General features: G+C 60.1%; 209 protein-coding genes, 1 tRNA gene and 14 pseudogenes (1 of these 224 cut by a window edge). 134 read left to right on the plus strand and 90 right to left on the minus strand.

Annotation, left to right across the window (positions count from 1 at the left end; all coding sequences use genetic code 11):
* The 5 genes from GGD66_RS32970 to GGD66_RS32990 all read left to right on the plus strand — a co-directional run.
* On the plus strand, positions 1 to 294 hold a 294-nt coding region (locus GGD66_RS32970), incomplete at its 5' end, for a zincin-like metallopeptidase domain-containing protein (RefSeq protein WP_246789096.1).
* Positions 295 to 397: 103 nt separating this feature from the next.
* A complete protein-coding gene (locus tag GGD66_RS32975) occupies positions 398 to 2,515 on the plus strand; it encodes a ParB/RepB/Spo0J family partition protein (protein WP_183260697.1) in 2,118 nt (705 codons plus the stop codon).
* A gap of 187 nt (positions 2,516 to 2,702) precedes the next feature.
* Positions 2,703 to 7,025: a strawberry notch-like NTP hydrolase domain-containing protein gene (locus GGD66_RS32980; RefSeq protein WP_183260699.1), complete on the plus strand. Its 4,323-nt coding sequence runs from the start codon at positions 2,703 to 2,705 to the stop codon at positions 7,023 to 7,025.
* Positions 7,025 to 8,083: a toprim domain-containing protein gene (locus tag GGD66_RS32985; RefSeq protein WP_183260702.1), complete on the plus strand. Its 1,059-nt coding sequence runs from the start codon at positions 7,025 to 7,027 to the stop codon at positions 8,081 to 8,083. The genes GGD66_RS32980 and GGD66_RS32985 overlap by 1 nt, the downstream gene beginning before the upstream one ends.
* 328 nt (positions 8,084 to 8,411) lie before the next feature.
* Entirely contained in the window at positions 8,412 to 9,341 is a 930-nt protein-coding gene (locus GGD66_RS32990; RefSeq protein ID WP_183260704.1) for a DUF2493 domain-containing protein, read from the plus strand.
* A 73-nt stretch (positions 9,342 to 9,414) separates the two neighbouring features.
* Here the strand turns inward: GGD66_RS32990 and GGD66_RS32995 are convergent, their stop codons facing one another.
* Positions 9,415 to 9,879 (minus strand): hypothetical protein, encoded by a 465-nt coding sequence (locus GGD66_RS32995; RefSeq protein ID WP_246789098.1) that lies wholly within the window; start codon positions 9,877 to 9,879, stop codon positions 9,415 to 9,417.
* Between the two features lie 496 nt (positions 9,880 to 10,375).
* Here GGD66_RS32995 and GGD66_RS33000 point away from each other — a divergent pair, with 496 nt between their 5' ends.
* Complete coding sequence (locus tag GGD66_RS33000; RefSeq protein WP_183260706.1) at positions 10,376 to 10,816, plus strand: hypothetical protein; 441 nt, start codon at positions 10,376 to 10,378, stop codon at positions 10,814 to 10,816.
* A gap of 35 nt (positions 10,817 to 10,851) precedes the next feature.
* Here the strand turns inward: GGD66_RS33000 and GGD66_RS33005 are convergent.
* Positions 10,852 to 11,609, minus strand: a pseudogene (locus GGD66_RS33005) (class I SAM-dependent methyltransferase).
* A gap of 814 nt (positions 11,610 to 12,423) precedes the next feature.
* The gene (locus GGD66_RS33010) at positions 12,424 to 14,106 is read right to left on the minus strand and encodes an outer membrane beta-barrel protein (RefSeq protein WP_246789100.1); all 1,683 of its coding nucleotides are present in this window, start codon (positions 14,104 to 14,106) and stop codon (positions 12,424 to 12,426) included.
* A gap of 672 nt (positions 14,107 to 14,778) precedes the next feature.
* Here GGD66_RS33010 and GGD66_RS33015 point away from each other — a divergent pair.
* Together GGD66_RS33015 and GGD66_RS33020 are read left to right on the plus strand one after the other, a co-directional pair.
* On the plus strand, positions 14,779 to 15,207 hold the full coding sequence (locus tag GGD66_RS33015) for a hypothetical protein (protein ID WP_183260710.1): 429 nt from the start codon (positions 14,779 to 14,781) through the stop codon (positions 15,205 to 15,207).
* Between the two features lie 601 nt (positions 15,208 to 15,808).
* Positions 15,809 to 16,135: a DUF736 domain-containing protein gene (locus tag GGD66_RS33020; protein ID WP_183260712.1), complete on the plus strand. Its 327-nt coding sequence runs from the start codon at positions 15,809 to 15,811 to the stop codon at positions 16,133 to 16,135.
* A gap of 133 nt (positions 16,136 to 16,268) precedes the next feature.
* On the opposite strand, the gene GGD66_RS33025 is transcribed toward GGD66_RS33020, so the two are convergent.
* Positions 16,269 to 17,594 carry a DUF3422 family protein gene (locus GGD66_RS33025; RefSeq protein ID WP_183260714.1) on the minus strand — a complete coding sequence of 442 codons (1,326 nt, stop codon included), beginning with the start codon at positions 17,592 to 17,594 and terminating at the stop codon, positions 16,269 to 16,271.
* A gap of 1,034 nt (positions 17,595 to 18,628) precedes the next feature.
* On the opposite strand from GGD66_RS33025, the gene GGD66_RS33030 reads away from it, so the two are divergent.
* Entirely contained in the window at positions 18,629 to 18,955 is a 327-nt protein-coding gene (locus GGD66_RS33030) for a DUF736 domain-containing protein (protein ID WP_183260716.1), read from the plus strand.
* A 115-nt stretch (positions 18,956 to 19,070) separates the two neighbouring features.
* Here the strand turns inward: GGD66_RS33030 and GGD66_RS33035 are convergent, their stop codons facing one another.
* Both GGD66_RS33035 and GGD66_RS33040 read right to left on the minus strand, forming a co-directional pair.
* Positions 19,071 to 19,481 (minus strand): hypothetical protein, encoded by a 411-nt coding sequence (locus GGD66_RS33035; RefSeq protein ID WP_183260718.1) that lies wholly within the window; start codon positions 19,479 to 19,481, stop codon positions 19,071 to 19,073.
* Positions 19,482 to 19,645: 164 nt separating this feature from the next.
* Positions 19,646 to 19,879, minus strand: a complete 234-nt coding sequence (locus tag GGD66_RS33040; protein WP_183260720.1) for a helix-turn-helix domain-containing protein — start codon at positions 19,877 to 19,879, stop codon at positions 19,646 to 19,648.
* A 228-nt stretch (positions 19,880 to 20,107) separates the two neighbouring features.
* On the opposite strand from GGD66_RS33040, the gene GGD66_RS33045 reads away from it, so the two are divergent.
* The 23 genes and pseudogenes from GGD66_RS33045 to GGD66_RS41725 all read left to right on the plus strand — a co-directional run.
* Complete coding sequence (locus GGD66_RS33045) at positions 20,108 to 20,371, plus strand: DNA -binding domain-containing protein (RefSeq protein ID WP_183260723.1); 264 nt, start codon at positions 20,108 to 20,110, stop codon at positions 20,369 to 20,371.
* 112 nt (positions 20,372 to 20,483) lie between these two features.
* A complete protein-coding gene (locus GGD66_RS41715) occupies positions 20,484 to 20,693 on the plus strand; it encodes a transcriptional regulator domain-containing protein (protein WP_091878676.1) in 210 nt (69 codons plus the stop codon).
* Positions 20,694 to 20,754: 61 nt separating this feature from the next.
* Entirely contained in the window at positions 20,755 to 21,270 is a 516-nt protein-coding gene (locus GGD66_RS33055) for a DUF2285 domain-containing protein (protein WP_183260724.1), read from the plus strand.
* Positions 21,271 to 21,472: 202 nt separating this feature from the next.
* Positions 21,473 to 21,724 (plus strand): AlpA family transcriptional regulator, encoded by a 252-nt coding sequence (locus GGD66_RS33060; RefSeq protein ID WP_091878671.1) that lies wholly within the window; start codon positions 21,473 to 21,475, stop codon positions 21,722 to 21,724.
* Between the two features lie 15 nt (positions 21,725 to 21,739).
* Complete coding sequence (locus GGD66_RS33065; RefSeq protein WP_183260726.1) at positions 21,740 to 22,855, plus strand: replication initiator protein A; 1,116 nt, start codon at positions 21,740 to 21,742, stop codon at positions 22,853 to 22,855.
* Entirely contained in the window at positions 22,852 to 23,490 is a 639-nt protein-coding gene (gene parA, locus GGD66_RS33070; protein ID WP_183260728.1) for a ParA family partition ATPase, read from the plus strand. Before GGD66_RS33065 ends, parA begins: the two co-directional genes overlap by 4 nt.
* A complete protein-coding gene (locus GGD66_RS33075) occupies positions 23,487 to 23,750 on the plus strand; it encodes a hypothetical protein (protein ID WP_183260730.1) in 264 nt (87 codons plus the stop codon). Before parA ends, GGD66_RS33075 begins: the two co-directional genes overlap by 4 nt.
* Positions 23,737 to 24,255: a DUF2840 domain-containing protein gene (locus tag GGD66_RS33080; protein ID WP_183260732.1), complete on the plus strand. Its 519-nt coding sequence runs from the start codon at positions 23,737 to 23,739 to the stop codon at positions 24,253 to 24,255. The genes GGD66_RS33075 and GGD66_RS33080 overlap by 14 nt, the downstream gene beginning before the upstream one ends.
* Positions 24,252 to 24,797 (plus strand): S26 family signal peptidase, encoded by a 546-nt coding sequence (locus GGD66_RS33085; protein ID WP_183260733.1) that lies wholly within the window; start codon positions 24,252 to 24,254, stop codon positions 24,795 to 24,797. Before GGD66_RS33080 ends, GGD66_RS33085 begins: the two co-directional genes overlap by 4 nt.
* Positions 24,798 to 24,831: 34 nt before the next feature.
* A complete protein-coding gene (locus GGD66_RS33090; RefSeq protein ID WP_183260734.1) occupies positions 24,832 to 25,167 on the plus strand; it encodes a DUF736 domain-containing protein in 336 nt (111 codons plus the stop codon).
* Positions 25,168 to 25,171: 4 nt separating this feature from the next.
* A complete protein-coding gene (locus GGD66_RS33095) occupies positions 25,172 to 26,080 on the plus strand; it encodes a lytic transglycosylase domain-containing protein (RefSeq protein ID WP_246789102.1) in 909 nt (302 codons plus the stop codon).
* A gap of 669 nt (positions 26,081 to 26,749) precedes the next feature.
* Entirely contained in the window at positions 26,750 to 28,489 is a 1,740-nt protein-coding gene (locus GGD66_RS33100) for a VirD2 family relaxase/mobilization nuclease (RefSeq protein ID WP_183260736.1), read from the plus strand.
* A gap of 41 nt (positions 28,490 to 28,530) precedes the next feature.
* Positions 28,531 to 30,513, plus strand: coding sequence for a conjugal transfer protein TraG (locus tag GGD66_RS33105; RefSeq protein ID WP_183260738.1), 1,983 nt, complete (start codon positions 28,531 to 28,533; stop codon positions 30,511 to 30,513).
* 7 nt (positions 30,514 to 30,520) lie between these two features.
* Entirely contained in the window at positions 30,521 to 30,952 is a 432-nt protein-coding gene (locus GGD66_RS33110) for a CopG family transcriptional regulator (RefSeq protein ID WP_183260740.1), read from the plus strand.
* 1,687 nt (positions 30,953 to 32,639) lie between these two features.
* Positions 32,640 to 33,923: a cystathionine gamma-synthase family protein gene (locus GGD66_RS33115; protein ID WP_183260742.1), complete on the plus strand. Its 1,284-nt coding sequence runs from the start codon at positions 32,640 to 32,642 to the stop codon at positions 33,921 to 33,923.
* Between the two features lie 568 nt (positions 33,924 to 34,491).
* Positions 34,492 to 35,838 (plus strand): annotated as a pseudogene (locus tag GGD66_RS33120) (IS5 family transposase).
* 113 nt (positions 35,839 to 35,951) lie between these two features.
* The gene (locus GGD66_RS33125; protein ID WP_312014210.1) at positions 35,952 to 37,082 is read left to right on the plus strand and encodes an IS110 family transposase; all 1,131 of its coding nucleotides are present in this window, start codon (positions 35,952 to 35,954) and stop codon (positions 37,080 to 37,082) included.
* Positions 37,083 to 37,705: 623 nt separating this feature from the next.
* Entirely contained in the window at positions 37,706 to 39,190 is a 1,485-nt protein-coding gene (locus GGD66_RS33130) for a coproporphyrinogen-III oxidase family protein (protein WP_183260744.1), read from the plus strand.
* A 9-nt stretch (positions 39,191 to 39,199) separates the two neighbouring features.
* Positions 39,200 to 40,387, plus strand: a complete 1,188-nt coding sequence (locus GGD66_RS33135) for a hypothetical protein (RefSeq protein WP_246789104.1) — start codon at positions 39,200 to 39,202, stop codon at positions 40,385 to 40,387.
* Positions 40,388 to 40,421: 34 nt separating this feature from the next.
* Positions 40,422 to 40,973, plus strand: coding sequence for a GNAT family N-acetyltransferase (locus tag GGD66_RS33140; protein WP_246789105.1), 552 nt, complete (start codon positions 40,422 to 40,424; stop codon positions 40,971 to 40,973).
* Between the two features lie 528 nt (positions 40,974 to 41,501).
* Positions 41,502 to 42,829: pseudogene (locus GGD66_RS33145) on the plus strand (IS5 family transposase).
* 154 nt (positions 42,830 to 42,983) lie between these two features.
* Positions 42,984 to 43,188 (plus strand): annotated as a pseudogene (locus GGD66_RS41720) (alanine racemase C-terminal domain-containing protein); the annotation flags it as partial.
* A 57-nt stretch (positions 43,189 to 43,245) separates the two neighbouring features.
* Positions 43,246 to 43,525: pseudogene (locus tag GGD66_RS41725) on the plus strand (FAD-dependent oxidoreductase); the annotation flags it as partial.
* Here the strand turns inward: GGD66_RS41725 and GGD66_RS41730 are convergent.
* Positions 43,451 to 43,741: a DUF4339 domain-containing protein gene (locus tag GGD66_RS41730; protein WP_312014211.1), complete on the minus strand. Its 291-nt coding sequence runs from the start codon at positions 43,739 to 43,741 to the stop codon at positions 43,451 to 43,453. The pseudogene GGD66_RS41725 and the gene GGD66_RS41730 overlap by 75 nt on opposite strands.
* Before the next feature lie 75 nt (positions 43,742 to 43,816).
* Between GGD66_RS41730 and GGD66_RS33155 the strand changes: the two genes are divergently transcribed.
* The 15 genes and pseudogenes from GGD66_RS33155 to GGD66_RS33220 all read left to right on the plus strand — a co-directional run bounded on the left by GGD66_RS33155 (position 43,817) and on the right by GGD66_RS33220 (position 55,596).
* Positions 43,817 to 44,077, plus strand: coding sequence for a helix-turn-helix domain-containing protein (locus GGD66_RS33155; RefSeq protein ID WP_183260747.1), 261 nt, complete (start codon positions 43,817 to 43,819; stop codon positions 44,075 to 44,077).
* A gap of 60 nt (positions 44,078 to 44,137) precedes the next feature.
* Positions 44,138 to 44,568, plus strand: a pseudogene (locus tag GGD66_RS41735) (CopG family transcriptional regulator).
* Positions 44,569 to 44,638: 70 nt separating this feature from the next.
* Positions 44,639 to 45,070 carry a hypothetical protein gene (locus GGD66_RS33160; protein WP_183260749.1) on the plus strand — a complete coding sequence of 144 codons (432 nt, stop codon included), beginning with the start codon at positions 44,639 to 44,641 and terminating at the stop codon, positions 45,068 to 45,070.
* Between the two features lie 129 nt (positions 45,071 to 45,199).
* Entirely contained in the window at positions 45,200 to 45,409 is a 210-nt protein-coding gene (locus GGD66_RS33165) for a hypothetical protein (RefSeq protein WP_183260751.1), read from the plus strand.
* Between the two features lie 463 nt (positions 45,410 to 45,872).
* A complete protein-coding gene (gene trbB, locus GGD66_RS33170) occupies positions 45,873 to 46,871 on the plus strand; it encodes a P-type conjugative transfer ATPase TrbB (protein WP_183260753.1) in 999 nt (332 codons plus the stop codon).
* Positions 46,868 to 47,209 (plus strand): TrbC/VirB2 family protein, encoded by a 342-nt coding sequence (locus GGD66_RS33175; protein ID WP_183260755.1) that lies wholly within the window; start codon positions 46,868 to 46,870, stop codon positions 47,207 to 47,209. The genes trbB and GGD66_RS33175 overlap by 4 nt, the downstream gene beginning before the upstream one ends.
* On the plus strand, positions 47,209 to 47,484 hold the full coding sequence (locus tag GGD66_RS33180; protein ID WP_183260757.1) for a VirB3 family type IV secretion system protein: 276 nt from the start codon (positions 47,209 to 47,211) through the stop codon (positions 47,482 to 47,484). The genes GGD66_RS33175 and GGD66_RS33180 overlap by 1 nt, the downstream gene beginning before the upstream one ends.
* A gap of 7 nt (positions 47,485 to 47,491) precedes the next feature.
* Positions 47,492 to 49,930, plus strand: coding sequence for a conjugal transfer protein TrbE (gene trbE / locus GGD66_RS33185; protein WP_183260759.1), 2,439 nt, complete (start codon positions 47,492 to 47,494; stop codon positions 49,928 to 49,930).
* Positions 49,927 to 50,682 carry a P-type conjugative transfer protein TrbJ gene (gene trbJ / locus GGD66_RS33190; protein ID WP_183260761.1) on the plus strand — a complete coding sequence of 252 codons (756 nt, stop codon included), beginning with the start codon at positions 49,927 to 49,929 and terminating at the stop codon, positions 50,680 to 50,682. The genes trbE and trbJ overlap by 4 nt, the downstream gene beginning before the upstream one ends.
* 10 nt (positions 50,683 to 50,692) lie before the next feature.
* Entirely contained in the window at positions 50,693 to 51,001 is a 309-nt protein-coding gene (gene trbK-alt, locus GGD66_RS33195) for a putative entry exclusion protein TrbK-alt (RefSeq protein ID WP_183260762.1), read from the plus strand.
* 11 nt (positions 51,002 to 51,012) lie between these two features.
* A complete protein-coding gene (gene trbL / locus GGD66_RS33200) occupies positions 51,013 to 52,374 on the plus strand; it encodes a P-type conjugative transfer protein TrbL (protein ID WP_183260764.1) in 1,362 nt (453 codons plus the stop codon).
* 3 nt (positions 52,375 to 52,377) lie between these two features.
* Positions 52,378 to 53,067, plus strand: coding sequence for a conjugal transfer protein TrbF (gene trbF, locus GGD66_RS33205; protein WP_183260766.1), 690 nt, complete (start codon positions 52,378 to 52,380; stop codon positions 53,065 to 53,067).
* Positions 53,064 to 54,143 carry a P-type conjugative transfer protein TrbG gene (trbG, locus tag GGD66_RS33210; RefSeq protein ID WP_183260768.1) on the plus strand — a complete coding sequence of 360 codons (1,080 nt, stop codon included), beginning with the start codon at positions 53,064 to 53,066 and terminating at the stop codon, positions 54,141 to 54,143. The genes trbF and trbG overlap by 4 nt, the downstream gene beginning before the upstream one ends.
* Positions 54,134 to 55,342 carry a TrbI/VirB10 family protein gene (locus tag GGD66_RS33215; protein ID WP_183260770.1) on the plus strand — a complete coding sequence of 403 codons (1,209 nt, stop codon included), beginning with the start codon at positions 54,134 to 54,136 and terminating at the stop codon, positions 55,340 to 55,342. Before trbG ends, GGD66_RS33215 begins: the two co-directional genes overlap by 10 nt.
* The gene (locus tag GGD66_RS33220) at positions 55,339 to 55,596 is read left to right on the plus strand and encodes a DUF2274 domain-containing protein (RefSeq protein ID WP_183260773.1); all 258 of its coding nucleotides are present in this window, start codon (positions 55,339 to 55,341) and stop codon (positions 55,594 to 55,596) included. Before GGD66_RS33215 ends, GGD66_RS33220 begins: the two co-directional genes overlap by 4 nt.
* Here GGD66_RS33220 and GGD66_RS41740 read toward each other — a convergent pair.
* The 4 genes and pseudogenes from GGD66_RS41740 to GGD66_RS42480 form a co-directional block, all read right to left on the minus strand.
* A complete protein-coding gene (locus tag GGD66_RS41740) occupies positions 55,560 to 55,805 on the minus strand; it encodes a hypothetical protein (protein WP_246789106.1) in 246 nt (81 codons plus the stop codon). The two genes, GGD66_RS33220 and GGD66_RS41740, sit on opposite strands and share 37 nt — an antisense overlap.
* A 1-nt stretch (position 55,806) precedes the next feature.
* A complete protein-coding gene (locus tag GGD66_RS41745) occupies positions 55,807 to 56,100 on the minus strand; it encodes a LysR family transcriptional regulator substrate-binding protein (RefSeq protein WP_246789107.1) in 294 nt (97 codons plus the stop codon).
* Positions 56,101 to 56,341: 241 nt separating this feature from the next.
* Positions 56,342 to 56,467 (minus strand): annotated as a pseudogene (locus GGD66_RS41750) (LysR family transcriptional regulator); the annotation flags it as partial.
* Between the two features lie 469 nt (positions 56,468 to 56,936).
* Positions 56,937 to 57,155, minus strand: a complete 219-nt coding sequence (locus GGD66_RS42480) for a glycerophosphodiester phosphodiesterase (protein WP_409362393.1) — start codon at positions 57,153 to 57,155, stop codon at positions 56,937 to 56,939.
* A 719-nt stretch (positions 57,156 to 57,874) separates the two neighbouring features.
* On the opposite strand from GGD66_RS42480, the gene GGD66_RS33235 reads away from it, so the two are divergent.
* Entirely contained in the window at positions 57,875 to 58,876 is a 1,002-nt protein-coding gene (locus GGD66_RS33235) for a RimK family alpha-L-glutamate ligase (protein ID WP_183260776.1), read from the plus strand.
* 544 nt (positions 58,877 to 59,420) lie between these two features.
* On the opposite strand, the gene GGD66_RS33240 is transcribed toward GGD66_RS33235, so the two are convergent.
* Entirely contained in the window at positions 59,421 to 60,083 is a 663-nt protein-coding gene (locus GGD66_RS33240; RefSeq protein WP_183260778.1) for an isochorismatase family cysteine hydrolase, read from the minus strand.
* An 897-nt stretch (positions 60,084 to 60,980) separates the two neighbouring features.
* Here GGD66_RS33240 and GGD66_RS33245 point away from each other — a divergent pair.
* The 12 genes from GGD66_RS33245 (at position 60,981) to GGD66_RS33300 (ending at position 72,085) form a co-directional block, all read left to right on the plus strand.
* A complete protein-coding gene (locus GGD66_RS33245) occupies positions 60,981 to 62,255 on the plus strand; it encodes an extracellular solute-binding protein (protein WP_183260780.1) in 1,275 nt (424 codons plus the stop codon).
* A 90-nt stretch (positions 62,256 to 62,345) separates the two neighbouring features.
* The gene (gene phnG, locus GGD66_RS33250; protein ID WP_183260783.1) at positions 62,346 to 62,786 is read left to right on the plus strand and encodes a phosphonate C-P lyase system protein PhnG; all 441 of its coding nucleotides are present in this window, start codon (positions 62,346 to 62,348) and stop codon (positions 62,784 to 62,786) included.
* Entirely contained in the window at positions 62,783 to 63,370 is a 588-nt protein-coding gene (phnH, locus tag GGD66_RS42485; RefSeq protein WP_183260785.1) for a phosphonate C-P lyase system protein PhnH, read from the plus strand. Before phnG ends, phnH begins: the two co-directional genes overlap by 4 nt.
* A gap of 3 nt (positions 63,371 to 63,373) precedes the next feature.
* Positions 63,374 to 64,474, plus strand: coding sequence for a carbon-phosphorus lyase complex subunit PhnI (locus tag GGD66_RS33260; RefSeq protein WP_183260787.1), 1,101 nt, complete (start codon positions 63,374 to 63,376; stop codon positions 64,472 to 64,474).
* Position 64,475: 1 nt separating this feature from the next.
* A complete protein-coding gene (locus GGD66_RS33265; RefSeq protein WP_183260789.1) occupies positions 64,476 to 65,348 on the plus strand; it encodes an alpha-D-ribose 1-methylphosphonate 5-phosphate C-P-lyase PhnJ in 873 nt (290 codons plus the stop codon).
* Entirely contained in the window at positions 65,348 to 66,133 is a 786-nt protein-coding gene (locus GGD66_RS33270) for an ATP-binding cassette domain-containing protein (protein WP_312014215.1), read from the plus strand. Before GGD66_RS33265 ends, GGD66_RS33270 begins: the two co-directional genes overlap by 1 nt.
* 4 nt (positions 66,134 to 66,137) lie before the next feature.
* On the plus strand, positions 66,138 to 66,905 hold the full coding sequence (phnL, locus tag GGD66_RS33275) for a phosphonate C-P lyase system protein PhnL (protein ID WP_183260793.1): 768 nt from the start codon (positions 66,138 to 66,140) through the stop codon (positions 66,903 to 66,905).
* Positions 66,906 to 67,135: 230 nt separating this feature from the next.
* Positions 67,136 to 68,308 carry an alpha-D-ribose 1-methylphosphonate 5-triphosphate diphosphatase gene (locus GGD66_RS33280; protein ID WP_183260795.1) on the plus strand — a complete coding sequence of 391 codons (1,173 nt, stop codon included), beginning with the start codon at positions 67,136 to 67,138 and terminating at the stop codon, positions 68,306 to 68,308.
* A gap of 54 nt (positions 68,309 to 68,362) precedes the next feature.
* On the plus strand, positions 68,363 to 69,535 hold the full coding sequence (locus GGD66_RS33285; protein ID WP_183261067.1) for an ABC transporter ATP-binding protein: 1,173 nt from the start codon (positions 68,363 to 68,365) through the stop codon (positions 69,533 to 69,535).
* Positions 69,536 to 69,621: 86 nt separating this feature from the next.
* Positions 69,622 to 70,491 (plus strand): carbohydrate ABC transporter permease, encoded by an 870-nt coding sequence (locus tag GGD66_RS33290; RefSeq protein WP_183261069.1) that lies wholly within the window; start codon positions 69,622 to 69,624, stop codon positions 70,489 to 70,491.
* The gene (locus tag GGD66_RS33295) at positions 70,488 to 71,324 is read left to right on the plus strand and encodes a carbohydrate ABC transporter permease (RefSeq protein ID WP_183260797.1); all 837 of its coding nucleotides are present in this window, start codon (positions 70,488 to 70,490) and stop codon (positions 71,322 to 71,324) included. Before GGD66_RS33290 ends, GGD66_RS33295 begins: the two co-directional genes overlap by 4 nt.
* Positions 71,321 to 72,085 (plus strand): DUF1045 domain-containing protein, encoded by a 765-nt coding sequence (locus GGD66_RS33300; RefSeq protein WP_183260798.1) that lies wholly within the window; start codon positions 71,321 to 71,323, stop codon positions 72,083 to 72,085. The genes GGD66_RS33295 and GGD66_RS33300 overlap by 4 nt, the downstream gene beginning before the upstream one ends.
* Before the next feature lie 563 nt (positions 72,086 to 72,648).
* Here the strand turns inward: GGD66_RS33300 and phnF are convergent.
* Positions 72,649 to 73,383, minus strand: coding sequence for a phosphonate metabolism transcriptional regulator PhnF (gene phnF / locus GGD66_RS33305; protein ID WP_183260800.1), 735 nt, complete (start codon positions 73,381 to 73,383; stop codon positions 72,649 to 72,651).
* Positions 73,384 to 74,251: 868 nt separating this feature from the next.
* Between phnF and GGD66_RS33310 the strand changes: the two genes are divergently transcribed.
* From GGD66_RS33310 to GGD66_RS33330, 5 genes are all read left to right on the plus strand, one after another.
* Entirely contained in the window at positions 74,252 to 75,034 is a 783-nt protein-coding gene (locus GGD66_RS33310) for a Crp/Fnr family transcriptional regulator (RefSeq protein ID WP_183260802.1), read from the plus strand.
* A 629-nt stretch (positions 75,035 to 75,663) separates the two neighbouring features.
* Positions 75,664 to 77,181, plus strand: a complete 1,518-nt coding sequence (locus tag GGD66_RS33315) for a porin (protein ID WP_183260804.1) — start codon at positions 75,664 to 75,666, stop codon at positions 77,179 to 77,181.
* Positions 77,182 to 77,573: 392 nt separating this feature from the next.
* A complete protein-coding gene (locus GGD66_RS33320; protein ID WP_183260806.1) occupies positions 77,574 to 78,317 on the plus strand; it encodes a glycerophosphodiester phosphodiesterase in 744 nt (247 codons plus the stop codon).
* A gap of 334 nt (positions 78,318 to 78,651) precedes the next feature.
* Positions 78,652 to 79,785 carry an extracellular solute-binding protein gene (locus GGD66_RS33325; protein WP_183260808.1) on the plus strand — a complete coding sequence of 378 codons (1,134 nt, stop codon included), beginning with the start codon at positions 78,652 to 78,654 and terminating at the stop codon, positions 79,783 to 79,785.
* Between the two features lie 128 nt (positions 79,786 to 79,913).
* On the plus strand, positions 79,914 to 81,362 hold the full coding sequence (locus tag GGD66_RS33330; protein WP_183260810.1) for an amidase: 1,449 nt from the start codon (positions 79,914 to 79,916) through the stop codon (positions 81,360 to 81,362).
* Here GGD66_RS33330 and GGD66_RS33335 read toward each other — a convergent pair.
* Complete coding sequence (locus GGD66_RS33335; RefSeq protein WP_183260812.1) at positions 81,357 to 82,118, minus strand: CmcI family methyltransferase; 762 nt, start codon at positions 82,116 to 82,118, stop codon at positions 81,357 to 81,359. The two genes, GGD66_RS33330 and GGD66_RS33335, sit on opposite strands and share 6 nt — an antisense overlap.
* A 183-nt stretch (positions 82,119 to 82,301) precedes the next feature.
* On the opposite strand from GGD66_RS33335, the pseudogene GGD66_RS42490 reads away from it, so the two are divergent.
* Positions 82,302 to 82,577, plus strand: a pseudogene (locus GGD66_RS42490) (DUF1045 domain-containing protein); the annotation flags it as partial.
* On the plus strand, positions 82,568 to 83,536 hold the full coding sequence (locus GGD66_RS33345; RefSeq protein WP_183260815.1) for an alpha/beta fold hydrolase: 969 nt from the start codon (positions 82,568 to 82,570) through the stop codon (positions 83,534 to 83,536). The pseudogene GGD66_RS42490 and the gene GGD66_RS33345, both read left to right, overlap by 10 nt.
* Before the next feature lie 447 nt (positions 83,537 to 83,983).
* Here the strand turns inward: GGD66_RS33345 and GGD66_RS33350 are convergent.
* Positions 83,984 to 84,103, minus strand: a pseudogene (locus GGD66_RS33350) (ATP-binding protein); the annotation flags it as partial.
* A gap of 511 nt (positions 84,104 to 84,614) precedes the next feature.
* On the opposite strand from GGD66_RS33350, the gene GGD66_RS33355 reads away from it, so the two are divergent.
* Positions 84,615 to 86,717: a recombinase family protein gene (locus GGD66_RS33355; protein WP_183260817.1), complete on the plus strand. Its 2,103-nt coding sequence runs from the start codon at positions 84,615 to 84,617 to the stop codon at positions 86,715 to 86,717.
* Here GGD66_RS33355 and istB read toward each other — a convergent pair.
* The gene (gene istB, locus GGD66_RS33360) at positions 86,712 to 87,362 is read right to left on the minus strand and encodes an IS21-like element helper ATPase IstB (RefSeq protein ID WP_183260819.1); all 651 of its coding nucleotides are present in this window, start codon (positions 87,360 to 87,362) and stop codon (positions 86,712 to 86,714) included. The two genes, GGD66_RS33355 and istB, sit on opposite strands and share 6 nt — an antisense overlap.
* A gap of 13 nt (positions 87,363 to 87,375) precedes the next feature.
* A pseudogene (istA, locus tag GGD66_RS33365) lies at positions 87,376 to 88,913 on the minus strand (IS21 family transposase).
* Between the two features lie 452 nt (positions 88,914 to 89,365).
* On the opposite strand from istA, the gene GGD66_RS33370 reads away from it, so the two are divergent.
* The 3 genes from GGD66_RS33370 to GGD66_RS33380 all read left to right on the plus strand — a co-directional run bounded on the left by GGD66_RS33370 (position 89,366) and on the right by GGD66_RS33380 (position 93,623).
* Complete coding sequence (locus tag GGD66_RS33370) at positions 89,366 to 90,298, plus strand: TauD/TfdA family dioxygenase (RefSeq protein ID WP_183260821.1); 933 nt, start codon at positions 89,366 to 89,368, stop codon at positions 90,296 to 90,298.
* A gap of 308 nt (positions 90,299 to 90,606) precedes the next feature.
* Positions 90,607 to 91,878, plus strand: coding sequence for an extracellular solute-binding protein (locus tag GGD66_RS33375; RefSeq protein WP_183260823.1), 1,272 nt, complete (start codon positions 90,607 to 90,609; stop codon positions 91,876 to 91,878).
* A 914-nt stretch (positions 91,879 to 92,792) separates the two neighbouring features.
* A complete protein-coding gene (locus tag GGD66_RS33380; RefSeq protein WP_283814505.1) occupies positions 92,793 to 93,623 on the plus strand; it encodes a class I SAM-dependent methyltransferase in 831 nt (276 codons plus the stop codon).
* A gap of 356 nt (positions 93,624 to 93,979) precedes the next feature.
* Here GGD66_RS33380 and GGD66_RS33385 read toward each other — a convergent pair whose 3' ends face one another.
* The 8 genes from GGD66_RS33385 to GGD66_RS33420 all read right to left on the minus strand — a co-directional run bounded on the left by GGD66_RS33385 (position 93,980) and on the right by GGD66_RS33420 (position 101,823).
* Entirely contained in the window at positions 93,980 to 94,438 is a 459-nt protein-coding gene (locus GGD66_RS33385; protein WP_183260829.1) for a hypothetical protein, read from the minus strand.
* The gene (locus tag GGD66_RS33390) at positions 94,439 to 96,043 is read right to left on the minus strand and encodes a hypothetical protein (protein ID WP_210321758.1); all 1,605 of its coding nucleotides are present in this window, start codon (positions 96,041 to 96,043) and stop codon (positions 94,439 to 94,441) included.
* Between the two features lie 19 nt (positions 96,044 to 96,062).
* The gene (locus GGD66_RS33395) at positions 96,063 to 97,076 is read right to left on the minus strand and encodes a succinylglutamate desuccinylase/aspartoacylase family protein (protein WP_183260833.1); all 1,014 of its coding nucleotides are present in this window, start codon (positions 97,074 to 97,076) and stop codon (positions 96,063 to 96,065) included.
* Positions 97,077 to 97,099: 23 nt separating this feature from the next.
* Complete coding sequence (locus GGD66_RS33400; RefSeq protein ID WP_183260834.1) at positions 97,100 to 97,933, minus strand: class I SAM-dependent methyltransferase; 834 nt, start codon at positions 97,931 to 97,933, stop codon at positions 97,100 to 97,102.
* Positions 97,934 to 98,038: 105 nt separating this feature from the next.
* A complete protein-coding gene (locus tag GGD66_RS42495; RefSeq protein ID WP_183260836.1) occupies positions 98,039 to 98,557 on the minus strand; it encodes a GNAT family N-acetyltransferase in 519 nt (172 codons plus the stop codon).
* Positions 98,554 to 99,717: a PLP-dependent aminotransferase family protein gene (locus tag GGD66_RS33410; protein ID WP_183260838.1), complete on the minus strand. Its 1,164-nt coding sequence runs from the start codon at positions 99,715 to 99,717 to the stop codon at positions 98,554 to 98,556. The genes GGD66_RS42495 and GGD66_RS33410 overlap by 4 nt, the downstream gene beginning before the upstream one ends.
* 39 nt (positions 99,718 to 99,756) lie before the next feature.
* Positions 99,757 to 100,383: a CDP-alcohol phosphatidyltransferase family protein gene (locus GGD66_RS33415; RefSeq protein WP_183260840.1), complete on the minus strand. Its 627-nt coding sequence runs from the start codon at positions 100,381 to 100,383 to the stop codon at positions 99,757 to 99,759.
* 231 nt (positions 100,384 to 100,614) lie between these two features.
* On the minus strand, positions 100,615 to 101,823 hold the full coding sequence (locus GGD66_RS33420) for a pyridoxal phosphate-dependent aminotransferase (protein WP_183260842.1): 1,209 nt from the start codon (positions 101,821 to 101,823) through the stop codon (positions 100,615 to 100,617).
* A 340-nt stretch (positions 101,824 to 102,163) separates the two neighbouring features.
* Here GGD66_RS33420 and GGD66_RS33425 point away from each other — a divergent pair, with 340 nt between their 5' ends.
* Positions 102,164 to 103,375 carry an aminotransferase class V-fold PLP-dependent enzyme gene (locus GGD66_RS33425; protein ID WP_183260844.1) on the plus strand — a complete coding sequence of 404 codons (1,212 nt, stop codon included), beginning with the start codon at positions 102,164 to 102,166 and terminating at the stop codon, positions 103,373 to 103,375.
* Between the two features lie 270 nt (positions 103,376 to 103,645).
* Here the strand turns inward: GGD66_RS33425 and GGD66_RS33430 are convergent, their stop codons facing one another.
* The 4 genes and pseudogenes from GGD66_RS33430 to GGD66_RS33445 all read right to left on the minus strand — a co-directional run bounded on the left by GGD66_RS33430 (position 103,646) and on the right by GGD66_RS33445 (position 108,134).
* Entirely contained in the window at positions 103,646 to 103,846 is a 201-nt protein-coding gene (locus tag GGD66_RS33430) for a hypothetical protein (protein ID WP_183260846.1), read from the minus strand.
* A 1,135-nt stretch (positions 103,847 to 104,981) separates the two neighbouring features.
* A complete protein-coding gene (locus GGD66_RS42285; protein ID WP_312014212.1) occupies positions 104,982 to 105,365 on the minus strand; it encodes a hypothetical protein in 384 nt (127 codons plus the stop codon).
* 491 nt (positions 105,366 to 105,856) lie between these two features.
* Complete coding sequence (locus tag GGD66_RS33440; RefSeq protein ID WP_183260848.1) at positions 105,857 to 106,654, minus strand: phosphocholine cytidylyltransferase family protein; 798 nt, start codon at positions 106,652 to 106,654, stop codon at positions 105,857 to 105,859.
* A gap of 624 nt (positions 106,655 to 107,278) precedes the next feature.
* Positions 107,279 to 108,134, minus strand: a pseudogene (locus GGD66_RS33445) (isocitrate lyase/phosphoenolpyruvate mutase family protein).
* 540 nt (positions 108,135 to 108,674) lie between these two features.
* Between GGD66_RS33445 and GGD66_RS41755 the strand changes: the two are divergent.
* Positions 108,675 to 108,912: pseudogene (locus GGD66_RS41755) on the plus strand (TrbI/VirB10 family protein); the annotation flags it as partial.
* A gap of 68 nt (positions 108,913 to 108,980) precedes the next feature.
* Here GGD66_RS41755 and GGD66_RS33455 read toward each other — a convergent pair.
* Both GGD66_RS33455 and GGD66_RS33460 read right to left on the minus strand, forming a co-directional pair.
* Positions 108,981 to 109,898: a LysR family transcriptional regulator gene (locus GGD66_RS33455; RefSeq protein WP_183260850.1), complete on the minus strand. Its 918-nt coding sequence runs from the start codon at positions 109,896 to 109,898 to the stop codon at positions 108,981 to 108,983.
* A gap of 590 nt (positions 109,899 to 110,488) precedes the next feature.
* Entirely contained in the window at positions 110,489 to 111,193 is a 705-nt protein-coding gene (locus tag GGD66_RS33460; protein WP_183260853.1) for a GntR family transcriptional regulator, read from the minus strand.
* Positions 111,194 to 111,508: 315 nt separating this feature from the next.
* On the opposite strand from GGD66_RS33460, the gene GGD66_RS33465 reads away from it, so the two are divergent.
* The 8 genes from GGD66_RS33465 to GGD66_RS33500 all read left to right on the plus strand — a co-directional run bounded on the left by GGD66_RS33465 (position 111,509) and on the right by GGD66_RS33500 (position 121,698).
* Entirely contained in the window at positions 111,509 to 112,495 is a 987-nt protein-coding gene (locus tag GGD66_RS33465) for a mandelate racemase/muconate lactonizing enzyme family protein (RefSeq protein ID WP_312014216.1), read from the plus strand.
* 17 nt (positions 112,496 to 112,512) lie between these two features.
* Positions 112,513 to 112,695 carry a hypothetical protein gene (locus GGD66_RS33470; RefSeq protein ID WP_183260857.1) on the plus strand — a complete coding sequence of 61 codons (183 nt, stop codon included), beginning with the start codon at positions 112,513 to 112,515 and terminating at the stop codon, positions 112,693 to 112,695.
* Between the two features lie 58 nt (positions 112,696 to 112,753).
* Complete coding sequence (locus GGD66_RS33475) at positions 112,754 to 114,307, plus strand: ABC transporter substrate-binding protein (RefSeq protein ID WP_183260859.1); 1,554 nt, start codon at positions 112,754 to 112,756, stop codon at positions 114,305 to 114,307.
* A 45-nt stretch (positions 114,308 to 114,352) separates the two neighbouring features.
* The gene (locus tag GGD66_RS33480; RefSeq protein ID WP_183261070.1) at positions 114,353 to 115,339 is read left to right on the plus strand and encodes an ABC transporter permease; all 987 of its coding nucleotides are present in this window, start codon (positions 114,353 to 114,355) and stop codon (positions 115,337 to 115,339) included.
* On the plus strand, positions 115,333 to 116,253 hold the full coding sequence (locus tag GGD66_RS33485) for an ABC transporter permease (RefSeq protein ID WP_183261072.1): 921 nt from the start codon (positions 115,333 to 115,335) through the stop codon (positions 116,251 to 116,253). The genes GGD66_RS33480 and GGD66_RS33485 overlap by 7 nt, the downstream gene beginning before the upstream one ends.
* Positions 116,250 to 118,082, plus strand: a complete 1,833-nt coding sequence (locus GGD66_RS33490) for an ABC transporter ATP-binding protein (protein ID WP_183260861.1) — start codon at positions 116,250 to 116,252, stop codon at positions 118,080 to 118,082. The genes GGD66_RS33485 and GGD66_RS33490 overlap by 4 nt, the downstream gene beginning before the upstream one ends.
* A 54-nt stretch (positions 118,083 to 118,136) precedes the next feature.
* Positions 118,137 to 119,720 (plus strand): GMC family oxidoreductase, encoded by a 1,584-nt coding sequence (locus GGD66_RS33495; RefSeq protein WP_183260864.1) that lies wholly within the window; start codon positions 118,137 to 118,139, stop codon positions 119,718 to 119,720.
* 1,702 nt (positions 119,721 to 121,422) lie between these two features.
* Entirely contained in the window at positions 121,423 to 121,698 is a 276-nt protein-coding gene (locus tag GGD66_RS33500; RefSeq protein WP_183260866.1) for a helix-turn-helix domain-containing protein, read from the plus strand.
* Positions 121,699 to 122,938: 1,240 nt separating this feature from the next.
* Here the strand turns inward: GGD66_RS33500 and GGD66_RS33505 are convergent.
* The gene (locus GGD66_RS33505; RefSeq protein WP_183260868.1) at positions 122,939 to 123,133 is read right to left on the minus strand and encodes a hypothetical protein; all 195 of its coding nucleotides are present in this window, start codon (positions 123,131 to 123,133) and stop codon (positions 122,939 to 122,941) included.
* Between the two features lie 595 nt (positions 123,134 to 123,728).
* On the opposite strand from GGD66_RS33505, the gene GGD66_RS33510 reads away from it, so the two are divergent.
* From GGD66_RS33510 to GGD66_RS33520, 3 genes are all read left to right on the plus strand, one after another.
* On the plus strand, positions 123,729 to 124,838 hold the full coding sequence (locus GGD66_RS33510) for an acyltransferase (protein ID WP_183260870.1): 1,110 nt from the start codon (positions 123,729 to 123,731) through the stop codon (positions 124,836 to 124,838).
* Positions 124,839 to 124,960: 122 nt separating this feature from the next.
* Positions 124,961 to 126,079, plus strand: coding sequence for an acyltransferase (locus GGD66_RS33515; RefSeq protein ID WP_183260872.1), 1,119 nt, complete (start codon positions 124,961 to 124,963; stop codon positions 126,077 to 126,079).
* Between the two features lie 1,126 nt (positions 126,080 to 127,205).
* Positions 127,206 to 127,955, plus strand: coding sequence for a Crp/Fnr family transcriptional regulator (locus GGD66_RS33520; RefSeq protein ID WP_183260874.1), 750 nt, complete (start codon positions 127,206 to 127,208; stop codon positions 127,953 to 127,955).
* On the opposite strand, the gene GGD66_RS33525 is transcribed toward GGD66_RS33520, so the two are convergent.
* The 6 genes from GGD66_RS33525 to GGD66_RS33550 form a co-directional block, all read right to left on the minus strand.
* Positions 127,933 to 129,174: an O-antigen ligase gene (locus GGD66_RS33525; RefSeq protein WP_183260875.1), complete on the minus strand. Its 1,242-nt coding sequence runs from the start codon at positions 129,172 to 129,174 to the stop codon at positions 127,933 to 127,935. The genes GGD66_RS33520 and GGD66_RS33525 overlap by 23 nt on opposite strands.
* 272 nt (positions 129,175 to 129,446) lie before the next feature.
* Entirely contained in the window at positions 129,447 to 129,677 is a 231-nt protein-coding gene (locus GGD66_RS33530; protein ID WP_246789113.1) for a hypothetical protein, read from the minus strand.
* A 127-nt stretch (positions 129,678 to 129,804) separates the two neighbouring features.
* Positions 129,805 to 130,980: a non-hydrolyzing UDP-N-acetylglucosamine 2-epimerase gene (wecB, locus tag GGD66_RS33535; protein WP_246789115.1), complete on the minus strand. Its 1,176-nt coding sequence runs from the start codon at positions 130,978 to 130,980 to the stop codon at positions 129,805 to 129,807.
* Entirely contained in the window at positions 130,977 to 131,981 is a 1,005-nt protein-coding gene (locus GGD66_RS33540; RefSeq protein WP_183260878.1) for a polysaccharide biosynthesis protein, read from the minus strand. The genes wecB and GGD66_RS33540 overlap by 4 nt, the downstream gene beginning before the upstream one ends.
* Positions 131,974 to 132,858, minus strand: coding sequence for an SDR family oxidoreductase (locus tag GGD66_RS33545; protein ID WP_183260880.1), 885 nt, complete (start codon positions 132,856 to 132,858; stop codon positions 131,974 to 131,976). The genes GGD66_RS33540 and GGD66_RS33545 overlap by 8 nt, the downstream gene beginning before the upstream one ends.
* On the minus strand, positions 132,851 to 134,071 hold the full coding sequence (locus GGD66_RS33550; RefSeq protein WP_210321759.1) for a glycosyltransferase family 4 protein: 1,221 nt from the start codon (positions 134,069 to 134,071) through the stop codon (positions 132,851 to 132,853). The genes GGD66_RS33545 and GGD66_RS33550 overlap by 8 nt, the downstream gene beginning before the upstream one ends.
* Positions 134,072 to 134,586: 515 nt before the next feature.
* Here GGD66_RS33550 and GGD66_RS33555 point away from each other — a divergent pair.
* Entirely contained in the window at positions 134,587 to 135,669 is a 1,083-nt protein-coding gene (locus GGD66_RS33555; protein WP_246789116.1) for a glycosyltransferase, read from the plus strand.
* Between the two features lie 764 nt (positions 135,670 to 136,433).
* Positions 136,434 to 137,186 carry a methyltransferase domain-containing protein gene (locus GGD66_RS33560; RefSeq protein WP_183260886.1) on the plus strand — a complete coding sequence of 251 codons (753 nt, stop codon included), beginning with the start codon at positions 136,434 to 136,436 and terminating at the stop codon, positions 137,184 to 137,186.
* 279 nt (positions 137,187 to 137,465) lie between these two features.
* Here GGD66_RS33560 and GGD66_RS33565 read toward each other — a convergent pair whose 3' ends face one another.
* The 14 genes from GGD66_RS33565 to GGD66_RS33630 all read right to left on the minus strand — a co-directional run bounded on the left by GGD66_RS33565 (position 137,466) and on the right by GGD66_RS33630 (position 151,905).
* Entirely contained in the window at positions 137,466 to 138,047 is a 582-nt protein-coding gene (locus GGD66_RS33565; protein ID WP_183260889.1) for a hypothetical protein, read from the minus strand.
* Positions 138,048 to 138,237: 190 nt separating this feature from the next.
* Positions 138,238 to 138,375, minus strand: a complete 138-nt coding sequence (locus tag GGD66_RS42290; protein WP_312014213.1) for a hypothetical protein — start codon at positions 138,373 to 138,375, stop codon at positions 138,238 to 138,240.
* 94 nt (positions 138,376 to 138,469) lie between these two features.
* Positions 138,470 to 140,119: an IS66 family transposase gene (tnpC, locus tag GGD66_RS33575; RefSeq protein ID WP_183260891.1), complete on the minus strand. Its 1,650-nt coding sequence runs from the start codon at positions 140,117 to 140,119 to the stop codon at positions 138,470 to 138,472.
* Between the two features lie 69 nt (positions 140,120 to 140,188).
* Positions 140,189 to 140,536, minus strand: a complete 348-nt coding sequence (gene tnpB, locus GGD66_RS33580; protein ID WP_183260893.1) for an IS66 family insertion sequence element accessory protein TnpB — start codon at positions 140,534 to 140,536, stop codon at positions 140,189 to 140,191.
* Positions 140,533 to 140,958, minus strand: coding sequence for an IS66-like element accessory protein TnpA (gene tnpA, locus GGD66_RS33585; protein WP_210321760.1), 426 nt, complete (start codon positions 140,956 to 140,958; stop codon positions 140,533 to 140,535). The genes tnpB and tnpA overlap by 4 nt, the downstream gene beginning before the upstream one ends.
* 301 nt (positions 140,959 to 141,259) lie before the next feature.
* Positions 141,260 to 142,690: an ABC transporter ATP-binding protein gene (locus GGD66_RS33590; protein WP_183260896.1), complete on the minus strand. Its 1,431-nt coding sequence runs from the start codon at positions 142,688 to 142,690 to the stop codon at positions 141,260 to 141,262.
* Positions 142,691 to 142,876: 186 nt separating this feature from the next.
* Positions 142,877 to 143,704, minus strand: a complete 828-nt coding sequence (locus tag GGD66_RS33595; RefSeq protein WP_183260898.1) for an ABC transporter permease — start codon at positions 143,702 to 143,704, stop codon at positions 142,877 to 142,879.
* Entirely contained in the window at positions 143,704 to 143,850 is a 147-nt protein-coding gene (locus GGD66_RS33600) for a hypothetical protein (protein WP_183260900.1), read from the minus strand. The genes GGD66_RS33595 and GGD66_RS33600 overlap by 1 nt, the downstream gene beginning before the upstream one ends.
* A gap of 27 nt (positions 143,851 to 143,877) precedes the next feature.
* Complete coding sequence (locus tag GGD66_RS33605) at positions 143,878 to 145,071, minus strand: hypothetical protein (protein WP_183260904.1); 1,194 nt, start codon at positions 145,069 to 145,071, stop codon at positions 143,878 to 143,880.
* Entirely contained in the window at positions 145,068 to 146,135 is a 1,068-nt protein-coding gene (locus GGD66_RS33610; RefSeq protein ID WP_246789120.1) for a glycosyltransferase, read from the minus strand. The genes GGD66_RS33605 and GGD66_RS33610 overlap by 4 nt, the downstream gene beginning before the upstream one ends.
* A 201-nt stretch (positions 146,136 to 146,336) precedes the next feature.
* On the minus strand, positions 146,337 to 147,734 hold the full coding sequence (locus GGD66_RS33615; RefSeq protein ID WP_183260906.1) for a glycosyltransferase: 1,398 nt from the start codon (positions 147,732 to 147,734) through the stop codon (positions 146,337 to 146,339).
* A 436-nt stretch (positions 147,735 to 148,170) separates the two neighbouring features.
* Positions 148,171 to 149,907 carry a TylF/MycF family methyltransferase gene (locus GGD66_RS41760; protein WP_246789122.1) on the minus strand — a complete coding sequence of 579 codons (1,737 nt, stop codon included), beginning with the start codon at positions 149,905 to 149,907 and terminating at the stop codon, positions 148,171 to 148,173.
* 96 nt (positions 149,908 to 150,003) lie between these two features.
* Complete coding sequence (locus GGD66_RS33625) at positions 150,004 to 150,660, minus strand: class I SAM-dependent methyltransferase (RefSeq protein ID WP_183260908.1); 657 nt, start codon at positions 150,658 to 150,660, stop codon at positions 150,004 to 150,006.
* Positions 150,661 to 150,678: 18 nt separating this feature from the next.
* Positions 150,679 to 151,905 (minus strand): glycosyltransferase, encoded by a 1,227-nt coding sequence (locus tag GGD66_RS33630; protein WP_183260910.1) that lies wholly within the window; start codon positions 151,903 to 151,905, stop codon positions 150,679 to 150,681.
* 612 nt (positions 151,906 to 152,517) lie between these two features.
* Here GGD66_RS33630 and GGD66_RS33635 point away from each other — a divergent pair.
* Positions 152,518 to 153,120, plus strand: a complete 603-nt coding sequence (locus GGD66_RS33635; RefSeq protein WP_183260915.1) for an NYN domain-containing protein — start codon at positions 152,518 to 152,520, stop codon at positions 153,118 to 153,120.
* A gap of 166 nt (positions 153,121 to 153,286) precedes the next feature.
* On the opposite strand, the gene GGD66_RS33640 is transcribed toward GGD66_RS33635, so the two are convergent.
* Together GGD66_RS33640 and GGD66_RS33645 are read right to left on the minus strand one after the other, a co-directional pair.
* Positions 153,287 to 153,427, minus strand: coding sequence for a hypothetical protein (locus tag GGD66_RS33640; protein ID WP_183260917.1), 141 nt, complete (start codon positions 153,425 to 153,427; stop codon positions 153,287 to 153,289).
* 916 nt (positions 153,428 to 154,343) lie between these two features.
* On the minus strand, positions 154,344 to 154,643 hold the full coding sequence (locus tag GGD66_RS33645) for a hypothetical protein (RefSeq protein ID WP_183260918.1): 300 nt from the start codon (positions 154,641 to 154,643) through the stop codon (positions 154,344 to 154,346).
* Between the two features lie 178 nt (positions 154,644 to 154,821).
* Between GGD66_RS33645 and GGD66_RS33650 the strand changes: the two genes are divergently transcribed.
* From GGD66_RS33650 to GGD66_RS33655, 3 genes and pseudogenes are all read left to right on the plus strand, one after another.
* Positions 154,822 to 155,004: a hypothetical protein gene (locus GGD66_RS33650; protein ID WP_183260919.1), complete on the plus strand. Its 183-nt coding sequence runs from the start codon at positions 154,822 to 154,824 to the stop codon at positions 155,002 to 155,004.
* A 433-nt stretch (positions 155,005 to 155,437) separates the two neighbouring features.
* Positions 155,438 to 155,560: a hypothetical protein gene (locus GGD66_RS42100; RefSeq protein WP_283814508.1), complete on the plus strand. Its 123-nt coding sequence runs from the start codon at positions 155,438 to 155,440 to the stop codon at positions 155,558 to 155,560.
* Positions 155,538 to 156,193: pseudogene (locus GGD66_RS33655) on the plus strand (NYN domain-containing protein). The gene GGD66_RS42100 and the pseudogene GGD66_RS33655 overlap by 23 nt, the downstream one beginning before the upstream one ends.
* Before the next feature lie 53 nt (positions 156,194 to 156,246).
* On the opposite strand, the gene GGD66_RS33660 reads toward GGD66_RS33655, so the two are convergent.
* A complete protein-coding gene (locus GGD66_RS33660) occupies positions 156,247 to 157,116 on the minus strand; it encodes a hypothetical protein (RefSeq protein ID WP_183260921.1) in 870 nt (289 codons plus the stop codon).
* Positions 157,117 to 157,302: 186 nt separating this feature from the next.
* On the opposite strand from GGD66_RS33660, the gene GGD66_RS33665 reads away from it, so the two are divergent.
* The gene (locus GGD66_RS33665) at positions 157,303 to 159,939 is read left to right on the plus strand and encodes an EAL domain-containing protein (protein WP_183260924.1); all 2,637 of its coding nucleotides are present in this window, start codon (positions 157,303 to 157,305) and stop codon (positions 159,937 to 159,939) included.
* A gap of 17 nt (positions 159,940 to 159,956) precedes the next feature.
* On the opposite strand, the gene GGD66_RS33670 is transcribed toward GGD66_RS33665, so the two are convergent.
* Complete coding sequence (locus GGD66_RS33670; RefSeq protein WP_246789124.1) at positions 159,957 to 160,937, minus strand: DMT family transporter; 981 nt, start codon at positions 160,935 to 160,937, stop codon at positions 159,957 to 159,959.
* Positions 160,938 to 161,049: 112 nt separating this feature from the next.
* Between GGD66_RS33670 and GGD66_RS33675 the strand changes: the two genes are divergently transcribed.
* Positions 161,050 to 161,490: a hypothetical protein gene (locus GGD66_RS33675; protein ID WP_183260928.1), complete on the plus strand. Its 441-nt coding sequence runs from the start codon at positions 161,050 to 161,052 to the stop codon at positions 161,488 to 161,490.
* A gap of 305 nt (positions 161,491 to 161,795) precedes the next feature.
* Here the strand turns inward: GGD66_RS33675 and GGD66_RS33680 are convergent, their stop codons facing one another.
* Positions 161,796 to 162,032, minus strand: a complete 237-nt coding sequence (locus GGD66_RS33680) for a hypothetical protein (RefSeq protein WP_183261088.1) — start codon at positions 162,030 to 162,032, stop codon at positions 161,796 to 161,798.
* A gap of 149 nt (positions 162,033 to 162,181) precedes the next feature.
* Between GGD66_RS33680 and GGD66_RS33685 the strand changes: the two genes are divergently transcribed.
* From GGD66_RS33685 to GGD66_RS33705, 5 genes and pseudogenes are all read left to right on the plus strand, one after another.
* Positions 162,182 to 162,442, plus strand: coding sequence for a hypothetical protein (locus tag GGD66_RS33685; RefSeq protein ID WP_210321762.1), 261 nt, complete (start codon positions 162,182 to 162,184; stop codon positions 162,440 to 162,442).
* 85 nt (positions 162,443 to 162,527) lie between these two features.
* Positions 162,528 to 162,956 (plus strand): hypothetical protein, encoded by a 429-nt coding sequence (locus GGD66_RS33690; RefSeq protein WP_183260932.1) that lies wholly within the window; start codon positions 162,528 to 162,530, stop codon positions 162,954 to 162,956.
* A gap of 179 nt (positions 162,957 to 163,135) precedes the next feature.
* Entirely contained in the window at positions 163,136 to 163,645 is a 510-nt protein-coding gene (locus GGD66_RS33695) for a hypothetical protein (protein ID WP_183260934.1), read from the plus strand.
* A gap of 42 nt (positions 163,646 to 163,687) precedes the next feature.
* On the plus strand, positions 163,688 to 164,017 hold the full coding sequence (locus tag GGD66_RS42500) for a hypothetical protein (protein ID WP_183260936.1): 330 nt from the start codon (positions 163,688 to 163,690) through the stop codon (positions 164,015 to 164,017).
* A gap of 201 nt (positions 164,018 to 164,218) precedes the next feature.
* A pseudogene (locus GGD66_RS33705) lies at positions 164,219 to 165,283 on the plus strand (putative bifunctional diguanylate cyclase/phosphodiesterase); the annotation flags it as partial.
* A gap of 123 nt (positions 165,284 to 165,406) precedes the next feature.
* Here GGD66_RS33705 and GGD66_RS33710 read toward each other — a convergent pair.
* Positions 165,407 to 166,237 carry a polysaccharide deacetylase family protein gene (locus tag GGD66_RS33710; RefSeq protein WP_183260938.1) on the minus strand — a complete coding sequence of 277 codons (831 nt, stop codon included), beginning with the start codon at positions 166,235 to 166,237 and terminating at the stop codon, positions 165,407 to 165,409.
* A 777-nt stretch (positions 166,238 to 167,014) separates the two neighbouring features.
* Here GGD66_RS33710 and GGD66_RS33715 point away from each other — a divergent pair.
* The 7 genes from GGD66_RS33715 to GGD66_RS33745 all read left to right on the plus strand — a co-directional run bounded on the left by GGD66_RS33715 (position 167,015) and on the right by GGD66_RS33745 (position 170,390).
* Positions 167,015 to 167,239 (plus strand): hypothetical protein, encoded by a 225-nt coding sequence (locus GGD66_RS33715; protein WP_183260940.1) that lies wholly within the window; start codon positions 167,015 to 167,017, stop codon positions 167,237 to 167,239.
* An 88-nt stretch (positions 167,240 to 167,327) separates the two neighbouring features.
* On the plus strand, positions 167,328 to 167,573 hold the full coding sequence (locus tag GGD66_RS33720) for a hypothetical protein (RefSeq protein ID WP_183261090.1): 246 nt from the start codon (positions 167,328 to 167,330) through the stop codon (positions 167,571 to 167,573).
* 493 nt (positions 167,574 to 168,066) lie between these two features.
* The gene (locus GGD66_RS33725) at positions 168,067 to 168,273 is read left to right on the plus strand and encodes a hypothetical protein (protein ID WP_183260942.1); all 207 of its coding nucleotides are present in this window, start codon (positions 168,067 to 168,069) and stop codon (positions 168,271 to 168,273) included.
* A gap of 12 nt (positions 168,274 to 168,285) precedes the next feature.
* On the plus strand, positions 168,286 to 168,816 hold the full coding sequence (locus GGD66_RS33730) for a hypothetical protein (protein WP_183260943.1): 531 nt from the start codon (positions 168,286 to 168,288) through the stop codon (positions 168,814 to 168,816).
* Positions 168,813 to 169,034 carry a hypothetical protein gene (locus GGD66_RS33735; RefSeq protein WP_183260946.1) on the plus strand — a complete coding sequence of 74 codons (222 nt, stop codon included), beginning with the start codon at positions 168,813 to 168,815 and terminating at the stop codon, positions 169,032 to 169,034. Before GGD66_RS33730 ends, GGD66_RS33735 begins: the two co-directional genes overlap by 4 nt.
* A 257-nt stretch (positions 169,035 to 169,291) precedes the next feature.
* On the plus strand, positions 169,292 to 169,924 hold the full coding sequence (locus tag GGD66_RS33740; protein WP_210321763.1) for a hypothetical protein: 633 nt from the start codon (positions 169,292 to 169,294) through the stop codon (positions 169,922 to 169,924).
* Positions 169,925 to 169,940: 16 nt separating this feature from the next.
* Positions 169,941 to 170,390, plus strand: coding sequence for a hypothetical protein (locus GGD66_RS33745; protein WP_183260950.1), 450 nt, complete (start codon positions 169,941 to 169,943; stop codon positions 170,388 to 170,390).
* Positions 170,391 to 170,832: 442 nt separating this feature from the next.
* Here the strand turns inward: GGD66_RS33745 and GGD66_RS33750 are convergent, their stop codons facing one another.
* Positions 170,833 to 171,114, minus strand: a complete 282-nt coding sequence (locus GGD66_RS33750) for a DNA -binding domain-containing protein (protein ID WP_183260953.1) — start codon at positions 171,112 to 171,114, stop codon at positions 170,833 to 170,835.
* Positions 171,115 to 171,408: 294 nt separating this feature from the next.
* Here GGD66_RS33750 and GGD66_RS33755 point away from each other — a divergent pair, with 294 nt between their 5' ends.
* Positions 171,409 to 171,768 (plus strand): hypothetical protein, encoded by a 360-nt coding sequence (locus tag GGD66_RS33755; RefSeq protein ID WP_210321764.1) that lies wholly within the window; start codon positions 171,409 to 171,411, stop codon positions 171,766 to 171,768.
* 418 nt (positions 171,769 to 172,186) lie between these two features.
* On the opposite strand, the gene GGD66_RS33760 is transcribed toward GGD66_RS33755, so the two are convergent.
* Positions 172,187 to 173,065, minus strand: a complete 879-nt coding sequence (locus GGD66_RS33760) for a hypothetical protein (protein ID WP_183260956.1) — start codon at positions 173,063 to 173,065, stop codon at positions 172,187 to 172,189.
* A gap of 147 nt (positions 173,066 to 173,212) precedes the next feature.
* On the opposite strand from GGD66_RS33760, the gene GGD66_RS33765 reads away from it, so the two are divergent.
* The 3 genes from GGD66_RS33765 to GGD66_RS33775 all read left to right on the plus strand — a co-directional run bounded on the left by GGD66_RS33765 (position 173,213) and on the right by GGD66_RS33775 (position 174,628).
* Positions 173,213 to 173,389, plus strand: coding sequence for a hypothetical protein (locus GGD66_RS33765; RefSeq protein ID WP_183260958.1), 177 nt, complete (start codon positions 173,213 to 173,215; stop codon positions 173,387 to 173,389).
* Positions 173,390 to 173,909: 520 nt separating this feature from the next.
* A complete protein-coding gene (locus tag GGD66_RS33770) occupies positions 173,910 to 174,065 on the plus strand; it encodes a hypothetical protein (protein WP_183260961.1) in 156 nt (51 codons plus the stop codon).
* A complete protein-coding gene (locus tag GGD66_RS33775) occupies positions 174,062 to 174,628 on the plus strand; it encodes a hypothetical protein (RefSeq protein ID WP_183260963.1) in 567 nt (188 codons plus the stop codon). The genes GGD66_RS33770 and GGD66_RS33775 overlap by 4 nt, the downstream gene beginning before the upstream one ends.
* A gap of 987 nt (positions 174,629 to 175,615) precedes the next feature.
* Here GGD66_RS33775 and GGD66_RS33780 read toward each other — a convergent pair.
* Positions 175,616 to 176,833, minus strand: coding sequence for a site-specific integrase (locus GGD66_RS33780; protein ID WP_183260964.1), 1,218 nt, complete (start codon positions 176,831 to 176,833; stop codon positions 175,616 to 175,618).
* A 529-nt stretch (positions 176,834 to 177,362) separates the two neighbouring features.
* Positions 177,363 to 177,920 (minus strand): hypothetical protein, encoded by a 558-nt coding sequence (locus GGD66_RS33785; protein ID WP_183260966.1) that lies wholly within the window; start codon positions 177,918 to 177,920, stop codon positions 177,363 to 177,365.
* Positions 177,921 to 178,626: 706 nt separating this feature from the next.
* On the opposite strand from GGD66_RS33785, the gene tenA reads away from it, so the two are divergent.
* The gene (gene tenA, locus GGD66_RS33790) at positions 178,627 to 179,310 is read left to right on the plus strand and encodes a thiaminase II (RefSeq protein ID WP_183260968.1); all 684 of its coding nucleotides are present in this window, start codon (positions 178,627 to 178,629) and stop codon (positions 179,308 to 179,310) included.
* A 251-nt stretch (positions 179,311 to 179,561) separates the two neighbouring features.
* Here the strand turns inward: tenA and GGD66_RS33795 are convergent, their stop codons facing one another.
* Positions 179,562 to 179,927 (minus strand): hypothetical protein, encoded by a 366-nt coding sequence (locus GGD66_RS33795; protein ID WP_092260583.1) that lies wholly within the window; start codon positions 179,925 to 179,927, stop codon positions 179,562 to 179,564.
* A 214-nt stretch (positions 179,928 to 180,141) separates the two neighbouring features.
* Between GGD66_RS33795 and GGD66_RS33800 the strand changes: the two genes are divergently transcribed.
* On the plus strand, positions 180,142 to 180,639 hold the full coding sequence (locus GGD66_RS33800) for a DinB family protein (RefSeq protein ID WP_183260970.1): 498 nt from the start codon (positions 180,142 to 180,144) through the stop codon (positions 180,637 to 180,639).
* A 33-nt stretch (positions 180,640 to 180,672) separates the two neighbouring features.
* On the opposite strand, the gene GGD66_RS33805 is transcribed toward GGD66_RS33800, so the two are convergent.
* From GGD66_RS33805 to GGD66_RS33820, 4 genes are all read right to left on the minus strand, one after another.
* Complete coding sequence (locus tag GGD66_RS33805) at positions 180,673 to 181,077, minus strand: nuclear transport factor 2 family protein (RefSeq protein ID WP_183260972.1); 405 nt, start codon at positions 181,075 to 181,077, stop codon at positions 180,673 to 180,675.
* An 85-nt stretch (positions 181,078 to 181,162) separates the two neighbouring features.
* Positions 181,163 to 182,101 (minus strand): AEC family transporter, encoded by a 939-nt coding sequence (locus tag GGD66_RS33810; protein WP_183260975.1) that lies wholly within the window; start codon positions 182,099 to 182,101, stop codon positions 181,163 to 181,165.
* Between the two features lie 6 nt (positions 182,102 to 182,107).
* Entirely contained in the window at positions 182,108 to 183,031 is a 924-nt protein-coding gene (locus GGD66_RS33815) for a CoA ester lyase (protein ID WP_183260977.1), read from the minus strand.
* Positions 183,032 to 183,033: 2 nt separating this feature from the next.
* Positions 183,034 to 184,200 (minus strand): CaiB/BaiF CoA-transferase family protein, encoded by a 1,167-nt coding sequence (locus tag GGD66_RS33820; protein ID WP_183260979.1) that lies wholly within the window; start codon positions 184,198 to 184,200, stop codon positions 183,034 to 183,036.
* A 400-nt stretch (positions 184,201 to 184,600) separates the two neighbouring features.
* Here GGD66_RS33820 and GGD66_RS33825 point away from each other — a divergent pair, with 400 nt between their 5' ends.
* Complete coding sequence (locus GGD66_RS33825) at positions 184,601 to 184,939, plus strand: hypothetical protein (protein WP_183260981.1); 339 nt, start codon at positions 184,601 to 184,603, stop codon at positions 184,937 to 184,939.
* Between the two features lie 360 nt (positions 184,940 to 185,299).
* Positions 185,300 to 185,977, plus strand: a complete 678-nt coding sequence (locus GGD66_RS33830; RefSeq protein WP_025032179.1) for a ParA family protein — start codon at positions 185,300 to 185,302, stop codon at positions 185,975 to 185,977.
* Between the two features lie 79 nt (positions 185,978 to 186,056).
* Here GGD66_RS33830 and GGD66_RS33835 read toward each other — a convergent pair whose 3' ends face one another.
* The 5 genes from GGD66_RS33835 to trxB all read right to left on the minus strand — a co-directional run bounded on the left by GGD66_RS33835 (position 186,057) and on the right by trxB (position 190,075).
* Positions 186,057 to 186,221 (minus strand): hypothetical protein, encoded by a 165-nt coding sequence (locus tag GGD66_RS33835; protein WP_018318263.1) that lies wholly within the window; start codon positions 186,219 to 186,221, stop codon positions 186,057 to 186,059.
* A gap of 132 nt (positions 186,222 to 186,353) precedes the next feature.
* On the minus strand, positions 186,354 to 186,500 hold the full coding sequence (locus GGD66_RS33840; RefSeq protein WP_018318262.1) for a hypothetical protein: 147 nt from the start codon (positions 186,498 to 186,500) through the stop codon (positions 186,354 to 186,356).
* A 313-nt stretch (positions 186,501 to 186,813) separates the two neighbouring features.
* A complete protein-coding gene (locus GGD66_RS33845; protein WP_183260983.1) occupies positions 186,814 to 187,722 on the minus strand; it encodes a 4-hydroxy-tetrahydrodipicolinate synthase in 909 nt (302 codons plus the stop codon).
* A 458-nt stretch (positions 187,723 to 188,180) separates the two neighbouring features.
* A complete protein-coding gene (locus GGD66_RS33850; protein ID WP_026201990.1) occupies positions 188,181 to 189,104 on the minus strand; it encodes a LysR family transcriptional regulator in 924 nt (307 codons plus the stop codon).
* Positions 189,105 to 189,109: 5 nt separating this feature from the next.
* Positions 189,110 to 190,075, minus strand: a complete 966-nt coding sequence (gene trxB / locus GGD66_RS33855) for a thioredoxin-disulfide reductase (protein ID WP_018318258.1) — start codon at positions 190,073 to 190,075, stop codon at positions 189,110 to 189,112.
* A 266-nt stretch (positions 190,076 to 190,341) separates the two neighbouring features.
* Between trxB and GGD66_RS33860 the strand changes: the two genes are divergently transcribed.
* On the plus strand, positions 190,342 to 190,821 hold the full coding sequence (locus GGD66_RS33860; RefSeq protein WP_026201989.1) for an Lrp/AsnC family transcriptional regulator: 480 nt from the start codon (positions 190,342 to 190,344) through the stop codon (positions 190,819 to 190,821).
* 408 nt (positions 190,822 to 191,229) lie between these two features.
* On the opposite strand, the gene greA is transcribed toward GGD66_RS33860, so the two are convergent.
* The 3 genes from greA to GGD66_RS33875 all read right to left on the minus strand — a co-directional run bounded on the left by greA (position 191,230) and on the right by GGD66_RS33875 (position 196,811).
* Positions 191,230 to 191,703 carry a transcription elongation factor GreA gene (gene greA, locus GGD66_RS33865; RefSeq protein ID WP_018318257.1) on the minus strand — a complete coding sequence of 158 codons (474 nt, stop codon included), beginning with the start codon at positions 191,701 to 191,703 and terminating at the stop codon, positions 191,230 to 191,232.
* A 221-nt stretch (positions 191,704 to 191,924) separates the two neighbouring features.
* Positions 191,925 to 195,389 (minus strand): carbamoyl-phosphate synthase large subunit, encoded by a 3,465-nt coding sequence (gene carB / locus GGD66_RS33870; protein WP_092260603.1) that lies wholly within the window; start codon positions 195,387 to 195,389, stop codon positions 191,925 to 191,927.
* Positions 195,390 to 195,641: 252 nt separating this feature from the next.
* Positions 195,642 to 196,811, minus strand: a complete 1,170-nt coding sequence (locus tag GGD66_RS33875) for an MFS transporter (protein WP_183236865.1) — start codon at positions 196,809 to 196,811, stop codon at positions 195,642 to 195,644.
* A 113-nt stretch (positions 196,812 to 196,924) separates the two neighbouring features.
* On the opposite strand from GGD66_RS33875, the gene GGD66_RS33880 reads away from it, so the two are divergent.
* Positions 196,925 to 197,296: a helix-turn-helix transcriptional regulator gene (locus GGD66_RS33880; RefSeq protein WP_179731512.1), complete on the plus strand. Its 372-nt coding sequence runs from the start codon at positions 196,925 to 196,927 to the stop codon at positions 197,294 to 197,296.
* Between the two features lie 168 nt (positions 197,297 to 197,464).
* Here GGD66_RS33880 and GGD66_RS33885 read toward each other — a convergent pair.
* Together GGD66_RS33885 and GGD66_RS33890 are read right to left on the minus strand one after the other, a co-directional pair.
* Positions 197,465 to 197,540, minus strand: a tRNA-OTHER gene (locus tag GGD66_RS33885).
* 54 nt (positions 197,541 to 197,594) lie between these two features.
* Positions 197,595 to 198,296, minus strand: coding sequence for a class I SAM-dependent methyltransferase (locus GGD66_RS33890; protein ID WP_183236866.1), 702 nt, complete (start codon positions 198,294 to 198,296; stop codon positions 197,595 to 197,597).
* Between the two features lie 114 nt (positions 198,297 to 198,410).
* On the opposite strand from GGD66_RS33890, the gene GGD66_RS33895 reads away from it, so the two are divergent.
* Entirely contained in the window at positions 198,411 to 198,935 is a 525-nt protein-coding gene (locus GGD66_RS33895) for a Dps family protein (protein ID WP_018318252.1), read from the plus strand.
* A gap of 124 nt (positions 198,936 to 199,059) precedes the next feature.
* On the opposite strand, the gene GGD66_RS33900 is transcribed toward GGD66_RS33895, so the two are convergent.
* The gene (locus GGD66_RS33900) at positions 199,060 to 199,581 is read right to left on the minus strand and encodes a hypothetical protein (RefSeq protein ID WP_183260985.1); all 522 of its coding nucleotides are present in this window, start codon (positions 199,579 to 199,581) and stop codon (positions 199,060 to 199,062) included.
* A 164-nt stretch (positions 199,582 to 199,745) separates the two neighbouring features.
* Positions 199,746 to 200,936, minus strand: a complete 1,191-nt coding sequence (gene carA / locus GGD66_RS33905; protein WP_183260987.1) for a glutamine-hydrolyzing carbamoyl-phosphate synthase small subunit — start codon at positions 200,934 to 200,936, stop codon at positions 199,746 to 199,748.
* 146 nt (positions 200,937 to 201,082) lie between these two features.
* Here carA and GGD66_RS33910 point away from each other — a divergent pair, with 146 nt between their 5' ends.
* The 7 genes from GGD66_RS33910 to GGD66_RS33940 all read left to right on the plus strand — a co-directional run bounded on the left by GGD66_RS33910 (position 201,083) and on the right by GGD66_RS33940 (position 206,736).
* Complete coding sequence (locus tag GGD66_RS33910; protein ID WP_183260989.1) at positions 201,083 to 201,793, plus strand: alpha/beta fold hydrolase; 711 nt, start codon at positions 201,083 to 201,085, stop codon at positions 201,791 to 201,793.
* A gap of 51 nt (positions 201,794 to 201,844) precedes the next feature.
* Positions 201,845 to 202,300 carry a GatB/YqeY domain-containing protein gene (locus tag GGD66_RS33915; protein ID WP_018318249.1) on the plus strand — a complete coding sequence of 152 codons (456 nt, stop codon included), beginning with the start codon at positions 201,845 to 201,847 and terminating at the stop codon, positions 202,298 to 202,300.
* A gap of 226 nt (positions 202,301 to 202,526) precedes the next feature.
* Positions 202,527 to 203,666 carry an epoxide hydrolase family protein gene (locus tag GGD66_RS33920; protein ID WP_092260614.1) on the plus strand — a complete coding sequence of 380 codons (1,140 nt, stop codon included), beginning with the start codon at positions 202,527 to 202,529 and terminating at the stop codon, positions 203,664 to 203,666.
* Positions 203,667 to 203,715: 49 nt separating this feature from the next.
* Positions 203,716 to 205,326: an acyl-CoA synthetase gene (locus GGD66_RS33925; RefSeq protein WP_183260991.1), complete on the plus strand. Its 1,611-nt coding sequence runs from the start codon at positions 203,716 to 203,718 to the stop codon at positions 205,324 to 205,326.
* A gap of 26 nt (positions 205,327 to 205,352) precedes the next feature.
* Complete coding sequence (locus GGD66_RS33930) at positions 205,353 to 205,820, plus strand: MarR family winged helix-turn-helix transcriptional regulator (protein ID WP_183260993.1); 468 nt, start codon at positions 205,353 to 205,355, stop codon at positions 205,818 to 205,820.
* Between the two features lie 83 nt (positions 205,821 to 205,903).
* On the plus strand, positions 205,904 to 206,290 hold the full coding sequence (locus tag GGD66_RS33935) for a nuclear transport factor 2 family protein (protein WP_183260995.1): 387 nt from the start codon (positions 205,904 to 205,906) through the stop codon (positions 206,288 to 206,290).
* Positions 206,291 to 206,292: 2 nt separating this feature from the next.
* The gene (locus GGD66_RS33940) at positions 206,293 to 206,736 is read left to right on the plus strand and encodes a hypothetical protein (protein ID WP_104465320.1); all 444 of its coding nucleotides are present in this window, start codon (positions 206,293 to 206,295) and stop codon (positions 206,734 to 206,736) included.
* Between the two features lies 1 nt (position 206,737).
* Here GGD66_RS33940 and GGD66_RS33945 read toward each other — a convergent pair whose 3' ends face one another.
* Positions 206,738 to 208,969 carry an ATP-binding protein gene (locus GGD66_RS33945; RefSeq protein WP_183260997.1) on the minus strand — a complete coding sequence of 744 codons (2,232 nt, stop codon included), beginning with the start codon at positions 208,967 to 208,969 and terminating at the stop codon, positions 206,738 to 206,740.
* 240 nt (positions 208,970 to 209,209) lie between these two features.
* Between GGD66_RS33945 and GGD66_RS33950 the strand changes: the two genes are divergently transcribed.
* Positions 209,210 to 209,980 (plus strand): DUF2189 domain-containing protein, encoded by a 771-nt coding sequence (locus tag GGD66_RS33950; protein WP_026201985.1) that lies wholly within the window; start codon positions 209,210 to 209,212, stop codon positions 209,978 to 209,980.
* Positions 209,981 to 210,171: 191 nt separating this feature from the next.
* On the opposite strand, the gene GGD66_RS33955 is transcribed toward GGD66_RS33950, so the two are convergent.
* Genes GGD66_RS33955 through GGD66_RS33965 form a run of 3 tightly spaced genes read right to left on the minus strand, consistent with a single transcriptional unit; the run spans position 210,172 to position 211,458 of the window.
* The gene (locus GGD66_RS33955) at positions 210,172 to 210,684 is read right to left on the minus strand and encodes an SRPBCC family protein (RefSeq protein ID WP_092260627.1); all 513 of its coding nucleotides are present in this window, start codon (positions 210,682 to 210,684) and stop codon (positions 210,172 to 210,174) included.
* On the minus strand, positions 210,681 to 211,151 hold the full coding sequence (locus GGD66_RS33960; protein WP_018318241.1) for an SRPBCC family protein: 471 nt from the start codon (positions 211,149 to 211,151) through the stop codon (positions 210,681 to 210,683). Before GGD66_RS33960 ends, GGD66_RS33955 begins: the two co-directional genes overlap by 4 nt.
* Positions 211,144 to 211,458 carry a helix-turn-helix transcriptional regulator gene (locus GGD66_RS33965; RefSeq protein ID WP_092260631.1) on the minus strand — a complete coding sequence of 105 codons (315 nt, stop codon included), beginning with the start codon at positions 211,456 to 211,458 and terminating at the stop codon, positions 211,144 to 211,146. The genes GGD66_RS33960 and GGD66_RS33965 overlap by 8 nt, the downstream gene beginning before the upstream one ends.
* Positions 211,459 to 211,574: 116 nt before the next feature.
* Here GGD66_RS33965 and GGD66_RS33970 point away from each other — a divergent pair, with 116 nt between their 5' ends.
* Together GGD66_RS33970 and GGD66_RS33975 are read left to right on the plus strand one after the other, a co-directional pair.
* A complete protein-coding gene (locus GGD66_RS33970) occupies positions 211,575 to 213,020 on the plus strand; it encodes an LVIVD repeat-containing protein (protein WP_183260999.1) in 1,446 nt (481 codons plus the stop codon).
* Between the two features lie 257 nt (positions 213,021 to 213,277).
* Positions 213,278 to 213,898, plus strand: coding sequence for a LysE family translocator (locus GGD66_RS33975; RefSeq protein ID WP_183261001.1), 621 nt, complete (start codon positions 213,278 to 213,280; stop codon positions 213,896 to 213,898).
* A 3-nt stretch (positions 213,899 to 213,901) separates the two neighbouring features.
* Here the strand turns inward: GGD66_RS33975 and GGD66_RS33980 are convergent, their stop codons facing one another.
* On the minus strand, positions 213,902 to 214,705 hold the full coding sequence (locus GGD66_RS33980) for an N-formylglutamate amidohydrolase (protein WP_183261002.1): 804 nt from the start codon (positions 214,703 to 214,705) through the stop codon (positions 213,902 to 213,904).
* 75 nt (positions 214,706 to 214,780) lie between these two features.
* On the opposite strand from GGD66_RS33980, the gene GGD66_RS33985 reads away from it, so the two are divergent.
* Complete coding sequence (locus GGD66_RS33985; RefSeq protein ID WP_183261004.1) at positions 214,781 to 215,179, plus strand: gamma-glutamylcyclotransferase; 399 nt, start codon at positions 214,781 to 214,783, stop codon at positions 215,177 to 215,179.
* A gap of 56 nt (positions 215,180 to 215,235) precedes the next feature.
* Here GGD66_RS33985 and GGD66_RS33990 read toward each other — a convergent pair whose 3' ends face one another.
* Entirely contained in the window at positions 215,236 to 215,799 is a 564-nt protein-coding gene (locus tag GGD66_RS33990) for a chlorite dismutase family protein (protein ID WP_183261006.1), read from the minus strand.
* 436 nt (positions 215,800 to 216,235) lie between these two features.
* Between GGD66_RS33990 and dnaG the strand changes: the two genes are divergently transcribed.
* The 3 genes from dnaG (at position 216,236) to GGD66_RS34005 (ending at position 221,328) form a co-directional block, all read left to right on the plus strand.
* Entirely contained in the window at positions 216,236 to 218,245 is a 2,010-nt protein-coding gene (gene dnaG / locus GGD66_RS33995; protein WP_183261008.1) for a DNA primase, read from the plus strand.
* Between the two features lie 376 nt (positions 218,246 to 218,621).
* Positions 218,622 to 220,763: an RNA polymerase sigma factor RpoD gene (rpoD, locus tag GGD66_RS34000; RefSeq protein ID WP_092260643.1), complete on the plus strand. Its 2,142-nt coding sequence runs from the start codon at positions 218,622 to 218,624 to the stop codon at positions 220,761 to 220,763.
* Positions 220,764 to 220,947: 184 nt separating this feature from the next.
* Positions 220,948 to 221,328, plus strand: a complete 381-nt coding sequence (locus GGD66_RS34005; RefSeq protein ID WP_092260645.1) for a thiol-disulfide oxidoreductase DCC family protein — start codon at positions 220,948 to 220,950, stop codon at positions 221,326 to 221,328.
* Between the two features lie 18 nt (positions 221,329 to 221,346).
* Here the strand turns inward: GGD66_RS34005 and GGD66_RS34010 are convergent, their stop codons facing one another.
* Complete coding sequence (locus tag GGD66_RS34010) at positions 221,347 to 221,583, minus strand: hypothetical protein (RefSeq protein WP_018318231.1); 237 nt, start codon at positions 221,581 to 221,583, stop codon at positions 221,347 to 221,349.
* Positions 221,584 to 222,044: 461 nt separating this feature from the next.
* Positions 222,045 to 222,389 (minus strand): hypothetical protein, encoded by a 345-nt coding sequence (locus GGD66_RS34015; RefSeq protein WP_092260647.1) that lies wholly within the window; start codon positions 222,387 to 222,389, stop codon positions 222,045 to 222,047.
* 268 nt (positions 222,390 to 222,657) lie between these two features.
* Here GGD66_RS34015 and GGD66_RS34020 point away from each other — a divergent pair, with 268 nt between their 5' ends.
* On the plus strand, positions 222,658 to 223,461 hold the full coding sequence (locus GGD66_RS34020) for a lytic murein transglycosylase (RefSeq protein ID WP_092260649.1): 804 nt from the start codon (positions 222,658 to 222,660) through the stop codon (positions 223,459 to 223,461).
* A gap of 103 nt (positions 223,462 to 223,564) precedes the next feature.
* Here the strand turns inward: GGD66_RS34020 and GGD66_RS34025 are convergent, their stop codons facing one another.
* Positions 223,565 to 224,395, minus strand: coding sequence for an SDR family oxidoreductase (locus GGD66_RS34025; RefSeq protein WP_183261010.1), 831 nt, complete (start codon positions 224,393 to 224,395; stop codon positions 223,565 to 223,567).
* A gap of 121 nt (positions 224,396 to 224,516) precedes the next feature.
* On the opposite strand from GGD66_RS34025, the gene GGD66_RS34030 reads away from it, so the two are divergent.
* From GGD66_RS34030 to GGD66_RS34045, 4 genes are all read left to right on the plus strand, one after another.
* The gene (locus tag GGD66_RS34030) at positions 224,517 to 224,891 is read left to right on the plus strand and encodes a response regulator (protein ID WP_092260653.1); all 375 of its coding nucleotides are present in this window, start codon (positions 224,517 to 224,519) and stop codon (positions 224,889 to 224,891) included.
* Between the two features lie 216 nt (positions 224,892 to 225,107).
* Entirely contained in the window at positions 225,108 to 225,719 is a 612-nt protein-coding gene (locus GGD66_RS34035) for a LysE family translocator (RefSeq protein ID WP_028140463.1), read from the plus strand.
* A gap of 665 nt (positions 225,720 to 226,384) precedes the next feature.
* Entirely contained in the window at positions 226,385 to 227,596 is a 1,212-nt protein-coding gene (locus GGD66_RS34040) for a GGDEF domain-containing protein (protein ID WP_026201983.1), read from the plus strand.
* A 34-nt stretch (positions 227,597 to 227,630) separates the two neighbouring features.
* Entirely contained in the window at positions 227,631 to 228,257 is a 627-nt protein-coding gene (locus tag GGD66_RS34045; RefSeq protein WP_183261013.1) for a peptidoglycan recognition family protein, read from the plus strand.
* A 173-nt stretch (positions 228,258 to 228,430) separates the two neighbouring features.
* Here GGD66_RS34045 and GGD66_RS34050 read toward each other — a convergent pair whose 3' ends face one another.
* Positions 228,431 to 228,772, minus strand: a complete 342-nt coding sequence (locus GGD66_RS34050) for a hypothetical protein (RefSeq protein ID WP_183261015.1) — start codon at positions 228,770 to 228,772, stop codon at positions 228,431 to 228,433.
* A 181-nt stretch (positions 228,773 to 228,953) separates the two neighbouring features.
* Positions 228,954 to 229,624, minus strand: partial view of an RNA polymerase sigma factor RpoH gene (rpoH, locus tag GGD66_RS34055; protein ID WP_018318222.1) — the 3' portion only. It continues 229 nt past the right edge of the window; 671 of the gene's 900 nt are visible here — the last part of the coding sequence; its start codon lies beyond the right edge, outside the window; it ends in the stop codon at positions 228,954 to 228,956.

Here is a 229,624-nt window from a genome sequence, read left to right on the forward strand (position 1 = left end):
GGCATGATCACCACCATCCCCAACGGGGTAAGATTTCAAAAAGGGGCTGGACTGTCAGGATATGTCGCCGAGTTGAGCTCCGCGTTCAGCTGCGCGTCGCTCGGGATCGTCCCGACCGTGCGCCATGCCGATTATATCGGCTCCTGGCTTGAGGTCCTGCGCGAAGACAATCGGGCCATCGTGCGTGCCGCCTCACAGGGGAGCAAGGCCGCGGACTATTTGCTCGGCTTCGTTCCCGGGGCCGTTGAGCCCGCGTCGCTGGATTCGGTTGTCGCCGATCACGAAGCGGCATGATTCTTGGCCTCGTGGCCGCGCGAGAGTGAGAGGAGGGGAGGCTGTTCGCGACGGGTTGGAAGCCGAGAGAGAGTCTCACGGCCGCCCGTCGTGGAGAGCCAAAATGACGAAAGCCGTACAAAAGATCACGCTGTCGCCTTCCCGGGACATTCCCTTCAACAAGCTCGTGCTCAGCCAGTCGAACGTTCGCCGGGTCAAGGCCGGTGTCTCGATCGAGCAGCTAGCCGAGAGCATCGCGCAGCGGACGCTTCTGCAAAGTCTGAGCGTCCGGGCCGTCGTTGATGCAGATGGCAACGAGACCGGCATGTTCGAGGTGCCGGCGGGCGGCAGGCGCTATCGTGCCCTCGAGCTTCTGGTGAAACAGAAGCGGATGTCCAAAACGCAGGCGGTGCCGTGCGTTGTGCGTGAAGGGGGCATCGCCGCGGACGATTCGGTGGCGGAGAACGATGAGCGGGTCGGTCTGCACCCGCTCGATCAGTTTCGCGCCTTCCAGACTCTCCGCGATCTCGGCATGACCGAGGAAGACATCGCCGCCAGGCACTTCGTGAACCCTGCAATTGTCAAGCAGCGGCTGCGGCTGGCGTCGGTGTCGCCGAAGCTGCATGAGGTCTATGCCGAAGACGGCATGACGCTCGAGCAGCTCATGGCGTTCTCGGTCACGGCCGATCACGCCCGCCAGGAGCAAGTCTGGGAGAATGTCAGCCGTTCCGGCTATGACGAGCCTTACCAGATCCGGCGCTTGCTCACCGAGAACACCGTACGCGGGTCCGATCGCCGCGCCCAATTTGTGGGCCTCGATGCCTATCAGAGCGCGGGCGGCGGCGTTCTGCGGGATCTGTTCGAGCACGACGACGGCGGCTGGCTTCAGGACGTCGTGCTGCTCGACCGCCTCGTAACCGAAAAGCTCAAGGCCGAGGCTGAGACGATTGCCGCGGAAGGTTGGAAGTGGATATCGGTCGCCGTAGAGTTCCCCTACGGTCACACCCAAGGCCTAAGAGAAATCGAGGGCAGACCTGTCGATCTCTCGCCTGAGGAGCAGGCCACCATCGATGCGCTGAACGCCGAGCAGGCCAAGCTCGAATCGGACTATCACGATGCAGACGAGCTGCCCGACGAGGTCGACCAGCGTCTCGGCGAAATCGAGTCGGCGTTGGCGGCTTTCGAAGACCGGCCAGTGTTTTACGAACCGACAGAGATCGCCCGAGCTGGTGTCTTCATAAGTATCGATTCCGAAGGACGCCTCTCCGTGTACCGGGGTTACGTCCGGCCAGAGGACGAGATGCCGGCATCTGATCCTGATGTCGGGCAGGACGCCGACGTGTCGTCGACCGAAGGTCAAGAAGAGGGCCCTTCCGTCCAGCGCACGGTGATCGCGGTCGCGGGTAGCGCTCCCGATGCCGAGGATGATGATGAAGACGCGGCCAAGCCTCTGCCGGATCGGCTGATCACCGAGCTGACGGCGCATCGCACGCTGGCACTGCGGGATGCGCTGGCAGAAAATCCTGCGGTCGCGTTCCAGGCGGTGTTGCATAACTTCGTGCTGACGGCCTTTTACCGGTTCGCATCGTCCGGTAGCTGTCTTGAGATCGGCCTTCGCACGCCGAACTTTCCCGCTCAAGCTCCAGGGCTGAGAGAAAGCGTCTCCGCCAAGGCTGTCGAGGCGCGGCATGAGGCCTGGACGGCACGGTTGCCGAAGAGCGAGAACGATCTCTGGGATGTGCTGACGGCTCTCGATGGCGGTGCACAGGCGTCGCTGTTCGCCCACTGTGCCTCATTTGCGGTCAACGCCGTCTATGAGCCAGCCAACCGCTACAATCAGGGCCGTGTTTCCGCTCACGGTGTCCGCACGCGTCTCGACCAAGCCGATGTGCTGGCGCGCGCGGTCGGGCTCGACATGGTGCAGGCTGGCTGGCGACCGACCGCCGACAACTATCTCGGCCGGGTCACCAAGCCCCGTATTCTGGAGGCGGTGCGGGAAGCCAAGGGCGAGTCGTCGGCACAACTGATCGACCATCTGAAGAAGGCCGACATGGCCAAGGAGGCCGAGCGTCTTCTGGATGGCTCGGGTTGGTTGCCGGAGCCGCTGCGTCTCGTCGATCCCGATGTGGCGCCAGTGGAGCAGGAGGGCGAAGCGGGCTCGCTGCCCGAATTCCTTGCCGACGAGGAGGACCCGGAGAACGCCGGCGACGATGATCCGCAACAGCTCGACGCGGCTGAGTGAACATCATCGATCGGGATGGCTCGGGTCGTCCCTCAGTTGCTTGGGGGCCGGTGTACAGCGCCGGTCCCCCATTATTATGGGCGAGGGCTGAGAGGGAGAGTCGGGCCGGGAAGGGTTTGAGCCGTCGGGGTCAGAGGAGAGCGCCTGATGGTTCGACCCGTTCCTGCTCTCCTGAAGAAATCCTGCCATGACCGAATCTATCTCCGGCGGCTCTGCCGCTGCGCCTCTGTCGATGCGTGCCGCTGCAAGTCTCACCTCAGCCGCCGTCAGGGCCGCGCGACAACTCCTGACTGATCTCGAACGTGGCCGTCGCATCGATGCCGTCGTTCTGCGTGGCGCCATGGAAGCTGCCTTCGGTGCTTCGGACACGGCCGGCGTCTGGAACTGGAAGACCGCCTATGACGTCTGCGAGGCGGCCACCGTTCTGTTCCTTCGCAAGTTCGGCTCTGCCATGCGCGCGAAGGCTGGCTCAACGACCGCTATGCTGCCGATGCTTGCACGAGTGGCCGGTCTTCTGCCGACCCATACGCGGCGCTCCGAGGATAGCCAGTTGTTTCAGCAATTCTCGACGCCGATCCCGCTTGGGCTTGCCGCTTGCACCGCAGGCGGCATTACGCCGGCCGACCGCGTTCTGGAGCCCTCTGCGGGGACCGGTTTGCTCGCCATCTTTGCCGAGCTCGCTGGCGGAGCTTTGCTATTGAACGAGTTGGCCGAGTCCAGGGCGGGGATGCTCGAGCATCTGTTCGCGGGTGTTAAGGTCACGCGGTTAGATGCGGCACAGATCGATGACCACCTCGACGATGGTGTCGCACCGAGCGTCGTCCTGATGAACCCGCCGTTCTCGGCGTTGGCGAGCGTTGAACGACGGATGGCGGACGCCGCTCTCCGGCACATCGCTTCAGCCTTGGCACGCCTTTGCGACGGCGGGCGCCTCGTCGCCATCGCCGGGGCAAGCTTCGCGCCGGACAATCCGGCATGGTGGGATGCCTTTGTGCGGCTCCAGGAACGCGGGCGGGTGGTGTTTTCTGCGGCGATCGGCGGCGCCGTCTACGCCAAGCATGGCACTCAGACCGATACGAGGCTGCTTGTTATCGACAAGCAGCCTGCTGCCGATCCGACGGCTTTTCCTGCCTCGCCAGGCATGGCCGCCGATGTCGCTACCTTGCTTGACTGGGTGAACCAACATGTGCCTCCAAGGCTGCCCGTCGCCAGGCCATCGGAGATCGCCGCTATTGAGCGGCCAGCGATGTCGCGATCGACCCGCACCGTTGCACCGCGCTCATCGTCCTCTTCGATAAGCGCCGCACCAGAAAGTGTCGAACTTGCGTATGAGACAGTCGAATGGTCGTCGCCGGAAGGCACCCGGCTGACCGATGCGCTTTACGAGGAGTACGGTTTGCAGTCGATCCGTATTCCCGGATCGTGCACGCATCCGACAAAGCTCGTGCAATCCGCGGCGATGGCCTCGGTCGAGCCGCCAAAGCCAAGCTATCGGCCGCGCCTGCCGGCGAACCTCGTCCGCGACGGCATCCTGTCCGACGCCCAGCTCGAGACGGTGATTTATGCCGGCGAGGCCCACGGTAGCTATCTCGCCGGCGCCTGGACCGTTGACGAGACCTTCGACCTTATTACCGCCGCCAGCGACGATGCGCAGAACGCCGTCCGCTTCCGTCGAGGCTTCATGCTCGGCGATGGCACCGGCGCCGGCAAAGGTCGCCAGTCCGCTGGTATCATTCTCGACAATTGGCTGCACGGCCGGCGCAAGGCGGTCTGGATCTCGAAATCCGACAAACTGCTCGAGGACGCGCAGCGCGACTGGTCGGCGCTCGGCATGGAGCGTCTGTTGGTCACCCCGCTCTCGCGCTTCCCTCAAGGCCACGACATCCGGTTGCCCGAAGGCATCCTATTTTTAACCTACGCTACGCTGCGGTCCGACGACCGCGGCGAGAAGCTTTCGCGCGTGCGGCAGATCGTTCAATGGTTGGGCTCCGACTTCGACGGCGTCATCATTTTCGACGAAAGCCATGCCATGCAGAATGCCGGTGGCGGCAAGGGCGAGCGGGGCGATGTCGCGCCCTCGCAACAGGGGCGTGCGGGCTTGCGCCTTCAGCATGCGCTGCCCAATGCCCGCGTAGTCTATGTCTCGGCGACAGGCGCCACCACGGTCCACAATCTCGCCTATGCCCAGCGGCTCGGGCTCTGGGGCGGTGAGGATTTTCCGTTCGCCACGCGCGCTGAGTTCGTCGAGGCAATCGAGGAGGGTGGCGTTGCGGCGATGGAGGTGCTCTCCCGCGACCTTCGCTCGCTCGGCCTTTATACCGCACGCTCGCTTTCCTACGACGGCGTCGAATACGAGCTCGTCGAGCACCAGCTCACCGACGAGCAGCGGCGTATCTACGACGCCTACGCCGGCGCCTTCAGCGTCATCCACAATCACCTCGACGCGGCGATGCAGGCCGCCAACATCACCGGTGAGACCGGCACGCTTAATCGTCAGGCCAAGTCGGCCGCGCGCTCGGCCTTCGAGTCCGCCAAGCAGCGCTTCTTCGGCCATCTGCTCACCAGCATGAAGACGCCGACCCTGGTCCGCGCGATCGAGCGGGACCTGGCCGAGGGCCATGCCGCCGTCATCCAGATCGTCTCGACCGGCGAGGCGCTGATGGAGCGGCGGCTAGCCGAAATCCCACCTGAGGAATGGAACGACGTCCGGGTGGACATCACGCCGCGCGAGTACGTGCTGGATTACCTCGCCCATTCCTTCCCAGTGCAGCTCTATGAGCCCTTCACTGACAGCGACGGCAATCTCTCGTCCCGGCCCGTCTTCCGTGATGGCCAGCCGGTCGAGAGCCGCGAGGCCGTTGCCCGCCGCAATGAGCTGATCGAGCGCCTCGCGTCGCTTCCGCCCGTTCCCGGCGCGCTCGACCAGATCGTGCAGCGTTTCGGCACTGACCTCGTGGCGGAAGTGACCGGCCGTTCGCGGCGCGTGGTGCGCAGGGGTGACCGCCTTGCCGTCGAGAACCGTTCAGCCTCTGCCAATCTCGCCGAGACCGCCGCCTTCATGGACGACATGAAGCGCATCCTCGTCTTCTCGGAAGCCGGCGGCACCGGCCGCAGCTACCACGCCGAGCTCTCGGCGCGGAATCGCAGGCTTCGCGTCCATTATTTGCTCGAGCCGGGCTGGAAGGCCGATGCCGCGATCCAGGGGCTCGGTCGAACGAACCGCACCAATCAGGCGCAACCCCCGCTGTTCCGCCCCATCGCGACTGACGTGAAGGCGGAGAAGCGCTTCCTCTCGACCATTGCGCGCCGGCTCGACACGCTGGGCGCGATCACGCGCGGCCAGCGCCAAACCGGCGGCCAGGGTCTATTCCGGCCCGAGGACAATCTTGAGAGCCACTACGCCCGCGACGCCCTGCGCCAGCTCTACCTGCTGCTCGCCCGCGGCAAAGTCGAAGGCTGCTCGCTCCAGACCTTCGAGGACGCCACGGGCTTAAAGCTCGTGGACGACAACGGCATCAAGGACGACCTGCCGCCGATCACGACGTTCCTCAACCGCCTGCTCGCGCTCACCATCGACCTGCAAGGTCTGCTGTTCACGGCCTTCGAGCAATTGCTGAACGCCAAGGTCGAGGGTGCCATCGCCAGCGGCGTCTACGACGTCGGCCTGGAGACACTGCAGGCCGACAGCTTCGTCGTCGCCGATGGGCACCCGATCTACACGCACCCCGCGACTGGCGCGGAAACCCGGCTGCTCACGATCACCGAACGCCGGCGCAAACGCTCAATGAGGCTGGATCAAGCGCTCGATTATCTCGTCGATGCTCGGGCGGTGCTGCTGATCAATGAGCGCTCGGGGCGCGCTGCGGTGCAGATTCCCGCACCGAGCTTCATGCTCGATGACGGCGAGATCGAACGCCGCGTGCGGCTAGTCCGTCCGATGGAGCACCATCACGCTTCAATGAAGATGATGGACGAGAGCCATTGGCAGCTTGCGGATCGCGAGGCCTTCGCAGCAGCCTGGAACGGCGAAGTCCTTGAGGTCCCCGAGTTCGCTGAGAGCACCCTCCATATCGTCGCCGGCTTGCTGCTGCCGATTTGGAAGCGGCTTCCGAACGAGTCGGGCCGGATCTATCGGCTTCAGACCGACAATGGCGAGCGCATCATCGGTCGTAGGGTCTCGCCGGCCTGGGCGGCGAACGCTTGCGCGACCGAAACCAGCAGCTTGGGCCCGCAGGAGGCTTTCTCGGCGCTGATGGAGGGACGCACCGTCCTCGACCTAGCCGAGGACCTGCAGCTCCGTCGTGTCCGCGTGATGGGTGCCCATCGCATCGAGCTGTCCGGCTTCACCGATACGATGCGCGACCGGCTGCGCGCCTACGGCCTCTTCAGCGAGATCATCTCGTGGAAGCTGCGCATGTTCGTGCCGACAGACGCGACCGGAGCCGGGGTGTTGGCAAAGGTGCTCGACCGCTATCCGGTCGTGCGCGTCGGCGACCGGGAGGCCGCCTGATGGCCCGCGACGACGCATCCGAACTGGCCCGCCGTCTCGCGCGTGACGCCGAGGCGGTGTGCCGCCACTATCTGCCCAACGGACGGCGGCAGGGCCGCTACTGGATGGTGGGCGACGTCCGTAATACGCCTGGTCGCTCAATGTTCGTGCGACTTCAGGAATCGGTGAAGGGACCCGCGGGCAAATGGACCGATGCTGCCTCGGCCGAACATGGCGATCTCCTCGACGTGATCCGCGAGAGTTGCGGTCTCCTGGACTTCCGCGATGTCGTCACTGAAGCACGACGCTTTCTGAGTCTGCCGCGTCCAGAACTGGAGCCAGAGCCAAATCGCCTGTCGAGAAAATCCCCCGCACCCCTCGGATCGCCAGAGGCGGCGCGGCGACTCTTCGGCATGTCGCGGTCGATCGCGGGCACACTCGTCGAAGCGTATCTCCGCAATCGCGGAATTACGGCTTTGCACGAAACCGGAAGTCTGCGCTTTCACCCACGTTGCTACTACCGACCTGACGACCACAGCTCAACCGAGACCTGGCCGGCGATGATTGCCGCCGTCACCGATCTCTCCGGCCACCTGACCGGCGCGCATCGTACCTGGCTTGACCCCGGCGGCTTCAGCGAGACGACGCTCGGCAAGGCGCGGATCGACACGCCGAGGCGGGCGATGGGCGACCTGCTTGGTCACGCCGTCCGATTTGGCGTAGCTGGCGACGTCATGGCGGCCGGCGAGGGTATCGAGACGATGCTGTCGCTCCGCAGCGTCCTGCCGACCATGCCGACGGCCGCAGCCCTCTCGGCGGCGCATCTCTCCGCCATCCTTCTCCCGGAAACACTCCGCCGGCTCTACATCGCCCGCGACGACGATCCCGCCGGTGACGGCGCCATGGCGACCTTGATCGACCGGGCGCAGGAGGCCGGGATCGAGGCGATCGTGATCTCGCCACGGCTTGGCGACTTCAACGAAGATATTCGCTTGCTCGGATTTGACGCCCTTCGGGCCGCGAGCCGCGCGCAGATCGCGGCGCAGGACGTCGCGCGCTTCATGGAGTTGGCGGCATAGCCGGAACGGGACGAGGGGCGAGGCGGCTGCTTCGTTACCGCGTGGCCGGTGATCATGCTTCCCTCGTTGCCGGAGAGGACCGCTCCCAGGGCCTTCTTAAGAGGGCGATCGGGCGGCAAGCGGCCCGGACCGGCAACCTCGTGGGCCGACTATTTTCCGTCGGCGGCAGAGCCGCCTTTACATCGCGAGGCAAAATAGTCGGCCCCCTTCGGTCCTCCGCCAAGGCTGCGGCCCACAGCTCGCGCTGCGGGTGCAAGTCCGCTCCGCCTGCCGCTTTCGTCGCCATGAAGGCCGCGATGGGCGCGGTCGATCCGACGAGGGCAGCGCAATGACCGCCGACCACGACAATGATTTCGAGCCGCGCCACGGTTCATCCCCGACCGACCACATCCTCCAGGAACTCCAACTCTACGGCTACCGGCCCTTCCACGACGAGCCCGATCCCCGCGGGCTCCCCGAAGCGCGAGTCCTCGCCGGCAGCATCGCCGACATCTTTGATGCCCTCGTAGTGGCGCTGTCCGATACCCGACTTGAGCCCGACCTCGAAGACCTGCTCTGGTCGACGGTGAACGTCTTCCATCGCGCCATTGACAGGATCGAGCGCGAGCTTGACGACAACGAACTGGCGCAGCAGCGCTCGCAGCGCGAGCAGGACGGCAGCGAGATCAAATCCGTCGAGCTGGAGCGACTGACGGCGGAAGGGCAGACGCTGATCGAGCGACGAGGCGCCTTCGAGCTCATGCGCGACCAGGCTGCCGACGAGTTCGAACGCCACACCCATTCCGCTTGGCGGCCGCGCAACGGGTCGAAGGTCAATCACCGCAATCTGACGTCCGCCATGATCGACAGCCGCGATTTCCTGACGGCGAAGAAGCGCGCCGACAATCAGGTGCTCCTGCCCGCAGGACCGAAGGTGGCGCTCACAGGCGGGCTCGACTTCAACGACCACCGGTTAATCTGGGCCAGGCTTGATCAGGTGCATGCGAAACACCCGGATATGGTGCTGCTGCACGGCGGATCGCCCAAGGGCGCCGAGCTCATCGCCGCCAAATGGGCCGATAACCGCAAGGTGCCGCAGATCGCCTTCAAGCCCGACTGGACGAAACATGCCAAGGCAGCGCCATTCAAACGCAACGATGCGATGCTGGAGACGCTACCCATCGGCGTGATGCACTTCCCCGGCACCGGCATCCAGGACAACCTCGCCGACAAGGCGAAAAAGCTTGGCGTCCCGGTCTGGAAGTTTGGCGGCGCATAGACTCCGCCGTACTTTGTCGTGCAAAACGATGAGTGAGCTGAAATCTCAATCGCGGCACAAATATCGAGCAGGCTCAGGCGTCCTCGTCATAATAATGCGAGTCATCAATGGCGCCCGATGTCTCCAGCTCCGGCCGCCTATAGCCGATTCGACCGGCCACACGCTCAAATGTCATCATCGACGTGAAAACGATGGAATCCCCGCTGAACGGCTTATCCGGATCGTTCTCTCCATTGAGAGCGCCTGAGACATTTGCCACGAGCACATCGTCTCCGACGTCGAGGCTTACTTTGTCGATATAGAGCTCGTCAAATAAAGCGTTCGTCATGGCCATCTCACCCGAGAGAGCGTCCTCGATCATCATGGGATCCTCTTGAATGAAGGACACGTTGATATGCTCCTCGAGATCTCGGGTGTACCAAACCTCACCTGAAAGGTAGCCGTTTGCACTGAGAAAGCTGGACAGCTGCGACGCTAGTTCGTCAACGTTGGGTAGGCCTGTGGGAAGACCATTGAGCTGCTGCAGGCGCTGATCCATCAAGCGCAGATCAGGTATTAGGATCGCGGCTTCGTTCAAAGCAGAAAGCTGGTATGTGGGCTCGACCCTTAAAGCCGCTGCGGTTGATAGCCAAAATACGCAGCAACGATCTCGTGAGCGTGACCTGACCCAAGCTTGCTGCCAGTCAGATTGTTGAACGTTGTACGCAGAAAGTCTGCGCATTCCTTTTGGATCGAAGACATGGCAAATCCATTTCAGTCCGGCGTCTTAATGGCAGTCACAAGCGCTTCATGACCACCGCGCGCCGGCAGAATGGTTGCCGTGGGGTGTTCGATTGGGAAATCGAGATGCCGCCTTTTGGGTCGCTTGCAGCCCAGGCGATCGGCTACTGGCGCTCAATATGGTCACTTTGGCTGTCGCACACAACTGGATTTGTGACGATTCCGTCGCCGCCGTTTGCTGCTATACTGCGTTCGCGCCGTGGTGGTGGTGGAAGGCGCGACCGTCAGACCTTTATCTCACGGAGCCCACCACCATGATCACCTTGGGACCACTGCTTGTTTTCCTCGTCATAGGGTTCTTCGCCTGGCTGCTCTTCACGCTTGCAGTCTTCGCGTTGCCCGTCTTCGCCGGCGTAACGATTGGATTTTGGGCCTTCCACACGGGAGCCGGAACTCTGGGCGGCATCGCTGTCGCTCTCGTGGCTGGCGCCGCAACCTTCGGCATCGGCCAACTCGCGCTCGCCCTCGTGACATGGACTTGGCTCCGGCTCTTCGTCATCATCCTCTACGTCGCGCCCGCCACCGTCGCCGGTTACAGTGCCACGCACGGAATTGCCCAGATGGCGATGTCTTCACCCAGGTGGCAGACCGTTTTCGCGGTCGTCGGAGCCGTTGCCGTCAGCATCACAGCTTTCATCCGCTTCACTGGAATGGCCGCGGACGGACCAGCAAGACAGCGCTTGGCGCGGGGCTGACATGTGTACTGGGGCGGCGGCCCGGTACGACCCAGTCACGACGGTTTCGAAGCTTCGCCGGCGATCGATGTGGACGCGGACACGATCAGCATCATCGGGCGTTCTAGTTCTTCGGCCAATTGCGGCGTCTGCTGGATCTGCTCGTGTGTCGGGGCAAACTCCTCGACCCGCCGAATTTGAAAGCCAGCGCCGATCAGCGTGTTCAGGGTAGTGCCCACCGTCCTATGGTATTTCAGGACGCCCGGGGCGAACCAGTCCGTCCGACGTTCACCCTCAACGGAATATCGATTGACCGGCCAAGTTTTGCGGCCCTCCTCATCACTAATCCAGTGCGGATGTGCGGCTGCCATGAAGATCGGATGTTCAATCGTAAAGACGAATGCCCGTCGGGAACCAACGCCTTTCGGATCACATGCACGAGACGGCCAAAATTCTGAACATAGTGAAAAGCCAGCGAGCTGTAGGCGAGGTCGAAAGCCGACTCGGGTAGGTCCAGCGTCTCAAGATCGGCGATGCGGTACTTGATCGCGGCGTCCGTTGTGTCCGCCCTGGCACGCTCGATCATGCTCTGCGACAAATCGACACCAAGGACTGAGGCCGCTCCCTGCTCCCGCATCCAGCGCGAGGCCCAGCCGAAGCCACATCCGAGATCGACGACACGTTTTCCGTCCAGAGAGGGCAGCATAGCTCGGATCGCAGGCCATTCAGGAGCACCTTCCAACCCATGCACCTGCCGGAGCAACTTGCTGTAGCCAGCGAAGAAATCGGGACTGTCGTAAATATTCTGCGCCATGTCTGCCTGCTATTCGGCTTGTCGCTCTGTGTTGTCCAGACGATGCTTAGATATCCAAGCAGAGTTGTCGTGGTGGGCTGTGACACGTCATGAGTCTACTCAAATCAAGCTGCACAAAGGCATCTTGAATCGGCGGACTTCTCGCGCTGGAAACGAAAAACCCCGGCATGAAAGCCGGGACTCCCGTCATGCCACGGCGTACATCCGGCCGCGACAATCAGACGACAGTTAGCACGGGGTTTTCGAAGAAAATGTGACCTTCGCGGTCGTCGTTCTTAAAAGTCGGAGTAGGCGGTATAAGTCCGCAAGCTCATCCCGGACTTTCGGATGATCACAATGCCGCGCTCGCAGAGTTTGCCGGAGCGCGCGACATCGAGGCCTTCTCGCGCGCCGCAGTGCGCTACAGCAAGCAGTTCCGCAGCGCAGCTTCCCATTTCCGAGCCAACCTGAACGTTGCCGCGTTTCCTCAACTTGAGAACGCTTGCATTGAAATTATTGTTCGAGAGCGAAGTGAAAGTGCTGACACTTGCTGCTATTCTCATGAGACGATCGAAGGAGGTCGGAAAAACCTCAAGGAAGGCCGGGTGGTGGGTGCAAGCGTGTCGGCACTGAGGCTTCGCGGGCCGGAAGGGACTCGAGAGGCGTGTGGGGCTCGCACCGGCTGGCACTCATTCTTTGCAAGCGAGCTGAGCTCTGCTCGATTCCGAGGTGCTTCACCATCGGTATCCACGACGTCGGCGTCGCTGTTTGGCGCGACGTCGATGCTCACGAGCAGGCCTGGATGGCTCGGGAAGTAGTCTCGAGCTGGCCAAGATCAAGTCTTTGAATCGAACTTGTAAGAAGCCTGAAAGAATGTACCCCAGCGCTCCATGCTGTACTTCGCAAATGAGGGCGAGTGCTCGATGCAGCCGTTGCCGCAGTGCATAGACTCGGCGTCCCTTTTGGTCCACATGGCCCAATAGCGACCACCAACGCCGACGCTGACGTTATCCGTGATAAAGTAGGACAGCACGCCTTCGATCTGGACGCCGCCACCACCACTGCCGCGTTGTTCCGCAAAGGTGGTCACGTCGCGCAGGAGGTGATTATCCCGCCCGATGAAATTGGTCCAGGGCAGGTAAGCGACATCAGCGTTCAGGCGCCAGCGCTCGGTCAGCATGGTTTCGGCGCTCAGGCCGATTCGAGGCGCATTCCATTGCGTATCCTCGCTGCCAACAATCCTGTTGTCACCCGGCTTCAGACATCGATGCCGTGGATTGGCGAACTCAACGCAACCGGTCGAGTCCGAGCTCTGCCCGTAATATGTCCAGCCTAGAAATCCACCGACCTTGTAGTTCGTGCCGCGCAGGACATCGTAACCGACGTCGGCCGTGTAATATGTGAACCTTCCGTTTGACTCATCTGAAATGGTGTTCTGGTAGGACCGTCCCTTGTGGGGCAACCAGTCTTCATCATTCGACTTCCCTTTGTTGAAGGCCCCGATACCAAGGTTGCTCTTCAGGAATACTCCCCAGGGACTGTCAACACGGCCGAATAACTCCCCGGAGAATCCGTCCTGTCGATGATAGGTGAGCCTCGAGATCAGCAAGCCGGGATCTTGGTCTCTGCCCGCTGCGCTGTGATCCCACTGGAATCTTCCCCGGCTGAGCCAGAGCCGCGAGCCGCCTTCGAACGACCAACCGCTCGCGTAAGGAACGGGCTGCACGCTCGCGGGTGCCTTCGTGTACAGCGGAGCATTAGACCATTGTGCGGCCTTTGGGGCGGCGTCGAAATGGTAGTTAAGGCCGATCTTTCCGATGTGATAGTTGCTGGACAGGCTGGTTGTGTTCGCTGGCAGAATAGCAAGTGGTGGCCGTTGTACTGTCGGAGCCGTTGCCACACTCGGACCGCCAAAATGCAGATAGTCATACTCGACGTTCACCGACCACGCAGGCGTAATCGCTTGCTCGATGCCCAGCCCGATGACGCCACCGAGACGACCATAGTCGAAATGGGTTTTCTCCTGGGCCACGTAGCCGGCTTCAAAGTTGTTGACGACATCGCCTCTATTGTTTTGCCAGGCTACACCTCCCTTGATATACGCCAGCGTGAGCCCGAGTGCGCCAAAGGCGTAACCAATTCGGCCAGTCCCGGTGGCGAAGAGGCTGGGACCTGCGATGCAGTTTGCGCTCACAACCAGGCCCGAATGAGCGAGGCAGGTATTTGTGCCTTCGGAAACGACGCCGCTGGCATCGAGTTCGACGCCAAACACCCAGCTGCTGTTCTGCCAATTGTAGCCGATCTGGCCACCCGCGAGAAATGCCGGGCTTTCCACGATACCGCCATAAATCGAGGGACCGTAGGGATTGCTGAAGGAAGTTCGGCCGTACCCACCGCCGGCGTGTCCGCCGATATAGCCACCCGACCAGTTCCATACGACCAGCGGCAGCTTCGGTTCTGGCTCAAGGCGCGCGTTGGCCGCACCGCTGGCCATGACCACAATCGTCGTGGCACCCAACAGAAGAACTCTCGACTTCATCAAAGGCCCTGCACTTTCCCGGTCCACACCGGCTTCTTAAGACTGACACTCGCGGCAACGCGTGCCAGATCCGCTCCGAAAATCACCGCACTGCGATTGGTGATGATGCACGAATGAAGCAATGCATGTGCCAAACTGAATTCGTATGTTTTGCAGGGTTTTCGGAAGGGTTTGTCGCGTCAACTTGGCGACTGTTGTCTCAAATTTCACAATCTGAGCTTCCGACAATCTCCCATAGCCCGACATTTGCGAGGGGAGATCCAATGCGCGACTCTTAGTAATTGCGTGGAGTAGTTGCGCGCCAAAGCGCCGCCAACGGAAAACAATCAGGGCTTTGGAGTAAGTGGCGATTGTGACCCCGGATGCTCAAAAGCAACACACACGATGGAGTGGCCGTCGAAATGGAAAAGGACACAGGACTTTCCCGAAATTGATTGCGCTAGGTGATTTCAAACGGCAGGCGCCTAGTTGAATATCAGAAAGGGTCAAATGCCGATACCACGAGCCCTTTGATTACAAGTTCGGCCCTAACGACAAAATCGCGCAACTGGATTTGTGACGATTCCGGTCGCTGCGTTCGTGCTATAGTGTCGCTCGCGCCGTGGTGGTAAGGCGCAGCCGCCAGACTTCTATCTCACGGAGCCCACCGCCATGATCATCCTCGGACCACCACTCATTATCCTCGTCATCGGCTTGTTCTGTTGGCTGGTGTTCATGCTCGCTGCCTCTGCACTCCCGGTCTTCGTTGGCATGACGATCGCCGTATTGGGCTTCCATACGGGAGCCGGCTTGCTCGGAGGCGTCGCAATGGGCCTCCTGGCAGGCGGACTAACCTTCGGTGTCGCCCGGCTTGCGCTCGCTCTCGCGCCATGGGCTAAGGTTCGGCTCCTGATCGTCCTTCTCTACGTCGCGCCCGCTACCGTCGCGGGCTATAGCGCCACATATGGAATCGTCCTGATGGCGATGCCTTCACCAATCTGGCAGACGATATTTGCTGTCGTAGGCGCCATTGCCGTCGGCATCACGGCGTTCATCCGCTTCACTGGAATGGCCGCCCCCGGACCTGCCGGACAATGGTAGCGCCCACTGAAGGCGTCGCGTCGACGGGCGGGACTGGACCAGATGTCCGCAATCCTCATGGTCCTCTTCGTCGAAATTCGAACGCGAGCGGGCTGGCCGTTGGAGCTCCGATCAACAAGCTTGCGCCCCGGCTTCGTCACGATGATCATGGAGGCATGGACCAAGCGGTCGCATCTCAAAGGATGCGGCGACAATAAATGTGAACGGGCCGCGCGGCCGACGCGTAATCACGACACCAAATCCGTCCGTTGCTGAAGGGAGAGGGCGCGTGTCACCATCGAAATCACTTGCCGGCCTCTCGGTGCGGTTGAACTCGCCACATTCTCCTTGACGTCAGTTCTGTATGCCGAGCGCACGAACGGCCTCTTCGATGGATTGATCTGCCCGAAGGACGGCTGACGCCTCGATCGCCTAAGGCGCAACAGCGGCGTCACAACTTTCTTCCCCTGCCGGCTGCGCCGTCATTCCTCGCGCGAGCCAAGAAAGTTGCTCCTTTGCTGTCAGGCCCCTTCGGGGTGCGCCGTCGATCGCCTCAGGCCTGTCGATCACCATCGAGGCCGCAAGGTGCGGGCTTGGAAAACAGAGATCAAGGAGAACTACTATGGCGACCATCGGCACCTTCAAGAAGACCGGCAACAACGAGCTCACCGGCGAGATCGTGACCCTCTCGCTCCAGGCCAGGAACGTCCGGATTGTCCCCGAAACCAACCGCTCCGGCGACAACGCACCGAGCCACCGGGTCTATGTCGGCCGTGTGGAGATCGGAGCCGCCTGGTCCAAGCGCTCCAACGAGGGCCGCGATTATCTGGGTCTGAAGCTCGACGATCCGAGCTTCACCGCTCCGATCTTCGCCAACCTCTTCGCCGACGAGGAAGGTGAGGGCTTCAGCCTGATCTGGTCCCGTCCCAGCCGTCGCAACGGCGACTGACCCGATCCACAATGCCTCGCCCGGCTGGTCCGGGCGGGGCATTACCTTGCGCAAGAGCCGGCCGCGATCTTGCGGCAGCGTCGCACCCCGACCATGCGAGCTTCGCAGGATGGTTGAACCGATTCCCTGAGCTTTACTCGCAAGTAACCGAGGGCGCGTCATCGTGCTTGAGGTGTCGCTTTCGGACATTGTAACTCACCAGCCAGATCACGCCGACCGCGATCGGCACGAAGGCTGCGGTCAGGAACGAGGGCTCTACTCGCAGTCCGACATCATGCGCGCCCTTGGCAAGATAGCTAAACAGGCTGACCACATAATATCCGATCGCCCCGACCGACAATCCTTCGACCGTGCACTGCAGCCGAAGTTGCTGTCTCGCGCGCTCGTTGATAGCCTGCAACAGGTCACGATTCTGTCGTTCGATTTCGACGTCGACCCGGGTTCGCAACAGATCGGCGGCGCGCGCGAGCTTGACCGACAAAGTTGCCTGGCGATCCTCCACAGTTGCGCAGGTTCGCATCGCCGGCGCCATGCGGCGTGCCAGAAACGACGACCAGGTTGGATAGCCCGAGACATCGTTGCCTTCGATGATGGATAGTCGCGATTGGACCAGCTCGTTATAGGCCCTGCTGGCGCCGAATCGAAACAGGCTGCCCGTCGCGCCTCTTTCGAAGGAGGCGGCCAGAGCCGTCAGCTCGGCAAGCAGATGGTTGTTGAACTGCAGCCCCTCACCGGTTTGCATTTTCTCGAGCGCCTCTACAAGACGGCGGTCGATGCGATCAACAGATGGTGCAAGCTCAAGGGCCGCCGACAGGCCAAGCAGCGCCAATGGACGGTAGGTCTCGATTTCCAGAAGCCGTTGCACCAGCGCTCCGAGATCGTGCGACGTCAACCCGAGGTCGCAGACGAGGATTTTCGTGAAGCCTTTTTCGTCTACGCGGAAATCTGAGGCGGCAACGCCTGTGCCGCTCTTTGTGGCAACCATGGCCAGGCTGTTCTTGTCAAAAATCTGTTCGGCCCGCCTGGTCGGCGAGGCGTCCCGCTCCACTTCTAGCCTGATCGCGACCAGCAACTGTCCGGTCTGACGCAACGCGCGGATCAGCGATCGGACGGTACCATCAACTTTGTCAAATTGGTCTGCGGCAGAACAATTTGCGTTAGTCCAGATCCAGGTGAATGTTGTAAATTCCGAATGCTGCTCCCAGCGTAGCGTAGCGGGCCCGATGACAATCTGATGAAGCTTCGCCGATTGCTCGGGCGGCGTAAGATTGCGATCGAGGCAAAAATCGATAAAACGGCAGCGATCGCTTGTGGTCGCCTCGCCCTGTGCAAGAAAAGCGAAATGGATCACGCTGAAGGGCGAAACAAGGCGCATGAAAGGGCGCGCGTGCACTTCGCCGAGCACAGCGTCGCGTTGCGGGTGTGGCGTAAAGGTTCGCAGATCCAGTTCATCAATCATCTATGGATCCTCGCCTCAGGGTTAGCAGGCACCGTCAGTCTTGACGCGGGAGGCAATGGCGGTGCTGGGAAGCGGTTGCATGTGGCTGCTGATCAAGTCATGTCGACGATCACTGTCGCCAAACTTTCTGGCGCAGAGAGTCGGTGCAGGATTTGGGCCAGCACGATAGAAGGGGCACTCTCGCTCTTTTTTCGCAATGTGGCTTTAGAAGACAGTCGGAGGCGGGTTTCAGACATGAAGCGCGCTTGTATTCTGACAGAAAGCGCACGTGGCACAGGCCACGGGGAATTGCCTGTTTTCGGCAAGGTGATCGCTCGCCCGGCCGCTGCCACTGTTTGAGCGGCTGCGCTCTCGTTGGATTTGTCGTTGCAGAGCCCTGCGAGCAACTGCGCCCGGACCCGCGGCGCAAGGCTCGGCGATGGGCCGATAACGTCACGTCACGTGAGGTTGACTTGATCACGCAGCTGGAGCGCTCGCCGTCCTCGACTTTGAAGCGTCATTCAGAGCAGCGCAAACTTCGCGGCTCGACCGGCGTCACAGGGATGCAGGTACGTGGCGCCTTGTGAGCGATCGATAAATAGCGGCGGATCACAGATACTGTCGACGACTATTGTGAGTGGGGCGTAGGGCCGAGGCAGTGATCGCGGAAGCGGAAATCTGCGCCTGGTAGCACAAAGAGCCAATCACCACTGAATTGGTTGGGCCGACTTCCCGGCGGGACTCGGCATCGCCGTGTTCTCCTTGATGTCAGCTCTGTTTAGTCTAGATCGAGCGCACCGTACGGCCTCTCCGATGGGTGGATCTGGCCGAAGGACAGCTAAAGCCTCGATCGCCTATAGCGCAACGGCGCCGATCGACTTTCTTCCCCTGCCGGCTGCGCCGTCATTCCTCGCGAAACAAGAAAGTCGCTCTGCTGCCATCCTTCGCTGGCGCTTCGGCTCCTTCGGGGTGCGCCGTCGATCGCCTCCGGCCTTTCGACCACCATCGAGGCCGCACGGTGCGGGCTCGGAAAACAGAGATCAAGGAGAACCACCATGGCGACCATCGGCACCTTCAAGAAGACCGGCTCGAACGAGTTCACCGGCGAAATCGTCACCCTCTCGCTCCAGGCTAGGAACGTCCGCATCGTCCCCGAAACCAACCGCTCGGGCGAGAACAGCCCCAGCCACCGGGTCTACTGCGGCCGAGTTGAGATCGGGGCCAGCTGGTCCAAGCGCTCCAACGAGGGCCGCGACTATCTGAGCCTCAAGCTCGACGATCCGAGCTTCACTGCTCCGATCTTCGCTAACCTCTTCGACGACGAGGAGGGCGAGGGCTTCAGCTTGATCTGGTCCCGCCCCAGCCGCAGCAATGGCGACTAACCCGACCCACAATGCCTCGCCCGGCTGGTCCGGGCGAGGCATCGCAGGCGTCAAGAGCCGCGAAGGACCTCGTTGGCCGTGACGGTGGAAGCGGGGAGGGCGTAATCGATTTAGATCAGCGGCCGCGTGCCGCTTTGATCGGCCGTCTTTGATTGGTCTCTACCACGGTTTCAACAATGTCTCCCCAGTCGGGGCAGATCGCGACGAGACGATCCAGCACCGTAGGATCCCGCTCGATCTGCGCGAGCGCCTGAGCGCGCCATTGGTCGTTGAAGCTGATGCTCATCAACCCCAAACATTCAACGACCGAACTGTCAGGCGGCAGGAGTTCCAAGATCGCCGTCACTATGCCGGTCCATTGTTGAAGCAGACGCCAGTGCTCAGCGGCGGCCCCAGTCTCCAATTTCTCTTGAAGGAGATCAATCAGCAAGCGGAAGCGAGTTCGCCAAGGTTGGGGCCTGAGGTCCGCGACGTAGGCGTCCACGACTTCGCGGATGTCGGCTGGCAAGTGCTCATACAGGGTCATAACACCCACTCCATCTCGCCCAGCATGCCGTTCCGTCCCTGGACAGATATGCGTCTCTGGAGACAGACCAGATTTACGTAAAGCCGCCTATCAACTTTTGCGTGAGTCAATGCTCAGTTGATTTATAACGCGCCAAGGCTGCGATGGAGCACAAATTCGTTGCTTCATCGAGCGCGATGAGGATGAACCGCCGTTCGCTTGATCAGATCGGTTGCCTCGACCCCCAGGGCCTCCGCGATTCGGCCGAGCACGGTAACGCTGGCCGACACGTTTGCGCGTTCAATTGCGCCGACGTAACGGACGCTTAGTCCGGCGCCATCGGCCAACTCTTCTTGCGTCATTTTCTTCACATGACGTATCCGACGCAGATTGATCGCCATGACCTCCTTGAGATCCATGGCGACAAGGGAACTCACATCGGAACGATCGTTCCAGGAACGATCGTTCCGATTCGTGCGTCACCATGCTATTCATGAGTTCTGCCGGAGGCCTGTTTGCCGTTTGCGGGGAGCGCCGTGATGCGGTCTACGCATCGCGGCGCTATGATGTGACATTTCGCGGCCTACGAAGTTCCGCGGCAAATCAATGAGGCTGACGTTGCGTCAATGTTGTGGGGGACGATTGCCATGAACGAAATGCCATTCCAGGACCGGCCGCCAAAAACCGATCGCGTAAACGCGTACGACGAAAAACATCTTGCAATCTACGTCCGGTTGTTGATGGCCGACGAAGAGGGGGCGGACTGGCGTGAGGTGGTCCAGGTGATCTTCGGCCTCGACCCTGTTCTGGAACCGGATCGGGCCAAAACCGTCCATGACAGCCATCTCGCCCGTGCGCGATGGATGGTGCAATCCGGATATCAGCAATTGTTGCAACCGCGGATGCAGTGAGCTGGGCCCCAATCATGCAAATTGCGATATCGTGTGATGCAACCTCAGGGTCTATTCTCTCCTGTCGCCTTTTTGGATGGTGGCATGGGGCACAAAGACGAGAAGACCGACCATGCCAACCCAGTACTGGCGCTCGCCGGAGACCATCGAACGCCTGAACCGCCTTGAGCGCCCCGGATTTGCCCTGGAATTCCTTCGCCGCAACGCCGACTACCGCCGCGACTTCGCCCGAATTGAGCGCCAGATCGCGCGCGAGGGCGCTGATCCCGACACCATCCGAATGAGTTTCGCACGTCGATGGAGGTTGCGGTGTCGCCCATGATCCAGTCTCTCCGGTAGGGCCCGAGCCAGCCATCTGGCTTCCTGTGGCATCACCGGGGACCTTGATCCTGGAGACGGCGCCGCCGGGCTTCGATACCCTCCGTTCGATTGATCGCGTTGCGTTGGGGCAGTCGCTCGTCGAGCTGTCCGATGCTGACGGTCGCGCTCTGGCCATTGCGGACGGGTCGGGTGAGCTGCACGTCCGCTTGCGTGACGAGCAGGCGCTGCGCCACCCTGCCGTGCTTGTGCCGCTCGACAGCATGGGCGAGCTGCGGGCCGAGGTGGCGCTACACCTCGCGCGCTGCCTTGCTGGCCAGCGTACCGGTCTTCTGCCGGTGGCCTTGCGGCTGACGGCCTTCCAGAAACGGCGATTGATTCAGCTCCTTCACGCCTTCGACGTCCACGACCTCGGCGGCGGCCCGCGCGACGTTGCAGCGAAGGTGCTCGCCTCCGACCACGCCCATCGTCGTTCAGTCGAGTGGAAGGATTCTCATGCCCGTCGTAAGGCGAACCGGCTCATTCATGATTCGATCGCCCTGGTCGAGCGCGACTATCTGAAACTCCTGCGCGGCCTCTGATAGCCGCCTCCCTCCAAGCCATCCGTCCCGATAAGTTAACCCGCGCCTCGCTGGTAGCGCCTGGCTTCGCCCGGTTGCGACCGTGGGGGGACACAATCGAACGCGAATTTTCGTCCACCCCCAACGCCAAAACTCTCCGCCACTCTGGCCCCGACAAGCCGCGACTTGGCTGCGGCGCTTCAAGGCAAGACGGAGATCGCCCATGCTCGACCGAACCGCGCAGCTCACGACGCGCTACGTGCGCACCCCTGAGGCCGCTCGCCTCCTCGGCCTCTCGCCACGTACGCTCGAGAAGTATCGCTGCCACGGCAACGGTCCGACCTTCCGCAAACTCGGCGGGCGCGTCGTCTATTCCATCGGCGATCTCGAAGCCTGGGCCGATCAGGCCGCTTGCAGCTCGACGTCGGACCCGCGCTACGTCGAGGCGCGGGCCGCCGGCAACGCGCATCGCTAAAGGCAACGCTCGCCCATGTCGTCGCGCCGCCTTATCACGCCGAGCGAGCGAAGCAAGCTCGATCCGTTCGTCATCGCCACGGGCGATGCCAGCCCGCGCGATCAGCGCGATCTGATGGAGCGGCCCTTCTTCTCGCTCGCCAAGGCCAAACGCACGCGCCCGATCCTCTACCAGGCCGGCGACGTGTGTGTGGAAGTCTATGCGGTCCCTGAGCACGGCATGGCGACCATCTGGGATGCCGACGTGCTGATTTGGGCGGCGAGCCAGATCGTCGAGGCTGAGAATCTTGGCCTGAAGACCTCACGCTTCCTGCGCTTTACCCCTTACCAGCTCCTGATCGCAGTCGGCAGACAGACAGGGGCGCGAGATTACAAGCTCTTGAAGGGGGCGTTAACGCGCCTGCAGGCGACCGTTATCCGCACCAGCATCCGGCAGGGCGAGCATTGGCGGCGCCACCAGTTCTCCTGGATCAACGAATGGGAGGAGTGCGCGCGGCGCGATGGCCGCGTGGAGGGCATGGAATTTGTCCTCCCCGACTGGTTCTACCGCGGCGTCATCGACCGCTCGCTCGTTCTCACGATTGACCCGGCCTACTTCAGCCTGACCGGCGGTATCGAGCGCTGGCTCTACCGCGTCGCGCGCAAGCATGCCGGCCGCCAGCCAACAGGATGGCTGTTTGAGATCGCACACCTCCACGAGAAATCCGGCAGCCTCGCCAAGCCCGCTGACTTCGCCTTTGATCTCCGCCGCATTGCGGCCCGTCAACCGCTGCCAGGTTACCGCCTGCGCATCGAACGCAGGGAGCACCGCGAACTCCTGCGCATCCTGCCAGGCAAGTCTTTCACAGCATCTGTGGATGGCGCTGTGAATCATCTCGGGACTTCGGGCGTTCGCGCTATCGGGACTTCGGGCGTGCCGGTATCGGGATTTCGGGAGTGCGAACCGCAGCTAAGGCACTGGCAAGAAAAGGCGATTTCTCGCCCTAACTTAGAGTCTAACTTAGAATCTAACTTTTGTAGTGGGGGTGTGCCTCCTGCGGATAACGCCGCGAGTGCTCATGAGCCGCCAACCAAGCACGCAAGTCAACAATTTTTGCCGCGTCCCGGCCATAAGGCGGGAGGCAAGCAATGATTGTCGCGGTGCTCAACCAGAAGGGCGGCGTCGGCAAGACGACGCTGGCCCTGCACCTCGCAGGCGAATGGGCGCTGCGCGGAAAGCGTGTAACGCTGCTCGATGCCGACCCCCAAGGCTCGGCATTAGACTGGTCGCAGCAGCGGGCGCGGGAGAACGTCTCGCCGCTATTCGGCGTCATTGGCCTCGCGCGGGATACACTCCACCGCGAGGCGCCGGAGATCGCGCGCACTGCGGATCATGTCGTCATTGACGGGCCGCCGCGCGTCGCTCGATTGATACGATCGGCGCTACTGGCCGCTGACCTGGTGCTGATTCCTGTGCAGCCGTCACCATTCGACGGCTGGGCGTCGGCGGAGATGCTGGCTCTGCTGCGCGAGGCTCGCATCTATCATCCGAAGCTCTCCGCTCGCTTCGTGCTCAATCGCTGCGATACGCGCACGGGCATCGCTCGCGCGACAGCCGAGACGCTCGCCGATCACGATCCGCCAGTGCTCGCCACCACCATCGGGCAGCGTGTCGTCTTCGCCGACGCCGCGCAGTCGGGTCGGCTCGTCGTCGAGTTTGCCCAGCAGAGTACAGCATCCGGCGAGATCACCGCGCTCGCTGCCGAAGTCGCGAGGCTCGCGCCATGAGCGGGCGCTCCTCCAAGCGCGGCTTCGCGTCGCGACCTGGCGATGCCGAAGGCTGGGTCAAGGCCAGCGACGCGTCGCGGCGTCGCACAGATAACACAGCAGCATTGACCGCGCGCCTGACAATCGACGTCACGCCGGGGCTGCGGGGCCGCATCAAGGTCGCCGCGTTCCAGCGCGGCGTCACAGTCGCCGACATGCTGCGCGAATTGCTGGCGCGAGAATTCCCACTGAGACCGGAGAGCCGTCGTGAACGACAATGAGGCCTTGCCGCCGCGTGCCGTGTCGCCCTCGCATCGGCGGAGCGTTGCGCTCACCCATGTCGAGCTGACCTGGATCGAGAAGAGGATTGAGCATTGGCTGCGCTTCGGTCATCGGGCCGAGGAGAAGATTCTCGATCGCCGCCGCAGCGTTTCAAGTTTTGCCCCCGGCAGCATCTTCGGCTTCGTCCGCTGGGCCTCGAACGACTACGGCACCGTGGTATCGCGCATGGACATCGTGCGCGCCGTGGAGGCGGGCCAGCGCTATCAGACGCTGCCATTCGTTCGGCCGGGCGGAGAGATCCTGCTGCGCGTCGATAGCTGGCCGAAGGTCGAGCGCGTGTTGCAGGCGGTCGACGCCATCGAGGCGCTCGCCATCGATCCGGCCGACGCTGCCCCCGAATACTGGCGCCATCTCCACAACCGCCTCGCCGCCGACCACGTGCCGCGCGCCTACACGCGCGAGCAGCACGTCGCCTGGCTCAAGCGCCGGAGCGTCACGCCATGAGCCGATTTGGTTATGTCATGTTGACGTACATCGCGATGCTCGCCGCCGGTGGCCTGGCGTTCCTTCATCCCGCGCCGCGGCTGATCTGGAACGCCACCGCGAGCACACCGATTGGGCTTTACACACTACGTCCGGTCGGACAGCTGCACGCTCTCGAACTGGTCGCAGTGCGGCTCCCTGAGCCCATCGCGAACGTCCTCGCAGATGGCGGCTTTCTTCCGAAAGGTGTGCCGCTGCTGAAGCGCGTGATGGCGCTGCCTGGACAGACCGTGTGCCGGTCCGGTGATGCCATCACCGTCGACGCTGTCGATGTCGGCGCCGCCCACGATCGCGACCATCTCGGCCGTCCGCTGCCGCGTTGGAGTGGATGCACCACGCTTGAGCCCGGCGAGGTCTTCCTCATGAACCCGACCGTTCCGGACAGCCTGGACGGCCGCTACTTCGGCTCACTGCCCGTCAGCTCGATCGTCGCGCGCGCGGTCCCGCTTTGGACCGATGAGGCCGCCGACGGCCGTTTCGTCTGGCGTGCCGCGACCCATTAGCCCGCTTCTCAACCCGCCCACCAGGAGGTTACCCATGGCGCATATCGGTCAGTTCACCCGCGAGAAGTCCGGCTTCACTGGACGCTTAGAGACGCTTTTCTTCGAGCGGATTCTCACCCTCGTCCCGGCCGAATCCTCGGATGCCGAGAACGCGCCGGACTACCGCATCCGCCTCGGCGATGCCGAGGGCCCGGAGATCGGCGCAGGTTGGAAACGCACCGGCGAGAAGGCCGGCGATTATGTTTCGCTCATCATCGACGACCCGGCGCTGCCGCGACCGATCCGTGCCAATCTCTTCCAGTCGGGCGACGACAAATCGGCCTGGACGCTGAACTGGAATCGTCTACCCCAGCGCGCCGAGCGGGACTGATGGCATGCAGAGTCCCATCACGCGTGCCGCCGACAAGGCGCATCGAAGCTCCAACCCTTTGTTCGCGGCAGAGCCGTCTCATCCCTCCGTTCCGCGCCACCGTCGGCCCACCGCCGCGCAAGTCGGTTGTCAAACCGGCGGTTCGCGCGCGTCGCCGGTAGGCGGCACGACGCCTCGCCGTGATGGCGGAGCCACGGCGGGCATTGCTGTTCTCCTCCTTACCGGCCTGCTGGCGATTGCCGGATCAATGCCGGCAGTGTCAGCAGAAAAAGCGCCGGCGCGCGGTCAACCGGCGAACGATCGCTATGCTATTTTCGTGACGGAAGCCGCGCAGCGCTTTGGCATTCCGGCAGCATGGATTCGCGCCGTCATGCGCATTGAGAGCAACGGCGATCGGCGTGCTGTGTCACCCAAGGGCGCGCTCGGCCTGATGCAACTCATGCCCAAGACTTGGGCGGACATGCGTGCGCGTCATGGTCTCGGGCGCGATCCCTTCGATCCTCATGACAACATCCTCGCTGGCGCCGCCTTCCTTCGCGAGCTGCACGACCGCTACGGCTCGCCAGGATTTCTCGCGGCCTACAATGCAGGCCCCGGCCGCTACGAGGAGTTTCGGGATCGACATCGTCCACTGCCCGTGGAGACCGTCGCCTATGTCGCGGCCATCGTCCCTTTTGTCGATGCGGAGGGGGCACCAGGACCTCTTCTCCTCGCGGTCTCTTCTCGCTCATCCTGGACGCGGGCGCCGCTCTTTTTCGGGCTCGCTGACGAGCAGTCATTTGCCGCGCGAGCGACACTCAACCAACCGGCGCACGACAGGCAGACCGTCGCTCCGGTGCACGATGTATCGGCGATTGCGCCCCAATCAGAAGGCCTCTTCGTTGCACTTTCGACAACGGGACGATCGCAATGACTCCACGGCATCATCAAAATCGACGCTCAGATTGGCGCAAGCTGGCGCCCCGTAACGGACATTCGGTTTGCATTCGAAACGCTGCAACACGATCATCGCTAAGACTTTCGGGTTTGCTACTAAACGACCCTCGCTCACGCGAGCAAGAGTTCGCGGAGGAGTGCAAAAATGACGTGCTGATGGAATACGGGCGATGCCTTCGGCCCGCGCTCTACTCGTCGCTTCGCTCCTCACCGAGCCACCCTACGGGTGTCTCGGCCCTTCGGGTAACGATCGCTATCGCAAATGCGCGCAAACACTTGAGGCTTCGCAAGTCAACTGCCAAGTCGCGGCGGCTCTTCCGCAATGAATCGGCCACGAGCCGACGTGTTCGGGCAGGCGCCATTGAAGGATCTACCGCAACGACCCGAACTGCATTTTGTCGCAAATCGCCGCGAGTACGGAGAGTCTGTTGGCTCGGAAGTTGGGTCCTGGGAACCAGCGACCGGGAGACCACGATAGCGACCGAACGAGGGCGAGATAAAAGGCCGCAAGGTGCGGCTCGGTCGGTTGGTTGTTGTTGCTTTGCTTTTTTGCTGATCCGGCAAAGTGTGACCTCGGCACGCAATGTGCGCGCGACCGTCAACTCATTGCAACGATTTTGCATTTCGCACATTGCCGAGGCTGGTCATGGCTGAGGAGAACGAATTTCAGCCGCGACTTGGCCGAATCCGCTCCTCGCGAAGCCAGCGGGCCAGGCCGTTCATCGCCCAGGCGCTAGCCTCGGCTCAGCGCGCCGGCGGCGGCGTTTCGCGAGCCGGTCATCTGACCAGCCACCGTCATTCGCGCTTCGGCCGTGGCCGGGTCGCCAGCGAGCGGGCGAACCGTCTGCTCACGGGCCGCTCGCGTCTGGTGACAATCAAAACCCGCGTCGTCCGCCACAAGGCGCGGTCAGCGCCGCTCGGCGCGCACCTCGGCTATCTCCGGCGCGAGGGCGTCACCCGGGACGGGGAGAAGGCCCGTCTGTTCGGCCCCGACACCGACGATGCCGATCCCAAGGCGTTCGGTGAGCGCTGCCAGAATGACCGGCACCATTTCCGGTTCATCGTCTCGCCGGAGGACGCCGCCGACATGGCCGACCTCAAGGGCTTCGCGCGTGAACTGATCGGCCAGATGGAGAGAGATCTCGGGACCAGGCTCGATTGGGTCGCCGTCGATCACTGGAATACCCAACACCCTCACGTCCATATTCTCGTGCGGGGCGTGGCCGAAGACGGCCAGGACCTCGTGATCTCCCGTGCCTACATCAAGGAGGGGATGCGTGCTCGCGGGCAGGACCTGGTCACCCAGGAGCTCGGACTGCGCTCCGATCTCGACATTCACCGCTCGCTCGAGAGCCAGGTCGAAGCCGATCACTGGACCCAGCTCGACCGCCAGCTTGTTCGGGATGCAGGCCGGCATGGTGTCATCGACCTTGCTCCCGATCCGGCGCGGCAGCCCGATCAGTTCCATTCATTGAAGGTGGGTCGGCTGCGGCGCTTGGAGAGCCTTGGCCTCTCTCATCAGCTTGGGCCAGGCCAATGGTCCATGGACGAAGCCGCCGAGACGACGTTGCGCGAGCTCGGCGAGCGCGGCGACATCATCAAGCGCATCCACCGCAGCCTGACCGAACGCGGCATCGAGCGCGGGACCGCAAGTTACGTTTTGGCAGGCGAAAACCTTGGCGTCCCCGTCATCGGGCGTCTCGTTGATCGCGGTCTCGATGACGAGCTCAAGGCGACAGCCTATGCCGTGGTCGACGGCGTCGACGGCCGTACCCACCATATCAAGCTCCCCGATCTCGATGCCGCCGGCGACAGCGCACCGGGGTCGATCGTCGAGCTCCGCAAGTTCGACGACGCGCGAGGCCAGCGTCGCGTGGCGCTGGCCGTTCGCTCCGATCTGTCGATCGAAGCGCAGGTGACGGCAAGTGGCGCGACATGGCTCGACCGGCAGGCGATCGCGCGCGATCCGGTGGCACTCGGGCAAGCCGGCTTCGGCGCCGAGGTCCGCGAAGCCATGGAACGGCGCGCAGATCAGCTCATCGATCAAGGGCTGGCCGAGCGTCAGCCGCGAGGGCTTGTGTTCGCAAGGAACATCATCGGTACACTGCGCCGCCGGGAGTTGGAGGCTCTCGGTGAGCAGCTCGCCGCCGAGACCGGCCAGCCGTTCAATCCATCGGCTGCTGGTGAATATGTGACTGGGACCTATCGACAACGCTTCTCGCTCGCCTCCGGCCGCTTCGCGATGATCGACGATGGTCTCGGCTTCCAGCTCGTGCCTTGGACGCCCTCACTGGAAAAGCAGCTCGGTCGACACGTCTCCGGCGTCATCCGCGGTGATGGTGGCATCGATTGGGGCTTTGGGCGCAACCGGGGGATCGGCCTGTGAACCATCCCGACCATCACTGACGTCAGAAAGGGGCGGCGGCCATGTCTGCGACCAAAATACTCTGGGGGCAGGTCATCACTGTCTTAGTGATCGTCCTGCTGACGTTCTGGACCGCGACGGAATGGACCGCCTGGCGACTCGGCTTCCAAACGCAACTCGGGCAGCCCTGGTTCGAACTGTTCCACTTTCCGTTCTACCTTCCGCCCGCCTTCTTCTGGTGGTGGTTTGCCTATGATGCTTATGCGCCACATATTTTCGTTGAGGGTGCTTACATCGCGGCCTCCGGCGGCATCACCGCCGCGACCGTCGCGATCGGCATGTCGGTCTGGCGTGCCCGCGAAGCCAAGAATGCCGAGACCTATGGCTCGGCACGTTGGGCTGAGGCAAAGGAGATCGGGCAGGCTGGTCTGCTCGGGCCCGACGGCGTGGTTCTCGGCCGGTTCGAACGCGCCTATCTTCGACATGATGGACCGGAGCATGTCCTGTGCTTCGCGCCGACCCGGAGCGGCAAGGGCGTCGGTCTCGTCGTCCCGTCGCTGCTGACCTGGCCGGGATCTGCGATCGTCCACGACATCAAGGGCGAGAACTGGCAGCTCACGGCCGGCTTCCGGGCTCGGCACGGTCGCGTTCTTCTGTTCGACCCGACCAATGCGAAATCATCAGCCTACAACCCGTTGTTGGAAGTCCGCCACGGCGAGTGGGAGGTGCGCGATGTCCAGAATATCGCCGACATCCTGGTCGACCCCGAGGGCAGCCTCGAGAAGCGGAACCACTGGGAGAAGACCAGTCACGCGCTCCTCGTCGGCGCCATCCTCCACGTCCTCTATGCCGAGGAGGACAAGACGCTCGCCGGAGTCGCAGCCTTCCTGTCCGATCCCAAGCGGCCGATCGAATCGACGCTCGCCGCGATGATGCGGACCGCACATCTCGGCGAGGCCGGCGTCCATCCTGTCGTCGCCTCCGCCGCGCGGGAACTCTTGAACAAGTCCGGCAACGAGCGCTCCGGTGTTCTCAGCACAGCGATGTCGTTCCTGGGCCTCTATCGAGACCCAGTGGTGGCGGAGGTGACGCGCCGCTGCGACTGGCGGATCACCGACATCGTCGGCGGAGAGCGGGCGACCACGCTGTACCTCGTCGTGCCGCCCTCGGACATCAACCGCACCAAGCCGCTGATCCGGCTGATCCTCAACCAGATCGGCCGCCGCCTGACCGAGGATCTTCAAGGCAAGGCCGGCCGGCGCCGGCTTCTCCTGATGCTGGACGAATTCCCGGCGCTCGGCCGGCTCGATTTCTTCGAGTCGGCACTCGCCTTCATGGCCGGCTACGGCATCAAGAGTTTTCTGATCGCTCAGTCGCTGAACCAGATCGAGAAGGCCTATGGGCCAAACAACTCGATCCTCGACAACTGCCACGTCCGGGTCAGCTTCGCGACCAATGATGAAAGGACGGCCAAGCGAGTGTCCGACGCATTGGGTATGGCGACCGAGATGAAGGCGATGAAGAACTATGCCGGCAGCCGGCTGGCCCCTTGGCTCGGTCACCTCATGGTATCGCGGTCGGAGACCGCCCGCCCGCTACTCACCCCCGGCGAGATGATGCAGCTTCCGCCGTCAGATGAGATCGTCATGATGTCCGGCCTCCATCCGATCCGCGCCAAGAAGGCGCGCTATTACGAGGACAGCCGTCTCCAGGAACGCATCCTCGCGCCGCCGACGCTGACCGAGCCTAACTACAACCGGCCGGACGATTGGAGTTCACGGCCACAGCCGCCGAGCCCGACAGGCGCGCCGGCCTCGGTCGACGATGAGACTGACGTAGAGGATCCGAAGATGGCTGACCGCCGGCAGCAGCCGGAACTGGCTCGTGACACCGTGGAGAGAAGCGAACCCCTCGATAATGAGTTCGCCTCGGAATTTGCGGACGAAGTCGAGGAAGATGCCCCGCGGATCGGGCGCCTAAACGACATGATGCAGGGCGTCGCGCGCCAGGCATCCCTCGATCCCGGCGACGATCTCGGATTGTGAGGCAGGCATGACCGCACCAAAGAAGAAAGCCCAGATGTCGGTCTATCTCGATCCGGATGTCATGAAGACGCTGTCGGCCTATGCGGCTCGGCGCGAGCAGCCGATGTCGCTCATCGCCGAAGCCGCAATCGCATCCTTCCTGTCGCCGGATGCGGACGAGCGGCGGGAGGCCGCTGTTGCCAAGCGACTCGATCAAGTCGATCGCCGCATCGCGCGGCTCGAACGCGACATGGGGATCTCGGTCGAGACGCTGGCATTGTTCGTGCGCTTCTGGCTCACGACGACACCGCCACTCCCCGAACCGGCAGCAAAAGCGGCGCGGGCGCAAGGGAGCGCGCGGTGGGACAATTTCGTTGCAGCACTGGGGCGACGGCTCAGTCAAGGGCCGAAGCTGCGGCAGGAGATCCCGGAGGATATTCAGGAGAATGACCCGACGTGAGATAGCCGCCTCAATCATCGGGATAGCTAGACATTGGCGTCGCTGTTGTACTGTGGAAGCGTCAATGGAAATGTCGAGTCTTGCACCGAACATGCGCGGAATCAGCAGGCCCGAGCAAGCCTTTCCGTAGTCGAAAATCGTCTTGCGGCAGCAGTGCCACGAAAGCATTGTCCAACACTTGGATGCCTCGACGGTGACTTGGTTAACATCTCCCGCTCAATGACATGATCGCTAAGCGATAATCCGAAATGGACCAATTAAGCGCGACTTTGCGAAGGCAAAAGCCTCGACGAGATCTTTCCAACGATGCGCAAGGCGCCGCGGCTCACTGAGGCGCCGGCGAATAACCTCGGCTTAGCCCCGTTGTCTTGGATCATTTCAAGGCCGGCCGCCCTAACTGGCGGAGCGAAATTGATGAAGCGTTTGTGAACACTTGACGGGCCGTGACAGCTGAACGGACGTTCCAGACGAGCAGGCGTCTCGCGGAGCTCTTTGTTGCATCAGGTCGACATATGAAATCTCGGGTTCACAACTCGGCTGAAGATGCTTAACCGAAAAGCCGACCAGCGCGTTGCATTTAGCCAACAGCAAATGTCGGGCTACGCGCAATAGCGTAGTAAAAAGATTGCAAGAGCAAGCAAAAACCCCGGGGCATTGCTGCCGGGGTTCTCGCGTTTCGTGGTTGACGTCGATGCTCACCAGCAGGCCAGGATGGCTCGGCGGCTATCACCCCCGCGCCAACGATGCGCCACCAGGGAATCTGATCATGTGGCGCGGACTATCGCGTTTCATCGATATCGCAACGAGAGCGAAACTCTGACTTAAAAATGTGGATAGTCGTAAGCTTCTTCGTCAGCTTACCGACAGGTAAGTGCTTCAGAGTTTACAACGTATCGTACTCAGTCCTGGCAAGGGAGTATGGAATGGATCTTTTGAGGCAGGACGGATTCTGCGCGGCGATGGGATCTCTGCGAACGAACGAGAGGGGCAGGAAAACGAGGCCGGGGCGCAGTGGGACCGAGTGCTGACACGCTATGACGCGGCAGATTCAGCTCATGCGGAGGACGACCAAGACCAGACGATTGAAAATTGGGCTGCCAAACGGGACGTGAGCCCACTCGAGGATCGAGAAGAAGCCCTAACGCGATTAAATCTCTCCGAGAGAGATCAACATCTCGATCTCGGATCGTTGTCCCTGACCAGTCTGCCCAGATTTTCGACCGACCTCAGGCAAATCGACGTTTCCTTCAACCGGCTAACCAAACTGCCCGATATCCTGCCCGCCACCCTCGGGTCGCCCAACGTCAGTCACAACCAGCGGACCAACTTGCCCGCCCTTCCGGCCGTGCTCGCTTACCTCAACGCGAATGATAACCGACTAGCGAGTCTGCCTGATGCCCTTCCTCCTGCGCTTCAGTTTCTCGACGTCAGCTACAATGAGTTGCCGAATCTGCCGGAGGGCTTACCCGCTATGCTGTGTACTCTCGCCGTTAGGGGCAACCAGCTAACCAGCCTACCCGAGAACCTACTGACGCAGTTGAGCGCTGGGCCGAGTTAGATCTGTCTGGAAATCCGCTGCCGGAGCAGGTGCTGACGAACCTGCATACAGGCTCGATTTTGTGAGCACCGCAGTGTACCAGCGATTCGGTCCGCAACGCGCGGCGAGCAACAGAACAGCGAGGCAGCCATGGTAAAACCGTTCCCGTCGAAGACCCATATCGGCAACCATATGCTGCATCCGGAAACCCTGATGCTGACCTATGGCTATGATCCGCAATTGTCGGAGGGCGCCATCAAGCCGCCGGTGTTCCTGACCTCGACCTTCGTGTTCAAGACAGCCGAAGACGGCCAGGACTTCTTCGATTACGTCGCCGGCCGCCGCGAGCCGCCGGAAGGCATGGGCGCGGGCCTGGTCTATTCGCGCTTCAATCACCCCAACAGCGAGATCGTCGAGGACAGGCTCGCGGTCTACGAGCGCACCGACAGCTGTGCGCTGTTCTCCTCGGGCATGGCGGCAATCGCGACCACGATCCTCGCCTTCGTCCGCCCCGGCGACGTCATCCTGCACTCCCAGCCGCTCTATGGCGGCACGGAGACCCTGCTGACGAACACGCTGGCGCGCCTGTCGATCGGCGCGGTCGGCTTTGCCGACGGCATCGATGAAGCCTCCGTCAGGCAGGCCGCGGAGGAGGCGATGGGCAGGGGGCGGGTTTCGATGATCCTGATCGAGACCCCGGCCAACCCGACCAATGGCCTCGTCGACGTCGCGATGATCCGGCGCATCGCCGATTCCGTCGGCAAGGCCCAGGGACACACGCCGATCATCGCCTGCGACAACACGCTGCTCGGCCCGGTGTTTCAGCGGCCGATCGAGCACGGCGCGGACCTGTCGCTGTATTCGCTGACGAAATATGTCGGCGGCCACTCCGACCTGATTGCGGGCGCCGCACTCGGATCGAAGGCGATCATGAAGGGCGTCAAGGCGCTCCGCGGCGCCATCGGCACCCAGCTCGATCCGCATTCGTGCTGGATGATCAACCGCTCATTGGAGACGCTGAGCCTGCGCATGGAAAAGGCGGATGCGAATGCGCGCCTGGTGGCGAGCTATCTGCGCGACCACCCCAAGGTCGCCAGGGTGCATTATCTCGGCCACCACGAGCAAGCCTCGGCCTCGGGGCGGGTGTTCGCGAGACAATGCCTGGGCGCGGGATCGACCTTCTCGTTCGACATCGTCGGTGGCAAGGAGGCGGCGGTGAAATTCCTCAATGCGCTGCAAATCCTCAAACTGGCGGTGAGCCTCGGCGGCACCGAGTCGCTCGCGAGCCTGCCCGCGACCATGACCCATTCCGGCGTTCCCGCCGACATTCGCCAAAAGATCGGCGTGCTCGATTCCACCATCCGGCTGTCGATCGGGATCGAGAACCCGTCCGATCTGATCGCGGACCTCGCGCAGGCGCTGAACGCGGCTTGAGCGAGGGAATCAAAGCGGATTGGACGCGCCGCACGCTGATATGATCGCCGCGGCGGCCTCATTGCTTTGCGCGCCCGAGAGCTGCCGCACGAGGGAGACGTAATAGCCCTTGCTGGATGCGTTCAGCAGGGAATCGCCGGCAGGCCGTCAATCTCACTCGATTTCGAGCCATTCGGGGACGGCGCGACCCGTGGGCCAACGAACGAAACCAACTCGCAATTGCCGCCCGATCCAGTGCCCGACCGCGATCACCGTGCTCCTGCTTTGCATCTAGTTGAAGCAGTTCAGCCGCTCGCCACCTCGTCTCTTAAACGCAGCAGCCTGGATTGGTTGAAGCCTGCCCCTGCAGATGGTTCAATCCATTTGGATACCTTATTCAGCTCCTCCTTCCTCAGCCTTGGTCGTCCGTGAACAAGCCTCTAAGCGATTGAGCGGGAGTCTGTTTCTCGGATGCGGAGGCATTTGAGATTGCAGGGATTGGGAGCTTGAGAAGCCCAAACCCTGCAATTTCGTTTTATGGATTTCCCTTCGTTGCGGACCATGATCCTGTGTTGCATCGGAAGGGACGATGCGGCCGAAGAAGCACAAGACGACGGAATCGAACGATCTGTTCCGGGCAAGGCTGGACCAGATAATCAACATGAATCACGAGCTGGTTCGGCTCGCTGGCAAGGTCAATTGGGACTGGATCGACGGCGAGATGCGCCCCTCTACAGCGAGAACGGCCGACCCGGGATCGAGACCCGCTTCGTGATCGGGCTGCTGTTGCTCAAGCACATTTTCGGGTTGTCCAATGAGGGGGTCTGCGAACGCTGGGTCCATGACCCGTATTTCCAGTTCTTCACCGGCGAAGAGTTCTTCCAGCACGTCTTCCCGCACGAGCACTCGGACTTGAGCCACTGGCGCAAGCGGCTCGGCGACAAGCTGGAACTTTTGCTGGCCGAGAGCCTGCGGGTGGCACACCAGGCCGGCGCGTTACGTGGCCAAGACCCCCAGCGGGTCACGGTCGACACCATGGTGCAGCCGAAGGCCATCACCTTTCCGACCGACGCCAAGCTGCTGCATGCGGCCATCAATGGCCTCAACCGCCTGGCGAGAAGACACGGCGTCAGGCTGCGGCAATCCTATTCTCGCGTGGCCAAGGCCGCCGCGATGATGGCGGGGCCGCTACGCCCATGCCAAACAGTTCAGGCGGCATCAGCGGCAGTTGCGTATCTTGCGCAGCCGGCTGGGCCGGATCATCGGCGACATCCGCCGCAAGATCGGGGGCCAGCCTGCACTGGAGGAGGCGTTCGCCCTCCCGCTGAGCCGAGCCACCTAGATCCGCTCGCAGCAGCAGCGCCAGCGCGGCTGGAAGCTGTATTCCTTCCATGCTCCGGAGGTCGAGTGCATAGGCAAGGGCAAGGCCAGCGCACCTTACGAGTCGGCGTGAAGGCCTCCATCGTCACCAACAACCGCCGGGATCCCGGTGGCCTGTTCGTGCTGCACGCCAGGGCGATGCCCGATAACCCGTACGATGGTCACACCTTGCGGGACGTCCTTGACCGCACCGAGACGCTCACCGGTTGTTCGATCGAGCGGGCCTATCTCGACAAGGGATACCGCGGCCACGACGCACAAAATCCCGTCGCGTCTTCATCTCCGGCCAGAAGCGCGGCGTCTTCGGTGTCATCAAGCGCGAGCTGCGCCGCCGCTCCGCCATCGAGCCCATCATCGGACACCTGAAGACCCCGAAGGTCACCTCGGACGCTGCTACCTCAAGGGCCGCGCAGGAGATGCCGCCAACGTCATCCTCTCGGCCGTGGGCCACAACTTCCGCCGCATCCTTGCCTGGCTCAGAGAACTCTTGTGCCCCTTCCCGTTCCAGCTTTGGCGCATGCTCGCCTGTCCAGCCCCGCTCAATTCGGCTTCTTAACATGGCGTAATCGCGGCTGACGTCTTCTTGAGAACACGAGGATCGGTACGATCGGCGCCAGCAAATCGAAAGGGAGCAGCGCTGTGAAGCAGTACGTTGGCTTGGACATCTCTATGGAAGAAACCAGCATTTGCGTTTTGGACCAGACCGGCGGTGTAACATTCGAAGGGTGTGCGCCGACCAATCCGGAGGCGATCGCTAAACTCTTGCGGCGGCATGCCGGCAATGCTGAGCGGATCGTTTTTGAAACGGGCTCGCTATCGAATTGGCTTTGGCACCAACTCAAGGCACTGGGCTTTCCAGTGCTTTGCCTTGATGCGCGTCATGCCCACGCGGCGTTGTCGATGCGCATCAACAAGTCGGATCAGAACGATGCCAAGGGGTTGGCCGAAATGGCCCGCATGGGATGGTATCGGGAAGCTGCCGTGAAGGGGGCGGAGAGCTGGAAAACTCGTTCGATGCTGGCGGCACGAACCAAGCTGGTGAGTCTACGGCGAGATATTGACAACCAAATGCGCGGTCTGTGCAGGGGGTTAGGAATAGTGCTCGGCAAGGCCGGCTCGACCAACCTGGCTCGCAAAGTGGACGCCGTGCTTGCTGAAGCGCCGGATTTGCAAGATATTTTCACACCACTGCTGCTTGCCCAGTCCTGTTTGACTGAGCAAATCGAGAAGTTCGATCGACAACTCATGGCAGTGGCAAAAGGCGACCAAACTGTTCGGCGAATGATGACCGTTCCTGGTGTCGGTCCCCTGACTGCCCTGTCCTTCGTCGTCACCATCGACGACCCCAGTCGCTTCAAACATTCCGCCGACGTGGGCGCCTATCTCGGCCTGACACCAAGACGTTATCAATCCGGTGAGATGGATCGCACTGGCCGCATCTCCATGCGCGGCAACCACCAGATGCGAACTTATTTGTTCGAGGCCGCGAACGTCCTGCTGACCGTTGTCAGGCGAGGTTCTGCGCTCAAGCGCTGGGGCAGCAAGCTGGCCAAACGCATTGGCACCAAAAAGGCCAGGTTGCCGTCGCTCGTAAAATGGTTGTCATCCTCCATGCCATCTGGACCGACGGCACCGAGTTCCAAGCAGAGATGCGCGCCGCATGAAGCAGTCTTAAATCGACCCAGATCCGCCCTCGGCGGAACAAGCGTCCCTGCCGGGACGAAGGTGTGGGCAATCTCGAAGTCGTCCCTGCGGGCTTTACGCACCGCGCTCTTAACATCGGGATGCCACACCTCTTGAACGCCATCATGCGGCGGCTCCTGTAGAGACGACCGCGGAAAGAACCATGAACCCGGCAGCGGATCATTTTTGTGTATCGGGGTTGACACCGTGCCCGCGATTAAAGAACGGACGACTTCTTCGTCTTGTCGTGTTCAGCCATGTTCGGTTCTAGGCGCTTATGTCCAGAGCCGAACGCGTACACGACAAGTCTGTGTCGGTGCGGTGCGTAGGCAGATAATTTTAGTTCATCTTTAAGCAAGAGTCGCGGGCCGGTCTTTGATGGCACGGCAATTGCTGGACACCATAAGGATGCGCAACATGTGGTGGTCTCGGTGTCCAGGATTTGAAATGAGTGTGCCCGACAGGTCGCAAATCAATGCGAGGGACGCTGCACCGTGAGTGCGATTCCTCTGGAGGTTCGCTCCGGCATGCGGGTGCCGCTGTCGTTAGCGTGACGATCTTTGACCCGCGCCTGGGGGTCGCGAAGAAGATGGCAACGCAGGATGTGATCTGGGTGGAGCGGGGGCAGCGAATCCGCACTGCTCAAATTGCGCGGCGACCATATCGACCGAACAGAAAGTCGTCCCTCTGACGCTTGTGTGTCGTCGCGCCTGCCTTCACACGAAAAAGGAGTCCAAAAAATGCGCGCGCCGAGCTATTCCGAGGCACTGGAGTTCGCGATCGACCGCTCGTACGACATCAACCTCGACATGCTGAGGGCGCGAAAGCTACACCTTGACACCTACAACGATTATCTTGTCGGCACATATCCACCTCTCAAAGCAATGGGCGAGCTGAACGCCGAAAAATTGTTGGGTGAGATTACGTCGTCAATTGACCTCTACTTTCACATCCCCTTCTGCAATCAGTATTGCACATTTTGTCACTTCGCCAAGGAAATCAATCCGCGTTCCAGACGTGTGGAGCGTTACCTGGCGGCTCTAGACAAAGAAATGAGTTGGTCGGACGCGGCGCTTGCCGGCAGGGCTATTGAGACAGCTTTCTTTGGAGGTGGCACCCCCTCAATCTTGACCAATCCGCAACTCAAGACGCTATTTGACATAATCAAGCAGCGCTTTGATCTATCGAAGTCCGAAGTGAGTTTCGAATTGCATCCCTCTCTTGGAAAGCAGGTGGACGCAGCGGATCGCATATCCACTCTGCTCAGAAGCGGCGTAAACCGCTTCGTACTGGGGGTTCAAAGTCTCGATCAAAATATTTTGCGTATATTGAACCGCGGGCACGGTGTGGACGAGGTGAGACAACTGGTTGAATTGCTCAATAAGCTAGGTGTTCAGAATCTGTCGCTAGACCTAATCTATGGGTTGCCGCAGCAAACGCTCCGAAGTTGGTATGACTCGCTCATCGGTCTGCTGGATATGGGAGTGGAGAAGTTCAATATCTTCCCATTGTTGTTCAAGTCGACGGACCCCGTAGCTCGCCATTTGAGCAGAGGACGATACCAATTCGCTGGGGCGAAGGAGCGCATCATCATGCATTTCATGGCTGAGCATATCCTCACGAAACTTGGCTATCGCCATGGCCCGATCTTCTATTGGACCAAGAAGTCGCAGCCGCACTCGGTTCAGCAGCGTCGCAAATACGATTCCTGGAACGACAATAATCTGGTCCCATTCGGGGTTGGTGGATTTGGCTACATGAGTCAGTGCCAATTCTACAATGAGGCAGATTTGGATCGCTACTTACACAGGGTTGAGTCTGGCGCGAAGCCAGTGTGGAAGGGCGTCGTCTTGTCACAAGACGATCTGATGCGCAGAACGGTGATGCTCGCGTTGCGAAGTAGTGGAGTGTCACTCTCCCGCTTCGAGAGGGAATTTGGAGTGTCTATGGAACTATACTTTCGTCGCGAGATCAAAAAGCTAACTGAGGCGGGACTCATCAGCATTTCAAACGAAGGCGTGCTGACGTTAACCACCGCTGGCATCATCAATTCGGGAGCGGTATCGCTGCAATTTTTCTCCGACGAGGTGCTTGAGCGGGTCGCGCGCACCGATAGCAGGATCTTAGATAAACGAACTGATCTCATCGAGAAGCACGACTACTCACCGGCCGCGCGATACGGTGCGACTGCAGAGATGCAAGCTATTTTTGGCCAGGGCAGGTGAGTGCTCGCTATGGTCGCCAGTATTTCCCCTTCCGCCCAAGAACCGCCTCGCAACCGCGAAGACATATTTTCTCATGCGGCCGATCGCATTTATCGTCGACAACGAAAACGACCGCTTGGGCGATTCAGCAATTTTGTCGTCGATGAACTGCCACACGAGATTGCGGAAATCAAATGCAGTGAGCGGCCGGATGAAGCGGTTAGGGCCCTCGGTCGCAGTATCAGCGCGATTGTGGCGGACACAGACTATGATGCACTGTTGCGGGGGCTGCCGCACTCCGAGTTCGAGATTGCCAAGACAGACATCCAATATCTCACCAATTGTGCTTATCAGATCTCCGCGTTTGCCGGCCTCCATTCCGGGGATGCCGAATTGACGGTGGGTGAGGCGCTAAACCGTCTTGCCCGCTTATCCCGCCAGCGGCAGCCTGGCATCGAGGTCCTCTCCTATGAGGATATGATACTTACGAATCCGGTACAGACCGATCCGCGTGTATACTGCCTTGGAGCGGCCGGCGTCGAGGAACGAGATTTTTGCTTGGGCCATCAACTCATCGAAAACGAATTGCAGTTGGCAATCGACGCTCTACTCGCGTTGCGAGATGTGGCTGGCGCTGACGCGCGTCAATGTCTCGCGCTGTGCATGAAGCACCTTGAGACGGCGAATTATGTCCTGACTCGCTTTTATGAACATATGTCGCCGGATCTGTTTGGCCAATTCCGCGTGTTCTACGGAAAGAATCCTTACAAGGATAGGCTCGGCCCGAGCGGCAGATTCTCTGCCCGCATTGTGGCTGCCTCAGTACTGCTGATCGGCGAAGAGCTGTTCCTCCAGAAACCGCAATTTTTTTCGGATGTATATCGGCTGTCCGAGTACTACCCTCAAGCGTACATTCATGAGGTGTTCCGCTGGTTGTCGCCGGACAAGAAAGATGCGTGGCTCAAGCCAGATTGGCTAGAAGGAAAAGCGGATTTCCCTCGGTTTGCAACCATTTCGCCGGTTATAGCGCACGGCAACAGTGAAATCCGGATGCTGCGGGCATCCTGTGTTCGTGCGCTGGATCGGTTTACGCTGATGCACCATAGTACGGCTTTGAAGTATACGGTCGAGCCCGGTCGACCGGTTGTCGGAGTTGAGGCATCGGAAAGTATCGACGCTGTCCTTTTGCAGAGACTGTTGACGACGGCGGCTCAGTAAGCCTGAGGGTGCTATTTGCGTAGTAGAAAAGTTGATGGCGGAAGAGACGGAGGCCCTCGAGGCCAGTTGGCAGCCGATGTCGACGTCTCAAGACGAGGTTATCTTTCGTCGGTTCGAGTCAGGAGATGCCGATGATGTATGGCATCTGCATAGAGCCGCATCGGAGGATGGTGGTGCGCGCGGCCCGGAAGGGGCTTGGGAAGATGACTTGCGCAATATCGGGGAAGTATACATCAGATCGGGCGGTGACTTCTTACTTGCCCATATTGGTTCGCGACTCGTCGCCATGGGGGGACTGAAGCCTGTCGATGCTGATGTCGCACAGCTGACGCGTATGCGCGTCGATCCGGCCTTTCGACGACGAGGGTTTGGAAGGAGGCTTCTTCGTGAGTTGGAATCGAGGGCCGTTGCTGCTGGGTTCAAGCGGATCGTGCTGGATACGACAATGATTCAACTAGGTGCTCAAAGACTTTATGAGACCGCGGACTATGTTCGCCGCAGGGAGGGGACGCTGCACGGATATGCAGTTATCTTCTACGAGAAGCGGATGGCCGTGGAGGGTGAAGCTCTCCACTTGAGCAAGTAAAGCCTGTGCGCTTTGGATCAGCTTCACGACAGGCTGAAACAACGTGATGTGCTCCATTTGTGGCGCGGGCGCCACCAAGAGAGAGGGAGGCGCGCAGAAGAGGGCGGCGCACGGAGCGATAGTTCGCGATCGGTCCATCGAGGTGCAGGTTAGATCTGCCAGATGGAGGATTGGTATGATATGAGTGGACGAATAAGCGAGCGTGCTTCCGTTACGCTAGTTGTCTCGCGACTGTTTATTGCATCAGGCGGCGCTTAAGAAAGCTCTCGTGAATTCGAACACTTCTCTGGAAGGCCCGGTCCGCTGGCAGTCCAAGCAGGAGACAGCATGCGCACTGCGAGTCCTTCGTTGAATGAGTCGTTCGTGAAGAATGCGGAATGGCCTGAGAAATAAGCAGAAGCGGTCTTGATATAGTGTTGGAGTTTGCAGGAAAGCGGTGTGTTGGACCACGCTCTCCTGCGTTTCGGGATTTTGCTTTTGAGCGATTCGTGATTCCCTGACCGCGGGTCGTCGGCATTGGGGAAGGCGATGAGCAAACCGCGCGATGATCGCCAGAAAGACCTCTGCTTCCGGCCCTCGATGAAGTCATCGACATGGGTCACCCGCTGGTGCGGTTGGCGACGTTGATCGACTGGAACATCCTGGATGACCGCTTTAGTTCGGTGTGCCAAGCAGGGTCGGGGCAGCCTGGCCTGCCGACGCGGCTTGTCGCCGGCCTGTTCATTTTGAAGCACATGCACAACCTGTCAGATGAGGTGCTGTGGGCTCGCTGGATCGAGAACCCCTATTACCAATACTTCTGCGGCGAATTGAGCTTCTGCCACCGTCTGCCGTTCGATCGATCGTCGATGACACGCTGGCGCCAGCGGCTCGGCGAGGAGCAGCTCGTCGCGCTGATCCAGGAAAGTCTGTCGGTGGCGCACAAGACTGGCGCGATCGGCCCCAAGGACCTGGAACGGGTGGTCGTCGATACCACAGTGCAGCCCAAGGCGGTTGCACATCCGACCGACGCGCGGCTGCTGCATCGAGCAATCACCAAGCTCGTCGGGCTCGCCGAGCGCAATCGTGTGCCGCTGCGCCAGAGCTATCTGCGCCTGGCCAAACGCGCCGCCATCATGGTCGGCCGCTATACCCACACCCACCAGTTCAAACGCGCCCGGCGTCAGCTCAAGTTCCTGCGGACACGGCTTGGCCGGATCATCCGCGACATCCGCCGCAAGATTGATGGCGATGCGGTGCTGGAAGCTTGCTTCGGCCCGCTGCTCGGTTTAGCGCAGCAGGTGCGCAGCCAGGATCAGCATCAGCGCGGTCCGAAGGTCTATGCGTTACATGCCCCTGAGGTCGAGTGCATCGGCAAGGGGAAAGCCCGCCTTACGAGTTCGGCTGCAAGGTCAGTATTGCCACCCCCGTGACGTCTCCGAAGGGCGGACAGTTCGTGCTCCATGCCAAGGCACTGCATGGCAATCCCTTCGACGGGCACACGCTCGGCCCTGTGATCGCCGACATGGAGAAGCTCCGGCGTGGAGACTCGCCGCATCCACGTCGACAAAGGGTGTCGCGGCCACAACCACCCGCATCGGTTCAGGGTCTGGATCTCGGGTCAGGTCCGCCGCGTCACGGCTTCCATCCGCCGCGAGATGAAGCGTCGCGCGGCTGTCGAGCCCGTCATCGGCCATATCAAGGCCGAGCATCGCATGGACCGCAATTATCTCAAGGGGCGCATCGACGACCGCATCAACGCTGTCCTCGCCGCCGCCGGCTACAACTTCGGCCTGCTCCTGCGATGGCTGGCAGAGTTCTTGCGCGACACTATCCGCGCGTTCCTCGATACCCTCCCGGCTGAAAACATCGCTTGAGCCGGGCGCCGCGCTGGTTCTTCACGGACGACGCCGCACGCGACTCGCGTTTCGCGCTCAGCACGATCGCTAATCTTTTTTCCCAACAGGTTGCTCCGGCTATCACTAGTCTAGGTCCCCAATGGCGCCTCTCGCGCCGCTTGCCGTCGGTTCCTACCTCCGCGGTCAGCGTCTGCCTATCGTCGGTCGCGTCTCGATCGACAGCACAACAGTCAACATTTCTGTCGGATGAGGCACTCGATCTAGGAAGCCTCGTCGAAGTGATCCGACCTCATCAGATGCTGGCGGCTGACGCAGGCACTATCGCTTGCGAGATTCTCACTGGCCTCGGTCATCGCTTCCGCAGAGATTATCGTTGACGCTTTCGCGCAAACAACACTCTTCGAGTTCACCAAGCATAACGTTGGACCGAAAGAATGAAAGTCACTGTCTTAGGCGCGGGCGTTATCGGCGTCACAACCGCTTATCAGCTTGCGAAGCTCGGGCACGAAGTCGTTGTCGTCGATAGGCCATTGGGTCCCGCACTGGAAAACCAGTTTTGCGAACGCCGGCGAGGTCTCCTTCGGCTACTGTTCGCCGTGGGGTGTTCCGGGATCCCTGTGAAGGCCGTCACGTGGATGCTCATGGGCCACGAGCCATTGATCCTTCGTCCGAAGCTTGATGCAGCCATGCTCTCTTGGCTTTTCCATATGCTAGCGGTTGCCAGTCGGCCAAGCCTTTACGCCAGACCGGCGTCTCTCCGTCGATTATCTGGGTCGCCAAGAGTTCGCGTAGCCTGTCGGCGGGTACAGGGCCTTTGCGCGTTCGCCGCCCTGTGCATAGAACCATGCTTCGTCGCTCGTCGGTCGTGTCGCTCATTATTGTCCCAGCTTCCTCGTGTCTTTGGGACCCAACGGCCTCATTTGTATTCATTCGTCGGGAGCCGATCTCGAAATAGGGACATTATAGTGCGTGTTTTAATGGACCGCAAAGCCGTCTGTTCTGCCTATGAAGGCAACGGCTCTGGTAGCTTGGAATCTCCGGCGGCTGCGCGTGAGGCGCGGGCTGTCCCAGGAGGCATTGGCGGTGGACGCTGGTGTTGACCGTTCCTATGTGGGACGGATCGAGCGCGGGCTCGAAAACCCGACAGTCGAAACTTTGGACCGGCTGGCCACAGCCTTACAGGCTGTCGTCGCTGAACTGTTGCTCGCGCCCAAGGTTGGCGAAAAGCCGCCAGCGCCCCTCCGAAAAGGACGCAAGAAGAAGTGATCTGTCTGAACTATTCTGTCGCGTCTTCTTCCGGCGACGATCTCGGATTGTGAGGCCGGCATGACTGCGCCAAAGAAGAAAGCCCAGATCTCGGTGTATCTCGATCCTGATGTCATGAAGACCCCGTCGGCTGATGCGGCTGGCCGGGAGCAATCGCTGTCGTTATTGCCGAAGCCGCGATCGCGTCCTTCCTGTCACCGGACGCCGACGAGCGGCGGGAGGCGGCTATTGCCAAGTGACTCGATCTGGTCGATCGCCGCATCTCGCGGCTCCAGCGCGACATCGGGATCTCGCTCGAGACCTTGGCGTTGTTCGTTCGCTTCTGGCTCAAAACGACACCACCGCTCCCCGAGCCGGCTGCAAAGGCGGCGAGGGCACAGGGTGGCGCGCGGTGGGATAATTTCGTCGCGGCGCTCGGGCGACGACTCAGTCAAGGGCCGAAGCTGGGGCAGGAGATCCCGGAGGATATTCAGGTGAGCGAGCCCACGTGAGGGGATCGGTCGTATTTCTCAGGGCATGTTAGATTTGGTTCGTTCGAATCATCGGGTATGGAAGGAAGTCATGTTTCTGCAGATTGGCGGCCGGTACTTCAACATAAATTCGATCAAGAGCATCCGGCCGTATTCAAAGCCTAACGATCCCGCGCACTGGGCGGAGATTGAGTTGATGGACGGTTCGAGATTCGACGATCTTGTCTTGCCCGATCAGCTCGACGCCTTTTCACGGAAGTATTTTCCAGCACCCCCCGGCTACGAGAGCCTAGGTGTTGAGGTGGACGGCGATGAAGTCAGGATTTGGAGCGAGACAGTTATCGCGTTCGCTTACGATGCCGGCGCCTCTGAGCTAGCGCCTATCACGCTCGAATCCGGCCTGCGGGAGTCCTTCGCGGTAAAGACGCCTCGAGGGACTGTTCATTGTCCTGGCATGACGTATCTGTCCCAGGATCGTTTCGTTACTAAAGAATTGGAAGCCCAAAAAGGGGGCTCGAAATAGCCCTCGACGCTCGGTCTTTTTCCCGCGAAGCATCCCACCTTGGCGGGTTCTGGATCGAATGCTGTTCCGATCGCTGGGCGCGGCCGTGCTATTCTAGTTGGCCCAGCGAATCGCTCAGGAGAGAACGGAATGTTCGAGGTTGGCCGCGATCACATCATCGTCGACAGCCCGGGCGGGCCAGCAGGTGTGTCGGAGCAAGTCTGGGAGGTCCAGGAGATGGAGGGCACCTTGCTCAAGCTCTGCAATCCGTTCGCCAAAGCTCCCGAAATCCTCAACATCGCATCGTCTCGGTTCGTCAAGGCCGTCCTATTGGACAAGCGGCAGGCCCGACCCGCTTAGAAACCCGCCCATGCGTTCTGGCGTCGGAGGGTCCTAACCACCCGCAATATATTCAAGCTTTTTAAGCCGTTTCCGTCCCGGCGCTGGTCCTTCCAACCCGGCCACTTCGACTGCCTCCCGTGCCCAGGGGCCGTCCGGCCGCTGTTTCACGGGGAATCGGGTGTTTCACGGCCCCAAGTCGGCCCGGCCAAGCCGGCCGCCGGCTCATCCGCACCATCGGCCGACCGACGGTTGGGGCGGGACGCCGCGCGCGCCGTCGAAGACCCGTCTTCACCGCGCTCACCGATATACGCTTCTACGGTCTCAATCACGGCATGCCTTCGACACAGCAAGTATTTTTTCTCTGATCTACGCCGGGTCCCTACGACGGCTGAATACTTGTTGAACTAACTCATTTCCTGCCTTCTCTACTCATCCCCGTCGCTGATCGCTTGCTGCGATTGGCGTTCGACGGGGGACGATCGTGGCGGGCACACCAATCCATTCGGAAGCGTTCTCGCGCGGCGCGCGCATGCTGCGTACCGCGCTCGGCCCGGCGATTGCGGCGTTTCTCGAGGATTCTTCGATCGTCGAGGTGATGCTCAACCCCGATGGCCGGCTCTGGATCGATCGGCTGTCAGGTGGCCTGGAAGATAGCGGACGCACGATGTCCGCCGCCGATGGCGAGCGGATCGTGCGCCTGGTCGCGCACCATGTCGGCGCTGAGGTGCATGCCGAGAGGCCGCGGGTCTCGGCCGAGCTTCCCGAGACGGGAGAGAGGTTCGAAGGACTTCTCCCACCGGTCGTCGCGGCGCCGGCCTTTGCGATCCGCAAGCCCGCGGTCGCGGTGTTCACGCTCGACGATTACGTCGCCGCCGGCACGATGACCGCCGGTCAAGCGACCGCGCTTCGAGCGGCCGTCGCGTCGCGCAAAAACATCCTAGTCGCCGGCGGCACCTCGACCGGTAAGACCACTCTCACCAACGCACTGCTCGCCGAAATCGCCGGCACCACCGATCGCGTGGTGCTGATCGAGGACACGCGCGAGCTGCAGTGCCGCGCCCCCAATCTGGTCGCGCTGCGCACTAAGGACGGCGTCGCGTCCCTGTCCGATCTGGTTCGGTCCTCGCTGCGTTTGCGCCCCGATCGCATTCCGGTCGGGGAGGTGCGGGGCAGCGAAGCCTTGGAACTCCTCAAAGCCTGGGGGACCGGCCACCCCGGTGGGATCGGAACGATTCACGCGGGCTCTGCGCTGGGCGCGCTCCGCCGCCTCGAACAGCTCATCCAGGAAGCCGTCCTCACCGTTCCCAAGGCGCTGATTGCCGAGACGATTGATGTCGTCGCGGTGCTGCGCGGCCGCGGCAGCGAACGCCGCCTCACCGAACTTGCTCTCGTCGCCGGCCTCGATCCCGCCACCGGCGATTACCGCGTCCAGTCCGCCGGGGCGGGCGGCCAATCCTCGCTTCCCAAGGACCCATCATGATCCAGTTCCCTCCCGCGATCCGTCACGTTCGCCGCCGCTTCACCGAACTCGCGGCAGTTGCTTTCCTCTCCATCGCTGTCGCGCCCGCAGCCTACGCCTCCGGCTCCTCGATGCCCTGGGAGACGCCGCTCAATCAGATCCTGGAATCGGTGCAAGGTCCGGTCGCAAAAATCATCTCGGTCATCATCATCACCGTAACCGGCCTGACGCTTGCGTTCGGCGATACGGCCGGCGGCTTCCGTCGATTGATCCAGATTGTCTTCGGTCTGTCGATCGCCTTCGCCGCCTCGAGCTTCTTCCTGACGTTCTTTAGCTTCTCGGGTGGGGCACTGGTCTGATGGCTGCGCTTGTCGGTCCAGAGGTGCCGGGCTTCTTCGCGCCGGTCCATCGCGCGCTCACCGAGCCCATCCTGATGGGCGGTGCGCCGCGCTCCGTCGCGATCGCGAACGGAACATTGGCGGCTGCCATCGCACTTGGACTGCGGCTCTGGATCCCCGGCGCACTGATTTGGGCTGTGGGCCACGCCGCGGCCGTCTGGGCGGCCAAGCGCGATCCGCAGTTCGTGGATGTCGTTCGACGTCACCTCCGCTATCCGCCTCACCTCGCAACATGAGGCTTCCATGCTGAACCTCACTGAGTATCGCAATCGCCCCGCCAGCCTTCCCGACTTCCTGCCCTGGGCCGCCTTGGTCGAACGCGGTGTGGTCCTCAACAAGGACGGATCATTCCAGCGGACGGCGCGCTTCCGTGGTCCGGATCTCGATAGCGCCACGCCTGCGGAACTGGTCGGTGTGACGGCCCGCCTCAACAACGCGCTCCGCCGTCTCGGCTCAGGCTGGGCAATCTTCGTCGAAGCCCAGCGCAGCGCGGCCCAGACCTATCCGTACAGCGCCTTTCCCGATCCCGCATCGGCGCTGGTCGATCTGGAGCGGCGGGACGCTTTCGAGGAGGCCGGCGCGCATTTCGAAAGCCGGTATTTCCTGACGTTCGTCTGGCTTCCGCCGGCCGAGGACGCCTCGCGGATCGAGGGCTGGCTCTATGAGGGCCGTGCGCAGAACGGCGTTGATCCCTACGAGCTGCTGCGGAGTTTTGTCGATCGGACCAGCCGTGTGCTGCAACTGGTTGAAGGGTTCATGCCCGAGGTGGCGTGGCTCGATGACGGCGACACCCTGACTTACCTGCACTCAACCATCTCGACCCGGCAGCAGCGCGTTCGTGTCCCGGAGACGCCGATGCATCTCGACGCGCTGCTCGCGGACGAGCCGGTCGCCGGCGGTCTCGAGCCGCGTCTCGGCAGCCACCACCTTCGCACGCTCACCGTCGTTGGTTTTCCGACCGCGACACATCCCGGAATCCTCGATGAGCTGAACCGGCTTGCCTTCCCCTACCGCTGGTCAACGCGGGCAATCCTGCTCGACAAGATCGAGGCCGTGAAGCTGTTGACCAGAATCCGCCGGCAGTGGTTCGCCAAACGAAAGTCGATCGCGGCCATCGTCAAGGAGGTGATGACAAACGAGGCCTCGACCCTGGTCGATAGCGACGCAGCCAACAAGGCCACTGACGCCGATCTCGCCTTGCAGGAGCTGGGCACCGATGATGTCGGCCAGGCCTACGTCACCGCGACCGTCACCGTCTGGGATGAGGACCCCGGCCGCGCCACCGAAAAGCTTCGCCTCGTCGAGAAGGTCATCCAGGGACGCGACTTCACCTGCATGCCGGAAGGGGTGAATGCGCTCGAAGCCTGGCTCGGCTCGCTGCCGGGACACGCCTACGCCAACGTTCGCCAGCCGCCGCTCTCCACATTGAACCTCGCCCACATGATTCCGCTGTCGGCGGTCTGGGCGGGACCGGCGCGCGACGCGCATTTCCGCAGCGCCCCGCTCTTTTTCGGCAAGACTGAAGGCTCGACGCCGTTCCGCTTCTCACTGCATGTCGGCGACGTCGGCCACACTTTGATCGTCGGCCCGACCGGCGCCGGCAAGTCCGTGCTGCTAGCGCTGATGGCCATTCAGTTCCGCCGCTACCGCAAAAGCCAGATCTTTGCCTTTGACTTCGGCGGCTCGATCCGCACGGCGGCCCTCGCCATGGGCGGCGACTGGCACGACCTCGGCGGCAGCCTGTCGAACAGCGCTGATGACTCCGTGTCGCTTCAACCGCTCGCACGCATCGGTGATACGGCAGAGCGCGCCTGGGCTGCCGAGTGGGTGACCGCGATACTCGCCAAGGAAGGCGTCACCATCGACCCGACCGCGAAGGAGCATGTCTGGTCGGCCTTGACCTCACTGGCATCCTCCCCCGTCGAGGAACGGACGATCACCGGACTGACCGTCCTCTTGCAATCGACCGCGCTCAAGCAGGCGCTGCAGCCGTATTGCGTCGGGGGTCCCTCCGGCCGGCTGCTCGATGCTGAGGCTGAGCACCTCGGCTTCACGTCCGTCCAGGCTTTCGAAACCGAGGGCCTGATCGGGGCCGGCGCGGCACCTGCCGTCCTGACCTACCTGTTTCATCGCATCGAGGGACGGCTCGACGGCCGGCCGACGCTCCTCATCATCGACGAGGGTTGGCTCGTCCTCGACGATCCCGCCTTCGCCCAGCAGCTTCGCGAATGGCTGAAGACGTTGAGGAAGAAAAATGCCTCCGTCGTTTTCGCCACGCAATCGCTCTCCGACATCGACGGCAGCAACATCGCACCCGCGATCGTCGAAAGCTGCCCGACGCGCATCTTCTTGCCGAATGAGCGCGCGATCGAGCCGCAACTCATGTCGATCTATCGGCGCTTTGGTCTCAATGATCGCCAGATCGAGATCATCGCGCGAGCGACGCCAAAGCGGGACTACTACTGCCAATCGCGACGCGGCAATCGGCTGTTCGAATTGGGTCTCGGGCCGATCGCGCTCGCCTTCTGCGCGGCCTCCTCAAAGGACGATCATGCCGCAATCGAACGGCTGCTCGCCGAGCACGGCCGCGAGGATTTTACGCCGGCCTGGCTCGCCGATCACGAACTGCTTTGGGCCGCCGATCTCATCCCGGATCTGACAAACTTGGAGGTGCAATCATGAGCGTTCGCAAGACGCGCAGTAGCCTAATGGTCGCGAGCGCCCTGTCGCTCACCCTTTCGTTTCAGCAGCCTTTGACGACACGGGCCTCTGCGCAGGTGATCGTCTACGACCCCAGCAATTTCAGCCAAACCGTGCTGACCGCGGCCCGCGAGCTGCAACAGATCAACAACCAGATCCAGATGCTGACCAACCAGGCCCAGAGCCTGGTGAACCAGGGAAAGAACCTCGCCAACCTGCCGTTGTCGACGCTGACCCAGCTTCAGTCACAGGTCGCACGGACTCAATCGTTGCTGAGCCAGGCCCAGAACATCGCGTTCAGCGTCGAGCGCATCCAGACGACGTATTCCAGCACATACGGCACGGCGGCGGCCACCGGCTCCACAGCGACAATGTTTGCCGCGGCTCAAAGTCGTTGGCAGAACTCAGTAGGCGCATTCGAAGACTCGCTTAAGGTGCAAGCCGGCGTCGTTGGCAATATCTCGACCAATTCCAGCGCAATGAGCTCGCTGGTTACCGCCAGCCAGTCCGCAAGTGGCGCGCTGCAGGCAGCTCAAGCCGGCAATCAGCTCCTGGCCCTGCATTCCCAGCAGCTATCCGACCTCGTCGCGGTGCTCGCCGCGAAGGGACGGGCGGATGCGTTGGAGCAGGCGCGCGTGACGGCGACCGAAGCGCAGGGCCAGCAGCAATACAAGATCTTCTCGACGCGCGGCGGCTATCAGCCGGGCAACGTCACCATGTTCAGCGGCAACTGAGGCGCGGATCATGGAGCGCTCGGATATCTTACGCGCCATCGCGATGGTCATTCTGATGGCCGTCTTTATCGCCACGCTGTCCTATATCCATCGGCAGCCGGCGCCGCGGACCATATCTGACGCTCCCGTCGTCTCCACATCAGATGATCTCTCGGCCGAGCTGCGCCGCTGCCGCGCGCTTGGGCCCCAGGATGCCGAAGATCCGCACTGCCAGGCGGTCTGGGAGGAGAACCGCGCGCGCTTCTTCGGCAGGCCGGCGCGGCCACTTCTGCCGCAGGCCGCGCCGGCCACGTCGTCGTCGACGATCAACGTGAAGTAAGGAGGCCAGCGATGAACAACGTCGGCGTCATCGACACCTTCCTCAATACCTACACCACCTATATCGATTCCGGATTCGGCCTGATCAAAGGCGAGGTCACCTATCTCGCCTCGACACTGATCGTCATCGACATCACCTTGGCCGGTGTGTTCTGGGCGTGGGGCGCAGACGAAGACATTCTCCAACGGCTGGTGAAGAAGACGCTCTATATCGGGTTCTTCGCCTTCATCATCACAAACTTCAACAATCTCTCCGGCGTCATCTTCAATAGCTTCGCCGGCCTCGGCCTGAAGGCCGGCGGCTCGTCGATCTCGACGGCGGACTTCCTGCGGCCCGGCCGGCTCGCACAGGTCGGCCTAGATGCCGGGCAGCCACTGCTCGACGCCGCAAGCCAGATGATGGGCTTCACCAGCTTCTTTGCGAACTTCGTCCAGATCGCGGTGCTGATGGTGTCCTGGTTGTTGGTGCTGATCGCCTTCTTCATTCTGGCGGTGCAGCTGTTCGTCACGCTGATCGAGTTCAAGCTGACGACGCTCGCCGGCTTCATCCTCATTCCATTCGCGCTATTCAACAAGACCGCCTTCCTTGCGGAGAAGGTGCTCGGCAATGTCGTCGCCTCCGGCGTGAAGGTGATGGTGCTCGCCCTCATCGTCGGCATCGGCACCGGGCTGTTCTCTCAGTTCACGTCAGCCTATGGCGGCGGCCAGCCGACGATCGAGCAGGCGCTCTCTGTCGTGCTCGCAGCACTTGCCATGCTCGGTCTCGGCATCTTCGGGCCCGGCATCGCAACCGGCCTGGTGTCAGGAGCACCGCAGCTTAGCGCGGGCGCTGCCGTCGGCACCGGCCTTGCCGTCGCCGGCACGGCGATGGCGGGAAGCGCCGCGCTTGGGCTCGCGGGGCGGGGAGCGATGGCCGCAGCCTCCGGCACCGCTGCGGCAGCACGTGGTGGTGCGGCGATGGCGGGCGGTATGTCCTCCGCCTACAGCCTCGCATCGGCCGGTCGGTCCGGCGCTAGCGGCGTCGCGTCTGGTCTCGGCGGCGCCGGCCGCGCGGCTGCCAGCGCAGCGGCTGCTCCCGCCAGACGCGCCGTTGCGCAAGCGGCCGGGTCGATGACGGAGAGCTTCGCATCAGGCGCTCGGTCCGGGGTCGCAAATACCGGTGGCTCCTCGACGATGGGGACCATTGGGAGCGGCGAGGCCGCTAACGATGGAGCCACATCTCAAGCGGCGAGCGAGGGCGGCCCGCCCGCCTGGGCCCAGCGCGTCAAGCGCAATCAGACGGTCATTCACGGCGCGCAGACAGCCGCGCAAGCCCTCAAATCCGGCGACAGCCATGGCGGCGGACACTCCGTCGACCTCAAGGGAGGAGAATAGCGAATGTCAGTCTTTCGGCGATCGTCGGTCCGCTACGGCCGCACGCCCGAACCCGAAACCCCCTACCAGCGCGCGGCCCAAGTTTGGGACGATCGCATTGGCTCGGCGCGCGTGCAGGCGAAGAACTGGCGGCTGATGGCCTTCGGTTCGTTGTTCCTGGCTTGCGGCCTCGCCGGCGGACTCGTCTGGCAATCCGCACACGGCACCGTCGTTCCCTGGGTGGTGCAGGTCGACAAGCTCGGCGAGGCACAAGCCGTGGCGCCGGCTGTGGCCGACTTTAGGCCAAGCGATCCGCAGATTGCCTGGTATCTCGCCCACTTCGTCGCGATGGTGCGCTCGCTTCCGGCCGACCCGATCATCGTGCGGGAGAATTGGCTGAAGGCCTACGACTTCACGACCAGGGCGGGGGCGATGGCGCTGAACGACTACGCCCGCGCCAATGACCCCTTCGCCAGTCTCGGCAAGCAGCAGGTCGCGATCGATGTCTCCAGCGTCATCCGCGCTTCGCCCGACAGTTTTCGCGTGGCCTGGGTCGAGCACCGCTATCAGGACGGGGCGCTCGCCGGCACCTCACGTTGGACCGCCATCCTCACCATCACAATTCAGCCGCCCACCGATGCCGATCGGCTGCGCAAGAATCCGCTCGGCATCTACGTCAACGCCATCAACTGGTCGAAGGAGCTGGGACAATGACCCCGCCGTTTTCCTCAAATGCCGGCGGTCCGGCTTCGCGTCTCGCCGTCGTTCGGCAAAGCCGGAAAGACAGCGATACGTACTTCCGTAAATCCGCCCTTGCAGCTTTGCTGATGTCCGTCGCGACGCTCGGCGGCTGTGCACATAATTTCATCCCGCCCGACATCAACTACGACGCCGCAGAGCCGGCAACGCTCACCGCCAATCCGCCGGCGCCCGTCAAGATCGTGGAATTGCCAAAACCCCTGCCGCTGCCCGGGCAGTTGAAACCGCTCACTGCGGCCAAACGCGTCCCGGAGGCTGCTGATCCCAGGGTTCGCGTCAAACAGGCCAACGCTGCGGCACGGGTACAGCCAATGCGCACTGGTTTCATCAATGCGGTCCAAGTCTATCCTTTCTCCGGCGGAGCTCTCTATCAGGTCTATACGGCGCCCGGCCAGATCACCGATGTCGCCCTGCAGGAGGGCGAGCAGCTCGTCGGCTCCGGACCGGTTGCCGCCGGCGACACCGTGCGCTGGATCATCGGCGATACCGAGAGCGGGGCGGGCGCGACCAGGAAGATCCACATCCTGGTCAAGCCGACGCGACCGGAGTTGGTCACCAATCTCGTCATCAACACCGATCGGCGGACCTATCTGCTCGAGCTGCGCTCGACAGAGAAGACCTATATGGCTTCGGTCTCCTGGCAGTATCCCGAGGACCAACTCATCGCGCTTCGGCAGCAGAACGCAACAGCTGAGGCCGCAGCTCCGATCGCGGCCGGCGTCGATCTCGCCTCGATCAACTTCCGCTACGCGATCGAGGGCGATGATCCGGCCTGGCGACCGCTGCGCGCCTTCGACGACGGGAACAAGGTCTACATCGAATTCCCCAGCGGGATCGTCCAGGGCGAAATGCCGCCGCTGTTCGTGATCGGGCCGGCAGGCGGCTCCGAACTGGTGAACTACCGAGCGAACCGCAACTACTACATCGTCGACCGTCTGTTCGCCGCGGCCGAATTGCGTCTTGGCGACAAGGATAGCGAGCGGCGCGTGCGCATTGTCCGCACTGATGGAAGGCCACGCGCATGGCGATAGGTGGCGAAGACGAACGTGAAAGCGACATCCCACCCGTCGCGCCGCCGGATCTTCGGCTCCGCGGCGAGCGGCCGCCTGTCACACGCCTCTCGCGCAAGATCCTGATCGGCCTCGGCGCAGTGTCTGCCCTCGCTGTTGCGGGAGCGCTCGGTTACGCCCTCCAGACTCGCAACAAGGCGCAGTCCGGTCAGGAGTTGCTCAGCACCCAGAATAGCCCTTCGGCCGAGGGCCTCGCCGCCTTGCCGAAGGATTACACCGGCCTGCCGCGTCAGGCACCGCCGCTCGGGCCGCCGCTGCCAGGCGACCTCGGCAAGCCGATCCTAAACGCGGGCGCTGCACCGAACACCGTCGTCTCCGCGACGACGCCTGATCCGCAGACCCAGCACAGAGCGCAGGAGATCGAAGCGGCGCGCGTCAGCCGGCTGTTCGCCCAGACCGTTCAGCAACCGCAGAGCGTCGGCCAAATCGTTCCGAATAGCTCGACCGCAACCGCGACGACCCCGGCCGCGACACCTCCCGTGGATGCCGGATCCGCTCAGAACATGCAGGACCGCAAGACGGCCTTCCTCAATGCTTCGACGGATAAGCGCACGGTCAGTCCGGATCGGCTCGAGGCCAAAGTCTCTCCTTACGTGGTGCAAGCTGGCACCGTGATCCCGGCCGCGCTGATCACGGGCATTCGGTCCGATCTGCCCGGCCAAGTCACCGCTCAGATCACCGAGGCGGTCTGGGATAGCCCGTCCGGCAAATATCTTCTGGTGCCGCAGGGTGCGAAGCTGATCGGCCAATACGACAGCTCCGTGGCGTTCGGCCAGAGCCGCATTCTCTTGGTCTGGACTCGCATCATCATGCCGGACGGCAGCTCGATCGTGCTCGAGCGGCAACCCGGCGCCGACACCGGTGGTTATGCCGGACTCGAGGACGAGGTCGACAACCATTGGGGCATGCTGTTCAAGGCCGCCGTCCTCTCGACGATGCTCAGCGTCGGAGCCGAAGCGGGCACGAGTCAGAACGAGAACAATCTCGTTCAAGCAATCCGCAGCGGCGCGTCCAACAGCATCAGCCAGACCGGACAACAGATCGTGCAGCGCCAACTCAATATCCAGCCGACGCTGACTATCCGGCCAGGTTTCCCGGTCCGCGTCATCGTGACACGCGACCTGGTGCTGGCCCCCTACGCGAAGGGAGGAAGACAGTGACGAAGCTCAAGCTTGGACTTCCCGAAGACGACAAACCAGTCAAGCTCACGATCGAGCTGCCGGCGGCAGTCTTCAGGGATCTAAAGAGCTACGCCGAGATTTTGACGCGTAGCGGAGGTGCGACGACTCCGACGGAGCCTGCCAAGTTGATCGCGCCGATGATTGAGCGTTTCATGGCGACCGACCGCGCCTTTGCGAAGGCCCGGCGGAGTGCTGCTCAACTCTCGCCCGGATCGGCGGAAAGGTCTGGATAGCGTTCACGAATCAAGTCGAGAAACGGACGTACTAATGGATTGCCGTTGGACTGCCGCCAATAGACGCGGAAGCTCAGTCGCGTCGGCCCCTCGGCATCATGCACCTCGCGGAAGGTGACTCCCTGATAGGCAGCGCCGGCCGCGCCTTCCAAGGCCAGCAGGACGCCCCAATCCGCGCCGACCAAGGTGAGAAGCCGGTCGAGCGCCACATCATGGTGAAGCAACCAACACGGATCGGAACCCCCAATTTGCTGACGAGGAGCTTGACGAGTTCCGGTCCCGGACGCGCTGTGTTAGTAAGAGCGCTTCGTGCCTCAGTTCGCCCCAGTGAACCACATCACGCCCTGTCAGCGGATGGTTCTTGGGGAGAGCGACGACGACACGCTCGCTCCAGAGCAACAAGCACCTGTCGCTCCAGCTTGGAGTGGGTTCGGCCACGAAGGCGACGTCAACCGCGGAGCTGGCGAGGTCGGAGATCAGATGGTCACACGATCCGTCGACCATACGTCGATCGAGATCAGGGAAGCGGTGCCGGTGGTCGAGGAGGGTGACCCGAAAATTGCCGGGTGAAATGAGGCGTGGCGCCGATGGTCAATCGGCCGCTCTCGCCGCGCGAGTGGGTTTTGAGGCGAGCGGCGATCGCTTCCGTTTCATCAACGATGCGCCGGGCGGCATCGAGGAATTCCTGACCCTCAATGGTCGGTCGCGTGCCGCCGTTTGTGCGCTCGAAAAGAGTGACGCTCAATTTGTGTTCGAGATCCCGCAGCCGGCGACTAAGAGTCGGCTGCTTGATTCTGAGGGTCCCTGCCCCTTGGCGTATGCTTCGGTGCTGGGACGCGGCGATCGCCAAGCGCAGCTCTCGAGATTCCACAAGCGCAGTCGATGCCCTATGACGAGGTGCCGGTGACGAGATTTTTTCTTGAATGGGTCACTCCATTTGCTTGCGTTGCTCCAGAATGTTCTTCAATTCAGCCCCGAGGCGGTGATTGAATGCCGAGAACGGCGCTGTCGGTCGAATGCGTGCCTTCATTGGTGCCCAAGAACACCTCCGTGGGATGCGGCGCCCTGTAAGGCGGGGCCAGCAACAAGCCGCTTCATAAAGCCGGTAGACGTGCTTTGGCGTTGACTGGACCGTGGCCGGGGAGACCGCCGCTCGCGCACGAGGAGCGGGGCGATCCGCCGGTATCCATAGCTCGGGCTGCTATCCAAGAGGCACCGGATATCGGAAGTGAGCTCCGCATCCTCCGGCGCGGGGGTCTGGGGACCGCGTTTTGGACGCTTGCCGCCCGCTCGCTCAACCAAGTCGGAACGGGCACCCCCGAGGGGCTCTGCGATCCGTTTCACGGGGTACATACCACATGGCCGTCGGAAGCGAGGTGCACGGCTGTCTCGACAGTGTCGCTTCCCACCTGAATGGCTAACTCAAACGAGCACCTAGTGTTCTCGAGCGCAACCTCAGGCAGGCCACGATGACCGATCACCAAGGGGCGCTTTACGTCGAATTGGCAAGGGGGACCAAACGGACAATATCCTACTCGTTTCGTGGATCGTGACGGCATTTCAGGGAGTGAGTGGGGTTGCGCGTGTGTGACGAGCCTTCCATGCAGGTCGTCGAAGCAGGAAGAACAGATGAGGTCCGAGAGACGTCAAAATTCGGCGCCTGGCACTCCGCCAAACAGAGCGGTCCTTGTCAGGAGACGGATGGAAGGCGGCCGCCTGATGCCGGACCAGTCCCACTATGTGATCTACTTGAGCGCGCGGCGCGCAGTGGGCCATGGTGGCAGATCAGATGCATCGAAGCGTCGTTTCCGGCGCGGGCCGCAGTGAGGGAATGCTCGGTGGATGTGATGCTTCGAGACTAGGGCGATCGTATCACAGCCGCGCAGCTCGCGGCAGGCGGCGCGAGTCCCCAAGGTTCGCTAAGCCGGTCTCTCATATTCGTCGCCTGCCCGTTTATGTCAGGCGTGTGCTGACCATCGCATTTGCAATATGATTTGCCCCGCGACGCGCCGGTAGGGGCTGAGCGCTGTTTGCTACCTTCAGTCAGAGTACCAAGTTCGGGGAACCGCGTACTTGTCAATGCCTCCTGGAGCAACGTCGCGCTCAAGAGCTTGGCCGTTTCTGGACATGATATGTGCGATTTCGCACTAGAGCAAAGCTCGGCACTTTAAGCTGATATTGGAGTTCTCTGCAATCCGCTTGGCGCACACGGCCTTACGCATTTGGCCTGGCTCTTGCTTCATGCCGTACGCAACGATGCTTCCGGCTAGGAGGATTAATGCGATTGCTTTTACTCACAAACCGTCTCGATTGTTTAGGTGAAAATGATGCACCGATCGGCAACGCCTTCCGTCGTCTCGGCTGCGAAGTAATCTTCGGCGAGATCAACGCTATTGCGGGAGACGACTATCGCTATTTCACACGAGGAGTGCTGCTGCCCCGAAGCGGCCAACCGTGTCATTCGGGTTCTGCGGCAATTGGGGACCGAGGAACATATTTTCTTGACGAATGCCAGCTGGTTTGGGTCATGAGTTGGCCGCAAGATTGCGTGGTCCGCGACGTCTGGCAAATGCTGTGGCTGGCTTCCCATCGTACTGCCTTTGTTAACAGCATTGAAGGCATGATGTTTCTAAATACGAAACACGCATTGGGTTATGTCCTGTCGAAAGAGAATAGGGCTTATTCATATTCATCGAACGATTTCTCTTTCCTCTGGGAACGCTATAGGCAGGCCCCAGATCAGTGGTGGGTAGCCAAGCCGCCAAATGCCGCCTGCGGGCAAGACGTCTTCTTATTTCCTCCAAACGGGCCAAACGTACGAACGATCCTTCAATCCCTCACCGGAAACACGGTCACGCAAAGCGCGATCCACCATGGCGGAGTAGGTGGGTTCAAAGCTGAGTACGCTATTCTTCAGAAGTTTATCCCGGAAGTCGCCAAAGGTGAAAAGCGAGTCATGGTTAGTTGCGGGAAGGCGGTTGCATGGTATGGCCGGCAGGGGAACCCAGACGATCACAGGACGAATATAGCGCAAGGAGGAATGCCGACTTCCGTCGACTTGCATTTGGGTGAAGTTCAGCTTGCCGAGTCGATCGGTCAAAAGCTGATGGCACATGGGGTCAATTACGTCGGGATCGATATGGCTTACCCCTATATACTTGAACTTAATATTGGCGCCCCGGGCGGGGTATGCGATGTAATGGTTGTTTCTGGGGCAGATCCTTCGGATCAGATTGCTGAGCCACTTGTTGCTCACTTCAAGAAACATTGTTCTTCATGAGATGGGTGATTCATCCACCTTTTCCATCCTTTGGCTTGCTTTCCCTTAGCGCGAACTAGAAACAGGGACAATGTCGCCGGAGGAAGCAGATCAAATCGTTCGTCCGCTTCGGACGAAAGTGAAGCGTTACGATTACAGCGACGAGATTAGAGACGCATTTTGCACGTTAGGTACGGACTATTCCTTCTTCAGGCTGGAATTCGGTGAGTTCTAGAACCCGTCAATGATGCTCGCTAACTGCGAGCAGTCGGTGCAATGATCCGCTCTGAGGAGAGGGAGACTCACACGCGTTTGTCGCGCGAATGGTCAACACCTGATGGTCGACTTCCGCTGTACGGTTCATTTCTCTGCTGATTTGCCCGTGGTCGACGATGCGGTCGACCAGGAAAATGGGATGTCCTGTAGGACGAGTAGGGGTGCGCCGCGCCGATATCTCCGCGATGCCCACGCGAACTCGTCCTTTAGCTTGGGCGCCAGCCCAGAGCGTCGGTCATCGAGTAGCAACATGCTGGCGCGCACACGGGGGCCTACATCAATAGCTCGCCTATGGCGACGATTGAGCTCCGCCAATCTCGTCGATTAGCGCGTCTGTGTGGACTTGACGGCACAACGTCTTGATCGCTCGCAGGCTGTTGTCGTGGCGCTCCTGGGTATAAGTGACACAGGCATCTGTGACAAGTGTCACGAGGTAGCCGAGGTCGCATGCATCGCGCACCGCAGATTCCACGCACCGGTCGGTAAGGAGTCCGCACAGCGCCAGCTGCGTAATCCTCAGATTGCGTAGCAGGTAATCGATGTGGCTCGACACAAAGACGCTCGTAGACGATTTTGGCAGCACGATTTCGTCGTCAACAGGCGCGATTTCGTCGATCACCCTTCCGTCCCACGAACCCTTCGGCACGTTGAGGCCTGCAATCTTGTAATTGAGGCCACGATCACGACCGTCCTTGGTGAGGCTTTCGATGGTAGTGTAGAGCACCTCAATGCCTGCCGTCCGAAACGCCGCCTGCAGCCGTTGCATGTTGGGGATCGCGACCGATTTCAAACGATCGAAATAGTAGCCGTACGTCCCGATAATGTCGGCTTCAGACAGGGCCCTGAACTCGCCGCCATCGCGCCGAACACAAAAGTTCTGCACATCGATGAACAGCAACGCTGTCTCTTTTGGGTTGAGCGGTATATCGCGCGTCGTCGGTAAGTCAGCCATTGAGTTGGTTCTTTCGCCAGGATGTTGATCAACGTCTCGGCGATCAACGCGTGCGCTGCCCCCCTGCATTGTCGATCAAATCATTGCAGTTCGAGCAGCAGGTGTGGCAGGCTCCGGCGCTCGTTGTGCACAGGTTTGGTGTGGTCTCCCTTGTCGTCAACTGAGCACGGTTCGTGGTGCGGCGACATTGACTGCCTCGATCGCGTCCGGGTCGAACGGCGAACAGCACACTCGCGAACGTTCTGGTGCAGCATATCCCCTAGTACTGACGGATGGCGCCAACCACCATACTGAATACTCTGAATGGCCGAAACTATCAGATTAGGTAGCATGACCGCGCGAGATAAGGGTGAGGCGCGAACGCGACAATCCGCCAAAGCAAGCGCTAGATTGGAAATGCGGTATGACTGCTGCCGCTCTTTCAATCCGATTACGCAAAGCAGACGATCAGTCATGATTGCAAGAAGGCGGGGAGCGCTCGGCCGCGGACCTCTCGGCCGACCGAGGCGAAACTCCTGCACATAGAGTCCAACGTCGTTGTTGCGTTTCGTCTCGAAACGATTGCACCTGTTGCTGTCGCTTGAGCGATTGAACGGGTTGACCCGATGCTCTTGCACCGCGCCTCCAATGCGGACGCTCCCAAATTAATGCGGACGCGCCCAAGTTGCGGAGAGACAGAAGCTCACGATCCGATCCTTGAAAAGGCGCTGGGGGCGATCCAACTAAACAATCTCCAACGAACGGGCAAGCTACCAGAAACCTGAGCTCCGTTTATCTCAACAAGATTGGAGGTTGTTGATGGTTTTGTCATGCGAGGTTCATCGCGGTTGTTGATACCGGCCTTCAGCAAAGGGCGGGTCCAATGCGTTCCGGCATTCAAACCCTCGAGGTCGTGCAATGAAGCTCAATCGTAGACGCGTTCTAATGACAACAGCGGCTGGCGCATTGGTAGGAGCAGCCAGCCGCGCCTTTTCTCAACCTGCGGCGCCGATTAGACTGACGGTGCAATACGCCTGGCCTAAGAGCTATGATTCAGTCATGCAGAACATCGCGGCACAGTTTGCGGCTGTTCGCCCCGACGTGCATGTGGAGTTCATGGCACCGGCGACCGACTACGTCGATCTTCTGCAAAGAATACTGCGCGCTGCGATCACCGGCGGCATGCCCGACGTCGCTATTCACGGGATGAACAACGTCGATCGGCTGGCTGAGCGCAAGTTGATCACGCCGTTGAGGCCCTTGATTGCGACAGAAAAGAACTGGTCCGAGATGGGATATAGCCCATCAATTCTGAGCATGGGAGATGTCTGCGGCGATCCGTTTTGCATGCCTTTCACCATCGCGATTAAGAGCATTTACTACAATCTCGATTTGGTGAAGCGTGCCGGTGGCGATCCAGACAAGCTGCCGAACACATGGGGCGAGATCATCGAGCTGCAGCGCAAAATCCAAGGTTTGGGTGGCGGCGTCTTGGGATTGTATGCCGACTATTATTTTGACGACAATTTCACCTTCCAATCCCTGATCCAGACGCAGGGTGGGACTATAGCGACACCCGATGGTCGCGTGGCGTTCGGAGGCAAAGAGGGCTTGCAAGCGCTTCAATGGCTCCAGGGTTTTGGTCAGGCCGGAATGATCGACATGACCGTGAATCAGGCTTATGCGTCCTTTACGTCTGGTATGCTTGGAATCCTTGTTGCGTCGAGCTCTCGCATCACCCAGCTTACGAAGGACTCCGGTGGCCTCTTCCCGATGAAGGTCGTTGCGTTTCCTCGTTCCATCAACGGTACTGTTCCCGGCGGCGGCGGCGGCGTGATGATACACGCCAAGACGGGTGAGAAGCTGCAGGCGGCATGGGACTTCGCGAAATTCGCGACGGGGCCGGTCGGTTCGACGGAGGTGGTCGAGAAATCCGGTTATATCCCAGGCAACAGTGTTGCGATCAACGATCCGCGCTATCTTAAATCATTCTACGATCGGCACCCTCCGCAACGAGCGATGGTCGACCAAATGCCATTTCTCACCAAGTGGTATAATTGGCCGGGCGACCATTCGCTCAAGATCCTGACTGTGACGCGGGATTACATACAGCAAGTCGCGACGCTAAAGCAGACGCCGGAGGCAGTCTTGCCCAAAATGGTATCTGACCTTGAGGCTCTCCTTAAGGCCTAACGCTGCGGATCTTCCACACATTGAAACGCCATGCTTGCTGAGCGCGATCGGCATGCATGTCACACGCAAATCAGTCGAAATGGACCATTTATGAAGCGCGCGGAAAGACTTTCGACGCTCGCCCTGGCAACGCCCTCTGAGCTCGAGGAGACCTGGAGCAGCTTCGGTGAGGAGCCTTCCTTCCTATGGGTTACGAAGCCTGAATTCGCTGCCACCATGGTCCGTGGACGCATAGCGTCCGACGGCCCTCCATTCAACCTCGGGGAAGTCGGCATCACCCGCTGCGTCATTCAGCTCAAAGACCCCGCGACTGTTGGGGTTGGTTACGTCATAGGGCGCGCAAAGAGACGAGCGACGCTTGTCGCGCTGATGGACGCAATAACGCAGCAGGATGGACCGGCAGCCGAGACGCTGCGGCACGCCATCGGCGAACTTCCCGCGAAACGACAGTTGCGCCATCAGGAAAAAGAGAAAGAGCTCGCCGCGAGCAGAGTCGACTTTTCGATCGCATCAGCAGGTCTTAGTGAATGAGCCTTCCAGCACTTTCAACCGGATTATCGGATCCGATTCACCAGTCCCAAGCCGTGTTTCGTACGGTTCTCCAGTCAATGGCGAGACCGGGGATTCCGCGAGCTATGCAGGCGGACATCATCCCCCCGTCGCCATTTAGCGGGCCGGTCGCCGCATTGGCGTTAACCCTTTTCGACAGCAACGTAACTCTCTTACTTGGTCCAACTTACGATAATGCGGCCATACGATCTTATCTGCATCTCCATTCCGGCGTTCGCCTCGTCGGACATGCAGACCAGGCAGACTTTGCTGTAACCAATGGTACCGAGGAAATCGCATTTGGGGCCTTTAAGCCCATTGATCCCCGGACTCCCCATCTCAGCTCAACCGTCATCATACAAGTTGAATCCCTGACGGGGGGGCAGCCCGTGATTTTGCACGGACCTGGAGTCGAAGGGAATGTCGGGTTGTGTGCACAAGGTCTCCCACCCGAGTTTTGGGAAAAGTGGGATGCCAACGCTGCAGGATATCCGCGCGGCGTCGATGTCATTCTAGCTGACAATCGCTCAATCTGCGGTCTTCCTCGAACCACAAGGAGGGCCTGAGCAATGCCTTCGGCAATTAAAGGCGGCGAAAAGGCCATCGCGGCAACTCACAAGCTTCTTGTAAAACAACGCCGTGGTGACCCGCGCATTCCGGAGGTTCGGGTTGACTCTATCCGCGAGCAACTTGGATTCGCCGTGGACCGCGTCATGACCGAAGGGTCTCTCTATGCTCCCGACCTCGCCGCGTTGGCCGTGAAGCAAGCGCAGGGCGACTTGGTGGAGGCGGCCTATCTTCTGCGAGCCTACAGGGCGACTCTTCCCCGTGTGGGAGCTTGCGAGCCGCTAGATACCAGCAAGATGACCTTTCATCGGAAGCTGGCAACAACTTTCAAGAATGCGCCGGGCGGTAACATTCTCGGTGCCACCTACGATTGGACACATCGATTGCTCGACTTTTCGCTCATGGCTGAGGGAGAAGTCGAGGAGATCGGCGACGTCCAGGCACCGGACGACCCAGAACCGGAGGAGGATGTTTCATCACCAATCTTCAACCGCTTTATGGAGGGCGTCGTACCCCCGATCGGCGACGAGATTGCCGACTTAACCCAAAAGCCGATTGGCTTCCCAGCTACTCGTGACCTTCGACTGCAAGCTCTTGCTAGGGGCGACGAAGGTTTCGCAACAGGTGTGGCATATTCAAGCATTCGCGGCTTCGGAAGAAGTCATGCCTTCCTGAGTGATCTCAGGATTGGCGATGTCACCGTCTTTCTGGAGATTCCGGAGATCGGAGAAACGGTCGCGATCGGTGAAATCGTCGTCACTGAGTCTACACTGGTAACCAAGCGCGTCGGTTCGGGGACGCCAGAAGATCCTCCACGCTTCATCAAGGGGTATGGGCTCACGTTCGGCAAAAACGAGCGGAAGGCGATAGCGATGTGCATCCTGGATCTTACCACGCGCATACGCGAGCTTGGTGATGAACCTCGTTATCCTGCGCAGGATGAGGAGTTCGTGCTTCTTCATCTCGACAGCGTTGATGCGTCGGGACTGGTTCAACACTTCAAGCTACCGCACTGGGTGGATTTCCAAGCGGATTCGCTCTCGATCGCCGAACTTCGCGAGGGAATGGCGATACTCGAAAACGTGAACGAAGGCGATAGATGAAATGATCCCCGAAGTAGATGACGACTACACTTCCGATTACAATTTTGGCTACTTGGACGAGCGTTCCAAGCGGGAGATCCGCCGGGCGCTGATTAAGGCCGTGGCCCTGCCGGGCTATCAGGTGCCATTCTCAAGCAAGGAAATGCCTCTACCCCCAAGTTGGGGAACCGGGGGTATTCAAGTCACCGCGACGTTGCTTGGGCGTCAAGACCGCCTCAAGGTCATCGACCAAGGAGCGGACGATGCCACGAATGCCACAAGCATCAGAAACTTCTTCATGAGCGTGACGGGCGTGGAGACGACCACCGATGCAAAAAACGCAACGGTCATTCAAACTCGCCATCGCCTGCCCGAGACGAAGCTGCAGGACAATCAAATCATCGTCCTGCAAGTTCCGACACCCGAGCCGTTGCGACGCATCAGTCCACGGGTGAACGAGACGGATACAATGCACGCGTTCGCGGACTACGGCCGGCTTTATGTGATTCTGTTCGAGGATCTGATGCGGCACGGAAGGATATCCATCGCGCACGATTATCCGATGCAGGTTCATGGGCGATATGTGACAGCGCCGTCGCCCGTTCCTCGGTTCGACAATCCGAAATTTCATCAGAGCCGGGCTCTCACACTCTTCGGCGCCGGACGCGAGCGAAAGGTTTATGCGATACCGCCCTTCACGGACGTCCGCAGCCTGGATTTCGAGGATCGCCCTTTCACGGTGCAGAAGTGGAACGCGAAATGCGCGCTGTGCGGTTCGGATCACAGCTATCTCGATGAACTCGTGACCAACGACGAAGGCGAGGTCAAATTCGTATGCTCTGACACGGACTATTGCGAGACCCGGCAGGTCGATCTGGCGGGAGAACAGCAGTGATCGTCGAACAACAACCGAGACCCGTTCTCGACGTGAGCAACGTATCCGTGCGATTCGGCAGCATACTGGCATGCAATGACATATCGCTTTCCGTTAGAGCTGGCGAAGTTCTTGGAATCGTCGGCGAAAGTGGTTCGGGTAAATCGACTCTTCTGCGTTGCATCGGCGGATTCAACCGCCCAGACGTCGGATCCGTGCGCGTGCGTTCAAAAAGCGGCAAGGCTGTCGACCTATGGAGGGCCGATGAAGTAGCACGCATGCAGTTGAGGCAGGCCGAGCTGGCGCTCGTGCACCAAAACCCGCGTGACGGACTGCTGATGCATATCTCGGCGGGCGGCAACATCGTCGAGCCGTTGATGGCTGGAGGAGAGCGCCGTTACGAGAAACTTCTCGCGGCGGCAGGCGATTGGCTTGCTCGTGTCGAGTTGCCAGCGGACCGGCTCAAATCGGTTCCTTCCGTATTTTCCGGCGGCATGCAGAAGAGGCTTCAGATTGCGCGTAGCCTCGTAACGCAACCGCGACTGCTGTTGATGGACGAGCCGACGGGGGGACTGGACGTTTCTGTTCAGGCGCGCCTCCTCGATCTTCTGCGTCAACTCGTGCGCGAGCTGAAGATCGCGGCAATCGTTGTTACGCACGATCTTGCCGTTGCAAGAGTGCTGGCACAGCGGCTCATAGTCATGAAAGGCGGCGACGTCGTCGAGACTGGACTGACAGATCAGATCCTGGAAGATCCCCAGCATCCCTACACCCAGCTTCTCGTCGGCGCAGCACTGAGGATTTGAAGACATGGCATTCCGACCGCGTGAAACAGTCATCCTGCGCGACGTTTCGAAGAGCTTCACACTTCATGAGCGCTCTATCGAGCGAAGTATCTTCGACCGTGTGTCGCTCTCAGCACGCCCAGGAGAGTGCCTCGGGCTTGCCGGTCGCTCTGGGACCGGGAAAAGTACGCTCATGAGGATGATCTACGGCACCTACAAGGCAAACTCCGGCGAAATCCTGGTTCGGACACCTGCCGGCTACGTGGACATGGTAACGGCCGACCCTTGGACCGTGCTGGGTCTGCGACGCACAGGTCTTGGTTACGTGAGCCAGTTCTTGAATGCGCTGCCGCGCATTTCTGCTCTTGAGGTCGTGACCGAGCCTCTGGTGGCGCTGGGGGTCGAACGCTCCGAGGCAGAAAGAAGCGCCTGCCACATGCTGGAACGGCTCGATATCGATCGATCGCTGTGGTCACTCTCGCCCTTAACGTTCTCCGGTGGAGAACAACAGCGCGTCAACATCGCGCGGGCATTCATCAGCCACTACGATGTGCTGCTCTTAGATGAGCCGACAGCATCCCTCGATCCAACCAATCGAGATCGTGTCATCGAAATCATTCGCCAAGCTCTTGAGAGAGGTTCCACTATCATCGGGATATTCCACGATCAGGTCACCGCCGATCAGATTTTAAGTAGGAGAATCCAGCTTTCAGAGTTTCAGGGGGAGCTTCATGCGCAAGATCATAACGCGCCGCGAGCTCTACAGCAGGTGCAACGAAGCGGGCGATCCTGATCTGAGCTTGTCGACTCCCGTCATCGGCGCTGTAGCTCACACTTTGCCGGAGTGGCCGAGGCAGTGACTGCAGGAGCAGATCGGCGTCCCTTTTAGGCGAGCAGAGGTGGCAGGCTTCAGGTGCATTCACAATGTTGCTCCAGTGCGGTCGGTACACCAACCGCGACGTTGCTCATAGGGTCACAACGTTAAGCTGAATATGACAACGCAATGAACGCCAATGAACACCAATGAACACAAAGGCTGAAGAGATGTCTACCAATACCACCTTGTCCAACGCTCGCATCGTAACTCGGGATCGCGAGATCCACGGATCCATCTCGGTATCCGACGGGGTGATTGCTGATGTCCGAGAAGCGGCATCCATCGATGGCATTGATTTCAAAGGTGATTACCTTTTGCCGGGCCTTATCGATATCCACACGGATCATTTCGAAAAGCATGCCACGCCTCGCAGCGGAGTTCTCTGGAATTTAACCTCGGCCTCGTGTACGCATGACGCGGCGATGATCGCTGCAGGTACGACAACCGTTTTCGACTCTCTCTTGGCGGGGGGCGCGGGTAACGCAGCACGCAGGGGGCTGCTTTTGCCCGCGGTGAAGGCCTTGGACGACGCTCGCGATCTGGGCCTATTGCGTGCAGACCATCTACTGCATCTTCGCTGCGACATCGTGGAGACTGAAAGCATCGTTTTCGCGGAAAAGTTGATCGACAATCCGAATCTCCGCTTTGTCACGATCATTGATGATCTCCCGGAGCGCGAAGATCCTGCCAGAGCAGCCGACGTCCATGAACGCCGCCGTGGATTGCCGAAGGGCTCGCTGTCCGTGCCGCTTCGGCCGACGGCAGATGAAGATTTCGATCAAGCGACTGCGCGCCGCGAGCGCATCACCACGCTTTGCAAGGCGCGGGGGATACAGGTCGCAAACCATGACGACACCAAGTTTGCGCATGCGGAGCAGGCTGCGGCTTCGGGTGCTAAGCTTAGCGAGTTCCCACTGACTTTGGAAGCAGCGGAGGCTGCTCATCGATTTGGTCAAAAAATCATATGCGGCGCGCCAAACCTCGTACGTGGAAGGTCGCATAACGGCAGCGTGGCGGTGTCCGAAGTCGTGAAAGCCGGCATGCTCGACATCCTCTGCTCGGACTACATCCCATCCAGCATTCTGCAGGCTATCTTCTTGCTTACATCTCCAGAGTTTGGATGGCCCTTGCCGAAGGCCGTCGCCTTGGCAACATGTGGGCCCGCGGAAACCTTCGGGCTCGACGACCGAGGTTCCATAGTCAAGGGGCTGCGTGCCGATCTTATCCGCGTTCGGATGGTTGATGGCCTGCCGGTCGTTCACACTGTTTGGCGCAATGGTGAGGTCGTTTTCACTCAAATGACAAGGACCAAGCTCTGAAGGCTTGAGAACTTGTTTGTTTCCTATCATACCAATGCTGGGGATCGTTCGAACATGAGCGGAATATCAACCGACCACGTCTGCAGATCGTTCGGCACGACCTCCGTTCTCCAGAACGTGTCTCTTCAGATCGCCGACGGGGAATTCTTGACGCTGTTGGGCCCCTCAGGCTGCGGTAAGTCGACGCTGCTCAGGATTCTGGCGGGGCTCGATGTGCAGACGAGCGGGTCTGTGGCAATCGGCGAGCGAGTCGTGGACGGGGTTCGGCCGAAGAATCGAGATGTGGCGATGGTGTTCCAGTCCTATGCGCTCTATCCGCATATGACGGTTGCCGAGAACATGGCTCTTCCGCTCAGGATGCGGCGATTATCATCATGGCAGCGGCTGCCGGTCGTTGGCCGGCTTTTGCCAGGTGCCAAGGCTGTTACAGGCACGATCGAGCAGGAAGTGAGGCGAACTGCTGATGCCTTGAGCATCGGTCATCTGCTCGATCGCAAACCGGGACAGTTGTCGGGCGGCCAGCGCCAGCGCGTCGCTGTGGGGCGTGCCATGGTGCGCCAGCCGGCCGTCTTCCTGATGGACGAGCCTCTGTCGAACCTTGATGCGAAGCTGCGCGTCCAGATGCGCGCCGAGATCAAGGAACTGCACAAGCGCCTCGGCGTCACCTTCGTGTACGTCACCCACGACCAGGCGGAGGCCATGACCATGTCGGACCGCGTTGCGGTGATGCTCGACGGCAAGCTGTTGCAGGTGGCGGCGCCGCAGGAGATCTATGCCGATCCTGATGAACGTCGCGTGGCGGAGTTCATCGGATCGCCCAAAATCAATATGCTGGAGGCGAAGCTGCGTGATGGCGCGCTCGCCGATGCGGCCGGCACCAGCTTTTCTGTTGGCACCGATCTCGCGCATAGCACGAGCCTGACGATCGGCATACGGCCGGAAGCCTTCCACGTCGTGGAGGGGCAGGGGCTGAACGTCCTGACCGGCGCTGTTCGGTTGGTCGAGCACATGGGCTCCGACCTCTATGTCCATTTTGACGTGCCGGGGACAGAGCATCCGGTTGTCGCCCGCCTGCTCGCCGAACGGGCGCCGAACATTATCTCAGGCCAGACCCTGCATCTCGGCGTCAAGCCGGATCGGCTGTTGCTGTTTGCCGCCGACGGCAAGCGACTGCGCCCGGACAACCGCCAGAACGGAAACGTGCTACGGATGAAGGAGCACGCCTGATGAACTTCGCGGCTTCCACGCTCGAAGATGAGCCCGGTTCGGCGGCCGCCTCGTCGACAGCCCGAAGGGCACTTAGCCGTCAGCGCATGGCCGAGACATTCGCCGCCTGGTCGCTGGCGGGCCCGGCGCTTGCACTGCTCGTCGTGCTGTTCTTCCTGCCGGTCCTCGCCGTCTTTGCCATCGCGCTCACCGACTGGCAGTTTGGCGCGAGCGCTCTCTCCTTCGTCGGGCTCTCCAACTTCAGGGAGGTCTTCGCCGATGAAGGCTTCCGCGCCTCGCTGGTCAACACCATCCTCTATGTCGCAATCGTGGTGCCCGGCACGATCGTGCTCGGCCTTGTAATCGCGCTTTTGATCGAAAGCGGCAAGTCTTGCCGAGCCTTCTATCGGGCCATCCACTTCTTGCCCTTCATGGCGACGCTGACCGCCATGGCGATCGCCTGGGAGGCGCTCTTGCATCCCACCATCGGCCTCGTCAACCAGACGCTTGCCGGCCTCGGTCTGCCGACCGCCAACTGGTTGCGTGATGAGGCGACCGTGCTGCCGGTGCTAGCCGTCATCGGCATCTGGCAGAACCTCGGCTATGCCATGGTGCTGTTCCTCGCCGGACTCAAGTCGATCCCCCAGGACCTCTACGATGCCGCCGACATCGATGGTGCGGATCTCTGGCTCGACCGGCTGCGCACCGTCACCCTGCCGATGTTGAGTCCCGTCACCATGTTCGTCTTCATCGTCGTGGCGCTCAAGGCCTTCGAGACCTTCGACACCGTGCGGATCCTCACGCAGGGCGGGCCGGGCCATGCCTCCGAGACGCTGCTCTACACGCTCTACCGCGAGAGCTTCGAGTACCTGCGCACCGGTTATGGCGCCTCTGTCGCCGTAATCTTCCTGTTCATCGTCGTGGTGCTGACGCTCGTCCAGGCGCGCGTGATGGACAAACGGGTTCACTACCAATGAGCATCCATCGCCTTTCGCCGCCATCGGCCGTGTTGCGTCACGCCGTCCTTTTGACCAGCGGCGCGTTGATCCTCATCCCCTTCGTGTGGATGGTCTCGCTGTCGATCAAGCCCCAGGGCGCAATCTTCCGCACCTCCTTCAACTTCTGGCCCGAGCAGTTCTACGGCATCGAGAACTACACCAGGGCGCTCACCGAAGCGCCGCTGCCGCAATACATGCTGAACGGCGTCATCGTCTGCGCCATGATCGTCATCCTGCAAGTGCTTGTCTGCGCGCCGGCGGCCTACGCGCTGGCCAAGCTCGACTTGCCGGGCAAGAACCTTTTGTTTGCCATGGTGCTGGTCGCGCTGATCTTGCCGCATGAAGTTCTGTCGCTGCCACTCTTTATCCTTGGCTACAAGCTCGGCATTCTCAACACCTATGCCGCGCTCGTCTTTCCCTTCATCGTCTCGCCCTTCGGCATCTTCCTGTTCCGCCAGTTCTTCAAGACGATCCCCGACGACATCGTGCATGCCGCGCGCCTCGATGGGCTGAGCGAACTTGCCATTGTCTGGAGGATCATGGTGCCGATGGCGCTGCCAGCCATCATTGCCTTCGGCATCTTCTCGGTCGTGTCGCACTGGAACAATTTGTTCTGGCCGCTGATTGCGGTGCGCGACCAATCTCTCATGCCGCCACCGCTCGGCATCTTGGCATTCAAGAACGAGGAGGCCGGCAACGATTACGGCCCCCTTATGGCTGCGTCCACCATCGTCGTTGCTCCCCTCATCATTGCATTCCTTTCCGCCCAGCGGTGGTTCGTCGAGGGGCTGACAGGAGGGGCGGTCAAATGAGGTCAGAACAGCAGGTCGAACACTCCGAACCGAGACAAACAGCCAATTTCCCGCGAGCCGAGGCGCATGAACCCCGCTATGCGATCTACTATACTCCGGTGCCAGAACACCCGTTGACGGTGGCGGCAAGGACGTGGCTCGGACGAGATGCTTTCTTCCCGGGGATATGCGCCGCCGATGTCGATGAGCCCGCTTTCATATCCAAGCCTCGACGATACGGATTCCATGCGACCATTAAGGCGCCATTTCGTCTCAAGGAGGGGGCGTCTGTCGAGACTCTAGAGCGCGCGCTACGCGGCTTTGCGGCAGCTATGACGGCGTGCCCCATCGGTCCTGTGCGGGTTGACCTGCTGGACGGATTCTTCGCTCTCGTTCCGGTCCAGCCTTTGCCGGCTCTGCGGGGTTTTGCCTCGCGCGTCGTGACGGAGTTCGATCAGTTCCGGGCGCCGATGGATTGGGATGATCTCAGGCGACGTATGAGCCATCGGTTTGACGAAACCGAGATGACGAATCTCATCACCTGGGGCTACCCTTATGTCTCCGACCGGTTCCGCTTCCATATGACCTTGACCAATCGCATACCGGAAGAACAGCGCGCAGGAATGCGGGCTCGTCTGGAAACGATTTTCCAGCCTTATCTGTCCGAGGATTACTATATCGATAACCTGTCTCTGTTCGTTCAGGAGCACAGCAACGCCGATTTCGTCGTCCGGTCGCAGTTCACGCTGAAGAGGGGGGTGTCTCTAAAACTGGCGGTGTGAAAGCCCATCGTCTTGTGTTTCCTCGGTCGCATTGCTCCGCCGATGCGCACAGGATCACGATTCGGCCTTTGAGAGACTCCAAAAGCATGATAGCAGGGTTCGGGCTGCACTTGGCAATCTCCCCAAAACAATACGCAAGAAAGAATTGCAACTCCAATCGGTCACTTAGCCGTTGTTCACGGACAAGTATCTCGTGCCAAAACTTCTCGGGGCAACTCTCTAACGTCTATACAATCACGGCTTTCGCTCCGAGCATCGTCAATCGTGCGCGACGCTTCGGAGCGCGGCGTGCAGCCCGCCGCTCCACAAAAACGCCGCCGCTTGCCTACGGTCCGCCGGTCCAGGCCCAGCTCGGCCATCGCTTCCTTGTTCAGACCACCCTCGGCGCATGTCTAGTACGATCCTGGCTCTCTCAGCCAGCGCCTGCGACGTCTCCCGCCACATCGTCCGCGACTTCAGTTCGGTGCGCTCATCATCGCTCCATGTCAGGGACAGGTCGCTGACCGCCAATAGAGATTTCATTGCTGTTTGCCTCCATCCTTGGCACTCCAAGTCGCGCAGCATTAGTCACGCGCCGGATCGTAACGGATAGTCAGCTCTATAAGGCGTGCAGCAAAGCGAGCCTCTGTGAATTGTACCGGTTTTCCAGCTTCATCCACACTCGCGTTAATCGTACGCAGGATGGGCCGAGAAACAGGTTGTCCAAGGAGCTTGGCATCGCGTTGGCTCGGTATCTTTGCGCTGATGGTGGTCCATACATGCGTAAAGTCGGCAACACCGAAGGCCACGAGTGCCTTAGTAACCGAGCCGGATTCCTGGATGCTCTTAGCAATCCCGTCAAATCGTGGGAGCGGGTAAAAATGCGATGTCACGGAAACGGGACGATCGTTGATGAACCTCAACGTTTCGACGCGCTGGACGATGATTCCCACCGGCACGCCAAGCCCTTGCGCGACGATTCGGTTGGCCCGCACACGCTTTGCTTCGATAACCTGCCGGATCGGCTTCAGTCCCATCCGCTCGGAGGTTTGACCGACCCGAGAGCGACGGGCGAGACGGTGTATGACCACTTGCTCTTGAACGAAGGTTCCGCGGCCTTGTTCGGCGCGGACGATACCCTTCTCTTGGAGACGGCTAATAGCACGCCGAATTGTTTGGCGATGCATACCGAAGCGGTCCGCCAGTGCCTCTTCGGCGGGAAGCCTTTGGCCCGGCTGGATCACGCCGCGGCCAATCTCTTCCTCCAATGCGAACTGCACCTGGCGCCAGAGTGGGAGGCCGGAGGACGACTGAGACATGTGAGATTTTGTTTCCGCGAACGATCTAAGCAATAACACTTAGGGCATACGACCCGAGTTTTTCGAAATTGTGACAACCGGCATGCCCCCACCGGGGGCTGTAACAACAGGACCCGGATTCAAGGCTAGCAATCACAATGTCGATCGGAGCCCACCGGCGTACAACTCCTTATGTTGTCGAATGAATCCAGTTTTTTGTCACGGAGTGTTAGCAGAACCCTGCGAAACGCTCCCCACCGTATGGTTCGCCCGGGCGGGCAAACATCGTCCGCTGAGCCAAGGGGGCTGCTTAGTTGAGAAAACGATCGTTCACCGCGAAAGGCACTGGCTAGAGCAGATGAAACAACGAGGCGATTTGATGAAACGCGTGTCTCCATCCGCTGACTGGCCCGACGCGTTAACAGGCCAGTATAAACGTCCAAAGTTTCTCCTCCTACGTGACATGCCAGCATGGAGCTGTATTTTGCGCAACTGTGCGGGCTTCAGTGCAGAAGAACTCGATCAGCTCCATAGCTTCCCAAGCATTGCCGGGCGACCGACGTGTCTTGCTAGGAGTACCTGCCGCCAATCGCCTCCACGCGCCATCACGGACGACATGCTCGATGTCGAGCGTCCGCTTTCCCGTGCCCGACGGATGCGCCGAACCGCGAGGCACCAGTATTCAGGCGCGTCAGCGCTGGACGCCAGCGCTCCGGGCTTGTCCAAGTGCTACGCCTTTCGAACGGTGGTTACCTCGACGGCAGTACCGCCTCTACTTAGAGCGGGTGTTTCATGCGAGCCGATCAAGATCCCGCATTGAGCTGGGCTACAACCGATGCGTCATCAACTCGCTCGCTCAGCGCCTCACGGTCCCTCATCGAGACCATTGTTGCGCCCCGATAGCTACACAATTAGAAATGATCTGCTCAGGGCAATGTCCCCTGAGGAATTCGACTCGCTGCGCCCTCATTTAGAATTCACTACCTTTGATCAGGGGCACCTTGTGCAGCAGATCGACGAGCCCATGGATTATATCCACTTTGTCGAGAGTGGTATCGTCTCACTAGTCGTCAGAAGCGCCATTGAGGCACCTGTCGAGATAAGTGCCGTGTTACCCTCGGGAATGATCGGCAGCGAGATTATGTTCGGCGCGGGCAAGGCGATCTATAGGGCCGTGGTCCAAGTCCCCGATACGCTGGTCGTGAGGATCAAACTTGAAGATCTGCGCCGAGCTCAACGGCAACACCCCAATATCGATCGCATCTTTCTGGAATTTGCGCGATTTCTGATGCGGGCTGCCGCACAAAACCTTTTCTGCCAAGCGAAGCATTCCCTTGAACAACGGCTAGCAAAATGGCTGGTGATCGCAAGCGGGCAATTTGATGATGGACTCATACCTGTCAAGCAAGATGACCTAGCCATGGCATTGGGCGTGCACCGCCCAAGTGTCAGCTGGGCGGTCGCTCGCCTTGCAAATCTAGGATTGGTGGAACGCAGACGAGCGGCAATCCAACTTTCCGATACTTCCAAGTTGTGTGCCCACGCTTGTCCCTGTGTTTCGATGATCAAACGGTTCGAGCTGCATCGAGGAGTAGGGACAACTCACAAACTAGGTCATGAGCGATTCCCGGAACGGACCGCTGACTGCGAGCAATTAAGCCTTGTTCTATAGATAAAAACCGAGTCCGGCCTTAAAAGGCGGTCTTGAAACGGGGCGCAGGCCGCGGCTTGCTGCGAGTGTTGAACCGACTACACGCAGCCAATAGGCGACGGCCGAATTACAGAATGCCCGGCCGAAACGATCCAAGCAGAGTGAATTCAGAGGCGGTGCGTCAAACGCTTCGCGTCGAAATCTAGGCGACGGGAGACTACGAGCTCCGTGGCTTCGCGGTCGCGGCCAATGCCCTCAAGCACTCAAGCAAGCGATCTTCAAAATGCAATCCGCAGCATCGGCTCAAGTGTGCGCTATCGGCGCCGCCTTTCCGAGTCAAAGAAGCGCCGTGCCAAATGCCTTGTGTGGGCCAAATACAACATAGTGGATCAGGCTGGATTGTACGTCAGAGATCGTACGCGGATATCGCGTGCGCTTTCTTCGACACTGAATGATGGTCTCTTCGCGACACAGGGATGCCCCCCAAAAGTCGTACGCCTCCAAGGCGGCTCTGACGAGAGTTGCTCGCGCTTTGAATGTCTTGAGCGCGAGCAACTCAAATACTCGCTCGGGGTAGCAACGCAATCTTCCTAAGGCGCGAGCCAGCAGATCGCGTGTCCTTGGGACACGCAAACGGAGAGTTAGGACAAATGACGACGATTAAGACCATTGCGCTCGGCACCCTGGCCAGCGTCACCACGCTGGCTGTAGCAAATGCAGCCGATCTTCCTGTCAAGGCAAAAGCCGTGGAATACGTGAAGGTTTGCGCCCTGTACGGCGCCGGGTTCTACTACATCCCAGGCACTGACACTTGCATTAAGCTGGGAGGCTTTGTGCGCGCCGAGGGCGCGTTGGCGACGAACGGTACCTACGGTGCCGCAGATAGTGGCATAGCTGGCGCGCGCAATCGCCTCAGCAACGGCTATACCGCTAGGTCTCGTTCAGACCTCAACATTGATACGCGCACTGCGACCGAGTATGGCATGGTCCGCACCTACGCCGAGGTGCTGTTCACCTGGACTTCTGGTGGCTACAACGGCGCTGGCGCTGGACTTACCGGTGGAGCAACCACTTACAACAACACCACGGCTCCTAATGGTGTACTTAACGTGAACTTCGCTTTCATCCAGTTCGCCGGATTCACGATGGGTAAGGCGATCTCGCAGTTCTCTGCACCGTGGACCAATTATCCGGCAAATAACTTCGACGGCTTGCCCGGCGGCGGTGGTGATTCCAGTGGCGTAAGTCAATTCACTTACACCGCTGACTTTGGCCAGGGCGTCACAGCTTCGTTCTCAGCTCAAGATCAGGTGCAGTATTACACGACCAATATCTGGAACGTGAGCGCAGCAACGGCCGCTGGTCTCGCCACCGGTGCCTATGGTGCAAACGACATCGGCGGTACGCGTTCACCGGATCTCATCGCGATGGTTCGCATTGATCAGGCGTGGGGTCTGTTCCAGGCTTCGGCTGCGGCGCATGACAACCACGCCGGTTACTTCGGCGCTGACGAAACGACCGGCTATCCGGGCGATAGGTGGGGCTGGGCAGCGCAACTGGCGTTGTCGATCAAGAACATTCCAACCGGTCCCGGCGACACCGTCAATATCACGGGAGTTTATACCAACGGTGCAAGTCGGTTCAACTTCCAGGAGAACATGTCGACGACCTACGCAATGTATGGCGGTACTGGCCGGCCGGGCGCTTATCAGAGCGTTGGTTTCGCTGGTGTATCCGACAGCGTGTTCGTGGCTGGCGCGGGCCAGGAGTTGACGACAACGTACGGCTTCCGCGGTGGTTACACCCACAATTGGGATCCATACTGGAACACGGCGATCTATGGCGCTTGGGCTGCCGTTCGGTATAACGGGACAGCGAAAGGCTATATCTGCGGCGCGGTCGTTGCGAACCTCGCGCTGTCGACCGGTGCTGCCGGCTGTAACCCCGACTTCAATTATGGGGTAGTTGGTTTGATCACGCGCTGGACGCCCGTCAAGAACCTGACGTTCTCTGCGGACCTTGCTTACACCATGCTTGACCAGAAATATGCGAGCGGGAGCACCGTGGCGTTGCCGCTGCAGTCGGGTGTCGCCAAGCCGGGCGCTACGTATGAGTTGAAGGACCAGAACGGCCTCACTTTGCTATTCCGTGCCCAGCGCAATTGGTGAGTCTCTGTCAAATTAGCGCAAGGTGAAAAGAACGCCTCTGTGCATTGAGTCTGACCTTCACGGAGGCCTCCGGCGTCCCCGCCGGGGCCTTCGCAACTGACAGACACGTTTCGACAGATGTGACATCCTCATCTGTTTGCGTAAGGGCGTCTACAGACTCGGCAACATTCCTCCGGCATCGTCGAGAGGAAGGGTACGAACCGTACGAACCTTTCTCTTCGATCGAAGCAGGAGAAGATGACCGCGCCCAATGGAGATCTCTTTCCCTCGACGACTTCTGGGATTGTCTAGGGTCGCGTCACGGAGTGTTCATCTAACTTGCCGATACCGCGATAACGGCGGCCGGTCATATCCGCGGCGCTACAAAGTCGTTCTCGAGAAAGGAAGAACGTATGTCGATGTGGTCTCCCCTGAGATTCGAACTCAACCGGCCGGTCGTGATTGGTCACCGCGGCCTGCCGGAAATCGCGCTTGAAAACACAAAGCGATCGTTCGAACTGGCTATTCAGACAAAATGCGATGCCGTTGAAGTCGACGTCCATGTTGCGTCTGATGGCCACGTTATATGTCTCCATGATGACGACTTGCTTCGAGTTGCAGGGCAGGATGCCCGAGCAAGCTCTCTTACCTTGAAGGAAGCGCGCGCGTTGTTTCCTGCACTGCTTGACTATGAGACCTTCCTTTCCATGACTGGCAGCATGCCGGTGATGATCGATACAAAGGAATGCAGCAAGGAAGAGTTTGAGGTCATAGCTGACGCAACCGAGCGTTCTGGCCCGCTCGACCGCTTCATGTTTAGTGTCATGAATTTCGAGCTCGCACATATAATCCGCGAGCGCTGGCCGCAGGTTGCGATCTCTGCCCATGCGCATAGAGGTCTTGACTTCGTACGTATGGCCGAAGAGATCGAAGCACGTTTCGTTCGGCTACTGCCGGAAGATTGTGTGCCGGGGCAGATCGCGCGCCTTCACGAGGAGGGCTACGCAACACTCGCAGTTGCCTCGCCCCTTTCCAGCACGCGAACCTCGACCAACCCTGACGCTCTCCAGACTCTAGCCGATCTTGGCATTCGCGCAATCATCACAGATCGCTGTGATTGGGCAATGGAGACGCTCACGAAGCGGACAGCCGCATAACTGGTCGCGCTCGCAAACTCGACGTCCTGGCTTCAAATTGATGGAGTGCTTCGACAATGCATGCCGCATTGGCTCAGACAAGTGTGAGCGTTGTCTATGATCCCATCACGCGGGGTTCATTTGTGGCGTCAATATCGCCCCACAGCAAAGCTGGTTCAATGTTATCCGGCATCAACTCTCTCGAGGTCGTAGGATGATCCTCAATCGTAGAATGTTTCTGATAACAACAGCGGCCGGCGCATTGGCAGGTACAGCAGGCAGTGCATTTTCTCGGGGCGCTGCGCCAATCAAGCTGAGGGTTCAGTACGCGTACCCAAGAGCCTACGACTTATTTATGAAGGACATCGCGGACAAATTCACCGCGATCCGTCCAGACGTGCACGTTGAGTTTCTTCCAGCCGCGACCGACTACATCGATCTTGCCCAGAAGATGCTGCGGGCAGCGATTGCTAGCGGGATGCCGGATGTGACGATCGGCGGCATGAATACGGTCGACATGCTTGCCGAGCGCAAGTTGATCATGCCACTGAAGCCCCTGATCGCATCGGAGAAGGACTGGGAAAGTCTCGGCTACAGCCCGTCGATCCTGAGTTTAGGGAGCGTGGGTGGCGAACCCTATTGCATGCCCTTCACCATCGCCATCAAAAGCATCTACTATAATCTCGACTTGGTGAAGCGTGCCGGCGGCGATCCCGACAACTTGCCGAAAAGCTGGGACGAGGTCATCGCATTGCAACGGAGGATCCAGGGATTGGGCAATAGCGTCAGCGGTCTCTACGCCGACTACTATTTCGACAATAATTTCACCTTCCAGTCTCTTATCCAGACGCAAGGAGGTGCGATGGTCGCTTCGAACGGTCACGTAGCGTTCGGAAGCAAGGAGGGCTTGCAAGCGCTCAAGTGGCTCCGTGGCTTCGGCGAGGCCGGCATGATCGATATGACGGCTCAACAATCGTATCAGGCTTTTGCGGGTGGCACTATCGGCATCCTCGTGGCGTCTAGCTCGAATATTATTCGGCTGCAGAAAGAGTCGGGTGGCCGCTTTCCCATAAAGGTTGTCGCGTTTCCCCGTGCAAGTAATGGTAAGGTCCCCGGAGGTGGCGCGTCGGTGATGCTTCACGCCCAAGAAAGCGACAAGCTGAAAGCGGCTTGGGATTTCGCCAAGTTTGTCACTGGTCCGGTTGGATCGACGATCATGGTTCATCAAGACGGCTATTTGCCGGGCAACAATTTGGTGATCAACGACCCGCGCTACTTGAAGTCGTTCTATGAGCAGAATCCGGCGCAGCGGGCAATGGTCGAGCAGTTGCCGCTTCTCACCAAATGGCACAATTGGTCGGGTGAGAACTCACTCAAGATTATTGATGTGATCCGCGATCATATGCAGCAGGTCGTCACCCTGAAGAAGGCGCCGGAAGAAACCATCGCCAAGATGGTCTCCGATGTCGAGGCACTGCGCAAACTTTGAGATAGCGACGCTTTGGAATTCAATCTCTGCCCGCTCCATAGTCGGCGGGCAGGAATGTGAAGTTGTAACGGATTAGGGAACTCAAGATGAAACCGAACGGCACGTCATATGATCCTCGATCCCACAGAATGAAAACCTTCTGTAATCACCGGCAGGCTTTTCTCGACGGCGACGATTCTCCCTCCGAGTATCTCGAGCGTTGCCTCAACGTCATCCGGGAGCGGGAACCTGTCGTCCAGGCGTGGGAGGCGATGGACATCGAAGGAGCTCGTCGGTCTGCTGCCGAAGCGACCGAGCGCTATAAAGCGGGCAAGCCGATATCTTCGATCGATGGCATGCCGATGGGCGTCAAAGACCTTGACAAGATGCGTGGCCTGCCAACTGCGGAAGGCGTTGCTGGATATCAACCGGAAAACGACGTTGAAGATGCACCCTGTGTAGAAGCGTTGCGTAGAGCCGGTGCCGTGCTGCTCGGCAAGCTGACGGCAACCGAGCTTGGGAAAAGCGGTCCGGCGAAGACTCGCAATCCCTTCAATCCGCGGCATACGCCTGGTGGATCGTCGAGCGGTTCCGCCGCCGCGATCGGCGCCGGAATGCTGCCAGCCGCGATTGGCTCCAATGGAGGCGGCTCGCTGCTAAGGCCTGCCGGCTTTTGTGGGCATTTTGGTATCAAACCCACCACCGGAGTTCTCCGCCAAGAAGTTAGCTCGAACATATCTTGCCTCGGCGTGCATGCGGGCTCCATCGAGGACATGTGGCATGTCCTTTATGAGACAGCGCGGCGCTCAGGAGGCGAACCAGGAGAACCGGGTCTATTCGGACCGAAGAACGCACCGTGTGGAAGGTGCCCGTCCCGAGTCATCATCATGGAATCTCCCGGTTGGCCAACCGTCGATGCCGACACTCGTGAGGCTTTCGAAGCGTTGTTGGAGCAGCTACGATCCAATGATGTCACCGTCGTAACGAGGAAGGACGATCCCGCCGTTGAGGCGTTCGAGCAAATCCTCGAACGGGCGGAGGAGATTGTGTATACGACACTAACCTTCGAGGGACGTTGGAGCTTCGAGAACGCGGTACGTCGATTCAAAATATCAGAGTTGAACTTGGAGCATCTCGAACGGGCAAGGAAAGTCACTATTGACGACTACCGAAGGGCGTTGGATCTCCAAGCTACCGCTTTGCGCCGGTTTTCTAGTTTGTCTGGCATTGGCGATGTCTTGTTAAGCCCGACCTCACTAGGTCCGGCTCCAGTGGTCGGCAGCGCAAACGAAACGGAAAGGTCGACTGAAGCCGGTGATCCGGGCAGGGCAATTCAGACCAGCTACAATGGGAATCCAGCTTTCAACCTATGCGCTGCCGCGGTTCGCGCTCCTGCGGTAACCCTGCCACTAATGGCAATTCGTGGCCTGCCGGTCGGTCTTCAGGTGATGGGACAGCGGCATGAAGACTATCGAGTTGTCGACGTGGCAAGTTGGATGAATCAAAATCTCACGCCCGTTTTAAAGGGGGCTGCGCCGTACCACGAAAACAATGAAGAGGACGTTATTCCAAACCGACACCACTACGTAGGCTTATGACTTTCGAAGCCATGCATTGGGAGCACAAGTAAGATTGCTCCCAAACGCGTCAGTATAATAGGTATCGATTAAAAATCCTGATTGCTCGACCAGTTGCAATCCATCAATTATCTCTTTATCTGCGTTCATAGGGTCGTCTTCAAACACGTAGTAATCTCCCGACATAAGGAAGCGGCTCAGGTAAGAAAATGTGGAAAAAATTTGCACATGCGCGTCGTCAATCACAAGCCAAGGATGAGGCAGCTTCTCCAGCAGCTTTTCGTCGAACGCGGCAACATCCGAGAGGTCAATCTGATGAAAGGTAAGAAGGGGATGCTTTGCATTCTCATGGATGCATTTAGGGTTCAAATCAAATGAGTGAACCTCACCTGGATTTTCACAAAGTACCGACATTTGGTCGGCGAACCACAGTCCGCTGCCCCCCTGAAACGAACCAAGTTCTAGAATTGTCCTCGGCTGAAGCTCCCAAATCAGCCTCGTATACAAAGCCAAATCAAAAGGGGTCTTGAGATTCATTAATCCTTTGTACGTCAGCGCCAAGGCTCCCACTTTTGTCCAGCGATTGGGAAAAACCTTTGGGTTAAGAGACGATTTCCATCCTCGCGCCGATGGCTTTGCAAAGCGGTCGGAACAGTCAGCATTCACGACGCTGCATAGTGGGATTGTCCACTCAAGATTTCCACCTGGTCTTATTTGATCCGGGTAGTTCTTGTGGACCGTTTCCCAAAAATCCTTGTATCCGGACGTGAGTTTCATGGGGCCATCTCCACACTGCACCTCTCGTTGTCTAGCAGGGGCAACTCGGTCGACCCACTAGCTTAAACCGACTAAACCAATGGCTAGCCCGCCTGGGCAGCTACCAAATCAAATAGGGAAGACCGCAAGTCCGATCAGGTCCGAGCCCCCTGACTAAAGCGAAATGCGCCTCAGCAATCATTCGATGATGTTGAGGCCACGCAACTTGTGCGGTCAGGATATCTCTATCGAGTCGACCGGTTTCGGCTTTATATGACGCTAATCGTCAAGCTTTCGCCTATGACGCAATCGACGGTGCAGGACCGAGTTGACAACTTATTCGGGGACCCGGCGACCGTCGAATATGGTATCGTCGGCTTGACGCTTTTTGAGCAGGAGTGCCCGGTGCTCATCTCATTGTTCGCGCCGGATTCCCTTAAACAGGGCAGCGTTCGAAGCTTCGCCTCAGCATGGGCATAGATCTCGCGGAAATATCCAGCTTTTATGTCGGCGGACGCGTCGCGACTGTTTCGGGTCGTGCGACCCGCAATGTCATCCTTCCACAGCATCCAGTTCCATATCTTGTCGATCCGAACGGCGATTTCGATGTCGGTCAGATTTATGTTCAAGCTTTTAAGCTAGCTCGGCCCAAGCATGCTGTGCCCTTGCTGCTTTGGCATGGCGGCGGGTTGACGGGCGCCGTATGGGAGACACAGGCCGACGGCGGACCGGGTTGGCTGAGCCACTTTCTGAGAGCCGGCTTAGATGTCTACGTCACTGACGCCGTTGGGGCGGGCCGTGCGTCGTGGGCGCATCAGCCTGAGCTCTTTCCTTCTGAGCCATTATTTCGCTCGAAACGCGAGTGTTGGGAACATTTCCGGATCGGACCGGTGGGTTCCTACGACACGGATCCCAAAAAGCGGCTGACCTTCGAAGGCACCCAATTTCCTGACGACAAGTTCGACCAATTCACCAAGATGATCACGCCACGCTGGGAGGGGGTGGAGGAGGCCTCCGCGGAGGCCTATTGCGCTCTCGTCGCGAGCATCGGGTGTTGCATTATCGTCGCTCATAGCTCAGCGGCGGCTTTCGCTTACGAGGCGGTGCGACGCATGCCAGACTTCGTCCGGGCTCTGTGCCTAGTTGAGCCAAGCGCTCCGCCCGCTTGGCCAATTTCTACAAGCATCCAAGTTTTCCAGGAGCGACGCCTGCTTCTTCTTTTTGGAGACTTTTTTGAGCACAGCAGCTGCTGGCGAACTCTACGAAGCCAGATGCAGAATTGGGCTCGCCAAGTGGATCGAGTGTCACTTCTAGAGTGGATGGATCTGCCACAACGTGGAATTGTCGGAAACAGCCATTGCCCAATGGCAGACAGAAACAGTGAAAGCATTGCCACTCTAGTTATCGACTGGCTAGTTCAATCGTGTGGAAGAGCCTAAAACGTACACTTTATTGCGATTGCAATCCCCTTCACGGCAACTTCGGAGAGCCGCTTGAGCGAGATGCGGCCCGTCCGCTGTGTGGAGCGTTAAACAACGGCGCGGCACTCGTCGTCGCAACTGTCGCGGCATCAAGCCGATGCATTCGGTGAATGTCTCCCGCTCTGTTCTATTCGACTGCGTATTCCAGGGATGGTGATCAGCGATTCCGGGCGATGGTGATCAGAAATTCCAGAAGATGGTGATCACTTGCGGAGGCGAACACGACTGACGTGTTTATGTGTGCGGGAAATGGTCTGCCTGGTCAAGACGGGCGTGAGGGTTTGGAGATCGTTCCAGCGGTCCATGGGAGGGCCCCGCGCGTGGCGCGGAGTGGCCCCCACGAGCGACGCAGCGGCGCGCGCGGGAGGGACCTGTGGGCCGGTGGGGCGATCGGGCGCGCGGTGGTCACGCGTTTGTCCTATCGTCGGTCCGCCGACGCAGGCTGTCACCTTTGAGCTCGATGCGGTGGGCGTTGTGAATGATGCGGTCCAATATGGCATCGCCGAGCGTGGGGTCGGCGAACACGTCAGAGTACCCCTATTCTTGAACGGGTCGTGTCTCACGTCACGATTACCGACCCGCATCATTTTCTTTTTGGGCACCGGCTTGAGGTGCTGAAGGAGCGGTCGGGGCGCGGTCCCGCCTACGTCGTTGTCGCGCTGCCGGACGGCCGGCCGCGGGCGGTTCGGATCGCGTCGACGGATCTTGCCGAGACGCCGATCACTTCCCGCCCGAACGCCGCCGATCTGCCGCGCATCAGTGCACGTACGCTGATCCCATTGATGCAACATTTGAGCGCGAGTCTGAGCCTTCTCGACGAGAAGGTGATTCGCGATGACCCACCGACCGCTTCCAGGTCGCGTTGCGTATCGACCCCTACCGACGTTGGCAAATCCCCCTGGCCGTCCGACGGCCGGCATTCCGCGCCTGTGGCCGAATCTGCCGACCGCGACGCAAACCCAGATCGCTCAAATCCTCGCCACGCTGCTGCGGCGAATGCAAGCGGTTCCCGGCACGCCCGGAAGGGGACTGGGTCGTGCTGATCAGCTCGAACGTCGCTGACGAGCGGCTCACGACTGCGCACCGAGCCAAGTTGGCCTATGTCTACGTGCGGCAGTCATCCGTGAACCAGGTGCGCCAGCACCAGGAGAGCACGGAGCTGCAGTACCGCCTCGTCGATCGCGCCATCGGTCTGGGCTGGCCGCCGGAGCGCGTCCAGGTCATTGACGAAGATCTGGGCAAATCCGGTGCTGGCGGCGTGGATCGTCATGGTTTCCAGAAGCTCATTGCCGAGATCGGCCTTGGCAACGCCGGTCTTGTGGTGAGCCTCGACGCTTCTCGCTTGGCCCGCAATAACCGGGACTGGCATCAGCTTCTCGAACTGTGCTCGGTGTTCAGCGTGCTCATTGCGGATGGCGAGCGGCTTTACGATCCGCGCGCCTACCACGACCGCCTGCTGTTGGGCTTGTCCGGCATCATGAGCGAGGCGGAGTTGCATCAGCTTCGGATGCGCCTTCACCAAGGGGAACGCCAGAAGGCGGCGCGGGGCGAACTGCGGCTGCCTCTGCCAGCCGGGCTCGCCTATGAGCGAGCGGGCACAATCATTCTCAATCCCGATGAGGAGGTGCAGGCCCGTCTTCATCTCGTGTTCGCCAAATTCCGGGAACTGCAAAGCGCTCGCCGTGTGATGCGTTACCTGGACAGGAACGGATTGTCCTTGCCGGTTCGACCGCTGCTTGGACCATTTCCACACGAGATCGTCTGGCGTGCGCCAGATAGTGCACGCGTCCTTAGCGTCCTTCAAAATCCGGCCTATGCTGGGGCGTATGTTTATGGCCGCCGGCAAAAGGATCCGAGCCGATGCCGGCCGGGATCGCTGACGGGAACGGTCAAGGTGGCGATCGGGGATTGGGCGGTTTGCCTCCACGCCGCTCACCCAGGCTACATCAGCTGGGAGGAGTTCATGGCCAACCAGGGGCGATTGGCAGATAACGTCTTCCGCTATGAGGCAGGACATTCTGGCGTACCGCGCAAGGGGGCAGCCCTGTTACAAGGAATTGCGATCTGCGGCCGTTGCGGACGGCGCATGAGCATGCGCTACACGGGCCCGAATGCCGACTATCCGGTCTATTGCTGCCGCTCGGATCGGGACCAGCAAGGCAGTGCACTGTGTCAGGAAGTCCGGGCCTTGGCGGTTGACACGCTGGTCGAGCGGGTGGTCCTCGATGCCCTGGTGCCGGATCAGATTGAGATCGCACTCGCGGCGGCGGGCCAACTGGAGCAGGAGAGCCGTCAGCTCGAGCGCCAGTGGGCGCTTCGCGTGGAGCGCGCCCGCTACGAGGCCGAGCGCGCTTGGCGTCAGTATGACGCCGTAGAACCCGAGAACCGTCTTGTGGCGCGCTCACTTGAGCGGGCTTGGGAAGAGAAGCTGCGTGTCGTCGAGGCGGTCGAGCAGCAGCATGCGCGTTGGCGAGTACAAGAGCCGCTTCTGATTGGCCCGGCGGAACGCGCTGGGCTACAAGCGCTCGGCGAGAACCTGCCGCGGATTTGGAATACGGCCACCACGTCGGCAGCCGATCGCAAGCGCATTCTGCGATTTGTCATCCGCGAAGTCGTTCTTGATCAGAAGCGGACCCGAGGTCAGGTGTGGCTCAAGATCGTCTGGCAGACCGGCGCAACCAGCCAGCATCACGTACAACGGCGCGTTCACACCTACCGCGATTACATCGACATTGATCGGTTGCGGCGACGGATCGTCGAGTTGAATGCTGAACACAAAATGGATGGCGAGATCGCGGCAATACTCAATCAGGAAGGCTTCGTCGCGGCCCGAGGCTGCGCCTTCAAAGGCGAGAACGTCTGGGTGTTGCGCACCCGCTGGGGCATTCCCACCGTCAAAATCAACGGCATGGACAAGAACCCGATGCGCTGGCCCGACGGGAGCTTCTCGATTCAGGGCGCTGCGGCCGAGCTTGGAGTAACCCCGCAGACGGTGTTCGATTATCTCGCGCGCGGATTGCTGGCAGGTCATCAGTTGGCCAAAGGCCAGCCATGGCAGATCGAGCTCTCCGACGAACAGATCAGTCAGCTTCGCAATCGGGTACGACGCACCAAGCGTTCGAAGAAGGAGGCATCATGAAGTCATCGGCTCGGCAATCACGTCATGCCATTGTGAAACCGGGACCTGACTTGTGATCACCAATGATCCCTTGTCGTAGCGGTCATCGACGATCTCGAGCAGATCACGGCGCTGGTCGGCGGTGAGCGGTTCGGGTCCCCAGTCGTCAAGGATGAGCAGGTCGACGCGCTCCAGCGCCGCGATCAGGCGAGCGAGACGGCCTTCGCCACGCGCCTGGCCGAGATCGGCAAACAAGCGGGGAACGCGCTTGTAGAGGACGGAGAAGCCATCGCGGCACGCCCTGTTGCCGAGCGCGCAAGCCAGCCAGGACTTGCCGGTGCCGGTCGGACCGACGATGACGAGATGGTTGTGCTCGCGGATCCATTGGCAGGTGGCGAGGGTCTGAAAGAGGGAGCGATCCAGACCACGAGCGGTGCGATAGTCGACATTCTCGATGGTGGCGGCCTGTCGGAGCTTGGCATTGCTCAAGCGCCGTACGAGGCGACGGTTGTCGCGCGAGGTGACCTCGCGATCGACGAGGAGGCCGAGCCAATCGGGGTGCGGCATCTCGGCGGCATCGGGATTGTTCTGAAGTTCGATGAGGGTATCTGCCATGGCAGTGAGGCCGAGCGCGCGCAGGCGTTCGACGGTCGGATGGATGAGCATGATGATCTCCTGATCAGTTGTAGTAGTTGCGGCCGCGGATGTTGGTGTGAAGGAGGATGGGCGCCTCCTGGGTCGGAGGCGCGGTTTTGTCGGTGCCGTTCTTGAGGATGGCAGCGACCGATTTGTAGGAACGGGCGTTGAGCAAAAGGGCACGGGCGCAGGCGGCGTCGACACGTTCCGCGACGTAGCGTTTGACCAGTCCGAGAATGCCGATGGCCGAGCGGAAGCCTTGTTCCGGATGCGGCCGCGAGCGCAGGATGACTTCGATCAGGGTCTCGGCGTCGGGTCCTACCTTAGCGGCTTCGGAGCGGATGCGCTCATGGGTCCAGTCGCGGTAGCGGCGATGCGAGCTGGGCATATGCTCGGCGATCGTCGTTGGACGGTGCGGCATGGTGCTGCGCAGATGTGAGGCGACGCGCTTGCCGCGCAGGAAAATCTCGATCGTTCGCGCGGTGATCCGTGCTTCGACCTCCTGATGCACAAGGTTGTGGGGAACGCTGTAATAGTGTTTGGCGATCTCGACATGATAGTCGAGGTTCACTCGACACCGCTTCCACTCCGCGTACTCGTATGGTTCGTCCGGCAAGGGGATGAGGGCCAGACGATCGAGCTCCTCGAACAGCTCACGCCGACTTCGTCCCCAGCTCCGGAGCGGCCGGTTGTTGAGATCGACGAGAAGCCCGTGGATCGCTTCGTTGAGGGCGGCGAGCGAGAAGAAGCGGTGATTGCGCAGACGAGCCAGAATCCATCGACCGACAATTTGGACACCCACTTCGACCTTGGCCTTGTCCCGCGGACGATACGGCCGCGCTGGGACAATGGCGGTACGGTAATGGCGGGCGAGATCGGCATAGGTCCGGTTGACCATCGGCTCGTGAAAGCAGGCCCGGGTGATGCCGGCCTTGAGATTGTCGCTCGCCGTCTGCTGGGCGGCGCCACCGAAATAGGAAAACGCGCGGACGTGGGAAGCGATCCAGTCCGGCAGGCTTTGGCTGAGGCTGGCCTCGGCATAGGTGTGTTCGAGGCGCCGAGCACCGCGACGAAGATCTGCGCCGTGCGCACCTCGCCGGTGAGCCCATCGACCACCTCCAGCGTGTGGCCGGAATAGTCGACGAACAGCTTCTCGCCGGCGACATAAACTTGACGCAGGGTCGGTTTGAGGCGGCCGGCCCATTCCTTGTAGCCTTCGCAGAACCAGGAATAGCTGAATGTGTCGGAGCGGGAGTCGCTGTACTCCTCCCATAGCAGCATCAGCGTGACGTTCCTCCGCCGCAGCTCGCGATGCACGAGCGCCCAATCCGGCTGCGGACGCTCATCGCTGGGCAGATCGGAAGGTGGCGGAAACAGGCGGTTCTCGAGCCGGCCATCGTCATCGAGCTCTGGCGGCAACGGCCAGGTCAGGCCGGCCCGGCGCGCTAGGTTGAGGTACTTGTTGACCGTGCCCTGGGCCAGGCCGAGGCTGCGGGCAACTGCGCGCTGCGACATGCCGACGCTGTGATGCAGGCGTAAAACTTCGCGAATGTGGCGCATGGACAGTCTCTCTGTCGGCATCTCGATCCTCTGCTGTCGGGCAAAAGACCAAGCTACCTGGGTTGCAGACTGTCAGTGGTGTCCGGCTCGCTGTCCCCGATCACGATCCGCTGGAAATAGCGATCACGATGCCTGGAAACGGTGATCACGACGATCTGGAGTGAGTGATCACGATGGCCTGGAATCGGTGATCACGATCGTCTGGAACGCGCACTATTCGACCACGACCCGAGGCGCGAAGGTGGCCGCGCGACGTGCGCTTTGTCATATCCGGGACAAGCCGCATGGCAGTTTACTACGCGCGGCTGCTCGATGAGTTATTATGTCCTGCGCCAACCAAAGGGCACTCATCGTTTTAGCGAATGGCACGGTCTTTGCTGGGAGCTCACTAGGCAATAGAACGAGGCCCACATGAAAGTCAGCGCCGTCACCTGATGGCTTTGTCAAAGACGCGGCAATTGGAGTGAGCTACAATGAGTGACACCGCCTTGATTGATAATCTCATTCCGTGTGCAGACGTGATCAAGCGCGCAGCGCGCATCGGCGCTGAAATCAAGAATATCAAGCTATCAGGGGACTTGTCTGATCAGACGATCGCCGCGATCAACCACTTGTTGCTCGAGCACAAAGTCATCTTCCTCCGCGACCAGGGCCATCTCGACGACGCTGAGCAGGACCGCTTTGCTCTTCGTTTTGGGGATCTTGTGCCCCATCCAACACGCAATGTCGTTAAGGGAACGGCCTCGATCCTGGAGCTCGATGCCGCCCGTGGCGGCAATCGTGCCGACATTTGGCACGTTGATGTGTCCTTCGTCGATGCCTATCCCAAGATTTCGGTGCTGCGAGGCGTTGTGATTCCAGCATTCGGTGGCGATACGATCTGGTCAAACACCGCCGCCGCCTATCTCGACCTGCCTCAGCCACTGCAACGGCTAGCCAACGAGCTCTGGGCAGTTCACAGCAATATCTACGACTACCAAGCTTTGAGAGTCCGGGCGAGAGACGCCGACAAGAAGCACTATGATGAGGTGGACAGCAAAACGATCTATGAGACCGAGCATCCCGTGGTACGTGTCCACCCCGAGACTAGCGAGCGCGCATTGGTGCTCGGTGATCTGGTGCAGCGTTTCGTCGGTATTCCGAAATATGACGGCCAGAAGCTGCTCAATCTGTTTCAGTCTCATATCACAATGCCAGAAAACACGGTGCGCTGGAACTGGAAGGAGGGTGACGTCGCGATCTGGGACAACCGCGCGACGCAACATTATGCGGTCAATGACTATGGCGACCAGCATCGTGTCGTTTGCCGCGCGACTATCGATGGCGAAGTGCCCGTCAGTGTCGACGGCCGACGCAGCGTAACGCGTATCAGGGCCGCCAAACGCCCACCCGCAAAGGTCGCCTAGCGCATTTGCGAAGTCGAACCAAACGGCCCGCTGGGCGTGGCCACGCTGGCTGGATTCATCATTGCCGTCATTTTCGTGTACTTGGCGATGACTTGGCCGTCCTCGGGCAGTACCTACATTCGGCGAGAGAACCGGGCAGTTGCGGTTTCAAATTGGCGAGAGTCTCGACCATTCGCGCAAGCTGAACCGTGGTAGCAGCACCATCGGACGGCAGGCACCTGAAAGTCATAACAGGTGTGACCTAGACGGTCTCGTAAGCCAATCCAGGACCAACTCCCCTGGCTCAAATGAAGGCCAGAGATAGATTGATGCACACGACACGTAGAACTCTGCTTCTTGCGGGTACTGCTTCAGTGGCCGGGGCACTTGCAACCCCAACGGTCAGCCGCGCTGGCAACATCGTTAAGCTGACGATCAGCCATGGCGCGCCGCGCTTTGCCAAGATGCTGGCGGATCTGGGGCGGCAGTTCACAGGTAAGAATCCCGAGACAGAAGTCGAGTTCGTCGCAAGCGGCGACAACTGGGATGTACTTTTGCAAAACACGTTCCGCGGAGCAGTCAGTGGCGATCTGCCAGATGGTACATGGCAGTCGCTCACTTACGCACGGAAGCTGGCGAAGCGCGGCATCTCACAATCGATCGACAACTTCTCCGGGGGCGTCGAGAACCTTGCGATAATAGGACTTTCGCTGCCCCTGATCGAGTCAACGATCGTAGACCGAAGGAGCTATTCACTACCGTTTGGAACAACGCTTCCGGTTGTTTACTACAATATTGCTCTCTTGAACTCGACAGGAGCCTCGCACGCTGAGCTGCCGAGGTCGTGGGACGAGATTATAGAAATCGGAAGGAAGGTTGCTTCGCTTGGTAGGAGCATTAGCGGCGGATATATCGAGTATGCGTCAACGAACGCGTGGATGTTTCAGAACATCCTTGGAACGCTTGGCGGGCGGATGATGAATGCCGAGCTGACCGATGTGGCATTCGATGAGCCTGAAGGACTGCAGGCCCTCGGAATCATGGCTAAGTTCGGCCAGACCAATAATTTTGACATGACAACGGAGCAAGCTCGTCACGCGTTCAACTCAGGAGTTATAGGCGTACATATTGGAACGGCCAGCACCATCAAGTCGGTCGCGAAGGCGGCATCTGCCCAGTTCGAGTTGCGGGTCGGCCCGTTGCCCGTTCAGGCACCCGGTGGTCGGCTTGTTGGAGCGGGGCATGGCTTCTTTATGTTCACCAAAGATCCAGCACGGCAAAAGCGCCTCTGGGACTTCATCAAATTTGCGGCCGGCGCCGATGGTCAGGCCATCCTGGCCAAGCATAGCGGATATTTGCCGATCAATATGATCGCCCTCAATGATCCGCAGTTCCTTGAACAGTATTTCGCGGTCAATCCTTATCACCGTTCTGTCGTCGAGCAGCTGCCCTTCAGCGCCGATCAGTTTTCTTTTCCTACCGACAATTCCGCGAAGATCATGGATATAATGTCCGACACGATGCGGAAGGTGGTAACTCAAAAGTCCGAGCCGAAGCGAGCGCTGACTGAGTTGGCCCGACAGACTCGAGAGTTGTTATAGAGTTACGCACGGGCCGTTTTCACCGTGCAGTACTGGAACGCCGGCATAAACATGTCGAATATCTGGCGCCGGTGTAGTGTGATCGCGCGGGCAATGAACGACCCGCGGTCTGGGTGGCCACGTCCCGAGCGCGAAATAGCCTGAGATGCGCTGCGGACAAATCGCGGAGCGACGTTTGGGCGGTCGAGCCGAAACGCAAAATGGCAACGGGAATGCGTCGAGCAGCGCCAGCGGGTATCCGCCACGCATTGGGTGACGCACGCGCCACGTGTCGCTCGAAGAGGCCCGCATTACACGGCGCACGTCCCAATCAGATTACCAGAATCGGGACGTGACCAGGTATGTTCGCGGTAAGAGCCGTAGATCCGGCCTACTGTACGTTGAGCAAAGGTCCCTCCCCAGAACAGGTGGGGCCTCGATACTTGTGGAGGCGTACCTTCCATTGCTAATCCGCCGTAAGCCAATATGCGGCTGCTCACGATGACAAGGTGTTGTAAGTCCGTTGACCGCTCGCGCTTGTAAGGGTAGTGCGACGACACGGCGCAAAACGCGACACTCTAGTCGGCAGTCGATGTTTCATTGGTATGTCTAAATCATTGGGCACGCCAAGAGTGGGCGACCGACATCTCAAAAGTGCCAGCGAAGTGCTATCTTAACCAGACGATCGATTTTGTATGATGTCGCGGAAGCGGGGCAGTTCGGTTTGGCTAACATGTGGGCGGTTCGCCTCCGAACGACAGAATGCCTCGGAACAGAAGCGGATGGGGAAACCAGGTTGGACCGCTGCGTTCACAAGAAACCATGCTGGGTGGGTCATACTTCGCCTGGTCTGGCTCTTTGGTATTGAAAGGCGCCAGCAGCCATCATCGTCGAATAGTCGCGGCGACTCCGAAACACCACAAAGGAAGATGGTTATGAGTACTCCCTTGACATGGCGCTGCTATGATGGCTGTGCGGTTTGCTACGATGAGTATAGACCCAGATATCCGGGGGAGGCGTTTAGCATTTTGTCAGGCTATCATGCGGGACATCCGCCGCTGCGTACAGCCGCAGATGTCGGCGCCGGTACGGGGATTTTCAGTAGACAACTCATGGAGTCGGTGCCGAGCATCGCTATATTGACGTGCATTGAAGCGAACTCGGATATGGCGACCATCGCCAAAGAGCGTTCGGCCGCTTTTCCTGGGCTCGACGTACAAGTCGGGTTTGCAGAGAGCCTCCCGCTGTCGAACTGTTCATGCGACCTCGTAACCGCAGCGACTTCGGCCCACTGGTTCGATAGGCCAAAATTTTACGACGAGGCCGTGCGGGTGCTGAAGCCCTATGGAACCTTGTTACTCCTTCAGAACAGACATCGATACAGGGAGAGCGCTTTCCTGGATGATTTTTCCAGTTTTCAAGAGCGTCACATCCCTGGATATCAACGAGGTCTCTACTCGGAATCCTCAGGCGGCTATGGGAAACCTGATTTTGAGGCGGAACTCCGTTTGCATTCCAATTTGGAAGCTGTCGAGCGCCACCAGATAGAATGGCGCCAAACGGTTACCGCAGATCAGTTTCGCGGCTATTGTTATTCTATGGCACATATAAAAACGGCGATCGCTCAATCTGGCGCTGCCACTATCGCGAAGGAGATCGATACGCTTCTGGGGCGGCATCAGGATTCTTCAGCCAATATTGGCGTTGAATGGTTCACGGAAATCGTTCTCGGCAGAGCCACGCCTAGTCGTCGGCCTCAGATCTGATTCGTAGCCGGCGCCCCGATCATCCGCGCTCATCCGCGCTCATCCGCGCTAAAGCGTTGCTCTGACGGTTCCACTCAGCCGGAAAGCGAGGAAGAGGACGAGAGTCTCTCGACGACCGAAGGGTTCGCTTCTTAAACATGGGCCGAGTGGCCCCGGCAGGAAGTCCGAACAACCGAGCGATGCAATTTCAATTGGAAGAAGAATTGCCATCGGCAGATGCGGGCATCGAAATGGCGACGAGATGCGGCAGAGAGCTGCGATGCGCGCGTTCGATCCGGCTATCGCCGCCTCGTCTTCCTGCTTAGGCCAGACGCTTTGCGTCACCGCCAGGACAACAGAGGCGGTCCAAGCAAAGATCACCGTTCATGATCGTCGATATGTGAAGCTGACACGTCCAGGTCCACTAGACTGCGCGCGGAGAGCTGTCCCTTAAGTCGTGCTAGAAAGCGAGAGCATAGCATATCGACGGGCTGTTCGTTTTCCTCGAACGGAACAATCCAGACTGGCTGATCTGGAACGCTGCTTTCAGCGCAAGGGCCAAGAGCGGGTTTGCTGACAGAGGTCAGCCGTGCCTTTACACCCCCATTGCAAAGCTGCCTGATTGTCTTCCAATCGGGGTTTTCAGCGCCGAACGCTTGCTTATCGGCCTCTTCCGTCGGCCGTCCCTTGCTTTCACGATGAAAAAAATCAAAGGTATGCGCCGTCGCCAAAATTGCGGTGAATAGATCGTCAATATTTTGACTGGAGGAAAATTGGCTCACCGCGCGCTCCGCGAATGCGATGTATTCACGCGCAGTCTCCGGGAACGTCTGCATCTAGACCCCCACATCCGAACTTTGAGCGACGCCACGTCGTTTGAGCAGCGCGCTGAGCCCGCTCGCCGAGCTCAACGGCTTTGCAGTCCACCCAGCATTGCCGAACTGCTTGCGAAGGGATGGACTTCGTAGCTCCCGCGTCATGGCTCCTAACCGGGCACTTCCGTCAATAATGCCATCGCGGAGCCGACCTTCAAGGCAATAATAAAGTTCCATTTGGTCAGCCTCATGTCTGGCAACAAGATAAATCTCATTGCCAGTCGCGACTCCGGTAATTGAACCTTCGAAGACGTCGCCTCGGTAGCGGCCCGAAATAGCCGCGCCCTCCTGGGTTAACTCCATGGCATGTTCTTCAACCCGGCTAGCGAAATTTACAGTACTGCTCCAGAGTCCCGCGAATACGTCACTAGGGTTCGGAACCGCCGCCTCAGGGGCGTTTTCGGCTTCAGATTGAAGAGTTTGGACAACGGTCTCCAGGGACCGAGCAACGAACCGAGCCTGCTCCTCATCGAAGAGGTTGAACGGATCAACAAGGACAACATTCTCGCTCGAGTGGAAGTCTGGAAGTTGAATCCGAAAACCATGAAGCATCCGGGCAACGATATCGTCAGCGGTTATCCGCTCGTTCGCCCAGCAAACTTTCAGCCTTGGTGTGAGTGACGACCAACTGGAGGGCTGAATGGAAACGCGAAACAGATCCGGTGAAAGGTGGGTAGAGATCGTCCTCAGGAGACGGAACCACTTTTCTTCATCCATCGCGCGCAAAGATGGAGTAAGCCAAGCCTCTAAAGCGACGACTGCGCCTACAATCTCTTCTTTGCCAACTTTCATCGCGCGGCCAAACGAAAAGTGCGGTGGACCGTTCGCCCAGGCCGCCCGCACGAGTTGTTCTGATCCGATCAATAGCCCTGTTGACTGCGGACCGCGCAGATATTTTCCGCCTGAATAAATAGACAATGTTGCGCCGCGGGATATCCAAGGGTCTGGCTTGCCAGGGGACAACCCAGCCGCATCCACCACGATCGGTTTATGCCCAACGCATTCACGTATCGCCTCCAAGGACATCCCGCCTTCAGCCGTCTCAGCTCTTCCTAGTAAACAGATCATGCAAGCTGATTCAGTTAACTCAGCAAGGGATTCGAGACTATCGAACGGAACAAGCTCTGCTCCAACAATGCTTATGACTGAGTCATATGGAAATCGATGCGCACGCGGAATCAGGACTCGGTTCTTCAAACCGCAGCATTTAGGCAGGCGCGTCATTGCAATCGGTTCATTGCCGACGATGCATGCGGCGGTTGCCAATGCAAGTGCCGCAACACTGCCCGCGGTCACGATGCCCCATTCCGCCCCGGTGATCTGAGCGATGTATTGACCAACCCCTTCCGCGAGTTCATCCATGTCGACGAATGCTTCGCTCGCAGCATTCATCGCTCGCTCCACCATTGGAATCGGGTTGCTGCCACCAAAGCTCGATCTCGTCCCAGCGCAATTGATGATTGGTTGAACGCGCAAGGCGTCGTAGATCCAGCCAGGGGGGTGCTCTTCGTTGGATCTAAGTTGATCAGCTAACGAACGAAATTGAGGGCTTGAAGTCATGAACATGCGTGTCCTGGCGGATCGACTATTCCGGGGTCCATGTCCTACCAACATTGAACAGACAATCACCGAGATTGGCTCGCGCCGGAAAGCGCCGGCACAGAACGATGCCGCCCACCTCAAAGTGAACTGTGATAGGCCGCCGCCAAGGCTCTTCTGTAAAGTGAACACGGCCTGCCGCCTGACCGTCGGTGACGTTCTCGCCAAGGCTTGCAAGCGGCTCGAACAGGCCCTTTGCGGGAGAGTAGACGAAGTCGTTTGGTCGAATGCGATAAAGGAGTTGGGTGGAATAAGAATGCGGCTCCTTCGGAGCAATGTTCAGAAGACCAAGATAATGCAAAACGCGCGCAAGACCATCCTCGGCGGCGCGCAGTAGATGGCGTGAAGCGGAGCCGCCACCGCCCAATTCGGTTGAAAGACAAGGGATGCTCCCCAAACGATCGCAAGCACCAGTCAAGCTGCGATCTCCGCCGGTCGATGCATCCGTTGCGAACCCAACAGGTAAGCCGAAAATTCGAATGAGATCCAGGCTTTCGCGGAGTTGCGTTGCCGACTTCGGTGCGACAATCACAGTAGAAGGCAGGTATTCGAGCGAGCTCCCTCCGGAATGAAAGTCACACACCAGATCGCAACCCGGCAACAAGACCGTTTCGATAAAATGGGCGATCATCATCGTCGGGGTCCCATTCGGATCTCCAGGAAAGCTGCGATTCAGGTTTCCATCATCGAAAGGAGACACCCTTTGGCCAGCCTCAACCGCGGGCGCATTTGCCCCGGGCAGGATTATTAGCTGGCCCTGAATGTCCTGCACCTGTAACGACTGGATCAGCTTTATGAGCATGATCTGGCCTTCCCACTCATCGCCGTGGCTACCAGCCATCAGCAAGACTCGAGGGCCAGGTCCATTCTTGATGCTCGCAATCGGAACTGGGATCCATCCGTATGCGGAGGCATGGGTAGATATCGGAACGCGAAGATAGCCGGTGGCCTTGCCTTCCTTCTGAAAATCGACTTCCGACCAGATTCGCGATGGCTGCATGTTATGTCTGCCTCACGCAGGGGCTAATTGCTAACGTTCCGCACTGCAGTTGTGAGTTCGGTCCTGTAGCTGACATTGATGGCGCCAACCGGATCGCAGTGGTCATATACAAGTGATCGTAACTCTTTCATGACGATCGCGTTTCCGTGAGCTGTCAGAGCCATTTTGAGTTGGATTGTCGAAGAGGCGAATTCCTCAAAACTGTCGATACTGAACGTTCTTGGCCAGTCCCAACCCTGGGTCATGATGTTTGAGAATCGTGAGTCTGAGGCAAGCTCGTCTGCGAAGTCAGCAACCGAATGCCCGCCACGCGCATCCGCGTATGTGCCTGTCCGATAGCCAGGAACAAACCTCTCGAGGAATAGCTCGAAAGACCGGAAGAAGCCGCTGTCATGGAGGCGCTTGTTCTGCAGTATCGCGAGGAGACCATTTTCTATCAGGACGCGCTGCGCTTCTGCGTAGAAAAGCGTCCGATCGAAGAGTTGTGCCGCCCCTGCGGCCGTAATTCCTCCTATAGTTCGATCGCTTAACGGAAGTCGCTCGGCCGTGGATTTGAGGAAGTGGATTGGCCGATCCGGGTCTGTTGCGTCGATAGCTCGTTTGATCATCGTTGAACTTGGCTCCAGACCGCAGATTTCGAACGATCCGTCGAGAGCCCCGGCTAACATTCGCGTGAAGATGCCCGTCCCACAGCCCACGTCGACTATTCGGCGGAAGGAGAGAGGCAAAGAAAAAGCTCGCGCCGCAATCTCATGAACTGCGCTGACGGGATACCCGGGACGTTCCTTGTCGTAGTGCTGACCAAGGGTCTGATAATGTTGCCATCCAACGGCCTTCGCTGCACTCTGGGTCGACATGAGGTTCTCCAAAGAGCGCTTCGGTCCCAAAGTTGAGTCTTTTGGGACCAGAGGTTGTATTTGAGCAGTCCCTAAAGGGGCACCGAAAGGATTGTGCGTTCTGGTCTAAGAGAAACGCAGCCGTCCTATAGCTCTCTTGAAGCGGTAATGGATCGGAAGGCCAGGCAAGTGCCGCTCGCCACCGATCTGTTCGAATCCGTGATGTCGGTAAAACGAGCTGGCCGTTGTTCGGCCGTTGCACCATACGAGAAGTCCCGCACGCCTACGAATCTCGCGTAGACCATGATCGAGCACGGCACTGGCAAAGCCAAGGCGACGGAATTCTTGGGCGGTTGCCATTCCATGAACTCTCCAGCTGCGCCCTGACGCCTGACAGTCTTGATCGGTCTCCATGTCTTCGAGAACAAAAGTGCCGACGGACGCCAGGGCCGATCCACAATAAGCGCCGACGTGAAATAAGGCTTTGGCGAAAGGATAGGCGGGCACGGGTCTCGGAGGGGCAGGCGCCAATGCCAACGTCCGAAGCTCAAGGCCTGCTTCTTCGGAAATGAAGCGAACATGCAGATCAGTATCGCAGGACGGGAGCTGATCTATTGCTGCGGGGTGCGGTGACTGGCCGTTCATGAGTTAACTCGAGATCCGCTGTCTGCATCAATGACAGATGCAATTGCTGTCAAGCCGCGGACAAGCTCTTCTTCGTCCGACGGCACACCCAGGCCGATCCGAAAATTTCGATCCCCCTGTTGATTGTTAACAGCGAACGATTCGCCGGATCCAACAATCACTCCGGCATCAAGGACCGCCTTGACAAATGCGTCGAGCTGCCATTTATCCGGCAAGTCGATCCAAAGATGATAGTTGAATTCGCGTGGAGATAGCTGCATGCGGGGAAGGATCGATGCAGCAAGGGCCCGACGCTTCAAGGTCTCAGCTCGCACCGATCGCAATATTTCTGAGCCGATCCCACTTGCGAGCCAATTCGATGCAACCTCCGCCGCCAGCGGCGCAACCATCCAATTCGTGGTTCGCACTCCAGGCCAAAAAAGGCGTTCCGAAAGATCGGAGTTGGGACCTACGACATACGCCACACGAAGCTGCGCGGCGAGGCATTTGCTCAGTCCTAAAATGTACCAGCTGCGCTCGGGTGCATAGAGAGAAAGTGGAGGAAGCGCCTCTTCCGGCAGGATACCGTATATATCATCCTCGAAAAGCCAAAGATTGTGTCGGCGAGCGACACTCGCAATGTCCGCGCGTCTTGCCACAGACATCGTGGCGGACGTTGGGTTATGCAGTGTGGGCATGCAATAGAGCGCCCGAGCATTGCCGCCCAACTCGACACAGGCGTCCTCAAGGCTTGCCGGATCAAGCCCCCAGAGATCCATTGATACAGCACGGAGCTCGATGCCGAACAGAGACGAAAGTGGTTTGATTGCTGGATAAGTCAGCTCTTCCGTTAGGAGGATACCGCCCGGTTTGACAAACCGAGCCATTAACATCGCAAGGGCACTCTGTGAGCCGTTTGTGAGCAGGACACGCTCTGCGCTCGGCTTTTTGCCCAAGCGTTGACTAAGCCACATTGCTCCCACGTCTCGATCGCTCGCCGTTCCCATGAAGCGCGGAAAGCGGATGGCATCGGCGATATTTCGACCTGCGAAGTGGGCGAATGTTTCAGTTAAAGCGCGTTGAACAACAGGGCTGGGAGGCGGAAAATTCCGCCCAAGATCGATCGGAGGCGCTTCGGATGACACATACTGCATCTGCCCAGCCTTACTCACGTCATTCATGTCACGCTCGCTCGTCTCACTTATAATTGCCCTCTAACTCTATCGCTGAACGCCGGGTTGAGAGATCATCACCAGCGCAGCAGATCCAGCGATCGCGAAGCCGGTCGCGATCGGCACTCCGGTCCCCCGAATAGCTGGTACCCGGATTGCGGTCGTCACATGAAGCAGTGCAAGGATAACAAATGCGAGCGACACGACCGTCGGAAAGACGTCGTCAACAATTTGTGGCCGTGCAAGCAGCAGGATCGCCAGTAGTGGCGTATCATACGAGACGGGGATGCCCGTGAACCGCGCGTCAGCTGTAAGACCCACGTTCTCGAAATAGCTCAGCCGTATGGTCCCCGCTAAAGTGAGAAGCATGCTCGCAAGGAGCGACAGGGGCGTGCCTTGACCAACAAGCATGATGATTACGGCCGGGAACACGACGCCGTGAATGAGGTCGACAAAGCCATCGAAGCTTTTCCCGAATTTCGCGGCGCCTGGACGACGAAGAGCGATCGTCTTACGGGCAACGTGCCCGTCCCAGTGATCCAGAAACCAGGTCCAGAGCATTGCCGCAACGCCGAGCTCAATCTTGCCGTTGAGGGTCAGGAACAAGGCGACGACAGCACACAAGCAGGCGAGGGCGGTTATGGCATTTGCATAGTCACGTAGATACCCGATCATCGCCTTACTCATCGGTGCTAACGAGATCGACGGTACCGCAGGCGCCCCTGTGCGGCGCCCCTCCACGATGCTCGCTTTGCGAATTCGGAGCCCGGAGCCAGTTCGGCGCGTTGCGCTGCATCTGGCTTGCGGTCACGTCCTTCAAGGGGTGAGGACCGAACTCCGTGGAGAGGTGCATTCTTGTTCCTGTGGCCGAACAATTGAGCATCACAGAAGGTCCTTCCGGGAGGTTCAGGCCGCAGCTTGCCTTTTCTTCAGGCTGTTCAGCGTCTCGACCACGCGTTTCAGTCCCCGCTCCAGCAGGTCCGGAGGAGTTCCGAAGGAAAGACGCAGGCCATTCACATCCCCAAATGTGCCTCCCGCAACGGATGCCACACCGGCTTCCGCCAGGAGCAACCCCGCAATGTCGTCGGTGGATCGAATGGGACATCCCGCAGGCAGAATGGAGATAAGCCTACTCAAATCGAGATAGAAGAAGAATGAGCCTCCTGCACCCGGCGTGGCCACGTCGTGCAGACCAGACAGGATCCGGAGACCAGCGCTACGAGCGACGGATAAGCGCTGGTGCATCTCGCGTTCAAAGCTGCCGTCACCGACTTGAAGGTGGTGCAGGATCGCGTGCTGTGCGATGACGTTGGCATTCGAGGTCGTATGGCTCTGTAGCTTCTTGGCCGCGGAAATGATCTCCCGGGGAGCGGCGAAATAGCCCAAGCGCCATCCAGTGATCGCCAGCTCCTTGGAGAAGGCGTTGACTAGGATCGTCCGGGACCGTACGCCGGGATGCGCCGTGAGGATCGACTCATGGCGGGTACCGGTGAATACCAAGCTGGAGTAGCATTCGTCGGAAACGATCCACATCTGGTAGTTGATGGCGAGATCACCGATAGCTTGAAGGGTAGCTCGATCATAAACGGCGCCGGTTGGATTGTTCGGCGAGTTAATCACAATGGCTTTGGTATGCGGCACAACAGCGGCGCGGATTGCATCGATGTCGGGGATATAAGTCGGAGGCCGGGCATCGACGAATACGGGCTTTGCGCCTGCCAGAAGAACCTGTGATGGCAAAGTTGGCCAGTAGGGGCGAATGATGATGACCTCATCCCCCGGATCGAGCACAGACAACGCAGCGTCGAGCAGTCCCTGCTTTGCGCCGGCAGTGACTACGATGTCCTCCGTATTCCAATGGATACCTGTTTCCTTGGACAGCTTTTCGGATATTGCCTTCCGAAGTGGCGCCAGACCGATGGACTCGGTATAGCGGCTCGTCCCGGCTTTGATTGCGGAAATTGCTCCCTCGCGCACGGATGATGGTGGCTCGATGATGACTTCGCCGGCCGCCAGATCGATGATTTGACGTCCGGTCGCGGCAGCTGCTGCGACCGCCTCACGGGCGGCGGCAGTACCCGGACCTGATAGCAGAGAGATCCGATGCGCCAACATGTGCGCGCCTCCTGAGCCGATCGTTTCGTTAGCTTCTACCAAGGTGTTTCATAGCCGCGGAGCTGCTGGTACGTGATCTATTTCGGCAGATATCGCTCTTCCGTTCATCAAACCGCGGTCGAGAAGTGAGCTTGCATGCCGAACTATATTTGATGCGCATCCGCAACTAGATCAATCACCAGTGTTGGTAGTTGACCTGCCAGCAAACGTTTATAAGTCGTTAGCGGACTGCGGCGAGATTCGCAGCGCGTGCGATGGCAGGTATGGAATTAATCTAGGCTTGCCTCGGGCGATGGCTTTCATCATTTGCAGGCCTGTCTGCTTAAGCTGGGTTTGAGACATGCTGCAATCCGATGGCGACACTATCGCCTGTGCCACTAACAAGGCCTATTGGGACGCCGTTCGCGCGCTCTATGTCGTGACTCCGGAGGTGGTCAATTTAGAGAACGGTTATTGGGGTGTAATGGCCGAGCCGGTGCGGCGAGAGTTCATACGCCAAATCAATATGATCAACTACGAAAATACCTACTATGCGCGGCTGCACTCCGGAAAGGATTTCGAGAGTGTGCGCACCAAGGTGGCCGAGGCCGTGGGCGCGGCGGTCGGGGAGATCGCGCTGACGCGTGGCGCGACGGAGGCCCTCCAGCTTCTCATCGACGGCTACAACAAGCTGAAACCAGACGACACCGTGCTCTACGCCGATCTAGACTACGATTCGATGCAATATGCGATGAACGCGCTCGAGCTCCGGCGCGGGGTTGAGGTCGTCAAGTTCGACGTGCCGGAGCCGGCGAGCCGGCAATCCATCTTGGACGCCTACGCGAGCGCACTCGAGGCAAACCCGAAGACGCGACTTCTGCTGCTCACCCATGTCAGCAACCGGACGGGCCTCGTTATGCCAATTGCTGAGATTGTCCGCATGGCAAAGGCCAAGAGGATCGACACCATCGTCGATGCGGCCCATTCTTGGGGGCAGCTTGATTTCAAGGTGGGCGAGCTTGGGGCCGATTTCGTCGGCTTCAACCTGCATAAGTGGATAGGCGCGCCGCCAGGGATCGGCTTCCTCTACATCAGAAAGGACCGCCTCGGCGACATCGACCGCGACATGGGGGACGCGGACTTTCCGGAGACCGACATCCGCTCGCGGGTACACACCGGGACGGTCAATTTCGCCACGGTGCTGACGGTGCCTGTAGCGCTCGCACTCCACGATAAGATTGGTGCGGCTGCGAAGCAGGCCCGCCTGCGGTACTTGCGCGACTACTGGGTGCACCGTGTCCGGGCGTTCAAGAACATCGAGATACTAACGCCGGATGAGGCCGGTCTCTACGGCGCCATCACATCCTTCCGTCTTGCCGGCAAGACGAGCAAGGCCGACAACGACGCTATCGTGGCGGAGCTCAGGGACAGGCACAAGGTGCTTACGGTGCGCCGGGCAGGTGTGGCCAAGGGACAATGCATCCGCGTGACGCCGGCGCTCTATACCAGGGAGGCGGATCTCGACCCGCTAGTCGATGCACTCGCGGTCGTAACCGGCACGAAGGTCGCATGAGGCGCGCTGTGCAGTCGCGTCATGGCCGAGAGAGCCTCCGCCGAGGCTGATCAACGCCGTTTTTCAGCCAAATTGACGCGCTTCGATGGGCGGCGTGAGGAATCAAGGCTCGAGACGGAACGTCAGACCCGCGCACGTCACGTCTGGTTCGGGTGAAAAATCGAAACCGCAAATAAGTCGCAGCTTGATGCTCTTCAAATAGATGAACCGGAGACCTCTTGGTCGGCCACCTTTAGACATGTTCATGTCGGGCCGAGCGCGCTCTCAGGTTCAACGAATGGAGTTTGATTTCCTTACGCGCCAATCCTCGTTGCCGCACGTCTCCACCGGCAATTGCAATCTTTTAGCCCTTTCGTCCCGGTCCTTCTTCCGAAACTCGCGCTCGCGTTCCTCGAATTTGGTGAGCTCGTCGTTCGCGGCTCGCATGAACTCGGCGTATGGGATACCGGCGCTTTGAGTGCGGACGGGCATACTCATCTCCTGACAATCTGGTCGAAAACATATCGAAATGCCGCCGATCGGACCCTCAAGCTTACATCACGTTGAGAACACGACAAACTGGCAACGCGTTGTGGACCAACGTGAACAAAACGTCGCACAAACAGTTCTTACAAAGCTCGTCAAATCAACAGCTTAGTGTCTCTTGCCTCCTAAGCTGGCTCAAGCGCATGGGGAGGCCCAGACATGGCCCAACCGATTGAACGCCGACGCCGCGCGCCAGCCGGCCTGGTCGGATTGGATCGCGTTTGAGAAATCGCGCCGCCGGGGGCTTTGCTGTGCGGCCGTCGCGTTGGCCAGCAAGGTCCGCGGCGGTCGAGGCCGTCGACGCTGACTTCACGTCCGGAGCTGCTCGTCTCGCCGAGTCCGATCGGGCTGTGAAATTCTGGTGTTGTCGTCTGGGCGAGGGGACCTCTAACCCGCGCCCGGGGGCGGAGTATCGACAACCGACAACCACTGCCAGGCGGCAACATCATGCTCGCCCCTAGCATTGGGATGGTCCCCCCGCGGGCGAGCAGAGATGCGCATCGGAGAGCCGTCCTCGGCATACGGACAAGCCGGCTCGCAACGAGAGACGGATCCGCTATGCACCATCAGCGACCGACTGGCGTCGCGCCGCAACATATCTCGAAAGGCCAAGAGGAGACCTCGGGCTCTCGGTTCCTCGGCAGCTTTAGTGACGCCACCCGAGCTTCAGCAATTTCGGTGTTCGGTCGCTTCCCGAGCCGTCAAAGGTACGAGGCACACCAATGCTGCAAGTATCCAAAACGACATCGGAAGCCCAATCACGCTTGCCACGTAGCCGATCATCGCCGGACCGAGGAGGACACCTGCATAGCTGGTCATCGTGATAGCCGCGATTGCAAGGGCCGGGGGCATGACCCTCTGTGATCCCGCGCGTCGGAGAGCACCGGTACGATGTTGGATGCGCCGAAACCGATCAGGACAGACCCAGCAAGGGCCGCGGTCGTAATGGGCGCTGCGAGCAATACCACGAAACCCGCGAAAGTAATGAGCCCGCCACCCACCAGTTTTTTCGATTACCGATCTTCGCCGTCATCCGATCTCCGGCAAGACGTCCGCAGGTCATTGCGGCCGCAAACAGCGTTTAACCCAGGGCGGCTTGGTTGCGAGTGAGCAGCGACTCGCCGCTGATGAGCAGAGCGCTCCAGTCAAGCATGGCACCCTCGACGAGAAACATTGCGGCGGCTAGGGTGGCAACAAGGATAACCACACCGCGCGGCCGGGCAAAAAGGTAACTTTCACGGCTCTCTGTCGATATCGCTGGAAGCAGACGCGGCCACGCCACGAACATCGCCCCCAAACATGAGACCGGCGCTGACCAACGTGCTGGCAAACGGATCAACGCAACGGTTAGCATCGTAGCCATCAGCGCCGCCCCTAAAAAGCCGCCAATGCTGTACAGCGCGTGGAAGCCGGACAGGAGAGGACGATCCGCCCCGCCCTCTACCTCAACGGCATGCACATTCATGGCGACGTCCAGGGCGCCGAGCGCAGCTCCAAAGACCAACAGAGTAAAACCCTGCGCCTATGTCGTGGGGACCACAGGAAGAATCGGCAGCATCACCGCCAAGCCGATTCCTGCAACGAGGATCACTGGTTTACTGCCGTACCGAGCACTCAATGCGCCTGCGGCCATCATAGCCGCCGACGACCCTAGACCGATGCACAGGAGCAGGGTACCAAGTGTGCCATCGTCCAGACCGAGGGGCACCTTTGCGAAAGGAACAAGGGGCGCCCAGCACGCGACGCCGAACCCAGCAACCAGGAAAGAGAGACGGGTAGCAAGCCGCGTGGCGGGCCGATCTGTAGCGATCATGAAGAAACTTTCCGAGATTCGATCAAGTGTTTGCCCACACCGAGGAGGACATGGCGGCAGCCGTCGTGTGTGAAACGCGGCGCGCTGAGCTCTGTCGGTCCGCAACATTTGCTAGATGCGGCGGGTGCGTTAACGCTGGATCCTCAACTCATTCCAGAACCGGCCTGGTCGTGGGCGCGCGCTTCTGTGAAGATGCGTTCCGCGATAGCCAGATCCTCGGTGCTGTCGATTTCGTACCACCTGAGATCGTCGCAGCGCGCCGCCGTAAGCCGCAGGCCACGTCTTTGCACCAAATTGGCAAGGACTTCCTCGGTGTAGGCCTGGGTAGCTCCGGACCCGATGAGATCGTCCAATGCTGGAACGATGGTGGCCCTCAGGGTTGAGGCTGAAAATCGTAGCAGGTTCATCGTTTTGAAGAGTTTCGGACCTTTCGCGACAAGGTCTGCCGCTGTCTGTTTCATCCGGAAGCTCGTGATGAGGCCGTCATCCGACAGCAAGACAGCCGAACCCTCCATCGATTCATCGAAGGGAGCAACTGCAGCGACGTCAGTTGCTTGGCTGATCATCAGATAGTGCAGCGCATCCTCTTCGAAGAAAACGTCGCCTTCCAGAAGAAAGCAGTCTCCGGAAAGAAGCGCATCGCGCGCCAGCCAAAGGGAATAGGCGCTGCCGGTGCAGCCGAAGACGGACGACTCAACATAATTGATTTCGAGCTCACCGAAGCGGCTGCCGCAAGCATATTGGATTGCGTCCTTGCGGTAGCCGACAACAATTGTGACGTCTTCCACGCCGACTGCTTCCAGATTTCGCAGAGTGTTATGGAGTATCGGCGTTCCATTGACCTCGACAAGCGGCTTGGGCCGCAGATCGGTCAGCGGTCGCAAGCGGGAGCCAACGCCGGCAGCAAGAATAACGGCTTTCCTGGGCGTATTGGCGGTCATTTCATCTCTCTTCGTTGTTCTTCGATATCGCGTCCTCACTTCCGGCGGTACGGGCCCAGCCAAGCTGGCTCAAACCGATCCAGGAACTCCGTTCCACCCGCTCCCGCGATCCGACGGCACAAGCTCGCTTCAGAAATCTCCGGCGCTCAGATCGATGCTTCTCCTGCTACTCGAGGTAACTGCTTTGGCGCCCGTCCTCGCCCCGTTTCCGACGATCTGAACAAGACTGGCCGTCGCGCCAGCGCTAGCGTCCTCCTCCGCTCCACAATGTCGCTTGTGGCTGTCTGCGGCAATGTGAGGAACGGACTTCCTGGATAAACGGACCCTACATCTCAGGAAAGAGGCATCATCGCCCGCGTTGCTGCTTCTTCCAGAGTGAAATGAGCCACCGGTCCTTCGTCGGTGACTGGATCGTCGTTGAAATGGGGAGATCGTAGTGCGGCAATGGATAGATTTGCCTCGTAAGAGCTGTCGCAGCAGTCGACCGTACATCCAATCTCAGAAGCACAAACGGTGAGGGGGCTGATGAGTGGTGTTGAGTTTGAGAGAAAGGCGTCCGGTTGCATCGCAGGGTCCTTCGAGAATGAGTGTCTTGCAGCGCAAATGAGACCTTATCACCCTCGGTCAGGAGGGCCGAAGATAGCGTGCTTCCGCACTGGCGAGTTCGTCGTACCTGAAGAGTTCGAACACCTCGTCGAGTGTCGCAATACTCGATTCAATGCTGGTTGTGTTCTCCTCAGTGAAGATACGATGGTAGACCTGCCGCATTGCCGTTATTGCCGCGCGCAGGGCATGGTAGCCCAGATCACCGTCGAGATGCGAGCTTTGCGGTAAGCAGAGGCTGGTGTTCGATAGTATTTCGTCGGAACGATCACCACCGGCAGTCTGTTCTGCCAGGCGCGTGCAAATTCAAAAATCTCGTCCGCGGCGCTCTCTCGCGAGTGAATGAGGATCGCATCAGCTCCGGCGTCGGCATAAGCGTGAGCGCGCAAAATTACCTCGTCCATTCCATAGCCACGAAACAGCGCTTCGATCCGGCAACAAGAACGACGTCTTCCGCAACTGTATCTTTCACTGCGCGCAGACGGCCTGAGAATTCGTTTACATCGGCGAGGGGATGCCGATCACCAACAAACGAGTTTGTCTTCGGAAAGCCGCTGTCCTCCAGCGCGACGCCGGCACCGCCACGTTGGCGGAGTTTGCGTGCGAGCAGACGGGCATTGTTGAAATTGCCGAAGCCGCCATCGCCGTCAACGAGCACAGGCAGCTGTGTTGAGTCCACGATTCGCTCGACTGCGTCGACAAGCTGGCTCCAAGACGCTTCGTTGGCATCTCGGTAGCCCAGAGAGCAGGCAATCGACAGGCCCGATGCCCAGAGACCTTTGAAACCTGCGCGCTCAGCCAGAGCGGCCGAGAGTCCGTCATGCGCTTCCATGAGGAAGGAGAGTTCGCTGCTGGAGCAGATATCGGCCCGCAGCACTTGCGAAGGTGCGAAATCAACCGCCTCATTAGGCCCTTTGGCGAGAGCAGCTTGTGATTGGTTCTGCATGTTGATGCCTGCGTGCGCTTGCTCGAGCAACGATCATCAATGAAAGGTGACATGCTTCTGTCATCTAGATCAATTGCGAGAACTGGTAGTTGGCGGGCCTCCTAATTGTTGCGTTTCGCGGTTGATGTGCAACAACCGCGGTTAAGCTAGGATGGCAAAAGACGTGCGTAGTGACGATTGAGGTAGCACACGCGGAGGCGGTTCATCGCGTGGATCGAGTTCGACCCAGCGAGGCAACCGGTGAATGCAGGATCATCGTGTTGCGTAGTTCGAGACCGCGTCACGTTCCCTTGCGAAGCCTCTAGCGGCGTTGACCCTTCGTCTCGCGATGACATTCCTTCACCGGTCCAGGCATGACGTCGGTCATGCCTGACAGTGGCCAACGCTTTCGAGTAAGCGCCACAATTTGCAAAAGCGGCAACGATGATCAGGTCCACACTCGTTCAACGTATCGCTGGCATGCGTCCGCATCTCTATCCGCAGGGTGTGAAGCTAATCGGTCAATACGACAGCTCCGTCGCGTTCGGCCAGAGTCGAAGCCTCCTGGTCTGGACCCGGATCATCATGCCGGATGGCAACTCGATCGTTCTGGAGCGCCAGCCCGGCGCCGATTGGTTATGCCGGGCTCAAGGACGAGGTGGCCAACCATTGGGGCATGCTGTTCAAGGCCACCGTTCTCTCGACCATGCTCAGCGTCGGAGCCGAGGCGGCACGAGCCAGAACGAGAATAATCATAGCGACCGACCGCGCCTTTGCGAAGGCCCGGCGAAGTCCTGCTCAACTCCCGCCCGGGTCGGCGGAAAGATCTGGATAGCGTTCGCGAATCAAGTCGAGAAACGGACGTACTAATGGATTGCCGTTGGACTGCCGCCAATAGACGCGGAAGCTCAGCCGCGTCGGCCCCTCGGCATCATGCACCTCCCGGAAGGTGACACCGGGATAAGTCGCGCCAGTCGCACTTTCCAAGGCGAGGAGAATACCGAAGTCCATGCCCACCAGCGAGAGAAGCCTGTCGAGCCCCACGTCATGGCGAAGTAGCTTGCAAGGATCGGAAGATCCTAATTTGCTGATGAGAAGCTTGAGGAGTTCCGGTCCGGGGCCACGCTGTGAAATCAAAAGCGGTTCGCGCCGCAGTTCGCCCCAGTGAACTACGTCATGACTTGCCAGAGGATGCTTCGCAGGGAGGGCAGCAACAACACGTTCGCTCCAGAGCACCAATGACTTGCCGCTCCAATTCGGGTTGGGATCCGCCACGACAGCGACATCGATGGCTGAGCTGGCGAGGTCCGAAATCAGATGCTCGCTTGCTCCGTCGACAAACTGTCTATCGACATCGGGAAAGCGGTGCCGGTGCTCGAGGAGGGTGGCTCGGAGATTGCCGGCTGACAGGGAGGTGTGGATCCCGATGGTCAGCCGACCACTCTCGCGACGCGAGCGGGTCTTGAGGCGAGCGGCCATTGCTTCAGCTTCGCCTACGATGCGCCGGGCATCCTCGAGAAATTCTCGACCTTCCATCGTTGGTCGCGTACCTCCATTGGTACGCTCGAATAGTTTGCTGCCCAACGTGTGTTCGAGACTTCGCAGGCAGCGACTGAGCGTCGACTGCTTGATTCTAAGCGTCTCTGCCGCTTGACGGATGCTTCGATGCTGGGACGCAGCGATCGCCCAGCGTAGATCTCGAAATTCCACAGCCACGCTCGAAGCCCTATGGTGAGTTGTTGGAACAAGTGTTTTCTTGCCCCTCCATAAATTGTGTTGCGTCAGCTCCTCCGACTTCGGCCAGCATACGTATTTCAACACCGAAGCTATTTGAAATGTCAGGGTGCATACGGGAAAAAAGACAACTAGAGGCTACTCCCTTTGATAAATTCCGGTTCTCTCTCTCTCTCTCTCTCTCTCTCTCTCTCTCTCTCTCTCTCTCTCTTCGGCTTTTGCGCCCGTTTGGTCAGAGGACAATCAAAGAGCACAGTGCGCAGGTCTGAAGGACGCGATCCGCGGCTTTCAATCGTACGTTCGGCAGACCTTAGGCCGATCAGCAAGGGCCCGTTTATCGCCTGGCCGATCGTTCCGGCAACGGTCGGCATGGGGATTGGATTTGGTGACCGATACTAACGGGAGGGATCCTCGATTCTGAACGCAGGGCATCTGCACTGGAAGGCAACGGGTTGTCGCTGTGTTGCTGATCCTCCAGCACGGCTGCTCCCCGATCCCTGCGGCGAATGCCACGAATGATCCGGCCAGCCGGCTACGCGAATTTTGCGGTCGGTGACTGCATGCCTCCCTCCCTAGAGCTTGCGCGAAGCCGCTTTTTTGGTCTGTTTGGCCTCTTTTTCCTGAATGTGTCGAACCAGAAGCTCGCCTGAGGTCTTGTTGTGCTCGCGGGCGTATCGTTCGGAGGCAGCCGCATCGCCCCTGAGCAGCGCGCTGATCATTTTCCGGTGGTTTGAGATGACCATCTCAGGCCGTTCGAGGATTGCGTTCGAAGAGGCCATGTACATCCGAACCTGTTGTTCGACCAACCCGTAGTGATCGGCGAGGCGCTTGTGCCCGGAAAGGACGACGATCGCCTTGTGAAGCGCGAGATCACTGTCAGTAATCCGCTTCTGGTTGCGGCTTTTCGCGGCCGCCTTCAGATCCTCGAAAGCCGCCTCGATCGGTTGCCTCCGATTCGGGTTGGCGGCAGCGAGCTGCGCGGCAAGGCTCTCCAGGCTGGATCGAAGTGTGCAGAGCTCCCATGCGTCCTTGGATGACAAGCTCGCGACCTCCCAGCCCAAGTAAGGCTTCTGCTTCACGAGGCCCTCGCTCATCAACCGCTGCAGCGCCGCTCGTATCGTGCTGCGCGACAGGTTGAGCTCCGTCGACAGTTCGGTCTCTGTCAGTCGCTTTCCTGGCGCCAAGGCGCCACTGGTGATCGCCTGCCGGATAACATCGGCAGCCGCACGGTCCAAGCTCCGCTTCTCGACCAATCCCGAGATGATCTTAGCAGCCATTTTTCCTCCAACCGCGTTTTGCGCGGAATGTTCGTTCTGAGGTCCCGACAGATATTGGCGAACATTCGCCATTGACACCAGAGAAATCGTGCTGTTTGTTAATTGTCGACAATCAGCAGTTGAGCGGGGCCGTGCTTGCGAAGTTCCGAAACCAAGGGCGTTAGCCTCGCCGGTCTGCAGCGCCTCTCCTCGTCCGCCCCATCTCACAAGATCGTAAAGGCGGATGCGATCCTGTTATCGATTCCGTTCGAATCCGGCGGAGTGCCGCCTTGGAGCTTCGGCGGAGCGCCGAGATTGCAGTTCGACACGCTGCTGGTGCGGCTGGAAACCGAACAGGGCATCGTGGGGTGGGGCGAAGCCTTCTCGCGATGCGAGGACAAGTTGCTGAAGGCGATGATCGAGACGCGCGTGTTACCGCTCGTGATCGGCAGGAGCGCCCTGGAAATCGGCAAGATCAAGTATGATGTGGAATTCCAGCTCCAGAATTTCGGCCGCGTGGGCCCTATCGTCTATGGCGTCTCGGCGGTCGACATCGCCCTGTGGGACATCCTCGGCAAGATTTCCGGACTGCCGCTCACCGCATTGCTAGGCGGTGCATTCGCCAGCGAAGTCGAGGTCTATGCCAGTCTGATGCGCTACGGCAATTGCGCCGACGTCGTCAGGGCCACTCGGCAGGCAATTGAGCGCGGATATCGTTACATCAAGTTGCACGAGATCACCGAGGACGAAATCCGCGCCGCCGTCGAAGCCGCGGGGGCACAGGCCGCCGTCATGCTGGATACCAATTGCCCATGGCCGGTGGCGGAGGCGCTCAAATACGATCGGCTTCTCGAGCCTCTCAATCTGTACTGGCTCGAGGAGCCTGTCTGGCCTCCGGAAAACTATGCTGGGCTGGCCCGCATTCGTTCAACCGGCCGGCACCACATCGCCGCCGGCGAAAATGCCGGCAGCCTACATGACTTTGTTGCGATGATCGCGGCAGGCGCCATCGACATTGCGCAGCCTGATGTCGCGAAAGCTGGCGGCATTTCCGAGCTCGTGAAGATCGCAGCGCTTTGTCAGGCTGAATCAATCGAATTCGTGCCGCATTGTGCAATCTTCGGCCCCGGCCAGGTCGCGACGATACACCTCAATGCGGTGCAGCGATCAGTCCCGATGCTCGAGCGGCTCTATTGCGATTTCGAGGCCGAGATCTACGGCGGCGCTACGCTTCCGGTCAATGGAAAGGTTGCCGTGCCGACAGGGCCGGGGCTTGGCCTCGACCCTGATCCAGGCGTGATCAACCGCTACCGCGTTGCCTGAAAGCAAAGGCTTGTGAGATGGGCCATAGCTACATTCCTCTTAACGGCCTCATCGGCAGACCATCACCGGGCCGCGCCGCTGCGCGCAAGTGCGCTCTTCGTCAAGGCACGAAGGTTCGCGCAGGCCTGCCTGATCAGCTCTCGGGCGAGAAGGAGATCGGCATCGCGCTGGAAAGCGCGGTCCAGCACCAATTTATGTGAAGAGAGCGCTCATCAAGCGCGCTGTTTGCGCGTCCAACGCAAGAAGAGGGGACTCGAAATGGTAACACGAAGAGAGTTGCTTGCAGGAGCCGGAGCAGTTGCCGTGGTTGGCGGAGCGGGTCTCAAACCGCTCCCAGCGAAGGCGGCGCAAAGTAAAACCCTCGTGCTGGCGTCGATGGGCCCGGTCACCGGCAACTGGGATCCGACCTCTCACACGACCCTGGGACAGCTGAAGTTCGAAAAGTTCGTATTCAATCATCTGACACGATGCGAAATGCAGAAAGGCAAGTCTGAAGAGCTGACCCCGGACCTCGCCACCAGTTGGAAGCTGATTGATGCGCACACTTTGGAGTTTAAGCTTCGGGACAGCGTCAAATTCCATGACGGCAAGGAGTTCGGCGCTGAAGATGTTAAGGCAACCATGGAGTATGCCTCCAATCCGGCGCGCCCGGCATCCGCGCTCTATCCGGGCCGCGTTGATGTCGAAGTCGTCGACAAGCTGACTGTCCGGTTGAAGACTGAAAAACACGGCTACCCCGCGTCCGCCTTCTGGTTCGTTTCGAGCTTCCTTCCAATCCTGTCGGCAAGGGATGTTGCCGATCCCGCACTCCTTCAAAAGCGTCCGAACGGCACGAACGCGTTCAAATATGCGGGAACGCAGGGAGACAGGAACAGCCTCGAAGCAAATGATGAATTCTATGGCGGACGCCCCAAGATCGATCGGATCGTCTATGCCTACGTTCCGGATGCCAACACGCGCGTGCTGGGCCTGCTGAACGGCGAATATCACATTGCCGAACGGCTCGAGCCCGAGCAATACGCCTCGTTGTCAAGCAACCCTAAAGTCACCACGCTTAAGGCGCTGACGACCGAGAACAAATATTTGCACTTCCGGTGCAACAAGCCTCCATTCAACGACGCTCGCATTCGTCGCGCAGTTTGCCACGCGATCGACCGTGATCAAATCCTGTCCTTGATGGGCGAGGCGGCCACGCCGTCAAACTGCTATATTTCGCCGACGAAGTTCGGCTTTACGGATATTCCTGATTATCCCAAGTTCGATCCCGATGCCTGCCAGAAGCTTCTCGCCGAGGCAGGGTTTCCCAAAGGAAAGGGGCTGCCGCAACTCGAATATATCACCTCGATCGGCTTTTACCCGAAGACGAAGGAGTATGGCGAGCTGATCGCAGCGATGCTCGCCGAACAGGGGATTGATGTTCGCCTGACTGTTCTTGAACCGGCCGCGTGGGAGCAGGCGATCTATCGCCGCGCTGACGGCCAGGGTCAGGGCCACATGTGCGACGTCGGTTGGATGACGGGATCGCCGGAGCCAGACCTCGTTTTACGACCGAACTGGCATTCAAGCGCCGCGCTGATCACCGGGATCAACGATCGGGAAATTGATGCGGTGCTGGACAAGGAACGCGGCGCCACGACCCCCGAGGAGCGCCTCAGGATCTTCAAGAATGAGACGTTTCCCACTCTCGCAAGCAAGGTTCCGAGCTTCTCGCTCTTTTCCGCCGTGACCTTCCACGGCGCGGCCAAGAATCTGACCGGGGCATACTATTTTCCCAACGGGCCGATCGACCTGAGCAAGGCGGACCTGAGCTAAAGGGGCTGCCGCAAAACTCGTTGGCAGAAGGCAGGAGCCGGCATGCTGTTTGCGCTCGACTTCTTCATTCGGCGCATTGCGCAAGGGTTGGTATTGGTCGTCCTCGTGGCCATGCTCATCTTTACGCTGCTGCGCATCGTCCCGGGCGACCCAGTGCGGATGATGCTGGGGCCAATGGTGTCAGCATCTGTTGCGGAACAGACCGCAAAAGATATGGGCCTGAGGGATCCAATCCCGGTTCAGTTCGGCCGCTATGCCGCGCAAATCCTGACGGGTGATTTCGGGAGCTCCTTCGTCAGAAGCGCACAAGGCGGCAGCACTGGCGGCTCGCGAGGCGGCTCGACTTTCGATGCCGCTAACCGTGCATCGGTGTTGGGCCTCATCACAACTAGTCTGCCCTACAGCCTGCTCCTTGCTGGCCTTGCATTCGTGTTTGCCTTGGTAAGCGCGCTCCCGATCGGCATAGCCGCGGGCTTGAGATCAGGACGATGGCCGGATCGGCTTGCACTGCATGTGGCTTCCGTCCTGGTTTCACTCCCCAACGTATGGTTATCCCTCGTTCTCATCTTTCTCGTCTCTGCCAAGGCCGGATGGCTGCCGGCGATCGGCTATCAGGGGCCGAGCTACGCAATCTTGCCCGCCATTGTTCTCGCGATCGAGCTTGCTCCGACCCTCATCCGGTCCATCTCGGTCTCTGTGAGTGGAAGTCTCATCGAGCCATATGTGTCCCAGGGTGAAATTCGCGGTCTCTCGCGCGGTCGAATGATCGGCGCGCACGTGCTGCGCAATTCGAGTATCCCCGTCCTCAATGTGCTCGGAATCCAAGCGATTGGGGTCTTGCTTGGTGGCCTGTTCGTCGTGGAATACGTCTTCAACTATCCCGGCGTTGGCCTTCTGATGATCAACGCTGTCTTCCAACGGGATTTCCCTGTCATCCAGGCCATCGCGATCCTGGCGTGTGCGACTCTAGTGATTGTCAATATTCTCGTCGACTTTGCAGCAATGGCGATTGACAGGAGGCGACAATACTAGCGTCGGCGGAACTTCCGGCCAAGACCGATAGCCCGGCGGCCACACGAGGTGGCGGCATCGCGGCCAGCATCTTCGCGCTGGCATGGCGGACAAATGAATTCAAGATTGGATTTGCGCTGTTTTGCTTGCTGATTATCCTTTCTGTCCTTGTTCCCTACATTCTCGATCTGTCGCCGACCCAATTCAATGTCAGCAAGAAATTCCTGCCACCGGCACTCCTGGATCATTCGAGCTGGCCTTACCTGTTTGGTACCGATCAACTCGGTCGTGATCTGTTTACGCGCTCCCTCATCGGTCTTCGGAATGCCCTGCTGATCGGCATCACGAGCGTTGCGGGAATGTTCATCCTTGGCTCAGCCATTGGCATGCTCTCAGGTTATTTCGGCGGATGGGTCGGCTTGCTCTTGATGCGGATCACAGACGCGCAGATGTCGATTCCCGCGATCATTCTGGCGATCACAATTCTCGGCGTTTCCCGCCCCACTCCGCTGGCCATTATTCTTGTTCTGATTCTTGCCGGCTGGCCGGCGTATTCACGCGTGGCGCGCAGTGTAACCCTGTCCGAGCGCCGCAAAGAGTATGTTCGAGCGATAAAGATTCTTGGCGCCTCAGACGCGCGGGTCCTGCTCGTTCATATCGCACCCAATATCTTGCCTCCGATCGCCTTCGTCGCAATCCTGGACATTGCGCGCATGATGATTTTTGAGGCTGTGCTGGGCTTTATCGGGATCGGCATCCAACCGCCCACCCCGACATTCGGCACCATCATCGCCGATGGCACGAAATACATATTGAATGCCTGGTGGATCACCACGGTGCCAGGCCTTCTGCTCGCGATCACACTCTGTTGCATCAATATCATGGGAGGAGCTCTCGAGCGGTCTCGCAACAAGATCTTGTTGGGATTCGGATGATATCACCGGTCAACATTCTTGATGTGCGCAATCTGACCGTCACCCTTGATCTCGGGCCGCGCGGAACGCGAGCCGTACTCACCGATGTCCATCTGAGTATCGACGAAAACGAAGTCCTCGGCATTATCGGCGAGAGCGGCTCGGGAAAGACGGTGCTGTCGCGGGCGCTTGTCAGCTGGGTCACCAGGCCGCTCAAAATCGAATCGGGCGTTGTCGCCTATCGTGGCAATGATCTTCTGAGACTACCCCGGTCACACATGCAAGCGCTCCGCGGGCGCAAGATTGCCTACATAGGCTCCGATCCCGGCAATGCTCTCGATCCAACCCTTCCGGTTGGTCGGCAAATCGTCGAAAAACTTAGATCCATCGAGCCTGGTATCTCCAATGGCGAAGCAGAGCAACGTGTCATACGCCTGCTCGATGCCGTAAAGATGCCGGGCGCGAAACAGCGATTTGAGGAGTTTCCGTTCCAGTTTAGCGGCGGAATGATGCAGCGCGCCCTGATCGTGGATGCGCTCGTGACGAACCCGGACCTTCTGGTCGCCGACAACATAACGCAACCTCTTGACGTTACCGTCGCTGCTCAAATCCTTCGGCTCCTGCGCGAATTGCAGCGGGATTTCAAAACGGCGATCCTGTTCGTTTCTTCTTCTTTTGGGGTCATCAATGAAATCGCGCACCGAGTTCTTGTTCTCGCAGGCGGTCGGGTCGTCGAGACTCAAAGCGTTCAGCAATTGCTCGCGGCTCCGCAACATGCCTATACAAAGCAGCTGATAGCTGACATCCCCCGCATATGGCAGAGCTCGACTGAGGCCGTTGCCGATGAGCCGTCACCTGCCGCCAAGGACGTCATTCTGTCGGTGCGAAACGTCAGCCGGGTTTATCCCACGAGGGATAGAAACAAGCTCTTTGCAAACCAGTTCGTGCACGCGGTGAGGGGCGCTTCGTTCGATGTTCGACGAGGTGACAATTTGGCCCTCGTCGGTGAATCGGGATGCGGGAAATCAACGCTTTCGCGTCTTCTGAGCCGTCTGGAGGCCCCGGATTCAGGACAGATATTGTTCATGGGCGAAGATATTGCGCCTATGAGAGCCAAGCGCCTATTGACGCTCCGCAGGAAATTCCAGCTTCTCTTGCAGGATCCGTTTAGCTCCATTCCGCCTCATCTTTCGATCGGACGAACAATAGCCGAGCCCCTCTACGTCCATGGAGGGATGTCGCGTTCCGAAATCCGCGATCGCGTCGCGGCGACCATGCAAGAAGTTGGACTGTCTCTCGACCTGTTCGGCAAACTTCCGGTCGGATTGAGCGCCGGGCAGCGTCAACGTGCAAGTATCGCCCGGGCCCTCGTTCTCGATCCCGAGTTGCTCATTCTTGATGAGACGCTGTCGGCGCTCGACCAGGTCGAGCAGCGCAAGCTTCTCGCCCTTTTTCAGCGTCTTCAGGACCAACGCGGAATGACCTACATATTCATTTCACACGATTTGGGGATGGTGCGGCAAGCCTGCAATCGCATCGCCGTGATGTATCTCGGGCGCGTGGTGGAGCTGGCTAACAATCGGACCACCTTCATCAAGCCGAGGCATCCCTATACACGCGCGCTCCTGAGCGCGATACCGGCGGTTGAGGAGCGTCCTTTTAAGGCTGAGACCTACCTGTTGGAAGGTGAGCCGCCCAACCCGATCCACATCCCAGCAGGCTGTAGTTTTAGACGCCGCTGCCCGTTGGCGCTCGATAAGTGCGCCTTTGATGATCCGCCGCTCGCGGCACGCGGACGGGATGAATCGGCGGCTTGCCATCTGACAGAAATAGATCCGCACCATCAATGACGTTGCAGGATTGCGCGACCATCCAATGGTGCTCCTCTTTGGAGAGTGAATAGCATGGAGTTTGACTACATTGTCGTAGGATCTGGGAGTACGGGATGTCCGCTGGCGGCGCGCTTGATCGAGCGGAAACAATCGGTGCTGTTGCTGGAAGCCGGGAAGAAGGAGCGTTTCAATCTGTCTCATGTTCCGGGTGCGCTCGTCTATACGATCGGGAACAGACGGTACGATTGGGCTTACAAGACAGAGCCTGATCCGAGCAGAGGTGGCGTGGTCGAGGACTGGCCCCGTGGCAAAGTGCCGGGAGGCTCATCTGCGATAAATGGGATGATTTTCATCCGCGGCGCTGCGCGGGACTACGACGCCTGGGAGGCGATAGGCAACACAGGATGGGGATGGAAGGACGTGTTGCCGTACTTCCGAAAAATGGAGACGGCCGATGAGGACAGAGACAATCATTTTCGCGGTGGGCTCGGGCCTCAACGTGTTTCGGCTTTACGTTGGCGTCATCCGATCTCTCAAGACTTTATCGACAGCCTTCAAGCCGCTGGCATTCCCTTCAATGAGGATTTGAACGGTGCCTCGCACGAGGGAGTTGCCTGGAACGAGGGATCAACGCGCAACGGGCGTCGGCTTTCGGCCTTCGAGGCTTTCGTAAGGCCAAAGCTGTCGGCAACTCATCTGAAGTTCCTGGATGACACCATTGTTCGCCACATTCTGTTTAACAAAACGCGCGCGAGCGGTGTTGCCGCCACGCATCGCGGACAAAACGTTGATTTCGTCGCAAGAAAGGGTGTCATTCTTTCCGCGGGCTCCATCAATTCCCCGCAACTATTGATGCTTTCCGGTATCGGTGATCCCCGCCATCTCACAAGACATGGCATCATTCCCCGTGTGGAAAGTCCTGAGGTTGGACGGAATTTGATGGAGCACCCGGGACTGTATGTCCTTGCCGAACTCGACATCGAGACCGCAAATGCGCTCTCGCATCCGGTAAGGGGAGCACTCGCTTTGGCGGAGTGGGTCTTCAAACGGTCGGGCTTCATGAGCGTGCCTACGGCGCAAGTCCTCGCCTTTCTCAGATCTACTCCCGAGCTTGCTGAGCCGGATCTGCAATTTCACCTGTTCCCGTTCGGCCTCACCAAAGAGGATGGAAGACTGAAAACGCCGAGAGCTAACCTTGTGACCATCCTGGTGAACGTCAATTATCCGAAAAGCGCGGGCCATCTCGAACTGCGATCGAACGATCCTCGCGCTCCGATGGCGATCTTTCCGCGCTTGCTTGAACATCCAGACGACTTCGAGGGAGTTATGCGGGGATTGGATTGGGTCCGGAAGATCTGCTCTATGCCCCCGTTCGGCTCTCATGTCCTAAAGTTTTGCGAAGCGCCAGCATCGGGAGCCGGACGGGAAGCTGACGAAGCCTACATTCGCAAAGCAACGGTCCCCTTCTTTCATCCGGTCGGGACTTGCCGCATGGGGGCAGACGATGGAGCGGTTCTCAGCCCTTCTCTTGAGGTGAGGGGCACCGAAAACTTGTGGGTCGCGGACGCCTCCATCTTTCCTCGTCATATCGCAGGGAATACCAACGCGACGTCTATTATGATCGGAGAGAGGGCAGCAGATCTCATCCATCCGTAAGTCGTTATTCCGTAAATCCAAATTCGAGAAAGTCCGTGGCGTGCTTCTGTGGTGGCCAGGATAGGAGGGATGGAACAAGCACGCATGCATTTGACATCTGTGCTCACTTAGGATCGCATGACCACGATCGTGCGCGTTATCGTAATTATGTCGCGCGCCAAGGAAAACTGCCTCCTCATATTGCCTCAGATGACAATGTTACCGAAGCGCACCCTCCTGAATCAGCTGCCGCGAGTCCGGGCAGGCCGCTCGCGAAGCGCGCCCTCCAGAGCGCCGCAGCGAGCGGCTTGCGGTGAGTCGGCGAAAGAACCTGTTGGGATTAGATAACAAGACACGAGGTTTGGACCGATAATGTGATTTCTGCGCTGCTGATGAGCAGTCGAACGGCCTTTGATCGCCAATTCTTCACCAATCGCTGCACCGTACTCCGCTGATGGTCGCTGAACCGACCGGGCGCATCGGCTTCTCCAGCCGGGAGAGAAGATCGACCGCGGACAAGTGCGGAGCCGCGGCAAGCCATTCCTCGATGATGGGAATGTAGGGGTCGAGCATCGATGGCCGACGTCGCACAGGCTTGCGCCGCACATAGCGGCGCCGATGAATATCCGCTGCTCACCCTGTTTCCAACCATCGCCGAGCTCTCGAGCAAAGGCCGCCAAACGGGATCATCGCAACGAGCCGCTTACTGCAGAGCCGGTCAGAGGCGTCCCATAGCACAATCAGTGCAGCGCGAATGGAGGCACCGTAGGTCCGGCCTCGCCGCCGCGGCACGGCCGAGCCCGATGTCCCTCCACTGACAGTGCTCGGATCGCGTGCTTGTGATGCCACGCCCTGCCGGCGCAAAGCTCGTCTAGGATCCGTCCCTTCTCGAGCCGCCCGCCCGATAACGCTCCGCCAGTGCTGATGTAATCTCGCGCTTTGCACGCATGCTGATCTTCCCTGCCATAGCCGCCACCGAACTGATCCGGCAGCTCCCGCCCCACGCACGACAGGAAAGTTGTCCGGTAACATTTTTTGGTGAGGCAATGCGGCCGCGAAGAGACCAAGCGGCCATCCTCGGCTCTGTCGAAGAGGGCATACTCCTCAAGCGGATCGTGCGTCGCACCTGGCGCGACAGGTGGTCCGCGGCGAACAGACTAATGTGTTTGAGGCCTGCCAAGCTTGGTTGGATCAACTTGCCTGGACGAGCAGTAGGCGTGGGGGTTGCGGCAACGGAGCGGAACTTTGGCGCCGTTTGACAGGGCTTGGCTTCCGAGGCTCGCTCCGCGTCATTAGCGAGTGGGCGACTCGCGGGCGACGAGCGCCAAGCACAAAACTTTCAGAGAATTCCGCCCGCCAGAACAATCGCTCGCCTCACGACGATCAGATGGGACTTGCGGACTAAGGCGGAGACCATGATCGCCGCGGCGGTTGAAGCTGATGTGCCGAGCCTGGCCGAGGCTCGCGAGATCATCGCCGATTTGCCATCTGCTGATCCGCACCAAGACCGACGCGGGCCTCACCCTTGGGTCGAGCACGCCCGCGCAAGTCTCGTCGCCTCGTTCGCCAGGGGCATCGCAGGAGCTAAGCGGCGGTCCGAGCGGCAATCACGTCGCCCTGGTCGAACGGAACCCAAGGATGGATCATGCGCCGACGGCGATCAAATCTAATAGTCGGCTTATAGCCAGTGATTTTACGCCCAAGCGCATGGCATGCTTTGCGCATGAAAACTCGTGCGCTTTTGGCTTGGAATGTGCGTCGGATCCGGGTGAGCCGTGGTATTTCGCAAGAGAAATTGGCTCATGAGGCCGGCATTGATCGCTCCTACTTGGCCAGTCTTGAGCGCCAATCGAAAAATCCGACAATTGATCTCCTCGAACGCATCGCTGAGACCCTGGGCGTTCAGCTATCCGAATTGTTTCGGCCTTCCAAACGCGTGACCACCAAGACCTTTCCCAAAGGTCGCAAACCGGCGGCTCCGCGTCGTCGGAACGGATAGCTGTCATACGTCATTGGACGACTGTGTTTAGACGACGCGACTTTGCGCGAGCCTTCGGACTTCAGGCTGCACTATAGGTAACCGCCCTCTCGTATACCTTTGCGTGGTGTAGCTGGCGGCGTTGGCGCTCACCGGCACAAGCGGGGCAGAACAGCTAGGGATAGCCGGAACCGACGGTCGAATCATCACACATGTCGTGATGGTTGCCAGCGTCATAATGGGCGTGCTGAACGGGGCACTTATTGCTGCTTCAGCATCGCGCCGATGAAGCGAATGATGCGTCTCTAGTTGCGCACAGCCGGCTGCAAGCGCGTGTTCTGCGAGAAGAAAAGCGGCGCCGGCACGACCGCACGTCAGCCCTCATAACTGACTAGAAAAACCACCGAGTATTAAACGACCGCCACACCTACGGCCCCTCCGCCGACGCGGCGATATTAATCTTGAGATGGCGTTCGCATCGTGCGATGCTGTCCTCGCTGCGCAGTATTTGTGCGTCTTGCGTCGGTTGGTGCGGGAAAGCAGCGGCGTTTTGACGGCCGATATCGGAGCGCCACAAGTTGCTTTATCCGCCGATCGCTCCCGGGCGGCAAGGCTGCTGATTGCGCCGGCCAAGCGCTCCGCGAGACAGAGCGGAATGTGAATTTCGGTGAAATAGACAGCGGTCCGCAAAGGACAGTGTGGACGCGGCCCTTGCGTTGCGGCCAGTGTATTGGGATCGAATTGGCGCGGGCGAGACGAAGGAAGTCCATTTTGGCAAAGCAAACCAGGTTCGCGATAGGAGTCGCGACTAGCGGCGCTTACCTCGAGGGAGGGCCACAAGAAGTCGCTGGCGGCTCGCCGTGAGGGGCACATTGCCTGGCTACGCCGCGCAATCATGAACGAAGGCGGAAGAATCGTGAGATTTCCGTTGTCCGGTCGGCTGCGAAACGATATCGGCTTGACCGAAGACCACACGAAATCGACGTCTGATCGAATTGACAAGATGAGGCGAGATCATGTGGGGTGGCTTTAACTGCGCCGGCGCGGCGTGCTTGCAAAATCCCGACCATGAGCGGGAATGATGTCGCGTTTCCCACCGGCAAGAGGGATGATAGGCATAATCATTACGGTCGATGCGATCGAATTAGTCACGGCAACACATGCCATTTGGGGTGCGCTGAACCTCGGCAAAGATCGCCAATTCCGTCTATACTGGCTGCTGCTGTCGGTCGCCGTTAAGGCAAGGATCAGCAAATCTCACCTAATGCTTCCTCAAATCCTTCTGCTTTCGCATGTAGTAGCCCTGCTCCTGAACGGCAAACCTGATCTCTTCGCTGACGCTGCTGACGCGTCGTTTCCTCTTGCGCCATTTCCCGACCGCGCCGTTGACAGGTAATGGCGAACCTTGCGTGACGACCAGCAAATCACGTTTATCATTTAGGTACACGTCGAACATGATCAATCTCTATCTGAAAAGACGTTGTCGCCGCAAAGCGGATAATGCATAGCGCGAATGGCGGGGGCAACATTTTCGACGATATTCACCCTCGCCTAGTCGCGAGGTGCAAGTAATGGCGATGGAAGCCGATTTCAGAAATGCCCAGTCGATCGCAAAAAGCCCGTGGTGGCGTTCTCGGTTAGTCAGAAGATGGAGATGCCCACGGTTAGGCGCGCTAGGCGATCAGCACCTGTGGCAATCTTGAGCGAGCATCTGCTGTCGTTCAAGCTCGAAATGTTATCCTTTGCCACCGCACCTTTTCGGCGGGGGCCGCACGCATCGCGACCGCAACCATGATTATCGCCGTAGCTCACGATCGTCTGCACGTAGATAAGTCATTGTCGGCCTTCGGCCTCGATCGGGCAGCGTGACTCGTTGCAACGGATCTGCTATGCGACGCGCATCATGGCAGCAGTTCCGGAAGATCCGTTTCCCGAAATACCCTCGTCGCAGATGATGGCCGAATGGTCCGGATCCGCGGCGAGGAGCCCCTCCCGACATTCGTGGCCTATGCCCGCACTACGAGCCAGCAATCGAGCTATCCCATTCTTTCATGACTGAGCGCAATCGAAGCCTCGATGGGCTCCGCGGCGTCGCAGTTCTGCTGACGTTTCTGGTCCACTACGCAGGCACATACATGGCGACGTTCCGCGGCGGAAATCCGAACGTCGTTGCTTGGGCCGGCTGGCGGCAGCCCTTTGACAAGGTGCTGTATTGGCTGTTCCACTCGCATCACGGCGTCTATGTTTTCTTCCTCCTGAGCGGCTTCTTGATCGCGAAAATCGCGAGCGGCGAGGGTTTCTCTTACTGCAGGTTCGTGCGGAATCGGATGCTGAGGATTTATCCCGCGTTCCTGCTGGCACTGGTGCTGTGCCTGGCGGCCGGACCTCTGCTGGGTATTCCGCTTCCGAGCCTGCGCGATTTCGTCTTCAACCTTCTTTTCCTGAATGGTGTCCCGACGCTTGGAGTGACGGGCATCGTCTTCAACAACGTCAGCTGGTCTCTATTCTATGAGATGGTGTTCTACCTCAGCTTTCCGTTGGTCCTGACGGTCGGGCGCCTGCTAAGGCTGCCGGCAATCGCCGCCACCGCGCTCGCTGGAGTTGTCTTCGCCTACGGGCCCGCCCTTGCGGGAATGTACTTCGAGTTTTTCGTGTTCTTGTTTGCCGGTGCGATCGTGGGACTGCTGGCCCCGAGCGGGCTCCGCGCCGTTGCCGTGACATTCCCCGACTTCGTAGTGGTGCTGCTCTATTGCATTGCGACCAGCATGATGACCACGGGATATCTGAACACGGCGCAGTTTGTCTGGCTGTTCGCGGGGCTAGGCGCGCTTTTGCTGTGCAAGGCCGTCGACGGCGAGGGCTGGTTCGCCCGCACGCTGGCCTGGCGACCGCTGGCAGCGCTGGGGCGGATCTCCTACTCGTTCTACCTCTTGCATTCGGTCGCGCTGGCTGCGCTGTTCGCGCTGTGGTGGCATCTCGCAATTCCGGCCCTCGGGGACGCCGTCAACGTTGTGTACCTCGGGATCGTCGGCTTCGCCGGCGCCGTCGGAATTGGTCTTGTATCCTTCCGGCTCGCCGAGCAGTTCTATTTCAGGCGGCGCCAGGCGGTTCCTGTGAGCGCTGCGTTTCCCGTGGACGCCAGCGCTCAGAGCGTAGCGTAGGCATACTCGAGAGTTCAACACCTGGAGGGCCGCTCGCGCGAGCGGCCTTTTTATTCCTCTGACCACGGGTTGCACGACTCTGGAAAGACCCGCTATGGTTATTCCCGCAGGGGGCGGGTGCAATGCGTGAAGCGGGGGGCGGCAGGCTGGGCGAGCTCGAGGTACTGCGGGCGGTCGCCATCCTTTATGTGCTGGTAGAACACATCAGCACTTTGTTGCCGGGACACGTCGATACGATCGAGCCGTTCTTCTACGGTGGCGTCGACCTCTTCTTCTGCATTTCAGGCTTCGTGATCACGAGCGGCTTCGCTGCGAGCATTACCGCCGCCAGGGCTACGAATAGGTTCGGCCGCGCGGTCGGCGCGTTCTATATCAGGCGCGCCTTTCGTATCCTGCCGCTGGCTGGGGCCGCGTTCGTTTTCACGTTGGCGGTTTCGGTGGCTATCTTCGGTGCTGGCCCGGACCTGCTTGCGCAGTCGAGGGCCGATGCGCTCGCCATCCTGTTTAATGTGCAGAATCTGCACTACGGACTATGCGTACAGTCGGGGGCGGCCTATTGTGGGCAGTTCGGCGTCTACTGGAGCCTCTCTCTCGAGGAGCAGTTCTACCTTGTGTTTCCGTTCCTGTTTCTCCTCCGGCGCCGGTACTTGGTCGTGCTGCTGCTTGCCGTCGCCGCTCTGTTCGCCTGGCTGCCACGAACCACAATGGTGTGGATGGTGCGGCTCGACGCAATTTCGCTCGGCGTCCTGCTCGGCTTGGCGAGGGGCTCGCTCGGAGCCATCGAGCCCACTTGGCTCGGCGCAGCGCTGCCGCGCCGCGTGTGCACCCCCTTACTCTTGATCGCGATGGTGGCGGTGCCGTACCTGAATGTGCCGAGCTTTCCGATCGTGGTGAGTGCGATCTGTCTGGCGCTCGTGTTCGTCGCTTCGTTCGGCAAGGGCTACCTCGTTGGCGAGAGCCCCCTGCGGGCGCTGCTGATCTGGATCGGGCAGCGGTCGTTCGCGATCTACCTGCTGCACCAAGCCGTTTTCTGGATGGTCAGTCACACCGGCGCGGTTCTCATGCCCCCCTCCTGGCAGCTCTCGCTGGTCTCGATCGCGGCTGCCGCGGTCCTTTTGGCGGTCATTGCCGACATCAGCTTCCGGCTGCTCGAGACGCCGCTGCGGCTAGTTGGCAAGGGCATCGCCGATGCCTTTGCGATGGGCGAGAAGTCTCAACCGGCCGCCGTCGCCCCAACGTAGCGGCCTAGGCGCGGTCCACTCTCACTATTGATGCCTGATCGCGCTCCCACGTTGGCGCGCTTTTGCGTTGCCGTCGCGATCAAGTCGCACGGGCGGCTCTGATTTCATTTCCACACCAACCGAAAGGACTGACCATGGACGTGCTGTCGATCGCAGCCGGCCCCTGGCGTCCTATTTCCTCTATCTCTGCGCCACCAAGGGCTTGCCGGTCGCGTGGTCGTGGCTCGAGGCCAAGTGGAATGCCGGCAAACCGGGGCCTGGCATCATCGAGCAGGACGTCGCCGGAGCCAGGTTTCGGTTCGCTCGAGAACAGCTTTGCGCTGATCGAGGGGCGAGCTCAAAAAGGTAAAAGCCTGCCGGTGCCGGTGGTCGAGGGCGCGAAAACTGTCGGCCGAGAAGCATGGATGCCGATGGTCAAGCGACCGCTCTCGCCGCGCGAGTCGATCTTGAGGCGAGCCGCCATGGCTTCCGTATCACCTACGATACGCGGGCGGCATCGAGAAATTCCTGACCTTCGATGGTCAGCGGAGACGGGTGATCACATCAAAAAGCTGCGCCGATCCACTGTCGTGCGCAGAATCTCGGGAGCGAAGGCGGGAAAATCGGGGAACCTAAGCATTCAAAGCCGGTAGCATGCCAAAAAAGGAGGGCTGTTGGAGGTGCGCCTCTCTTGTGGGCGAGACTTGGGGGCGCTCCGACTGAACTGGGCATCGAGGAAGTCGTTCAGAGGGCGAAGAGTTCGATAGGAGGCGTTCGCTCCTCGGCCCTGATGGGAGTAGCCCTTCACATTTCGTTGGGTCTTAACAGTTGAGACATTACTGCCCTTGACACGCCTTTCGCCATGCGAAGCTTGGAGGAGACGCCCTGACAGGCGACCTATTGAGTTTTCAGATGCTTGATCTCCACCGGCGAAGAGCCGCTTTCCGTCAGTCCCATTATCCTCCGGAGTACTTGGCCACCCCGGTGCGAATTCAATCGTACGAGCGGCGTTAGGGTTGAGCTTGTTCCCCGCATTTTTGAGGTCTGGCCTTGGTGAGAATGATCCGTTTTGCTTTAGTCGACACTACCACTTGCGTCGCGCAGGAGCTTCCTAAAGAACCCCTCGGCGCCGGGGATCAATCGGCCCATGCTTCCTAAGCCGCGATTCAATGTAAAAAATGCGATTCTGGCGAGCCTTCCCCTGCAGGATCTCGCGGCGACAGGTCGGTTCCTAGAGCCCATTGCTCTGCGAGAAGATATGGTTCTACAAGAGCCAAAAAGGCATATCGATTACATCTATTTTATAGAATCGGGCCTCATCTCGCTCAGGATCGTCGGGGCGGAAAGCATGCTCGAAAGCGCGGTGATAGGACATCGTGGCGCGGTGGGCGCTTTGCTCCCGGAGGGGGGACATTTCTCGGCCCATCAATCCCTCGTGATTTTCCCAGGAAGTGCTCACAGAATCCGCGTCGAGGATTTGCGTCGCTTGATGGACGAGCGCCCGGAGATTCAGGAACATCTTTCTCGATACGTTCAAGCGTTGAGTTTCCATTGCGCTCACTCCGGATTGTGTGGTGTTCGGCACGACCGTGAAAGGCGGCTCGCTTCTTGGTTGTGTTTGGCAAGTGATGCTGTTGACGCCAACGTGCTTCCAGTTACGCATCACTACCTTTCGTCCGCCTTGGGATTGCGCCGCGCCGGCGTGACGCAGACGTTGGTCCGCTTCGAGGAGCAGGGGTTGATACGCAAGATGCGCGGCGTCCTCCAGATCGATGAACGCAAGTGCCTCAAGCAAAGGGCATGCAGCTGCTATGGTCTCATCTCAGATGCTTATGCTTTGCCTGGATCTATGACATTCGGAAAAGCGTACCACGCTAAAACGGTCGCCGTGGGCTGACTTGCTTCTTCCGCTGATGAAGCGATGAGTTGTCGACGGCGGATCCTGCAAATCTTGTGCGCTTTACGATCCCTCCGGCAACTCCGACGCAGATGGCGTAGGTCCATCCTTGCGTAAAATCAGAAATATGGGAATTGACCAGCGAACCAAGAACATTTTGTGCGAGTGCAGCGAGCCCGAACCAGGCTGCCGCACCGGATCCGCCAAACATTCTCGCGTGTGCAACCCACATACCATAGAGCATAGCCGCGCCCAGAGCGCCAAGCTGCAACGCAATCCTAAAGGTCTCATTATGGGGGTTGGCTACACGGTTGATGTCCGAGTCAGTTCCGGTTGCGGTGTAGTGTTGGAACATATCTGGAATCGATCCGGTGCCATGACCTATAAACGGAGCTTGCTTGATAAGCTGCAGAGACGTTTGCCAATATGTAACTCGTTGTCGGTTCGAAATAGCATTTAGTCTATTGTCGTCCGCTTCAAGGCTGAAGGCGGACTGCAAACGACGCTCCAGATAAAGAGATGAATGCCAAGTTGCTAGAAACAAAACAGTCCATATGGCGCAAACGCCAAGGGCGCTTTTCCAGCCGCGTCGGATGCTGAAGAGAAAGCACAGGACCGGAATTATAAACAGGGCGGTTCGCGATGTTGCGACAAAGCTCAAATTTAGAAGGAAAGCCGCGATCAAGCACAGTTGGCCAGCCAGCAACCATATCCGCTTTTCGCGCCAGGCCGACACTGCCAGCTCAAGTAGCAGGAAAATCGAAAGCACGAAAAATCCGCTTTGGCTAATGTAGTCCTTTGCGACGACTCCAGGGGTCTTTCCGCTCGTGAGACTCCTGTCGAGGAGGATGGATATGAATGAAGCTATCAACAGCAGTACACAGCCAGCCAGAAGACCGTACAGTACGCGCCAGCCGCGGTCAGAATGCTGAAATTGGACGAAGAGCAAGGGGATCGCCAGTAACTTCAGGAACGGTCGCAGGCCAGCGACCCGGGCGCTCCAGTCGATGTCGGCCCACAGCATGCCGATGACGGCGAGCAAGACCAATAGGAGCGGCAGGCAGCCTTCGGGCGTGAGAACTTCCCTGCGCACTTCCCTAAACCGGAGCGTCGGTAGAACTGCCAGAAGCCATAGGATAGCTAGAATCGACGTGGCAGACGTGGAGAGAGGTAACGAAAAGGCCAGCGCGACCGCCAAGTGGTCGGCAATATTGAGCATAGATTGGCGTTCCAATCGAGACCAACGTGAACTCGCTTTAGCATGGATTAGCATGAGCCGCCTCTTTCGCCGAGCACCAGCGAACACGCCACTTTGTGGCGAGCAGCTAAAGCCGTTGAGGCGCAACCGCGGACTTCGGTCGACATGTTGGATCGCATGAACAGCTTTCTAAACCAACAGCCGCAAGCCGCCTGAGCTTTACGGACTGTCACTCATCTCCGAGCCGATGGATGAAGGAGAGGCGATCATGTTTTCAGATGAGGGGAAGCTGCCTAACCCGAAGTGTCGCTCGTCGAGTAGGCGGCCAAGAAGTATGGCATCAACTTTTCGAAGATTTCGGCGCCGTGCCTCTTAATTTCCCAGGTGAGGGCATCGTCGAAGCCGGGGGCGTGACGATGGATGGTATGCCTATCCGCTTCAACCTTGATACATGTTCCTTTGAGGACAATCCAGCCGACCAATCGATGGCCATCCCAGTCAACCGGACCGATTTTCTCGCTCATCATTGTCTACCGAATATTATGTCATGGCGGTGCAGCCGGTTGAGACACGATCTGGCCGCCTGCGGTACCTGGCGCTCGCCTCACGAAGGTACTAAAGCGGTAGCTCGGCCATGTTCTCTAGATCGTGCTATACCCCACGAGAGTCCTTATGCCAGACGGTCCTGTTGATGTAATCGACATAACTCAACACGATTCGAAGCACCTGCTTTGAGACTGGGCCAGCTTCGTAGTCGGGAACAGTTCTAAAAATTCGAGGATCTGTTTGATGGTGGTTGATCACGACCTGCACGGCCTCAAGGACGCGGCGGCTTTTCAAGCCGCTCATGACCAAGGTACCCACGTCCATGCCTTCTGGTCTTTCGTGCGCGTTTCGGATCGTGATAGCCGGAAGGTTCAACAGAGACGCTTCTTCGGTAATGGTGCCGCTGTCGGAAAGTATGCACAGGGCGGCCATTTGAAGACGAATGTAGTCGATAAATCCAAATGGTTTGGCGAAAACGATCCCATCGTGCTCTCCCATTGTGGCAAGAGCATCGAGCCGTTTGCGTGTCCGGGGATGAGTCGAAACCAGGACGGGATGTCCATATGTAGTCGCCAACTCTCGCAACGTATCCAAAATGTCGAAAAGGTTTTCGGCGGAGTCGACATTTTCCTCGCGGTGAATACTGACAAGGAAGAATTTTCGTTCTTCTAGACCGAGTCTCGTGACAGCGTCAGACGTGACGATCTTGGGCATATAGTGCTGCAGAACTTCCTGCATATGAGAGCCGGTCTTTATAATCGTCTCGGGAGGAATTCCTTCGGCGAGCAGGTACCGACGGGCGTGCTCAGTTAGCACCAAATTTATATCGCTAAGATGATCCAACACCTTGCGATTCAGCTCCTCTGGCACTCGCTGGTCGAAGCACCTGTTGCCTGCTTCCATATGGAATACCGGAATCTTCTTCCGCTTCGCTGCAATCACCGCGAGACAGGTGTTCGTATCACCATATAGCAGCAGCGCGTCCGGCTTCTCCGCGTTCAGCACCTCATCCGCTTTTGCTATAACGTCTGCGATCGCTTTCGCCGGAGTTTCGTTATTTACTCCCAGAAAGTGATCGGGCTTTCGGATCCCAAGCTCATCAAAAAAGATCTGGTTCAGCTCAAAATCATAGTTTTGTCCCGAATGGACCAGCACGTGGTCTACTTGAGCATCGAATTCTGCAATTACGCGGCTCATTTTGATGAGCTCCGGCCGCGTCCCGAGCAATGTCATCACCTTCATCGGCGCGCCAAAGCTCCGCTGTTTGGTATGCCCGGTCATCGAGCAAGCTCAGCGCGAACGAAATCGAGTGACGCCAGCCGTTCCTTAAGTCCCGCTACAGTGAGCCGTTCGGTGTTGTGTGACGTATAGTCCTCGGCGCGGGATAGTTCGACTTCGCCCTCCACGAAAAATTTGTCGTAATTCAGATCCCGATTGTCCGCCGGGATTTGAAAGTATCGTTCCGACTGAGAAGCTCTAATGATTTCCTCACGTGCAATCAGGGTCTCAAATAGCTTTTCGCCGTGGCGAGTGCCGATGACCTTGACCGGGTTGTTCGCACCGAAGAGTTCTTTCAGTGCAACTGCCAAATCGGCCATCGTGGCCGCCGGCGCCTTTTGCACAAAGATATCGCCGGGTTTGCTGTACTGGTACGCATGAACGACAAGCTCGACCGAATCCTCCAGCGACATCAAGAATCGCGTCATCTTGGGATCCGTTACTGTGACGGGAAGACCGCTTTTGATCTGGTGCATAAACAATGGGATCACAGATCCGCGCGAGCCCATTACATTCCCGTAGCGAGTGATGCAGAGAATAGTGTCTCCGGCATCCCTCGATTTTGCCATGACGACCTTCTCCGCCATCGCCTTTGAAAGGCCCATAGCATTAATCGGATAGACGGCTTTGTCTGTGCTTAAGAAGACAACGCGGTTTACGCCCGCCTCGATCGCGGCCTGCAGCACATTCTCGGTTCCAATTACATTGGTGCGCAATGCCTCGACCGGATAGAACTCGCAGGATGGCACCTGCTTGAGTGCTGCAGCATGGAAAACATAGTCGACGCCTTTCATTGCCTCGCGAATGTTTCCGTAATCTCGAACGTCGCCCAGGAAGAACCGCACCTTCTTGTTCTTAAGCTCCGTGCGCATATCCTCCTGCTTCTTCTCGTCGCGACTGAATATGCGAACTTCTCCAATTTCCGTATGGAGGAAGCGACGCAAGACGGCATTGCCAAAAGAGCCTGTCCCGCCTGTAATCATCAATACCTTGTTCTCAAACACTTTTCATTTCCCGACGTAGGTCAGCTTGGTACAAATGTTGGATTAGTTCCGGCCAACCGGCTGCACGATATCCTGTCGCCTTACTGAACTTCTCCGAGTTTAGCGAACGATCGATCTTCAGCTTGACGTCCTTTCGGATATCAATTTGCTTCCCATACTGGCGTGCCAGAAGATGCAGAAGATCGAATTTGGAGATCGGAGCCGCGGAAACGTGATAGAGGCCGGCGAGCTCTCTTTTTGGGAGCACAACGTCGCGAATAACGTTGGCAAGCTCCGGTGTCGGCAACCCGGAAAAGATTGCCTCCGCGTAACCCTTGACTGAGCCTTGCTGGGAGAGAAACCACTCTAGCAACGAATGCGCAGTGTAAAGCTCTCGGCCAATTATCGACGTGCGCAACGTCACCGCATTTTCGTAATGGAGCAGTTCGCCCAACAGTTTTGACCGACCGTAGACATCGTGAGCGTCCGTAACGTCATCTTCCGTGTAATTCCCTTTTGATCCAGAGAAGACGCAGTCAGTGCTGATGTGAATCAATCTGGCCCCGATCAAAGCGCACAACCGAACTAGCCGATGGGGAAAGATTGCATTGATTGGCAGGGCGACCAACGGGTCCGACGCTGAAGCAAGCTGCTTCACCAGGCCGATACAGTTCACGACTGCCTCTGGGCGCTCTCGATCCAGGAGGGAGACAATTGCGTTTTCATCAAGAACATCCAAAGAGACGAAGCGCGCCTGTGGTGCTGACAGGTAGCGGGACGCGGTTCTGTCGCGCACGGTCGCAAGCACCTCGAGCCTGTCAGATGCCATAAACGAGCGGAACACCGCGGCTCCGAGCATTCCGCTTGCGCCTAAGATAACGACCTTATTCTTATGCATGGCAACTCGTCCGTGATTGCAAAATGCCCACCAGTCGGCTCAGCACTCTATCGACGTCAAAATGTGTCTCGTAATACGCCTTCCCTGCCCGCCCCAGTTCGTGCCTCATTTGAGTGGGCATCTTGAAAAGAGCGGCGATACTCCGAGCAAGGCCTGCGCTGTCTTCAGCGTGAACGGCAAATCCCGCTCCAGCCGCTTCGATCAGATCGGCAGCTGCACCATTAATCGCGCCGACTATTGGCCGTCCCGCCTTCATATAGGCCTGCATTTTGCTAGGAATGGTTGCGTTGAGAGCGGGATGATCACCGAGGGTTACGAGGAGGCAATCCGCCGACTCGAATAGCGCAGGCATCATGCGATGATCCAACAAGCCAACCATTTTCACGTTGGTCAGCCCAGAACCGGCAATTGCCTTTTTCAGCGGCTCGGCGTGACTTCCTGTCCCGGCAATAATGATCAAGATTTCCGGATGGACCTGGAGAAGGCGGGCTGCGTCGACAATCGTAGATAGCGATTGAGCTCGACCGAGATTGCCCGCAAAAACTACTGAGAACCGACGGCGGAACAGCTGTTCAACAGCCACGGGCAAACGAAGACGCTCTTCCTCGCCAGACGGGGCGAAGTTTGGAAGAACAAAGATCCGTTGGCGTGGGATTATTCTAGCGATCGGGCGGACGAATTCGTTTGATTGGACGAGCACGCTGCCCGCCGCGCGATAGATAAATCTCACCATCAGGTCCAGGGCCGCTACGAAAAGACGGCTATGGATGACACCAGTCGATGTTACAACCTCTGGCCACAGGTCTTGAACCCAAAGCGCGAGATGAGACCGTTTGATCCAGTGCAGAATAATCGCGGGAATTGCTGCGGTTATTGGCATCGCAAATACGAGAACTACGTCGAACTCCTGGCCTTTAAGTAGCCGAGGTAGCCGGAGCAGGCCTGACCAAGCGAAAGACAGGTAGTTAAGTACCAAATCTAGGGCTGTGGCCCCGTATCTCGGCCGACTTGGAATCCGCACAACGCTAATGCCCGAGAAGGTCTCGCACTGAACGCCATGTCTCGTGTATCCGGGTGCAAGTTGACCAGAGGGATAACTAGGCTTTCCGGTGGCGACAACAACCGAGTGTCCCGACCGAGCAAGCCAGCGAGCCATATCGTTTACAATGAACGTCTCAGGCCAAAAATACTGTGTCACAATCAAGATACGCATCAGACCAAGGCAAGTCAGGGTTTAGGATCGCCTCCACGGGAGATCCGATCGCAGCTCATAAGTGGTCGCTCGGCAATTCAAACAAAAGAAAACGCTCAGCGTAGCGATTCATCTCCTTCGTAATCGAGGGCCGTTGACGAAGACCCAGCACGACGATGTCTGCTAGACCTGCCTAACGGCACTCCAACAACCGAAGCGCATTTCTCTCTCCTGCAAGTTGCAGCAGTAGCGGAGTTGGTGGTCGATGAAAACAAGACGCATCTGCTCAACCAACGGAAGGCGTCTTAATGTTCCGCACCGTGTTTTTAATGCGTCATTTTTGTACGAAGCGTACTAACTGCTGAACGGCTCCTGTCATTACGACGCCGGGCTATCTTGATGGCCTTGGTGGAGTTGGCTAGAGAAAACGTATGCCGGTCGGCTTCGCGTACATCTGGTGATTGCGAGCTAATGCAGCAGCAAACTACCGAACAGTCGGGCTAAGGCTTTTGCGGGTCGTTCTTGTTAACGTCTGGATGGATCCTCAGAGAGGAGGGGGAACGGCCGAAAGGACTCGGCGGTTGGCGCTTAGCCTGGCTCAGCTCGATTGCCAGTGTACCGTCCTGACGATGGGATCGACCCCATGGCGGCGCGAGTTGGAACAAGCAGGCGTTGACGTACTTTCGGTTATATATCTCGGGGATCGCTATCCCCTACCTTTGATCAACGTGGCCAGGCTGTTTTCGTTGTTTCGCAGGGCCGATATCATTCACATTATGGGAGTGTGGTTTCTTCTGGCTGCGGTGAGCTCTGTTTTGGGTTTTCTTGCAGGAGCGTCAGTGGTGTTGTGTCCTGCCGGCTCGCTCACAAGATTTGGCCGCGATGCATGGCTCAAGCGCTTCTACCTCGCCATCGCAGGGTGGTGGATGCTTCGGACCGCCGGGTCGATCATCGCAACGACCCGGCAAGAGCAAGAACTGCTAGTGTCTGACTTCGGCATGCCGCCTTCGTTAATATTCATATCTCCAAATGGCATTGAAGCTCCGCAACGCCCATCGCAAAGCGCCCAAATGCCGGATGGCAGGATCATTCTATTTTTGGGCCGCTTGGTTGCAATCAAGGCACCGGATCTGCTTGTCGAAGCGTTTGCTCTGGTCGCGCCTGTCTTGGACGATACAATATTGGTCTTTAGTGGACCGGACCATGGTCAGCAGTTGAAGCTCGAGAATCGGGTGTGCGAATTGATGCTCGGGAGCCGAGTGATATTCACCGGCTTTATCGATGAGAAGCATCGCACGGCGTTACTGGCAAGGACATCCGTTCTTGTCGTGCCTTCGCACTCGGAAGTAATGTCCATGGTTGCCCTCGAGGCGGGGGCAATGGGCGTGCCGGTCATTGTTTCCAAAAAGTGCGGTTTCCCCGAAGTAGGGGAGGTGGGGGGCGGGTTTGTCGTTGACGCAGACAGCCCAGCCTTGGCGCGTGCTCTGGTGCAGATACTGTCGGACGATGCCAACCGCGCCGAGATGGGCAAGCGGTTGCAGAAGTTTGTGCTAGAGCGCTTTTCCTGGCCTGCAGTTGCTGCCTCTCTCGTCGAACATTTTGCAACGCTTGAGAAATAAGAGCCCCTTCTCAAATGTCCTCTTACAACGCTCTCCCAACACCCGCAGTTCGCCATCGTGTCGCAGTCGCGCGACCGTCGCAAAGTCACCAAAGCATCAACGTAGAAACACCTCATGTCGGCACGTGGTCGCTTCATTTTTCGGTTCCTTGTAAGTGTGGTAGTGCTGGTTGGGTCGTTCTGGCTTACATTGGCAATTCTCGGTTACCTGGATGATTTGCGGGTAACTCGTGCCGCTGAAACAGTAGAGGAGGTCCGGCCGAACAGCTGGAGAACGTCAGGGGGCGCGTCTTACGACGTTCAGGGCGACGCAATCGTAATGAGAGGTCCTAATTTTATCTTTTTTGAAAGAGGTTGCGATCAATGCGCCGCGGTTGACTTCTCGATAGACGTTCAGCGTGCAGGTACGGCGAATGTGCAGCTCCTATTTCTGGACTCAAACGAAGCAGCCGTTTCTCAACCGATAATTCAAACAATATCGGAAATGACTAGAAAGGTAGCGCAAGTCAGCGCGACCGCTCCGCCAGGAGCCGCCAAGGTCAGAATTTTGGTTTACTCTCCTCGATCGGGCGAGGCCGTGACGTTCGCTAACGCGGTATTTCGATCCCGAGGAAGAACTTGACGAAGCCTGAGAAGAGTAAGGATACGGAATGTAGTTGGGAGTGGAGGGCGATCTCGCCATCTGTCGGTTGCGATGATCAGGAAAGTCGCAGCGCGACAGCTCCCATTGTGAAAGCTACTATGTGGTAAGAAGGGATGACACTCGTGAAAGATAATGTGTCCGTGGAGGACGAGATTCTTCGGCAAAAGTGGTTCTACAAGTTTCGTCTACCAAGTGGCCGAGAAACTGAACAATATGTGAGCGAGGAGATAGACAAAATACATCAGACGCGACTTTCGATGATGATGGATGCTCTTGCAGGGGACTTCGCGGAATCCTCTGACTTGACCGCGATCGATTTGTCTAGTCATCAGGGCTTCTTTAGCATCGAGATGGCAAAGCATTGTCGGAGTGTGCTTGGCCTCGAGTATCAACAGCGTCATATAGATTCTGCTCGCCTGATCACTCAAGCGCTTTCCGCAACCAACGTGAAATTCGAGCAGGTTGATTTGGAGCATATGGCCCCAGGCTCGTTCGATCCCGCCGATCTCGTGATCGCTTTCGGATTATTCTACAACCTCGAAAATCCGATCGGGGTCCTGCGACGCGCCCGCGAGCTAACGCGGCGTGTCCTATTGATTGAAACGCAAACGACGATTTTGGATCTTGAAGGGGCTATTGACTCCGGGCATCACAGCAACACCAACTACATGCATGGATACTTTGGGCTGTTGTCCGGAAATCCAGACAACATTGATGGCAGTGCGTCCGATATCGTTCTTTACCCAAGTCCGCGCGCGCTGATCTGGGCGCTCAAAAAACTCGGCTTCGGCCGGGTTCGCACGCTCAGTCCTCCGGCCGGGGCCTATCAACAGCTTGCCACCGGCAAGCGAATTATGATTGAAGCCAGATTTTGAGGCGTGTCTTTGGACAATTGATGGTTTGATGGTGACTATAGCACGAAGGGGATTGTTGCTGGAGGCAACATCTAGGCGCGCGGCAATTGCTTCGGGTAACCCCGCAGGTAAATGTCGAGCGGCAGGGGAGACAGGATCATAGTGACCTCGATTGAAGGCGTGCTCTGGTCTTGTCGATCCGCACCGAATTTATCGTGTCGCGGCAGTCAAAGCACATCGATGTTTTGTTCGCCGTTAGTCGCGAGAAGGATGAGGAGGGCGGCAACGTATTCCTTGATCCTATTCCTTCTGAGTTGGGCTGAGTGCGAGCGGCGCGGACCCTTGCGGAGATGCCAGAGGCGGCTTCGGGGTCGTTTTTTTCGGCGCCGGGCGCGTTATAGCGGCGCGGATCTCTGCCACGATCCCCTTCAGTGTACCGACCTCGGCGGTCAGTTGAGCGACTTGGCTGGAGAGCCGTTTGAGTTCAGCTTGTTGCACCTGAAGGGTAGCTGATGATTGCTGTAGGGCAGCCGCCGTGGTCTGCCGGTAGGCCTGAAAGTCGCTGGTTGGGAGATAGGTGACCGTCGGTACCTGGTGCTGAGGTGCCTGGGAGAACAATTCGCCCCTGCTCGCGCGCCAGCCGAATGCTGATGCTACGCCGAGCAGCGCGAGGGCTATGCACCATGCAGCAAATACACTGTGCCGAATGGGCGTGGGATCGCGGTCGTCACCTACCCCGAGATCGTATTCGGGCCCGATTTCGAGCTCATGAGCGTCCGCGTACTTGTGTGAATAACGTATCCGTCCGGTGAAGGCCGCCTCGCCGAATGAGGCGTGTTGTTGAGAACTGTCCTTATGGACAGTGATAGGCGCAGTGCCCAAGTCGAACGGCTCGAAGTAGTGGACACAGGCCGACGGCGGCGCTGCTCCGAGGACGAGAAGCTCAAGATCGTCCGGAGAGCTTGCAGGCGCGCGCCAGGTCGCGGCGACAGCGCGGCGGTATGGCGTTTCGCGCTCATTGCTGCTGCGATGGCGGCGGTCGTTTCGTATCCATTCGGCGTAGGCCGCAGGGTTACCGCCTGAGCAGTCCAGGGTTCTCTTTGTAGAACCTAATCAGCTCGATGAGGTTTTCGATTCCGGAGTCGGTGAGCGCCTGGACGCCGTCTTCTCCGACGCCATGGACCCAGATGACGCCGTCCTCGATCTCCATTTCGTTGGCGATGTCCCACAGCCAATCCTCGTCTTCGCCGAGGTCTTTGGCGATTTTGGCGAGGGTGGTGACGTGATGGACTTGACGTGCGTGCTCATGCTGCTTGAGCGGAGAGCGTTGATGCCAGCGTCCAATTCCAGGGCAGAAGCTCGTCCAGGCGATGAGCCGGGTGGGTTGCGATGCGGGCAAGGACATCGGCCAGCCACACTTGCGGATCGATGCCGTTCATTTTTGCCGTGACGATCAGGCTGTACATGGTCGCCGCACGCCGTCCGCCGCGATCGGAGCCGCAGAACAGCCAGGACTTTCGGCCAAGAGCAATGCCCCTCAGCCCTCGCTCGGCGGCATTGTTGGAGAGACATACGCGCCCGTCCTCGAGGAACAAGGTGAAGCTCGTCCAGCGCTTCAGGATATAGTTGAACGCCTTGGCCAAGTCGTGCCCCCGAGACAGCTTGGCAAGCTGCTCCCGCATATAGACCTGGAGATCCTCGACCAGGGGCCGGCTCAGCGTCTGCCGCACCTGAAGGCGCTCCTCGGCACTCTTGCCGTTGATGGAGCGCTCGATCTCGAACAGTGCATCGATCCTCCGCACGACCTCGATCGCGATCGGAGAGAGCGGGATTTCCTTCTTGCCGGTGGCCTTGCGCCGGGCATTCTCTTCGATGTCGGCCATGGCAAAGAACGGGCGCCGTCCATGCGACCAGCAGGCAGCCTCCCGGATTGGGCCTGGCTGGCGTCCCGCCAGATAGAGCTGGTTGTACCCGTCATAGGCGTCGGCCTGCAGGATGGCAGCATACCCCGCCAGATGCCCCTGAGGATGCTCGCCCTTGCGGTCGCGTGAGTAATAGAACATCGCCGCCGGCGGGTCCGTGCCTCCAAACGGCCGGTCGTCCCGGACGTAGATCCAGCATCGTCCCGTATCGGTTTTGCCCTTGGCCAGCACCGGCACGGTCGTATCGTCGGCATGAAGGCGCTCGGCCCTCATGACATGGGCTTCCAGCAGGCGCAGCAGGGGATCCAGCGAGGCACAGACTGCGCCTACGGCATCTGCCATGGTCGACAGTGCGATCGGCACGCCTTCCAGCACGTAGCGCTCGGCCTGGCGGTTCAAGGGCTGATGCTGACCGAACTTCTCGAACATGATCATGGCCAGGAGGCTCGGGCCAGCCCATCCCCGGGGGACGGCATGGAACGGTGCCGGCGCCTGGCTGATCTTCTCGCAGTCGCGACAGGAGAACTTCTCCCGGACCGTCTCGATCACCTTCCACTGGCGCGGCACCACTTCCAGCGTCAGCGTCACGTCCTCGCCGAGCTTGCGCAGGCGGCTGCTGCCGCAACATTCACAAGCCGTAGGTCCATCGATTACCACCCGTTCCCGGGGAAGGTGCTCGGGGAAGGTCTGGCGCTCGGCACGCTTGCGGGTAAATCCCCGCACCGTCGTCGTCCTGGCCACCGCCCGTTCCGCCGCAAGCTCGTCCTCGGTGGCGTCCGTTTCCAGCTCCTCGAACGTCAGCGCCAACTGCTCGATCAGGCGCGACGAACGCTCCGACCGCTGGCCGTAGATTTGATGCCTTAGCTTGGCAATCTGCAGCTTCTGTTGCGCGATCAGCGCTTCATCTTCTGACGCTTTCGCGCGGGCGACCGCGAGTTCGGCGGCGATCTCGACACCCTTCGCGCGCTCGACTGCCAGCGCCTTCTTCAGGGCGGCAAGCTCATCCGGAGCAGCGTCGCGGTCGGCATCCATGAGACGCAGTGAATCACAGATTGGACGCGATGGGACTCCCCAAAATGCAAAAAGCTGCGGATTCTACGCTTAGCCCGCGCTTTGCGGCCGCCAGCTCAATTGCGGATTCCGCCAGTCGATCCCTTCCAGCATGTAGGCCATCTGCGCCGCCGAGATTGATACCGCGCCGTCGGACGCCGACGGCCAGATGAACTTGCCGCGATCCAGGCGCTTGGCGTAGAGCGACATGCCAAGCCCGTCATGCCAGAGGATCTTGACCAAATCGCCGCGGCGACCCCGGAAGATGTAGAGATCGCCAGCATGAGGATCGCGCTTCAGGCTCTGCTGGACCGCAAGCGCCAGGCTTTGCATTCCGCGGCGCATGTCGGTGTGGCCGGTGGCGATCCAGACCCTGACGCCGCTCGGGATGGGGATCATCGCCGTCTCAGAAGCTCAAGAACCCGCTGCAGCGCCTCAACATCAACGTCGCGGTCAACGCGCACGCGACAGCCGCCGCCAAGCTCGATCTCGATAATGCCGGCCCGTGCACGGTGCGCAGGCGGTGAAGACACCGGTTGTGGCGCGCCACTCGAGATCGGAGCCGCCGCAGGCGTGATCTCAACCGGAACAAGCACCGGCGCAGCATCGCCGCTCAACTTGCCTTCGCGCGCCAACCGGCGCCACGTGAACAATTGGCTTGTCGACAGCCCGTTACGTCGCGCAGTCACCGACACCAGACGCGACCCGCCATAGCTCTCGGTGACGATCCGCTGCTTCTCTTCCAATGTCCAACGGCGCCGTGCGCCCGTCGAAACGACTTCAAGTCGGGAAACCTTCGGCATAGGCACATGGTCAGTCATACGCCTATGTCTTCATCCTCCATCAAACCGCGCAAGGCGGTCTTCGCCGGAGCGATACTGAATAACGCACGATAACTCCCGAGCTGGTCGAACTTGGTGCAATTCGAGAATCGTTGGCCGACAACCAACAGTTTGGGAGAAGCCAGCCCTATCGTGCCGTTGTCGGCACAGCTTTCCGGGACAGGACCATCCAATTCGGACTGTCGTCTCTCAACAGGGTCCAATTTGGAAATACGAGATGGCCCACAGTACGAAGCCTTTTGCATCTTGTTGCCGCGCCTGCGTCATCTCTCAATTCGCCCTAGATGACGGCTCTTTCTTCTTCATTGATTACCTTCATCTCGATCTTCTCCATCGCGATACCGATCAGCACCCCAGTCAGAAGAGGTGACGTTACATTGAACGAAAGCGCATCGTGGAGCCAATCATGCATAACTGGCGCTTTCAAAGTCCCTGAGGCCACGGCTGCCGTAATCATGTAAGTGCCGGTCAAAAGAAGCGGTAGGGAAAAAACAAACCTAGCGATGGCTTTCTTGCCCGGTTCGAGAAGGATGTTGTGGTCCACGTAGGATTCGAAAGTGTTATCGCCAAGTAGCGGCTGCCCGAGCCGGTCCTTGATGAAAAATCCGATGATCGGTTTCTCGACGGGGACATTGGCCTTCACTGCCACGGTTACACATACCTTCTCGCCACCGCAGATTAGATGGAGAGGATCGCCGTTCTCTCTGGTCATAGATACGGCGATCACCTGCGCATCGCCACTGCCGTATGACGCGGAATGGTCGCTCGGCTCCGCAAGTTGAACGATTTGCGGAAGTATGCCAATGGACTTCGAATGGAGACTTCCCGCTGCGCCTTCTTTCTCGAGAACCTTTAGAGTGCCCGGCGCAGCTTCTGAAGTAGCAGAAGATAGATGACGAACTTCGGGCTCCGGTATCCCCATGGCCTGTGCGTTGACTGCAGCCGTGTAGGCTTCGCACACGTCACGAGCAGGCCCGATCAGCTTTGCCTGTCCTTTGTCGAGCCAGATCGCGCGCTGGCAGAGGTTAATAACGGCAGAGGTGTCGTGTCCGCAGAACAGCACAGTACCCCGTTCGCGGAATTTGCGAAGCCAGCGCATGCACTTCTGCTGGAAGTAGGCATCGCCCACCGCGAGCGCCTCGTCGACGACCAGGATATCCGCATCAACGTGAGCAATGACGGAAAAGGCCAAACGCATGGTCATACCGCTGGAATAGGTCTTTATCGGCTGATCGACATGCTCGCCGATGTCCGCGAAAGCCAGAATTTCATCAATACGCTGATCGACTTCCTGCGGCGTGAGGCCCAAGATCGATGCGTTCAGATGGATGTTCTCGCGCCCGGTGTATTCGGGATTGAAGCCTGAGCCGAGCTCAAGGAGTGCCGCAATCCGGCCGTTAGTCCTGGCTTCACCCGTCGTCGGGGTCAGCGTTCCGCACAAGAGCTGCAGTAGCGTGGACTTGCCGGAACCGTTCCGTCCGATCACGCCAAGTGTTTCACCACGTCTGACCGTCAGGGTGAGCGGACGTAGCGCCCAGAACGGGTCGTAGTACATGGGGGGCGTCAGCGTCTTACCGGTAAGGTTCGCGACCGGACGCATGACGGAATACAGCTTAGGTACAAGCGCCTGTTTCAGCCGGTCGGCCGGTTTCTTGTAGACCAAATAGGCCTTTGAAAGTTCACGAATGTCAATTGCGGGCTCTTCGGACATTAACGGCTCCCGGATGGGCTGGATCCTAGTTTGCGGGGCACTATGAACCAGTCAGGTGCGCCAAACGCGTGCCGGCAACGACGACTGCCAGCGTGGCCACAAGGAGCATAGGGTCTGAGTTATGCTCTGGTGAGTAGGATAGACCAGGTGAAAGCGTTGGAAGCTGATCCAATGTAAACCCCGATCTCAAAGCACATCGGCGAACCCGTTCCGCAGTCGCTGAAATATCCAAAATGCAACCGCCAGGACAGAAAGTCCCGCTAATGAGTAAACTGAAAGCCCAATGAAGTCCGGCAACCGGCCGAAGATAACGACATCACGTACCTGCTGTACGATGAATGTGAGAGGATTGAGCCACATCGCGGATCGGAATTCCTCAGGAACGGCTTCTATAGGGAAGAATATTGGCGTCAGGAATAGAGTTATCGTAATGAGTACCGAGACTAGCTGAGACAGATCTCTTAAATACACTCCAACGGCCGCAAGGACAAAGACAAGCGCGGCCACAACTATCGCGTAAGGTCCAAGTACGAGCGGTAACAACAACGCTGTCGGGAAGATCATCCCTTTCAAGACCAGGTTCATGGTCAGGACGATTGCGCTGCCGATGCAGGCATTTATGAGTGAACTGAGCACAATGACGACCGGAAGAATCTCAAGTGGAAACACGACCTTCTTAACGTAGTTTGCATTTCCGATGACGGTGCTCGGAGCCCTCGCGATCGATTCTGCAAACACGCCATGCACAACCATGCCAGTCAAAACAATAATAGCGAAGTCGAACGGTCCCCCTGTGGTCTCCGTCCATCGCGCCTTGAAAACTGTGCTGAACACAAACGTATATATAGCAGCCGTGAACACCGGCATTATGATTGCCCAGGCCATGCCGAGCATGCTTCCGCGAAAGCGCTGGCTGAACTCCCGCGAGCACAATCTGCGAATTAAATTGCCGTGTCCGTGCAACGAACGGAAAAGCGCGATCAATGATGCAGGTCTCTGGCTGATCGTTAGCATTATGCCATCTCCAATCGTTGCCGAACAAACGCAAGTGTCAGCAAAATTCTGTTGACGATCTTTGATGCTGCCTCTCGGATCGTGCCAACAGCGCGATTGCGCAGCCGTGCTTCTTCGATAAGCAGCGCCTTGAATTCATTGGGCATGCTCGATCAATCCGCGACAGGATTCAGCTAGTAGCCGAGAAAGCGACGAACCGCATCACTGAGCCGTTCGAGGGTGAAGTCCGAGTGAAAAGCGCTCTGTGCCCCGTCAGCCAGGCGTTTATATAGATCCTGGTCTTCGACCAGATGTAACAATCCGTCGTACACCGCATCAGCTTCCATTGCCCGGCAAATAAACCCGGCGCGGCGTTCCTCGAGATAACGAGCCGCGTTTGCGTATTTCGGCCCGTGAAACAGGATCGGACGTCCCGCCGCAAGGTAAGTTGGAATCTTTGAAGGAAAGCTAAGTTCGGCGACCTCAACCATGGAGGCCTTGAACGGATAGGGGCAATACAGAATGTCACACGTTTCAGACAGTAGCTCTACCACCCTTGTTTGCGGTTGCCAGCCTTGGAAATCGAGATGTTCTTCTGGAACTCCCGGCGGCTTTTGGTGACCTAGCACTCGCACCACGACTCTTCGCCCGTTTACTTGCCATCCAGCGAGACTCAAGGACCAGGCGAGCTGATTCCATTCCTCAGAAGCATAGAATTGGCCGGCCATGCCGATCGCCAATTCGTCTTGACAGCGTAACGTCGGTTCAGGTTTCCGCGCGATCGACTGGTCGAGCGACGCTATAATTGGATGGCTTATCGTACCGTATTTGCGCTCGTATCGGCGCGCCATTTCCCAAGAGGCGGTCGCGCAGCTCACAGACCGTTTTAGAGTGCGGTCGAACAAAGCCAGATCGAGTCGGGTGTTAATCGCGTCAACACCATGCGCGCTGAGCCACCATCCAAGGGGATCCCAAACTTGCGTACGCAAAGGAACACCCAATCCCAGGGCGACAGAACCCGTCATTCGCACCATTGTTTGGCCTTGCAAGATGGCCCACAATGCGGTTGCCCTCTGCTCTCTGCCAAACTCAACTGCTTGGTTCACAAGCGGGGTAATCAAATGCATGCGTCGGTACGTCTCGGCCAGAATGGTACTGGCGCACCTGATCGGAGATCGGCCTTTCCCAGCGTTTAGCTCATTGGGCTTAGGTACTACCCGCATCGGTACATGGCTGAGGTCTGCATAGAGCTCAGGGTGTAAATGAGGGTTCTGTACACAGAAGATGGCCAGCTCGCCTGGCGGAATACAACGGCACATTTGCGCCGTTACAATACCAGCCGTCAGATTGCTGGACGGCGGAATATCTGTGAGCAATAGTGTCTTCATTGGCGTGCACGAGAGTCCGCGGTAACGAAGCGATATAGCTCCGCCAGGCGCTTTGCGAATTGACGGTCGTCGTACCGTTCCTCGGCGAGCTTTCGGCCGGCAGCTCCTCGGGACTGTCGCTCAGATTTGTCCTCGACGAGATGTCTGATCGCATCTCGAAGAGCTGTCGAGCTACCCATCGGAACTGACAATCCGATGTTCGGCGCGCATGTTATCTCCGAAAGGGAAGTGCCATCAAATACGATCACCGGCTTCCCGCACGCCATTGCCTCGATCGCCATCATTCCGAAGGCTTCGGCGGTGGAGGGCATAACGAATAGATCGGCGGCCTTGAAAGCGTCAAGCATGACAGAGTCATCGTTGACCCACCCTAAATCGACGATCTGGTGAGTACCGATGAACTCGTTGAGCTGTCCCTTGTCATGCGTTGTAACGATAGTGATCGGAACGTTCAGTTTTCCAAGGCCGCGCAAAGCCTCTACCGCAAACTCAAAACCCTTAAAGGGACTCGAGAAGAACGCTCTCACCCCGATCACTAGCCGGTTGGGAAGAATCCCCAGTCGCCGCCTCGCAGCGTCCTTACCTTCGGGACTAAACTTTTCCAAGTCGAGTCCAAAGGGAATTACATGGACCCGCTTGTCTCGAGCGATTGGAGAAGCTTCAGCCATTCTTCGCATATGGTTTGAAGCAACCACGATATCGAGCTTAACTTTGCCAACAAGCCGTTGTTTCCAGCGGAACTCCTCAGATGAACGATCTCGGCGCATTGAGAAAGGCAGGTCAAGTCTCGGGCAATGACCACAGCCGACCTTCCACCGTGCACAGCCAAGAGGATAGATGCAATGACCCGTCATTGGCCATGGATCGTGCCATGTCCAGATCGTCGGCTTCAGCCGACTTAAAAGTGGCAGCGCATTGAGTCCAAAATAGCCGTCGTGGATTATGTGATAGTGAACGACGTCCGTATCGCGAAATGCACGATGGAATGGGATGCTAAATGATGAAGGTTGGAGATGTGAATGGACAGACATCGCGCGTTCAAAGCGTCCCAATGTCTTGGTCAAGAGTCGGCTACCTGGGATGGAGAGTAGTCTAGTTGATGACCGGCTTTCGCTCAGTTTATTCCAAACCAAATGGTGAGATGAAACTCCTTCGGCGGCAAGTAGCGCGCGCACGTCAAATCCGTTAAAGCGACTTCCTATGATATCAGAGGAGTTGACTTGAAGGACTTTGAGCAATGTGAAACCCCGCGGGCAACAACAAAATTAAGCAAAAGCTCGGCGATAGAATTCGGCCATTTTCGGTTTCAAGGTGTCTCGCCCCAGGCGAGATTCAATCACTTTGAAGTTCTCGATAGCCGCGTAGTCGACTAGGGCATCATCTTTCAGGGCTCTCTCGAACTTGTCGCAGATTTCTTCGAAATCGTCGGGAGGGACAGCAAAGCCGGTCATCGAGTTGACGAACCACTCCTCGCAGCAAGAGGTGTTTGTTTGGATTGGAAACGCCCCCATCGCCATGGCTTCGAGCACCGACGTTGAGATCGCATCAGAGATGCTGATCCCAAGGTAGATACGGGCCTTACCAAAATGACGAAGAATGTCATCGTGACTCGCTATGTCGATGATCTTGATGTTGAGAATTCCGGCATCTGCTAGTTCTAGCGCGCGTACTCGAGGCCTTGCACCCACCGAATAGAGGACGATTGTATACTCCCGCAACTGATCGGAGAATCGCTCTAGGAGGGCGAGCGAGATCATCGCGCGGCCTGCAAAATGATCGTAGCCCTTCACCATGATCATCTTGCGCTTGGAAGGCGGAACGGGATCGCGGAGAGATCGAACATGTTCGATGTCCATTCCCCCGGAATTCGGAAGGACGGGCATGTCGGGGCCGGAGTATCCGAATTTGCGTCCCAGCGCGAGGTCGCGGTGACATTCGCAGGAGTAGCGATCAATCGCCTGGCAAACGCGTTTGATCTGCCTCGCGTGGTCCGGAAAATTGCCAAAATAGAAGATGTCGCTACCCCAATTAGTCGCAAGCCATCGGGGAAAGCGCTTTGGCATGATATCTCGCGCGGCGAGCACGAGATATGCGGCGTGCTGAAATTCCATTGAGTGAATCAGGTCCGGCTGGAGACGCGCGATGAGCGCGGCCAGGACCTGCGGTCCATAGCGGCCTTCTGTCGTTGCATCACTTTCGTCCGCCCGTCCCAGCCGTACAGCCTCGCTTGGAGTTGTCAGCAGGCGTCCCACAAAGAACTCTTGTCGGATGACGCCCGCTCTGGGATGGACCTGCTTCGCCTTGCTCGATTGATCAGATCTGCCACGCAGGATCGCTCGCTTGAATGCTCTCTTGAGTTGTCGTGAGGCGCAGACAGGGTTTGTGCCAATCAAGCGTAAAAAAGTGATGGCGCGCCCCATCATGGAGCCTGATCGCCGTCGCGCTCCGGCGGTCGGTTCTTGTTCGCTCAGAACCGGCAAATGGAGGGTCACATTGCGGAGCTTCTCATGAGGATCGCCGGAATCCAAAGGGAAGAAGTGGAGGTCGTACCCCAGGTCGGCGGCAATATCGATCCACCTAGCAGTGTGAGGACTATGGTGCATTGCTACAAAGAGGAGTTTCCGACGGCGAGCCATAACTTGTCTGAAATACTGCTGCGACAACAACTACTTCTGCTCAGTAACAAATTTGATCTAGGTCTCGAAGCATACCAGCACCGGACGTATGCTTCTGTACCGGTCGCAGAGATCGAGCATGTAGGTCAACCGCGCTCTTCTCGCGCAGATACACCGACTCTGGACGTTTAACGGGAAAAATACAGTATGTTACAACCAACAACTCGCAGAAGCGGATTGGGTGTGTTGTTTCGGTTTCACATTGGAGCGTTTCGTACAAAGAGTCGTTTCGATTGGATGATGATCCGCCCGCGTGAGCCATCAAGGGACTCTCCAAGCTCAAATTAAATAGGGCGAGGCTCTCATCCGTGGCGATCGAACAGCCGGCCAGATCTGCCAGGCCTCCCAATCGTCCAATCCTTAGTTCCAGACGACTGAGCGGCCCAAGCCGAGTCGACCTCAGGCCAATCTGAAGACGGTTTAGCTAGTATGGTACTTGCCACCACTTTGCAGCGCCATCCACTTCCTGCAGCGGCGCCGAAATTTTGTGTCGACTTCGAAAGTCATCCACCGCTTGCGCGCACGGCTTTAGAACATAGTCGTCTATAATAACAAAGCCGCCAGGGGAAACCTTGCCGTACAGCGCATTGAGGGCGTCCATTGTGCTTTCGTACATGTCGCCATCCAAACGCAACAACCCTAAGGCGTCGATAGGTGCGCTCGGAAGCGTGTCCTTAAACCATCCCTCCAGGAAAATGACGCGTTCGTCGAGCAATCCATATCTTCGAAAGTTCTCTTCCACCTGGTCTCGCGACACAGCAAGCTGCATCATTTGATGATGCTGGTCGCCCTCGTCAGCGGGGTAGTCCTCGGCGTTTGGAGTCGGAAGCCCGCGAAAGCTGTCAGCTACGAATACTCGACGCCTCTGATCACCGGACGCGGCGAGGATCCCCATCATATAGATGCAGGCGCCGCCGCGCCACACACCAGTCTCTATCAAATCACCTGGAATGCCTTCCTCAAGAACGCGCTGGGTAAGCATCCTCAGATTGCGCATTCTGGCCCTACCAATCATGGTTTCCGCTTGCGATGGCCAATCAAGACCCAGAGCCCGGCGGTTTGGGTCATATATCCCGTCCGCCCAAGGTGCTTCAGAAGGATCGGCATGAATCATTCCGGTCAAGGACGCCTCGAGCAAATCGAGATACAGGTCGTTCGTCAGCGGGTGAGGCCCTTCCCGGCAAGCGCTCAATCGGTTCCTGAGGTTGCGAAATGCTTCTTCTTGGCCGCTCTGGAGCGCGAAGATGTTCGAGCTCAGAGAGGGAAACTGGGCAAGAAGACTAGCCTTCAGATCATTGAGGCTGCCGAGGATCACATTAGCTTGAGCGGTCATCTGATCACGAAGGCTCGGACCAACGGCATGTGCCAAATCGTACAGCTCTTCCGACAGCGCCGTTGCTGCCGACTGTGCGGATTTGGCGATTTCCGCTCGCTCAGTAGAGGAGGCGAGCTCGCGCGACAACGTTTCTTCGCGAACAGCTGCCTCTCCAATGCGGGCATTTGCCGAAACCAGTTCACGGCGAGCTTCCGCATCACTTGCCGTCGCCGCAGATAATTCGGTCTGCAACGAGCTCAGTTGGATCAAGAGCGTTTCTCGTTGGGCAGCATCTGTCGAAAGCGTAGCTTGAGCCGCGGCGAGCTGGGCCGATAAGTCCTCTTCCCGACGGCGGAGTTCGGAAAGTTCCCTTGTGGCATCTGCCAAGGTCTCCGATAGCTGGGTCTCCCGTGCCCTGGAATCGGCAAGTTCGATCTTAAGCCTCGATGAATGGTCGGTGGCTTTCGCAATGTGAGCATCAGCAGCAGACACTGCTGTCTGCAACGAGCTCAGTTGGGTCAAAAGCGTTTCTTGTTGGGCCGCATTTGTCTCAAGGGCGGCCTGAGTCGCGGCGAGCTGCTTCGATAAGTTATCCTCTCGAAGCCGGGCTTCGGACAGTTGGTTCGCGGCGCTTGCCAACGTCTCCGATAACTCAGTCTCCCGAGCCCTGGAATCGGCAAGTTCAATCTTAAGCCTCGTCGAAAGAGCCAGGCGGTCCTCCGAAACGAGCTTGAGTTGATCGACTTCTCGTTGCAGGTCACCAATTGCCGTGTGTAGCCTTCGCAAAAAGGGCGCGCGGCGTGCGATAGCTTTAAAACGAGATTGGAGAACATTCGGCGTTGTCATGCAAACTCTGAGCCTTACTTCATGACGCGCGAAGGTAAATCGTGCGGCAAACTCGAACAAATGAGCGAAGTCACTTGTTCACGTGAAGGCCATCACTTACTCCTGCTTCCGAAAATACGCCCAGTGCCACAATGCCGCCTCAGTGACCAGCTGAGTTCTGAGTTCGACAAACTGCAATTTGGCGTTTCGAGCTAGGTCGACGAGCTGCCAAGGCGACCAACTGATGGACGGCTCGCCGCCGCCAGTGTTGGATGCATCTGTCTTTTCATGATCGACACCAGGCTCATCCAGGAACTGCACGACGAAACCACCTCCGGGCGAGAGCTTTTTCGCCAAATGCAGAAAGTAGTTTCGCACCAAATCGCGCGTTAGGTGTTGCATCACGACGATCGAGAAAACGAGATCGATCCCTTCGGGCACATCCGTAGCAAACGCCTCAGCTAGAACGGGCGTAAAGTTATTTACGTTTCGAGCCGCGAGATAGTCGACAGCCTTCTTCAGAATTGTTTCATTGACGTCAATTCCGTAAACGCGATCAACAAGCGGCGCTAGCCTTAGCGTCTCGCGGCCATACCCACACCCTATTACTACGATTTTCATCTGCTCGCGGATCGGACTAAACCATTCAATTGCCTGGATCGCTTCTTGCCCCCCAAAATCTGAAATGCCCTTGTAGCACGGGTGATTTTCGAAATAGTTCTCGTCTTGGAGTCGCTTCCATACGCTGAGGTTGCTTCGTATTGTGTCGTCCATTGTCAAACTCCGTCGCCTTCAATTGTAGCTGAATCGTTTATCTTCTTGTCTAGTTAGTCCTTCGAAAATTGAAGAAAGTGAATTCTTTGCGCGGTCTACATGGAAGTCTCGCGCTAGCCTTAATGCATTGCAGACAATTCGCTTGCGCAAATGAACGTCGCTGGAGAGGGCGTGTAATGCATCGGATAGACGGTCGGGATCCGGGATATCTACGACTACGCCGGCGTCAGCTTTACGGATGATCTCGGCCACGAACGATCCGGCGGGAGCATGGACTAGAATGGGACGACCGGCGGCAAGATATTCCCCCAGCTTTGCTGGCGCAGATGATCGTATGACTTCGGGAATCGGCGAATTGAATGCCAGGGGCAGGAACAGAATGTCGGCGTTGTGTTGAAGCGACAATGCTGTCATGTGAGAGACATGCGGGCGAGCCATAAAGTATGGAGTAGCGAGTTGCTTCGCCACCAAGTCACTAGATGATTGTGCGCTGTAGAGTTCAAGAACGAAGCGACCGCCTTGAATCTCTAGGGCTGCTTTCAGGTTTTCAAATGCATCGGCTTGTGCCGAATATACTGAGCCGGAGTATAGCAATCGCCACGGTGCCAGTAAGGTGGGCGGATCGGCTTCCAGGAGGCGGGGCGGTGCAGAGAATGCCGTCGAGTCAACGGGGTTCCTTACGATATGTATTCTAGCTTTTGGAAGACGCCGCTGAATGTCAGCCGCTAAAACTTCGTTCGGCACGACTATGGCTCGTGCACTACGACTCCAAAGTCGTTCTGCTAGTCTTGCTGCGTGGCGATAGAGTCCAGCCTCCCATTGGTAAACCGGATCGTCGAAGAGATAGGCCATCAGGGGAAGCCCTAAACGTCTTGCAGCCAGGCAGGCAGCTGAGAGATCAAACGGATTCCCGCTGCAGCCGACAAGAATGTCGACGGGATCTCTTCGAAGTACGGCAACCACTTCGCGAGCTCTGGTAACTGCCGTGCGAGCAAGCCCGCCGGCTCTGTTCAGTCCCTGAAATCGGCCGAGAGACCGATTTACGAGCCTGAACTCCGGGCTCGAGAGCTTGTAGTGCCGTCCAATGTGCTCTTGCTCGGACTCTAGAATATTCATTTGGTCCGTCATGAAGATCGGTATGGCCACATCATCCGTAACGATCTGTCCCAGAACGCGGGCTTGACCGTTAGGCGAAGGCGGTGCGGCAGTTGTAACAAAGCCGACCGTGAGGCCACGCGATTTCATCGACTGTCGGGCGGTCTGTTGTATCACTCTCATTCAATTTCGCTGAGCTACCATCCAAAGCGGGAGTATAAGTTGCCAAAATCGACAAAGTTCGTCGTCGTCGCGCTCCCCATTTATCGGTGTTGTTCTTATCCGTGCAAGTCGCATCACTAAAGGAACGAAAAGTCTCGGTAAGACAAATGGGTTTTGTACGAAACGCTCGAATCTGAAACCGAAACGCCACACCCGAGCTCTCTAACGAGATCTGCTGTTTTTTGGGGATTGTGTTTCGAGGGCTGATGGCTCCAAATTTGCTGTCTTGACGATAAAGGGGGCGCCCTTTCCTGAGAACGCAGCATTGGCTCTGGCGGCGAGAGCCGCCCTCGAACTTGGCTTCACACGCTCGCGACTAAAACTATCTGCAGCGCCATCGTAAAATCAGTGTCCAGGCGTCGACCGTCTCGCTAAGCCTTCCTGGGCAAGGCGGCTAGCAGCGGCAGGATGCTAGGATGGCTCCCACTTCGATCGTCTCCGAAATCGGCCTTCTGATCGGTGGTATCAGGACCGAGCGAATCTTCGCTCCCATTCAGCAGTGAAGAGCGGGACTCGACTTCGCTCATTGGAAGGAATCTTATGGCAGACTATCCGGCCAGCAGGACCGCTCTGTTCATCGATGGATTAAACTTCCACGCGACTTCGCGGGCGCTCGGATTCGATGTCGATCACAAGCGCTTTCTAAGGCAGTTCGCGAGCCAGGGAAGTATATTGCGAGCCTTTTATTACACTAGAACGATCGAGGAACAGGAAGGTTCGTCAGTTCGTCCATTGATCGACGGGTTAGCTTACAACGGCGTCACTGTCGTCACCAAGCCAACCAAAGAGTTCGTTGAGGCAAACGGCCGGCGCAAGGTCAAATACAGGATGGCTGTCGATCTTGCTGTTGACGCCATGGAGCTTGCCGATCAAGTCGATCAGATCGTGCTAGTGTCGGGCGACGGTAATTTGCGCGCGCTCGTGCAAGCCGTACAACGGCGGGGCGTCCGCGTAACGGTGATCTCAACGCTGGCGACTCAGCCGGCAATGGTTGCCGACGAACTGCGTCGTCAGGCTGATGTATTTATCGACCTGGTCGATCTGCGGCAGAAGATCGGCCGCATCGTCCTTGCGCCACGGGTGAGGCCAAGCGTTCGAAATCCTGCTGTTAACGAGCTATCCGACAATTGTACGGAATCGTAGACAGTTATTGGTTGAGGCGGTCTGCGTCGAGCCGGAATTGCGAGAATTACCACCAAGACGTTTTCAGCGAAACAGTTTCTCCGACATAATTGCAGGTTCAAATGATGCGCGCGATATGCAATTCGAGGGCCTTGCGCAGGTTCTTTCGAAAGCACGCCTCCGGCGTTCAGCCGATTTCGGCGCGTGGCTGAGGCGGCTCCTGGATCGTCACTACCGAACCGTCAGCGAGAAATGACTTGGCTATCGAACAGCTTGGCTCCGCCCATGCCCCTGCATCGCCGTCGATTGCCAGGATCTTCTTTTTCATCTCGATTTCTCGGGCAGATCAGGCCGAAGGCTTAAAGAGGCCAGGTTTGCCTATGCTCGCGGAGTCGGCTTGAGTCGCATGAAAGTGGAGGGCGAGACCAAGTCGCTAGCGGTTGTCCTTTGTTCAGCGGGGCCGGCCTCCTTCTGTCGCTTGGCGCAGCCATGTACTGGCCCGAGATCGTGGCCGCCTATTTGGACATGGTCCCCTAATTCATTCGATCGCGACAGCGTCTCGGAATGAATGAGGCCCAGAGGGGCATATGAACAGTTTCTAAGACTGACGGGTGAAGTTCACGAGGATCGCAGCAACTCTGGCTGAGGCGTCGCGTTGCGCTTTGAAAAGCTGCGACGAAGATCCCAAGGCCCGCCGAGGTTAGACCGTTCTCACTGACGAGATCCAGCGGCATGAGGTTGACCGTCTCGACCAGGCCGTCAGCATGCGTGGATCCTCCGCCGAACAGCTCAATGGCAAGTCTCTGCTCCCTGCGAGTTAGCTTATTCCAGAGCGTCAAGTCGGACATCCCAATGGCTCGCGCGGATAGCTATATGACAAAGATGAATTAGCAGATCGCTCAGCGGCGAAATCGTGGCAGTAGTCGCAATGCTGTGGGTAGAGGCTAGGTTTTGTGTCCAATGGTACCGAGCTCGACCGTTGGCTAGGCAACGAGGACGACCTGCCGAGACTCGGAGTAGAAACGTACTGTCGCAACGCGTGGACGCTCCATCCTGGCGCCATGTGCGGGGGCCACCGATAAATTCAACCAGGGTTTTGGTCATGGGATCATCATCCCCGGTCTATCCGCGTGGCGGAGATTACGGCCCGCGACAATTCGAGAACCATTTTCCAATCGTAGCTCTCCAGGAAGCCGCTCTCGTCGAGCCGTGCTCGCCAGTCAAGCTTACCGCTGGTCCGGATGTCAACTATGACGCCGGCGCATGTTCCAGAAGGCCAGCGCTCTGCGAGCGTCGGCGAATGAACGATAGGATAAGGCAGCCGACCCCATGCAGGCGATCCTTGCCGTCAGGCCTAGCTCGACCTCGGGCATCTCGCCGCAGAACGGGCAGGCCTTGGCGCGTTCATCGAGTTCGGCCTCGACATCGCAGGGCTCAAGGCCAAGCAGCGGCAGGACATCGCTCGGCATTTTCTCGATCTCGTCGGCTTGTCGGGCTTTGCTAACCATTATCCGCACGAGCTCGCTGGCGGCATGAAGCAGCACTCCCTTTCTTCAAGACGGAAAGCGGGTATCCAAATAGAAAAGTATTCGTCAACCGCAACGCGCGTTGCGGCTCGCGCTGGCGCCGCGCGCTGGTAGCCGAGCCAAAACACGCGGCCAGCGAGCGCTTTGCTCTGATAAACAGAACCAGATCCAGCGCAGGGAGGTGGGGAGGAGACGAATGACCGTCAGCAAACATCGGTTCACGCAGGAGCTGCGGCGGCTGATCGAGAAGCACATCAGCTCGTCGAGCACGTTCGAAGACTACGTCCTCATCACCGGGCAGCTAGAAGAGGCGCGGTACAGGTTGGACCTGGAAGCCGAAAAGTTTCCGGACGAGGAGGTCGACGCCTTCGAATTGTAGCGAGCGCTTCGCGCTAGGCTAGAGGACAGTACCGGCAGCGGAGGCCCGGACCGTCGTCATCGTCTTCGGCTAGAGTGCTGAAATACACTGGAGAAGCCGGCCAAATGCAGGATTTGGGCGCGAATTTGCGCCTCGTTGCAATAATCGGTTGAACGAAACGCTCCAATATGAAACCGAGACGCCGCAAATGTGAAGCCGAGACGACGCACTCAGGCGAAAAGGAGATTGTGCGTTCGTTGCTTCAGTGTTGGTCGGAGCAGAGGCGCCCAAAGCGCTGGCAAAGTCAGCTTGCCGGCCCAGCCCGAAGAGGTGTAACGCGGATGGGAGATATAATGTTCGAACGTGATGGTGGCTTAATCTCTCAACTTCTGCTTTACGTGGTTCTGTTGCTTATTCTTGCGTCCCTGATGATTGCTGCATGGCAGACTGCAGGATGACTGAAACCGAGTTGTTGGAGGCTTTGATCGAGGGCTATCGTGGCGCGCAAATCGGGTTCGGGCGGCAGCACTGGCTGCTGCGTCATAATCAGTCCATTGCCCCGAAGATCCAATTGTGAGGCCTGTGCTCGAAGGTCCTCCCCGAAGAAGGTCGCGCTCTTCATCGACGGAGCCAATCGCCATGCTGCCGCCAAGACCTCAGCTTCGACATCGACTACAAGCGCCTGCTCAAGGAATTTCAGAGCCGCGGCAATCTGGTGCGCGCCTTTATTACACCGCCATCATCGAAGATCAGGAGTATTCCTCGATCCGTCCCCTGATTGACTGGCTAGACTAAATGGCTACACCGTCGTCACCAAGGCAACGAAAGAGTTCATCGACGCCTCGTGCCGCCGCAAGGTTCAAGGGCAACATGGATATCGATCTCGCGGTCGATGCCATGGAGCTTGCCGAGCATATCGACGAGATGGTGCTGTTCTCCGGCGACGGCGACTTCGGCTCGCTGGTGGAAGCGGTGCAGCGCCGCGGCGTGCGGGTGACCGTGGTCTCGACCCTTTCAAGTCAACAGCCGATGATCGCCGACGAGTTGGGACGTCAGGCTGACGTCTTTACCGATTTGGCGGAGCTTGCAGTCGAAGGTCGGCCGCGATCCGTTGGAACGACCGACGCCGCGCGAACGCGAGCCGCGTCTCAATGCCGGGCAAGTCCCGCTGCGCGACAATGGTTCCAGGGACACGGTTTCGAGCGATTAAACGCGATTCAAACTACATCGTACGCAGTCGCCCCAGTGTGTGGGTAAGCGACGCTAACTTGCTCGCTGTTCGCGGGCGGCCATATCCGGGACGAGGAACCAGGGTTTGATGCTGATCCCTTTGCGAAGCGAATACATGTAGAAGATTGGAAGGTTTTGGGGAAAAAGCCCTCGAAATTCGCTTCCGTTGAAGGTGATGAAAATTGAGTCAGGAAATGCACGTTCGACCGCACATTTCTCCACCATGTTCATCCGGTAATATTCTAATGCGCCCTCTTCACAACTTCCATTTCCACGATACCATTTCACCGCGCTGGCAAGCAGCCGCTGGAACGTCGGCTCGGGTACGATCTCATCGATTAAAGGACTTGTGTTATCCGCTTCCGCGGCCCTTGTGAGGTCGCCCAACCAACAGCTCTCGAAACCGCGTTCGCGGGCGCCATCCGCAACCTCATCAAAATATTGGCGTATGTTCTGCGATGTATGTCCGTTCAATTCCGCATGAGTATCGGTGAAAATCAACCTTAGTGCCGCCCCGGGCGCATATATTTTACTGATTCGGCGGGTGAAGGCAGCCAAATAGTTCAGACATTCGAAGTCTGGCTTGTCGATGTTGGACCGCGGGCCTTTGCCCCAATAGAGCACAAACGGAACGGGATTTCTCACCGCAATTGATTTGGAAATGCTCTGCAACATTGCAACAGAGTTGTCAGGCTGCTCACGCTTAAAGGCCCAGGTATTGAAGGCTTGCAAAACTTTTTCTGGCGCGATGTCGTTGGCTCGGGGAATGACAGGTTTCGCAATTTTGATCGATGCCTCGAATCCTCCGTCAACAGCTTTGTTGCCAAAGCGTTGCGGACAAGTCGCTATTTCAGCGTTGGGTGATGCGTCTTCTTTCGAAACAGCCGTATTGCAACCCGACATATGAACTCCGAAAGAAGATCTTTTTATCGGGAGTTAATAATCGGTTATTTTTCTCGACGTCAACTCGGAAGAGTGGTGACCCATCTATTAAGGTTAACCTTCCACGCTCCGGTGGCCGATCAATGAAGTTAAGTCGCCCGAAATATCCGACGAGTAAGCCCTGCCGATAGGGGGCCTGTGCTCGGCATGAAATTACAAATCCTAGAGCTGCCAAAGCTGATTGCTGAGCGTCGAAGCTCGGCAATTTTCGGACTGGTGATCATCACCATGATATGGGCAGGAGTTGCTGTAAAATACTTCGGCGATGTTCGGGGGGACGAAAGAGAGGCGCATCGGGACGCTCATAACTTTGCGCTAGTATTCGAAGAGAATGTTCTTCGATCAATCGGAGAAATTGATAAGGCGCTCTTATACTTGCGACGGAGCATTGAGACTCGGAAAAATTCGGTTAGTTTTGGCGCTATTGCCAACACGACCGACGTGCTGAGCGACATCATCGTCCAAGTCGCCATTATCGATAACAAGGGAATTATGCGTGCATCGAACAGTGGCCCTCAACCCGCGCCTGCCCTGGATCTGAGCGATCGCGAGCACTTTCAATTTCATTTGAACAACTTCGCGGATCAGCTTTTTATCAGCAAGCCGGTGGTTGGCCGCGCCAGCGGAAAATGGTCCGTGCAATTCACACGGCGCTTCGTGAACAGTGACCAGACGTTCGGCGGCGTCGTCGTGGCCTCGCTCAATCCGGACCATTTGACGAAATTCTACAACAATATCAATTTCGGATCGGCGGCGGCGATCGCCCTGATCGGAAGCGATGGCGTGGTTCGTTCGAGTGGCGGGAGCGCGGTCGGTTACGCACTTGGAGACGATCTTAGCGGAACAGAACTGCTCGGCCAAATGCGAGCCGGGGCCGAAACTACATTCGAGAACATCGATCCTGCCAACAACGAGACGCGTTTGATTACTGTCCGCAACGTCAAGGGCTATCCATTGTGGGTCAGCGTTAGCTTGAGCAAAAGTCAGATCTTGGAAAGCTCTCGAAACGCCCTCAAGTTGAATTCGTTGGTGGGCACTGTACTGACTTTTCTGGTTCTCATTGCTCTTGAGCAGCTTCTACGGATAGACGCAAAGGCAAGACAAAAAGCGAATCAACTTGACCTTACGCTCGAGTATATGAACCAAGGAATCATGCTGGTTACCTATGATCAGCAGATTCCGATTATCAATCGTCGCTGCGGCGAGCTACTCGATTTGCCCGTAGAGTTCATACAGACCCCACCAAGAGTCGATCAACTCGCCGAATACGAGACACCGACGGGCAGATTGACCGCGGCGTCTGTTCAGATCTTGGCAGATCTTGTCGCAGGAGAACCCGGCGTTAACGAACGAACGATGCCGGATGGATCAATCATCGAGATTCGCAGGGAAAGTCTCCCCGATGGTGGATTCGTCCAAACCTTCACTGACGTCACGAAAAGATCGCGCGCTGAAGCAGATGCAGTCCGCCTTAGTTCCGAGGATTCCCTCACCGGTCTCCCAAACCGGCGGATGTTCCGCTCCATGCTCGACCAGATGAGCCGCCGGCAACCACCGGCAGTAGACAACGAGCAGCCACTGGCGGAATTCGCCGTCCTGTTTCTTGATCTCGATCGTTTTAAAGCTATCAACGATACGCTTGGCCATCAGACCGGCGACTTGCTCCTGCAGGAGATGGCCCGGCGCCTAAAGAGTACGCTCGGTGCAAATGAAGTGCTGGCACGCCTCGGTGGCGATGAATTCGCAGTTGTTGTGGCGACGGTTGAGTCTCGACCAGCGCTCGAGGCCCTGGCGAATAGTATGATCGAGGCAGCACAGAAGCCCTTTGAGATTGGCGGCCACCGAATCCGTTCTGGAATCAGTATCGGCATCGCCATTGGACCGTGCGATGGAGTAAATTGCGACGACCTTCTGATTGCCGCCGATCTGGCACTATACGCGGTCAAAGCCCAAGGTCGGGGCAGCTATAAATTCTATCATGCTGCAATGAACAGGGAGCTTAGGCAACGACGGCGGCTTGAGATCGATCTGCGTGAGGCGATCGAGCAAAATGAGATGGAATTATACTATCAGCCCATCCTCAATTTGCGGAGCAACATCATAACCGGATTCGAAGCCCTGGCGCGATGGCGCCATCCGGTCAATGGCATGATACCGCCGGCAACATTCATCGCGGTAGCGGAGGATACTGGACTCATTCAACCTCTTGGCGAATGGGCTCTGAGAGAGGCGTGCCGCTGCGCCGCGCACTGGCCGAACAATCTTAAGATAGCGGTCAATCTTTCTCCGATTCAGTTTGCAGCTTCCAATCTCTCCGAGGTCGTGAGACACGCCTTGGCGGAAACCGAACTTCAGCCGCATCGCCTTGAGCTTGAAATTACCGAGGGAGTATTCATGACCAATAATGAATCCACCCTATCTACCCTGCGTCAGTTGAAGCAACTCGGCGTCCGTATTTCGTTGGACGACTTCGGTACGGGGTATTCCTCTCTCAGTTATCTCCGCAGCTTCCCATTCGACAAAATCAAGATAGATAGGTCGTTTGTTTCTGACCTTGCTGAAGGCACCGAGCACGTTGTGATTGTGCAAGCCGTGGTGAGTATTGCTCGCGCTCTAGGAATGACGACGTTGGCAGAAGGGATCGAGACCGTCGGACAGTACGATTTTCTCGCGGCGCTCGATTGCGACGAAGGGCAAGGCTATCTATTCAGCCCCCCCGTTCCAATAGCGAAAGTTCCTGAAATGATTGCCAAATGGTCGCCCGGGCGCAAATTTGTCGCCTAGAGTTGGGACCCGCTCGTTTAGCCAGCGACTTTCTGAAGGCCGGGGTCTCCAGTTTGTTCACCTGAGATCGGCTTCTTCTTGGTTGGTCGCCGAGCCTCGTGCACGAGCAGGAACAGGCCCGATGCAACAACAATGCCGGACCCGATCAGAAGAAAAAGCGTCGGTACGTCGCCCCAAACGACAAATCCGATCGCAAGTGCCCAGACGAGCGTCAGGTAATAGAACGGCGAGACGGCCGCGGCCGGGGCTAGGTGGAGCGCTTGCGTCCAAAAGTATTGTGCCGCGGCGTTTGTAAGACCGCTCAAGATCAACATGATTGCGTCAGCCGGCGCCGGCATCCGGAATCCAAACAGCAGTAAGAAGGAGTGAAAGAAGGTTACCGTAAGCATCTGCCACATCAACAGCGTTTTTGCAGACTCGGTTGCGGTCATTCCGCGAACCGCAACGGTGACGCTGCCATACATAACCGCGTTTGCCAGCGCGAACAGTGCGCCAATCTGCAACGAATCTGCACCTGGATTTACCACAACGAGAACCCCGACAAATCCCGTTACCAGCGCGCTCCAACGCGCGATCCCGGCACGCTCCTTAAGCCAGATAAATGACAGCAACGCCGCCCACAACGATGCAGAAAAATTGATTGCGATCGCTCCTGCAAGCGGCATCAGACTAACGGCGATGACAGTGAACGTCTGCGAGATCGACTGCGACAGCCCGCGCGCAAGGTGGGCGCGGGGCCGCCGAGTGCTAAAGACTGACATGCCCGTTGCCGGGAGGATCAATGCGGCGCAGAGGACAAACGCAGAAGCGGAGCGAAAGAACATAACCTCGCCGACCGGATAGAGAGCGGCTTGCCATTTCGATAGTGCGCTCGATAGTGCGAACATCACGCTCGCGGCGATCATGCAATATATTCCGCGAACAACGTCATCCTTACGTAAGCCAGGAATGGCCATCGGGGTCTGTGGATGGCGGGCGGCGTCCGTAAGATCGCTCATCATGCGTTTCCATGAATTTGGAAGATTGCGTCAGCGTTTGCCGCGCGACGCTATCGCTTGCGACCCACTAGCAAAACTTAGTCTCGCTTAGCTTAAGTTTTATGGAAATCTTATGGATAACAGAAACAATTCTTGGTTAATTTTCGCGAAAGAAACATGGCGGCGTCCGATTGCAGAAAATCCGAGCCAAACACCTGGCCGCGTGCCCAAGGTAATTGGCGAGGAAATGTCTAAAAGTGTCCATTGTCTTCCAACGAAATCTGGAGCCATTCGGGATAGGTTGCCGACACTGAATCTGAGTTGGGTGGGAGCGGAAATCGTGAAAGTTGAGCTTAACGACGCGCGTTCTGGCAAAGGATGTAAAAGTCTCGTCTCTTCACCCTTGCTATGTTTGGACGGAACGTGGTGGGCAATCGATGTCAACGATCCAGATCTAGAAGCTCATCTGAAGCAGTCGGCTCGGTGCGGTGGTGTTCTGGCAGCTGTGCGTGAACAGAAGACCATTAGTGAACCCGAACCGGCGCGCAAGGGGCGTCAACGTCGATCGGCTTAAGACCGTGGTGGTTGAGCAGCAGTGTGGGCTCGAGATCTTGCAACAGGCGTTGATAGCGAGCGTCGCCGCGCCACGAGCTCGGCGAACAGTCGGGATAGGCGCTTATAGAGCACGGAACGATTGTCGCGGCAGGGCTTATTGGACGAACCTGAGGTGAGCTAGTAGGACGCCTCTGGTTCAGATGGCCTTTTTCGCATCGCGCTCCTAAATGTTAGGTCTTCGTTGAGTGGGCTCCGCTCATTTCCGCGGAGCTTGTTGGTCTAGCCGAAGATCAGCCGGGGGTCGTCGGTGTGTAAGCGTCGTTCTCAGGCCACAGCTTTGAGGGCTTGAGCGCGGTAGGCCCAGGGCAGTAGCTGGTTGATGTCGCGGTTTGGATGACCGTTGACGATGCTGGTGAGGGCGTCGGTCACCCGGCTAGCCCAGCGCGCGCCATACGCGCCAAATGCGTCGACTGCAGCGGCGGCAACGAGGCCGAGGCGCGCAAGTGCGTCGTCGTGACCTGCGCGCTGTGGCCCTTCCGGATGGGCTCGAGCCCATTCCACGGGAGGGCCCGCCAATGAGGAACCTCGCCAGAGCCCTTACGGAGTCCACCGGTGCGCCTGTCCCGTCCGGGCTCCCCGATGCCGTCCGGCAGACGCCAGCTCACGCCGCGCTCGGAGCCGGCCAAGCTGGGCCCTTCCGGGCGTCGGTGTTGTCCCGGCGCTCGGTGGTCGTGACGCTGGCGGCGGCTTTCGCGGCCGCCTTCGGCACCGCGGCGGTGCTGCCGCGTGTCGCCGAGACCGCTTCGGTCGCGATCGTGCCGACGGCGGCTATGTCGAAGCTGCCGCCGCCTCCGGTGACCGAGAGCGAGACTCTCCTCGCGCTCGGCGCCGAGCTCGATGACAAGAACGAGGCCTACCGCGCCGCAGCCGCGCAGTTGCAGGAGGCGAGGGCGACCGCAAAGGGGATGTAACCGAAGATCCCGGCGGATATCCTGATCGCAGATCGTGGGGACGCGGACTTCTTCGAAGGCCACTTTGAGCAGCTGGAGGATGCCGATGGCGGGCCGGCGTACCGCGCCATCTTCGGGACCAACGGCAAACTTTAATCCCGACGCCCTGCTGGTCATGGTGCTGAAGGCAGATCGACTTCGAACCTGGCTTGAGGAAGTGCGAAGCGAGCCGGACATCTGGGAGGAGTGGCTCCCCGACGAGATCGTTGATCGTCTAGCCGCCGCCGAACGCTTCGAGGCGGCCTGTGCGCAGGCGATCGAGGCCCCGGGCATCGTCCTGGCGAAGCAGACGGCTCAAGATCGGGCCCAGGATCTCCACGAGATCATGTTCGATATACGGGAGCATTGGCCGCGGACGGTGGCCGGCGTGCTGATCATGGCGCGCGCGCTGATGGCGTACGAGGAGGCGCAGATCGACGCCTATGGCGGCGACGAGCGCGGTGGCGGCCTCGTGCTCATCGCCGGCATGGGGTAGTGATTCGTCATCCAAGGCGGCGGCTCCGGCCGCCGCCTCCGATGCTGCGCCTTGCACAAGGGCACATTGATACCTACGTGAGATGTCCCGGCCCGCGGAATTGTCCCGGCCCGGACGAACTTGGACGGAAAGGTCCTCTTCTCATGATCACGCAACAAATCCCGACCGCAGACGCGCTGTTGCTCCGCCAGATCGGCGAAGCCCTGTATGGCCAGTCCTGGCAAACCGACCTGGCCGGTCAAATCAGCGTCTCCGATCGCTCGATGCGACGCTGGGCGTCGGGGCAAGACGCGATCCCCCTCGGCGTCTGGCGGGACATCCACTACCACGCTGAAAGCCGCTGGCTTCGGATCCAGTATTTCGACCGGGAGATCGAGAAGCGGCTGCAGGAGCGGAAGCTTCAGCCCATCCCGAACACGCGGCCGCTGCCGGATCTCTGGGGCCTCTACTTCAGCATGGCGACCGATCGCGGTCGGCCGGTGAGGTGCATGATCCGCCGCGACGTGCTCGACGACCGTGTCGACTTCAAGCGGATGCAGGCGGTGTTCGACTATTTCAGCCGGTACGCTGACGTGTTCTACCGCGTTGCTCAGCGCAAGTTTGAGCTTAGCGCTCTCGATGGAGATCTGGTCTCGATCGGGAATGATGATGTCGCCGGCGAGGACCTGCCCGACGTGCGTTCCGGTTAGAGCGTGGTCGCCGGGCGAGCCGCGAGGAATGAGGAAGCCCGAGTGGTCGGGCGGATCGCCTTTCGGCTCGTGCGCGATGCCAAGATCGCCGGTTTCATCGAGGCCGACGACGGACGGAAGCTCCTGCGCGAGTGGCGGCGCGGCCATCTCTCGATCGACCTGCGCGCCGCGGCGAGTGCGCCACCGCGCGACGAACAATTGTCCGAGCTCCACGTGCGCTACGCCGGCCGCAAGGTGATGGATATCCAATGGAGCGCGGTGGGCGCGTTCAAGGTCATCGCCTTCGAGCGCGGAGAGTGGGATATGGGCGATGCGGGCCTCGGCCTTGCGCCGTTGACCAGCCTCGCCAACCGCGCACTCCACCAGAGGTAGCTCGGAGAGGCACTCGAAAGCGCGAATGCAGCCGGCAACCGCGTCGCGGCGCTGTGTATTGTCGCCCGCTTCTCGCAGCGCCCGCGTATAGCTGACCCGCTCGTCGTCTGGCCAGATCTCCTGAACTTTCATTCGCAGGAAGGTCTCGGGAGCATAGCCATAGTGCTGCACTGCCGCGTCATTGACCCTCACGAAGTCCATTGTCGGCTCGGCGGCGACGAATTTTCGATCATTCTCACAGATGATACCTCGCCGACGCATGTGAGCCAATTCGCGGGCGACCTGATCAGAACATTGAGTGCGCCATACGAGATTGACGATAACGAGGTCATTATCGGTGCCTCGGTCGGAATCGCGCTGTCACCAGGCGACGGCGCGAGCAGCGCCGAGTTGATGCGTAACGCCGATATCGCGCTCTATCGCGCCAAAGAGGATGGCCGCGGAACGCATCGCTTTTTCGAGCGGGAGATGGATCAGCAGGTGCAGCGACGGCGTGAGATGGAGCTTGATTTGCGCCGCGCCTTTGCCAGCAGCGAGTTCGAGCTGTACTATCAGCCGCTGGTCGAGATTGCGAGCGACAAGATCTCAGGTTTCGAAGCGCTTCTGCGCTGGCCGCACCCAGGGAAGGGCATGATCTCGCCGGCCGAATTCATTCCCCTCGTGGAGGAAATCGGGCTGATCGGGCCACTCGGGGAATGGGTGCTGCGCGAAGCCTGTAAGGAGGCGGTAAAGTGGCCTTTAGAGATCAAGGTCGCGGTCAACCTGTCGCCGGTGCAATTCCGTAGCCGCAATCTGGTTCAGGTGGTGATTTCAGCGCTGGCGAATTCCGGCTTGGCCCCGAAGCGGCTCGAGCTTGAAATCACCGAATCGGTGTTTCTGGCGGAGACGGAGTCAAATCTTTCGATCCTGCACCAGCTCCGCGAGCTCGGCGTCTCCATATCGCTGGATGACTTTGGAACGGGCTATTCGCGCCTCAGCTACTTGCGCAGCTTTCCCTTCGACAAGATCAAGATTGATCGCTCCTTTGTGAAGGATCTGGCGAAACGCTCCGATTGCGGGGCCATCGTGCGGGCGATCTCGGGCCTTGGCCGGAGCCTCAACATCACGACGACAGCGGAAGGGGTGGAGACCACGGAGCAGCTCGATTGGCTTCGGGCCGAGGGTTGCAACGAGGTGCAAGGATTCTTGTTCAGCGGCGCCAGGCCAGCCGCCGAAGTGGGGCAGCTCTTGTTTCGCTTTGGCGCAAGGGCGTCCAGGGCGGCATGATCGCCGTGCCGCAGGAACAGCTTCCTCACTTGAGGCATCGCAAATCGAACCCGATCAGGCCACGAGGTCGCCCGTAGCCGTCTCTGCCCCCAGGAGGTGATCTCCGACACTTCTCGCGCGCCTTCACTGCGGGGAGGCGTGGTGCCAAGACGTCAATGGGGCTTCAGCGCTCTTGGCGGCAGCCGGCACCAGATGCACGATCCGATACCCGTTCTGATGCAGGTAGCGCAGGAATGCAGGCAGCATGGCCGCCGTCCGCGTCTGCGCATCATGCAGCAGAATGATGCCCTTACGAGCGGCCTCGAGCCGCTCGATCAGGATTGTGAGCTCCTGCTCTGGAGTGATGTTCTCCCAATCGCTCGCCCAAAGGTCAGCTCCGAACACGACAATTCCGCGCGCATGCAAGAGATCGAGCGTCGCAGGTGTCGCGTCGAAGTAGGGGAACCGGAAGAACGGTGTCGAGGGCATTTTGGTGGACACACCGTTGAGCGCCATTTCGACGGCGGCGATACCGCGCTCGATGTCCTCTTTCGCCTGCTCGAACAAGATTTTCGACATCATCGGATGCGACCAGCTGTGGTGCGCTACGGTGTGCCCCTGAGCGGCTATACGCCGCACGAGTTCGGGAAATTCCGCCGAGGATCGGCCGACCAGAAAGAACGTGGCTCGCGCGCATTCCTGTGCGAGCGCAGCCAGCACCTTATCCGTGTTCGGCGGCCGCGGTCCGTCATCGAAGGTGAGGACGACTTCATAGTCCGCCAGAGGAAGCGTCTCTGGAAAGTTCTTCAGCCCCACGCGCGGGAAGAGCGCGGCATCGACAGCGAGCACCCGCGCCGTGCCGAGCGCATCCCGCCGATTGCAGCTAGAGGCGTCTGCCACGGCAGTACCGGCGAGCAACGCCAGCCCAGCGCAGCCGATGCGAAAAGCTAATCTAGGCAGGCGCAACTCTGTCATTGCGCGTTAATGCGACCTCGATCGGTTGGCGAGCCCCGTGGCTCAGCACACTATCTGATCGGCATCGCGGGATTTCGGCGCATTGAGGCTATGTCGTGCGCAAAAAGGTCGTCGAACGTCCGTTATCCGCTCGAACCGCTCCCGCTGCCTGACTTGCTTGCACTGGGGAAGGCGGCTTAGCTTGGACAATCGCTGCTGTTCGTCTTTCGCAAGATCAGTGCACCCGCGTCTGCAGCACGCGTGGCCGCGTGTCAGCGGGTACGACGGCGTACCCCTAGGCTGTTCCGGGCATTCGGACTCTGATGATCTTCACTGCCGCGACGTATATTTCCAGATCGGCTTGTGAGAGGCCGGAACGGCCTTGATAACACCCGAGCTGACGAGTGAACCGCAGATGTCTCACCTGGCTCGTCGAGCAACGCAGCAGTTGAGGAGCTTCGCCTTCCGTCCACATCTGCGAGTTCGGTTTGATTCTGCGTTTCATCGCGCGATTCAAACACGGTGCACCTTTGTGTGTCGATATAATTAATGACTCAATACGTGTTATACAAAACAATACAACTTAAACGTTGACGTGGCCGAATGGCATTTCCTATTGTCGCGATGAGGTCCAGAAAACCTCGTATGGCAGGCGTAATAGTTTTTCCCCAAAGTCCGGAGTCCTCGCGCGTATGTCCAGTGGCGCAAGCCTAAAGGCGCGAGGGAGCGCCTGTCGTTGCTTATTTCTGGCTCCGGACCACTATCTCGATCTCAGAAAGATCCACGGAGAATACGACAGTGAAAGCGGTAACAAAACAGAAGGCAGACAGAGCTTGCGCCAAAGAGTTGAAGATTTTGGCGCGGGTTGAAAAGGATCTCGAAAATGCACGCGGCTCCGGAGCGGTTGAAGACGTCTTCCTTGGGCTTGAGGAAATCTACTCGATGCACATGCACACCGAGCATCAAAGCGTCCGAGCAAGATGCGAAGCCATCTTGCGCGCCGGCAGTTTGCCGAAGGCGTAACTGACGATCGTAGAGCGCTTGAGCAACGCGGCCGGCAAAAGCCGGCATCTGATGGCCCCGGCAGGCTCCTAAAAGGTGGTAATAACTCGTGCGAGACCTGATCATCGAAGCCTTTGACAGCGTCATCCGCCGCGAGATCGCGGAAGCGGACGACGTTCGCAAGGAAATCGCCCAGCGCGGCGCCTATTGGGCCGGCGACGAGCTATGGAAGCTGCGCCGCCAAGTCGCCGCGCTGCGCAAGCGTATCGCCGAGCTTGAAGATCCGACGCGTGATCTCAGCAGACCGCGAGTATCGCCAAGCAGCGCGAGAGGTCAAGGAGTGCGACTACCTTAGACAAGCCGAATTGGATTATCGACCTAGTCCGGCCGCAGATCGGTCATCTTCAGATCGGCGCCATCACCTCATCAGACGTGCTGGCACGGCGCTTCGCAAAGTGGAGGCAACTGGCCGGCATGGAAAGAGAACCGGTACGAAACGACAAAGCGATGCCGGGCGACCCTTAGCCGCGTATTCTCATACGCAGTCGCGAAGGACGCTAATTCGACCCGGCTGCGGCGTTTGCGAAGTCGGGCCACCTGACGCCGCCGAAACGGAGAACTAGCGAAGGCTGGGGGATAGTCAAAATGGTGCCGCTGAGGGGATTGAAAGCTAACTACAACGGCTCGATAACTCATATCAATTTCTAAAATAACTCGGCGACATACCAACGTCGCTACGAACACGCCCCGAACGCTTGCGGAGATTTGCCGGGGATAACGCCAGCGGGAGCATGCCGGCCAATGACGGCGCGTGTAATGTGCGCACCTGCACAACCGGGGGCGGGGGCATGGTACCTGACTACGCGTTCACCGCAGGCACAATTGCTTTTGCAGGGGTCGGAATAGGAGCTCTCGCCCGCCGCGCTACTGAAGCGCGGTGCACGGCCACGGCGAGGATGAATAACGCCAGCGTCGTTTCAATGAACTACCGCTTCTTTATCGAGGCCGGCCAGCTGCTGATCGAAGATCGCGGGTCGCCGCTTTCAGGCGGCTAGGGCTTTCTTCGCATGATATCGATTGCCGCTTTTGAGGAAAAGCTCCGTCGCGCGGTGAAGGACTGCTTCCCGTTCGGCGACCAGGAGATTTTTGACGATTGGGTGTCTCGCGCACAGGGTGAGAGCGATCGTCGACGCTATTTGATTGCGGCTAAGATTGATGAAGTCAGCCGTGAGATGCGCGCCGAGGAAGCAGCGCGGAAGCGCGGGTGGATAGCGTCAGCCCGAATGGCCTTCCAACCTAGGCGACGCGAAGCCTGCTTCGTTTGCGGCAAATTCCAGTCCATCTCTCAGGCTCATCATGTTGTGCCATTGGGCGAGCAGTTCGACCGGTTTTCGGTCGCCAACCACGAGCACGAGTTCCTGTGCCCCAACCATCACGCAATCCTCCACCTCTGGATTGATGACGACATCTCCCATCAGCGGCGCGGCCGGCGCGCCGCTCCCACATTTGAGGATCTAACGAATGAAGAGGTGGAGCGAATGTTTCAACTGTCAGGTCGCGCCGGGCCAGTGAACGCAACAGCGAAGGGAACGGAATGAACCGACTGCAGAAATTCGTTGAACGAGGCGCCTTCGGAGAAGGTCCCGGTCGCACCGCCTACGTGCTCAATCCGATGAAGCTGCCCGATCCGAGCCGCGGCTTCGAATGGCACATCGTGGGCGACTTCTTGCCTGGCGAGGCCATCCTCGCGGACCCTGGGCTAAAGCAAGTATACGAGGTGGCACTGAAACGCGGCTGCGCGGTGGTGGCCCGATGAAGAGCGACCGCTTTCCCTATGAAGCCTCGCGTTGGTCCCCGGCGCAGCCAGATCAAGCAAACGATGGTTCGAAGAACTGGAAACGCAAAGTCTGCTGAACGTCAGCAACAGACTGACGCAAACCGACGCCGCCCAGCCGGCGCGGTTACGATCGGAACGACGGAAATGACGATCGGCTTCGCCGAAAACTGGTTAGCGTGGCACGATTGCACGCGAGAGGCATCGGAAGACAAGCGACACACGAAGCACTGGCTCGATTGGGCCGGGTGGGTGGTTGCGGTGATATCAATGTGCATTGCCGCGTTCACGACCATCGCACGGTTCTTATCCAACGCGACGACATCCGTGTCGTTGTCGACGGTGCCCTAGCAGTGCGGCGCGACAAAGGTGATTTGCTGCTGGATCAGGATCAGCAGTTCACCTTCATCAATTCTGGGAACCGCGCTGCGGTCATCACTGAAATCTACGGCGAGTTGGTGCTGGTCACCGATCCTAAGACTGGATGCGATGGCCGCTTCGCCAACCCGACGTCGGTCCGGCAGGCGTTCTTGGCCGCGGTCGCTGTCTTCCATGCGACCGACTACCTGAGCGGCAAACCCGTTCGAGACACATTCCGGAAAAACGCCGACTTCGTGGTGGTCGACCGCATTGCCCACGCGTTCAAACATGTGAGAACGCGTGATCCGAAAATTCCGACTTTGTCGGCAAATGAAGTGATCGCGCGGCCGCCTATGGACTACGCGTCTCAGGCTTACGGCTTGTCTCGCTACGGCGATCTTGTTGGCGGCGTCACACTGGAGGACGATCGACAGCTGGACGTGCTGTCAGTGATCAAGCGCGCAGCCGAATTCATACGCCTCCAAATCGAAGCGCGCCCAGCTGGTCCTTGAGCGGATGCCCAACCGCATGGATCGCCTAACACCCAAAAACAAGCTATGGCGCCGTTTCCGCGGTCCGCGGCTGCCCGCCCCTGCGCTGAAACTGACGCTGGCGCAGGGCGCCACGCGACAGGTCGAAGCTGCGATCGACGCTTTGGAGCGAGGCAAATTCGACATTGGCCTGACGCTCGCCGGCGCAGCCGAAGGGATGATAAAGCGCGATGGCCATCACCTCTTCGCTGGCCTGCGGGACAATCCGCGCGCCCAAGAGAGATTTGGGAAGAAGAGGGACTGGATCACTTTGCTAAATCGAGAGCGCGATTGGCTCAAGCATGGCGGCGATGACGCGATGGAGATCACGTGCTTCGACGCCGCCATGATGATCGCGCGGGCGGCTTCAAAATTGGAAGCGAAGGATTGGACGCCGAAGATGGAGGACTTCCGCGTCTGGTTTCTTCAGAACTTGGACGAGATCTGACGCCGACGACGTTGAAGAAAGCGGGCTGCCGCAATGACCCTCGATGAATATCTGGTCCAGCGCTTTTCCGACATGAACCGAAGCGGGCAAAATGAAGCGTTCGCCAAGATCATCGGTCGCGAGCGGCAGACCGTAGAACGGTAGCGCAAGTTTCAGCGCGAACCGAGCCTTCGGGAAGCATATCGGATTTATCACTTCAGCGGTAGCAACGTTCTTCCCTTCGATCTGCTCACCAAGGCGCGGAAGGCCGGAACGGCCCGCCGATTTCTAGCCTTTGAATGGTCCAGAGCCAGCCCGATTTGGTTAATGGGTTGTTAACCGGCGATGGGCAGGCTTGCGGTCACTGGAGCGTGTCGCTGCCTAATTCTAGCCCCCCAGCCACAGGCAGCGTAGCGTAGGACGGCCGGCGGCGGCTGACGCCCCCCGGCCGTCTTCTTTGCCATTACAAACTTTTCGAAGGTGCTCCTCGCAGCAGTTGACGATATCCGCTGTTCGCCATCCATAGCGCGCGCTCAAGATGGGTATCAAACGCCTGCCGGGCCCGCTTTGGCTCGCGGTCTGGATCGATGCCCAGGACGATAAGCGATACCTCGCGCCAGTCAGCGCCTTCGGCATTGGCGTCGAGCAGGCGCCAATACGTGATCGTGTGCTCTTCATCGTACACGGTCAGATCGGAGTCGGAAGGCGCCAGATCGGCGACAACTGGATTAAGAAGCGGCGGCATCGGCTTCCCGCGATCATGGGTTGTGACACCGGTATATTTCCCGGCGTTTGTGTCAGGGACGTGACGGCGGCCGGACAGCGGAGCGGCTTGCGCCAGTTTGCCCGTGGGGGCATCATCCCGCAGCTACCCAAAACTCCGTGTCCGCGCTGGCGCGCCACCACCTATTTGAGCCTCTGCCCTTGAACTAGCTCGTGAAGCGGGACACCGCGGCGGAAGGAACATGAATGGCGGCAGATCGTCGTTGACGGGGCACGTGTGATCGGATGGACGTACCGCGCTGCGGCGCTCCTCTTCATGTTTTCCCTAGGAGGCACTGCCAACGCCGCATGCGATCAGCGGGTCGCAAAGTCGATTGCCGATAAGGTGAGTTCTGAAATTGCGATCATGATCCAGTTTACGAAGGCGGCTTGTATGCCGGCTGCGGAGGCGGACAGGTGCTCGATCCTGTGCTTCTCTGATCTAAGAATTCTGGGGATGAACCGGAACATCGTCCTGGTCTTCATCACGGCTTCGGCAGGGAAGAAGATGCGCGACGCCGGACTGTCAAAATTCGCGGACATTGTTTTTGCGGACCGAGACCTCCTTGACCGCAAGCGCGCGCTCCGCTTGTCCGCGCAACGCGCATCGGCTCTTCAGACAGGCTTCGCCACCTAGGGGGAAAAGCCCGAGGCGATGGCAACCAGGATCGGGGCCGAGTACACCGAGACGGCCGTTTCCAAATAACGGGGCAGGATCCGCCGTCGTACTGGCGGACCCGGGGACGCTGATGGGCCACCGCTGCCGAGGCCCAAAAGGATAATACGCCGCGGGTGACGCGCGAGAGCGCACGCGTACTGCTTGAAACCTGCGGCATAGCTGTTGGCGCGGATTACGTCAGCCTCAAGCAGACCCAGACAGCCCCGCTGCTGGCAGATGCTGAGCGACGGGGCTATCGGCCACTACGCAGTTCAACCATGTCCCCTGACATGCACTTCTACCATTATGTTGACCGCACGGCCCGGCGAGCATCGCGCGGCCTAGACCGCCTCATGGCGATGCCGAAAGGCGCGGGCGAGCGATGGAGCGATAGGTCCTATTCGAAGGCACCGATTGCAATGCTTTCGAGTTGACGAATGCGGCGCCAAACATTCGCGATTTCCATCGAAAGCGCGATGTCCAACCCGTGGGCAGCGATCCTCCAACGCTCGTCTTTGACGTTCACTTCCTGGCGCCTAGTCTGATGCTCCTTAACTGGAATGTCCTCCTCGCCTTCCTCATAGCTCAGTCCCGATGTCTGCTGTCGCATGATCGTGACGAGATCAGTCAAGCCGGCGCGGAGTTGTTCAAGCGCTGCAATTGCTTCAACGCGACACCGTTGTGTGGCCGATGCATCGGGGTTGCGTTCAGCGTATAGGCGCACCGAGCGAAGCGCAGTGTCGCAGACTGTCATCAGGCCGAACGCATCTTCCGGCCATGAGCTGTAAATGTCATGCCACGACAGCTCGTCATACTCCCACAGAAGGCGATCTATCCGAAGGTCGTCGACGGCCTTCCGGATGATGTCTCGTTCTTCTTCTAACGATACCGCGGCTTTCACAATCATAGAAACGGCGGCGGCTGCTGATTGTCGGCGTTGCTCTGCAAGCTGGCGGTACACAGGTCGCGCAGCCAAATAAGCCGCCAACAATGCGATAACGGCCGCGATCGACGTTTGCCAATCTTCCAGTCCGGTCCAAAAGCTCTCGGCAAATACAGGGCCAGCAGTCCCCGTCCAGGCGATCAGAGCGCAACTGAGCAGAAGCAACGAAAAGGCGATCAGGTCGGGCTGTGGCTTGCGCATGCTATGGATCGGACGTCGAAGGCGGGTTGCGCTCGCCGCGGCCGGCAGGCGGAGACGATGAAAGACCGGCGAATAACGCGGATAGGTTAAGGGCGGGTTGCCAGGCTGGAAGGCAAAGTCGCCGTCGTCCACACCCACGAGCCGCAGTAGTGTGAAGCCGGCGCGGTCCGCAATGCTGCCTCACGTCAGCATTGCATATTTTTTCAGTGACAGTCGGGTTGAAAGCGTTCAATCACACTCCGGGCTTGGCCGTAATCCAAGCCATGGGGAAACACTTCGATGGAAGAGTACGCGGCCTACATGCTCGGGCCTGATGGGCAAATCGTCCATCGCGTAAATATCGTCTGCGCAGACGAAGACACGGCGAAAAAACGAGCCCATCAACTCGCGAAGGATTGTGCTGTTGAGCTCTGGCAGGGCGCACGCAAGATCGCGGAATACCCGGCGCGCCACTGAGGCGGGGGGCCACCTTGTTATTGACTGAGCCGCCGTTCGAGACCTATGAGGATTGGCGCCTCCAGTGAGAGTGGGCGGCTTGGAAACACCGACCTGGCGCTGCCGTTACCCACACAGCTGCCGGAAGGCATTGCGCAATGTCTTTGCGGCGAGCTAGTGCGACTAATCCCGCACCGCGCACCGTCCGATCCCCGCATGAAGCTTACCGCAGAACGTCCAAGCGTCGATCCGGGAGACGCGGCCCGCAGGACTTCGACCGCGCCGCGATGTCGGCCCCGAAAAGCAGGGGCGCAAATGTCGAGGCCCAACTTCGGCAACGTCGTTCGTCGGGTCGACTGGAACGACGCGCGGGTCAATGGGTCCGGTTCCTCGCTGAAGAAAGGAAGATGACGGCGCGCGAAATCGCGCTGGACATCGGTCTGGCAGCCAAGCAGGCGCCGCGGATCTTCGAACTGTGCAAGCGCTGCGATATTCGGTTGTCAGGGCAGGGCGGCAGGCCGGCGAAGCTCGCGTCTGTAGCGTGGCCGTGCAGGATCGCAATTCCGACCTTCTCGCGCGCCTTGCGGCGCGCCACTCGCTCGATCCGAGCCCGATCGCCGCAATGATCCTGAACGCCGCGATTGAAACCGGCGACACCTTTTGCGAAAATCTTTTGGATCTGGATGCCGGGCAATGACGCTGGACGGAAGGGCAGGCGACCATATGGTTTCGAGGGATGTTGACCCGGAGCTTTGGGAAGCGATCAAGGCTGAGGTGGCCGCTACCTTTCCGCCTCAGCCGGAAGAGACGTTCATTGCGTGGTGCGCTAGGGCGCGCGAGGAAAGTCATAACCGGCGTGCGCTGCTAGCGGCAGAGATTGGCCTTGCTAGCAATCGGTTACAGCGCGACCGGCAGAGGCGCAAAAGTGCGTGGATCGCTGCCGCGCGGCTTGCGTTCGATCCGGGGGCGCGGTCCGGCTGTGCGTGCTGTGGCAAGTACGAAGGATTGACGGAAGCGCACCACATTCTGCCGCTGGCCGTCCAGTATGACGCCGGGGCTGTCAGTCCGATCCATGAGCACATCTGGCTTTGCCCTACGCACCATGCCGCACAGCACGTCTTCATTTCTGCACTGCTGGCCAACAAAACTGTTCGCATTTCCGGCGTTCCGCCGGCGGAGACTGATGCGCTGCATTGGCTCAACGTGCGTTGCGTCGAGCTGCTCATCTCCCTGCCAAACTGGCTGAGGGTCCGAAAATGACCGGCATTTGCCCAGGGCTGCGTCTGTCAGATTTAATGACGCTTGCCAAGAGGTTCCAGATTTAACCTGATCGCGCGACATCAAGCTTAACTCGCGACTTCGATTGCAGCCGCACCTCCAACTGCTAACTTTTGGCCACCGGACATTGCCCCGTCCGGGTCCACCCCAAGGCGAAGTCGTCGCGCCAATATATTCGGCGCGACGCTTCGTTTGATCACGGGCCGTTTCAATTGGAAGAGCAGCCGGACCACGAAACGCTTGATCTCATCGAGATGCGTCGGCAACTCACAGGGCTGCGATCGCAGCACTCGGACAACCTTACGATAGCATCGCTACTGAACCGCTTCCTCGTGAAGATTGCGTTCCTCTCGGAGCCTATAGATCCGAAGCACGAACAGTATCTCCGATCTGAGTTTGCACAGACGCTGAAGAAGGTAGAGGCGATCACCTCGCGCAAACCAGAGGCGAAGCGACCGGCTACCATTAAGCCATCCAAGTAACACTAACGATCGTATCTCATTGCGCTTGCCGGCGGCGGCGCCGATGCTAGACGCAGTCGCGAAGTCGTCCTTGTTTCGCGTACTGACGCCTTCGCGGCGAGGGGCCGCCGGCCCCTCGGTCGACGGCCCCGCCCAGTGCGGCCGGGCCTCGAAGGGACGGGCAATCCAGTTCACCGCCTTTGCCAAGCGACGTTCCCGGCGATCCGGTCTAGATCGGGGCCTAGCGCGTTGGCGCGGGTCGCGTCGCGGCGGATCGATCGTTCCGCCGTTCCGGTCTTGCCGCATGTGTCGGCTACGAAGCTGGCCAAGTTGGCCACCTTCGTCTTTCCGCCGCTGGCCTTTCCGGGGCGGCCGCCGCTGCCTCGTCTCCGGATGCACCGCTTCATAAGCCCGCCTTCCGCTTCGCGATCAGCTTCGCGCGCAGCGCCGGCTGCGACCGAATGGACGTACGCTTCCCAATCCCACTCGCTTCAATGGCTCTTGCTCATCATTGCCGTAAGATCCGAGCGAGATGTTCAGCCCAGCGCTCCAGCGCATCTCGCATTTCAGTTTGGTAACGAGCCCGATTGTATACCCCCGCTACGCCCGCGCGGTGGCCGCTTACGTGGTTCAAGATCGCTTCTACGACATGCGGCAGGACGCCCAACCGATCCGCCATCACGGTTGCAGCCGTGCGACGAAGGTCATGCACGGTCCAATGGGGTAGGGGCTTAGCATCCTGATCTGCTCCCCTCCGCGCTGTAAGAATCCGCGCATCAAGCGCGGCTTTCGATTTGGACCAACCGGAGAACCCCCGGTCCCTGTCGCCTTTTCGGCGAGGACCATCGCCAAAGACGCAATCGCGATCATCCCGCCGGGGCGGTAACAAGGCCAAGGCGGCCGGGACGAGCGGCAGTACATGCTCACGATGGTTCTTGGTGCGAGCGCTGGGCAGCGTCCAGCGCTCGTCCGTGGTATCTAGCTCCGGCCATTGCATTCCGCCGACCTCATCGCGCCGCTGAGCGGTGAGGAGCAGCAAGCGCACTATGCGTCCGTAGTCGTCATCACCGCATGCCTGCCAAACCTCGGCTAGCTCTGCATCGGATAGCACCCGGTCCCGGGATTTCGGCTGTTCGGGACGGTTGGTACCGAGCACCGGGTTTCCCGGAATGTCGAGTCCCTCTCGAATAGCCCAATTGAACATTGTGGATAGGGCAGTCCGAGCGCGGGCGGCGGAAACGCCCCCTTGCTGCGCTGCAATCTCCGCGACTCGCGCCGCAACATGGCGGCGGGTGATCTTGAACACGGAGACTGAGTGCAAGGGCTTCCAAGCGACCAACAGGTAGCGTTCGATCTCGGAATACGTGCGGGGCCGCTGCTTCTTTTTGGCCGCGGCGAGGTACTCGCCGGTGATCTTGCGGAGTGTATCGGCCGTTTGGAGGGTGGCCTCCGCTTTGTGGTCTGCCGGGTCCTTTCCATCTGCGACCAGTCCCAGCAATCGCTTGGCTTCCCGGCGCGCCTTCTCTGGCGTCCAGGGTGACCCGTGTGGCCCGATCGTGAAGAACCGCTGGCGACCGAATAGTCGGTACTTGAGCACGTACGTCGCTTGATCGCGCTGACGCCGCACGCCAAACCCCCGCACCGCTTCCTTATGGCCCGCATCCCAGATCGCGTCCCCCGGGGTGAGCGCCTGCACAGCCCTGATCGTGATACTTGCCGATGCCATGCGAGCTCCATCCTGTCCTGCGGCTAGCTACCACATAGCTACCACAACAAGACAAAGCGAGGCAAACGACAGCGCAGGCGTTTCTGCCTGTCTCGCTGATAATAAAAGGAAAATAGAACTTCAGCGTAGTAGGTGGTAAGCGCAGCGGCGACAAGTTTCTGTCTGTGGAACAGGAGGTCGGTGGTTCGAGCCCACCCAACTGTACCAGCGGGGTCAATATTTGAGATCAAAACAAAGAAATCAGCAGAATTCGCTTGAGGCGATAAAGCGGCATCAAGCAGGCAAATCGCTATTCCTGATGTGTGCAGGGATGCCGACGATGTTAGCGATTTTTCGCCAGATCCTGCGAAAGCCGTACTGCGACCATGGTCGGGCCGACGCCTCGTAAATGACAACAGGACCAGCAGATGGCTTCCCGCCATAGAAGACAATGGCGTGCGCCAATTCCTCCATAACCATTGGGAAGACCTTTAGATCGTGCTGAGTCACTCGTGATCGCTTGGTGGTCATACGCAGAATAAGTTCTTCATCAATCTGCTCCCATCGAAGACCTCTTCCACTTACCGTATTTGGGATGTGAAACATCGGATGGATCAGCCTCATCATTCGGCACCCATTCTCCAAGCACTTCTTTTTGGGTAAGGCGCAGCTCAAATTGAAGAGCTTGCGCGAGCGCAATGGAGAAATAACCGATTTCCCGAGCTTTGTTCCGGAGCGCGGTGGCTTGATCTGCGGTCATCCTTGAGATGCGTGGAGTGGAGCTAGCTTGAACGCGAGCGAGGCTTAGGACTTCGAAAAGACGCGCGCACTCTCTATCTTCCAGTATCGTCGCGCCAAATCGAAACACCGCGCTTAGGCGTCCCGTTAGTGCGGAGGCCATCGCGGCCTTGCCATTAGCTACCCAATCGCGCTGCCAAGCAACCAATGTGCGGGCACGAACGTCCCTCAGCCGGTACTCTCCTTTCTCTGCGGCGATGCGCGCTAACATTCGACGATGCCTCACGCGGACCTCATGTTTCAGCTCATGGAAAGATGAGTCTGGATCGATTTGGTATTCCGTAATCAAAGTCCCGAGCGTCAAGCTCATCGGTTAACCTATCCGTTCACAAAGTAGGTCCCAAAAATAATTATCACGATCGCTATTGTGCCGACGATACCGAGAACGCCCTCGGCTTTTATCGTCGACCCGAAAATTTGGATTTCCATTCTCTGTCGTTGTTGCACGGCGACTCTCCCTTGGATCAGACCTAACCCTTGTGCTCGATCTCCGGGAGAAGGCAATCGAGTGCCTTCGAAAAATCCTAATACCTCGCAATCTCATGCACTTAAGACACTGCGCGGTAGGTTATCGCTCTATGCGAAAGAGCGACAACCTGCATTTTTCCAAATTGCTTTGCCTTTAAGTTCAAGCGCCACCAGCATAATTTCTGAGCGGTGCTGATTGTACTGTCTGCTGATCAGCAACTGATGACTGACATCCACTGAGCAGCTCTAAGAAATTCAAAGACTTAGACAGGCTGTCGCTCTTTACCATGGAGCGATAACCTGAAGAGAAAGTGCGACTAGATGGGAAGCGAGCCGCCGCCGAGACGCGGGACAAGGGAGCGGCGGCTCGCTTTGCCTGCCGGGATTACGGTGACAGTGCACTAAACTCCTAATCCCGCGCATGCGTGCCATCAGAGTGCTGGCGAAAGCCAATCTTGTGCGCGGTCACCGTAGCTCCTCGGTTCGCAATGCGATATCGGTAGCGAGCCAAAGATATTCATGGACAAGCAAGCCAGGCAAAAAAGATCGTGAGTTTCTTCGAACGTCTCAAGACAGAAGCATCCGTTGAGTGGCGGGCCTACACCGAACATCCCTTCACGAACGGATTGGCAGACGGCTCGCTCCCCGAAGCGGCGTTTCGTCACTACCTCGTCCAGGATTACCTGTTCCTCATCGAGTTTGCTCGCGCCTACGCGCTGGCGGTCTACAAGTCGCCCAGGCTTGCCGACATGCGTGAGGCAGCGGCCGGCCTTTCGGCCATCCTCGATGTCGAGATGAACCTGCATGTGAAGCTCTGTGCCGATTGGGGCCTATCCCCGGCCGATCTTGAACAGGCCCCTCCGGCGGCCGAGATGCTGGCCTATACACGCTATGTGTTAGATGCGGGAATGCGCGGCGATCTGCTGGCACTCAAGGTGGCGCTTGCTCCCTGTGTGATCGGGTACGCGGAGATCGCAACGCGGCTCGCCTCGCGACCCCATGCGGATGCCGCGACCAACGCCTATCGCGTCTGGATCGCGGAGTACGCCGGCGTGCCGTACCAGGAGGTCGCTGCCAAAGCCCGTGCGCACCTCGACCATCTCGCCGATCTCTACGCCAGGCCGGCCCGCGAGGCCGAGCTGACTGCGATCTTCAAGGAAGCCACCCGGCTCGAGGCAGACTTCTGGGAGATGGCCTGGCGCGAGGGCCAGCGTGTTGCCGAATTACGGTAACAGTGCGCGAAACTCCTGCGGACTCGCATCCCGCCTCACGCGATCATCGCCTTGATCTGCGCAGTATCCGCAAACTCGATCAGCTCGGCGATCTTGCCATCCTGAAATCTGAACAGGTCCAGGATCTCGGTGCTGAAAGTCTTTCCGCTCGGATTGTATCGAACGACAACCCGGGAAAGCGCGACGTCGAGCCTGCATGCCTATCCGGCGCGAGGGCCGCGGTCGTCTAATTCAGACGGGTGCAATTTGCCTCACTTCCGTGCGCCCGCCGTCGACCAAGGCTTCGGATCTTCTCTCGGTGGTGGTCCATTGAGTTGGAGCTCCCAGGACTCGAATGGCGGACTCACTTGGAACCCGCGGTCGCAATAGCTCCGGATCCATTGGGCGGCACGGTGCTCCGCATACTTCGCGTTAACGGGCATACCCTGCTGATCAAACTCGATGACGTTCGCAAAGATCGCATAGGCCTGCTCCATCAAGCTCGGCTCTGCTAACATTACCTGGCGATATTCGATCCCTTCGAGAAGAGGATGCCCGACGGAGCCAGCAGCAATCCAATAGCTGAAGCTACGTAACGCTCCCGAGAAGGCGGCGCTTAGCTTTGAAGGATGATTCATGTTCGAACACCATAAAGTAGCAAGTGAGCCAAGCTCCGCCGTCGAATCAATGCACGGCATTACGGTGACAGTGCACCAAACCAGATTCCGGAGGGGTGCCATGAGACCTCTGGCGAAGGCCAATTTTATGCCCTGTCACCCTAACTCTAGCCGCCTCACGTCTGGGGCAACATCCCGAAACCAGCCAACATCAATAACTTTTGGAGCCTGAGAAATGATCTCAGCCGAATACTGCCGACTTATGGCTCGCTACAACACTTGGCAGAACGCCTCTTTGGTAACGGCCGCCGACAGGCTGACCAACGAGGATCGCTGGAAGGATCGAGGTGCGTTCTTCCAGTCGATCGCAGCGACATTGAACCATCTTTATTGGGCTGATGCCCTGATACTGGAGCGACTAAAGGGGAACGAGCGTCCAGAGGAAACCATCAAGCATTCCCTCACAGATCCCTCGGATTGGGATGCCTTCAAGGCGCTCCGCTTGCAACGGAACGCGGAAATCGAAGCGTGGTCAGCGCGATTGGTCGATACGGACCTGAACGGGATGCTTGTTTGGTATCCGGGGGACGGTTCAACTCGGATCGAGAAGCCAAAGACGCTCGTGGCTATTCAACTCTTCAATCACCAGACTCACCATAGAGGTCAGGTCCACGCGATGTTGACGGCAGCGGGTGCAGAGCCACAGCCGACGGACCTTCATCTTCTGGCGTAGCTCGTGCGACGCTCCAATCCATCTCATCGCATGTCAGGCAATCATCGCCTTGATCTGCGCCGTATCCGCAAACTCGATCAGCTCGGCGATCTTGCCGTCCTGAAATCTGAACAGATCCAGGATCTCGGTGCTGAAAGTCTTTCCGCTCGGATTGTATCGAACGACAACCCGGGAATGGACTGCGACGCGGTCACCGTCGACCAGCTCAGCCAGGATCTCGCGGCTTTCGAAGCCGAAGTTGGCAGTGAACTGAGTGAAAGCCTCGCGCAGGGTCGGGTGCCCCTCCATACGTCCCGTCAGTTCGAGCGCGCTCTTGTCACCCATCAAGATGAACGCGCCCTCGGGATGAAAAGCCATCACGAGGCCTTCGACGTCCCCGCCGCCGCGCGCGGCGTAGGCGGTCCTGATCAATGCGAGCATCTCTTCGCGCTGTGCCATGTCAACCCTCCCTGCAGCACGTATCAGGGCAGCCTAGCGACCTTTGCGTGTAAAGGCAAAATCATCGGGACGATGCTGCGCGTGCTCAGCGCGCCACCACCCACACCACCACCGGCAACGTCACCGCCGCTAGCAACGTGCCCAGGGCCACCGCGCCCGACACCGGGTTCACCAGCCGCTGATACTGCACCGCGAAGATGTACGCATTGGCGCCGGTCGGCATCGCCGCGAACAGCACGACGACGCCGGCAGCGATCGGCGGCAGGTCGAGCAGCTTGGCCAGCACGAATGCAGCCGCCGGCATCGCCGCTAGCTTCAGCGCGCACATCACCAGGATGCTCAGCTTCTCGCCCTTCACCTCGAAGCGAAACAGATTGATGCCGAGCGCGATCAGCGCGGTCGGCGATCCCGCTTGCGCCAGCAGCTCGATGGTCCGGTCGACGACGGGGGTGAGGCCGAGGCCGGTGAAGCGCCAGACCACGCCAAAGCCAATCGCCAGCATCAGCGGGTTGCGGGCGAGATCCGTGAGCACGGGCCAGATCACTGACAGTGCCGAGCCGGTCCGCTTGCGGTTGACCAGCTCCATCTGCAGGATGCCGCAGAGCCAGAGCAGCGGCGTGTTCACCGACAGGATCAGCGCCATCGGCCCTGCGGCCTCATTGCCCAGCGCCGAGAGCGTCAGGGGAATGCCGAGCATCACGATGTTGCCGTAGACCGAGCCGATCGCGAACACGACGCCGTCTTCGCTGGTACCGCGCCGCGCGCGCAGCAGCGCCGAGATCGCCAGCGCCGCGATCCAGATGACGGCCAGCGCGCCGTAATAGGCGCCCCACATCCGGTAGGGGCTGACGTCGGGGAATTCCGACACGACGATGGTGCGGAACAGCAGCGCCGGGATCGCGATGCTGAAGGCGAACTCGGAGATGCCCTTGTGCGCGCTCTCCGAGACGAAGCGAAACAGCACCGCGGCATAGCCGGACGCGATCAGCGCAAACACCGGCGCGACGATCAGCAATGTGGCCATGCGCCGCTACGACCCCAGCTCGATGATCCTGCGCGCCATCCGCACATTGGCATAGTCGATCATCTTGCCGTCCAGCGTCACCGCGCCCTGTCCGTTCGCCTCCGCCTGCTCCATGGCGTCGACGATCCGCCGCGCCTGGGCCAGCTCCTGCTCGGACGGCATGAACGCGCGCAGCGTTAGCTCGATCTGGTCGGGATGGATGACCTGCTTGCCGTCGAACCCCATCGCGGCGGCCTTTTGCGCGCTGCTTTCGGTCAGCCTGGCATCGCGGAATGCGCCGCAGGGGCCGTCGATGGCGTGAAGGCCGTGCGCGCGGGCGGCCACCAGGACGCGCATCATCGGATAGGCAAACAGGTCGAGCGGGGCGGAGGCATAGCCGCTTTGCGCCGATCCCACGTGACGATAGCCGTCCGGCGACACGCCGATGTCGGAGGAGCGGGCGCCGATCGACGCCGCGAAATCGCCGACGCCAAGATGCAGCGCGGCGACGCTGTCGTGACATGCGGCGAGCGCGTCGACATTGACCAGACCGAGCGCCGTCTCGATCAGCAATTCCAGCGCCACCGGTGTGGGGCGATCGGGGTTAGCTGCCCGCAACTGCTCGGCAATCCCGGCGATATCGCTGGCGCGCTCCGCCTTCGGCACGATCACCGCATCCAGCCGGGGAAGGGTAGCCAGCGCGCGGATCTCCTGCGCGATGAAGGGGCTGTCGACGGCGTTGATCCTCACCGTGACGCGCTTGTTGCCCCAGTCGAGCGAGGCGAGGGACTGGACAGCTTCCTCCAGCGCAAGGCCCTTCTCGGACGGCGGCACCGCGTCCTCGAGATCCATGAACACCGCATCCGCCGTTGAGGCCGCTGCCTTGGCGACAAGACGGGAGCGATGCGCGGGAACGGCGAGGTAGGCCCGCGTGGGCCGCAGCGAGACCATCGTCAAATGTCCTTCGCCAGACCGAGTTCGCTGAGGATAGCCTGGTTGTGCTGTCCCACATCCGGCACCGGATCCATCCGCGGCTTGACGCCTGGAATGGTCAGCGCAGGCAGGAAGCTCATCACCGGCCCGCACGGCGAGCCGACGCTCTGCACCCGGGACCGCGCGCGGAGCTGCTCATGCGCCAGGAAAGCCTCGACCGAGTTCAGATGCGCGTTGGCGATCGCGGCCTCATCCAGCAGTCGCAGCACCTCTTCGCTGGTCATGGATGCAAAGCGCTGCTCGATATGCGCCTGTAGCTCGTCGCGGTTCTGCATGCGCAGCGGATTGGTGCGGAAGCGCAGGTCGTCGGCAAAGCCGGCATCGCCGAGCACGATGCGGCACAGCGATCGCCATTCCCGATCGTTCTGGATGCCGAAGAAGATGGTGTTGCCGTCGCCCACCCGGAACGGGCCGTAGGGTGCGATCGTCGCATGCCTGGCGCCGGTCCGCGGCAACGGCCGTCCCGTGCTGTGCGTGTAGAAGGCGGGATAGCTCATCCAATCGGTAATGGAGTCGAACAGCGAGGCCTGGAAGGCGGTGCCCTTGCCGGTCCGCTCGCGGCGATACAGCGCCATCAGCACGCCGTTGAGGATGTACATGCCGGTGGCGATGTCGACCACCGACAGCCCGACCTTGGCCGGCTCCGCCTCGGTGCCGTTGATGGCGAGGACGCCGGCCTCGCACTGAACCAGCAGATCATAGGCCTTCTTGTCGCTGTAGGGGCCGCCGGGGCCATAGCCTGAGACGTCGCAGGCGATGATGCGCGGATGCTTTTGGAGAAGCGATGCGGCATCGAGGCCGAGCCGCTCGGCGGCGCCGGGCGCGAGGTTCTGGATGAACACATCGGCCTGCGGCAGCAGGGCGTCGAGCACCTTGCGGCCGTCCTCGCTCTTGATGTCGATGGCGAGGCTTTCCTTGGAGCGGTTGGTCCAGACGAACTGGCTCGACATGCCGTTCATCACGTGGTCGTAGTCCCGGCAGAAGTCGCCCGCGCCCGGCCGCTCGATCTTGATCACCCGCGCGCCCCAGTCCGCCAGGTGCCGGCTCGCCAGCGGCGCCGCGATCGCCTGCTCGAGCGAGACCACCGTGACGCCGGACAGCGGCAGCTCCGCTTCATTCGCTTCCATGAGATCGCTTCCTCTCGTGCGCTTTTCGACCAGCGCAGGAGACAGGCCGATCACCCCACGCGCATCTTTTTGGATGGGACATGATGCCCCTGTTTTGCCCGACAAGTCAAACCTGGTTTCGTCAAATCCTAAGACGAAATGCGCTGCGATTACCGTGGCTTGGCTACTGTGCATGGGGTTGTTTTCGCAGTTTTGTGTTTAGTGCTTCCCCCGCACGCAGCTGTCATCCCCCGCCTTGTGCGCAATTGCGCACAAGGCCGGGCGACGACAGTGGAGAGGTTGCCGAGCGGCACCCGCCTGTTGCCAAGACCGCACAGGTCCGACCTTTCGCATCTGCCCTCGTTGCCAACGAACCGCCGTTCACCCACTATTCCCTCCGACTCGACATGTGGGGGGATCGATGCCGGCGTTTCGCTTCAAGACATCCTTGGCTGCTGCAACCCTCGGGATGGCCCTGGCCGCTCTGATCCAGCCCGGTACCGGCTTCGCCTACACCCCGGAGGAGCAGCAGGCCTGCACGCCGGATGCGATGCGGCTGTGCGGCGAGTTCGTTCCGAACGTCGACGCCATCACGGCCTGCATGATCAAGAAGAAGGCGCAGCTCTCGCCGCAATGCCGGGTGTTCTTCCGCCCCGGGCCCGAGCCGGGCGAGGCCCGCGCCGGCAAGCCGACCAGCATCGCGCCCAAAACCGCGAAGAAGAGCACCAAACCCAAGAAGAAAAAGACCAGCGACGGCTGAGCGCGGGATAGCCCGCGTTCCTTATCCGAAACTTCGTAATGTAACGGACTTCTTTTGTTCGCGCAGGCCGCGCTGATGCCTGCGGCAATTGCGAATGTGCGAAGGAAAAGAGTCGGGTAAGGGTTTGCGCGGGAAGGTTGCATTCCGCTTGGTCCCGTTCGGCTGCTCAAAGAACGCACAGACGCTCGCGCGGGCGGTGTTTCGCTGCCGTTGGTCTCTTGTCGTGCGACGCAGTGTGACTCAAAAGCCAACACGCCTTGTTATTTCGTGGCGGCAACGCAACCCCCGATAAATTTTTCTTTCACGAATCAGCGCGGTGATTCATTTTCGCGGCCTGGGGTCAATCTGGAGGCCGAAGGTATGAACGTTATTGTTTTTGCATCGCGTAAAGGCGGCTCGGGCAAGAGTACCCTAGCCGCGCATCTCGCCGCGCAGATCAAGGCGAGCAAGCAGGTCATGCTCGTGGACGCGGACCCGCAGGGCTCGCTGACGCTGTGGCACAAGCTGCGTGGCACCAACGAGCCGCCGATCAAGGCGGCGGTGAACTCCGTCAGCGGCATCGTCTCCGCTGCCAAGCGCGACGGTTATGAATGGGTGTTGATCGACACGCCGCCGAACCTCTCGGCCGTCGTCGACGACGCGATCAAGAACGCGACGATGGTGGTCATTCCGGCGCGTCCCGGTGTGTTCGACGTCAACGCGGTGCAGGAAACCATCCAGATGTGCCGCGCGGCGCGCAAGCCCTATGCGGTCGTGCTCAACGGTGCGCCGGCCAAGCGCGACGAAGCCGAAAGCCCGATCGTCACCATCGCCCGCGAAGCGCTGGCAAAATTCCGGGCTCCGGTGTGGGGCGGCCAGATCACCAACCGTTCGGATCTCTTGATGGCGCTGAGCCACGGCGAGGGCGCGCGGGAATACCAGGCCGAGAGCCGTGCGGCTCAGGAAATCGCAAGGCTGTGGGCGGCGATCGAGCGTTCAGTTAAGGCCATTCGCGGCACGGCGTCGGCGTCCGGCGCAATGCACAAGCAGGCTGCTTAATTTCATTATTCATTTCCCCGGACGAAAAACGCGCGGGAACGTCCGCGCGTTTTGCGTTTTCGGGATCTGCTGAAGGAGGCTACGCCACCATCAGCATGTAGAACACGATGACCGGCGACATCGTCAGGATCACCGACCAGATGCCGGCGGCCCAGAGAATGTCCTCGGTGGTAAAGCTCTGCTCGGTGGACAGCTTCTCCTGTCCGGCGCCGAAATGCGACGCCATCTCATTATGACTATTCATAAACGCCCCCGCGATTTCTTCGCTTATGGGCGTGAACGATACGCGGGATGTTTTAAGATTCCGGCTTGCAAACCGCTGCGCATTTTGAGCGCATTTGTGACGGCCGCTTAACCATCCGCGCGACGTGCCGCCTCAGGCGAGCCAGACGCGAAACAGCAGCGCCGGCATCAGGCCGAGCATCACGGCCCAGAATCCGAACGACGATACGACGAGAATTCCCTGCAAAAGATCGGCCGGCGCGAATTGCTGCGCGGCCGTAGGCCGGGTGCGATGTCCCATGGTCATTCCCCTCTGGAAGTTCCTGGAGAGCAACGATAGGGACGGATGGGTAAACGAGACGTGGATGCGCCATGCGGCAACAGCGAAGGCCGTTGGGACGCGGTTAACCAAGTGGCGGCTCTTACCCTCCCCTGGAGGGGTCCGGGACGAGCGAAGCTCGCCCGTGGGTCGGCTCACATGAGCGCAGCGAAATGCGAGACGGGGTGGGGTGACGGTCTCGCCCATCCGACAGTGCCCGAGTGGAGAGATCACCCCACCCCGCTCGCGCTTCGCGCGATTGACCCTCCCCCTCCAGGGGAGGGTGAACGAGAAACTACGCCGCCACCTTCGTCCGTCGCTCGATCTCGCGATCGATCGCGGCTGCGAGCTCGCTGCTCACTTCCACCATCGGCAGGCGCACTTCGGGGCTGTCGATCAGACCGCATCGCCACAGCCAGTACTTCGCCGGCGCCGGGCTCGGCTCGGTGAACAGCAGCCGCGTCAGATCGGCGACCTCGTGCCAGCGCGCCTGCGCCGCGTCATGGTTGCCGCGCTTCGCTTCCGCATACACCGCCGCGAACGTCGCGGTCTCGACATGAGCGGACAGCACGATGCCGCCGTCGGCGCCGTCGCTGAGCGCCTCGAAAAAGTTCGCGTCCTCGCCGGTGAGCACGCGAAACTCCTTCGGCCGGTCGCGCAAGAGCGCGATCGATTGCTCGCGGCTCGCGCCGCAATCCTTCAAGCCGATGATGTTGGGATGCTCGGCGAGCCGCAGCATGGTCTGGTTGGTGATGTTCACCGAGGTGCGATAGGGAATGTTGTAGAGCGCAATCGGCCAAGCGGCGTGATCGGCGAGCGTCTCGAAATGCGCCAAGAGGCCGCGCTGCGAGGGGCGCACATAATAAGGGCTTGCGATCAGATAACCGTCGATCGGCCAGTCCGCGGTCTCGTCGAGACGGTCCTTCAGCCGCGCGGTGTCAGCGCCTGACAGTCCGAGGCAGATCGGCAAGGTGCGCCGGCCCGCCGCCATCTCGTCGCGCACGATGGCGACGAGACGTTCGAGCTCGGCCTCGCGCAACGTCATGCCTTCACCCGAGGTCGCCCCCAGGATGAAGCCGTCGATGCCTTGCGCGCTGTAGTGTCGCGTCAGCCGCCGCAGCGATCGCTCGTCGAGCGCGCCGCCCTGAAACGGCGTCACCAGCGGCAGCCACAGCCCGTGCAAATGATCTTCAAGTCCGGTCATGTTTCCATCTCCTTCTCGGGAAACCTGAGACGGAGGGCACATGAAAAAACCCCGTCCAGGCGGCGGGGTTTTCGGGATTGCAGCGATGACGAAGCCGGTCTAGCGCGCGCAAAACTCCGAGGTCCCCGGATGGGGGCCTTTTTTCGAGGCGATCGCCTTCGACGAGATTGCGCACGACTTCGTGATCATCTGCAAATGATGCGGGGATGCCTGGAACTGTCAATACACGCGGAGGGCGAAGGCCGATTTGACCGAAAAAAAGCCGGGCTCGAACGAGCCCGGCTTAAGGTATTGGCCACGTGAGGCCGACACAATCACCTTCCAAGAGGGATTACTGAACTCCCGCGCCACCGGAGGAGGGGGACAAATGCGCAACGCGAAGGCTCAGCGTGCAAACAGTATGAGCTTGACGAGCGCCATGCAGCAACAGCCGAGGCCGCATGTCAGTCATGCGGAAATCAGGACGGCCAGCGCTGCGCCTTGCTCACCACGAAGTCGCGGAACACCTGCACGCGCGCGACCGTCTTCAACTCTTCGGGATAGACAAAATACGTATCGAGCTGGATCGAATCCGACTCGCCGAACAGCTGAACGAGTTTGCTCTGTTCCTCGACGAGGTAGTCGGGCAGTGCCGCGATGCCGAGGCCCTGCTGACAGGCGCGCACGAGACCGAGGATGTTGTTGACCCTGAAATAGGCTTCGCGCGGACCCGAGCCGTTGCGGCCCGCTTCGACCAGCCAGTTGCGGTTCTGCAGATGCGGCGCGAAGTTGCCGTCCGAGAGCGTGATGATGCGGTGGGAGTCGAGCTCCTCTAGCGTGCGCGGCGTGCCGAAGCGCTTGATGTATTCCGGCGAGCAATAGGCGTGGAAGCCCATCGCGAACAGCTTGCGCTGGATGAGATCCGGCTGCGTCGGCTTGCGGGTGCGGATCGCGACGTCGGCCTCGCGCATCGACAGGTCGAGCTCCTCGTCGGTGACGATCAGGGAGATCCGGATTTCCGGATAGAGCGCGGTGAACTCGCCGAGCCGCGGGATCAGCCAGTTGATGCCGACGCCGGGCGTGGTGGTGATCTTGAGGTCGCCGCTCGGCCGCTCGCGGCTGTCGGTCAGCTTGGCGCGCGCCGCCTGGAGCTGCATGAACACGTCATGCGCGGTGCGGAACAGCAAATCGCCCTGCTCGGTGAGGATCAGGCCGCGGGCATGGCGGTGGAACAGCGAGACCGAAAGCTCCTGCTCCAGCGCCGAGACCTGGCGCGACACCGCCGATTGCGACAGGCCGAGCTGCTCGCCCGCATGCGTGAAGCTGCCCGCTTCCGCCGCCGCGTGAAACACCTTCAGCTTGTCCCAGTCCATATCCGTAAATCCGTCGCGTGTTCGGGGCATGATCTTTATTCCGCTGCCGCGCGCTCGCTGGCGCGCAGGGCCAAGAAACGTTCGGCTTCGAGAGCTGCCATGCAGCCGAGGCCGGCGGCCGTGACGGCCTGGCGATAGGTTTCGTCGGCGACGTCGCCGGCGGCGAACAGGCCGGGCACCGATGTCGCGGTCGAGTTCGGGGCGACCTCGACATAGCCCGACGGTTTGAGCTTGATCTGGTCTTTGACGAGCTCGGTCGCCGGTGCGTGGCCGATGGCGATGAAGATGCCGTCGGTCTTCACGTCCGTCAGCGCGCCGGTCTTGACGTTCTTGAGGCGGACATGGGTGACCTTGTTGGGGTTCTCGGTGCCGCAGATCTCGTCAACGGCGCTGTCCCAGATCACCTTGATCTTCGGGTGCTTGAACAGGCGCTCCTGCAGGATACGCTCGGCGCGGAAATGGTCGCGGCGATGCACGATGGTGACCTGCGAGGCATGGTTGGTGAGGTACAGGGCTTCCTCGACCGCGGTATTGCCGCCGCCGACCACCACGACTTCCTTGTTGCGGTAGAAGAAGCCGTCGCAGGTGGCGCAGGCCGATACGCCGCCGCCCTGGAACTTTACTTCGGACGGCAACCCGAGCCAGCGCGCCTGCGCGCCGGTGGCGAGGATCACAGAGTCAGCGAGATAGACATCGCCCGAGTCGCAGGTGAGGCGGAACGGCCGATGCGAAGTTTCCAGCTTGATGACCAGGTCCGTGACGATCTTGGTGCCGACATGGACCGCCTGCTTCTCCATCTGCTCCATCAGCCAGGGGCCCTGGATCACATCGGCGAAGCCGGGATAGTTCTCGACGTCGGTGGTGATGGTGAGCTGGCCGCCCGGCTGGATGCCTTGGATCAGGATCGGCTCGAGCATCGCGCGCGCGGCGTAGATCGCCGCCGTGTAACCGGCGGGGCCGGAGCCGATAATGACGACCTTTGCATGAACAGGAGCGGACATTTCGATGGACGCCTTTCACGGGGGATTTGCAGCGCGGGCGCGGAACATGCCGGGAGGCGTCGCGGAGGCGCTGAAATATCAGAGCTAATCTAAGCGTTCTGGTGAGCTATGCAAGAATTGCATTCCCTCTCGGCGGATTTTTCCAACAAGGAACAAAAGTCGATTGCGGTGCACGCGCAATAAAATTGCGCTAGTCGTGCGGACTGGGCTATGAGGATTGCGGCAAACCCACCAATCAAGCCGCAAAGGCCAGGAGTTCCAATCAAGTGTCGCGGAACCTAGACGACATTGACCTGAAAATTCTCTCCGAGATTCAGGCCGACGGTCGAATCACGAATGTTGAGCTGGCCAAGCGGGTCGGCATCTCGCCGCCGCCCTGCCTGCGCCGCGTCCGGGCGCTGGAGGAGGAGGGCTACATCCACGGCTATCGTGGCCTGCTCGATGCCCGCAAGCTCGGCTTCGACGTCACGGTCTTCGCCGCTGTGCACCTGTCCAGCCAGGCCGAGGCGGATTTGCGCGCCTTCGAGGAGTTCGTCCGCGCCGAGCCCCTGGTGCGGGAATGCTGGATGTTGTCGGGCGAGGTCGATTTCATCCTCAAATGCGTCGCCCCCGACATGGCGACCTTCCAGGATTTCGTCACGCATCTCACCGCCGCGCCCCACGTGCGGAACGTGAGAACGTCATTGGTGCTGCATAATTCGAAGTATGAGGCGGCCGTGCCGCTGGACGTGAAGGGGCGGAGGTAGCCGCTCTAGAGTCCTGCCAATCCCGTCATCCTGAGGCGCCGAGGCATCGGGCGCATCGCGCCCGATGGGGAGCCTCGAAGGATGCGCGGCCAAGATGCAGCAGCGCGCGGCAACAGTTGGGCCGTCGCCCTTCGAGGCTCGCCGAAGAGGCGAGCACCTCAGGGTGACGGAAATGGAATTAGGTTCGCTGCATCAACATCGTCATTGTGAGGAGGAGGCTCTTGCGACGAAGCAATCCAGAGTCTTTCCGCGGCGGCAGCCTGGATTGCTTCGCTGCGCTCGCAATGACGCGCGGAGAGAGTGCGTTTCTCCACTCACGCAAGCGATGCGCTGAAATAAAGACACCCCGAAACAAAAAGGCCGCGCATCGCGCGGCCTTTTGAAACGTCTCAGTGCAGCGGCAAATCCTTACCGCCATTCCACCTTGGTAATTTCATACGCCTTGGCGCCGCCGGGTGCGTTGACCTCGACGGTCGAACCTTTCTTCTTGCCGATCAGCGCGCGGGCGAGCGGCGAGGTGATGGAGATGCGGCCCTTCTTGGCGTCGGCCTCGACCTCGCCGACGATCTGCCACACCGTCTTCTTCTCGGTGTCCTCGTCGACCAAGGTCACGGTGGCGCCGAACTTGATGGTGTCGCCGGACAGTTTCGAGATGTCGATGATGTCGGCGCGCGCGAGCTTGTCCTCGAGCTCTGCGATGCGGCCTTCATTGTGGGACTGCTCTTCCTTCGCGGCATGATATTCCGCGTTCTCCGACAGGTCTCCGTGCGAGCGCGCCTCCGCGATGTGCTCGATGATGCGCGGACGGTCCTCGGACTGGCGCTTCTTCAATTCTTCCCCGAGCGCGGCAAAGCCGCTCGCTGTCATCGGAACCTTTTCCATCTCTTCTCTCGTTCTTCGGTTACGCGCCCCCACAACAGCGGGCGCAGAAACCTTGATTCGTCGGTATTCCCGGCGCTGAACACGCGGCCACCGGAACGTTATGTGGGCTGGCGCCGGAACAGAACAACCACCATGGCCGGACAGTTCCTCCGGCCATTGTGGCTTCATTGCCAATCACTTAGCGGAGGCCTAACCCTTAAGGCTCGGCCTCCCGCTCGCGATCAGGTTTCCGAAAAGTAGCTCTGCAGGGTACGAACCTCAAGGTCCCCGCCGAGATAGGCGCGGATGCCCTGCGCGGCCGCCACGGCCCCGGAAAGAGTGGTGTAATACGGCACTTTATGCAAGAGGGCCGCGCGCCGCAGCGAACGGCTGTCGGCGAGCGCCTGCGGGCCTTCGGTGGTATTGAAGACGAGCTGGACGTCGCCATTGGTGATGGCGTCGACGATGTGCGGCCGACCCTCCAGCACCTTGTTCACCTTCTCGGTCGGGATGCCCTGGTCGGTCAGGAAGCGCTGGGTGCCCGAGGTCGCCAGCACCTTGAAGCCGAGCGAATGCAGTTCGCGGACCGCATCGGCGATGCGCGTCTTGTCGCTCTCGCGCACCGAGACGAACACCGTGCCCTTGCGCGGTACTCGCGTGCCGCCGCCGAGTTGGCTCTTGGCGAAGGCGACCTCGAAATTGCGGTCGATGCCCATGACCTCGCCGGTCGAGCGCATCTCGGGCCCGAGCACCGTGTCGACGCCGGGGAAGCGCGCGAACGGGAATACCGATTCCTTGACGCCGACGTGCTTGAGCTTTGCCTTCTTCAGCTTGAAATCGGCAAGCTTCTCGCCGGCCATGATGCGCGCGGCGATCTTTGCGACCGGCGTGCCGACCACCTTGGCGACGAACGGCACGGTGCGCGAGGCACGCGGATTGACCTCGAGCACGTAGATCTCGCCGTCCTTGACGGCGTATTGCACGTTCATCAGGCCGACGACGTCGAGGCCGAGCGCGAGCTCGCGGGTCTGCCGCTCCAGCTCCTCGATCATCTCAGGCTCGAGCGAATGCGCCGGCAGGGAGCAGGCGCTGTCGCCGGAATGGATGCCGGCTTCCTCGATGTGCTCCATGATGCCGACAATGAAGGTGTCCTTGCCGTCGCAGAGGCAGTCGACGTCGATCTCGGTTGCGTCCGAGAGATAGCGATCGAACAGCAGCGGGTTCTTGCCGAGCACGGTGTTGATCTGCCCGGTCTTGTCGTTCGGATAGCGCGCCTTGACGTCCGCCGGCACCAGCTCCGGCAGCGTGCCGAGCAGATAGTCGTTGAGCTGGTTCTCCTCGCGGATGATCTGCATCGCACGGCCGCCGAGCACGTAGGACGGGCGCACCACCAGCGGCAGGCCGAGATCGGCAGAGACGAGCCTTGCCTGCTCGACCGAATAGGCGATGCCGTTCTTGGGCTGCTTGAGACGCAGCTTGTCGAGCACGCGCTTGAAGCGGTCGCGGTCCTCGGCAAGATCGATGGCGTCAGGCGAGGTGCCGAGGATCGGCACTTCGGCGGCTTCCAGCGCGCGCGCGAGCTTCAGCGGCGTCTGGCCGCCGAACTGCACGATCACGCCGTGCAGCGTGCCGTTCGTGCGCTCCTTGGCGATGATCTCCAGCACGTCCTCGGCAGTGAGCGGCTCGAAATACAGCCGGTCGGCGGTGTCGTAATCGGTCGACACGGTTTCCGGGTTGCAGTTGACCATGATGGATTCATAGCCGGCATCATGCAGCGCGAAGCAGGCGTGACAGCAGCAATAGTCGAATTCGATGCCCTGGCCGATGCGGTTCGGTCCGCCGCCGAGAATGATGACCTTCTTCTTGTCGGACGGCGTGCTCTCGTCCGCCGGTGCGCCCGCGAACAGTGCCTCATAGGTCGAATACATATAGGCGGTCGGCGAGGCGAATTCGGCCGCGCAGGTGTCGATGCGCTTGTACACCGGACGAACGCCGAGCGCGTGGCGCTTCGCGGTGACCTCGGCTTCCGTCGTCTCGGCAAGCACCGCGAGCCGCGCATCGGAGAAGCCCATGGCCTTGAGCGTGCGCATGCCGAAGGCATTGCCCGGCAGGCCGTTCTTGCGAACCTTCTCCTCCATGTCGACGATGCCGCGCATCTCGCTGAGGAACCACGGATCGATCTTGCAGGAGTTGAAGATCTCCTCGTTCGACCAGCCGAGCCGCATCGCCTGGGCGACCTGGAGCAGCCGGTTCGGCGTCGGCGTGCCGAGCGCGGCCCGGATCGCGTTCTTGTCGTCGTCGCGGCCGAGACCCTCGATCTCGATCTCGTCGAGGCCGGTCAGTCCGGTCTCGAGCCCGCGCAGCGCCTTCTGCAGGCTTTCCTGGAAGGTGCGGCCGATCGCCATGACTTCGCCGACCGACTTCATCGACGTGGTCAGCGTGGTGGAGGCGCCGGGGAATTTCTCGAAGGCGAAGCGCGGCACCTTGGTGACGACGTAGTCGATGGTCGGCTCGAACGAGGCCGGCGTGGCGCCGCCGGTGATGTCGTTGGCGATCTCGTCGAGCGTGTAGCCGACCGCGAGCTTAGCCGCGACCTTCGCGATCGGGAAGCCGGTGGCCTTCGAAGCCAGAGCGGACGAGCGCGACACGCGCGGATTCATCTCGATGACGACCATGCGGCCGTCCTCGGGATTGACGCCGAACTGCACGTTGGAGCCGCCGGTCTCGACGCCGATCTCGCGCAGCACCGCCAGCGAGGCGTCGCGCATGATCTGGTATTCCTTGTCGGTCAGCGTCAGCGCCGGCGCCACCGTGATAGAATCGCCGGTGTGCACGCCCATCGGATCGAGGTTCTCGATCGAGCAGACGATGATGCAATTGTCCTTCTTGTCGCGCACCACCTCCATCTCGTACTCTTTCCAACCGAGCACGGATTCTTCGATCAGCACTTCGTTGGTCGGAGACGCATCCAGGCCGCGCTCGATGATGTCGAGGAACTCTTCCTTGTTGTAGGCAATGCCGCCGCCGGTGCCGCCCATGGTGAAGGAGGGGCGGATGATCGCGGGCAGGCCGATCTCGGACAGCGCCATCATGGCCTGGCCGAAGGCGTATTCCTGGTAGCGCTTGCGGCGCTCGCTCTCGCCCAGCGTCCACTGCCGCTCATGCTCTTCGAGCGCGGCGCCGGAGAGTTTTTCGCGCTCGGCCTGATATTTGTCGCGGAACGATTTCTTCAGCGCCGAGGCGTTGGCGAGCCGCGACTTCGGCGTCTCGAGCCCGATCTTGGTCATGGCCTCGCGGAACAGCTGGCGGTCTTCCGCCTTGTCGATCGCATCAGCGGTCGCGCCGATCATTTCGACGTCGAACTTGTCGAGCGTGCCCTGGCGGCGCAGCGACAGCGCGCAGTTCAGCGCGGTCTGTCCGCCCATGGTCGGCAGCAGCGCGAAGCCGCCGGGGATGACGTGACGTTCCTTCTCGATGATCTTGGCGACGATCTCGGGCGTGATCGGCTCGATATAGGTCGCATCGGCCAATTCCGGGTCGGTCATGATGGTGGCCGGGTTGGAATTGACGAGGACGATGCGATAGCCCTCTTCCTTCAGCGTCTTCACCGCCTGGGTGCCCGAATAGTCGAACTCGCAGGCCTGGCCGATCACGATGGGACCGGCGCCGATGATCAGGATGGTGGTGATGTCTGTACGTTTGGGCATCAACTCTCGCCGGACTGGAATTTAGGCACAAAAAAAGGGCGCGCTCCTGCGCGTCCCTTTGGCCGAAGCGCGATCAGCAAAAGTGGCCACCGGTTTTGCGTCCGATCGCGCTTCTACTCTTATAAGAGGCGCATGATCTTGACGCCAAACCGCCTACACTTTGGCGGATCATGCGCGCGCGCGGTGGTCTCCCTCGCGCGCGGGTGGGTCTTAGACCAGATTCCGGAGCGGCGAAACCCCGAAAAACGCCCATCAACCGGCAATTTTGACGGGTTTTGGCCTGGCCTGCCAGCCACGGGCGAGATGCACCAGAAGTGAGGCCGCAACGCTCGTTCCGCCGATCCAGCCGAGGTCGGTCGGCGAGAGGGTGGCCAGCACCGCCCCGCCCAATGCCCCGCCGATGGCGAAGCCGAGATACATGGCGGAGGCGTTGAGCGAGAGCGCAATCATCGAGGCCTGCGGCTCGATCCGGATGATGCTGGCGACCTGGGCCGGGTAGAATGCCCAGCCCGAGATGCCCCAGAGGAAGATCGCGCCCAGCACCGCATAGTGCGCCTGGCCCGGCATCAGCTTCAGGACCACCGAGTGCAGGATCAGCGCTGCTGCCATGCCGGCGAGCCCGAGGCCCACGGTGGCGAGCGTACCGAGCCGGTCGGCAAGTAAGCCGCCGAACATGTTCCCGATCGCGGCCGCGCCGCCAAACACCAGCAACGCAAGGCTGATTTGCTGCGCATCGAAGCCGAGGCCGCGCAGCGGAATCGCGAAATAGGTGAACACGGTGAAGCCCCCGAGCGCCCATAGGATGGTGATCACAAGCGCGACCAGGACATTGCTGTGACGCGCCACGGCCAGCCGTTCGCCGAGCGAGGCGGTGTTGCGCGGCAGGCCGCGGGGCAGGCCGAGCAGCAGCCCGGCAAGCGCGACGGTGCCGATCATAGCGACCATGGCAAAGGTCGCGCGCCAGCCGAGCAGGCTGCCGACGAGATTGCCGAGGGGAACGCCAATGACGGTCGCGACCGTCAGGCCCGACGTGACCAGCGCCACCGCTCGGCCGCGCCGTTCCGGCGAGGCGACCGCCACGGACACTGCGAGCGCCGTCGGCATGCAAAGCCCGGAGCCCAGCGCCATCAGCATCCGCGAGGCCAGCAGCAGGGCGTAGCTGGAAGCCACCATCGCAGCGAGATTACCGGCGATGAAGGTCGCCAGTGCCAGGGCGAGCACGGTGCGGCGGTCGATATTGTTCAGCGCGACGGCCAGGATGGGGGAGCCCACGGCATAGGTGAGGGCGTAGGCCGTGACCAATTGGCCGGCGGCGGAGACCGAAATCTGTAGATCGGCGGCGATGCCGGGCAAAAGGCCTGCGATTACAAAGCCTTCGGTGCCGATCGCAAAGGCCGCCAAGGCCAGCCAGAATACGCTCATTGGACGAGATTCCTATGTTCAACGTTTATTGAACTATTGAATGTGAGGATATGGATGTCAATTGGTTCAAGAACTATTGAACATTGTGGCCGCTTCGCTATGATTCCCGGATCATGAGCCGCACACCTCTCCACCCGACCCCCGAGCAGATCGAGTTGCCGATGGTGCTGGATTGCCTGAGCGATCCGATCCGGCTCGCCATCGTCTATCAGCTTGCCCAGCAGGAAGGTGTCAGCAGCGAGCTCTGCTGCGGCGACTTCAACGGGCTCGCGGGCAAGTCCAACCTCGCCTATCACTTCGCCAAGCTGCGCGAATGCGGCCTGATGCAGACGCGCGTGGCCGGCACCAACCGCTTCATGCGGCTGCGCCGCGAGGATCTGGACGCGCGTTTTCCCGGCCTGCTCGATGCGGTGATCAAATCCGCGGCCAGGGACGCCGAGCGGCTTCAGTTGCTGCCGGAGGGTGAAGTGGTTGCGGCAGATTGAGGTTGGGGTGGGCAGTCCGTCTTCGCTTCCGCTGCGCTCCAGTTACGCCGGACACGCTTCGTGCCTGCGGATGGCTGCACCACGCCCGGCTTCGCCCTTCGGGCATGGCCGCGGCAGCCTTCGCCACGAAAAGGCTTGCCGAGCCGAAGCTGCGTAAGCAGCGAAGGCTGGAGACCCGGCCTGGATTTGAACCAGGATGTAGAGCGTTGCACCGCCCTCGCGTAGACGCTTCCGCCACCGGGCCGAGGCGATCATTACCGATTGCAGTGCGACAAGCTACAACGGCTAATTGTTATGCTTAACGAACCAGAGGCGGCCGCGCGATGAAGGTCATGCGCCAGCGATTGTGGCCGATATTGGTGTGGGCGCGCTGGACCGCGAACCCGGCCGCTCTCAGCTTGGCGGTGATTTCCTCCTCGCTGTAGCGCTGGAGCCCGATACGCGTGCGCAGATGACGGTAGTCGGACAGCGCGGTGCTGATCAGCCCGATCAGCGCGTCTTTCAGGAAACCGTGGCGCAGGCCGAAGCCGAGCAGCGCCATGACGTCCCTGAACATCCCGACGTTGGGCTGGAGGATGTCCCCCAGCACCAGCTTGCCGGAGGGCTTCAGGATACGGCGGATGGTGAGGAGCGCGGCATCAAGCTCGTCCGGCGCCATGTATTGCGCGACCGAGTTCATCACGACGAGGTCGATCGACTGGTCCTGCATCTTGCGGACATCGTCGAGCGAGCGGACACGGATCTTGGTGTTCGGGGCAAACCGCGCGATCAGCCGGCCGCGCACGCCCGGCGCGGGCTCGGCGAGGATCAGCTTGCCGCAGCTAGCGGCCACCTGGGTCGCCGAGAGCGCCTCGCCGCAGGCATAGTCCAGCACCGTCGCGTCCGGCGAGGGGATATAGCCGATGATGTCCCGCGCGATGATCTGGAAGTGCAAGTCGCGATGCAGCTTGCTGACATAGATCGTATGCGTCGAGTCGTAATAATCGATCCAATCGTCCATGGTATTCGATGGTCCCGGCCAAACGGTTCCCGTCAAGGAACCGGCGCTGCCCGCCTTGCGTTAGGGGTGCGACGGCGCGCCGTCAATGTCCGCGTCCTAACAGGAAGGCTTCCCGTGAGCAAAACCAACAACAAGGTCTCGCCCGATCTCGATACCCCCACCGACCTGTCGCCCGACGGGGTCAAGAAGGTTTCGGAGGCGCTCAACGTACTTCTGGCCGACGCCTTCGCGCTGTATCTGAAGACCAAGAATTTTCACTGGCACATCAGCGGCCGGCACTTCCGCGATTATCATCTGCTGCTCGACGAGCAGTCCGACCAGATCTTCGCCACCACCGACCAGCTCGCCGAGCGCGTCCGCAAGATCGGCGGCACCACGCTGAAGTCGATCGGCCAGGTCGCAAAGCTCCAGACCATCAAGGACAACAACGAGGACTACGTCCCGCCGCGCGAGATGCTGCGCGAGCTGATGCAGGACAACAAGCACGTCGCGGCTGCGATGCGCAAAGCGCACGAGGTCTGCGACGACGCCGGCGATGTCGCCAGCGCCAGCATTTTGGAAGTGTTCATCGACGAGACCGAGCGCCGGACGTGGTTCCTGTTCGAGGCCACGCGGCAGGAGGGTGGCAACGAGGCGTAGGGCACGGTGCCGTAGGGTGGGCAAAGGCGCGCTCTTGCGCGCCGTGCCCACTATCTTTCCTTTCGGCTTGAATAGATTGGTGGGCACGCTTCGCTTTGCCCACCCTACGGCGCCGCCGTTGTGGCTACCGCCACAGCCGCATCAACGCCCCATCCGTACCCGTCACGGGATCGGCCGGCGGCATCGCGACGTTCGGAATCGTCTTCAACGCTTTCGCGTGGCTCTCCGGCGTTGGCCGCGCGATCTCCATCTTGCTGCCCGGCGGATAGGCGCCGATCACGCAGAAATCCTCGCTCGCCCTGATGCGTTGATGGCCGGTGCCGGCGGGCAGGATCGCGACATCACCCGCCTTGATCTCGAGCTCCTGGCCATGGTCGCCGCCGAAGCGGACGCGGGCACTGCCGCGCGCGACGCCGAGCACCTCATGCAGCGTCGCGTGGTAATGCAGATAATCGTAGACGCCATTCCGCCACGTCCCGCCCCAGCCATTCGCTTCGAACAGGTTCTCGATGGTCTCTTCCGGCCGCTTCGGGTCGAGCTTCACCGCAGCCTGGTAGACCAGGAACGGAAGGATGTTGTTCGGCACGAGCCCGTCATCCTCGAACACGATGGCGAGCGGCTCGGCCTTGTCGCGGACGACCGACATGGCGGGACTCCGGCTGCAAAAGACAGCGGGACAACATTCTATCGGGTGGAGGCGTTCCTCAACAGGTCACCTGTCCCGGACGCGCTGCAGCGTGCAACGCCGCGGCGCAGAGCCGGGACCCCAGAGCCGCGAGGCCCAGTCAGCGGGGCATGAGAGCGCGCGTCTTACGCGCTCTTCTTCTGCCGCATCAGATCCGCAAAACGCTGGAACAGATAGTGCGAGTCGCGCGGGCCTGGTGAGGCCTCGGGGTGGTACTGCACCGAGAACACCGGCTTGCCGTCGAGCTGGATGCCGCAATTGGAGCCGTCGAACAGCGAGATGTGGGTCTGCGTCGCGCCCTTCGGCAGCGTGGTCTCGTCCACCGCAAAGCCGTGGTTCATCGAGGTGATCTCGACCTTGCCGGTGGTCTCGTCCTTCACGGGGTGGTTGGCGCCGTGATGGCCCTGATGCATCTTCTTCGTCTTGGCGCCGACGGCGAGGCCGAGCATCTGGTGGCCGAGGCAAATGCCGAAGGTCGGCGTGCCGGACTTGATGACGTCCCGGATCACAGGCACGGCATATTTGCCGGTCGCGGCCGGATCGCCCGGACCGTTGGACAGGAACACGCCGTCCGGCTTCATCGCCAAAATGTCTTCGGACGAGGTCGTCGCCGGCACCACCGTCACCTTGCAGCCGACGCCGGCGAGCAGGCGCAGGATGTTGCGCTTGATGCCGTAGTCGATGGCGACGACGTTGAACTCCACCTTGTCCTGGCGGCCAAAGGCCTTGTCCCACAGCCACGGCGTCTCGTCCCAGGTGAAGCGCTGGCCGCTTGTGACCATCGGCACGAGGTCCATGCCCTCGAGGCCCGGCCATTCGCGCGCCTCTTCCTTGAGGCCATGCAGGTCGAACTCGCCGTTCCTGGCGTGCGCGATCACGGCGTTGGGCATGCCCTTTGAGCGGATCAGCGCGGTCAGTGCGCGGGTGTCGATGCCGGAGAGGCCGATGATGCCGCGCGCCTTTAGCCACTGGTCGAGATGCTTGGTGGCTCGATAGTTCGAGGGATCGGTGATCGCGGTGCGCAGGATCACGCCGCGGGCGCCAGGTGTGGCGGCCATGTTCACCGTCTCGATGTCTTCCTCGTTGGTACCGACATTGCCGATATGCGGGAAGGTGAAGGTGATGAGCTGCCCGGCATAGGAGGGGTCGGTGAGGATCTCCTCATAGCCGGTCATCGCGGTGTTGAAGCAGACTTCACCGACGGCGTGGCCTTCGGCGCCGAGACCAAAGCCTTCAAGCACCGTGCCGTCGGCAAGCACGAGGAGCGCGGTCGGTTTATGGTCCGGCCAAGCGGGATCGTTGTCATGTTGTGTCATGAGCGCGTTTCATAAGCCTGCCGGACGCCCCCGTCAAAGCGCAGATGCGCCGATTCACATGCGTTTTTGCATATTTGACAGCCCGTCTCGGGCTCCTAAGCTTGGCCGCACAATTTCCGGCAAATTCCTGGGCTTGCGAGGCAATAATGGACCAGACCACCCCGATTCTGTTGGTTCCGGGGCTGGCCTCCTCGGCCCGGATCTATGCTCCGGTCATCCCGGCGCTGTGGCGTTTCGGCCCGGTCATGGTTGCCAACCATATCCGCGACGACAGCATTGCGGCGATCGCCGCCCGCGTGCTGAGCGAGGCCCCGCCGCGCTTCGCGCTCGCCGGTCATTCCATGGGCGGCTACATCGCATTCGAGATCATGCGCCAGGCGCCCGAACGGGTGTCAAAGCTCGCGCTGATCAATACCCAGGCGCGGCCCGATACGCCGGAGGCGACCGCACGCCGGGGCGGCCTGATGGAACGCGCCAGGCGCGGCGAGCTCCGCGCGGTCCGCGAGGAGAGTTTTCCGGAGCTGGTGCATCCGTCGCGGCGCGATGATGCCGATATTCTCAAGCTGGTGCATGCACAGGACGAGGATGTCGGTGTCGAGGGCTATCTGCGGCAGCAGTCCGCGATCATCGCACGGGTGGATTCACGCCCGACGCTCGCAGCCATCAAATGCCCGACGCTTGTGTTGACTGGCGATGCCGACAACACCATCCCGAACGCGCTCTCCAGGGAGATGGCCGAGGGCATCGCCGGCGCAAGGCTCAAAGTCCTCGATCGCTGCGGGCACTTGCCGCAAGCCGAGCAGCCCGAAGCGACAGTGCGGGCCCTGACCGAATGGCTCGGAACCGAGGTTGTCTAGGGGCCGCGAACGGCCTAGATCAGGCGTCAGATATTGGAAGGGATCACGATCATGTTGCGCGACGACATCAACAATGCGGTCAAGGAGGCCATGAAGGCCAAGGACGAGCGCAAGCTGTCCACGCTGCGCATGGTCAACTCGACCATCAAGAACGCCGACATCGACGCTCGCGGCAACGGCAAGCCGCCGCTGTCGGACGCCGATCTGCTCGGTGTGCTGCAGAAGATGATCAAGCAGCGCCAGGAGGCGGTCGAGCTCTACGACAAGGGCGGACGCGCCGAGCTCGCAGCCCAGGAGCGCGAGGAGATCGCGGTGATCTCGGCGTATCTGCCGAAGCAGATGGCCGACGACGAGGTGAAGAAGGCGATCGCGGATGCGATCGGCGAGACCGGTGCTGCCGGCATGAAGGACATGGGCAAGGTGATCGCCGTGCTGCGCGCGAAGTATGCCGGGCAGATGGATTTCGGCAAGGCGAGCGGCCTCGTGAAGGCCGCGCTGTCGGGCTAGCTGCTTACCCTCCCCTGGAGGGGGAGGGTCGATCGCGCGAAGCGCGAGCGGGGTGGGGTGATCTCTCCACTCGGGCAGCGCTTCCGCGGAAAGACTGTCACCCCACCTCGGTTCGCATGCCGCTTCGCTTCATGCGAACCGCTCCTCCCCCTCCAGGGGAGGATCGGTACCTTTGACGTGGCTGCGATCCGGTCTACTCTCTCGACAAGAAAAATCGGGAGGCACGATGACCGGCGCCATCAAACCGTTCCGCATCGCCATCAGCGACGATATTCTCTCCGATCTCAAGTCGCGTCTCACCCGCACGCGTTGGCCGGAGGCGGAGCTGGTCGACGACTGGAGCCAGGGCGCACCGCTGAAGTGGATCCGGGAGGTCTGTGCCTACTGGGCGAGCGAATATGACTGGCGCGCCCGCGAGGCAAAGCTCAACCGCTTCGCGCAGCTCACCACCGAGATCGACGGGCTCGACATCCACTTTATTCATGCGCGTTCGAAAGAACCAAGCGCGCTGCCGCTGATCATCACCCATGGCTGGCCGGGCTCGATCGTCGAATTCCAGAAGGTGATCGCGCCGCTCACCGATCCCGTCGCGCATGGCGGCAATCCTGCGGATGCGTTTCACGTGATCTGTCCTTCGCTGCCCGGCTTCGGCTTCTCCGCCAAGCCGAAGGCGACCGGCTGGGGCGTCGATCGCATCGCCGCGACCTGGGCGAAGCTGATGGAGCGGCTGGGCTATGCGCGCTATGGCGCGCAAGGCGGCGATTGGGGCTCGGCGGTGACGGCCTCGCTCGGTTCGCAGGATGGGGCGCACTGCGCCGGCATTCACATCACGCTGTCCTTCAACTCGCCGCCGCGCATGGAGGGCGAGCCGACGCCGGAGGAGAAGCGGGCACTCGCCGGCCTCAAGCATTACGTCGATTTCGACTCCGGCTATTCCAAGCAGCAATCGACGCGCCCGCAGACGCTCGGCTATGGCCTCACGGATTCGCCGAGCGGGCAGGCGGCCTGGATTTTGGAAAAGTTCTGGGCCTGGACCGATTGCGACGGGCACCCTGAGAACATCTTCAGCAAGGACGAGCTGCTCGACAACGTCATGCTTTATTGGGTGACGGAGACGGCGACCTCCTCGGCGCGACTCTACTGGGAGAGCTTTGGCAAGCGCCGCACCACGCCTGTCGTCAAGGTGCCGACCGGCGTCGCCGCGTTCCCCAAGGAAATCATCACGCCGGTGCGGAGCTGGATGGAACCGAACTTTCACAACATCACGCATTGGAGCGAGATGGAGAAGGGTGGCCATTTCGCCGCCTTCGAGCAGCCGGAGCTGTTCGTGCGCGATGTCAGGAAATTCTTCCGGACGATGCGGTAACTCTCTAGACTGGGCAACAACGACGAGACCCGGGAAGACGACCAAGCCCATGCTCACCGAAGCCAAGACCTACGACGAGCTCGTCCGCAACTTCCGCTGGGACATCCCGGCGCACTTCAACATGGCGGAAGCGTGCTGCGATCGCCATGCCGACGGCACCGGCCGGCTCGCGCTTGTTTATGTCGACGAGAACGGCGCCCCCACGCGCACCTCCTTCGACGAGGTCGCGGACATGTCGCGCCGCTTTGCCAACGTGCTGAAGGCCGATGGGCTTTCGCGCGGCGACCGCGTCGCGGTGTTCCTGTCGCAATCGCTGGAGCTGCCGATCGCGCATATGGCGGCGTTCCGCTCCGGCCTGGTCTCGATCCCGCTGTTCGCCCTGTTCGGCGAGGACGCGCTGGAATTCCGCCTTTCGAATTCACAGGCGAAGGCAATCATCACGGATGAGGCGGGCTGGGAGAAGCTCACGAAGATCCGCGAGCGGCTGCCCTATTTGCAGGACATCTACATCACGAGCGGCGCCGTCCACGCCGGCGCAAAGCCATTCTGGCCGGCGATCGAAACCGCGTCCGAGGACTTTGCGACCGTCGACACCGCCGCCGATGATCCTGCGCTGATCATCTACACCTCGGGCACGACGGGAAATCCCAAAGGCGCGCTGCATGCGCACCGCGTGGTGCTCGGCCATCTCCCCAATGTCGAGATGTGTCACAACTTCTTACCCAGGCCCGGCGATCTGATGTGGACGCCGGCGGACTGGGCCTGGATCGGCGGCCTCGTCAACGGCCTGCTCGCATTCTGGTATCACGGCATCCCCTTGGTCGGGCATCGCGCGCGCAAATTCGAGCCGCAGGCGGCGATGCAGATGATGGCCGATCTCGGCGTCCGCAACGTCTTCCTGCCGCCAACCGCGCTGAAGCTGATGCGGCAGGCGGGTGTGAAGCACGCGGGCCTCAAGCTCCGCAGCATCTTCACCGGCGGGGAATCGCTCGGCGGCGAGCTGCTCGGCTGGGTGCGCGAGACCTTCGGCATCGACGCCCATGAGGTGTTCGGCCAGACCGAGTGCAATCTCGTGATCGGCAGCAACTCCAACCTGTTTCCAATCCGCCCGGGTTCGATGGGCAAGGCGACGCCGGGCTTCGACGTCCGCATCGTCAACGACAAGGGCGAGGAATTGCCGCGCGGCCAGCGCGGCATCATCGGCGTGCGCCAGCCGTGTCCCGTCACCATGCTCGAATATTGGCGCAATCCGGAGGCGACGGCGAAGAAATATGCCGGCGAATTCCTGCTCACCGGCGATCTCGGCGTGCAGGATGAGGACGGCTATTTCTGGTATGTCAGCCGCGAGGACGACGTCATCACCACCGCCGGCTATCGCGTCGGTCCCTCCGAGATCGAGCACACGCTGATGAAGCACCCCTCGGTGGCAATGGCCGCGGTGGTCGGCATCCCCGATCCGATCCGCACCGAATCGATCAAGGCCTGGATCGTGCTGCGTCCGGGCTTTACCGGCACCGACGCGCTGGCGCGCGAGATCCAGGAGTTCGTCAAGGTGCAGCTCGCCGCGCATGAATATCCGCGCTTCGTCGAATTCGCCGAGACGCTGCCGATGACGGCGACGGGCAAGGTGCTGCGGCGCGAGCTGCGGGCCAAGGGCTGACTTCTTAAAAGGGCTGACTTCCGACAATGGCCAGGACGTCTCAAGCCGCGGGACTTCACCGCGCTTCGCTCGACAAGCTGCACGATCTCGATGCGGCGCTCGAGCTCATGTACTACGGCTGGCGCGGGATGACGCTGGAAGCGGACGAATATCTTGCGAAACAGGGCCTGTCGCGTCCGCATCATCGTATCCTCTACGTGGTGGCACGCCGGCCCGATATCGCGATCGGCTCGCTGCTCGAGGTCCTCGGCATTTCCAAGCAGGCCTTGAGCCGGCCGCTCAGTCTGCTGCTGGAGCGCAAGCTGGTGACGTCGAGGCGCTCGCCCGAGCAGCATCGCTCCAAGCTGCTGCGTCTGACGGCCGCCGGGCAGCGCATCGAGCAACGGGCCTCGGACCACGAGCGCAAGGTTTTGCGCGAGGCGTTCGATCGCGTCGGCGCGTCGGGGGCGGCGGCATGGATGGCTGTCATGGGGACGATCGCCGACAACAGTTGACGGTTCTTAAAGTCAATGTAGTTGACATGAGAGGCGGGCTTTGCCACTGTCTTGGCAACAGGCCGGGGAGGGCCCGTGTCGTCATGAGCGGACAGAATCCATTGAGCGCGCAGAAAATGAATCGCGCGGCCGCCGAGCGCTTCGTCGCGGCATGGTGCGCGAATTGGTGCAAGGTCGATATCGACGCGGTGGTGGCGCATTTCGCCGAGAATGCGCAGATGCGCAGCCCTCTGGCGCTGACGCTGACCGGTTCTCCTGTCGTCGCCGGCATCGAGAATATCCGCGCCTATTGGCGCAAAGCCTATGGCCACATCGAAAGCGCGGACCTGAAGATCCTGAGCTGGAGCTGGGACGACACCATCGCGCGCCTGACGGTGTGGTGGCAGCTCGGCGACACGCGCGCCAGCGAGTTCATGGATTTTGACGACGCGGGGCGCGTCGTGCGCAGCGAAGCCTTTTACGGAAAATGACCATGCGCCTTTCGGATATCGTTCTGCTCCTCAACACGCTGTGGTTCGGCGGCGCCTTCATCCAGTTCAGCATTGCGCAGGCCAACACGCTGAAGATCTTGCTGCCGCGGGAAGAGCGCAGCAATCCGATCGCGCCGACCCTGGCGGCCAGCGTTGCGTTCCTGGGCGGGATGAACCTGCCGATCGGGCTGTTGTCGTTCTACCTTCTGGTTGCGCGTCCGCTCTTCTTCCAGCCGGTCGAGGCGCAGCTCACGCTGTTCCTGTTCTTTTCGGCCTGCCATTTCAGTCAGTTCGCCTATAACCTCCCAGTGCTGATGCGTGGCGGACGTGTCGGGGTCGCCTACTGGCCGGTGTTGAAGGGCCCGATGCTCCGGATCTTCGTCATCGACGCGGGCCTGTTCGCGGCCAATCTCGCAGTGGCGCTCCAGCTCGCGATAGCGTCCTGATCTACCGCGACGGCTCCGAGAGCGCGGCCCGCAGCATCGCCGCAAGATCCTTTCGCCGGAACGGCTTGGTCAGAATGCGGGCGTCGCCAGCCCCGTCCGGTGTCTTGACGGGCGTCTGGCTGTAGCCGGAGGTGAAGAGCACTTTGAGATCAGGCCGCAGCTCGGTTGCTTGCCTCGCAAGCTCCGGCCCGAATATGCCGCCGGGCATGACGACGTCGGTGAACAGCAGCTGGATGTCTCCGGGCTGGCGCAGCACCTCCAGCGCTGCCGGTCCGTTCGACGTCGCGATGACCCGGTAGCCGAGCGTGCTGAGCTCGTTCTCGACATAGGCCCGCACCATGTCGTCGTCTTCGACGAGGAGAATGGTCTCGTGTCCCGCTTGTGTGACGGTCGCTTCCGCTGGGCGCAGGTCCTCGCCCGGCGGTGTTTCGAGACGGGGAAAGAACAGCCTGACGACACTGCCTCGTCCCGGCTCGGACTGTATCTGCACAAGTCCGCCGGACTGTTGTGCAAATCCGTAGACCATGCTCAGGCCGAGGCCGGTCCCCTTGCCAACCTCCTTGGTCGTGAAGAACGGCTCGAACGCGCGGCTGACCACCTCGGCGCTCATGCCGCTGCCGGTATCGGTCACGGCCACCATCACGTAGTCGCCGGGCCGCGGCTCGCCGTTGACGTCGAGGTCGGATTCACCGAGCGAATTGTTGCGCACCTCGACCGTCAGCTTGCCGCCCTCCGGCATCGCGTCGCGCGCGTTGAGCACGAGGTTGAGCAGGGCCGTCGTCAGCTGGCCGGGATCGACGCTGGCCGGCCATAAATCCCGTTCGAGCGCGAAGCGGCACTCGATGTGCTCGCCCAGTGTCCGACGCAGAAGCTGCTCCATGCCGAGCACTTTCTCGGCGATGTCGATCTCTCTCGGCCGCAGCGGCTGCTTGCGTGCGAAGGCGAGCAGGCTCCGTGTCAGGTCAGAGCCGCGCTCGGCGGCGGTCGCGATGTCGCCGGCGATGCGGTGCAATTCCTTGTTTCCCGCCAGCTGGTCGGCAAGATGCTCGGAGTTGCCGAGAATGACGGTCAGGAGATTGTTGAAGTCATGCGCCACGCCGCCGGTGAGCTGGCCCATGGCTTCCATCTTCTGGGATTGGCTGAGCTTCTGGTTGAGATCCGCGATCGCGGCGCGCTGCCGCTGCAGCGATTCGGCGGTGCCGTTGAGCAGGGTCATCAATCCGCCGAGCTCGCCGCCCGGATGGGGCTCCGGAATGCGCGCGCTGAGATCTCCGCGCCCGAGCCTCTTCGCCATGGTGGCGAGCCGCCCGACCTGGCGGCCGATGCTCACGGTCGTGAGGATCCATAAGCCGGCCAGGAGCAGCAGTAAGGCCACCGCGAGAATCGCCATGTCCTCGTAAAGCCGGCGGTTCGCTGCCGCGACCAGTCCGTCCTTGGAGCGTCCGACCATGATGGTGAGGCCGGCCTTGCGCATCGAGGGCGAGCGGGCAACGCCCCAGATCTGCGTGCGGCCCCCGCGGTCGGTGACTTCCCGAAATGGCTCGCCATCGGGCGCTGCCGCAAAGCGGAACAGATCGGAGCCCGCAATGGTCCCGCCAATGGGCACGCTCCAGCCGCCGCCCTTGGGGGCGACCAGGACCGTACCCTTGGCGTCGACGAACAGGATGTCCTTCTCGGCCAGCAGCCGCTTGTCGTGAAATTCCGCGAATTTGTTCAGGTTGAAGGATGCGAGCAGCACGAATTTCAGCGCGCCCGCCTCCGATCGCACGGGATAGGCGATCTGGAGCACCGATAGCCCGGTGAGGCGGCCGAACACCGGCTCCGCGGCAACGACGCCTTGAAGACCCTTGACCTCTTTGAAATAGCCGCGGTCGTTCAGGTCGAGGGTGCGGTTGGTCCGAAGCGAGTCGCAGAACAGGCTGCCGTCGGGATCGATGGTCAAGATGCCCGTGAACTGCGGATATTCTTCGCGCACTTCCGACAGGAACGCCGAGCACGCCGCCTTGTCGCGCGTGTCGAGGTCGCGGGCCCGGGCGAGCCCATAATGAAGCTGGGCGGTGCCCTGGATCTTCTCGTTCAGATCGCTCGCGATGTCGTCGGCGGATGCGGCCAGATTGGCCAGCGCCGCGTCGATCTCGCTGGCCCGGTTCTGCACAAAACGCAGCCCGACCAGGATCGCGGGCACCAGCATGGCGGCAATGACGAGGATCAGTAACCGGGTACGCAGGCTCATCGGTGGGGCGGTCCGCTCTCAGGCGCATCTGCTCGGAGGTACAATTTGCGGACGATCGTCTGCCCAGTCCATAGCATTGGCGCGAAAATCGCGCCGATGGTGAAGGATTTCGCATCGCGAGCATTGTTACCTCGCCGCTGCTCTTCGCGCCGGCTGGCATCAAGTTGCGCCTGCGCGCGGCGGCGCTAGTATCGCAGCATGCGCGCGACGAAAGATCGCGCCGATGTGTGGAGGGAGCTGATGTCCATCTCCGGCAAGGTCGATCCGGTGGTACGTCGCGTCGCGGCGACCGATATCGCCGAGGCGCTGGTCGAGGGTCTGCGCGATTTCCAGGCGCTACCGTTTTACGGTCTCTGCTTCGGCGCGCTCTACGCCGCCGGCGGCATCGCCATCATGCTGTGCCTCACCGCCTTCGGAATGGTCTATCTCGTCTATCCCCTGGCGGCAGGCTTCGCGTTGATCGGGCCATTCGTGGCGATCGGGCTCTATGAGGTCAGCCGCCGCCGCGAGCGCGGCGAGCCGGTCTCCTTCGGCGCGATCTGGTCGGCCGTGCGCGCGCGCAGCGAGATCGGCTGGATGGCGTTCGTCACGCTGTTCGTGTTCGTGATCTGGATGTATCAGGTGCGGCTCCTGATCGCGCTGCTGCTCGGTCTGCACGCTTCGTTCTCGAGCCTTCAGGAATTCATGACCGTGGTGCTGACCACGAATGAAGGCCTGCTGTTCCTCGGCATCGGCAATGCGGTCGGCGCGGTGCTGTCGCTGATCCTGTTCTCGCTGACCGTGGTGTCGTTTCCGCTGTTGCTCGACCGCGAGGTCGATTTCGTCACGGCGATGGTGACAAGCGTGCGCGCGGTGGTGACGAGCCCGCTGCCGATGATCACATGGGCCGCCGTGATCGTGATGCTGCTGATCGTCTCGGCGCTGCCTTACTTTCTCGGGCTGATCGTGACGTTACCCGTGCTCGGGCATGCGACCTGGCATCTTTATCGGCGGCTGGTGGTGCCGGTGTAGCTAGTCGCTGTCCTTTTGCCCTTGGGCGGTGCCGTAGGGTGGGCAAAGCGACTTGTCCGCCGTAGCTCGAAGAGCGAAGGCGGAAGCGTGCCCACCACCCCTCTCAACCGGGGACAGATGGTGGGCACGGCGCAAGTGCGCCTTTGCCCACCCTACGATGCCGAGTTCGCGGAGACAGACCCCGTCTCGCCCTACGGCGTCTTGATCCCCATCGCCTTCAGGGCATCCAGCATCCGCTGCGGTGGCCCCATCTTCACCGCCAGCGGCTTGCCGGTTTCCAACAGGCTCTTGAGGCTGGACAGGATCGCGGGCCAGCCCGAACGGCCACCGGCGAGGATGTCCTCGCTGAGCGGGCGGTCGTGGCCTTCGCTCATGGTAAGCCGGACCGCATCGCCGGCCTGTTCGATCTCGTAGGTGACGAGAGTCGGCCCGAGCTTCTCGATCAGCTCGGGCCAGTTGACGTTGAAGGTGACCGACAGCTTTCGCGGCGGATCGTAGGCGAGAACCTCGCCGCTGATGTGCAACGCGCCATCGGGCGTGCGCACGGTGAACGCGCCGCCAAGGCGCGGCTCGACCTCCACGGCATTGCCGAAGAAATACTGCTTGCTGAACTGGGCCGAGGTCAGCGCCTCCCACACTTTCTCCGGCGTCGAGGCGATGTAGATGGTGTAGACCGTCAGCGGCTTGAATTGATCGAGGTTCATTTTGCGTCGAATCCCTTGTTGAGCGCCGTGCGGGGAATGGCGAGCACTTTGCCCCTCTCCAGCAGGCTCTTGAGCCCGGACAGGATCGCCGGCCAGCCATTGGAGACGGCGCCGAGATATTTGCCGCCCTCGACGAAGCCGTCATGCAACACGGTCAAACGCACGAGCGCGCCGAACGGTTCGATGGTGAAGACGACGCGTGAGATTGGCTCGCCGCGCAGCTCTTCGAATTTCTGGTGCTTGAAGCTGTAGGACAGGCGGCGCGGCGGATCGGATTCCAGGATTTCGCCGGAATCGGTGATCTCGCCGTCGAGCGTGAGCGCAAAGGGCGAGCCGACCTGCCAGTCGGAGCGGACCTCGGCGCCGAACCAGTACTGCCTGGTGAATTCGCTCGACGTCAACGCCTCCCACAGCTTTTCCGGCGTGGTCTCGATATAGGTCACGTAGACGAACTCCGGCTTACTCATCGCGCTTCTCCAACTGGCGTTTCAACTCGCTGAGTGCGGCGAGCTTGCCGCGCTCGAATTTTTTGATCCAGCGTTCGCCGATCTGATGGATCGGCACCGGGTTGAGATAGTGCAGCTTCTCGCGGCCATGCCTGATGGCGGTGACGAGATTGGCCTCTTCCAGGATCGCAATGTGCTTGGTCACGGCCTGCCGCGTCATCGCAAGGCCCTCGCAGAGTTCGTTCAGCGTCTGGCCGTTCTTGGCATGAAGCCTGTCGAGCAGCGACCGTCGTGACGCATCGGCGAGCGCTTTGAAGACCTCATCCATGGTGTCGATAATAGGCAACCAAACGGTTGCATGTCAAGATGGAGTCTTTGGCGCGCGCAGTCGGCCGTGCTAGCCTCGACGCTCAGCCAACGCAGATTGGTTCCGGGAGGATTTTGATGTTCCGTCGCGTTTCACGTGTTGCCGCTCTCGTCCTTTTCGCGTGCAGCACCGCGGCCCAGGCGCAGAAGCAGACCATCGGCGCGCCGCCCGAAGCCTCCAACATGAAGCTCGTCGGGAGCAACGATCTCCAGGCCCGCAGCGCCTATCAGCCGACCATCCATCACCAGGGCGATCGCTGGATCGCCTATATCGGCCATCACGGCGGCACTGATGATGTGCCCGCGCCCGTCAATCCGATGACGGGCAAGGCCGAGCCGAACGGAACCTCGATCGTCGACGTCACCGATCCCGCGCATCCAAAATATCTGCGGCATCTGCCGGGGCAGGAGGGCAAGTACGAATCCGGCGGCGCGCAGATGGTGCGGGTGTGCGACGGCAAGGCCTTGCCGAAGGGCGATCCCAACGCGGTCTACATGCTCAGGACGTTCGGCGGCGAGGCGCACGAGATCTGGAACGTCACCGATCCCGCGAGCCCCGTGCTCATCACCCGCATCGGCGGCCTGAAGGACACCCACAAGAGCTGGTGGGAATGCGACACCGGTATCGCCTATCTCGTCTCGGGCGCGCCGGACTGGCGCACGCGGCGGATGACGCAGATCTATGATCTCTCCGATCCCGCGCGCCCGCAGAAGATCCGCGATTTCGGTCTGCCCGGTCAGGAGCCCGGTTCGACCGGCGCGGTGCCGACCGAATTGCACGGGCCGATCTCGACCGGGCCCGACGGCAACCGCGTCTATTTCGGCTACGGCACCAACAAGGGCGGCATTTTGCAGATCGTCGATCGCGACAAGCTCTTGAGCGGGGCAAAGGAGCCGACGCCGGACAATCTGCGCTATCCCGAGATTGCGCGCATGCCGATGTCCGCCTTCAACGGCGCGCACACGACGTTTCCGATGCTCGACATGCCCATCGCGGAATTCGCCGAGGACAAGGACGGCAAGACCCGCGACATCGTCATGATCGTGAATGAAGCGATCCTCAACGAATGCGGCGAGGCGCGGCAGATGGTGTGGTTCGCCGACGTCACCACCGAGACGCGGCCGATGATGATCTCGAGCTACACCGTGCCGGAGGCGAGCGGGCAGTTCTGTCAGCGCGGCGGACGCTTCGGCGCGCATTCCTCCAACGAGAGCATGGCGCCAGTCTACTACAAGAAGATGGCCTTCATCTCCTTCTTCAATGCCGGCGTGCGCGCGCTCGACATCCGCGATCCCTATCACCCGAAGGAAGTCGGCTACTTCATTCCGTCGATCACCAGCGCAACCGACAAGCGCTGCATCCCGATCGAGGGCGGCGAGCGCTGCAAGGTCGCGATCCAGACCAACAATGTCGAGACCGATGATCGCGGCTACATCTACATCGTCGACCGCGCCAATACCGGCCTGCATATCCTGGAGCTGACCGGCCCGGCCCGCAATGTCGCCGGCCTGCCGAAGAACTGACGATGCGGGGCGGAGCGATGTCGGCGTCGATGTTGGTACGCCGGCTTCCACATTCAACGCTGTCATTCCCCGCGCAGGCGGAGAATCCAGTATTCCAGAGACGTTGGTGAAGTGCGGAGGCGTCGCGGCGTACTGGATCCCCCGCTTTCGCGGGGGATCCACCGTTGGTTGAGCGCGCACCTTGCGCTCATCTCACTTCCCTCTGCGCCCGTCCCATGCATTAATGCCCGCAAGCCGCCATCAGCCGAGTCCTCCCCATGATGTCCATGCAAGCCTATTTCGCCTTCGTCGCCGCCTGCATTGCGCTGGCGCTGCTGCCGGGGCCGATCGTCACCCTCGTCATCGCCAACGGCCTGCGCCACGGCACGCGTGCCGCGCTGACCAACGTGGCCGGCGCGCAGGCCGGCCTTGCCATCGTCATCGGCATCGTCGCGGTCGGCCTGACCTCGCTGATGGCGACCATGGGCTACTGGTTCGACTGGGTGCGCTTTGCCGGCGCCGCCTATCTCGTCTGGCTCGGCATCAAGCTGATCTGGGCGCCGGTCGAGGGCGTCGATGTCGACACACCGCCACCGCCGCCGCGCGGCGGCTTCTTCCTGCAGGGTTTCCTGGTGCTGCTGTCGAATCCGAAGGTGCTGGTGTTTTTCGGCGCCTTCATCCCGCAGTTCATGGACATGAGCCAGCCGCACTTTCCGCAAGTGGCGCTGCTGGGCGCGACCTTCATGGTCACCGCCGTGGTGACCGACGCGCTCTACGCCATCGCCGCAGGCCGCGCGCGAAAATTCTTCTCGGCCCGCCGCACGCGGATGATGTCGCGCATCTCCGGCGGCTTCATGATCGGCGGCGGCATCTGGCTGGCGCTGACTAGGGCGAAGTGAGGCTTACACCAACAGCTCCACCTTCAGCTCCATCTCGACCTCGGCAAGGATCCTTGCCAGCCGTTCGGCCCATTGCTGCTGGCCGGTGTGGTCGGCGATCAGATCCTGCCGGATCTCGATGCCGGTGTTGACGAGGCCGCGCCCTTCGCCGTGGACGGGGATGGTGTAGTCGGTGAGGTCGCTGACCGCGTAAGGCTCGTTGTCGCCGACAACGAGATCGCCCTCTGCGCGCAGATGTTTCAACAGCAGTTGCGGCAGCACGGTGTCGCGGTTGTACAGCGCGGCGATGTGCCAGGGCCGCGCGACGCCGGCATAGACGGGCGTGAAGCTGTGCAGCGACACCAGCACCGTCGGCCGCTCGTCGTGCAGGCGGGCGTCGATCGCGGCATCGATGCGATCATGATAAGGCTCGAAAATCTCGCGCCGCCGTGCCTCCCGCTCCCCATCCGATATCCCTTCGTTGCGCGGGATCGCGGTGGCTTCGGAGATCACGGGGATCGAGCTTGCCGCAGAAGGCGGGCGGTTGCAGTCGATCACGAGCCGCGAATAGCGCTGCGCGATCAGATGCGCATCCAGCAACCTTGCGAGCCGCTCGGCGACGCCGGCAATGCCGATGTCCCAGCCGATGTGCCTGACAAGCTCGCTTTCCGCGATGCCGAGATCGCCGAGCGCGCGCGGCAGCACCCGTCCGTAATGATCCGAGGTGAGCAGAAAGGGCGAAGTCCCTTCGGCATTCACCTCATGCACGGGCAAAATATCGCCCTCGCCGAGCAGTTGATCGGCGGCCTCGGCCGTGTGCAGATCCATCCTGATTGCCTATGAAACGATTACGTGTCTAAACGGAGTAACGATATTGCACCGACGTCGCAACTTTAGAGCAGCATGACCTCCGATCGCCTTTTCGTCTACGGCACCCTGATGCGCGGCTTCGACCATCCGATGGCGCGGCTGCTGGCGGGACACGCGGATTTCCTCGGTGAAGCGACCTGCCGCGGCCGGCTCGTCCTGGTGAAGCATTATCCGGGATTGCTGCTGTCGAATGCTGCCTCCGACATCGTTCATGGCGAGCTCTTCCGGATGCGCGTGCCTGACGAGCTGCTGGGGGAGCTCGACATGTATGAAGCTTGCGGCGAGGGTTTTCCCGAGCCGACCGAATATCTGCGCCGGCTGATCGACGTGACGCTGCCTGATGGCGCCACGGAGAAGGCCTGGACCTATGTCTACAACTGGCCCGTCACGGGTTTGCCGCTCATCGAGTCCGGGCGGTTCTTGGCGCACTAGTTGTTTTCGAGCATGATCTTCTCGGAAAACCGCTTCGCACTTTTCCGGATCATGCTCTAAGCCGACAGCACTTCCTTCACCACGCGCACGTCGACCTCGCGCTCGACGTAACTCCATTCCTCGGTTTCCCGGAGCATCGCCACCAGCTCCTCGAACAGCGAGGCGTGCGCGGGAGCGAATTCGAACCAGGTCAGGAAATCGAAGGGCTCGCCGAGGTCGCGGCAATGATAGAGCTGGCGCGCGATCGCGGGCAGGAAACGAAGGCTGCTCGCGATGTGGTGCGACTTGTCCTCGAAGATCTGGCGTCGCTCTTCCTGCGTCAGCTCCCACCAGGCCTGCGATTTGCGGATCGGGATCAGTGCCGCGCTGGTTGCTTCCATCCGGCCGAGGCCGGCCTGCACGGCTGTGAGCTGCTGCTTCTCAGGCCGCTCGGTGTAGCGCAAATTGCTCGGGGCGCCGACCAGTCGCCACGCATTGCGCGAGGGCACCAGCGGCAATGAGACGGCCTCGCTGTCGGTCACCGACAGCGCCGGCATGAAGGGCAGGGGCTCGCCGGTCACGGGTGCGATCGAGATCACACGCCAGCCCCCGCTGTGGCCGCCCCGAAAGGTCCTGAACATGGGGATATGGAAGCGTGGAACCGGGTTAGGTTCAAGGGGCTCGTCATTTCGGCACTACGGTCCCATCATCCTGAGGCGCGAGTGGCGCGATGCCATGCATCGCGCCGGGAGCTTGAAGGATGAACGGCCGAGCTGATGCTCAGTACTCGACGCGGTTAGAGCCGGGCCGTCGCCCTTCGAGGCTCGCCGAAGAGGCGAGCACCTCAGGGTGACGGATGAAAGCAATCGCTCGTGGCATTGGGCTCGCGCTGATGCGTCCGCGGCGCTGTCAATATTCGCGTGTAGGTATTCGTCTTGGAGACAAATAGCGTATGTGGACAAAGTGGATATGGACGGAACGTATCAAGAACATTAAATGAGCAATTGAAGCAAGGCAACGATTTGCCTTTCTGAGTTGGGCGGCTCCGTGCGGCCACTGACAGAGTTCCATTCCCCCATGCGCTTCACGCCCCAATTCCTCGACGAGCTTCGTGCCCGGCTTTCGGTCTCCGAAGTCGTGGGCAAGCGCGTCAAGCTGAAGAAGGCCGGGCGGGAGTGGAAGGGGCTGTCGCCGTTCCAGCAGGAGAAGACGCCGTCCTTCTACGTCAACGACCAGAAGGGTTTTTACCACGACTTCTCCTCCGGCAAGCACGGCGACATCATCTCCTTCGTGATGGAGACCGACGGCCTGCCGTTCGCCGAGGCCGTCGAGCGGCTCGCCGGCATGGCGGGCCTGGCGCTGCCGGCGGTGACGCCGGATGCGGCGCGGCAGGAGCAGCGCCGCCGCACGCTCCATGACGTCATGGATCTCGCCGCGACCTATTTCGCGGAGACGCTGGCCTCGCGCGTCGGCGCCAAGGCGCGCGGCTATCTCGCCGACCGCGGGATCTCGCCGGCGACGCAATTGCAGTTCCGCCTCGGCTATGCCTCGCCCGATCGCTTCGCGCTGAAGGAGCATCTCGGCAAGCTCGGTGTCTCCGTCGACGACATGGTCGAGACCGGCCTGCTGGTGGCCGGAGACGACATTCCCGTTCCCTACGACCGCTTCCGCGACCGCGTGATGTTTCCGATCACGGACTTACGCGGCCGCGTCATCGCGTTCGGCGGGCGCGCGCTGGAGAAGGACGTTCCGGCCAAATATCTCAATTCGCCGGAGACGCCGCTCTTCCACAAGGGTGACAATCTCTACAATCACCAGACCGCGCGCAAAGCCACCCATGACGGCAGCGCGCTGATCGTGGTCGAAGGCTATGTCGACGTCATCGCCATGGTCACCGCGGGCTTTGCCGGCGCGGTCGCGCCGCTCGGCACCGCGCTCACCGAAAGCCAACTGGCGCTGCTGTGGAAGATGGCGGACGAGCCGATCCTCTGCTTCGACGGCGACCGCGCCGGCCAGAAGGCGGCTTATCGTGCCGCTGATCTCGCGCTGCCATTCCTCGCGCCGGGCAAGAGCTTGCGCTTCGCACTGTTGCCGGAGGGGCAGGACCCCGACGATCTCGCGCGCTCCGGCGGCCGCGGCGCGATCGAGGAAGTCATCGCGGCGGCGAAGCCGCTTGCCGAGATGATCTGGTCGCGCGAGCTCGAAGGCGGCAATTTTGCCACCCCCGAGCGCCGCGCCGCGCTGGAGGCGCGCATCAAGGAGCTCGCGAACGGCATCCGCGACGAGGTGGTGCGGCGCTATTACCGCGATGATTTTGCCGAGCGGCTGCGGCGCACTTTCGCGCCCGAGGGTGGCCGCGGCGGCTTTGCCGGACGGGGCAATCTTCAAGGCAATTCCGGCCGCCAATTCCAGCCCAGGGCTGCGGGAGGCGCGAATCGATTCGGTGGCCAGGGATTCGGCGGCGGGCGCCGCGGCGCGCCCGGCCCCACCCTGTTACCCTCCGGCCCCTACCAGGCGGCGAGCCCGCAGCTGGCGGCCAGCCCGATCATGCGCGGCCAGCGCAGCGCCATCTCCCGCCGGGAGGCCCTGATCCTGCAATGCCTGATCAACCACCCCTGGCTGCTGCACGACCACCTCGAGGAGGTCGCGGCCCTGGAGCTGGCCCATCCCGAGGCCCACAAGCTCAGGGCCGGCATCATCGCCGCCTTTGCCAATGACCACCACCATTCCCCGGACCCCGGCGAGCAGGCCGAAAAGATGCGCGGCGATCTCGCCAAAGGTGGATTTTCGCAAGTCCTTCAACGGGTTGAGAACGGCATCACCACCGCGGCGGTGTGGGGCGCCCGCGAAGGCGCCGCCCCCGACGACGTTCTCGCCACCTGGCATCAGCTGGTTGCCTTGCATCGGCAATGGCATTCACTACTTAGAGAGCTGAAAGACGCCGAGCTGGCCTTGGGGGAGGACCCCAGCGAGGCCAATTTGGCGTGGCTGCGTGACGTCAAGGCCCGGATGGCCGAGGTCGACGGCACCGAAGCCCTGATTGAGGGTTTTGGCGAGCTGTCGGGTCGGTTCCAGAAGAGCGTGTGATGAAAGAATCATGCGGACGGCCGGAGCCGGAACCGCTAAAAGACTCGCCAAATCCAAGGTTTGGCGGCAAAAACAGGGTTAATCGAGGCTTAACGGTCTTGTAGCACTTTGGCCACCAGGCGGCCGCAGGCAGAACAGACGCGTCAGGAATGAATCCGCGCAATTGCTGTTGGCACTACACCTGCATCCGCTGCGACAAAGAGGCTGACGAAGCGTTAGGCATTTCCGGCGAGAGAGAGTTGGGGGTGGCGAGAGATATGTGCGCCGCCCTTTCCGTGTCGAGAGCTGCCGAAGCGAGAGCGTCGGGCAACAGGTTCATGTGAATTCAGGCAGACGCGGCGAGCCGACTGCATTGAAGCGCGTTTAGGAGCAATGGATGGCCACCAAGGCAAAGACGCTGCAGGCGAAGGACAAGGAAAAAGACGACAAGGCAGCGGACGCGCCGGAGAAGGATTCCCAGGACGCGCCCTCGCCGTTGCTCGACCTGTCCGACGCCGCCGTAAAGAAGATGATCAAGCAGGCCAAGAAGCGCGGCTTCGTGACCTTCGATCAGCTCAACGAAGTCTTGCCGTCCGACCAGACCTCGCCCGAACAGATCGAGGACATCATGTCGATGCTCTCGGACATGGGCATCAACGTCACCGAAGCCGACGATAGCGAAGGCGAGGAGGACAAGGACGAGGGCGGCGAGGACGAGACCGACAACGAGCTCGTCGAGGTCACCCAGAAGGCCGTCACCGAGGTCAAGAAGAGCGAGCCGGGCGAACGCACCGACGATCCCGTGCGCATGTATCTGCGCGAGATGGGCACGGTCGAGCTGCTCTCCCGCGAAGGCGAAATCGCCATTGCCAAGCGCATCGAGGCCGGCCGCGAGGCGATGATCGCAGGGCTGTGCGAAAGCCCGCTGACCTTCCAGGCCATCATCATCTGGCGCGACGAGCTCAACGAAGGCAAGATCTTCCTCCGCGACATCATCGATCTCGAAGCCACCTATGCCGGCCCCGACGCCAAGGCCGGGATGAACAATGCGATGATCGCAGGTCCAACCGGCGAGAACGGTGAGGCGCCTGCCGAGGGCGGCCAGGCCGCCGCGACCGGCGCGCCCGCGCATGTCGCCCCGCCCGCCGCGCCGCCGTCGCCGACCCCGTTCCGGGCCGCGCCTGCGCCGGGCGGCACGGAAGCCGGCGAGGAGAAGGATCCGGGCGAGGCTGCGGCCGAGTCCGACATGGACGACGACGAGTTCGAGAACCAGATGTCGCTCGCGGCCATCGAGGCCGAGCTCAAGCCGAAGGTGGTCGAGATCTTCGACAAGATCGCCGACAGCTACAAGAAGCTGCGCAAGCTTCAGGAGCAGGACATCCAGAACCAGCTCCAGAACGAGTCGCTCTCGCCGCACCAGGAGCGCAAGTACAAGAAGCTGAAGGACGAGATCATCGTCGAGGTGAAGTCGCTGCGCCTCAACCAGGCCCGTATCGACTCGCTCGTCGAGCAGCTCTACGACATCAACAAGCGCCTCGTCTCGCATGAGGGCCGCCTGATGCGCCTTGCCGACAGCCACGGCGTCGCGCGCGAGGACTTTTTGCGCAACTACACCGGCTCGGAGCTCGATCCGCGCTGGCTCAATCGCGTCTCGAAGCTCTCGGCCAAGGGCTGGAAGAACTTCGTCCATCACGAGAAGGACCGCATCAAGGATCTGCGTCACGAGGTGCATCAGCTCGCCGCGCTGACCGGCCTCGAGATCGTCGAGTTCCGCAAGATCGTGCACTCCGTGCAGAAGGGCGAGCGCGAGGCACGCCAGGCCAAGAAGGAGATGGTGGAAGCCAACCTCCGTCTCGTGATCTCGATCGCCAAGAAATACACCAACCGCGGCCTGCAATTCCTCGACCTGATCCAGGAAGGCAACATCGGCCTGATGAAGGCGGTCGACAAGTTCGAGTACCGCCGCGGCTACAAGTTCTCGACCTACGCGACGTGGTGGATCCGGCAGGCGATCACCCGCTCGATTGCGGACCAGGCCCGCACCATCCGCATCCCCGTGCACATGATCGAGACGATCAACAAGATCGTGCGCACGAGCCGCCAGATGCTCAACGAGATCGGCCGCGAACCGACCCCGGAAGAGCTCGCCGAGAAGCTCGGCATGCCCTTGGAGAAGGTCCGCAAGGTCCTGAAGATCGCCAAAGAGCCGCTTTCGCTCGAAACGCCCGTCGGTGACGAAGAGGATTCACACCTCGGCGATTTCATCGAGGACAAGAACGCGATCCTGCCGATCGACGCCGCGATCCAGTCCAATCTGCGCGAGACCACCACGCGCGTGCTCGCCTCGCTCACCCCGCGCGAAGAGCGCGTGCTCCGCATGCGCTTCGGCATCGGCATGAACACCGACCACACGCTGGAAGAAGTCGGCCAGCAGTTCTCGGTGACGCGCGAGCGTATTCGTCAGATCGAAGCCAAGGCGCTGCGGAAGCTGAAGCATCCGTCGAGGAGCCGGAAGCTGCGGAGCTTCTTGGATAATTGATCGGGATTGTCATGCCCGGGCCCGACCCGGGCATCCATCGTAACGAAGACGGCGGGCCGAAAAGCCCGCCGTTTTTCTTTGTGCTAGCGCCTGGATTGCGTCGGATAGTAAATTGCGAGGCGGATGCCGTTGGTTTGCTCATTCCATCTCCGTTGCTCTTCCGCTTTTTTCAACCCCGCCAGCTATGCCCGACTATCACCTCACCGTCTGGTACAACACCCGCTGCCCCGTCTGCGACGCCGGCATCGACTGGCAGCGCAACAAGCTGCTGGCGCTGGTGCGCGCGGGTACGGTCGAGTTCAGGGACATCAACGAGCAGCCCGACGCGCTGGCGCACTTTGGTGCTTCGCTCGACGACATCAGGCGGCGCCTGCATGCGACCGATGAAGCGGGGCGGCTCATCGTCGGTGCGGATGTCGCGATTGCGTTGTGGAGGTTGACTCCGGGGGAGGGCTGGCTTGCTGCGCTGTTCGGCAATCGCGTGGCGCTGCCATTCACGCGGTTCGGCTACGACCGGTTTGCCGATCTGCTGTTTGCCTGGAATAAAAGGAGCGGGCGCTGGTGAGCGCCTGCTTATGTCGTCCTACTTCTTCTTCACCCCGACCCGCTCGATCCGCTTGATCTCGAGCGCGGGGCGGCCGCTCTTTTCGGCGATCTCGCGGTCCTGCTCCATGATGAAGGCGCGGGCGGGTTCGTCGCCGTCGAGGCCGCCGAGCAGCTCGCTGGGTACGCGGCGGTTGGAGCGCTGGGAATCGTCTTCATAGAAGACGTTGAAAAAGGCGAATTCGCCTTTGGGATTGGTTCCGGGTTTTTTGGCCATGGCGGCTTGTCGTCGATAGCCGCGTCATAGTCAAATGACTTCGCGCGTCGCCGGGGTCGGTACGGAGCCGTGGGCCCGCTGCGCAAGGGATCCTTGCCTCAATAAACGGCGGGCCGAAGCCCGCCGCTTATTTTTGGTCTTCAGCGTCACCCGGGGCTGGCAGGGTGACAACCTAAAATAGAAGGCTATAGAAGACGCCCTGCGATGGCAAGGCAAATCGTGGCGGCGTTGATGTCGCAGCGAGCGGATCAGATATGCGATGGTCGCGACATCTGGTTTCGATTCACATCGAAGCAATTGTTTAGAGCGTCAAACCAGTTTGTTCATCTTGCCGGCCCTCGCGATGCAACGCGCGTGGCGCGCTGTGTCGGAAGGCGCGCCAGCCTGCACCTCTTCCCGCCTGCGTGCAGACAGTGTGATCTCGATTTGTAAAAGCGGGTTCCATCGCCGCGGCTAATGTCTCAATGCGCGCGCGTGCGCCGCGCCGTCTCCTGCATCGCCAGCCGCGACCCGCGTCCGCCGCCCTTGCCGCTGTGCTCTTTAAGTCCCTGCGCCATGATCGCGCTGCCCATCGCAGCCGAGCCGAAGGTGATGAGGAACGAAGCCACCAGCAGCGCGAGCGCGATGCCGGGCGAGCTGTCGGCGAAGATCAGCTCGCGCAGATGTCCGGGGTTGAGCCAGAGCAGGCCGCCGACGAGGAGCGTCGCGGCGCAGGCGCCGATCGCGAGGTTGATGGCGAGCAGGCGGAACAGGGGAATGCGGAGGAGGGAGCGGGCTGGCCGGTGAGGATGTTGATGGTTGGACATGGTTGATCGCTTCATCCTGGCTCAACGTCGTCGTCGATCGCGCAGCGGTGTGGCGCAAGCAACATTGTCACAGCGCCAGCTCTCTCATCCATCAATCCGGCCGGTCATGGAGGCTTCTCCTTGGCGGCTCCCGTGTATTCGCAATCTAGACAGCAGGGCGTGAGACAGTTTGATGCGGATCAAGCTTGCTGCTTTGACGCTCGCTGCGTTCCCGGGCATGATCCGCGCGCTGCTTCGCAGCTTGAGATTTTTAAGGGGATTGCTCCACATGCTGAGACTGCTTCTCGCCGCCGCGTCCGTCATTTGTCTGGCCGGCGGGGCGCAGGCCGCGCGCTGCGGCGGGGACTTCAACAGTTTCGTCGCCACCATGGCCCAGGAAGCGCAAGCAGCCGGCGTCTCGGCAAGCGTGACCAACGCGGCGCTCAGCGGCGTCACCCCCGATGGCGCGGTGCTTGCCTTCGACCGGCGCCAGCGCCACACCTTCAACAAGAGCTTTGAGCAGTATGTCTCGACCCGCGTCGGCCCCGGCCGCATCAATGGCGGTCGTGCCCTCTTGCAGCGCCACGCCGCGCTGCTCTCGCGCATCGAGCAGCAGTTCGGCGTGCCCCGCTATATCCTGGTCGCGATCTGGGGGCTGGAGAGCGATTTCGGCAAGGGCGACATCGGCAAGATGCCGGTGGTCCGCACGCTGGCAACCCTCGCGCATGATTGCCGCCGCACCGACCTGTTCCAGGGCGAGCTGCTCGCTGCGCTGAAGATCGTGCAGCGCGGCGACCTGCCGCTGCGCGACCTGATTGGCGCCTTCGCCGGCGAGATCGGCCAGACCCAGTTCCTGCCGTCGTCCTACATCAAATACGGCGTCGATTTCGACGGTGACGGCCATGTCGACCTCCGTCACAGCGTCCCCGACGTGCTCGCCTCGACCGCGAATTTGCTCCACACCAGCGGCTTCAAGATGGGCCAGCCCTATGGCGAAGGCACCGCCAATTTCGAGGCGATGCGCGAGTGGAACAGGGCGGTGGTGTATCGCAAGACCATCGGGTATTTCGCCGATCGCCTTGCGGGACAGTGACCACATACTCAGTCTCGTAGGGTGGGCAAAGCGTAGCGTGCCCACGACTTCTGTCGGCGGCAAAGAGATCATGGGCACGCTACGCTTTGCCCACCCTACGAATTCACGTTCCCTTCGCCATCTTCTCCAGCCGCCGCTGCAGCGGCGCCCAATACGTTGCCGGCCGAAACCGCTGCAACAGGTCCATGAAGCGGGCGTCGTTGCCGATCAGGATGCGGGGCTCGTTCTTCTCGATACCCCTGATGATGCGCAGCGCGGCGTCCTTCGGCGTGGTCCTTGCCGCGGTCTCGAACCGCTCGATCGATTGCGCGCGGCGGGCATTGTCGGTGACGCCGACCCCGGTGCGGGAGTTGCGCGCGATGGCGGTAGCGACGCCGCCGGGATGCACGACCGAGAGCCTGACCGGGCTGCCCGCCACCGAAAGCTCGTGCCGCACGCTCTCGGAGAAGCCGCGCACCGCGAACTTGGCCGCCGCATAGGCCGATTGCCCCGGCGGCGCGATGATGCCGAAGATCGAGGAGAGGTTGACGATGTGCGCCTCTGCCAGCGTCTTCAGATGCGGCAGGAAGGCGCGCGTGCCGTGCACCACGCCCCAGAAATTGATGTCGAACAGCCAGTCCATCTGCGCCTGGTCGATCTCCTCGAACGAGCCCATCAGCGCGACGCCGGCATTGTTGACGACGATGCCGAGCGCGGGATGGGAGGAGGTCGCTTCGTTCGCGAACTGCGCGATGTCGTCGGGTTCGCCGACGTCGACGCGGTGCACGCTGACCTTGCGTCCCGCGCCGATCTCGGCCGCGAGCGTCTTCAGCCCGGCCTCGTCGCGATCGGCCAGCGCAAGATCGCAGCCGCGCTGTGCAAGCTCGATCGCCAGCGCCCGGCCGATGCCGCTGGCGGCTCCCGTGATGGCGGCGGCGCCGCGAATCGTGGTCATGAATCCCCCCGTCAAGTCCCTGCGCGCGGAACCATGATTTACATTTTTTCAGAATGGAACTGAACCGCAGGCGCCTTGGCTCCTTAACATACGTTACGCAAGCGATCATTGGGAGACGCTGATGGGACAGGCACAGCCATTTCGTGCAACTGCGCTGATCGTTGAAGACGACGTCATGCAGCGGGAGATGCTGAGCCTGCTGCTGGAGGAGAGCGGCTACCACGTCATCCAGTGCGAAAGCGCCGAGGCCGCCGAGCGCGTCCTCGACAAGAGCGCCGGCGCGCTCTGCCTGATGATGACCGACGTCCAGCTCGCGGGGCGCATGAACGGCGTCGAGCTCGCGCACGTCGCCAAGGACCGCAATCCCAAGCTCGACGTCGTCGTCACCTCCGGCCGCCCCCTGATGCAGCCCTTGCCCGACGGCGCAAAGTTCTGGGCCAAACCCTGGGCGCCGCTCGACGTGCTGCGCGAAGCCGAGCTCGCGCAGCTGGCTTGAAGCGAAGGTTTCGCTATCAAATCCGTCATCCTGAGGTGCGAGGCATCGGGCGCAAAGCGCCCGATGGGAAGCCTCGAAGGATGCACGGCCGAGACGCAGCCGGGCCGTCGCCCTTCGAGGCTCGCCCAAGCGGGCGAGCACCTCAGGGTGACGGTCAGAGACTGAAGGCCCGAGACCTGACTTTCCCGCCGCGAGGCGGGTTGATAAGGTCGGCCCATGTCCTGGTCCTTCCTGCTCACCTCGCTCATCGTCGTCGCCTCGCCCGGCACCGGCGTGCTCTACACCCTGGCTGCGGCGCTGACGCGCGGCTCGCGTGCCAGCCTCGCGGCCGCCTTCGGCTGCACGCTCGGGATCGTGCCGCACATGATGGCGGCCATGCTCGGGCTCGCCGCCGTGCTCCACACCAGCGCGCTCGCCTTTGCCGCGCTGAAATGGGGCGGGGTGCTCTATCTGCTCTACATGTCCTGGCAGGCGCTACGCGAGCAAGGTGCGCTGGCGGTCGAGGGCGAGATCCGCGAGCGTTCGGTCGGCCGCGTTATCGTCACCGGCTTTCTGATCAACATCCTCAATCCAAAACTGTCGATCTTCTTCCTCGCCTTCCTGCCGCAGTTCATCGCGGCGGACGAAGCCCATGTGCTGGCGCGCATGCTGGAATTGAGCGGCGCCTTCATGGCGATGACCCTTGCGGTGTTCGTGGTCTACGGCCTCTGCGCCGCCTCGGTGCGCGAGCACGTCATCTCCCGCCCGCGCATCATGGCCTGGCTGCGCCGCAGCTTCGCCGCCGGTTTCGCCGCGCTCGGCGCCAAGCTGGCCTTTGCGGAGAGGTAGTTTCTCCTTCACCTTTTGAAAGGTTCGTCATGCCCGGGCTTGTCCCGGGCATCCACGTTCTTGATGCGGCGTCCAGGAGGGGCAGCGTTCTCAACACCACCCAATAAAAAAGCGGGCCTCGCGCCCGCCACCTTCAAACTTACCCGACGCCCGGGCGGAGCAAGCTCCACCCGGGCAAAGAACAAGCCTCGTTACTTCTTCTTCGCCTTCTTGGCCTTCTTCGCCTTCTTCTTCGTCGCCTTCTTCGCTTTCTTAGCCATAGGATCCTCTTAAGGGTTAATGGTGGAACGCGACACGAGGGATGCTCGGCGGAGGGCCAGCCTCGCAACATCCTCGACGACAAACTCAGCAGATTCGCGCCTTCCTGCCCCGCGCTGTCACATCCGTGTCATCGCGTTATCCACAGCTCAGATGCATTTTCGGGTGATTTTGGTGCGCGAATCCGCATCGCGGCGTCGAAGCGGCGTCGCCGCCGACATCCCTAACGATCCGACAACGGAGCGGCGCCGTTCATGAATCCAAAACCAAAGGCGCGTTTTGCCGGAACGCGGTGAGACTCCATTAAGCGCGAAGGCCGCATTCTTCTCCGCAAGAAAACGGGGATGGGTCATGGACGGACGGCTGCCAGGGACGGGGGGCGCGACGCTGCGCATGCCGCACGCGTCATGCTGAACGTACCGACGCTCTGGACCGTCTTCGTCGTCAACTTCCTGGCGCTCGGCGTGATCTGGGCCTACGTGACGCGCTCCTATCCGAAATTCGCCGCCGCGCGGTTCTGGATGGCATCGTCCTTTGTCGGCGCGATCGGGGCGATGACGGCGCTGGTGCGCCTGTTCGTGGCGTCTCCCCTCCCGCTTCTGCTCGGCGCGGCCGGTGTCATCGCCGCGAGCTGCCTCGCCGCGATGGGCATTCAGCGCTTCTATGGCCGGCCGGTCTCATGGCGCCTGATGACGGCGACGGGAGGCTTGAGCCTTGCCGGCGTCGTGGTCTTCATGGTCGGCTTCGAGCACATGCAGCTGCGGATGCTCAGCTACACGCTCGGTCAAGCCCTGCCGCTGATGCTGGCGCTGCGTCTGCTGCTGTCGCCGCCGGAAGGGCGCGTCAGCCCGGGCGCACGGCTGTCCGGCATCGTCATCCTCACCATCATCGCGATCCTCATTGCCCGCACGATCGGCAATCTGCTCGGCCACGATCTGTCGGCGAAGGCCGGCGGCCAGACCCATGCCGTGATGGTGCTGGGGCTGCTGTTCCTGTCGATGACGCTCAATTTCGGCTTCCTGCTGATGGCGATGGACCGGCTGCGGGGCGAGGTCGCCGACCTCGCGCTGCTCGACGATCTCACCGGCGTCGCCAACCGGCGGCATCTGCTGCAGCGCCTGACCGAGGAATGCGCCCGCTCGGAGCGCAGCGGTGCGCCGTTCTCGCTGCTGGTGATCGATCTCGACGGCTTCAAGACCATCAACGACACCCACGGCCATGCCGCCGGCGATGCCTGCCTGCAGCACTTCACACTGATGGCGCAGACGCGGCTTCGGCCCGGCGACATGCTGGCCCGCACCGGAGGCGACGAGTTCTGCGTCGTGCTGCCGTCCTCGTCCTTGCGCGAGGCCGCCGCGATCGCCCGCCGCGTGCTCGAGGTCTGCCGTCAGGATGCCGAGGCCTGCACCGGCAGCGAGATCCCGATCGCGATCTCGATCGGCGTCGCGCAGTGGGATCGCGGCATCGGCGAATTCCCGGATCGCCTGATGGCCAATGCCGACCACGCCCTCTATGCCGCCAAGAAGAACGGCAAGAACGATTTTGCCGTCTACGATCCGTCGCCGCCGCTGTCGCCTGAGCCGATCGGCCGGGGCGAGACCGCGCGCCATTTCGCCTGAGGCCATGCTAGGTTGCGGTCACCGTTGGACCCGCATGATGATCGCTCGCCTGCTCGCGGCCGTTCTGGCCGCTTTCTTTCTGATCGTCCCCGCCGCTGCCGAAGATGCCGAGCTCGCAAAGCTCGCACGCGCCTCCGGCACGCCTGACATTCCCGGCCTGAAGCTGGTCTGGCTGGCGCCCTGGGGTGACGTCCGGAACGCAAACCCCTGGCGCAACATCATCGTGCACCAGACCGAAGGACCGGCGGGCTCGGCGCGCGGCGGTGCGCAAGCGCAAGCGAAGACCCCGACGCGGCGCGGCGTCACCGTGTGGGTGGAGACCGACGGCACGGTCTATTGGGCGGTCGCGGAAAACCTGGTGCCGACCCATGGCGACGGCGCCAATCGCAACGACAGCAAATATATCGACAACAGCGCGACCTATCGCCAGGTCGTGCGCGACAATTCGATCGGCGTCGAGTTCGCCGGCAACTATCCTGATGTGACGACCGGTCCGACCGACGCGCAGGTCGCGGCGTGGCGCGTGCTCGTTCAGGTCCTGCGCGCGCGCTACGACATCCCGCTCGACCGCGTCTATGCCCACAACTGGATCGACTACAAGGACGCGCGCTATTGCGAAGGCTGCTGGCTCGCCACGCTGGCGAGGATGTGGGGGGAGTAGGAGGTGCGCTCCCTCGCCCCGCTTGCGGGGAGAGGGTTGGGGTGAGGGGATTCTCCACGGGGACGGTGAGAGTTGGACTCGCGGAGAGACCCCCTCACCCGAATTCGCGCTTCGCGCAAATTCGACCTCTCCCCGCAAGCGGGGCGAGGTGAACGACCGGCGGCCCGGATTGGCTACACCGCCTGCGCCATCCAGCCGAAGAACCGTCGCATCAATCCCGGCCGCTGTGGCAATTCCGGCGGATCATCGACCGCCAGCACGCGTTTGAAGAAGTAATCCAGAAACACCATGTCGTTCGGCTCGGTGACGGTGAATGTCTCCTCGCCGAAGAACACGCTGTAACTGAAGAAGAACGGCCCCATCAGCGGAATCGTTGCCGTGCCTGCATAGTCCTTGGAGATCACGAACTCCGACGGCTCGAGCCCATGCTCGCGCATCGCCTGCTCGACCAGCGGCAGCTTGCGCATGAACTGGGCGGAAAAGCCGCCGACGGTGGATTGCAGGATGATCGACACGGTGCGTGTCCGTTCTTGAGGATGTGACCGACCATCATGTGTCGGGCGACCCGTCATAGGCGTTCAAGGTGCCCCGCCAGCTTCGCGAAGCTGCCGCAGCTCACCCAACAAAAAAGCCGGCGTTGCCGCCGGCTTTTTCTCTTTCTCGATCCGCCAATCTCTTGCCGCGGCAACGCCCCGCTTAGTGCGCGGCTTCCAGCGCGGCCTGTTCGGCCCTTGCGATCGTGCCCTTGACCGCGGACTGCACCTTCTCGAAGGCGCGGACCTCGATCTGGCGGACGCGCTCGCGCGACACGCCGAACTCGGCAGCAAGGTCTTCCAGCGTCATCGGCTCATCGGCGAGGCGGCGCGCCTCGAAGATGCGGCGTTCGCGCGGGTTGAGCACGCCCATGGCGCCGTTCAGCGCGTCACGGCGTTCGTCGTACTCCTCGTGCTCGGCCAGCATGGCTTCCTGGTTGGGCGTATTGTCGACCAGCCAGTCCTGCCATTCGCCGGCTTCGCCGTCGTCGCGGATCGGTGCGTTGAGCGACGCGTCGCCACCAAGGCGGCGGTTCATGTCGATCACGTCCTGATCGGTGACGCCGAGGCGCTTGGCAATGATCTTCACCTGGTCGGGGCGCAGATCGCCCTCGTCCAGCGCGTTGATCTTGCTCTTCGCCTTGCGCAGGTTGAAGAACAGCTTCTTCTGGTTCGCGGTGGTGCCCATCTTCACGAGCGACCAGGAACGCAGAATGTACTCTTGAATCGACGCCTTGATCCACCACATCGCATAGGTGGCGAGACGGAACCCCTTCTCGGGTTCGAAACGTTTCACCGCCTGCATCAGGCCGACATTGCCTTCCGAGACGACCT

Origin of the sequence: Bradyrhizobium sp. CIR48 (assembly GCF_014198315.1) — a bacterium.
Classification (GTDB): domain Bacteria; phylum Pseudomonadota; class Alphaproteobacteria; order Rhizobiales; family Xanthobacteraceae; genus Bradyrhizobium.

Coding starts and splice junctions, on each gene's coding strand:
- GGD66_RS32975 (WP_183260697.1), top strand. CDS start 398: ATGACGAAAGCCGTACAAAAGATCACGCTGTCGCCTTCCCGGGACATT.
- GGD66_RS32980 (WP_183260699.1), top strand. CDS start 2,703: ATGACCGAATCTATCTCCGGCGGCTCTGCCGCTGCGCCTCTGTCGATG.
- GGD66_RS32985 (WP_183260702.1), top strand. CDS start 7,025: ATGGCCCGCGACGACGCATCCGAACTGGCCCGCCGTCTCGCGCGTGAC.
- GGD66_RS32990 (WP_183260704.1), top strand. CDS start 8,412: ATGACCGCCGACCACGACAATGATTTCGAGCCGCGCCACGGTTCATCC.
- GGD66_RS32995 (WP_246789098.1), bottom strand. CDS start 9,879: ATGGATCAGCGCCTGCAGCAGCTCAATGGTCTTCCCACAGGCCTACCC.
- GGD66_RS33000 (WP_183260706.1), top strand. CDS start 10,376: ATGATCACCTTGGGACCACTGCTTGTTTTCCTCGTCATAGGGTTCTTC.
- GGD66_RS33015 (WP_183260710.1), top strand. CDS start 14,779: ATGATCATCCTCGGACCACCACTCATTATCCTCGTCATCGGCTTGTTC.
- GGD66_RS33020 (WP_183260712.1), top strand. CDS start 15,809: ATGGCGACCATCGGCACCTTCAAGAAGACCGGCAACAACGAGCTCACC.
- GGD66_RS33025 (WP_183260714.1), bottom strand. CDS start 17,594: ATGATTGATGAACTGGATCTGCGAACCTTTACGCCACACCCGCAACGC.
- GGD66_RS33030 (WP_183260716.1), top strand. CDS start 18,629: ATGGCGACCATCGGCACCTTCAAGAAGACCGGCTCGAACGAGTTCACC.
- GGD66_RS33035 (WP_183260718.1), bottom strand. CDS start 19,481: ATGACCCTGTATGAGCACTTGCCAGCCGACATCCGCGAAGTCGTGGAC.
- GGD66_RS33040 (WP_183260720.1), bottom strand. CDS start 19,879: ATGGATCTCAAGGAGGTCATGGCGATCAATCTGCGTCGGATACGTCAT.
- GGD66_RS33045 (WP_183260723.1), top strand. CDS start 20,108: ATGAACGAAATGCCATTCCAGGACCGGCCGCCAAAAACCGATCGCGTA.
- GGD66_RS41715 (WP_091878676.1), top strand. CDS start 20,484: ATGCCAACCCAGTACTGGCGCTCGCCGGAGACCATCGAACGCCTGAAC.
- GGD66_RS33060 (WP_091878671.1), top strand. CDS start 21,473: ATGCTCGACCGAACCGCGCAGCTCACGACGCGCTACGTGCGCACCCCT.
- GGD66_RS33065 (WP_183260726.1), top strand. CDS start 21,740: ATGTCGTCGCGCCGCCTTATCACGCCGAGCGAGCGAAGCAAGCTCGAT.
- parA (WP_183260728.1), top strand. CDS start 22,852: ATGATTGTCGCGGTGCTCAACCAGAAGGGCGGCGTCGGCAAGACGACG.
- GGD66_RS33075 (WP_183260730.1), top strand. CDS start 23,487: ATGAGCGGGCGCTCCTCCAAGCGCGGCTTCGCGTCGCGACCTGGCGAT.
- GGD66_RS33085 (WP_183260733.1), top strand. CDS start 24,252: ATGAGCCGATTTGGTTATGTCATGTTGACGTACATCGCGATGCTCGCC.
- GGD66_RS33090 (WP_183260734.1), top strand. CDS start 24,832: ATGGCGCATATCGGTCAGTTCACCCGCGAGAAGTCCGGCTTCACTGGA.
- GGD66_RS33095 (WP_246789102.1), top strand. CDS start 25,172: ATGCAGAGTCCCATCACGCGTGCCGCCGACAAGGCGCATCGAAGCTCC.
- GGD66_RS33100 (WP_183260736.1), top strand. CDS start 26,750: ATGGCTGAGGAGAACGAATTTCAGCCGCGACTTGGCCGAATCCGCTCC.
- GGD66_RS33105 (WP_183260738.1), top strand. CDS start 28,531: ATGTCTGCGACCAAAATACTCTGGGGGCAGGTCATCACTGTCTTAGTG.
- GGD66_RS33110 (WP_183260740.1), top strand. CDS start 30,521: ATGACCGCACCAAAGAAGAAAGCCCAGATGTCGGTCTATCTCGATCCG.
- GGD66_RS33115 (WP_183260742.1), top strand. CDS start 32,640: ATGGTAAAACCGTTCCCGTCGAAGACCCATATCGGCAACCATATGCTG.
- GGD66_RS33125 (WP_312014210.1), top strand. CDS start 35,952: ATGGAAGAAACCAGCATTTGCGTTTTGGACCAGACCGGCGGTGTAACA.
- GGD66_RS33130 (WP_183260744.1), top strand. CDS start 37,706: ATGCGCGCGCCGAGCTATTCCGAGGCACTGGAGTTCGCGATCGACCGC.
- GGD66_RS33135 (WP_246789104.1), top strand. CDS start 39,200: ATGGTCGCCAGTATTTCCCCTTCCGCCCAAGAACCGCCTCGCAACCGC.
- GGD66_RS33140 (WP_246789105.1), top strand. CDS start 40,422: ATGGCGGAAGAGACGGAGGCCCTCGAGGCCAGTTGGCAGCCGATGTCG.
- GGD66_RS41730 (WP_312014211.1), bottom strand. CDS start 43,741: ATGAATACAAATGAGGCCGTTGGGTCCCAAAGACACGAGGAAGCTGGG.
- GGD66_RS33155 (WP_183260747.1), top strand. CDS start 43,817: ATGAAGGCAACGGCTCTGGTAGCTTGGAATCTCCGGCGGCTGCGCGTG.
- GGD66_RS33160 (WP_183260749.1), top strand. CDS start 44,639: ATGTTTCTGCAGATTGGCGGCCGGTACTTCAACATAAATTCGATCAAG.
- GGD66_RS33165 (WP_183260751.1), top strand. CDS start 45,200: ATGTTCGAGGTTGGCCGCGATCACATCATCGTCGACAGCCCGGGCGGG.
- GGD66_RS33175 (WP_183260755.1), top strand. CDS start 46,868: ATGATCCAGTTCCCTCCCGCGATCCGTCACGTTCGCCGCCGCTTCACC.
- GGD66_RS33180 (WP_183260757.1), top strand. CDS start 47,209: ATGGCTGCGCTTGTCGGTCCAGAGGTGCCGGGCTTCTTCGCGCCGGTC.
- trbE (WP_183260759.1), top strand. CDS start 47,492: ATGCTGAACCTCACTGAGTATCGCAATCGCCCCGCCAGCCTTCCCGAC.
- trbJ (WP_183260761.1), top strand. CDS start 49,927: ATGAGCGTTCGCAAGACGCGCAGTAGCCTAATGGTCGCGAGCGCCCTG.
- trbK-alt (WP_183260762.1), top strand. CDS start 50,693: ATGGAGCGCTCGGATATCTTACGCGCCATCGCGATGGTCATTCTGATG.
- trbL (WP_183260764.1), top strand. CDS start 51,013: ATGAACAACGTCGGCGTCATCGACACCTTCCTCAATACCTACACCACC.
- trbF (WP_183260766.1), top strand. CDS start 52,378: ATGTCAGTCTTTCGGCGATCGTCGGTCCGCTACGGCCGCACGCCCGAA.
- trbG (WP_183260768.1), top strand. CDS start 53,064: ATGACCCCGCCGTTTTCCTCAAATGCCGGCGGTCCGGCTTCGCGTCTC.
- GGD66_RS33215 (WP_183260770.1), top strand. CDS start 54,134: ATGGCGATAGGTGGCGAAGACGAACGTGAAAGCGACATCCCACCCGTC.
- GGD66_RS41745 (WP_246789107.1), bottom strand. CDS start 56,100: ATGGTCGACGGATCGTGTGACCATCTGATCTCCGACCTCGCCAGCTCC.
- GGD66_RS42480 (WP_409362393.1), bottom strand. CDS start 57,155: ATGCCGTCACGATCCACGAAACGAGTAGGATATTGTCCGTTTGGTCCC.
- GGD66_RS33235 (WP_183260776.1), top strand. CDS start 57,875: ATGCGATTGCTTTTACTCACAAACCGTCTCGATTGTTTAGGTGAAAAT.
- GGD66_RS33240 (WP_183260778.1), bottom strand. CDS start 60,083: ATGGCTGACTTACCGACGACGCGCGATATACCGCTCAACCCAAAAGAG.
- GGD66_RS33245 (WP_183260780.1), top strand. CDS start 60,981: ATGAAGCTCAATCGTAGACGCGTTCTAATGACAACAGCGGCTGGCGCA.
- phnG (WP_183260783.1), top strand. CDS start 62,346: ATGAAGCGCGCGGAAAGACTTTCGACGCTCGCCCTGGCAACGCCCTCT.
- phnH (WP_183260785.1), top strand. CDS start 62,783: ATGAGCCTTCCAGCACTTTCAACCGGATTATCGGATCCGATTCACCAG.
- GGD66_RS33260 (WP_183260787.1), top strand. CDS start 63,374: ATGCCTTCGGCAATTAAAGGCGGCGAAAAGGCCATCGCGGCAACTCAC.
- GGD66_RS33265 (WP_183260789.1), top strand. CDS start 64,476: ATGATCCCCGAAGTAGATGACGACTACACTTCCGATTACAATTTTGGC.
- phnL (WP_183260793.1), top strand. CDS start 66,138: ATGGCATTCCGACCGCGTGAAACAGTCATCCTGCGCGACGTTTCGAAG.
- GGD66_RS33280 (WP_183260795.1), top strand. CDS start 67,136: ATGAACACAAAGGCTGAAGAGATGTCTACCAATACCACCTTGTCCAAC.
- GGD66_RS33285 (WP_183261067.1), top strand. CDS start 68,363: ATGAGCGGAATATCAACCGACCACGTCTGCAGATCGTTCGGCACGACC.
- GGD66_RS33290 (WP_183261069.1), top strand. CDS start 69,622: ATGGCCGAGACATTCGCCGCCTGGTCGCTGGCGGGCCCGGCGCTTGCA.
- GGD66_RS33295 (WP_183260797.1), top strand. CDS start 70,488: ATGAGCATCCATCGCCTTTCGCCGCCATCGGCCGTGTTGCGTCACGCC.
- GGD66_RS33300 (WP_183260798.1), top strand. CDS start 71,321: ATGAGGTCAGAACAGCAGGTCGAACACTCCGAACCGAGACAAACAGCC.
- phnF (WP_183260800.1), bottom strand. CDS start 73,383: ATGTCTCAGTCGTCCTCCGGCCTCCCACTCTGGCGCCAGGTGCAGTTC.
- GGD66_RS33315 (WP_183260804.1), top strand. CDS start 75,664: ATGACGACGATTAAGACCATTGCGCTCGGCACCCTGGCCAGCGTCACC.
- GGD66_RS33320 (WP_183260806.1), top strand. CDS start 77,574: ATGTCGATGTGGTCTCCCCTGAGATTCGAACTCAACCGGCCGGTCGTG.
- GGD66_RS33325 (WP_183260808.1), top strand. CDS start 78,652: ATGAAGGACATCGCGGACAAATTCACCGCGATCCGTCCAGACGTGCAC.
- GGD66_RS33330 (WP_183260810.1), top strand. CDS start 79,914: ATGAAAACCTTCTGTAATCACCGGCAGGCTTTTCTCGACGGCGACGAT.
- GGD66_RS33335 (WP_183260812.1), bottom strand. CDS start 82,118: ATGAAACTCACGTCCGGATACAAGGATTTTTGGGAAACGGTCCACAAG.
- GGD66_RS33345 (WP_183260815.1), top strand. CDS start 82,568: ATGGGCATAGATCTCGCGGAAATATCCAGCTTTTATGTCGGCGGACGC.
- istB (WP_183260819.1), bottom strand. CDS start 87,362: ATGCTCATCCATCCGACCGTCGAACGCCTGCGCGCGCTCGGCCTCACT.
- GGD66_RS33370 (WP_183260821.1), top strand. CDS start 89,366: ATGAGTGACACCGCCTTGATTGATAATCTCATTCCGTGTGCAGACGTG.
- GGD66_RS33375 (WP_183260823.1), top strand. CDS start 90,607: ATGCACACGACACGTAGAACTCTGCTTCTTGCGGGTACTGCTTCAGTG.
- GGD66_RS33380 (WP_283814505.1), top strand. CDS start 92,793: ATGAGTACTCCCTTGACATGGCGCTGCTATGATGGCTGTGCGGTTTGC.
- GGD66_RS33385 (WP_183260829.1), bottom strand. CDS start 94,438: ATGCAGACGTTCCCGGAGACTGCGCGTGAATACATCGCATTCGCGGAG.
- GGD66_RS33390 (WP_210321758.1), bottom strand. CDS start 96,043: ATGTTCATGACTTCAAGCCCTCAATTTCGTTCGTTAGCTGATCAACTT.
- GGD66_RS33395 (WP_183260833.1), bottom strand. CDS start 97,076: ATGCAGCCATCGCGAATCTGGTCGGAAGTCGATTTTCAGAAGGAAGGC.
- GGD66_RS33400 (WP_183260834.1), bottom strand. CDS start 97,933: ATGTCGACCCAGAGTGCAGCGAAGGCCGTTGGATGGCAACATTATCAG.
- GGD66_RS42495 (WP_183260836.1), bottom strand. CDS start 98,557: ATGAACGGCCAGTCACCGCACCCCGCAGCAATAGATCAGCTCCCGTCC.
- GGD66_RS33410 (WP_183260838.1), bottom strand. CDS start 99,717: ATGAATGACGTGAGTAAGGCTGGGCAGATGCAGTATGTGTCATCCGAA.
- GGD66_RS33415 (WP_183260840.1), bottom strand. CDS start 100,383: ATGATCGGGTATCTACGTGACTATGCAAATGCCATAACCGCCCTCGCC.
- GGD66_RS33420 (WP_183260842.1), bottom strand. CDS start 101,823: ATGTTGGCGCATCGGATCTCTCTGCTATCAGGTCCGGGTACTGCCGCC.
- GGD66_RS33425 (WP_183260844.1), top strand. CDS start 102,164: ATGCTGCAATCCGATGGCGACACTATCGCCTGTGCCACTAACAAGGCC.
- GGD66_RS33430 (WP_183260846.1), bottom strand. CDS start 103,846: ATGCCCGTCCGCACTCAAAGCGCCGGTATCCCATACGCCGAGTTCATG.
- GGD66_RS42285 (WP_312014212.1), bottom strand. CDS start 105,365: ATGAATGTGCATGCCGTTGAGGTAGAGGGCGGGGCGGATCGTCCTCTC.
- GGD66_RS33440 (WP_183260848.1), bottom strand. CDS start 106,654: ATGACCGCCAATACGCCCAGGAAAGCCGTTATTCTTGCTGCCGGCGTT.
- GGD66_RS33460 (WP_183260853.1), bottom strand. CDS start 111,193: ATGGCTGCTAAGATCATCTCGGGATTGGTCGAGAAGCGGAGCTTGGAC.
- GGD66_RS33470 (WP_183260857.1), top strand. CDS start 112,513: ATGGGCCATAGCTACATTCCTCTTAACGGCCTCATCGGCAGACCATCA.
- GGD66_RS33475 (WP_183260859.1), top strand. CDS start 112,754: ATGGTAACACGAAGAGAGTTGCTTGCAGGAGCCGGAGCAGTTGCCGTG.
- GGD66_RS33490 (WP_183260861.1), top strand. CDS start 116,250: ATGATATCACCGGTCAACATTCTTGATGTGCGCAATCTGACCGTCACC.
- GGD66_RS33495 (WP_183260864.1), top strand. CDS start 118,137: ATGGAGTTTGACTACATTGTCGTAGGATCTGGGAGTACGGGATGTCCG.
- GGD66_RS33500 (WP_183260866.1), top strand. CDS start 121,423: ATGAAAACTCGTGCGCTTTTGGCTTGGAATGTGCGTCGGATCCGGGTG.
- GGD66_RS33505 (WP_183260868.1), bottom strand. CDS start 123,133: ATGTTCGACGTGTACCTAAATGATAAACGTGATTTGCTGGTCGTCACG.
- GGD66_RS33510 (WP_183260870.1), top strand. CDS start 123,729: ATGACTGAGCGCAATCGAAGCCTCGATGGGCTCCGCGGCGTCGCAGTT.
- GGD66_RS33515 (WP_183260872.1), top strand. CDS start 124,961: ATGCGTGAAGCGGGGGGCGGCAGGCTGGGCGAGCTCGAGGTACTGCGG.
- GGD66_RS33520 (WP_183260874.1), top strand. CDS start 127,206: ATGCTTCCTAAGCCGCGATTCAATGTAAAAAATGCGATTCTGGCGAGC.
- GGD66_RS33525 (WP_183260875.1), bottom strand. CDS start 129,174: ATGCTCAATATTGCCGACCACTTGGCGGTCGCGCTGGCCTTTTCGTTA.
- GGD66_RS33530 (WP_246789113.1), bottom strand. CDS start 129,677: ATGAGCGAGAAAATCGGTCCGGTTGACTGGGATGGCCATCGATTGGTC.
- wecB (WP_246789115.1), bottom strand. CDS start 130,980: ATGACCGGGCATACCAAACAGCGGAGCTTTGGCGCGCCGATGAAGGTG.
- GGD66_RS33545 (WP_183260880.1), bottom strand. CDS start 132,858: ATGCATAAGAATAAGGTCGTTATCTTAGGCGCAAGCGGAATGCTCGGA.
- GGD66_RS33550 (WP_210321759.1), bottom strand. CDS start 134,071: ATGCGTATCTTGATTGTGACACAGTATTTTTGGCCTGAGACGTTCATT.
- GGD66_RS33555 (WP_246789116.1), top strand. CDS start 134,587: ATGGATCCTCAGAGAGGAGGGGGAACGGCCGAAAGGACTCGGCGGTTG.
- GGD66_RS42290 (WP_312014213.1), bottom strand. CDS start 138,375: ATGGAGATCGAGGACGGCGTCATCTGGGTCCATGGCGTCGGAGAAGAC.
- tnpC (WP_183260891.1), bottom strand. CDS start 140,119: ATGGATGCCGACCGCGACGCTGCTCCGGATGAGCTTGCCGCCCTGAAG.
- tnpB (WP_183260893.1), bottom strand. CDS start 140,536: ATGATCCCCATCCCGAGCGGCGTCAGGGTCTGGATCGCCACCGGCCAC.
- tnpA (WP_210321760.1), bottom strand. CDS start 140,958: ATGACTGACCATGTGCCTATGCCGAAGGTTTCCCGACTTGAAGTCGTT.
- GGD66_RS33590 (WP_183260896.1), bottom strand. CDS start 142,690: ATGTCCGAAGAGCCCGCAATTGACATTCGTGAACTTTCAAAGGCCTAT.
- GGD66_RS33595 (WP_183260898.1), bottom strand. CDS start 143,704: ATGCTAACGATCAGCCAGAGACCTGCATCATTGATCGCGCTTTTCCGT.
- GGD66_RS33600 (WP_183260900.1), bottom strand. CDS start 143,850: ATGCCCAATGAATTCAAGGCGCTGCTTATCGAAGAAGCACGGCTGCGC.
- GGD66_RS33605 (WP_183260904.1), bottom strand. CDS start 145,071: ATGAAGACACTATTGCTCACAGATATTCCGCCGTCCAGCAATCTGACG.
- GGD66_RS41760 (WP_246789122.1), bottom strand. CDS start 149,907: ATGACAACGCCGAATGTTCTCCAATCTCGTTTTAAAGCTATCGCACGC.
- GGD66_RS33625 (WP_183260908.1), bottom strand. CDS start 150,660: ATGGACGACACAATACGAAGCAACCTCAGCGTATGGAAGCGACTCCAA.
- GGD66_RS33630 (WP_183260910.1), bottom strand. CDS start 151,905: ATGAAATCGCGTGGCCTCACGGTCGGCTTTGTTACAACTGCCGCACCG.
- GGD66_RS33635 (WP_183260915.1), top strand. CDS start 152,518: ATGGCAGACTATCCGGCCAGCAGGACCGCTCTGTTCATCGATGGATTA.
- GGD66_RS33640 (WP_183260917.1), bottom strand. CDS start 153,427: ATGAAAAAGAAGATCCTGGCAATCGACGGCGATGCAGGGGCATGGGCG.
- GGD66_RS33650 (WP_183260919.1), top strand. CDS start 154,822: ATGACCGTCAGCAAACATCGGTTCACGCAGGAGCTGCGGCGGCTGATC.
- GGD66_RS42100 (WP_283814508.1), top strand. CDS start 155,438: ATGACTGAAACCGAGTTGTTGGAGGCTTTGATCGAGGGCTATCGTGGC.
- GGD66_RS33660 (WP_183260921.1), bottom strand. CDS start 157,116: ATGTCGGGTTGCAATACGGCTGTTTCGAAAGAAGACGCATCACCCAAC.
- GGD66_RS33665 (WP_183260924.1), top strand. CDS start 157,303: ATGAAATTACAAATCCTAGAGCTGCCAAAGCTGATTGCTGAGCGTCGA.
- GGD66_RS33670 (WP_246789124.1), bottom strand. CDS start 160,937: ATGAGCGATCTTACGGACGCCGCCCGCCATCCACAGACCCCGATGGCC.
- GGD66_RS33675 (WP_183260928.1), top strand. CDS start 161,050: ATGGATAACAGAAACAATTCTTGGTTAATTTTCGCGAAAGAAACATGG.
- GGD66_RS33690 (WP_183260932.1), top strand. CDS start 162,528: ATGGCGGGCCGGCGTACCGCGCCATCTTCGGGACCAACGGCAAACTTT.
- GGD66_RS33710 (WP_183260938.1), bottom strand. CDS start 166,237: ATGACAGAGTTGCGCCTGCCTAGATTAGCTTTTCGCATCGGCTGCGCT.
- GGD66_RS33725 (WP_183260942.1), top strand. CDS start 168,067: ATGGTACCTGACTACGCGTTCACCGCAGGCACAATTGCTTTTGCAGGG.
- GGD66_RS33730 (WP_183260943.1), top strand. CDS start 168,286: ATGATATCGATTGCCGCTTTTGAGGAAAAGCTCCGTCGCGCGGTGAAG.
- GGD66_RS33735 (WP_183260946.1), top strand. CDS start 168,813: ATGAACCGACTGCAGAAATTCGTTGAACGAGGCGCCTTCGGAGAAGGT.
- GGD66_RS33745 (WP_183260950.1), top strand. CDS start 169,941: ATGGATCGCCTAACACCCAAAAACAAGCTATGGCGCCGTTTCCGCGGT.
- GGD66_RS33750 (WP_183260953.1), bottom strand. CDS start 171,114: ATGCCGCCGCTTCTTAATCCAGTTGTCGCCGATCTGGCGCCTTCCGAC.
- GGD66_RS33755 (WP_210321764.1), top strand. CDS start 171,409: ATGTTTTCCCTAGGAGGCACTGCCAACGCCGCATGCGATCAGCGGGTC.
- GGD66_RS33765 (WP_183260958.1), top strand. CDS start 173,213: ATGGAAGAGTACGCGGCCTACATGCTCGGGCCTGATGGGCAAATCGTC.
- GGD66_RS33775 (WP_183260963.1), top strand. CDS start 174,062: ATGACGCTGGACGGAAGGGCAGGCGACCATATGGTTTCGAGGGATGTT.
- GGD66_RS33780 (WP_183260964.1), bottom strand. CDS start 176,833: ATGGCATCGGCAAGTATCACGATCAGGGCTGTGCAGGCGCTCACCCCG.
- GGD66_RS33785 (WP_183260966.1), bottom strand. CDS start 177,920: ATGAGCTTGACGCTCGGGACTTTGATTACGGAATACCAAATCGATCCA.
- GGD66_RS33795 (WP_092260583.1), bottom strand. CDS start 179,927: ATGAATCATCCTTCAAAGCTAAGCGCCGCCTTCTCGGGAGCGTTACGT.
- GGD66_RS33800 (WP_183260970.1), top strand. CDS start 180,142: ATGATCTCAGCCGAATACTGCCGACTTATGGCTCGCTACAACACTTGG.
- GGD66_RS33805 (WP_183260972.1), bottom strand. CDS start 181,077: ATGGCACAGCGCGAAGAGATGCTCGCATTGATCAGGACCGCCTACGCC.
- GGD66_RS33810 (WP_183260975.1), bottom strand. CDS start 182,101: ATGGCCACATTGCTGATCGTCGCGCCGGTGTTTGCGCTGATCGCGTCC.
- GGD66_RS33815 (WP_183260977.1), bottom strand. CDS start 183,031: ATGGTCTCGCTGCGGCCCACGCGGGCCTACCTCGCCGTTCCCGCGCAT.
- GGD66_RS33820 (WP_183260979.1), bottom strand. CDS start 184,200: ATGGAAGCGAATGAAGCGGAGCTGCCGCTGTCCGGCGTCACGGTGGTC.
- GGD66_RS33825 (WP_183260981.1), top strand. CDS start 184,601: ATGCCGGCGTTTCGCTTCAAGACATCCTTGGCTGCTGCAACCCTCGGG.
- GGD66_RS33830 (WP_025032179.1), top strand. CDS start 185,300: ATGAACGTTATTGTTTTTGCATCGCGTAAAGGCGGCTCGGGCAAGAGT.
- GGD66_RS33835 (WP_018318263.1), bottom strand. CDS start 186,221: ATGAATAGTCATAATGAGATGGCGTCGCATTTCGGCGCCGGACAGGAG.
- GGD66_RS33840 (WP_018318262.1), bottom strand. CDS start 186,500: ATGGGACATCGCACCCGGCCTACGGCCGCGCAGCAATTCGCGCCGGCC.
- GGD66_RS33845 (WP_183260983.1), bottom strand. CDS start 187,722: ATGACCGGACTTGAAGATCATTTGCACGGGCTGTGGCTGCCGCTGGTG.
- GGD66_RS33850 (WP_026201990.1), bottom strand. CDS start 189,104: ATGCCCCGAACACGCGACGGATTTACGGATATGGACTGGGACAAGCTG.
- trxB (WP_018318258.1), bottom strand. CDS start 190,075: ATGTCCGCTCCTGTTCATGCAAAGGTCGTCATTATCGGCTCCGGCCCC.
- greA (WP_018318257.1), bottom strand. CDS start 191,703: ATGGAAAAGGTTCCGATGACAGCGAGCGGCTTTGCCGCGCTCGGGGAA.
- carB (WP_092260603.1), bottom strand. CDS start 195,389: ATGCCCAAACGTACAGACATCACCACCATCCTGATCATCGGCGCCGGT.
- GGD66_RS33875 (WP_183236865.1), bottom strand. CDS start 196,811: ATGAGCGTATTCTGGCTGGCCTTGGCGGCCTTTGCGATCGGCACCGAA.
- GGD66_RS33880 (WP_179731512.1), top strand. CDS start 196,925: ATGAGCCGCACACCTCTCCACCCGACCCCCGAGCAGATCGAGTTGCCG.
- GGD66_RS33890 (WP_183236866.1), bottom strand. CDS start 198,296: ATGGACGATTGGATCGATTATTACGACTCGACGCATACGATCTATGTC.
- GGD66_RS33900 (WP_183260985.1), bottom strand. CDS start 199,581: ATGTCGGTCGTCCGCGACAAGGCCGAGCCGCTCGCCATCGTGTTCGAG.
- carA (WP_183260987.1), bottom strand. CDS start 200,936: ATGACACAACATGACAACGATCCCGCTTGGCCGGACCATAAACCGACC.
- GGD66_RS33910 (WP_183260989.1), top strand. CDS start 201,083: ATGGACCAGACCACCCCGATTCTGTTGGTTCCGGGGCTGGCCTCCTCG.
- GGD66_RS33915 (WP_018318249.1), top strand. CDS start 201,845: ATGTTGCGCGACGACATCAACAATGCGGTCAAGGAGGCCATGAAGGCC.
- GGD66_RS33920 (WP_092260614.1), top strand. CDS start 202,527: ATGACCGGCGCCATCAAACCGTTCCGCATCGCCATCAGCGACGATATT.
- GGD66_RS33925 (WP_183260991.1), top strand. CDS start 203,716: ATGCTCACCGAAGCCAAGACCTACGACGAGCTCGTCCGCAACTTCCGC.
- GGD66_RS33930 (WP_183260993.1), top strand. CDS start 205,353: ATGGCCAGGACGTCTCAAGCCGCGGGACTTCACCGCGCTTCGCTCGAC.
- GGD66_RS33935 (WP_183260995.1), top strand. CDS start 205,904: ATGAGCGGACAGAATCCATTGAGCGCGCAGAAAATGAATCGCGCGGCC.
- GGD66_RS33940 (WP_104465320.1), top strand. CDS start 206,293: ATGCGCCTTTCGGATATCGTTCTGCTCCTCAACACGCTGTGGTTCGGC.
- GGD66_RS33945 (WP_183260997.1), bottom strand. CDS start 208,969: ATGAGCCTGCGTACCCGGTTACTGATCCTCGTCATTGCCGCCATGCTG.
- GGD66_RS33950 (WP_026201985.1), top strand. CDS start 209,210: ATGTCCATCTCCGGCAAGGTCGATCCGGTGGTACGTCGCGTCGCGGCG.
- GGD66_RS33955 (WP_092260627.1), bottom strand. CDS start 210,684: ATGAACCTCGATCAATTCAAGCCGCTGACGGTCTACACCATCTACATC.
- GGD66_RS33960 (WP_018318241.1), bottom strand. CDS start 211,151: ATGAGTAAGCCGGAGTTCGTCTACGTGACCTATATCGAGACCACGCCG.
- GGD66_RS33965 (WP_092260631.1), bottom strand. CDS start 211,458: ATGGATGAGGTCTTCAAAGCGCTCGCCGATGCGTCACGACGGTCGCTG.
- GGD66_RS33970 (WP_183260999.1), top strand. CDS start 211,575: ATGTTCCGTCGCGTTTCACGTGTTGCCGCTCTCGTCCTTTTCGCGTGC.
- GGD66_RS33975 (WP_183261001.1), top strand. CDS start 213,278: ATGATGTCCATGCAAGCCTATTTCGCCTTCGTCGCCGCCTGCATTGCG.
- GGD66_RS33980 (WP_183261002.1), bottom strand. CDS start 214,705: ATGGATCTGCACACGGCCGAGGCCGCCGATCAACTGCTCGGCGAGGGC.
- GGD66_RS33985 (WP_183261004.1), top strand. CDS start 214,781: ATGACCTCCGATCGCCTTTTCGTCTACGGCACCCTGATGCGCGGCTTC.
- GGD66_RS33990 (WP_183261006.1), bottom strand. CDS start 215,799: ATGTTCAGGACCTTTCGGGGCGGCCACAGCGGGGGCTGGCGTGTGATC.
- dnaG (WP_183261008.1), top strand. CDS start 216,236: ATGCGCTTCACGCCCCAATTCCTCGACGAGCTTCGTGCCCGGCTTTCG.
- rpoD (WP_092260643.1), top strand. CDS start 218,622: ATGGCCACCAAGGCAAAGACGCTGCAGGCGAAGGACAAGGAAAAAGAC.
- GGD66_RS34005 (WP_092260645.1), top strand. CDS start 220,948: ATGCCCGACTATCACCTCACCGTCTGGTACAACACCCGCTGCCCCGTC.
- GGD66_RS34010 (WP_018318231.1), bottom strand. CDS start 221,583: ATGGCCAAAAAACCCGGAACCAATCCCAAAGGCGAATTCGCCTTTTTC.
- GGD66_RS34015 (WP_092260647.1), bottom strand. CDS start 222,389: ATGTCCAACCATCAACATCCTCACCGGCCAGCCCGCTCCCTCCTCCGC.
- GGD66_RS34020 (WP_092260649.1), top strand. CDS start 222,658: ATGCTGAGACTGCTTCTCGCCGCCGCGTCCGTCATTTGTCTGGCCGGC.
- GGD66_RS34025 (WP_183261010.1), bottom strand. CDS start 224,395: ATGACCACGATTCGCGGCGCCGCCGCCATCACGGGAGCCGCCAGCGGC.
- GGD66_RS34030 (WP_092260653.1), top strand. CDS start 224,517: ATGGGACAGGCACAGCCATTTCGTGCAACTGCGCTGATCGTTGAAGAC.
- GGD66_RS34035 (WP_028140463.1), top strand. CDS start 225,108: ATGTCCTGGTCCTTCCTGCTCACCTCGCTCATCGTCGTCGCCTCGCCC.
- GGD66_RS34040 (WP_026201983.1), top strand. CDS start 226,385: ATGCTGAACGTACCGACGCTCTGGACCGTCTTCGTCGTCAACTTCCTG.
- GGD66_RS34045 (WP_183261013.1), top strand. CDS start 227,631: ATGATGATCGCTCGCCTGCTCGCGGCCGTTCTGGCCGCTTTCTTTCTG.